The organism is Psychrobacter fjordensis, assembly GCF_904845995.1.
In the GTDB taxonomy this organism is placed as follows: Bacteria; Pseudomonadota; Gammaproteobacteria; order Pseudomonadales; family Moraxellaceae; genus Psychrobacter; species Psychrobacter fjordensis.
In genome coordinates this window covers 1,038,089-1,268,774 of sequence record NZ_CAJGYP010000002.1, presented here as the reverse complement: position 1 = coordinate 1,268,774, position 230,686 = coordinate 1,038,089, and the positions used below count along the sequence as shown (strand labels likewise).

Sequence of the window (230,686 nt, the reverse complement as noted above, 5' to 3'; positions counted from 1 at the left end):
AAGACTTTTAAGCCTGCTTTATTATCACGTTTTGGCTTGGGCGCAGCAGTAGGGACTGTCTTAACCGTAATGTCTGAATCTTCTTCAGGTACGTAATTATCATATTCGTTAGGATCAAAGAACATACCCTGTGAGTTCTCTTTTGCATAGATACCTAACACTGCAGTCAGTGGCACCCAAATTTCTTGCGATACACCGCCGAAGCGGGCACTGAAGTTAATATAGTCGTTCCCCATACTCATATTACCAGTTGCACGGCTCGCAATATTGAGCACGATGCGACCATCTTGCACATGCTCTCTTGGAATCTGTACTTCTTCAGCAGTGGCATCAACCATTAGATACGGGGTAAGTGCATTGTCTTCTATCCACTGATACAGTGCGCGCACCATATAAGGACGTGTTGGGGTAATAGAGGTGGTTTCGCTCATTTGATGATTTCCTATACGAATTATTTTTAAGAGTGAACAGATACTTCTTGGAGTAGCTTGTTCATTGAAAAAACCTAAATAAATATTAGGGTCTGTTGAACATTCAAATATTAGAGCTGCTGATTGCTAAAATTGCACCAAACTAGGCGCAAGCCGACGATAATGTCGAGACCTTAGCTAGGTTTGTAACAACGTTTGAGGTGATTTTAGCATCAGCCTTTCAGGGCAGTACTCTTTTTTGCCAATATATGGCGAAATTGTCTAACCTAGAATAACTAGGCGTCAAAAATTTCACTGCATATTGTCTAAAAAATGGTGACTGCCAGCACCACATTTGAATGTTCAACAGACCCTATTTAACTTCTATTCTAATAATTTTCTATTCTAAGCCAGCTGTTTAATCAACGCACACTTTTTTGAAAGCTATCGCGTTCAAAGACACGCTTTTGATAATCAAATAGTGGACGACTAATAGCGCGAGGTAGTTCTATATTCATCTCTTCAAGTCGCCACAATAACGGTGCTAATAGTATGTCACACCAGCCAAATTCATCTGCCATAAAATAAGGCTTATGGGCAAACAAAGGCGATAAGGTAATAAGCGAGTCACTCAGCTGTTTTTTAGCAACCGCTGCTTGTGCTTTATTAAAGCTATCTGGGTGTACGAGTAGGCGTTTACCAAGTGAGAGCCAATCACGCTGAATACGCCATGCTAATTGTCTGAACTGTGCACGCTCTTGCGGTGTATCAGGCAATAGCTTGTTTGTATGATAGCGTTCTTCGAGATACTCAAAGATAACATTGATCTCATAAAGCGCAATTTCTCGCTGCTGCAGGACAGGTAAAGTATGATAGGGGTTCAGCTCAGTCAAATCTTCAGGACGCTCGGAATGTAAACGTGATAAATAGTAGGCGAGCTTTTTTTCTTCAAGTAATAGGCGTACCACATGACTGTCGTAGCCGTCATCAGCGTACAAAATCAGCTGACTACTTGGAATGTCGTTCGCATCAATCATGAAAGCCTAATGTTATTAGTAAAGACTATCATCGTAAACAAAGTTGCCCTGATTATCAAGGCAACGTACGTAAACATTGCTTGTGAGCGCTTTATTTGTCTACTTCTTTGGCGATAGTTCTACTATTTAATGGTTTATCAGAATAGAAAAAGGCACTACCGAAGTAGTGCCTAATGTCATGCTCGTTTTTTATGTTTCTACTACTACTACTACTACTACCTTACTTTACATCTTTCCAGAATTCTTTGTTCAGCAAGTAAACTGGAATGAGCAGTACTAGTAAGAATAGAATCACAAAGAAACCAATCACTTGACGGTCATGACGAGCAGGTTCACCCATCCATGCCATGAAGTTCACTAAGTCACCAACTTCGCTCTCAAACTCTTCTGCACTCAATTTTTCTTGCATGTTGTGCAAGACGTGAGGCATAGCAGCATTTTTAAGCACTAGGTTGTTAGCGCCCCAAGGACGGTTTGGATCTTCATAAAACGACAGTAGGTAAGTATATACCCAATCATCGCCGCGTAGTCTTGTCTCAAGTGACAAATCCGGAGGTGCAGCACCAAACCAAGATGCTTGAATATCAGGATCAATCTCAGCAGTGATATGGTCACCGATTTGATCGGTGGTGACCATCAGATACTTTTCAACCAACTCAGGCGGTATCTCTAAATCTTTGGCAATGCGCGAATGACGAACATACTTGGCTGAGTGACACCCAGCACAGTAGTTCATAAAAATCTTAGCACCGTTTTGTAGCGAGCCCTTATTGGTAAAATCAATAGGAGCTGTACTACAAGCCAGATGTTCATCAACGCCATCGGCATTAGTGAACGTACCACAGCCACTACCTTCGGCCATTGCGGTACCAGCAGTCAAGGTTAATGCCGCGCCCAAGCCTAGACCAGCTAGGGATTTAATTAGCGTGTTCATTAGTGACCTCCGGTAACGCGTTCTGGTGGCTGTTTACACTTCTCAATAGCAGTGTAGAACGGCATCAATAAGAAGAATAAGAAATACAAGACCGTAAATATACGAGCCATTAAAGTTGCTGTTGGGGTCGTTGGTGTTGCACCCAAGTAGCCTAGTACGACAAAGCTAATAGCGAATACTGTTAAAGCAATCTTAGACAATATGCCTTTATAGCGTATAGAACGTACTGGTGATCTATCCAACCATGGTATCAAGAATAGTACGGCAATTGCAGCACCCATCGCGACCACACCACCTAGCTTATCAGGAACTGCACGTAAAATAGCGTAGAACGGCGTGTAGTACCATACTGGTGCAATATGTGCTGGTGTTTTCAGTGAGTTCGCTGTCTCAAAGTTTGGTGGCTCAAGGAAGAAACCGCCGCCTTCTGGGAAGAAGAATACCACTGCAAAGAAGCAGATGAAGAACACAACAATACCAACCATGTCATGCACAGTGTAGTACGGATGGAATTCGATACCGTCTAATGGCACACCATTTTTATCTTTTAGCTTTTTAATGTCAATGCCATCAGGGTTGTTCGAACCCACGTGATGCAGTGCCACCAAATGCATAAATACTAAGCCTACCAGTACTAATGGAATAGCAACAACGTGTAGAGCAAAGAAACGGTTTAGCGTAATGCCAGAGATAATATAATCACCACGTACCCATTCAGCAAGACCATCGCCGATCACAGGTAGGGCAGCAGGAAGGTTCAAAATAACCTGTGCACCCCAGAATGACATGTTACCCCAAGGTAATAGATAACCAAAGAAGCCTTCTGCCATTAGCGCTAGGTAGATACCCATACCGATGAGCCAAATAAGCTCACGCGGTTTTTGGTATGAACCATATAGTAATGCGCGGAACATATGCAAATATACCACGACGAAGAACGCTGATGCGCCAGTCGAGTGCATATAACGAATGAGCCAGCCGCCTTTTACATCACGCATGATGTATTCAACAGATGCAAACGCCCCTTCGGCACTTGGGTTATACATCATCGTCAGCCAAATACCAGTCACCAATTGGTTAACCAGTACAATCATTGACAATACGCCAAAGAAGTACCAAAAGTTAAAGTTCTTTGGTGCATAGTACTTTGACATATGGTATTCATAGGTTTCGGTCGCTGGAAAACGAGCGTCCACCCAATGCATTAACTTTTTACCCATACTCATATTAAGCCTCCCCAACCGTCAAGATGGTACCATCCATGTTGTACTCTGGAATAGGTAAATTAAGCGGTGCTGGAACGCCACTAAAGACGCGACCGGCTAAGTCATATTTAGACCCATGACACGGGCAGAAAAATCCACCAAACCAGTCATTACCACCCAAATCAGCTGCACCAACATCAGGACGATAGTTCGGTGCACAGCCTAGATGCGTACAAACGCCTTCGACGACCAACACAGTTGGTTCTAAAGAGCGAGTAGGATTTTTGCAATATTCAGGCTGTAACGATGCTGCAGACTCAGGATCAGACAATAATGGTTTGACTGACTCTAGTCCTGCAATCATTTCTTCGGTACGTTTAACCACATAGATAGGTTTACCACGGTATTTGACAACAATCATCTGTCCTGCTTCGATAGAACCAATGTCTTGGGTCACTGCAGCCCCTGCAGCCTCAGCTTTAGCGCTTGGATACCAAGAACGGACAAAAGGTGTTGCCACAGCAGCGACTCCAACTGCACCAATCGCGGCAGTTGAGGCAATAAGAACTCTACGGCGTTGTACATTAACGCCTTCGGCTTGGCTCATTAATACTTCCTCCAGGTGAATGAAATGGGATTATCCCACACTGGGTTTGTGACTTATAAAATATATAATATCAAGCCACTTTGGCTATGCCTAATTTTGCTAATTGTTGCTATTCTAAGCTATTTCGGTGATAAAATAAATTATTGCGTTAAAAATAAAGCAACCTTAATAGGATATATTATAAGGTTGAAAGCGATAACCTAAGTAAAGTAGATGGTTTATCACTATCTAGACTCTGTTTTCTAGCAAGGATTATAAATGCGGATGACCTTATAATTAATAAGGATATTTAGCAATAGCGAATGATACTTGAAATTAAGGTAACTTTCACTATCTAACTGCTTTGTAAGTCGCTATAAACGAATAATCACCACTTTGTACAATCAAGTGGTGATTATTTTTTAATATTTAACTGCTTATCACTATAAATGCCCATCAAATAGGCACTTATCAAAAAACCTAAAACGAATACTTAGCCTTCTAGCGTACTCCAGCGTTCAAGCTTGCTCATCATCTCGTCTTCAATCGTTAGCAGACGTTCGCTCGCGGCAGTGGCTGCAGTGATATCAGTCGTGAACCATGAGCCATCAGCCAGTTTCTCTTGTAGTTGAGCTTGTTCTGCTTCTAGTGCCGCGATTTCTTTTGGCAAATTGTCCAGTTCGCGCTGCTCATTAAAGTTAAGCTTTTTGGCAGCTTTGCTAGGCTTTGCGGCAGTTGGTTTACTGGCTGCTTTACCTGCTGTATTGATTACTGGTGTTCTAGCCGCCTTTGCTGCTTCTTCACGGTTTTTTTGTACCAAATACTCTTGATAGCCACCGACATACTCGCTGACAGTACCTCTACCATCTTCGTCTTCGCCAAATACCCATGTTGAGGTAACGACGTTGTCCATGAATGAACGATCATGACTGATGAGCAAAATCGTACCACCAAAGCTGGCGACTGACTCTTCTAGTAGCTCAAGGGTTGCCATATCCAAATCGTTGGTCGGCTCATCAAGTACCAGAATGTTGGCAGGTTTCAATAATTGCTTGGCAAGTAGGACGCGGTTACGCTCACCACCTGATAATGCTTTAACTGGTGTACGTGCACGCTCTGGAGCAAACAAGAAATCTTGCAAATAGCTCATGATGTGCGTCTTACGACCACCCACTTCTACAAAATCCGAGCCTTCTGAGACGTTTTGCGCCACACTGGCTTCAAGGTCTAACTGATCACGCAACTGGTCGAAGAAAGCAATTTTTAGGTTGGTCCCTAATTCAACGCTACCAGATTTTGTGACTTCGTCATCAGACATATCCAGTAGGGCTTTAATAAGGGTGGTTTTACCAGCACCGTTAGGCCCAACAATACCGATTTTATCGCCGCGCATGATGGTCGTCGTAAAGTTTTCAACCAATACATTACCGTCATATTCAAGATGTAAGTTTTTAACTTTACAGACGAGCTTGCCGCTTTTCTCGCCTTGACCCATCGTAATGTTTACATTACCAACTTGCTCACGACGATCGCTACGCTCTTCACGTAAAGCTTTTAGCTCACGGACACGGCCTTCGTTACGGGTACGACGGGCTTTGATACCTTGGCGAATCCAAACTTCTTCTTGTGCCAGCTTTTTATCAAAGTTAGCGTTATTCTTTTCTTCAGCCAGTAACTGTAGCTCTTTTAGCTCTTGATAGCGTGCGTAGCCACCTTCGCCTTGAGTGACGTCATAGCTGGTCAGCTGACCACGATCAAGCTCAATGATGCGAGTCGATAGTTTATTAACAAATGCTCTATCATGCGTGACGAACAATAGTGTCAGACCTTGCCAGTCTAATAAAAAGCGCTCTAACCATTCAATACTATCAACATCCAAATGGTTGGTTGGTTCATCGAGAAGCAGTACATCAGGTTTGGTCACTAAAGAGCGTGCCAGTAGTACACGGCGCTTACGGCCACCTGATAATGAAGACAAATCATCGTCTGGGTTAAGCCCCATCGTTTTGATTAGGCGAGTGGCTTCGCGCTCTAAATCCCAGCCATGTACCGCATCGATATCATGTTGCAAATCTGCCATACGCTCGCAGGCATCCATATCGCCATTTGCACATAAATCAGTTTGGGCGTTATAGTTGATAAGCAGATCGGCCGTGCGGCGGCTGCCACCCATAACGATATCTAAAATACGTCCACTGGTTTCAGGAACGTCTTGTTCTAGCATCGCAACACGTACGCTACTATTGATAATGACTTCGCCACTATCAGGTTGTAATGTGCCGCTAATCAATTTAAATAAAGTGGATTTGCCTTCGCCATTACGGCCAATTAGACAGACGCGCTCGCCTGCTTCGATAGCAAAATCAATGCCATCAAGTACAGGGGCGACGCCAAATGCAAGGTGAATATCTTTTAAATGTATCAGTGCCATAGAGTATCTTAAGCTTATATAATAGTGAGGTAGGGGTTGTTGCAGAATTGCTAGCAGTATAACATGCCACTACGTGACTGTAGTGAGTGTAAATAGTTTTATACACACTATTTATAGCTACTGTTTTAAAAGTCTTATTTTTTAATAGCGGTAATATATCGGTTACTCATTTGCTTATGTAACCAATTCTACTAGCTTTATATTTACGATAACTCAGAGAAAGACATGAATCAATCTAACACTCAAGACAGCGCTCGAAAGGATGCTCAAACCGATGACTCAACTGTGCATGCTGAATTACAAACGCAACAAATTATGGACCTGCAAATGAGCATGGCGCATCTTGAGATGACAGTAGAGAGACTCGATGCGGTGATTGCACGGCAAGATAAAGATATTCAGACACTACAACGACAGTTGCAGCTGCTTTATAAGCAAGTGGATAGTCAAGATACAGAAACTGGCATTGCACCATTTGATGTGATGGCAGACAGACCACCTCATTATTGATATATATAAATATTGAACCGCTAATAAAATTATATTCACGTATTTATATAAAGGCACTATATTATGACTATCTGGTCATAATGAAGAAATAATGTATTCTTATAGTTGTTTTAATGTTAGAAAATCATTACTATTCTCCATCTCGGATACTACTTACTCGTCAAAAATGGGTAAAGCAGTAAAACAATGCGGACGTTTGGAGACATATAATGCGCAACACCTTTCATTTAAAAACTCTTACAGTAGCTGTTGCTGCACTTTCTATTACTAGCATTGCTAGTGCTGCTGGTCTTGATCGCTCAGGTCAGGATATCACCGCATTTTTACAAGATGGCACTTATGCTGAAGCCGTCTATACTTATATCGATGCTGATGTGACAGGCAATGACGTCTCAGGTAATAAAATTGGTGATATTGCAGAATCTTATGATTTCTTTCGTTATGGCGTAAAAGCAGACGTCAATGATACTTTTAGTGTTGGTATCTTATATGACGAGCCTTTTGGTGCAGCGGCTGACTATAGCGGTAACAACAACTTTGTCGACCAAAATACCGCTTCACCTAGAAATGGTGAAGGTACAAATGTAGAAGTACGTACCGAAAGCATTACAGGTATTGTCGGTGCTAAATTTGGTGAAAACAAGAACTTCCAAGTATATGGTGGCCCAGTCGCTCAACGTGTACAAGCTGATGTAAAGCTGCGTGGTACAGCTTATAGTGCTGCTAATGGTTATACGACACATATTAGTACAGATCAAGAATATGGCTATATTGCTGGTGTTGCATACAGCAAACCTGAAATTGCATTGAAAGCTGCTTTAACCTATCGCTCAGAAATCGAGCATACAGCTGATGCTGCTGAAAGTTATCCTGCAGTAGCAAGCTTCCCTGGATATGGTCCAAGATCAGGTGATATTGATATTACTACCCCTGAGTCAGTAAACTTTGATTTTCAGACTGGTATTAATCCTACGACTTTAGTCACAGCAAAAGTACGTTGGGTGCCATGGAGTGATTTTTCAATTGTACCGTCATTATATAATGACGTTAGCAAGCTGAACACTGCCTATCAACCAGATGGCCTACCATTAGTAAGCTATGATGAAGATCAATGGGTAGTCGAGCTAGGTCTAGCGAAGCGCCTAGCGCCAGCTCTAGCAGTAAGTGGTACTGTAGGTTGGGATAGTGGTGCTGGTAACCCTGTGACCTCATTAGGGCCTACTGAAGGCTACTATAGTGCTGGTTTAGGTGCTAAGTATAATGTCACTGAAAACTGGGCAATCTCAGCTGGTGGTAAATATTTATGGCTTGGTGATGCTGATGGTCAAGTGCCAACTGGTAACACTGTTGCTAACTTTGAAGACAATGATGGTTTTGTACTTGGCGTAAAAGTTTCTTACCAAGCTCTATAAGGCATACGTCCATCATATTGTTGAATGTATAATTTAGCAGCAAAAAAAACGACTCATAATGAGTCGTTTTTTTGTGCGTGCATTAATACTTCTAAGGAAAGTAATTGCTATCTTCGTGTGCTTAACTGCTGCCGATTCCGTATCTAGCAGCCGTATATAAGCACTTCTAATATTATTTAAATGACAACCATATCTTAAAAACATATACCAGTATTATATTTATATGGTATTTGTACTGTCCAGTCATAATAGGGAAATAAAGCACTTTAATTGTTGTTTTAGTGTCAAAAAGGCATTAGTATTCAACTTAGGACACGACTTTGATAACCTCAATGTTAAGCGCAGCAATGCTACATATTGATTGTTAAAGTAGTAATACAACAAGGACCGTTGGAGATACACAATGCGCAATCACTTTCATTTAAAAACCCTCGCAGTAGCGATTGCTACTCTTTCTATAGCCAGCGTCACCAATGCAGCTGGTCTCGATCGTTCAGGTCAAGATGTCACCGCTTTTTTCCAAGATGGCACCTATGCTGAAGCCGTTTATACCTACATCGATGCTGATGTGAGTGGTTACGACAGTGCTAATACTAATCCTTCTCAAAATGATTATGTACGTGGTGATAAAACGGGCGATATCGCTGAAAGTTATGACTTTTTCCGCTATGGCGTAAAAGCTGATATCAATGATACTTTTAGTATTGGTGTCTTATATGATGAGCCTTTTGGTGCTGCTGCTGGATACACTCAAAGTAACTTTGTATCGCAAGGGGATATGGATGCTTCCGTCGCTTCCATTACTGGCGGCGCCGCTCCAAGCCTAGCAGCAGCACAGGCTGGAATCGATGCACTTGAACCATTTGACGGTTCGCTACCTGAAGCACAGCAAGCTACATTAGATGGGTTACGTGGCGCAGTGGCAGTCGCAACAGCCGAAGCAAGTACCGCAGGTGAAGAAACCAATGTAGAGGTTCGTAGCCAAAGCCTAACCGGTATTCTTGGTATGAAGTTTGGCGCTAATAAAAACTTCCAAATTTATGGCGGCCCAGTGGCACAGCGTATTCAAGCAGAAACCAAACTGCGTGGACTGGCTTACGGTCCTGCTAGTGGTTATACCTCAACCAGTAATCCTGATATGGATTATGGTTACATCGCAGGTATTGCCTATAGTAAGCCTGAAATTGCACTAAAAGCGGCGTTGACGTACCGTTCTGAGATTGAACACAATGTAGATATCGCTGAGAGTTACCCGTTAGTAGCTATCAGAGCCGTAGCAGCAGGAGCAACTGCAGAACAGGCTACGGCATTATCAAATAGAGCCAGTAACTATGAGATTACTACACCTAAATCAGTAAACTTTGATTTTCAAACTGGTATCAACCCTACGACACTAGCGACGGCAAAAGTACGCTGGGTACCGTGGAGTGATTTTGTCATTACACCACCACTTTATAATGATACTAGTAAAATAAGTTATGGCCCTGATGGTCTAAACTTGGTTGAATATACTGAAGATCAGTGGATGGTAGAGCTTGGTTTAGCTAAACGTGTAGCACCAGCACTAGCAATCAGTGGTACGGTTGGTTGGGATAGTGGCGCTGGTGATCCAACGACGTCGTTAGGCCCTGTTGAAGGTTACTATAGTGTTGGTCTTGGTGCTAAGTACAATTTCACTGAGAACTGGGCTGTATCAGCTGGTGGTAAATATCTGTGGTTCGGTGATGCAAAAGGACAGTTACCTAGTGATAAACTCGTTGGTGACTTCCAAGACAACGATGGCTTCATCGCTGGTCTAAAAGTTTCCTATCAAGCAAAATAGTATTAACTGATAAGTGTTATGTAGCAAAAAAAGCGACCATCTAAAGGTCGCTTTTTTATGGCATTTTTTATGTGAACTTTCTTATAAAGAGTTTGATAACGAATAATAGGACATGCTGTTCAGTGAAAAAATGCTGATTGCTGCAACCGTTATGAGTAAATATAGGGCAGGTGATAAATTACTGTGGGCTATGTGGATTGACGCTATAGAGAGGGTTTAAGTTAAGCTATAGAGTTTCATCTTGTATACTATGTGGGGTTATCTGAGAAGTATAGCGCTACGATTGGATACTATAGCGATCTATTGATGGAATCTTTACATGACAGTCTGAAAGAATAATTAGCGACTGTTTATATCTTTTCACAAAGAAAGTAGAGGTGTTGGTACTGTCGTTGTAGTAATTTGGCATTGCCAACATATGGTAGGTACTAAGCGATAAGCTCGAAGTGAGTTGATTTAGGTTCTAGTTACTTTTACATTAATTGTAGTCAACAAAAAACCTCGCCAATCATGGCGAGGTTTTTTTATTGCGATAAGCTAAAAGTGCTAAACAAAGTTACTTGTTTAGGTTCAGCTCCATCTCTTCGAACTTAGCAGATACTGAAGGTCTTGGACCACCAGTCATGATACTAACAGCAAAGATTGCAATCGTACTTAATACAAAGCCTGGAACGATAGCATATAACCAGCTATTCAATGCCATACCATTCATCTCGAATGGACCATATATCCATAGAATGACGGTCAAAGCACCAATGACCATACCAGCAACCGCACCGTTGCGGTTCATACCACGCCATATCAAGCTAAATATAACCAATGGTCCAAATGCTGCACCAAATCCAGCCCATGCATTAGATACAAGGCTTAGTACAGAGCTTTCAGGATTAGAGGCAAGTAAGATTGATACTAAAGCAACAGCGACTACAGAAATACGTCCAACCAGTACTTGGCGAGCTTCTGGTGCATCTTGATCAAAGAATAATTTGTACACATCTTTGGTTAGTGAGCTTGATACCACCAATAGCTGTGAAGAAATCGTACTCATAATAGCGGCCAAAATAGCGGCTAATAAGAAACCTGATACTAAGGGATGGAATAAAAACTGAGTGAATACTAAAAAGATAGTTTCAGGATCGTCTAGTGTCATCGCAGTTTTTTGTACATAAGCACGACCAGCAAAACCAGTCATCAATGAACCTACAAGACTAACTACCATCCAGCTCATACCGATATTACGCGCAGTAGGAACGTCTTTCACTGAGCGAATCGCCATAAAACGAACGATAATATGTGGCTGACCAAAATAGCCTAAGCTCCATGCCATCAGAGAAACGATACCAATAACCGTCATACCACTGGTAATGTCTAGCAAACTAGGGTCAATGTTTCTAACAGCTGTTGTGGTGGCAGAAATACCACCTAAGTCTGTGAAAGCAACAACCGGTACGATAACCATGGCAAAAAGCATGATAACGCCTTGCACAAAGTCGGTCATTGACACGGCTAAGAAACCACCAAACAAGGTGTATGCGACAACCACGCCTGCAGTGACCCATAGACCTGTGCTGTAAGAAAGATTGAGTGAGCTTTCGAATAGTTTACCACCACCTACTAAGCTGGCTGCGGTGTAAACAGTGAAGAACAAGATGATAACCACGGCTGAAATAACCCGCAGCATATGTGATTTATCTTCGAAGCGGTTGGCGAAATAATCAGGTAGGGTAATAGCGTTATCAGCTACTTCGGTATAAACACGAAGACGCGGTGCCACGATGAGATAGTTCAAGAATGCGCCTAATGTCAAACCAAGGGCAATCCAAATACTAACCACACCATCAGCGAACATATAACCAGGTAGGCCAAGTAATAACCAACCTGACATATCTGATGCACCTGCCGAAAGTGCTGTTACTGCTGGACCTAAGTTACGACCCCCTAACATATAGCCTTCAGTATCATTGGCTTGCTTAAAATAAGCGTAAATGCCAATCCCAATCATCACTAAGAAATAGGCGCCGAGTGATATCAGCACGCCACTAGAAACTCCGTTCATATAAATGATCCTTAACCAACCATGTTGGCTGTAATTATTTTTAACTGTAAATATTAAGTGTTACAAGACGATGTCCAAAACAATATCTAAAGACAAAAAAAGCCATTAAGTAGGACATAATGGCTTTTATTTAATATCTGTTGTTAGTTTTATATGATTGATGCTGTTTTAGGGCTAATACTAGTTAAGCAGTCATTTGAGAGCAATAGAAATATTACACTCTTTCTATCTGTCTTAATTGCTCGCATTTGCTCGTTATATATCAATATAAGCCGCCTGTATAACCAATCATTTAAAACCATCAAACCTACTACTAACCATCATATCTTACTAGAAGTCTTCAATATATGACTATCAGTGTTCATATGGTAAGTTTTTGTTATGTAGACAATGCCGAGTGTATTATAACGTATGACTGACGCAAATGCGAATAGCATGCTTTTTTGCCCCAATAAATTGTCCCAATTGTAACTATAGAAATTTATCTTTAGAGAGCAGTTTTTATTCGATAGGAGCAAGCAAGTCTAACAATGCTGTCACACTACTAGATTGTGTTAGTTTTGGATTGATTACAACACCCAAATGACGCTGTAGCTCAACGTTATCAGCCATATCGATACGTTCCAAATCTTGACTGATCATGGTCTGTGGCAACACTGACCAACCAAGTCCAACAGAAACGAGCATACGAATAGACTCAAGTGGATTAGTGCTCATCGTGGCATAAGGTTTGAGGTTATGCTTGGCGAATTCAGCTAAGGTAATCTGACTGGTAAAGGTATTGGCAGATGGCAAAATAGCAGGATAACGGGCCAATTGCTCTAAAGTGACATTAGACTTGGTCGCTAAAGGCGATAGAGTACCTGTCATAAAGTAGAGAGGATCTGACCATAGCGTGTGATAGGTCAAACGCTTATCATAAACAGGTGGCAGCGTGACGAAAGCCAACGATAAATCACCATCTAACACGGCCTTGTGTGCTTTTTCTGAATCGACAAAATGCACTTCTAATTGCACTGCAGGATAAGCTTGAATAAAATGTTTAAGCACAGGGGCTAGATGATGCAAGCCTATGTGGTGACTGGTACCGATGACCAGTTTTCCAGATACAATATGTTGAGAGTGCTGTAGGTTGATTTTGAAATTTTCATAATCTTCTAACCAACGTTTGGCATGTGGTAGCATCTCATTAGCTGCTTGTGTCGGTACAATCCCGCGTCCTACTGTGTCAAACAACGTAATATTAAATTCATCTTCTAGATTTTTGATGCGTTTACTGACAGCAGGCTGAGTAATAAACAGCTTTTCTGCCGCGCCTGAGATACTGCCTGTATGCATAACAGTGACGAAAGTCGTTAAGTTTGTGGTGTTCAAGCGGATGTCCTTAGCTACTTATCGAGCTATAAATAAAAGTTGGCTGGCCTAATCACAATGTATTAGAAATAAAAGTTTGCGTCTGGTCAAAAATCATCAATTATTATTATAGGATTAGCCTGCTATAATCACAAGACATCAGGACGTATTGTGACATATTTATTAGATTAACTTGATAAATGACGCTATAAAAATTGTTTTGAGCCTCAATCGCAGCAATAAATATAAAAAAATAGAGAATTGTTATTTTGTATTTATAGAGTAGAGATGTCCTGATAGATCTGTTTTGATGAAAGTATTGATTGAAAAGTGTCAGTTTTAAGCCAATAGGCATTGATAAGAAAATACCAGCAAGCCGTTATACATAAATTTTAAATAGAATCCTCGTTTATTATGGTGTAAGCCATCGAGTAATTAAGTAGCTAGCAACCAATAAAGGATAGCAACATGGCCAGTCAAACGTTATATGACAAACTTTGGAACGCTCACGAAGTCACTAAACGTGATGATGGTTCGAGCCTCATTTATATCGATCGTCATCTACTGCATGAAGTGACAAGTCCGCAAGCATTTGAAGGTTTGGAATTGGCCAATCGAGCGCCATGGCGTTTGTCTGCCAATATCGCAAGTCCCGATCACAACGTACCTACAGTGTCTAAAGAGCGCCTAGAAGGTGTGTCTGGTATCAAAGACAAAGTATCACGCTTGCAAGTGGTCACCTTGGATGATAACTGTGCTAAGTTTGATATCGCTGAATTTACGATCAACGATGCTCGTCAAGGAATATTACATGTTGTTGGTCCTGAGCAAGGACTCGTATTACCAGGCATGACAGTCGTTTGTGGTGATTCACATACAGCGACCCATGGTGCGCTTGGCTGCTTGGCACATGGTATCGGTACATCTGAAGTGGAACATGTATTGGCCACTCAATGCCTGATTCAGAAAAAATCAAAAAATATGCAAATTCGTGTGACTGGTCAGCTAGGTGCTGGCGTGACCTCGAAAGATGTTGTACTGGCCATCATCGCAAAAATTGGTACAGCGGGTGGCACAGGCTACGCGATCGAATTTGCTGGGCAAGTATTTGAAGAGATGAGTATGGAAGGTCGTATGACCGTCTGTAACATGGCCATCGAAGCGGGTGCGCGCGTGGGTATGGTTGCGGTCGATGACATCACTATTGATTATGTGAAAGGTCGTCCTTATGCACCAACGGAATCACAATGGCAACAAGCTGAAGAATATTGGCGTACATTGTATTCAGATGATGATGCAGTATTTGACAGCGTGGTCGAGATTGATGGTAGCCAAATAGCGCCGCAAGTGTCATGGGGTACGTCACCTGAAATGGTCGTCGATATTACTCAGTCAGTACCAACACCTGACCAAGCTGTGGATGAAGCGCAAGAAGAAGGTTGGTTACGTGCCTATACTTATATGGGTTTAGAAGCGGGTCAAAAAATTACCGATATCCAGCTAGATCGTATCTTTATTGGGTCATGCACCAACTCACGTATCGAAGATTTGCGTGATGCAGCAGCGGTGATCAAAGGTCGTAAGGTGGCTAACAATATTAAAGAAGCTATTGTGGTTGCTGGTTCTGGTCAAGTGAAGTTGCAAGCAGAAGCAGAAGGTTTGAATACCTTGTTTACTGACGCTGGTTTTGAATGGCGTGAGCCGGGCTGTTCTATGTGTTTAGCCATGAACGCCGATAAGCTTGAGCCACAAGAGCATTGCGCCTCTACGTCTAACCGTAATTTTGAGGGTCGTCAGGGTAATGGTGGTCGTACGCATTTGGTTAGTCCTGCGATGGCAGCGGCAGCCGCATTGGCCGGTCACTTTGTAGATGTACGCACATTCTAAGACGGATACGCATCAATAAAAACATCATTGATAGGGAATTTTATGCAAGCTTATAACACCCAAACCGGTATCGTTTGTCCACTTGATCGTGCAAACGTTGATACCGACCAAATTATCGCAAAACAGTTTTTAAAATCTATTAAACGTACAGGGTTTGGCGTCAATTTATTTGATGATTGGCGCTATCTCGACGAAGGCTATCCAGGTCAGGACAATAGCACACGAATTATCAACCCAGACTTTATTCTCAATCAGCCACGTTATCAGGGCGCTAATATCTTGCTGGCACGCAGAAACTTTGGCTGTGGCTCTAGCCGTGAGCATGCACCGTGGGCGCTTTCAGAATATGGCTTTCGTACGGTTATTGCACCAAGCTTTGCCGATATTTTTTATAACAACTGTTTTAAAAATGGCATGCTCCCAATTGTACTGGCGGAAGATATCGTTGATGCGTTGATGAAAGCTACCGTTGCTAATGAAGGCTACGAGCTGACTGCTGATCTTGAGCGTCAGGTCGTTATTACGCCAACAGGTGAAGAGTACGCCTTTGAAGTGGATGATTTCCGTAAACACTGCTTGCTAAATGGTCTTGATGATATTGGTCTCACTTTACAGCAAAGTGATGCTATCAAAGAGTATGAGCAACAAATGAAGCAAAAAACGCCTTGGATCTTTAATGAAGTGCGAGCCTAGACAATCAATTGATAGTTATTGCCCATAAAACTGCTGAACAACCGTAATGCAGCGTTGAGTTATGGCGGCGAACTGGCTAAAATGAAGTATGGTTTTACAAAATATTTTATTATTTCTCTTATGAATAGTAGCCGTCATTATGAATAAAAAACGTTATGTTTTATGGACAAGTACAATGGTTGCTGCCAGCTTATGGTTGTCAGGCTGTCAGCTCATGAATGGCTATCAGAAAATAGATGAGGCAGAAAACGCAACAGCGTGGGCAGGCAAGATCCAACCTGTTGCTGGTGAGGTGAATATTGCTTGTATAGGCACTTATCACTGTGAAATTGCGCGAATAGATAAAGTACCAGTGATAGGGACTGACACCCATGAGCCTATTAATGCTGCGATGGTCGTTGCGATGACAGCCGCGAGTAACAATGGAACAAGTGGCAGTGAGACAAGTTATAATAGTAATAAACGTGCGCCAGTCACCATGAAAATGGATATGACACCGATTGCTCATACAAATGAGATAAAAATTGTACCTTTATCGGCTTCAGGCATCGCCGGTCTAACCAATTACTATGCACGGGTAAAGCCAGCCAAACGAGAAGTACAAGTGAATTTTTATCCAGAAAACAACTTGGGCTATGTTGAGCGTTTTGCGATGATTCATGATTTTGTCGAGGCGGATACTTATCAGCTTCGAGCTTATCAAAAGAAATCTAGTGATAACTCAGGTAGTTTATTAGACACCGCCTCACCAGAGCCTTTGTGTGTCGATCTATATCAAGGAAACAGTGTACAGCGCCGTTTCTGCAAAGAACTGGGTGCTGAGCATCAAGGCGAGTTTGTAGAAACGCGTCTCACCAAGACTATGCCTACACCATCAAAAACAAAAGCTTAATAACCAGTGTGCTAGTCTCAGATTGATACAGAATTTAGTAGTCCTTTAGATGGGATAAATTTCTTTTTCTCGTGTAGCTCATTACACGAGTAATTATCTTTTAAAAGTTATCATGTGCTTATAGCAGTATTATAAATAAAACTTACTTACCCAAGGATCAGTATGGCAACGATTTTAACATTAGCAGGCGATGGTATTGGCCCTGAAATCATGACTCAAGCCATTGATGTGCTTAATGCTGTGAACGATAATTTTACATTAGGTTTGACACTTGAGTCTGGATTGATTGGTGGCGTGGCTATTGACGCAACTGGCGAGCCTTTACCTGATGAGACTTTGGCGCGTGCACGTGCTGCAGATGCTGTATTGCTAGGTGCTGTTGGCGGCCCTAAATGGGATGGCATTGAGCGTAGTAAACGTCCTGAACGTGGTCTGCTCAAAATCCGTGGTGAGCTTGGTTTGTTTGCTAATCTACGTGTGGCAAAGCTTTATCCGCAGCTTGCTAATGCATCTAGTATCAAGCCTGAAATTATCTCAGGTTTAGATTTGCTTATTGTTCGCGAACTAACAGGTGGTATTTATTTTGGTGAGCCGCGTGGTATTCGCACATTAGAGAATGGCGAGCAGCAAGGCTATAACACCATGGTATATAGTACGAGTGAGATTCAACGTATCGGTAAAGTGGCTTTTGAATTGGCAAAAACACGTGCGCAAGCAGCAGGTACAGCGCCGAAAGTTTGCTCAGTGGACAAAGCAAACGTATTAGAAGTCACAGAGCTGTGGAAGCAGACGATGATCCAGATGCAACAAGCGGACTATAGCGATGTAGCGTTATCGCACATGTATGCTGATAATGCTTGTATGCAACTTATCAAAGACCCTAAGCAGTTCGACGTGATGGTAACGGGCAATATGTTCGGTGATATCTTATCTGACGAAGCGGCGATGCTAACTGGCTCTATCGGTATGTTGCCATCAGCCAGTCTAGATGTGGCAGGTAAAGGGATGTATGAGCCGTGCCATGGTTCAGCACCTGATATCGCAGGACAAGATAAAGCAAACCCATTGGCGACGATTTTGTCTGTTGCGATGATGCTGCGTTATACCTTTAAGCAAGAAGAGGCCGCTAAAGCCATTGAGCAAGCGGTCAGTGATGTGCTTGATGATGGTCTACGTACGCTTGATATTTTAGATAGCAGTGAAGCTGGACTCAAACAAGTAGGTTGTATAGAAATGGGTCAAGCAGTATTGGCTAAGCTAGTATAATCAATACCTTTGTGATGTAGCTTGAAATTTTCTTCGTCTGATTCTTAGACTGTATCATTTTAACCTTCATAAATTTTTGTAGTTGCAAACCCATAATTTGCTAAGCAGATTATGGGTTTTTTCGTGCTTGTCCGAGAGTTTTACTAGCCGTAACATACTAGTTCACCAAGTCGTAAAAAAGCACTTGTTTTAACACAGCTACTATCGTGTAAGGCGCTCATTAACACAAAGTTGTTATATGCTCACAGAGGAATATGGCAATATTGGTTAATAATAAATGGATAGATGTATTTATCATTTTATAAGGGAATTAATAGAAAAAGTTCTATAACTATTAAAAGTTTGAACGTCTAAAAATAAGAATTTATGCATAATAAAAACTGAAAAAAAACAAAAAAATTATCAAAAATTAGGAGTATCACATGTATCAATTAAAAAAATTAAGCACAGCGATAGCAATGATTGGATTCTCTACAGTCGTCTTTATGGGGCAAAGTATTGCAGCAGAACGAACTAATAGCATGATTGTAGATAATAGCGCTACAGCTCCGACAGAGGTGAGTCCAGTGACGAATGGGATAAGCCAAAAATTAACAGGGGATAGTAAAGCTGCAACATCATTAAATAAGCTATTGCCTACCATAAAATACACAACTGAAAACCTATCAGACACGGCAAAAGAAGTGAACAATATCAATTGGACTACGGATGCTGATATAGATCGTAATATAGGAACGAAACTGCAAGCCTTATTGAACTGGCATCATAATGGGGTGGGGCCTGTCGATGGATATTGGGGAAAAAATACCCGCAAAGCCATGCAAGCATTTCAAAATGCGAATGGTCTGACTGTAACTGACACGTTGAACAATGAAACGTGGCAAGCACTGATTAAAAACGAAAAACTTATGACACAACCTGTATTAGTTAGTTATCAGCTAACTGATGCAGATGTAAACGTCAAAACTACGAGTATACCTGCTGATTCTGTGGCCAAACCTAAGCTCGAAGGAATGTATTATGAAAGTCTCACTGAAGCGCTCGCAGAAAAATTTCATATTAGTGAGAAATATCTAAAATCTCTTAATCCTAAGGCCAGCTTTACTGCTGGTGAAATTATTACGGTATATAACCCTGGCAACCCTAACACCAAGCCTGTCAGCCGAGTAGTCGCTGACAAGGACACTGAGACACTTTATGCTTATGACGAAAACAATAAGTTAGTTGCTAGTTATCCAACAACAGTGGGTAGTACAGCGACACCATCGCCGACAGGCACGCATACTGTAAAGGTGAAAGTACACGAGCCTAATTATACCTATACAGGCAATGACGGTCGTAAGTCTATCATTCCGCCAGGCCCTAACAATCCAGTTGGTTCGGTATGGATTGGACTGAGTAAACCAACTTATGGGATTCATGGTTCACCAGATCCTGCTCGTATCAGTCGTCAGGCATCAGCTGGTTGTGTGCGTCTGACCAACTGGGATGCACTTAGTCTTTTAGGTGTGATTAAAAACGGCGCAACTGTCCAATTTAGCTAATCATAAAAAATAGACAAAAAAATACCGCTGATATTGAGCGGTATTTTTTATGGTAAAAACGGAATTCAAATAACTAAAATATTGATAGGAAATAATGAGTAGCTTAGCATTTTCATTATTATTATCAGTCAAACCACTCAAACATTTATACCAGTGATAAAAGTGTCATTCGACAACTGGCTGTGTTTATATAAATGCTTTTATAACCATTTTAGTCAATAAAAAATTAGTTCTTACCACGATAAGTAATGCGACCTTTAGACAGGTCATAAGGCGTCATTTCGACCTTAACTTTATCACCAGTCAAGATACGGATATAATGCTTACGCATTTTACCAGAGATGTGCGCAATGATTTCATGTCCGTTTTCTAAACGAACTTTAAATAAAGTATTAGGAAGGGTATCAATGACTTCGCCTTCAAATTCGATAATATCGTCTTTTGCCATAATTTGTATCAATCAATTAAAAATAAGCCCATATTATACGTAAGTTAGCAGGTTAAAGCAATACGGAACCGGGTTTTGACTTGACAGTCTGTAAGTGATATGTATGCCAATTCATATCAATTTAATCAGGTAGGTTTAGCCAAATAGGGGTCAAAGGTGCCTGTGGTAATATCTGCTGGAAACGTTCAGGGTAATAAGCATTAATGAAGTATAAACCATCACCAGAGGCGGTCGGCGGTGCAATCGTACGGTCTTTTTTGTGCAAAATATTCATAAAATCGTCTGGTACTAATTCATGTCTACCAATGGCATATAAGGTACCCATTAAGTTACGAACCATATGATGTAAGAATCCATCTGCTTGAATATCAAACACAATAAACTGACCGTGTTTGAAAAGTCTAGCATGGCTGATGGTACGCACCGGCTGATTGGACTGACAAGCTGCGGCACGGTAGCTGCTAAAATCATGAGTGCCAACGATATCAGATGCTGCTAATTGCATTGCCGCTAAGTCGAGCGGCTCATAGATATGTGTGACTTGGTGATTGAGTATCGCAGGGCGCTGTGGTTGGTTGAGGGTAATGTACCGATAACGACGGGCAATAGCGCCAAAGCGCGCATGGAAGTCAGCAGGCATCGGTTGAATCCAGCGTAGAGCAATGTCATCAGGTAGCAAGCTGTTTACGCCGCGCAACCAATTATGGGTAGGGCGATAAGCGTGAGTCGTAAAATGAGCAATCATATTACTGGCATGCACGCTTGCATCAGTACGCCCAGCTGCGATGACTTCTACGGATTCGTTGGCAACCGTACTAATAGCCGTTTCAAGTGCTTCTTGTACACCTATCACTTCTCGTTGTCGCTGCCAACCATGATAATGTGTGCCCAAAAACTCAATAGCAATCGCTAAGGTATAAATTGGCGAACGTTCAGACTCGATGATTTCAGTTTCAGACATGGTGGTTTTTAAACTTATAAAGTTAAGGGAATTAAGAGTAGTTTATCGTTTTTTTATGCTGGTGCCAGTCTGACTGACATTGTTCAACCAACGCTGTTTGCGTCTTGCCGGAGTGTCGTAACGCAATAGCAGCCATAATAATCGTGCATAAATCGCTGGAATGGTGAGACGTCCACCCGCAATGACATGATGGTCATACTGCCAGCTACCCGCCGCGTAGCTATCGCTAACACCGCCAAATGGGCATTGGCTAGCACATATTACCATGTGCCCTTTTTTATGAATCAGCTCTAATGTTTCTGCTAGTGCTGCGGAATGAGGAACATTGCCAGCCCCAAATCCCAATAGAATAATGCCAGAGGGTGGGTGTGATAAGAGCGCTTGCAGCTGAGTATTGATGACGTCGGTATCATTGGGTAAGCAATATAGTGCGTGAATACGACTGGATTCAGCACGCGCTTGAACACTAGCAAGTAGCGCTTTCTGGTCATCAATCCAATGCTGTCGGCGGGTATCTGGTAGATTTTTGATATACCTATTTGCTGGATAGGCTGCTCGAGAATGCCCAGTAAATGCCATCAAATCATGACTATGAATCTTTTGTACCGTTTGTGCAGGCCAAGATTCACCACCAAAACTGATTTTGACACCCGACTCACCTGCCGCCGCCAGTTTCAACGAATGATTGAGGTTGTCCCAAGCGTCGCTGTGAGTGTCGATAGTGTAGGACTGTAGTACTTCACTGTCTAGCAATGGACGCATACTGCCAGTGACGATGACACAAATATCGCTACCTGCAAAGGCTTCTGCCAAAAATGCTCCTAAGTAGCTCAAGGTGTCCGTACCAGTAATTAACACAAATCGCCTATCACCTTGAGCATAAGCAGTCAGTAACAGCTGATAAAAATGGACAAAGTCACTTGGGGTGAGTTGGCTACTGTCTTTAATCAATGCATTATCTAACCAAGAGATATTTGGGTGCTTGGTTGCACTATCCTGATTAAGCATCAGTGTCTGTAATGTTGGCAAAAACACATCTGCAGCTAAGGGTGCTAATGGTCTTCCGTAGCTCCCAAAAGTACCACCAGCATAAATCAGTTGAATAGTTTTTGATATGGTCGTTGTCATAGCAGAAGATGGCATAGTATTGGTGTAATAATTAAGTATGAAAGAAAAGGATGTCTAGAATGTACTCAATAAGCTCTATTAATAATAGATAGTATAAAGGTTAAATGCAAAAAAAATCAGCAAGTATTCTATGGTAGTAGAATACTTGCTGATGAGAAAACTGGTTGTTTACTAGGCAGTGCGCTCAAGTAGTATTTGCGCTTGGCTTTGCTGTTCACTATCGCCATGGGCAATCACTTCATTAAGCAGGCGTTTGGCGCTGTCGTATTCACCCAGCTGCAGATATTGGCCAGCCAAGTCAAGAGTCACTTGGTTGCTATCTAATGATTTTACAAAGTCAAAATCTGCTGCAAAACGAGATGAGAAGTCCTCTGCAATTTCAGGAGTTTCGTCCACTTCGTCAGTTGCAATATCGGTCTCGATATCGACTGGGCTAGCTGCAGTCAAAGGCTCTACAGCAAACTCATCACTTACTAGGCTGTTGTCATCGAACAGTGGCGTGTCAGTCGGTATAGCAGCAAACCCATTAGCAAGTGTTTCTGGTAAGTTGCTATCGTTGAGCAGTGGCTCTTCAACATCAATTTTTTCAAGATCTTCTATTTCAAGATCTTCTATTTCAAGATCTTCTATTTCAAAATCGCTGTCCTCAAAACTTTGTTCTTCGAAACTACTGTCTTGAAGAACAAAGTTATCACTATTTTCTGCAAAGGTAGTTTCTTCGATTTCCAACGACGTTTCTGTGCTACTTGGCGTATCAATATTATCTGAAGGTAATACAAAGTCTTCTGCTGCATCACTTTCGAACGCATCAATAATCAATTCTTCAGTAATATTATCTTCAGTATTTTGATCAGCATCAGTCGCTAAATCATCAAAATCTAAGACGAAATCTTCACTGTCTAGCGTCATATCTTCGGTAGCATGATCAGATGAAGCTGCGTCTATAGAAGGCTCTGTTGGCGTACTTGTTTCTTCAGGTGAATCAAAGCTAAAGTCGAAATCAATAAGCTCGTCATCTTCGGTAGGAGTATCAACAGTAGATACATTGATACTTTCATCTTCTGTCACATCTAATGCGACAGGCGCTGTATTGGTTGCAGCAGGTTCGTTGAAACCGCTCTCTAGATCGTTCAGTGTAAGATCAAAGCTATCGTTTACTTTGTCATCAGGAGCGGTTGTCTCTGGAGAATCATTTGAAGATATCGCACTAACGATAGGCTCACCACTTAGAGTACCGTTATTACTATCGACTTGGCTAGTTGGTAAGTCAAAATCTATGCTTTCAAAACCGCTATTATCTTCTACTGGTGCCTCTTTTGCCGCGACTTGATTCTGCTCTTCAGAAAACAAAGCTTTCAACTCGTCAGCTAGAGCGACACTCTTTGGGTCGCTTTGTGTTTTGATGGCATCATAAACTTTATTGAAGTTTTCTGGCTGATTGATGGTCGCATATATGCTAAGCAGCTTGAGCGATAACTCACCATCATTTGGTTGGTCTCTTAGGCCACGATTGAGTGTTTCAATCGCTTTGTCATAGCGTTGTTGATCCATAAAACGCTGCGCAATCATAATATGATTGAATTTATCTTCAGCTTTAGTGCTTTGGGCAGGAGAACCATGGTCCGGTTTTGTCGTAGCAGCGTTTTGCTCCGACTTTGCAAATGGTTGTGGTGATGATTTTTGCGCTTTGTTTTTGCGCAGTACTAAACCAACTACTAGTAGAATAAGTACCAATCCAGCGATGATATATAGTATGTTGTCCATAGTTACTCCCACGCCTATGATCACGGCGTATTGCATTGATTAGTCAGGCAATTATTGATTGCGTAGTTTTTTGAGACGAGCTTGTAGCTCAGCCAGTTTTTGGTTCTGTAGTTGAATTTTTTTGGTATAGCTATCAAGGACACTACTGGTTTTTGACAAGCGCTGAGCTTGTAAGGCCGCGTTTTCTCTTGATGCCTTGAGTGTTGCCAATACATCTGTACTAAGACCATTACCTGTTGCCGAAGCAGATTTCGCTTGAGTACCATCTGCACTGCCATTGTGACCAGGAGCTAGCACAGAAAACTGTGCTTTTGGTAATGTTTGTGTCTTCGTAATCATTGGTTTTTTACGTTGTTTCGTTGCTTGAGGTTTCTCAGCAGTTTTTTTAGCTGGTGTCTTAGCTGTTTTTTTTACCACTGGTATGTTTGCTCTGCGGTTATATTGTCTTTGTGCACTAATAGCCGCTTCTAATTTCTGTTGTGATGGCACAACGTCATAGCTAGGTAAGCTAAGCTTGGCATCTGCTTTTAATTGATCGGCATCTTTGTTAATGAAAGCATCAGGGTTTTGTGATTGAATCTGTTTCATCACGGTTTGCACATCGAGATCATTTTCTTGTGCTATCTGCTGAGCAATGACCCATAAGCTATCGTTGCGCTGTACCTGATACTGGGCAGCCGCAGTACTGATTGCCGTATTGTTGTCAGAGGCACTGTTGGCAACATTGGTGTTAGGAGATGCAGGTGCAACAATGTTAGCAGGTATATTATTCGTCGGAGTAGCGGTAGCGATGTTATTGCTAGTGTCGAGATCGGGCGTTGATATGTTTGCTTTATTATCGTTTGGTGCGGGCATCATAGGCACAGCAGTCATTATGCCATTATCTGACTTGCTACTTGGCTGTATTTGGCGGGTGATTTGTATATTTAAAATATCGAATTTTTTGTCAGTGAGCGCTGTAATCGATGTATTTTTATTTTCATTAAGGTCGGTATTATTGGTGCCGATTGTCGTAACATTATTATCTGTACTCAAACGACCATTGTCTAAACGGCTCGCTGAATTCGGTTTATTGTCATTAGTATTGGTATTATTTGTCTCAATGCTATTGCTCAGGCGACCATTATCCAAACGACTCGGTGCATAAGCAAGATTGGTGCCTTGCGCCGCATTACCCACGGTAGGTAACTGCATGCTCGGCGCTGGCAATTTAGAGGCAACTAACTCGCTCGTCGATACATTAGGCGCTGATATAAACGGTGGTGGCGCACCTTTTCTGACGGTTAATGGCTCGGCAATACTTGCGGATACACTTGGTAAACTGGGTTTTTTTGCGCCAGTAACGGTATTCTTAGTTGCTTCAACAGGCACATTATCATTAAGCGGCATCAACAATGTCTTAGGAATAACATTGTGTTGACCTTTATCATTTAGAGTCAGAACCACATCGGCAAAAGGCTTAGATACTGGCTGCGAAGTCGTTATAAATACCTGACCACTGGTCGCTGAAGTAGGCTGAAAGCGTACACTCATTGAGTCAGTCTGGGTCAACCCCATCTGTTGATAAATAGTAGAGTTTGCCAAGCTTGCTGAAAAATCAGACGCTCTAATATCTGAAACAGCAATGCTCGCTACCAGAGGCTCATGCTGAGCAGAAGTAACGACAGTCTTTCCTATCGTTGCCGCTTGTGCACTCGACACTAAGGCGGCATAACCTACAGAATAAAGTAGTGCCACCGATACCGCGCGATGTATATTAGTCAAACGATGAGATAAATGACCAGACATGTGCCGCCCTTTAGAATATAAGTTATCTTTGCTGTTATAACAAAATACCGCTTAGTTTACCAGTTTATTTCACAACTGTTGTGAACAATACAAAAAATGTTTAAGTAATGTTTAAGTCGATCTCTTCTCAAGCAGCATTGCATCGCCATAACTAAAGAAGCGATATTGCTCTTTAATAGCATGTTGATAAGCATGCTCTATCGTGTCTTTACCCGAAAATGCCGACACCAACATTAATAGCGTGGATTTAGGTAAATGAAAGTTGGTTAATAGTTTGTCTATTACACCAAACTTAAATCCTGGATAAATAAATATATCAGTGTCACCTGACCAACTAGACAGAGCCTGTCCATCATTGGCTGTTTTTTGATACGCTGTTTCGAGCACGCGGGTAACCGTCGTACCAATAGCGATAACTTGCTTACCATTAGCATGCGTTTGATTGATTAGGTCGGCGGTGGGTTGTGGTAGATGTGCGTACTCACTATGCATGGTGTGATTGAGTAAGTTGTCTGTTTTTACAGGCGCAAATGTACCAGCGCCGACATGCAAAGTGACAAAGGCGGTATTAATACCTTTTTCATTCAGTTTACTGAGTACTAAGTCATCAAAATGTAAGCTTGCGGTAGGAGCTGCCACGCTTGCAAGCTTGGTTGGGTCATGAAAGACTGTTTGATAGCGAGCATTATCTGTATCGTCAGCATGGCGTTCAAAGTAGGGCGGGATAGGCAACTCACCATAAAGCTCTAAGTGCGGCAAGATAGGGGCATCAAAAGCCAAAATAAATAAATTGTCTTGACGACCAATCATAGTCGCACTCATATGACCATCGGCGAGTTGCAAGCGTTGTCCAAGTTTAAGTGCTTTACTGGCTTTTACATGGCAAAGCGCAATATGCTCTTGATTGATTGGCTTATCAGTCATGTCCTCTAAATGCAGCGTTGCTGTATCCAAGTTCGAAATACCGACCAACCGCTCAATGAGCACTTCAAGTTTACCGCCAGTGTCTTTTTGGCCGAATAACCGTGCTTTCATAACTTTAGTGTCATTGAATACGATGAGGTCTCCAGCACTTAACAAGTCAGGCAGCTCAGCAAATAAACGATCTTCTACAGTAGTAGTGGTTTTCTGTTGGTCGGCAGGCAAGTATAGTAGTTTGGAGGCAGAACGTTGCGACAACGGATAGCGTGCAATCAGGCTATCCGGCAACTCATAATCGTAATCATCAACGCTTAAGTAATCTAAGGTATCGTTATCTTTATTAGTATCAATTAAGGCGTTGGTTTCAGAGTCTACAGCATGTATGTCGGTCATAATGAGTCTTTAAATGAATATAAATTTTGATGTAATTGTAGCAGAAATGAGATTGTGAAAGGACAGTTTAATAGCGACTCATGCACATACAAGTACAGTAGTTTCTTTAAAATAGCCTAAGCAATGATATAAGTAGCTGCTATCAGTTATTATATAATAATCATCAAAAAAACTGCTTAATACCAGTCGTCTATGAAGTTATTCAAACAAATTTAACTGAGGCAGTAATTGTGCAGCGGGTGCAAGGGAGGAGAAGGTGACACCCACTAAACGAATGGGCAACTCACGAGGAATATCTAAAAACAGCTTGTCTAACCAATAGTGCGCAGATTTGGCACTATCAAAAGCAGTTGATAAGGTGTGAGAGCGTGTTATTTGAGTAAAGTCTGCATATTTAACTTTGAGCGTAATGGTGTAGGCAATTAGTTGTTTTTTCTGCATTTGATTAAAAGCATCTTCATTCTGCTCATAAATCTGTATGCGTAACGCATTATTATCCGTTAGATTGTCTCTAAAGGTAGTCTCTGAGCCAATGGATTTATGCATGCGCTCAGACTTGACAGCGCGCTCATCACGCCCATGTGCGATGTCATGATAAAACTGGCCACGTTTGCCAAACTCCTGTACCAATACCGCTGCTGGCGTCTGCCGTAGATCGGCACCAACGTTCACGCCCATCGCATGTAGGCGTTTAGCAGTTGCTTTACCGATACCGTGAAAGCGCTCAATAGGTAAGGTGCTAATAAAGGCATCGGCATCTGCTGGCGTGATAATCGCAATGCCATTGGGTTTATTGATATCTGAAGCAATTTTGGCCAGCATTTTGTTAAATGAGACGCCGGCAGACGCTTTCAGTCCTGTGTGCTCTAGTATTTGAGCTCTCAGCCAATTGGCCATCAACGTCGCTGAGCCCTTATGTACTTCCAGTCCTGTGACATCTAGATAGGCTTCATCTAGCGATAATGGCTCAACGTTTGGGGTTAAGAGGTACATAATACGGCGAATCTCATCGCTCACTGCTCGATAAACTTCAAAACGTGGTCTTACAAAAACTACTTCTGGACAACGTTTGCGTGCCTCATAGCAAGACATGGCAGAACGTACACCAAATTTGCGTACTTCATAACTGGCTGCTGCGACGACACCGCGACCATTCGGATCGCCACCAACGACCAATGGCTTGCCTCGTAACTCAGGAAAATCACGCTGCTCCACGCTGGCATAAAAAGCATCCATATCTATATGAATAATTTTCCGAGAATTAGGCGTTATAGAGGTTGTCATAATCATTATTGTACCTGATTTGACTGCTTCGATTTATGATGAAAAGCTAGGTTTTAAGATAAGACCTTACAATAAATTGTTGGGCAATGTGGTGGAGCCATATAGATAATATAATCTACTACAAATCTTATATATCATAGGGTTGGAGAATAATAATAATTTTATCTAGCGTTGTTTAGTGAACATGTGTTTTCTATTACTCAGTCTAAATATAGTTTATCTAAAATTTATTTGTTTAGTTGCACCATTTGTCGTAACAACTTCACCGTTTGTCATGAATTTTACGTTTATATGTTACAGTTTTGCTTCCGGTGTTTTACAATATATTATCCGCGCTAATATACGACTATTAAACAATAAGCAATGCTTTGCGCATCTTAATTCTCACTCAAAAAAAGACGTTGCTTATCGCTCATACCAAAATAGAAGATTCGGTAATATTGGAATCAATGCTTTAAGAACACTTTGTTTTTAGAGGGTTTAGAATGACTAAGGAGCTGATGATGTACAACGAATTAAAAGGGAGTGATTTAACACGGGCAATGCTAGCACGAGGTGATCAGGATATATGGTGTGCAGTTTGTGATGAAAATGATGAACGCGCCATGATGGATCATTGTGGTAATGATTTTACGGCATATATTGTGTCATATAGTGACGGGTATTTTTATTGCAGCGCTGGCATGCCATGGAGGTTTGCCGTACCGATTAAGATATGTGCTGTCATGCAATACGAAACAGCGATGTAAGTATCGCAATAAATATTATCGGCATAAAAAACTTCCATATAAGGAGGTTTTTTTTGTTTTAATATTGGTATCAGTAACGGGATGCTGTTTTATATACTCAATTAATTGATTTTTCTGACTTTCATTTAATATATTATTTTTATACTAACTTCGTAACTAATATATATTTATCTGCAAGATGCAGTACCGTATCTAACACATTAGCCTCAAAAAACACGTCGACACCATTACTGCCACTTTTATCTGCTGAGCTAGGCTAGCATTCAAAGAAGCATAGCAAGGTGATACAAGTTTAGCTACTTTGCGGCGGTGTCAGACAATAAGCTGTCATGCTTGCCATTGCGACTAACACTCAGAGGTAAAAGCACCATGTAAAGCTATCGCACACCGAGTTACTTTGTAGGTTTAAAATTGCATGGTGACGTGAACTCAAAGCAGGCAGTACAAGATGCTGGAACTATTGATAAATGATTTAGCGAACATGGCTTTGATCAAGTCGCACTAGAGGAAGTGGCTAAGCTTGGCTATGTGAACTCATGTTTTGGCATCGATAGCGAAGATATAGTGAATGAGTTTTATCCTATGAAAAATGATTCAAGCCGCGGTTAGTCGCAACAAATTCATACTGCCACTAGTTACTGGTTTTGTGATATCTGTATTATACAAATTACCTTCTAAACGATAATATAAATAGATAAATAAAGTAAGGCACTAATAGTTTACATGAACCGTTACCGTATCAGAATAGCTAGCAGGTTTAACATCAGAGTTCGGCACTGTAACATATACCGTATGTAATTGAGCCGTGCCATTGCCCTCGCCAGTGACACCATTGGTTAAAGTGGCATAAGTGCTACCGTTGTTGCCCCATGTTCTTCCTGACGAGTTTGAGAGTAGCTGATAAGGGAGTTGATAGTTTTTGCTACCCGTGTCGATCATAACGCCTCGACCAACAACATCACCATTCGATGGTGCTAAACCGATGTTATAAAGAGCGCCACTGGTACAAGTCATGTCAATAGCCCTGTTGTTACTTCCAATAAAACTGGTAGCGCTTGCTGGTCGACTACCTAGGATGATGTCAGATGTAGTGTTTATTTTACACTCGTTAATCACGGTAGCTTGGACTTTAAACGGAAAATCACGTTGTTCATAGGGACTTGTTTCGCAATCAGATGTAGTCTGGTCGATGTGAGATTGGTACGTTAATGTAGTGTGGTTACCACTAAAGTCACTACTGTAAACCCCTTGGGAGGCAACAGTATTTCCAAAATTTGGTAGTAATGATACGTTTATAACTACGTGGCCAGTAACCGTTGTATTTGGTGGGATGAGAAAGGAGTTAGGTTTGTATACAGAGTCATTATCATTTCCCCAAAGAGCACCGTTCGGCAATGTCATAGTGAATGCTAGTTTGGAACCGTTAGGCCCAGTCATATAACGTGGGTGAAGAATGGCACTGTTGTAGTCGCCACCATCAACACCAAGGCAGACCGAAGCATACCTTTCCGATAAGGCATTGTTGGTACAGCTATAAGTTAAGGTGCCAGTAATTTGTGCATTGTTAGCGTTAGAAGGAGTAATAGTGTTACTGATATTAACAGTACCGGTATTCATGCTTGCTGTGCAAGTGATATCAGCATGCGCACTATTTATCGATAACCACAACACGATTGGCAGCAACAATAATCCGTAATGCCATTGACGTAATTTCATTATGATTGTACCTTTTGGCAGATAAAGGGCCCGATGAGAGGAATCTCATCACCTTGCTTGGAATAATCGAAACTAACAGTGCAGATATCATTAGAAGGGGTAGTTATCTCTAGTACATTATGTTTATCAAGTGTGTCGAGATACACCTCTCCGTCAAAACCAACAACCGTCGTTGGTACATCTTTATTGCTAAGCTGGCGCACTTGACTGCCAAGCGGTAGTGGTTGGTCATTGTTATCTACTAATACGACAGATGCTGAGCGTACCGGCGTGATATCAAAATCGACAAGAATGCCGGCAAGCTCGGTCGGCGTGGCATTTATGTTTACTTTGTCAATACGTAGATCTGCGGACAGTTGCATAGGGTCAATGCCAATCTTATTTTCTTGATAGGCATTCAGTGGTGTTACCAATAATAGACCTTGACTATTGGTCGTGCCGATGGGACTGTTTTGTAAAGAGACAGGTATATCGGCGATACCATTTGTAGAAACTACGGCAAAGCCACTATTTATCTGTCGAGCAGCAAACAAGCCACCACCCATCGTAACTACGGCACCTGTAGCATTTGCATAGCTTGCGTAGTCACCATCGTTGTTACTGATGCCCGCTCGTACTTGACCGTAGCGCCCAAGGTAATTCAGCTCGGCAAGGCCATCAGTGTTGTTCTTTTTCTCTGTACTACCTTCTAGACTGTGACGCGCTTGTGCCCGCCATCCGATACCACCTGCATTCGGAGCGGGTCGCGACACATCCACTGCAAAAGCAGTGCTATTATCAGTGTGTTGTATACTGTTGCTCAGCGAAATATTGCGATCTAGTGACAGTGAAGCACTAAGCGAGGCGTTGTTATTAGCAGAGTTATTAATATCTTGATTGTAATTAGCGCTTAAGCTTAATCTGCGACCAAAGGACTTAGACCAGTAGGCGCTGGCAAATTGTGTGGCCTCTTGCTCGGCCTGAGCCACCTGATTATAACTCATCCCAAAACGACCCAAAGATTGCGTGCTATAACTGGTTGAGATTTGCTCACTTCGACGAGCAGGGGCAGAGCCATATTGTGTGCCTACATCACGATAATTCCCCATAGTACCCATGGCATTGATACCAAGATTGAAGTGATTATTATTCCATGAGTAGTTTGTACTGTATTGCATGCCAGTTTGACTTTGACTCTCGCTACCCGCTAGTGAGGCGAACAATATACCACCCGATCTACCAAGCAGCCACGTGCCACCAACACCGGCATTACTGAGATCCTTGGTGACTTCAGCATGAGCTTCTGAGGTAAAGCGGTCACTCAACCCATAGCGCCATGTCCCACTGGCGGCAATATTGCTACCGTAATCAAAAGAATGAATACCATAATTTTCACGTACTGCCCCAAGCTCTATAGACCAGTCAGAGAGACCAGGCTGTAGTAAGCGATGCGCATCATATAAAGAGAAATTAAGTGTCGTACTTTGCCCTAACGCATCGGTTACTACCAACTGAGCAGTGCTTGCCCCACTGAAGCTTGGCACTGTGTCAAGCTTGAATGGCCCAGCAGGTACATCGCCACTGTATTGTTTAAGACCATTGACATAAAGCTCTACTGCTGAGGGCAGTGTAGCTGTACCAAAAAATGAAGGTAAAGGCGTGGTTGACCTATAGGGTTGGAGGTCAAAATTGGTGCCAATTTGTAGACCACCCAAACGCGTGGATCGTGTCCATGACAGAGCGCCCGTAAGGATATCACCTGCGCGAACCGTAATTAGCTTATCTGGAAATGACTGACTCCAGCTAGTATCCAGACGCACGCTACGACTATCCCAATCACTGCTATTGCTATCAGTAGAACTATTCGCGTTGGTCAAAGCAGTGGAACTGAGTACACCAAGCGTATTAAACGCGCGCAGCTCGGTATAAGCACTTAGGTTTTTGGCGCTGTTTTGAGTTTGGGTGCCATAGATATTATAGTTTAGCAACATACCAGAGGATGACGTGGGCTGCGGACGCTTATTGGTACGCGTGCTACGGATGGTGGTGTCTAGGTTGAGCATACTTAAAGGCGCGATAAGGCTCACGGTTTGCTGCCGAGCGTCATAATCAATATTGAGATCAGGTAAGCTATTTAGCAGTATAGCTTCGGTCGTATCGGAAGGTAATATAAAGCCAAGCTGTTGTAGGATGGCAGTACTGGCCCAGAGTTGATCGTCACGGTAGTAGAAATGCGTCAAGCCTGCACTAGCACCATTTAGAGTGACGTCCAGATACAGATCTAATCCATCTTTATCGTCAGAGGTGTAGCTGTCTAGGTTGAGCTTGGTAAGTTCGCTGTTGTCAATGCTTATAGCAACATCATTTAGTTCTACGGCGTGACTGGCTGGTAATGCCACGCATTGTAGAAAAGCTGCTTTAGCGAATAGATGTGTCCATCGTGACGTCTGGTGTCGTCTGAGTGCCATTCATCATAACCTTGAATTTACCACCTGTTGTTATTACAGAGGGCGGTATTTTCAGCGTCCAGTTCATAGTAGCATCAGGTAAGACATAACCTAGCAGCCCTGGATTGATCACCGTGCTATTACCGGCTGTATCCACAAAGCTCAGTCCGGCCAACTGGGCATGACCATTACCACTATTGCTGACGCGGAGTTTTATCGCTTTGCCATCTGGTTGCAAGAGCGTACTCCACTGCAACTGAGGAGTGGTTTTAGTCACCCCTATCGGCTGTACAAAGACGGGTAGAGAGTAGCTAAGTGCAAACTGCAAGCCTGTCGTCGGGTTGGCAGATTTGATGGGTAACTCATTGACCAAAATACGATAAGCGGCTTCCACAGCATCTGTACCTTGCGGCGGTGCTTTCGCACGAATGATTCGAATGAGTTGTTTTTCACCCGGTTTCAGCTCAAGCATCGGTGGACTGGCTAATAGTCCTCGAGAGGGAGTAAGCTGATCGCCTTGTTCATCCTGTAACCATTGATATACGCGTACTTGCGCGTGTACCATATTGTTACCAGAATTACTCAGGGTCAGACCACTCGCATTCTCGCGAGCTGGTAGACTCAACGAGATGGGAGAGACCTGAAGGCCACTCGCCACTGCCAAACTAGATGACAATAGCAAGGCTAAAATAAAAACAGGTCGGGCAGCGTGGTGTAACCAAATACTTAGCATCACTATTAGTAAATGATAGAAGCGGTAATAGTATCTTCATACGTATCTTGCTTAACGTCAGTGCTACCCGTTATTGTTGCATATACAGAGTGTAAAATAGGTGTAGATACGCCTGCACCTGAACCAGCAATACCGTTACCATCAGCATCAATACCAAGAGCTCCAGTATTACCCCAAGCTGTAGTACCTTCTGCATCAGAGTTCAATTGATAAGCAATAGTGTCGCCCAAAGTTCCAGTCATAAGACCTTCACCGGTAGTACTAGTTGAGTTACCAGTCGTTGATAGATTTATGACATAAGGCGCGTCATTAGAGCATTTTACTGAGATATCTCCAGCAGACTTTTTATTAGAAATATCAGTACCTGTGGTACCAGCAGCAATATCCGTAAAACTAATAGAGGCACCAGAGGCGTCTATCGTACAAACAGATTCAATTGTCGTTGTGATTGTAAAATCAGATGACTCTGTGCCAGATGCATTCGCGCTAGACATAGCAGCGAATCCACCAACAGTGAGAAATGCAGTAGTAAGTAGTTTTTTGTTAAATGTCATGGTACTTCTCCAGAGAGTATAAATATTTTGAATATTTCAGTGAGTTATAGAAAATATTAAATTGATGATTGACCTAGATCTCGACAAATAGTGTAAATCGCAGGTTCAAGTAATACAAAATGCTTACCTGAGTACAGATATTACAAAATATATACCGTTTATCATCTAATTTATACCGTTTGTCGTTTTTGTCACTGCATTGTAATGTAGTTGTTACGATATTGCACGATAAAGGTTTGATTAGTATTATATGTTTATAGCTAATAACTCTATATATTAATATTTAAGAAAATGATAATTAACTTTATCTAAACTATTCGCTTGAAATTGTTTGTATTTTAGAACTTTGGCATCTCTTTTATTTCTTTTACAAATACTTAGATTAATGTTGATATGGCTAGAGAGCTTTATCTGTTAACGACAAGCGATGCAAGTCATAACCAGCAAGGTTATATAAGAAATGGCTCAACGACTCGTGACGTGACCAGTGTTGAGTAAGGGCTACGACAAGGCGTGATGGCTATGAGTTAGCGCAGCTAAAGAAAAGTGTCGAAAAGGAGCTGATTATTCAGCTTTTTTTTATGGCTTCAACTAATTGATTAGAAACTGTATATGACTAGTTCTAGTAAAGTATTGCCTAATAGGAAATAAAAAACCATTCCATTCCATTGCATTAACTTACTACTTCTTGCAACTAGATAAAAATAGGTATACGATTCATATACGTTTCGTATACTAAGAGCTTTATATGGGTATTGTTAAAATTGGTGATGAGCTGCACGAAGAAATTCGCAAAGCAAGCTCAGTCATGGTGCGCTCTATCAACGCACAAGCTGAATATTGGATCAAGATAGGAATGCTTGCTGAATCTAATCCCAATATGTCTTATAACCAAATTATCAATGAGCAAATGAGACAAGCTGATATTAATGTAAGGAACCTTATAGATGGATAAGGTCATACTTAAAAATGCAGCGGAATTGGAAATCATGCGCGAGTCTGGAAGGCTTCTAGCCTCTGTCTTTGATTATCTAGACGAAAAAATCACAGTCGGTATCTCTACGATGGATATTAATGATCTTGCCGAACGCTATATTGTCGATCAGCTAGGCGCACGCCCAGCTAGTAAAGGCCAGTATGGCTATCAGTATGCATTAAATACCTCAGTGAATAACGTGGTCTGCCATGGTATTCCTTCAGACCAGCAAATACTTAAATCAGGTGATATTGTGAATGTGGATATTACCCTAGAGCAAGGTGATTTTATTGCCGATTCTAGCAAAATGTATTTGATAGGTGAGGTATCACCTCTCGCAAAACGTTTGGTTAATAAGACCTATGAAGCTATGTGGGAAGGAATACGAGCAGTGAAACCTGGAGCGACGCTAGGTGATGTTGGTCATGCTCTTCAAAGTTATGCTGAGAAACAGGGATACTCTGTAGTGCGGGAGTATTGTGGTCATGGTATTGGACGTGAAATGCATGAAGAACCGCAAGTGCTTCATTACGGACATTTGGGAAAAGGTCTAGTTCTAGAAGGAGGTATGACATTTACCATTGAACCCATGATTAATCAAGGTAAGGCTAAAGTTAAGGTCAAAAAAGATGGCTGGACGGTAATTACCAACGATAAGAAGTTATCTGCTCAGTGGGAACATACAATTGCTGTCACGTCTGATGGCTATGAGGTTCTTACTCTGCGAAAAGATGAAGCTATTTCAGCCGTTTGATCTTTGTAAGAGTATTTGGTAAGGCGCTTCCTTAAATGGGCAGCGCCTTTTTTAATGTCTTACACTTTCACTATTTTAATCGCTCTATCTACTAGTGTGTATCACTCACACCTAAATATCCTTCAGCGTATTATGATCGCTCTTGAAACGCTATGTACAACCTTTGAAGTCTATGCGATCGAGCAGGCATTTCTATACCTAGCGAACTATTCTATTGACATGAAATAGCTCAATGCTTACGACAGCCCGGCCATCGTAACATCAGACTATGTTATTCGCATTTTTGGTTAAATTGTATAATATCTTTTTCGCCATCATAGTAGCTTAATCACTGTTTGACCCTGATCTAATACCGGTAGTTCCTGCTCATCTTTTAGTTCAACCCCAGATAGCTTGAGCTCATAAGATTTCTCCATTAATGCTAAGAGACGACTTGCTGCCACTCTGGTTGGCAGGCCAGCATTACGCACATTAGAGATGCAGTTCCTCATAGCATCATGACTCGAAGATTGAGCATCCCAAGTATAGTAAATACCTAAGCTATCAGGAGAGCTCAAACCTGGACGCTCTCCTATCAGCATGACCAGCATTTTGGCATGAAGACGCTCTGCTACCTCATCTCCTAAAGCGACACGGCTACCAGTAGCGATAACTAAGGGGGCGATAGTCCAACCTTTATCATTAAAAAGGGAGATTAGTTCTGCAACAAGTTTGGGAGCATTCTCGGCTATCGCTCTCGCTGATAAGCCATCGCCCATAACGATAGCAACATCGTAGGACTTGTCCTTACCGAATATTTCCAATTGCTTAGCGGATTCCATACTAAGCAGTCTGCCCCAATCTGGCCGTTTAAGATATTCAGATTTATCTTGCGCTTGGCTCGTGACTCTCAGTATTTTTAAGCTATCACTGACCTGATTCTCTTGATTATTTGTCTGATCTGAACTCTCTGCAACCAGTTCTAAATCTAGCTCGACTATAGATGAGCGGCAATGCTCAGAAAGCTTCACGACTAAAGCATCAACATCTAAGTCCTGTAATACAGCATCTTTTGCCTCAGCGTGATCAAGCTGAAACTTGAGCAAGGGCTTAGTGGGGACACTACAGCCTACACGTCCCAAAGCAATTCTAGAGTCTGTGTATTGTTTTAACTTCTCCCAAGGGTCTAAATGCACTAAATCACTAGCACTGTTTGTATTCGATTTGACATGCTCTTTGACAGTCAGTGATGTCTTATCTTGTGAGTAATCAATGGACATAGCATTTCTCTTTATAGTGTATCGACGTTTTCTATACTCTCGCTTAAGTAAGCTTACTACCCATTATTCCTGACAGTAAGGCAGACGGTTTGTCTGACCAATTGATACTATTGCCAGATTGAGTATAGATGTCATTATTACTCAGCCAAAGCGCAAATTCAGGGGCAGGGGAAAGACCAAGAAGTTGTCTAATGTATAGAGCGTCATGAAACGAAGTCGTCTGATAGTTGAGCATGACATCGTCTGAGCCCGGAATACCCATAATAAAGTTAATGCCAGCATTGGCAAGCAACGTCAGTAACGTATCCATATCGTCCTGATCTGCATCAGCGTGATTGGTATAGCAAATATCACAACCCATAGGTACGCCAAGAAGTTTGCCACAAAAATGATCTTCTAATCCTGCTCGAATGATTTGTTTACCATCGAAGAGGTACTCAGGCCCGATGAAACCAACCACAGTATTGACCAACAAAGGGTTAAACTCTCTAGCCACAGCATAAGCTCTGGCTTCAAGCGTCTGCTGATCAGCGCCAAAGTTAGCATTACTGGATAACGCACTACCTTGACCTGTCTCAAAATACATGACGTTTTGACCTACTGTGCCACGATTAAGACTCGTGGCAGCGTCATACCCTTCTCTTAACATCGCTAAGTTTATGCCATAGCTAGTATTCGCTTTTTCACTACCTGTGATGGACTGGAAAACCAAATCGACTGGTACGTTTTTATTGATTAACTGTATAGCGGAAGTGATATGGGTTAAAACGCAAGATTGAGTAGGGATTTGATATTCGGAGATTACATGGTCTAGTAGTTTCAATAGTTCAGACAGGTTCTGAATATTATCGGTAGCAGGGTTAATCCCAATGACCGCATCACCATTGCCATACATCAATCCATCAATGATGCTTGCAGAAATACCTAATAGATCGTCGGTTGGATGATTGGGCTGTAATCGTGTAGATAGAGATCCTTCTAGACCGATGGTATTACGAAATTTAGTGACCACGCGGCATTTTTTCGCTATCAAGATAAGATCTTGTACCCGCATTATTTTACTGACGGCTGCGACCATCTCAGGTGTAAAGGCATATTTTAATTCGGATATGGTCTCTGTGGTCGCTGACTCTCCCAACAGCCAGTCTCTTAAGTCTCCAACAGTAAAGCTGGCTATTTTAGAGAATGCTTGAGAATCATGCTGTTCCATAATCAAACGAGTGACTTCATCCGTCTCATGGGGTATTAAAAAGTCTTCTAAAAAGTCAGTTAATAAACAGTCTGCTAACGCCATTTGTGCTGCTACGCGCTCAGTGGCATCGCTGGCTGCTACTCCAGCTAGCTCATCACCCGAGCGTCTAGGTGATGCTTTTGCTAGCAAGGTTTTTAAGTCTTTAAATTGGTAGCTTCGCTGTCCTACGGTATGTTTATATGCCATGTTAACCACCTTGATTTCATCATCATATTAATTAGTTCTAATATGTGAGTTGCTAACGAAACTATTTATTATGTATTTCAAATTATCATGACCTTAAGTTTCAATTTAGCTCAAACTTAAAGTCATGTGAGAAGCATTTAATTAACTTATACAACATCATAATCAGTGACTTTATAATTAGTGCTTTTAACTCAATTCATCCGCTGCGGCTTCTATTTGCGCGAACTCCTCTTCAGGTGTACCACTGACTAAATGATGCCGACTAAATATAACGAAATAAAGAATGAAGACGACATAAATACCAGCGGCCATAAACCATACTTTAGGATCTACCATCAATCCTGCTATTACGGCAAGCAATGCCAAACCTAAAGCGATACCTGAAGTGAAAATACCACCGGGTGTTTTATAAGGACGAGCAAGATCAGGCCGAGATAAACGTAATTTAATATGAGATGCCATCATGAGAACATATGACACAGTTGCACCAAATACAGCCATCAGGATAAGCAAGTCACCTTCACCGGTAAGTGATAACAGGAAACCTATAACTCCAGGAACAATAAGCGCTAAATAGGGGGCTTTATTATTGTTTGTTAATGATAGTTTCTTAGGTAGGTATCCTGCGCGAGACAACGCAAATATCTGTCTAGAGTAGGCATAAATAATCGAGAAGAAACTCGCAATTAAACCAGCCAAACCAACAAAATTTACAAAACTTGCTAACCAAGAATTGCTTCCATATACAGACGCTAAAGCATCTACTAAGGGTGCGCCTGAGTCTTTTAACGCATCAGCGCCAGCCGCTCCTGGTCCTAAAAATAGTATAAGAATGGCAAATGTTGCGAGTATCAACATCGAGCCAATCAATCCACGTGGTAAAGATTTAGCTGGGTCTTTGGCCTCTTCAGCGGCTAAGGGCACACCTTCAACCGCTAAAAAGAACCAAATAGCGTATGGCACAGCGGCCCAAATCCCGATATAGCCGTATGGTAAGAATGAGCTTGCGCCTGCTTGATTGCCAACTGCAATGTCAAAAAGGTTTTTACTGTCGAAATGAGGAATCATTGCTACTATAAATACACCCAGTGCGATACAAGCAATAGCGGTGATACCAAACATAATCTTTAAAGCTTCACCAGCACCTTTCAAATGAATGGCTATGAAGACAATATAGCAAGCCAGATATACCATCCATCCACCAATACCAAATAAAGATTCACAGTAGGCACCAATGAATACGGCAATAGCAGCTGGCGCAATAGCGTATTCGATTAAAATGGCTGTACCCGTTAAATAACCGCCCAAAGGACCAAAGGCAGTTCGGGCAAAGCTATAACCACCACCTGCAGTAGGCAACATTGTCGCCATTTCTGACATAGATAAGCACATACAAAGATACATTATAGCGACCACAATGGTGGCAACAAACATCCCACCCCAACCACCTTGAGCAAGCCCAAAGTTCCAACCTGCAAAATCTCCAGAAATGACATAGGCAACACCAAGGCCTATTAATAGTACCCAGCCGACTGCACCTTGTTTGAGTTGTCTTTTAGCAAAATAGTCTTTTTCAGCCTGAGTGCTTCCTACTGCGCCATTCATCTGGCCATTAGCGTTTTTAGGCATGGTATTCTCCAAAGCTCAGCCAATGAATAATGAACTGGCAAGCTCTCATCAAAGTAACCTTAAAATTGATAAAACATCAATGCGTCAAGCCTGCTTTTGGATTTACAGACCTGACTCACCAATATGTTAATCACCACCCTTTAAAAACTTTACTTCAATGAGTTTAAAAGAACCCCATTTTTTTAGGATCGTAAGACACCAGCATATTTTTGGTTTGCTGATAATGATCAAGCATCATCAAATGGTTCTCACGGCCGATGCCAGATTGTTTATAACCACCGAATGCAGAATGCGACGGATAGATGTGATAGCAGTTCGTCCACACACGGCCCGCTTGAATACCACGGCCGAAGCGATACGCCTTATGTACACTACGCGTCCAAATACCAGCACCTAAACCATATAACGTATCGTTGGCAATTCTCATCGCATCTTCGTCATCTTTAAAAGTTGTTACCGCAAGTACAGGTCCAAAGATTTCCTCTTGGAACACACGCATGTCATTAGTGCCCTCAAAGATAGTTGGTTGCACGTAGTAACCATCACCAAGATCACCATCGTGTGTGGCTCGTTCACCACCGACCAGTACTTTAGCGCCTTCTTGTTTACCGATATCTAGATAAGATAGGATTTTCTCTAATTGATCTGAGCTTGCTTGTGCTCCAATCATTGTCTCCGTATCTAATGGGTTACCCATTTTGATGGCTTCAACACGAGCGATACAGCGTTTGATAAACTCATCATAGATACTCTCATGTACCAGTGCACGCGATGGGCAGGTACAGACTTCACCTTGGTTAAGCGCAAACATCACCAAACCTTCAACCGCCTTGTCTAAGAAGTCATCATCTTCATCCATAATGTCAGCGAAGAAGATATTTGGACTCTTACCACCCAGCTCCAAGGTCACAGGAATGATGTTCTCACTGGCATACTGCATGATGAGGCGACCCGTCGTGGTCTCACCCGTAAAGGCCACTTTATTAATACGAGGGTTAGAAGCTAACGGCTTACCAGCTTCAACACCAAAGCCATTGACGACGTTTAATACACCTTTAGGTAACAAGTCAGCCGCACCGATAATCTCTAACATATAGAGAATAGACGCAGGGGTTTGCTCAGCAGGTTTAAGAACCACACAGTTACCAGCGGCTAATGCAGGTGCAAGCTTCCAGACGGCCATTAGGATAGGGAAGTTCCAAGGGATAATCTGACCAACAACACCCAGTGGCTCATGGAAATGATAAGCAACGGTATCGTCATCGATTTGGCTGATGCCGCCTTCTTGAGCACGAATGGCACTGGCGAAATAACGGAAATGGTCAACGGCTAGCGGGATATCTGCTGCGAGTGTCTCACGCACAGGCTTGCCGTTTTCATAACATTCAGCAATGGCGATAGACTCAAGATTGGCTTCCATTTTGTCAGCGATTTTGAGAAGGATGTTGGCGCGTTCTGTCACACTGGTTTTGCCCCACGCATCTTTGGCAGCGTGAGCCGCATCTAGGGCTTTTTCGATATCAGCTTCTTTTGAGCGTGCAACTTGGCAGATGACTTTGCCATCTATGGGACTGGTGTTGTCAAAGTATTCACCATCAACGGGTGCAACCCACTCACCATTAATGAAGTTGTCATATTTTTCGCGGAATTGGACTTGGCTTTTTTCTGTATTTGGATAGGGATATAACATTAACTGCTCCTTGTTGTGAGAAAGGTATATTAAATACCTTCAACTGATCTTCCTGATCGAGTCGTAATTTCATGCTACTGATATTCTTATTCAAGTTAAAGCTAATTTTTACGTTAAACATTTCAATTATCTATTACTAAAAGTTATAGCTTTAAATAAAGGCGGATGGGTCTCCTTGATAGTATTTTTCATTTTATTTTCTATAGCTTAGTTTTTCATGGATCACTTTCAATGATTAACAAAAGCTCTGATCGTTGCGATCAAACATTCCCTAAAGAGATACAGCTGACACAGGTGGGGGTAATGTGGATAACAAGTGAGATTGCAGAGTGCATTAATATTAGTATTGTTGAGCGTTCATCTTAAACCTGTTAATCGGCCTTAACGCTAAGATTAGGGTGGTTTATTTTTTGTATTTATCAATAACAGAATCAGATAAACGATGTATTATAAAGAACAAATGTTTATATGTGGAACGCGGATGTATCGCTAAAGACAAGGTCGAATTGATAGAGTGGTATAGCAACGCTTAAAAAAATGGTGATATAGTCATTTCACTATAAAAGTATTACAGCGCTAACCTCGCTTGAAGTATTACATCTACACTCGGTTGCCTAGTACTACTTTTAAATTAAATCGACTATAAGCTCAGCTGTGACGCTCATCAAAAACTGAATGAGAAAGAATGATTATCATGCAAAAACTTAATAAGATATTAATTCATAAAATGATGATAGTAGGATTATCAAGTGGTTTAGCCATACCTGCTGTTGCAGATCTTGGCATTGTAAATACTTTAATGAACAAAGGACTCGCTACTACTCAAGCCACTCTTGGCTATATGTACAGTACTGGTGATGATATTAGTCAAGATGATGTTAAAGCATTTGAATGGACTAAAGCCGCTGCTAATAGAGGAAGGGCATTTTCCCAATATGCACTTGGAGAGATGTATAGCAATGGCACTGGTGTACGTCAAAACGATGCCAAGGCCATTGAGTGGTATGAAAAAGCTGCCAATCAGGGCAATGCTGAGATTCAATTCAATCTTGGAACTTTTTATCAGCACGGCGAAGGTATTCCTCAGGATTATGATAAAGCAGTTCAATGGTATCGAAAATCAGCTGATAAAGGTTTTGCACTAGCTCAGTATAATCTTGCTGGAATGTACGATAAAGGCCAAGGGGTGAGTCAAGATTATGCAGAGACACTCAAATGGTTAAGAAAGGTTGCTGCTCAAGGATATGCGGGAGCTCAAAACAATATTGGTGATATGTACGAAACTGGTAGAGGGGTTAAACTTGATGATGCAAAAGCGGCTGAATGGTATCTAAAAGCTGCAAATCAAGAAATAGCCGAAGCGCAGAACAGTCTTGGCTTGATGTACTTTGAGGGCAGAGGCGTGGCGCAAGACAAAGCTCAATCCCAAGAGTGGTATAGCAAATCTTGTGACAACGGATATCAGCCGAGTTGTGATGAGTTGTCACTAATTGAATAAGAGAGACTGTGATTTTAAAAACTTAAAATAGATATGTACTTATCAAGTGTTAGTCATGAGGTTATCATTTGGTATAACTCTATCAGCTGAAGCCGATGAGTTTTTTGAAAGTATGAGTGTTTTAGCAGAGCAGAATGGTTCTTCAAATTCAGTACACTCAATGTGCATGGATTAGGATAGATTCATAGGACAGTATGGAACGCCAGATACAACAAAGCCCCTGATATCAGGGGCTTTAGCTGCTCTATAAGTAGCTATAGAACTAAATATTGGTACCAGTGGTCGGACTCGAACCGACACGCTTATTAGGCAACGGATTTTGAATCCGTCATGTCTACCAATTCCATCACACTGGCATGTTAGGTAATAATATCTATTAGATAGGTATTATCGAATTGGGCTACAGGGTTAACTCTGTATAGGCTGCGTATTATAGCAGGCTATTTTTGATCGTCAAGAATTATTTTAGATAATTTGCGATTAAATCAAAAAAACCGATATATTCTATATATTATTTATCCTACAAAGGCACGTTCGACCGCATAATCTGCTTGAACACCCATACGTGGCGAGACGGTTAGACCAAAGTCATCCAAAATAGCAGAAACTTCTGCGTTGAATGGCATGCTACCGCAAATCATCACACGATCATCTTCTTTATTCATCGGTGGCAAGCCAATATCTTCAAAGAACTTACCCGACTTCATAAGGTCAGTGATACGGCCTTGGTTTCTAAACTCTTCACGAGTCACAGTCGGATAGTAAATGAATTTTTCGCGGAACCATTCACCAAAGATTTCATCATTGGCCAACTCGGTTTCGAACATGTCACGATAGGCTAAATCTTTGGCATGACGCACGCCATGTACCAAAATGATTTTATCAAAACGCTCGTACACTTCAGGGTCACGTGCTAACGCCAAAAATGGTGCCAGTCCTGTGCCTGTCGATAGCATATATAAATGCTTGCCCGGTAATAAATCATCTAGTACCAGTGTCCCAGTTGGTTTTTTACTAACTAAAAGCTCATCACCTACTTTGATGTGTTGCAGGCGTGAGGTCAGTGGACCATCTGGTACTTTGATAGAGAAAAACTCTAATTGGTCTTCGTAATTAGGGCTAGCAATCGAGTAAGCTCGTAATAATGGCTTGCCATCGACGACGATACCAATCATCGCAAATTCACCATTACGAAAACGTAGGCCGTCGTCGCGAGTGGTTTTTATACTAAATAGAGAGTCATTCCAATGACGAACCTCTGTAACCGTTTCGGTGCGAAGTTTTGACATAAAGTCCTCGTTAAGTAGTCGCTGTGGGCGTCAACAGTATTAATTGAATGTGTCATTAGGGGTTAGCACTGCATCAAACTTTTATTATGATGACGATTAAATGGTCAGGCAGTGTCCAAATGTCGACGCATATTTTATATCATTATTAATGAGATAAAGGCCACTATTATCGTGATGCAATCTATTCTCAATAATAATTCTCGCTCATAATACCAAAATTTAAAATAAAAATCCGCTTAGCCGCTACTATGTGGCATGATAAAATGGAATATCGTTAGTGAGTAATTGTGTATCACTAGATAAAACTGGTTTATATTGGCAGGTTTTGGTTATTAGTAGATTTCTTGGAGACTTTTATGTCTGGTGACGATGCACAGCTAGATAACCATCATCATGCGCCCATAGTGGGTTACCACCGTGCACCATTATCACAAAAATTTGGTGCGCCACGTCAGCCAAATTTGGTAGCACTCACCAGTGTTATCGAAATGCTCGCGCCTTACGATACGCCAGCAGCATTCGTGGGCTTGGAAGCGTTTAGCCATATTTGGATCAGTTGGCAGTTTCATCATAACTATATAAAAAAAGACAATTCGGCTAATAAAAATGCGGATACTACAAAAACCACTGGCTTTCGCCCGCAAGTACGACCGCCACGGTTGGGTGGCAATCAAAAAATAGGTGTGTTTGCCAGTCGTAGTATGTATCGTCCGTCGGCACTAGGGTTGTCTGTCGTCAAGCTTGAGCGTGTAGAGGTTATACAAGGACGAGCATTTCTTATTATTAGCGGTGCAGATATGATAGATGGCACACCGATTATAGATATTAAGCCGTATGTGGCGTATAGCGATGCGCTTGTAGAGGCAGAGAGTGGCTTTGCACCTACGGCTCCTACGCTGTTAGCAGTGACGATGACCGAGCCTGCTTACGAGCAGTTTGTGGCGCTAGCTAATACTGGACAGCTTATTAATAATGAGAAAGCGATAAATATAGAGCAGGATACGGTTACGACGCTTATGCATCAGATGCAAAGTCAATTATTACCCTCTGATATCGATATTATTAAGGCACTCATTGCGCAAGATCCTCGTCCAGCGTATCGTCGTACTCAAATAAATATGCCGTTTACCATGCGCTATAAATCTGTTGATGTGAGCTTTCAGTTGATAGCTGGAGATGAACTACAAATAACCGCCGTTGTAGAGGTGATATGAATTGATATCATTCTTAACCATATATTCTAAAACGATAAAAGAAGAAAAATATGTCTGAGCAGAAATATTCAATAGTGATTGATTTGCGTTGGTGTCTAGATGAGCTATTGGCAGATAAAGTGATTGACCAACGGGGCTATAACTTAGTGATTACTAGCCGCCGCGATAAGACGCAGCATCCACTGTTGACCATCAGCGAGTTTGGCTTGCCAAATGGCCATGCGCTTGATAGCGACTCTGAGAGCAAGTTAGCATTGCCGTGGTTGAATCAATGGCTGGCTGCCAAGGCGGGTATGCCACTCGTGCGCATCGACCCGTTGAAAGTTGATGTCCCTGCTGTGACGCAGCTGATGTCCTTCGAGTATGCACGTTCACAGCATATTTTGCCTATTGAAGTCACGCTGGATGAAGTCGTCATCGGTACAGATCAGCCGTTTCATACCGATTGGCACTCAAATATTGAAAAGCTGATTAAGTCTAAAACTTATCGTACGGTCTATATTAATCCTGAACAGATCAATCGTTATCGACAAGAGTTCTATCAAGTCACACAAGCCATTGCAGGCGCAAATAGTATTCACAAGCGTGCGGCAGCTGATGTCACCAATGTTGAAGCGTTACTGCAGTTAGGTGACAACACCAATCCTGATGCGAACGATCAACATATCGTCAGAGTCGTTGACTGGCTGTTGCAATATGCTTTTGAGCAGCGGGCCAGTGATATTCATCTTGAGCCGCGGCGCGAGACTGGCAAGGTACGTTTTCGTATTGATGGCGTGCTGCATACGGTTTATGAGATGCCTTTGGCAATTATCGTTGCGGTCACGGCACGAATCAAGATCTTAGGACGACTCAATGTCGCAGAAAAGCGCAAACCACAAGATGGTCGACTAAAAACCCGTACGCCAAAAGGGTTAGAGACTGAGCTGCGTCTTTCTACCATGCCTACTGCGTTTGGTGAAAAACTGGTCATGCGTGTATTTGACCCTGAAGTGCTGGTGCGTTCATTTGCGCAGCTTGGCTTATCCGGCAAGCAGCTTGAGACGTGGCATGAGCTGACGGCGCATCCCAACGGTATTATTTTGGTCACAGGTCCAACGGGATCGGGTAAAACCACGACGTTATATAGCACGCTCAAGCAGCTTGCCACAGAGCAGGTTAACGTTTGTACGATTGAAGATCCTATCGAGATGATTGAACCTGCTTTCAACCAAATGCAGGTGAATTCAGGCGTTGATTTGCATTTCGCGGAGGGTATTCGCTCCTTGATGCGTCAAGATCCAGACATCATCATGGTCGGTGAGATTCGGGATGCTGAAACAGCCAATATGGCTGTGCAAGCTTCTCTAACGGGGCATTTGGTGCTTTCGACGCTACATACCAATGATGCACCCAGCTCTATTACCCGTTTGCATGATTTGGGTATTCAGCCGTTTTTAACCTCGGCAACCATACTAGGAGTGATGGCACAGCGCCTGCTACGTACATTATGCACGCATTGCAAGCAAGCCGTTGATGTCACGCCAGACAGTGAGATTGCGATTCAGTGGCAAGAGTTGGTACAGCCTTGGCGCGCGCCAGCCCCAGCACAAATCTATACTGCAAATGGCTGTGAGCACTGCCGTCATACAGGTTACCAAGGGCGTGTGGGTCTCTATGAAATCATGCCGTTGTCAAATGAGCTAAAAAAACTGGTCGCTGCTGATTCGAGCTTAGATGTACTTAAGCAGCAAGCATACCGTGAAGGTGTGCAGCCACTAAGGTTGTCTGGTGCGAAACGTATTAGTGATGGGGTGACGACTATAGAAGAGGTGATGCGAGTAGTACCACTGAATTAAGAATCAAATCATGCACCGCTTTTAGCGCTCCCAACGTACATTTTGACGAATGATTTTTGCTGGTGTGCCGGCCACCATGCAGTTTGGTGTTTCGACTGGTTTATTGACGAAAGCACCTGCTGCAATGATACAGCCACTGGCAATAGAGACGTTTTTAGAAATAGTCACATTGGCAGCAACCCAAATATGGTCTCCCAAAATGACGTCAGAATGCGCGTTATTTACTCGTGCATTGGTGTCTATATCGTAAACCTTGTGGACATCAGTAGCACGAATCTCAATACCACGAGATATCATGCAAGATTCACCAATGGTCACGCTTTTGTCACGTGCCAAAATATAGCAGTCAATGGCCGTGGTATGGTTGCCGATATGAATGTGTAAATGGTTGCCGACAATCAATAGTTGCCCAGAGAATTTGACTTTCTCTCCAATGGTTATGCGATTATGACTGCCATTGATGTCTATTTTTAGTTTATTAAATTTACCATGCTCACCGATGTTAATTTGATTGTCATGACCTTGACGAATGGTAATAACTGACTTGCCAATAATACGGGCATCTGCGGCGATATCGATATGATTGCGATGCCCTTTGTCTTGTAATAAAAACCGTTGTCCGTATAGCTGTTTAGGTAATAGTGTCTTGATGATAGGAGGCAGGGTAATGGTTTTTTTATGGGTCATAATAAAGGGCTTATGCAAGTAATCAAATAGAAGTCGTCAGAAGGATAAAAGTGTCTGCTGGTTAAGCGTTTTATAGTGTACCGTCAAACAGCACTTGAAAATAGCCTATTCTAGAGCAATAAATACAGTTATCTATTCAAAGCTTTAACTTTAATGTTTTTTATTTACCAATTTTTATTAACGAGATTTTTATGTTTACTGATACCCACTGTCATCTTAACCGTTTAGATTTAACGAAATATGATGGCCAACTGTCTGGCGCAATAGCCGCTATGAAAGAAGCCAATGTCACTCGTGCGATGGCGATTATGTGTGATTTTGCTGAATATGATGATATAGCTAATATTGTTAGCACCTATAGTGATGACGTCTTAAATCTAGGTATGAGTGTGGGTATTCATCCTTGTGAAGATATGGCTATATTACAATCAGCGACCGTCGAGCGCCTGATAGAAACGGCTAGTGCTGATCATGTATGGGCGATAGGAGAGACTGGATTAGATTATTACTGGTCAACCGAAAATAAAAAAGAACAACAAGCCAGCCTTGCTCGTCATATCCATGCCAGCCAAAGTTTAAAAAAGCCACTCGTCATCCATATGCGTGATGCCAAAGAAGACACAATCGATATCTTAAAAGCTGAAGGGGCAGAACATGGCATCATTCACTGCTTTACTGAGGATTGGGATACCGCAAAAAAAGCACTCGATTTAGGGTTTTATATTTCATTTTCTGGCATTGTCAGTTTTAAAAGTGCGCAACAAATCAAAGATGCCGCAAAAAACATGCCTAGAGACAGACTGCTTATCGAAACCGATAGCCCTTATCTAGCACCTGTGCCTAAACGTGGCAAGCCCAATGAGCCAGCCTATGTACCCTACGTGGCCAGTTGTATCGCAGAGATGTATGGCTGTAGTAGCGAAGACGTTGGTGTATTGACTGCAAAAAACTTTGAAAATTTACTGGCACAGTACCATTAAAATGGTTATGCTATGACCAGTCAGTCATTTATCATGTAGCCTTATAATGACCTGCTCCAAGCAGGCGTAATTATATGATTGTTAATGACTATTTAGAAAATATAAGCATATTCCTTGTCGTCCTCGCGCAGTCTCTGTATGGATCCATACTCTTGATGTTGGTGTGTTAACGTAAACGACAGTCGTATGCTTAATCTTATCAAGTTTTAGGAGAGACTATGAGTCGTCAGCATCAGTTCAAGGTACGAGAAGAAAATATCTTAGCAATGGCAGAGCAATTGCTACTTGAGTCGGGCGATGGTGATATCACTTTAGACAGTTTGGCAGACCAGCTAGATTTGGCTAAAGGTACACTATATAAGCATTTCTCCAGCAAAGATGAGCTCTATTTGCGTATTATTATCCGTTACGAAGAGCATCTGTTTGATATCAATCGCATCGATGATTGTCCATCGGCCGGTGTCGCTCGGATGATTTTTCAGCAGTTATTTAATCCACAAAAAGCCATGCTACTGAATCAAATCGAAGAGCGTTTGGCCGCATCGGTAACGGGCCTAAATCGCTTATTTGGTGAGCTATATGATATCCGCCGTCAGCGTATGAAGCGTTTGATTGATATCATCAGTGCTTATTTGAAAGATGAGCACAGCAGTTTGAGTACGAGAGATTATCTATCGTCTATTTGGGCGATGGGTCAAGGTGGTGCAGGGCTATTAAACTCAAGCTTTTATCAGCGTTACTTGGGTCGCCGAGATACTTTACGTTATGCGTTTGTCCAGCAAATACTAGAGTTGCCTAGCCATTATCCTGCTGTGGACGATGAGGTAATGGATGAAGATATGCAGGAATTGGTAGAACAGATTGAGACTGAGTCAGAAGAGCATCGCAATACCAATTATTAAGCGGTTTATTGACTTTTAATATTGCCTCTTAATACTGTCTATGCAATTTTCATGTCGTAAGCAGTATCGTTATAAGAGCTGTGTGTTGTCATATTTATCATGACAACACACAGCTCTTAGTTTTTTATAGCTTTCAAAAATTAATGAAGCATGTTGAGCCCTACAGCACGCTAATCTTCTAATAGGGTTTCTTCCGTAGATTTCCAATTATAAGCACCATAAAATAGCATCTGTGCTTGACGAGTACAGTTATGTAGCATCATCTGTTTATTCTCTTCAATCTCGTTCAAGTCGATCTCATCATCATGATCTTCTGTGTACGTCAATTCCAACCAGTCGATAATCCAAGAAAAGAACATATTGACCCCAGCTTCGGCCAATAACCGACGGTCATAGCCATTGATATGAGTAAATGCGGGCTGCAGTGCTAGGTCATCTGCCAAGCCTTGAGCATGCTTCTTTGTGAGCTCATTGATGGCTTTACGGACAGACTCCGATCCGCCATAACGTTCACTGACCAAAAACTGCCAGTAATAAGGCTGATCGCTCACCATATACAAAAACAGCTGAATGCTCTTGGCAATTTGACGATCGAAACTACGCTTGCGGCCAATCTGTAAGCTATCGCTTAATATGGCCAACGTGCCTCCTAACTCTTCAACCACCAACGCACGTCCGAGCGATTCCATATCATCGAAATGTCGATAAAATGCGGTCGGCACCACACCGACTTCACGCGTGACTTGTCTTAGGCTGATAGAGCTAAAAGATTGCCCTGTCATACATAAATCGAGCACGGCGTTAAAAAAGGCGTGCCGAGTTTGAAGTTTCTTTTGTTCGCGACTGCTCATAATATTTCAAAATTGTCCGGTAGGTGTTTATCATACTCATTTCAGCGTAAAAATACGAATGAAATACGCAACTTGTATTAATTTACTAACCCTGCACTGGTCTTTTAAACCATTGTGCCCCAATGACCCTGCAATTCTTGCGCCAATCGGTAGGCTTCGTGGTCATTCATCCCAGTAATAAAGTCCAATATATTTAAAATATTGAGATAGACATTGTCTGACAATACGCGGCGATGTTCGTCAAGATGTGGCTGTAGCAACTTTGACAGACGCTGCTGCTCAAAGGACATCGGTGGCTGCATAGTGACAGATTGAGATCCTGTCCAAGCCAATGGCATAAAAGCATCTAATAAACGATGCAAGCATTGATTGGCCATCAGCTCCATTCGTACTTTGCTTGGGTGATTGAATATTTTCTCACGTGCCAACTGCTTGGCCTGCAAGATGCCACTTCGCACACTGATATCACAGTGGTCAAATAAACTGCCTTGGAGTTTTCCGGCCAGCAGGGCATCACTATTGGCAACAAAGGCATCAGTCACCGTGTTTACCAAACGCATCATGGCACGTGCTCGCAATGACGCAAGACTCTGCCTAACGGATATGTGTGTTGGTAAGTTAATAATATCAGGGCGCTCACCAATCAGCTCATAAAATATCGTGGCGACCTCCTGATAAGTGAGCATGTTTAGATTGATGCCATCTTCTAAATCTATGAGCGCGTAACAGATATCATCTGCTGCCTCTAGTAGATAGGCCAGTGGATGTCTGGCAAAGCCATCGTGTTGCTCAGAGCGCGGCAGATTTAAGCAAGCTGCTAGCTCTTCTAACTGATCTGCTTCGCTATAAAAACAGCCAAATTTTTGCACATTGGTCGCGATGCCGCCTAAATTTGTGCTTTGAGAAGTATCATTGCTGTGCGTCGCTAACCAAGGGTATTTCATAAACGCACCCAAGGTCGCACAAGTGAGGTGCATGCCGCCTTTATCCGGATGGTGCTCGTTATTGACGAGCAATCTAAACCCTTGCGCGTTACCTTCGTATGCCAGTAGATCTAGCTGTTCATGGGCGCTCAAGGTTTGCAAAATCTTCTGCGGCTCAGGCAACCTGAACCAGTCCCGAATGGCGTATTCTCCTGCATGCCCAAAAGGCGGGTTGCCAATATCATGAGCGAGGCAGGCGGCTTGTACAATGACGCCGACATCCGCTGGCGAGATACCTGCTGGTAGGCCATTGCCTAATTTATCATGGAGCTTTTCTGCTGCCATCATTGCTAAAGAGCGTCCAATACACGAGACTTCAAGCGAATGGGTTAAGCGAGTGTGAATCCCGAGCTGATTGGTCAACGGATGGACTTGAGTTTTTTGATTGAGCTGTCTAAAGGAGTGCGAAAACACCAGTCTGTCATAGTCTTTATGAAACTGAGAACGAGTGCTCGTATTGGCATTAAATTTTTTGGCAGCGCCAAGACGCTGCGAGTTGAGCAGATGAGACCATTGTGTGGTAGGAGACGGCAAAGAGGTTGGTGTACTTAGCATATTAAACATCCGAAACCAAGGGAGCCTATAGCATAGCAAAATAGCGCCCTTGGTACAGATATATAGTCAGAGAACTACATTAAGATTTCTGGCAGTTAAAAAGGACGTCTTCCTTTTCGATAGCCACATTGCCGTCCAATGTTTTATTGAGTAGTGTTGCCTTGTCACCATTTACTTGCCATATGATGCCATGGGTATCATCTAGGCCAATATCACTCATATAGATTTTTTTATCGGTGCTTTCATTGAGATCAGAGGCAGCAGTCAAGTCATACTCTAGACCATCGATGAGTAGATTTGCTGTCTGTGGCGTACTGTCGTTACCATAAGAAACCCCAATAGTAGCAGTAGGCTCACAAGAGAATGGCGTGCCTGCACTGGCATGATCGTGTCCTTCATGTTCTTCATGATCGTGCCCTTCATGCTCTTCGTGATCGTGCCCTTCATGTTCTTCATGATCGTGCCCTTCATGTTCTTCATGATCGTGCCCTTCATGTTCTTCATGATCGTGCCCTTCGTGATCCTCTACAGCGGTTACTACCTCAGCGTCAGTGCTAGGTTGACAGCCCAATAGTGAACCTGTCACCACACTGCCTATGAGCGCAGCACCTGCGAGTTTAGAAAAAGAGAAATAAGCCGCCATAATATAAATCCTCAAATAAGCAAAAATAAAGATATGTTATAATATAACAATTAATGTACAAAATAAAGCCGATGATGAAGAATCTCCATCATCGGCTCATTAGTTTTAAATGTTATCTACCGCTTAAAGTTATACGTTAAAGCGGAAATGCATCACGTCGCCATCTTGCACGATGTATGTTTTGCCTTCCAAACGCGATTTACCAGCAGCGCCTGCGCCTTTTTCGCCGTTGTATTCGATGAAATCATCATACGCAATGACTTCGGCACGAATGAAACCGCGCTCAAAATCAGTATGAATCACGCCAGCAGCTTGTGGAGCTGTTGCGCCAATAGCGACGGTCCAAGCACGCACTTCTTTAACACCAGCGGTAAAGTAGGTTTGCATATCAAGTAAGTCATAACCACCACGGATTACTTGATCAAGACCGGCTTCTTCCATATCCATCTCAGCTAGGAAGTCTTTTTTGTCATCTTCATCAAGCTGAGCGATTTCAGATTCGATTTGATTGCATAGCGCGATGACGATAGAGTCTTCACCAGTGGCGTAGTTACGAACGGCATCAAGGTAAGGATTGTTCTCAAAACCATCTTCACTGACGTTAGCGATATACATGGTAGGCTTTAGCGTGATTAAACCATAGCTTCTGATGAGTTTTTTCTCATCCGTATCAAGATTGGCGGCGCGTGCTGCCTGACCATCTGCTAATAATGGTTCAATTTTTTTGAAGATATCAAGCATAGCACCAGCGTCTTTGTCACCGCCTTTGGCCTTTTTGGTCAAGTTGAATATAGCGCGCTCAACAGCCTCTAAATCTGCCAATGCGAGCTCAGTATTGATAGTTTCGATGTCATCAATTGGGCTAACGCGACCATCAACGTGGACGACGTTGTCATCATCAAAACAGCGTACGACGTGAGCAATCGCATCAGTCTCACGAATATTGGCTAGGAACTGGTTGCCCATGCCTTCGCCTTTTGACGCGCCTGCAACCAAACCTGCGATATCAACAAACTCCATGGTCGTTGGTAGCACGCGTTCAGGATTAACGATATCAGCCAATTTCTTTAGGCGTGGGTCTGGTACTGGTACGATACCTGTGTTGGGATCTTTGGTACAAAATGGAAAGTTTTCAGCGGCGATACCCGCTTTGGTCAACGCATTAAACAAGGTGGATTTACCCACGTTTGGTAGGCCGACGATGCCGCAATTAAAACCCATAACATTCTCTCAATGTATTAATAAAATCAGTTGGTATAAAGATTGTTTAAATGATAAATCAAAATTGGGCACATTGTAGCAAATTTACCTGAATAGGGGTGAGGTTGTTGTATTGTATACTGAAATTTTGCTTCTTCTCATGACTGGCAATTTTGCCATTTTATCGATTATGGTAAGCTGTGTTATAAAATAATAGTTTGGCTTGTAGGCGTATAAAAGATAAGCATTTGTGACTCGCTACACTTTACGAGCAGTCCTCATTATGAACGCTAAATGTATTAATGTGCTAATTGACGACACGCCCTAGGTATAAATGATAAATGCGCCGTATCGATAAAGGCAGCTAAAATAAAATGAAAGGCAAAATTCTATAATGACTACCACGATCTTTGACACGCGCCACTATAATTATCCACAGAATTTCATGGAAATTAAGCCCAAGCTGGTACGTCTGGAAAAGGCGATTAAAAAGCTAGAGGCAAATTTAATCGATGCTAATGATGATGCCAATATTGAGCTACTAAATCATAGGATGAGTGGTGAATTAGGATTAAAAGTAGACTATGCCCGTGAGTTAAATCCTGACCAATTATTAGCAGCTACAACTATCGAAGGCAAAGTATTGGTGATTGCAGGAGCTGGCTCAGGTAAGACTAAAACGCTCACGTACCGCACCAGTTATTTGTTAGAGAATGGGGTCACGCCCAAAAGCATCTTGCTACTGACTTTTACGCGTAAAGCCGCCAATGAAATCAAGAATCGTGCAAAGACTTTATTGACTAATAGTTTGTCTGATGAGGATTTGGCTAGGGATAAACTGCCAACTGATAAGCGGCTCAACGATATCACTAGTGGTACATTTCATTCGTTTTGCAATATGCTGCTGCGCCAGTATTCAGGTCTACTCGGTATCAATCCGCGATTTACGATTTTAGATACAGGCGATAGTGAAGATGCCATCGACTTAATCCATAAAGAAAAAAAGTATCCTGCGCAAACCAAAAGTCAGGCCTTTCCACGTAAGAAAACATTGCAAAATATTATTTCTAGCTCTCGGAATAGACGTATTCATATCCGCGATTTAATCGAAAGCAGTTATCCTGATATCGCTGTGCATATTCCTATCATTGAGCAATTGGCAGTCGATTTTCATGAGTATAAGCGTGCCAATCATTTATATGATTTTGACGATATTATTAGTCAGGTCGTGCGCCATTTAAAGACCAACGACACCTTTCGGCAAATGCTACAAAACCAATATCGCTATATCATGGTTGATGAATATCAAGACACCAATATTCCGCAAAAGCAGTTAATCGACTTAATATGTGAGCCTGAGTCGGTATCACTGATGGTGGTCGGTGATGACAATCAAAGTATTTATGCTTTTCGCGGTGCCAATTATGAAAACATTTTATTATTCGGTGAGACCTATCCTGATGCCAAGCTGATTAAGCTCGAACAAAACTATCGTAGTACGCCCGCGATTTTGGATTATATCAATGCCTTGTCTGAGCAAATAACGCTAGGCTATCAAAAGCAACTGTACTCTGGCGCATCGATAAGTGGGCACAAGCCAGTATTTAGCCGCCTAACCAATGAGACAAAAGAAGCCAAATATATCTCCGATAAAATCATCGAGCTAAAGTCGGATCATGATTACAATGATTTTTCGGTACTGTGCCGCACGTCGTTTCAGTCTAACTATGTCCAGCTAGAGTTTATGGAGCGTCATATTCCATTCATCGTGGTGGGCGGTATCAAGTTCGTTGAAAGGCGACATGTCAAAGACGTTTTGGCCTTTATTAAAATTCTTTATAACCCCAATGATACGATTGCATGGCATCGAATTTTGACCTTATTCCAAGGCGTTGGGACAGTCACCGCGACGCGTTTGACCCAAGCGATTAATGCTGATAACAACTCCTTTGAGCCGCTACTCACAGCGAAGTTTGCTAAAAAAAGCGAACAGCTTGAGCCTTTATATCATACGCTGACTAAGGCAAATCAGGCTGAATCAGTTGAGACGGTCATTCAGCATATTTTAGGATTCTATATTCCTGTCTTAAAAACGATTGAAGAGAATTGGCGAGAGCGCAATGAGGACTTTCGTGTGCTCAAAAACTTGGCAACAGAACACAGTAGCCTTGATAACTTCTTAGAAAATTTGGCACTTGACCCACCCAATGATTCGGTAGCGACGACCAGTCAACCTGAGGAAGAAAGTAAAGATAAAGTCACTATCTCGACCATTCACAGTGCGAAAGGGCTAGAGTGGCCAGTGGTGTTTGTCAACTCATTGGTCGACGGTATCACGCCACATCATCGCTCTTTGGATGATTTTGAGGAGTTGGAGGAAGAGCGTAAATTGTTCTATGTTGCTTGTAGTCGAGCCAAGACCAGATTATACCTAACGGCGCCTGATTACTTTGCCAGTTATTCAGGGTATTTTGACAAGCCGTCACGCTTCATCGCGGAGCTATCTGCTGATAAAGTGACGGTCAAAACCGTTAAACCTTTTATAGAAGACAGTGATGATCCGATGTGGTGGTGATATTTTAAGTATATTACCGCCACACTAGGGCGTGTCCTCATTTTAAAAATGGTGATAAAAATGAGATAAATTGTAGTCTAACAAGGAAGATAGCGCAGATAATATCAAGATATTAGTCAGCTATTTGACGCTGTTTGGCAAGATTTAGCCATTTTTAACCCATTTAGATAACTTTCGATTGAATTGAGGACACTCCCTAGTATTGACTCAATCTTATATATTTAAGCGTCAGTCTCTGTTTCCGTCTCGCTAGCTATATTGGCCTCAATGTCCGTTTCAATATCGATCAGTACCGCATCCACGGTAGTGACGATTCTAGATTCAACATAAGAGCTGCTATAGGCCGTGTCGGTAGTGATTGGATAAATCTCTAGACGTTCCAATTCTGCTAATAAATCTTGGATAACTTCATTTTTACGAGTGACAAAAGTGGATGCAAAGCAGCGCCAAAATTTCCAGCCAGCACGCTCTAAAATACGCTGACGTTGCATATCGCTGTCCCATTTGTCAGGCCCATGATATCTATCGCCATCACATTCAATGGCTAGACTGTTATCGTTTTCACCTTCGACAACCATATCGATTCGGTAGGCACCTGCTTTGACCTGTGGAACCACTCGATAGCCTCTCTCCACCAAAAGATCGAAGACTTCTGTCTCAAAGGGAGACTCACATTTATCATGTAAGTCAGAAACTTCTTCTTCATCTTGCATGAATGGTGCTTGAAAGTGTTTGATAAGCTCTGATCGGTAGTGATCGGCTTGGCTTAGCTCATCCAACTCAATACTGCGCACCAAATACATTCTATCGCGCGCTCTTGAAGCAGCGACATTCATCCGTTGGGCGAAGGTATCTCTCGTTTGTGCATGGGCAGCTCCGGGTGCCACTACCAATGACAAAAACATGATATCGCGCTCTTTGCCTTGAAAGGTTCTGGCATCACCGCAAGCAATGTCAAAAGCAGTCATTACCGTTTCATCTAGTTCTTTGTTGAGTATCTCCATAATATTATGCGCTTGCTTATTGCCTAGCAATGAGACAACACCAATGGTTTTACCTTTGTAAGCTGAGTCAGAAACAAGGGTCTTGATTTCATCAACAATAAATCTGACTTCTGAAGGATTAATATCAGAGCCTTTAAGACGATAGCCATCGGTGACATAAATATCAATCAATGGCGGGTCCAAGCGCTCTGAAGACTTGGCTTTACGCAAAGGTATCAGCTCATGATTGTAAAACTCACGCTTTGAGAATTCAATGATAGGTGCCACACTACGAAAATGTTCTTTTAGCATCACACTGCTATCTGCAAAAACGACTTTGAATAAATCGTAGATTGAACGATCAGGTGACATCTGTGAGCGATAAACAGGGACTTGGTTGCTCAGATACTGTGCCATTAGGTTGCGAATTTTTTCGATATCAAGACCGACACCTTCTGGTGACACTTGTTTATCGTCACCAACGATTAATACTTTCTTAGCTCTCATAATGGCTGGGAGTGCAGTTAAGTCAGACTGAGAGGCTTCATCAATGATAACCAAGTCAAAACTGCCAAATTCTGCTGGCAAGGATTCAGAAATACGATAATGCGGCATAATCCAACATGGGATAGCAGCACTTGCTCCCGCAGAGGCTTCTCGCGCTTCACGGCGATAATAATGCGCGCCTTTGCCTGTTCCCTTACCGATACGCATAATGGCAGAGCGGTATTTTTCTAAAGAGGCTCTCACGTTTGGTGTCGCATTTTCTGCGACCTTTAGCCAAGCTCTTTTGGTGATGGTTTCTTGATAGAGTCTTGCCAGATTCACTTCTAAAGTGCCACGGGTTTTGGCCAGTTGAACCAACTCCTTGCGACCATCGATACTGTCGATAAAGCTTGTCAGTCTACCAATTCGCCAAATCTGCTGCCAGTTATCAGGCAGTAAGTCGTCAGGTTGCAAGTTATCCGATGCCAATGTGCCTTGAGAGTTATGACAAGATTCAAAACGCAATTTTTTTGCCCAAAGTGGTGCACCGTTATCTTCAATGAGTTGGGTAATGTCAGCGACTGTCTGTAAGTCTGTTGCAAGGTTATTCACGCGTTGCAGCTCATTTAACAGCTCTTGATAGTCTGTTTGTAATTGTTCATCAGATAAACTCGGGTCACCAATATTTTGAGTGACAAATGCCGTCATTTTTTCAATAATAGCGCCTTTACAATCAGTGAGATTATTAAGTAATGTCTCTTTTAATGTGAGACTTTCAGCCAGATTATGTCTCTTTAAATGTTGTTTAAGAACACTTTCAATCTCAGCCAACATATCCGTGTCATAAGGTGCTGTAGAGATAACATCCCAATCTATGAATATAATGCTTAATGCCTGCTTGATACTGTGCTGCAAGTGGTTACTAGCAATGATTTCATCGTATAGATGAACGGCTGAATGTAACGCAGACAGATTATTAGGCGATACCTCAAATATCGGTAAGGACAGCTCATTTGATAAGGCATTCCAGCGAAGGATAAACGCTTGAGCTTTTTTGCTAAACGTTATAAAGCTGGATATATACTGCCAATCTTCTGTACTTGATGGTGCTGATGAGACTATCGTAATAGACTCAAGGCTTTTCTTTTCAGCAGACTTACCAAAAATACCAGCGAGACCAAATGGTTTTTTGCCTTCAGATAAATTTTTCACCGCGTCAACGAGCTCTGGATTTTTATCAAAATCATCAGTCATCGTAATAGGTTTGGTTAAATAAATAGTTCTCTCATCAAAAAGTGCTTTGATCTCATCGTTTAGTATAGTGAGATGGTCGATGATGTCTTGCTTAGTCTCATTAGCTAGATGCTGTTGAATATCCGTCGTCCAGCGCTGCCCAGCAGTTGCAATTTTTTGCAGCAGGTCAGTTAAACGAGATGTATGAGAAGCGACTTCTTGAGCAATACCTATTGTGCTAGCACTGTCATTGATTAAGCTTGGTAGTTCTCCTTGCTGCTCAGCTGCTTGGGACTCATTGAGGTAACTTAAATCCTTATGAAGTTGCTTTATAGCGTTGGTAGGCGGCATGTCTGCAACAGCAGGAATCTTTTTATTAAGATAATCCAAGTCATTGCCGAGGTTTACTCTTGCGTCTTTTAGCGCTGTGATATCAGCATGAGTAAATCGAGGCTCAAATATCTCTTCTATGCCCAATTTATCGGGAAAGCTTTCGATAAGCTGCCGGTTTTGAGCCACTTCAGTCGCGGCATCCATGGGCTTGATAGTTTCATTATCGATAGTGATATCATCAAGGTTTAACCGTGCCCAAGCCGTAATTTTATGGTCAGTGCTGGCCAACTGTGCATGGATGGTATCAATTTGATTATCAAACACGAGGATGTCTTTTTTGTAGGCCTCGCGATTGATACTAGATACTTCGCTCGATATTTTTTTGATGGTATGTTCAAACTGTTTTAGGCCTTCGTTTTCACTGGTCAGCAGGCTAACGGCGAGCGGGCGAATAGATTCAGGCAGTTGTCCTTGTAGTACCTTTAGCGCGGGGTCTTTCATCGACGTGACCAGTACCCGCTTGCCAAGTGCTAAGTAATGACAAATGACATTGGCAATAGTATGGGTTTTGCCTGTACCGGGTGGGCCTTGAACGACCACGCCATCGTGAACATCCAACTGCTGTATGATTTGTACTTGTTCATCGTTGAATGCTTTGGGGAAATATAGCTCGGCTGGCATGCCTGTATACCTCTCACTGCCACTGACCATAGATAGACCACGATAAGCAGGCAATATGATGTCTTTATTTTCTGTAGCAGGTTCTGTCAGCATTGCCTTAAGAGTGCTCGGCAAATCGATATCAGTGGCTGTTTCGAGCTGAATAGATAAATTGTTCAAATCTTGCAAAAATATATTATTACTTCTGGGGCGCGCCATAATGACCCAAGTATCAGTGACGATTAGGTCGTTCTGCGCTTTAGGTATTTTTCGATCATCTGCATTAGTATGATCTGGCTGATAAACGCCAGACGAGTCAAGCAAAGTAACGGCTGATTTTAAGATAGGCTCATAGCTACTTGGCAAAAAAGGACTTAATGACACATCTTCTGAATCATAAAACGCTTTGCTGTTTTTTAATAACTTGGCTAAACCTTGATTTTCTTCTATAGAAAAAGGCTCAGTTTCAAGCGTAGGCGCAGATAGGGTAGGCTTGATGAGTAACGCCATCGTTTTCTGATCTAAGGTGATTTCAACAGATTGTGTCAATAAGGGATACTTTATTTGCTTGCCATTTTGCTCATTGTCAGCGCTTTTTCGTAGGGCAATACCAACACCCCATACTAGCTCTAGCTGTGCATCAGCGAGATTGCCCTGAAGCTGTTGATTCAGCATAAATAGGCTAGAATATAGAGCAATGCTTTGGCGAATGAGTTTCTCTTTTGCTTGCCAAGGTTGCCAAATATCTTTGAGGTACGTATTGAATTCATCTCGTACAGCGTCCCGTGCAGGAAAATCTTTTAAATAAAGCTCTGCCTGTAATGGTTCATCTAACTCTAACGATTCATTTTTATGATTACTGTCAACTTCAAACGGAGTCAATACCTCTGTAGAGTCTGCAAACATTAGACCATCATCGATGAATGGTTGCACAGATGTTTTTTCTTTTAATGACGGTTGGTCGCTAAGTTTGACTGGAGATACTAACCAATGTGCTAACAATGAGCTGCTAGGTTTAGGCACTGGATTTTCACGCAATCGCTCTAAACGCAACCAAACATCCTCAGAGCTATCATCTATGATATTTAGGCTGATACCAGGCAGATTTAATACTTGCTCTTCTGTACAAGTGAAGTCACTGTGCTTTGTAAAGTCTTGAGTAGGTGCTTTTTTCATCAAAGCACACTGTTTGATGAATTCAATCTGAGAAGCCAGTCTTTGTGCGTAAATACTCATTTATTAAATTTTCCCAATCATCAAAAAACCATCGATTAATATCACTGAAATCCTGCTAATTTTATCTTTCTAATATCGCTTATTTTGTGTTCAACTAAAAGTAACTTTAAGAAAAAACCAAACTATAGCACAGAAATTTATATCGATAGATTGCATCTAATATTTGTTAGATTTATCGCTATTACCCTTTATTATGGTCATAAGTCAATTGATTAGACCCTGTTTTCGTCAATTTTTTTACTAAATTATTACTCAAAAGCCAGTATTATTCCTTTCAAGAATGTCTTTTTTTAAACCACATAACTAAAAGGGTTTAGCTTAAAAATATTTTTCAGATAAGGGTTTAATATTTAGCTTAATGCGTTACTATTACCACCTAATTCTGTTAGACCCTCATATTTGATACTCTGTATTAATACCCTAAGAAAAGGATAGGTTATGCGCTATGAAGTGATCGTTATCGGTGCAGGTATGGTTGGCACGTCAGTTGCGTGGCATTTACAAAAAAACAATTCACAAGTACTGATGTTAGACAAGAAGCTGCCAGGGTCAGAGACCTCGTATGGTAATGCTGGGTTGATTCAGCGCGAAGCCATTCATACCCATCCTTTTCCTCGTCAACTGACTGAGATGATCAGAGTATTACCGAACCAAGGTACCGATATTCGCTATCGTATCCCAGCGATTTTGCGTTACCATCAAGCGCTGTTACAGTACTGGAAATACTCTGTACCTGCGACTGTTAAGCAAATCGAATCAGAGTGGCAGACACTGATTGAGCATTGCACCAGCGAACATCAAACAATGATTGAAGCATCTGGTGCTGACGAGCTAATCACGCGTGACGGCTGGTTACAGCTGCATCGTTCTGAAGAGACGTTTAAAGAAGCGCAAGCAGCAGCCATTGATGCATGCAATCAAGGGGTTGAACATAACGTACTAAACCTTGAAGCACTAAAAGCCATGGAGCCTAGTGCCAATTTCGAAGGTTTCGTTGGTGCGATTCATTGGAAAAACTCTTGGCAAGTATCGAACCCAAGCTCGCTAGTCAAAGCGTATGCGAAGAATTTCCAAGAGATGGGCGGCACGATCAAAGAGAGCGATGTAAAAGAAATCGTAAAAAATGGCGAAGGCTGGAAAATCATCACTGATAATGACACTTACTATAGTGATAAGTTGGTCATTGCAGCGGGTCCATGGTCGAACGACTTGATCAGACCACTTGGTTATAATCTGCCATTGTTCCCAATGCGTGGTTATCATCAGCATTTCAAAGTAACAGAAAAAAATACCATCAATCACAGCATGTTTGATATGGACAAAGGCTTTGTAATGGGCCCAATGCAGCAAGGCATCCGCATTACGACTGGTGCTGAGATGACCACCATGGATGCGCCAAAGAACTTTGGTCAATTAAAAACCGTTCTAAAGCTGGCTCGCAAAATCTTACCATTAGAAGACGCAGTAGAGTCTGAAGCATGGGCAGGATCACGTCCTTGTATGCCTGATATGAAGCCAGTTATTGGTCCTGCAGACAAGCATGAAAAATTATGGTTCGCATTTGGTCATAGCCATCAGGGTTTCACATTAGGGCCTATGACAGGGCGTCTGGTTGAAGAAATGATTCATGAAAAGCCATCATTAGTAAACCTTGCACCATTTAGTGCTCAGCGTTTTTCGAAGTAAGAGTGCATTTGATAGATTTAGCACAGACTTAAATTAATAAATTGAAGGTATATAATATGATAAAGAAGCTACACAGCACGCCACGCATGAGCAGAATTGTGGTCCATAACCAGACTGTATACTTGTGTGGTCAGGTAGGTAATGCAGAAGATGATATCAAAGCACAAACATTAACTTGTTTAGAAAAAATCCAGACCTTGCTAGAAGAAGTGGGTAGTGATAAATCAAAACTACTATCAGTAACGGTTTGGATCAAAGATATGGCAGATTTTGCTGCTATGAATGAAGTCTATGACAAATTTTTTGAAGGTATTCAACCACCAGCACGTGCTTGTGGCGAATCAGCATTGGCACGTCCTGAGCTATTGGTTGAGATGATCGCTATCGCTGCTGAATAAAGACTGCTTGTAGTACCGGTATTAAATAGAAATCAAAAAGGCCATGATAGCGATATCATGGCCTTTTTATTTTTTCTGTCTTCTCATGTATTGGTTGTCAGCATTTTTTATAAGCTATCGAAGTAGTCTCAAATAAACTTGATAAACTTATGTTCTATAAAATTATGAATTTTTTGTGTTACCTGTTACTATACGCCAGAAACAATTCTGAGATAATACGAATGCCTTAAGACACATTATATTTCTTGATGTCAAGAGAGCGGATAGCAATCATATTATCTATTATAAATAGCGTTTTTAAACAGATTGTAGTTTATTTTTTTATTAAAAATTTTGAGGAAAATCACGTGGAAATTTTAGGTTCTATTATACTTATAATCGCAGGTATTATGCTTCTTGTTTATAGCATTAAGTTAATTATCATTGCCTTCCAAGAATCGATACTCTGGGGGCTTTTGTATCTGTTTCTTCCATTTGCCAATTTATATTTTATTATCACTCGCTGGCCAGATTGTAGTTCTCCGTTTTTGAGATCATTGGTAGCTCTTGCATTTATAATTTTAGGAGCTGTGATGGCTTCACCATCGATATCATAATAAAGCATCCGTAGGAAATAAAGCAGTCAGCTATTTACAGTCGTTTACTACGTGACGTTAATAAATAAAAATAGCGTACTCATAACCTGAATACGCTATTTTTTAAGCTATCACATACCATAGTCTGTTCAAGCGAATTTAGTACGCACCTTCGCTATAGATAAGCTCGTAGCTGTGGCTATATATCTCAACGATGTTGCCAAACGGGTCTTCCATATAAATCATGCGATATGGCTTTTCACCAGGGTAGTAGTAGCGTGGTTTTTCCATACGTTTTTTACCGCCTGCTGCAACCATACGCTCAGCCAACTCTTCAACATTTGGATCTTGAACACAGAAGTGGAAGATACCAGTTTTCCAGTACTCAAAATTGTTTTCAGGGTCTTCTTGATTTTTGAATTCAAAAATCTCAACACCGATACGATCACCAGTCGATAGGTGGGCGATACGGAAGCTGCCCCAACCTGAGCCGAATACTTCAGTACACATCTCACCAATAGGGCTGTCATCTTCGACAATCTCAGTAGGTTCCATGATGGTATACCAGCCCATTACTTCAGTATAGAATTTCACGGCTGCATCTAGGTCAGGGACTGAAAGACCGATATGCGAAAAGCTTCTTGGATAAACGTTGTTCATAGCTTGTGCTCCTGTTTGATGTGCGTTTTCTTTAACGTGGAGCCAGTATATAAACAGAAGATAATTACGTAAAATTATCATTTATTATAAAGATAAGTATGTATTGTAATGATAAATATCACATGGTTACGCACCTTTTGTACACTTGTTGACGTCGGTCACTTTACGCACACAGCCGAGCGCTTACACATGACCCAGTCAGGTGTCAGTCAACACATCAGTAAGCTAGAGAATCAGTTAGATATTGATTTGCTTATTCGTCAAGGTAAGCAGTTCTCATTGACTGATGCTGGTCAACAGCTCTATCAGGAAGCAGAAGACATTTTACAACGTTTAGCACGCTTAGAGCAGCGTATTGGGGAAGACCCTGCTTATGAAGGGCTAGTGCGATTGATGTCGCCTGGTAGTGTGGGACTCAAGCTGTATCCAAAGCTTTTGACATTACAGCAACAGTATCCGCAGCTGATTATTGATTATCGCTTTGCACCCAATGCTGATATCGAACGAGCACTGGCAAATCACGAGATTGATATTGGTTTTATGACGGATATCTCAGGTGATGAGACAGTCAGTTGTAAGTCAGTGGTTCAAGAAGCATTAATGTTAATTACCCCAGCGACGACTACTGAGATAAATTGGCAAGCATTGACTCAGCTTGGATTTATAGATCATCCGGATGGTGCGCACCATGTAAATATGCTGCTAAGCGCCAATTATACTGAGTTTCAGCACGTTAATGATTTTGATAAAAAAGGATTTTCAAACCAAATTAGCTTGATTTTGGAGCCAGTGAGCAGGGGACTTGGGTTTACCGTTTTACCAGCGCATGCAGTTGCGGCATACCCAAATCCTCAAGCTATCAAAAGTCACTACCTACCAGTACCTGTCAGCGAAACTTTATACCTTGCTGTACGGAGTCAGTCTGTACTGCCTAACAGAATGCAAACCGTTATTCATGAAGTGCAAAAATGGTTATAAAGTTGACACATACGTATTAGCCTTACATTCTATTTATAATACAGTTTAGCTAAGTTAGAAGCAGTATTTATACATGTTTTCAATTTACTCTATATCTATGGACTAATGATGAATATACAGCTATTAAAAAAGATCTGCTTTAATATGATAATAATTTATATGATAGCTGGACTCACAATACCTGCTATTGCAGAAGATTCAATATTGATAAGAGATTTCACTACTATCGAGTCACTTGCACAGCAAGGGAATGCCATTGCCCAGTATAATTTAGGTCTCATGTATGCAGCAGGCTTAGATGTTGAGCAAGATAATATTAGGGCTTTTGAGTGGTTGAATAAATCTGCCAATCAAGGGTTAGCTGAAGCACAATATAATATCGGTGTTATGTACGATAAAGGTATAGCCGTACCACAAAACCATGAAAAAGCCTTTGCCTACTATAGCAAGTCTGCTAAACAAGGCTATAGCAGAGCCCAATACAATCTTGGTACTCTTTATTCTACAGGTGAAGGTGTCGTTCAAAATGATATTAATGCCCTTAAGTATTGGCAACAGGCAGCTGAACAAAATAACAAGTTAGCACAGTTTAATTTGGGCATTGCTTATGCCAATGCCAAAGGTGTCCCTAAAAATAATACAACAGCGTTTAAATGGTATCAAAAATCTGCTGAACAAGGAGTTGTTGGTGCTCAATTTAATTTAGGTGTACTGTATCAGCAGGGGCAAGGGGTTCCTAAAAATAATATCAAAGCGGTTGAATGGTTTGAAAAATCGGCTAAGCAGGGCATGGCAGAGGCTCAGTTTAACCTTGGTTATATGTATTATAAAGGTGAGGATGTAAAACTAGACTATAGCAAAGCCGCGTATTGGTTTGAAAGCTATAGCCAGTTAGGATATCAAGACGTACAAAACGAATTAGCAAAAATTTATATTCTAAGTGATGGTGTCTATGGTGATAGAGAAGGCGGGCTAGCAGGGTTAAAGCGTATCTGTGACACTGGTGTCCAGAAATATTGTGATATGTATACAGAGTGGAGCCAAAAAATAGACTAAATGGCTTGGCTCTATTCTGTTTTGAAATTATAAAAATATTTATCTCATACTAAGGCCCAAGTGCATAGCCGCAGCGATATTAACAGCCGTGGTTTCGATATTGTCATAAGCCTGACTGAGTACGTTTTCGATGGTATCTACCTTTTGGATACTCGGCATGACCACATCGAACTGACTGGTTTGAGCAGGTTTTAATCCGTCAACACTGCCACAGATAGCAATCACAGGTGTATGACTGGCTTTGGCAAGTTGGCTAATACCGCCAGCAACTTTACCCATGGCTGTTTGTGCATCAAGCTTGCCTTCGCCAGTAATAACCAAATCTGCATCGGCAATATGCTGTGATAACTTGGTCACTTCAGCGACCGTATCAAAACCTGACTTTAGCTGCGCGCCACAAAAACTCATCAATGCATAGCCAAGACCACCAGCTGCTCCAGCACCTGCGACTTCTTGACAGTCCTGATGGCTGCTCGCGCGAACAGCTGCAAAGTGGCTTAAGGCTTTATCCAAATCGTCAACTTGTTGCGGGCAGGCACCTTTCTGTGGTCCAAATATCGCACTTGCCCCTAATTGGCCACACAAAGGATTGGTCACATCACACGCCACTTCAAACACGGTATCTACCACTTTTGCATGGAAGCTTGTGTCATTAAGTCTGTGCAACTTGACAAGCTCACCACCACCTTGTGCTAATGGACTGTCATTAATATCATGAAATGTCATACCCAATGCCGTTAGCATACCAAGACCTGCATCATTGGTGGCACTACCACCTAGCCCAATAATGATACGCTCGGCGCCTTCATCTAAAGCATCGGCAATCAGCTCACCGACACCGTAACTGCTAGCGATGACAGGATTACGCTCTGCGACGGTCAGTAGATGTAACCCACAAGCTTGGGCGATTTCGATAACTGCTGTCGCATCAGGCAATAATAAATACTTTGCAGTGATGGGTCTCATGAGTGGGTCGTGTACCACCACTTCTTTCCAGCGTCCGCCTAATACATAAGACAATACCGCAGAGGTGCCTTCACCGCCATCTGCCATCGGCAATAACGTATAGTCAGCGTTTGGAAACACCTGACTAAAACCAGATTGAATGGCGCGGCAAACATCCAATGCTTCTAAGCTTTCTTTGAACGAGTCGGGGGCGATTAAAATCTTCATGAAGGTCTCTCTGGGTATTTTTTGAACGTCTTTTTGAGTGTTTTCGCTAATGCGTTAAATGAACACTGTTAAATAAATACTAAGGTTAACAGCCAGATAAACACAATGCTGGTCACACCTTGAATACCCGTCGCCATTGAATGGGCTTTGTATGCTTGTGACACACTCATACGGCTAAACTGACTGACAATCCAAAAGAAGCTGTCATTGGCATGTGAGATAGTCATAGCGCCTGCACCAATTGCCATCACACAAAATACGCGACCCAGCTCACTGTCTAGACCAATTTGATCCAATAACGGTGCAACCATCGCAGAGGTGGTGACTAGCGCTACGGTGGTCGAGCCTTGCGCAGTCTTTAGTGCAGCAGAGACGATGAATGGCATAAAGATACCAAGGCCCAACGCAGACAATGTCGTACCTAAATAGTCTCCGATTGGCGTCACTTTTAGCATGGCGCCAAATGCACCACCAGCACCAGTAATCAATAAGATAGGTGCGGCTACGACTAAACCTTGAGAGATACTGTCGCTGATCTGCTGCGTTTTTTGCTCGGTATTGATGAGTAAAAATGATAAAAACAGACCAATAAGTAATGCCGTTAGGGGATTACCAATAAATACCAAAATATCTGTCAACGTGCCACTACCAAACGGTGCGCTTGGGAAGTTGGCAACAGACGATAAGCAAATCAATACGATAGGCACGATAATAGGCAAAAACGCCATCGTTGCTGACGGCATATTGCTATAGTCATCACGCGTTTTCATGTTTTCAGGTAACGTTGCTGCTGGTGCATCTAGCGCGTCTATATTATCAGGCGTCACATTTAGAAAACGGTTAGACCACCACCAGCCAGCCAATACAGCAACGGCTGTCACGACCACACCGACCATGATGACCAAACCTAGATTAGACTCTAATCCTAAGTTGCCTGCCGCTGCAATCGGACCTGGTGTTGGTGGCACGAAGGTGTGCGTTGCGTACAAGCCCGTGGCTAAGGCAATACTCATCGCCACACTAGATACTTTTAAACGCTCGGCCAATGTCTCTTTTAAAGAGTTTAAGATGATGTAGCCTGAGTCACAGAATACAGGTACTGACACGACTGCACCGACGATAGACATGGTCAGAGTAGGGAAGCGTGGGCCTAAAACTTTGATAACGGTTTCTGCCATCACAATAGCCGCACCAGTTTTTTCAAGGATTAAGCCGATAATGGTACCGAATACAATCACTAGACCGATATAACCTAAGATACCACCAAAGCCATCAGAGATTGTCTTAGCGACAGTATTAAGTGGTACTTGGTAGAATAGTGCTACCAAAAATGCTGACAATATCAACACTAAAAAAGGATGCCACTTTAATTTTGCGGTAGCGAAAATAATAAAAAGAATGGTCAGCACAAGCCAAAATACAATCATCACTGTCTCAATATGGTTTATATCTTAATGAATTATTCACGCGAACAGGCATCAATAACGATACGAAATTTTAAAGGGGCACATTTTATAGTAAATAGACGCTACTAGGAAATACATTCGTGAAATATATGGGGTTATCGATAGGGTTTTTACGATTTACTAGTTATGACGAGGACGCCATAAATACATCTTAAGATGCTTTTAAGAATATTATTGGCTTCTAGAACGGTGATGATAGAATTTTAACCAAAAAAAACTGGCCATTTTAAATGACCAGTCGTTGTGCACAGCATGTTCAAAGCAGCATTTAGTTGGTACTTACGCGATTTTATCGAATCGTGCTTTATTACCTTCTGCTACTATCGAGTCGAAACTCACACAGATACCTTCGTTATCTAATGTTGCGTACCAATGGTCGTCATTACTACCTGTCATTAGTTGAAAATACTTATCGTTGACGATTCTACCAACGGTATATATCTCACCTTCTGAGTACACGTCATTACCTTTGATACATATTAATCTGTCATTAGTGTTTATCATATTATCGTACCTTATTATTATCTACAACTCGGAACCAGTAGATTAGATATGGCTATAATAGCAATTCACTGCACGGTAATAAAGACGCTTTATATACGGTATCTTGTTGTTAAGTATGAGTTTTTTTGGAAATTTATTACGGCTAGTTACTGAATTATGTCATTGCAGAAATCATTAATAAAAGGACAATTATCGCGGTGTTTGAAAGGAGAATATTGTTTGTTTAAACCTCAATTTCAATCAATATCAGGCTACTATCGTAAAGTGCAGACGTAAAAAAACCAGTGACATAACATCACTGGTTTTTTATGTAGACTGAAACTAGATATGCTAAAGATTACTCTTCAGAATAGTCTGCGCTTTCGTCTGCAACGTCGTCTTCGTCATCGTTGTTACCTTCTTCAGAAAGAATAGTAACTAAGATGCTAGCAGTAACGTCATGATGTAGCTGAATATCAACATTATATTCGCCAACTTGACGTAAAGTGCCTTCAGGAAGCTTGATTTCAGCACGGTCTACTTCTAGACCTGAGTTAGTCAATGCTTCAGCAATATCACGAGTACCGATAGAGCCGAATAGCTTGCCTTCGTCGCCTGATTTAGCACGCATGATGACATTAACGTCAGTTAGTGCATCAGCACGTTCTTGAGCAACAGCTACTTCTTTCGCTTCTTCAGCTTCAAGTTCAGCACGACGTGCTTCGAACTTTTCAATGTTAGCTTTAGTAGCAGGTAGTGCTTTACCCAAAGGGATAAGAAAGTTACGTCCGTAACCTGGTTTCACATCGACGGTTTCACCGAGTTTACCAAGGTTGACGATACGCTGTAACAAAATAATTTGCATGAGTCATTCCTAGTTAATTAACGGTTAACCCTGATGGTTATCAGTGTATGGAAGTAGCGATAAATAACGAGCTTGCTTGATAGCAGTAGCTAGTTGACGCTGATATTTAGTAGATGTACCGGTAATGCGGCTTGGTACGATTTTACCATTATCACTGATATACTGTTTTAGCAATTCAACATCTTTATAATCGATGTGAGTGATGCCTTCAGCAGTGAAACGGCAGAATTTGCGACGGCGATAGAAACGTGCCATGAGTATTCTCCTTTAATTAGTCTTCACTGTTGTCGTTGTCGTCGTTATCGTTTTCACGACTGTCTGGACGACGAGTAGTTGCTTTGCGTGCGCGTTTTTCATCGGCATTCTTGGCTAACTGCGACTCTTCAGTGACAGCGTCGTCACGGCGCATAACTAGACTACGAATGATCGCGTCGTTATAACGGAATAATTCTTCAAGTTCAGCTAAAGTTTCACCGTCAGTTTCAATGTTGAAAAGAACGTAATGAGCTTTGTGAATCTTGTTGATTGGATATGCCAATTGACGGCGGCCCCAATCTTCTAAACGATGGATAACACCGTTGTTGTCTTGAACTAACTTGATATAGCGCTCAACCATGCCGACCACTTGGTCGCTTTGGTCTGGGTGTACAAGTAACACCAGTTCGTAATGTCGCATTATGACTCCTTACGGATTAGTAGCTATTAACCCTATGTTAATAGCAAGGAGATTTATAAGGTAAGCCCGAATCCTATCAAATTTTATAAAAAATAATGAGGAATAAGCTTAGTTTATAAAGCGCCGTATTATAACAGTACTTAGCCATTAACACAAAGGTTAATCTCTAAGGTACTGTCAATAAAATATAAAAATGGTGAATATGTCTTTACCAATAAAAAAAGCAACGATCGTACGCTGCTTTTTTATCATATATAAGACATATCAAAAATAACAAGACGGCTATTTTATTTTTGGCTCTTTCACTATCTGACTGCTATCTGCTTTTACGACTAAGGTTTTAGCAAGTTTGTCATGCCAACCAATATTTTCAGGGCTTTTCGATGCCATGTAATAGTGAATGGCAATAATCACAAAACCTAAAAAGCTCGTGAATGAGAATAGCAAATTATAGATAATAAATAGCAGCAATGTACGCATGCCGATGAGCTTGATAAAAGAAGGCAGACGATGCGTGGTTTGATCCACGACACGAATACCTGTAATCAGCTTGCCCAGTGATTGACCACGCATAGTGATGAATACTAACTGTAACGCAAACAAGCCAAAAACCATGACTTGCGATATCATCAATGTGCTGCTAGGAAGGCTCTCCATCAGTGTCATTGAGTATTGATAAGCTGCGTCCATATCTTGGATGTTTTGGAATTTAGTGTAATCCACATCCATTTTAGTCAATGCCATGACTAGCGGAAAAATAGCCAGTATGTATAACAAGCCATTTAGTGCCGTTGCTAAGACTCGTGACATGATAGGCGCAAGGACAACATTACCAACGACTTTGTCTTTGCTCGAGGTAGCTTTACTGTTAGTAGATTTATTCAATGACACATTGTGATGCGGCGTATGATGACGATTGGTTGTCATGTCTGCTTTTGCATCTTTACTGGTGTCTTTTGGACGTTCAGGCTTGCCATATAATCTATCTAACGATACTGACTTGCCGTCCTGTGCATCATTGACATTATCTTCGGGAAAAACGGTAACGTTATTAATAATAGAGTCATTGGCCTGAGGGCTATTAACGTTGGTCGGTCGATAAACCGTTTGATTATTGGTTAAGTTACCGACGCGCTGCCATTGGTCTAGGCCGTCATGCCATATCAAATCGTCTAGCAATACTTCACCAGAGGTTAGCATGATATTGAGCTGATCCAAACTATATGGCCCAGCTTGTACGTTATTTCGAGCAAGGAAAATCTGCATAATTGCCTGCATAGTTAGTCATGTCTTCGTACATTATATTAGGGTCTATTTGAAAAAATCAAATAGACCCTAATGGTGGTACTCTTAGTGACTGTGTAAATGACCGCTACGAATGAACGTAATGGCTTACTTTGATTCTTCACCAGCCAAGAATAACCAAGTATCTAATACTGAGTCAGGGTTCAATGACACTGAGCTGATACCTTGTTCCATCAACCAGTAAGCAAGATCTGGATGATCTGACGGGCCTTGACCACAGATACCGACATATTTGTTTTGCTTACGGCAAGCATCGATAGCCATAGTCAACAGCTTCTTAACCGCAGGATCACGCTCATCAAATAGATGTGAGACGATGCCTGAGTCACGATCTAGACCAAGTGTCAACTGAGTCAAATCGTTAGAGCCGATTGAGAAACCATCGAAGTATTCTAGGAACTCTTCTGCCAATAGCGCGTTGGTCGGTAGCTCACACATCATGATGATGCGCAGACCGTTCTCACCACGTTTCAGACCGTTTTTCTCAAGTAACTCGATGACTTGTGCTGCTTCGCCAACGGTACGTACGAAAGGAATCATAATCTCGACGTTGGTCAAGCCCATCTCATCACGTACGCGCTTCAGTGCTTTACACTCAAGCTCAAAGCAGTCACGGAAGTTGTCAGACACATAACGACTGGCACCGCGGAAACCAAGCATTGGGTTTTCTTCTGATGGCTCGTATAGCTTACCACCAAGCAAGTTAGCATATTCGTTAGATTTAAAATCTGACATACGAACGATGACTGGCTGATCCATAAAGGCAACGGCTAGCGTTGAAACGCCTTCGACCAATTTATCAACATAGAAGTCAACAGGTGAGGCATAACCAGCGATACGCTCTTGGATAGCTTGTGATATTTCACGTGGCAAGCTGTTCATGTTTAGCAACGCTTTTGGATGCACACCAATCATACGGTTGATGATGAACTCTAGACGCGCAAGACCAATACCTTCGTTTGGCATTTGCGTGAATGAGAACGCACGATCTGGGTTACCAACGTTCATCATTACTTTGAATGCTAGCTCTGGCATTGTTTCAACAGAGTTGGTCTGTACTTCAAAGTCAATTTGGCTCTCATAAATGAAACCAGTATCACCTTCAGCACAAGAAGCAGTTACGTCTTGACCGTCAACCAATAGCTCAGTCGCATTACCACAACCAACGATGGCTGGAACACCTAGCTCACGCGCGATGATAGCTGCGTGACACGTACGGCCACCACGGTTAGTGATGATGGCAGAAGCACGTTTCATGACTGGTTCCCAATCCGGATCGGTCATGTCTGATACGAGTACGTCACCTTCTTGTACTTTGTCCATCTCGTTTAGGTTGCTAACGATACGGACTTTACCTGAACCGATACGTTGACCGATTGAGCGGCCTTCGCATAAGATTTTTGCATCAGTCGTGTTGATGATATAGCGTTCCATGACATTGCTGTCTTGGCGGCTCTTAACCGTCTCTGGACGTGCCTGAACGATAAAGATTTCGTTAGTATCACCGTCTTTTGCCCACTCGATATCCATTGCTTGACCGTAATGCTTTTCAATCGTTACGGCTTGTTTGGCAAGAGAGGTTAGCTCTTCAGTAGACAATGAGAACTGCATACGATCTTGTTTTTCAACATCGACAGTTTTGACTGATTTGGCAGTACTGCCTTCATCACCATAAATCATTTTCTTATGCTTGCTACCTAGGTTACGGCGAATAACCGAAGGTTTACCGTTGGCTAGCAATTGTTTTGAGATATAGAATTCATCAGGGTTTACAGCGCCCTGTACGACCATTTCACCTAGGCCGTAGCTTGAGGTGATAAATACCACTTGATCAAAGCCACTTTCGGTATCTAGCGTGAACATCACACCGGCTGCGCCAGTTTCTGAACGTACCATACGTTGTACGGCTGCAGATAGTGCAACACCTTCGTGCTCAAAACCTTTGTGTACACGATAAGAGATAGCACGGTCATTGTATAAAGAAGCAAATACTTCTTTAATAGCGATTAGAACGTTATCAATACCGCGAATGTTTAGGAATGTCTCTTGCTGACCAGCAAATGAAGCATCTGGCAAATCTTCGGCAGTCGCAGAAGAACGTACAGCAACAGCGATGTCTTCGCCGCCACTCATGGCTTCAAATGACTGACGCACTTCTTGCTCAAGATCTTTTGGCAGTTCTTGCTCAATAATCCAAGTACGAATCTTTTTACCAGTTTCTGCAAGTTTTTTTACATCATCAACATCTAATGTCTTTAGTTCGCTGTTGATTTTGTCAAGCAGGCCAGTTTCATTCAAAAAGCGGTTAAACGCATTTGATGTGGTGGCAAAGCCGCCTGGTACACTAACACCCAAATCAGACAAATGGCTGATCATTTCACCTAATGAAGCGTTCTTACCGCCGACCATTTCAATGTCGTCTTTTCCTAGCTGATCAAGATTGATTACAAGTGCTGTAGATTGCGCTGCCATGATAACTCCAGAAAATAAGGTTATTTAGTAAAGATTATAACGGTGGATTATACCGCTATATTTTGAGAATTTCGAGGGTTTAAATCAAAAAAATTGTTAAAAACACACAAATTATGGCATTTGCTACATAATTTATGGCAAGTATCACAGATTTTACTTTTTAGAGTTTTTATGAAATATAAGTAAAAGCTGATATAAATGCCATTTGATAATCATTTATGGGTTTATAAATAGAGGGTTTGGGAGTGAGGACAAAGCGGGTTAGCAGCCACTCATAATAAATACCTATATATAGTAGAAAGTACTAAAGCGATACAAGTAATGAGGTGCAGTGAGCAGACCTATGGACATCAATTAGGACATCAAAAGCAGTGTGGGTTTCTAAGTGTGCGCCTGTAACATTGATTTCTATTAGGTGGCTATTATGCGTATAATGTAGGGCATCAAGAATGTAGGCCTGCCATTATATATGTGTCGACTTTTAGTGCTTATATCGAGAGTTAGATGAGTCTAAAGTAGATTGAAAATAAAAACCAAATAAAGATCACCATGTGTGTTTCTAATTGAGGTGTCAACGTTATGTACTCAAGCAACCCATCTGAACCAGTCAAGTCCACTATCCAAAATCATCATGCACTGAATTTGGACAGCTCTCAAACGGTTAGAACAGCATTTTTTATCTCAGATGGCACAGCAATTACGGCTGAGACACTTGGCCGTGCTATCTTGAGTCAGTTTGCTTCGATACCCTTTGAGACACGCGTATTGCCTTATGTGGACAGTATTGAGCGTGCAGAGGATGCCGTTGAGCAAATCAATATGGCTTATCAACGAGACGGATTTTTGCCTTTAGTGTTTGATACGATTGTTAACCCTGATATTCGTGAAAAAATTAACGCAGCACAAAGCTGTAATTTGGATATGTATGAGGGTTTGATTGGCCGTGTCGCAGAAGAGACAGGTGTAGAGCCAGATGGACATTCAGGTCATGCCCACGATAATGTCGATTCTGAGACCTATAAAGAACGTATCGATGCCGTTCATTTTGCCTTAGACAATGATGATGGTGCGCGTACACGTCACTATAATGCAGCTGATATTATTTTGGTTGGGGTCTCTCGCTCGGGCAAAACGCCAACATCTTTATACTTAGCATTACAGTTCGGTATTCGAGCAGCTAACTATCCTTTGACTGAAGATGATTTGTACGACAATCAATTACCAAAAGCATTGCGTGAACATAAAGACAAACTGTTTGGCTTGCTCATCGATACCGATCGCTTGGTAAAAATCCGCCAAGAGCGCCGTGCAGGCAGTCGTTATTCGAGCTATCAGCAATGTCAGCAAGAACAGCGTGCGATACAAGGCATTTATATCACTCATGGTATCCCAAGTTTGGATGTGTCTGAGATGTCTGTTGAAGAAATTGCGACTCGTATTTTACAGAAGACAGGCCTCAAACGTCGTATCGGTTAAGGGTTCGTTTAATCAAATCAAATGTTAATCGATTTGACCATAGTCGGTTCAATATAATCTCATTATCATATAGAGAACATTATGAGTTCAGCTTACAAATCTAGCAAAACCCCTTTATTATTGGCGAGCTTATTGAGCGTAGCGACATTACTGACGGCTTGTCAGACATCGCGTGAGCCAGTACCTGAGCCACGTTATGTGCCGTCCATCGTATTGGGTGATGCACAAACGTTAACGATTATGCCAAATCGGGTGGCCTGTGCCTCTGCATTACCGATGCAGTGTCTGCTGGCCAAGTCCAAAGATGGTAGTGTGTTTCAGATTCCTTACGATTGGATTGAAGATTTTCAACCAACGCTAGGTACTGAATATGTGATCAGTGCTCGCCCGCAGATCGATGAGGGAAAGCAGAGTCTCACTGGGTATTGGACATTACAAAATATTGTGTCACAACGTATGGTGAGCAACCCTCAATAATGTGACTCTGACTCATTTAACTATTGACTCACTCACGGTCTAGATATCAAATAAACCAGTAAATATAAAGAGGATACGATGGGAAGTAAAAAACCAAGCGACGCGACTAATGATATCGGTGAAGATACCCATACCGAAGTATCTAATAAAGCGGATGGTCACATACCTAATCCTGAGCACACTGAAGGCAAAAATAAACAACAAAATATTGAACAGACTCACGAGCAAGTCACTGATGATTTTATATATCACCCTGATCTTGTGAATCCACTTGATGACACACGAATCGATGTAAAATCTGGTTTTGCCAAAGACTCTCGCCGCCTAAAAAGCGATGATCATGCTTATGAATATGACGCAGTTATTTTAGGAGCAGGCCCTGCTGGTGAAGCTGCTGCCATGAAGCTGACTAAGTCTGGCAAAAGAGTCGTGGTTGTTGATCCGCGTGACCAAGTGGGCGGTAACTCTACTCATGTGGGTACCATCCCAAGTAAAGCATTGCGCCAATCAGTATTTAACTTGATTAACTTCCGCCGTGATCCGATGTTTACCAAGGCGATGGAATATAAGCAAGTACCGCTCAATGAAGTGCTGGCCAAAGCCCGTCAAGTGATACGTCGTCAAGTCAGTACGCACACACGATTCTATGAGCGCAACCGTATTGAAGTGATTCAAGGGTGGGCAAGTTTCGTTGATGAGCACACGCTGCGCATTGAAACCGATGACAATGTTTTTGAAACCATTACTTTCAATAAAGCCATTATCACCGTCGGTAGCCGTCCTTACCGTCCTGATATTTTAGACTTTGACCATCCACGCGTTTTTGATTCTGATAAAATCCTGCAAATGGATTATGTCGTCAAAAAAATCATCATTTATGGTGCAGGCGTGATCGGTTGTGAGTATGCGTCTATCTTTACCGGTCTCGGCTATAAAGTTGACTTAATCAATAACCAAGATCAGCTGCTCAATTATTTGGATAGCGAAATTAGTGATGCCATCGCGCATGACTTTAGACAGTTTGGTGTATTAATCCGTAGTAATGAAGAGATTGATTACCTTGAGACACACGATGATTATGTAGTCTTGCACTTAAAGAGTGGTAAGCGCATCAAATCTGATGCCATCCTGTGGTCAAATGGTCGCTCGGGTAATACTGAAGGCTTAAACCTAGAAGCTGTTGGTCTAAAAGCCAATAGCCGTGGTCAGCTAAAAGTCGATGATACTTATTGCACTGGTATCGAAAATATCTATGCCGCTGGTGATGTGATCGGTTGGCCTTCTTTGGCATCTGCTGCCTATGACCAAGGGCGATGTGCCGCTGCCTTTATGGTAGGCGATGACGATGCTGAGCCAGTATCTAGCGTACCGACTGGTATCTATACGATTCCTGAAATCTCTTGTATTGGCAAAACTGAGCAAGAACTGACGGACGAAAAAGTCCCTTATGAAGTGGGTCAAGCATTCTTCAAACATCTGGCACGTGCACAAATCATCGGTGAACGCTCGGGCGTTCTAAAGATTTTATTCCATCGTGATACGCTAGAAATCTTGGGCATCCATTGCTATGGTAACCATGCGTCAGAGATTATTCATATCGGTCAGGCAGTTATGAAGTGTAAGAGCAATAACACGCTTGAGTACTTTGTGAATACGACATTCAACTATCCAACGATGGCAGAAGCCTATCGTGTTGCGGCATTGAACGGTTTGAATCGCGTCTTTTAAAACAAGCTTATTCAAATAAAGTAATATCAATAAAAAAGCGCCTGCTACTATATTATTAATTAATAGTGCAGGCGCTTTTTTGTGGTTTATTTATTAATCCAAGCATATATGCAGAACTTTTAATCAAGCTATGTTTTATGCGACTGTCTGACTTTGTTCATCAGTGTGATACCAACGAATAAGCATAAGCAGCATAAAGTAAAATAGCCATAGAGCGGCAAGTGCATAAAACCCAATAGCGACTTGCGGGACACTTGCGCCCATTTGGTTAAGCTGTACCGATGTGTTGACGCCAGGTGTCGTGGGTATCAACCAGCGTATGACTTGTAAAAATACGGGTAATTGGTCAGCGGGCCACGGATAGCCACTGATAAAAAACATCGGTAGAGAGCTAAAAATAAGAATCTGCATACCACGTTCACGTTGGCGAAACCATAACCCCAATACACAGCCGAGAGTTGCCACGGTTGGACAAAACAACAGTAGAAACAATAAGCTGCCGAGCATGTTCTGTCCGCGCGGATAGTGATGCAGCTCAAATGCCCAGCCATAATAAAAGCAGCCGATGATAAAGCTGCACATACTAAGTGCTGCAATACGACCCAGCCAGCCACGGATAGTGGTCCTATGACGACGCTGCTCGTACCATGTGCCGATCAACATCGTCGTTGACATTAAAAGCGTTTGTTGCAAAATCAGAATAGAAACGGCTGGCACCACGTATGCGCCATATCCTTCAGTTTGGTTGTATAAAGGCATAATCTGCAATGGTACAGCTTGGGTATTAGCCTTCGCGGTCGTTGGATAAATGCCTTGAGCCACGCTTTTTTTAACTTCGATACCTGCTGATACCGTACCAACGGCTTTCAGAAATCCCGTCTGTACATTTTTATTTAATAGAAAATAACCACCATTGCCCAATATACTGACGCTTGCCTTTTTGCCAGACATGACTTGCTGCTCAAGCCCGCTGGGGATAACCATATATCCAGCGATTTCATCTGACCATATGGCTTGTTGCGCATCTTGCTCATTAAGAAAGCGCTCCGTATCTAACTGCGGGCTAGCGCTCGCATAACGAACGATAGTCCGTGACAGATTGCTATTGTCGTAATCAATGATACCAACAGGCACATGATTGATCACTTCGGTTGAGTACGGCCAAGGATAAAAGAAACCGTAAATAATAGGAGCAATCATCAACAGTAAAAGAACGCCTTTATCCGTAAAGATGTCTTTTATGGTTTGCAAAAACCCACCAAGAAAATTCTGTGACTTTTTGTGTGTCTGTGCGTGTGATTTTGCATCAGTCGTGGATGCATTCTCTTTCGGTGAAACTGACATTAGCGAGCTCCCCAGCGTTCAGGATGTGCCAACGCCCGTTTGGTCAATAGTGTGGTCAGGAGCAGCGCAATCGTCGTGGCTAGGGTAAGTCCATAGACAATCGGCAATGACACCGCAGCAGGCGCATGCATCTGCAACTGTGCAATATGCAATTTTAAGTAATGAGTAAGCGGGAGCACATCTGACCAATGCTGAGCATTGTCACTGATGGCGATATACGGAAAAGTCACACCCGCAAATGCATAAGAAGGGGCTGAGATGAAACCAGTAGAAGACAAGCCCATGCGTAATGAAAACGAATTTAACGTTAAGATAGCACCGAGAAAGAACGATAGCAGCATCAATAGTAAGAGACCGATATAAGTAGCAATCATTGAGCTAATAGCAACGGACGCTTGCGGTGCAGCGAACCAAAGTGCCAACATCGACCAGATGCTATAAGCCAATAATGGCCAAAAATACTTACCCAATAATCCAAACAATAATATTGAAATACTCACTTGTCTAGGTTTATTCTTATTCTCAGCAACTTCTGTTTTTTCATCAGTATGGTTATGCTGACTTTCCGACACTGTGATGGTTTTACTCTCTTTAATGTTTGCTAAATTAGCATTGCCATTCGTATCATTACTAGTAATAACATCGTACCAGTGACCAATATTCTTATCACGTAGCTCACGGCCTATCGTCGTTGCACCAATCACCATTGCCAAAATATGCAGCAGGGCAGGTATGACGGTTGAGGCCAAAAACTGTTGATAGTTGGTCGCGGCATTGAACAGGCTGATACGCTGTATGCTAATCGGCGAGTAGGCAATTGCCGCTTGTGATGGTGCCATGCCTTGCTTGACCAAACGCTGTATCTCGACACCTGCTGACAATGTGCTAGCCACCGTTTGCACGCTGGTTTGAATAATGCCTGAATGCGTACCGTACTGCGCGTTTACTTGCAACACCAACGGGGCTGGCTCGCCAGATAAAATATGACGAGAGAAGTCTTCAGGAATAATGACGACTGCATAGATATCGCGTTGCAAGATAGCGGCCTCTGCATCAGATTCTGAGGCATAAAGCTGTTTTACCATCAGCGTCGGACTGGCTTCTAAGTAGCGTACAGCCGTATTGGCAACTGGGCTGTTGTCTCGGTCGATGACTCCAATGGGCAAATCCGTAATTTGAGTTTGTGAAAATATCCACCAAATCAGCAGCACCGTTGCTAATGGTATCCAAACTACCATGGCTAAGTCCCACGGGTTTTTGGCTAAAAACCGTCGCTCATAGGCAGCACTACGTAAAAAAGCCCCACTTAGCTTGGTCAGGCGCATGGGCTACTCTGGGCTTTTATTAGTAAGAGTGGGGTTGATGCGCACAACGACACTCATGCCTGAGCGAATTCGTGTATCAGGCGTCGTTGGGCGTGCTTTTACCTCAAAAGTACGTACATCAAAGCCATCATCATTATTGGTCGGACGCCAAGTGGCAAAGTCAGACAACGTTGAAGTGGCGTAAACCGTAAACTGTTTCGTGTAAGGTTTATTCGCTGAGGATAGTGCTGGAATCGTCCCCGTAAACTGCTGGCCAATTGCCAACTGATTCAAATACGTCTCAGTGACGTTGAGCACCACCCATTGGTCGTTGGTATCGACCAACGTGAGCAACGGCACACCTTGACCGATGACTTCACCAGCATTGACAATGACATTATCTACGATACCTGCTATAGGGCTTCGTAAATTCGCTTCTTCTTTTGCGACGAGTGCTTCATCGAGTTTTGCATCGACTTGTGCCACTTGTGCGGTAGCAGCTGATTTGTCTTCACTACGTGCGCCTTCCATCGCTAAGTCGTATTGCAAGCGTGCTGCTTCAGTTTGGTCTTGGGTGGCCAGATACTGAGCGTACGCTTCATCGCGTTTTTGTCGTGCCATTAGTCCTTCTTCATACAAACGGTTGACACGTTGATAGGTGTTTTCTGCCAAGTCTGATGCCGCTTTATTGGCTTGCCATGCCGCTTTTGCTTGAGCGATTTCTTGTGGGCGGGCGCCATTTTCTGCTTTATCTAACTGGCTTTGTGCCATTTGCTTGCCAGCACGTGCTTGATCAATTTTGGCATTAATCTCAGGCGAGTCCATTTCAATAAGCTGTTGACCAGCGGTGACAGCATCACCCTCTGTGACCAAGATTTTAGAAATACGTCCCGGTACTTTTGCAGCGATGGACGTTTGCTGCATCTGCATCTGCCCTTGTAAGGTAATCACTTCAGGTTCACTGTGCTGATTACTCTTATATAGACCGTAAGCCACCATGCCTAATATAATCAAAACAAATAGTGCTAGAATCCCCTTTTTTATCATGGCAGATTTATCAGCTTTTGCTGCATCGCGCTTATAGTGAGGCACTGTCTGCTCTTGTTGAGATTCAGGTATATCTTCTGCAGCATCAACTGAAGTTTGGCCATCTTGAGAGACTACTGGCTCGGTTGAATCAGCTGATTTTTGTGAGTGGTCTGATTCGTTTGGAAATTCAGTCATGACGGTGAGATTCCTAAAGCAACAAAGTTGAAAATAAAGGGTTTATAATTCGGGCGTGTCATCAATTAGCACATTAATACATTTAGTGGCCTTAAAATGGCTAAATTTTGCTAAACATCGTCAGAAATTTTGTCAATATGTTCATATTAACGGCAATTCCTTCCTTGTTTATCTACAATTTTTCTTATTTTTAGCCTCAGAATCAGAATCTAATTGATGACACGGCCTAGTAAACACGGGTAGCATAAGGTTTGGCACTTTCTATGGCTTCAGAATTAAAAATCGCACCAAAGGCCACGATAAATGCTGAATAATAAAGCCACAGCATAATGACCACAGCCGCTGAAAGTGCGCCAAACTCAGCACTATAGTTATTAAAATTCTGTACATAAATCGAAAATATGACAGACAATAAAATCCAAAGAACGGTTGCCAGCGCTGCTCCTGGCACCAGTTTCTTTAGCGCTACGGCATCACGGTTTGGTGCTAGGCGATACAAGCCTAAAAAGCTTAAAAATATGATACCTGCCAATATCGGCCATCGGCTCCAAAGCGCAATGGTCTTAGCTATCTGAGGGAAAGGAAAATAGGCCGCCCCCAAAGGTATGATAGCAATAGAGGAAACCGCGATAATCAACACAACTACTGCTGCAAGGGTCAAACCAACGGCTCTGATGGTGCCTTGTATAAAGCCGCGCTCTTGGGTGATATGAAAGGCAAGATTGATCAGAATAATTAAAAACTTAATACCTTTAGAGCCAGCATAAAGAGCGAGTAAGCTCGATAAAACAAGGCTGAGTGTTAGTGTGGACGTGGTGCTAGAGACCAAGTCGCTCAGACGTGAATTTAGGATTTCATATACTGTGTCAGGTATAAATGGCTGTAAAAGCGCAATCTGTTCTTGCATCTCAGCGGGTGAAAATGCGAGACCATAAAGCAGTACAAATACCGCCATTACTGGAAAAATGGACAGAAAACCAAAAAACCCCACGCTCGCGCAATGTGCCCAAACATTAGAGCTGTTCGCGATACGCCAGGTTTCTAGTAAAGTCTGTAGCCAGCTATTTGTTGATGTAGAAGTTGGTTCTTTCATAAGACAGGTATTCGCAATAGGCTGATTAATTAATTACTCATATCAAATTATTATTCGTTATACAAAGTCGGCAATTGAATGTCGGCAGCATTCAGATAAGCATTAAAAGCGAGAGGCGTGCCGCAGCTTTGCATGAGCGCCGCCAGTGATTGTACGTAGCTGTTTGCTGCTTGTGCTTGTTCAGTACGTGCTTTGAGTGACTGTGTCTGAGCCTGCACCACCTCGATAGGGGTATTCACGCCTTCTTGTAGCCCCAATCGGCGCAAACGTAATACTTCTGCAGCCAGATCAACATTGCTTTGTAATGCTTGATAACGTGATTGAGCATTGTTGACATCGTGCCAGTTTTTTTCTACTAATAATAATAGATTGTCACTGACTTCAATTTCAGACAAATCTGCTTGGCGAATTTTGGCATTGCTCGATGCCAGTGATGCCGTTTTATCTAGTCCGCCCCATAGTTTCCAGCTTGCCGAAACACCGGCTACCCAACTAGGGTCTTTTTCAAGTTGACTATAGCCATACAGCACGACAGTGGGCTTGTAACCCGTATCGGACAGTGCGTGTAACTGCTGTGCTTGCGCACGCTTGGCCGCTACTTTTTGTAGACCTGGGTGATTGGTCAGTGCTAAGTCTTGAAAGTAATTCACATCTGGTAAGGGACGACTAGAGACAAATAGTGGGGTGGTAGGTTTGATGCGATATTCGGTACGCAATAGGCGTTGCAAGGCCATCATCGCAAGACGTGCATCATTATTGGCATTGACGGATTCGCTTTTTGCGTCGGCCAGTGCAGACTGCGCTTCTAACCGATCAACACGAGAGATGAAGCCTTCTTCAAACAGTCGCTGAGCCATATGGTCAGTTTGTTGCAAAGTATCATAAGCGTCTTCGCGTAAGTAGGCTGCAATGATGGCTAACTGCGCTTTGAAATACCGTTCAATCAACGTGTTATATAGCTCATTTTTATCCAACAAACTGTCTGCGACGGCTTCTTGAGTACGAGCATCAGAAGCGCCTATTAAGGCAGTTGTGCGTCCAGCGGTATAGATAGGCCATAAGACCCCAAGTCCCGCACCCGATGTTGATCCCGAGCGTTTTATATTGTAAGAATCTGGGATACGCTCATCAACCAATCCATCAAAATCTGGCAAGTTCGGTATAGCCGGAACAATACTATCTATTTCGTTGACCACACCACTTTTGAGTGATGATAAATCAACATCAGTGTCGAGGTGGTAAGCAGTCGCTGATACGCGTGCAAACACCAGTGGGTTGTCTAAGGTGCTTAGCGCATCAGTCTGATAATCACTGGCGGCGATTGCTGCTTGATTGGCAGCGATTTTCGGCGATACTTGTAATAAAATATTTTGGGCTTGTTCGAGGCTCAGCAAGCTGGGTACTTCTAAAGAATAACTATCATCGATACTTTTATGAGTAATTGGGTCGATAACCGTAGATAGACCAATCGGTTGCTGAGCTTTATTCAGTTCTTGGTTTGTAGTAATTGAGCTGTCTTGGGCATGGGTTTTTTGAATATCGCCTGGATAGTCGGCATCAGTAATTTGCGTCACATCATTCTGGAGCTCAGTATTACTCTCGTTTGCACTTGCGACATTGGATGCCGCTGAAGCTATAAGCGCAACCATCATCACCGAATTAGATAGAGTCGATAAAGCAAATTTCATAAGTCACATAAGCCATTAATTAGAGTGCAAGGTTTTTTGGTGTTAGATAACGTCTTAACTATAGCGAAAGTATGAACCATTGTAGCTATTTACTGATGGAGAAAAGCCGAAATACTAGCCTATTACAGAGACCAGAACTTTGTTATCAATAACAAAGCGTACACTGTAGTGCCACAATGGTGACGGGTCAATGCTCAATATTCTCCTGTTTTCTATTGTATAGTCAATAGCAGTATGATAGAGAGCTAGTTTAGTTTTAAAATATTCGTTTATAAGTAATGTGATAGCGAATACCATGGGTGGCGTATTTTTAAGTTTGAGCGGATTAGTATTAAATAATTATTATTTTTAAATGACATTATTAGGTAATGTAAGCAGTAATACGTAATGAATGATTGAATCATTGCACCAATTAATGAATCGTATAAACAATACCAGTAGAAGGTGGGTGGGTGACATGGCAGGATACATTTTGGCTTTAGATCAGGGAACAACATCGAGTCGAGCGATATTGTACGATGACCATGCACGTCCGATAAAAATGGTACAGCAGCCGACAACGCTGCAAACACCCAAAGCTGGATATGTCGAGCAAGATGCCCAACAAATTTGGCAGACTCAGATTAGCTGTGCACATGATGTGATCAATCGGGCAGGCCTACTTGCTACCGATGTCGCCAGTATTGCGATTACCAATCAGCGTGAGTCTATCGTTATTTGGGATAAGCAAACGGGCAAGCCCTTAGCGCCTGCTATTATTTGGCAAGATCGCCGTACGGAGCGCTATTGTCAAACATTGGCTGCTGAAAGGGCGACTAATGATAGCGATGAAGACATGGCAAGTGAAGTACAACGTATCACAGGCTTGCGTCTAGATCCTTATTTTAGCGCGAGTAAAATTGCTTGGTTGCTCGAAAATAATCCCGAACTGAGCGCGCGTGCTAATAGAGGTGAAATCGCGGTCGGTACGATAGATAGTTGGCTTATCTATAAACTGACTGGCGGAGAGCATGTCATTGATGTGACCAATGCTTCTCGTACGTTACTATATGACATTCATAAACTGGCATGGTCAGAGGCACTGTGTGCGCGGTTTGCCATACCCATGAATATATTGCCAAAAGTCCTGCCCTCTGATGGTGATTTTGGCAAAACTAAAAAAGGCCTATTTGCCAAGCAGATACCCATTCATGCTGTATTGGGTGATCAGCAAGCAGCGCTTTTTGGGCAAGGCTGCCTCGATGCTGGCATGGCAAAAAACACTTATGGCACAGGTTGTTTTATGCTGATGAATATTGGCCAAAAACCAAAACTCAGTGAGCATAAATTATTGACGACCATCGCGTGGCAGAGAAAGCCTGTGCCAACTCGTCCAGAGAATTTATCGTTTGATCAAATCGTGCAATCGGGCAAGCGCATGCTACAGCCACCCAAAAAAGAAGTGACTTATGCATTAGAGGGCAGTGTTTTTATGGCGGGCGCAATCGTCCAGTGGCTGCGCGATAATTTAGGTATGATTCAAAAAAGCAGCGATGTTGAAGATTTGGCACGGCAGGTAGACAGTAGTGAGGAAGTTGTTTTGCTGCCTGCATTTACAGGACTGGGCGCACCTTATTGGCGCTCTGATATCAGCGCGAGTATCACGGGCATGAGCCGTGGCACTACTAAATCTCATATTGCGCGTGCAGCTCTAGAAGCAGTGGCTTATCAAACTTACGATGTCCTCATTGCCATGCAAAAAGACAGTCCTCATCCGCTGACTGAGCTGAGAGTAGACGGCGGTGCGGCCAACAATGACTTGCTGATGCAGTTTCAGGCTGACTTATTAAATGTGCCAGTACTACGCCCGAGAGACACAGAAATTACTGCCAAGGGCGCCGCATTACTAGCAGGTCTAAAAACTGGACTATATGACGAAGCAACGATGCGAGCATCATGGCAAGTTGAGCGGATTTTTGAACCTACAATGTCCAGCGATATTCGTGAGCAACACCTCAATAAGTGGAAACAAGCTGTTGAACGAGCATTAAGAACGATATAAACGGTTGAGTAGTATCATCAAAGCCCTATAGTTATTTAACGGAAGATTACTTAACGTTGTCGAGTGTTCTACAAAAACGTTATAAAGATACAGGCTGTAACGCAACGCAATCGCAACTTGGACACAGTTTACATAATCTGCCTATCTGTTGTTATCCATAAATTATTATACTTTAGTCGAATTAAGCAAACGTGCTGATTCTTCAGAAATTGGTAAAATTACAATTCTAAGATTCATAACTTAATAAATAAGCATTTAATAAATCGAATTTATAACAAATAATTAAGGATAATAATATGAGTAACCATGACAGTATTGATCGCACTGAAGTAAAACATATGTCAAAAGAGGCAAAGCAAGACCTAAATGCTGACATCATCACTGGTGAGCCAGGCTCACATCCACTAGGAACAGGTATTGGTGGTGTAGGCGGTGCAGCGGCAGGTGCAGCTATTGGTACAATGGCAGGTCCACTGGGTACCTTAATTGGTGGCGCTATTGGTGCTATCGTTGGCGGCGGCGCTGGACATGCAGCAGCAGAAGCTATTGATCCTACCCATGAAGAAGCTTACTGGCGCGCAGAGCATGCCAACGCGAATTATTACAAAGAAGGCTATGACTTCGACCGTGATTTGCACCCCGCCTATGCAGTAGGCTATGCTAATCGTGCTAACTATCCCGTAGATGCTCGTTTCGAAGATCATGAATCAGAGTTAGAGCGTTCATGGCATGAAGTGAAAGGCGAGTCGCGTATGGAATGGAACGATGCACGTAGAGCATCACGTGACGCATGGAACCGTGTATCATAATGAACAATATAGTTATTTATGTTAATTAGTGAACTAAAATCAACTAGGTGAAACTAACAGCATATTAAGTGTAAGTAAGCATACAGTGTGTAAGCTTGCACTCTTATGACCAGATTGAGTAAAGTTGTAGATATTGCTCTATTAACAGACAGAATAACTTGAATTTATGCATTTTCGAAGCTCTCAAAGATTTCTTTGGGGGCTTTTTTGCTGTATATTGTTTGTTATATATGCATGTTATTTCCAAAAAACACTATTAAAAACAAATGTTAAGAATAATAATAGTAGGTAATCCATGACTAATAATATAAAAGAGAATAATTCAAAGCAGTTTTATATCGCCACTGCCAATTTGCTTAACTTTGCCAACCCAGATCGTATTTATTATGAGAACGCATCCGCTTATAATAATGATGAGTATAAGCATAAATTACACGGTATTAGTGATTTATTATCAAAAGCACATGCTGATATCATCGCTGTGCAAGAAGTATGGGACAGTGATGCGCTTGAAGCATTGGCAGTCTCGTTAGGATTTAAGGCGGAGCATGTGGTTGTTCCTTTGGCCAGTAATGACGTATCGAGTCCTTATACCCAAGGCAAAGGCGCACAAAACACGCCTGCTGTTGGTATTATTAGCCGTTTTGAACAGCTGGAAAGCAGCTTGTTAGAAGAGATTTTACCTGAAGCGGTGATTGAGGTTCCTGATATAGGTCTTTATCAGCGATTTAATCGTCCGCCGTTGGTGGTACGTGTTAATGCCTATGGTCAACCAATAACGATTATCACTGCTCATCTTAAGAGTAAGCGTGCTTTTTTCTTACGTGATAAAAATGGCATCTTGTTAGAAGATATGGACGATCCTAATATTAGAGTCCGTGCCAAGCTACGCAGTTTATGTATGCGTGCTGCAGAAGCCGCTTCTATTCGTATGTCTATTATAGAGCGCTTGCAGCATACTCATGAGCCATTGATTCTATTGGGTGATATGAATGATGTCACTGGTAGTGTCACCACCCAACTAATGGCAGAAACGGGTGAAGTCAACTATGACAAAAGCATGCGCGATATCGCATTGTTTGATGCTGCTCGAATTCAATCAAGTTATGGCTGGATGAAAGATGTGGCATATACCCATATCTATCAAGGAATGCCAGAAGTGATTGATCAACTATTTGTTTCAGAAGAGTTTTTGCCTGACAGTAAGTTTTCGCTTGGTCAGGTTGAACGGGTGGACTATTTTAATGACCATTTAAAATGGGATTATGCAGATAGAGTCATCGATCATGGTATTATAAGAGCGAAAATAAAACTTAATAGTTAGTTTTATTATATTAAATTGCACTAAAGGGTCAACTCTATTAAATTGTTGATCTATACATTATTTTTTAACCCATTTATCTCCCTTGCTTGATGGTGTACAAGCGTTTATGATGCGTCTCCGTTAGATGTAGTAGCGCTCACATTGACGCTATATTACTCACTAATAGGATGTAATTTTTTCATTTCGGATAAGTATTATCCAATGAAAATTGTATTTATAAAACAGGGTGTAACCTTAAGAGACTTATAATGAGCGAAAATAAAGACGAAAAGATTGAAGATGTGTTGGTAGACTCGGAACTGGCAAAAAAGCTTGTACCAAATAAGTTTAAGTTTACGAGTCAGCAAGGCCGCGCGCGCCGTCAAAAATTGTTGGCTGGTGCTAAAAAGTTGAGCGAAACGCTACCAATTAATGATATTACCTTGGCTGCTGTCTGTGAAGAAGCGGGTATACCAAGAGCATCTGCTTATCATTTCTTCCCTAATATTGAAGCAATATTTTTAGCATTGCGCTTTTTGAATGCTATTGAAATATTAGAAATCGTAGAGACAGTTGATGTTGGTAATTATGATAGATGGCAGGGCTATCTAACCGCACTGATTGACCAGTGTGTGACGATATTTCATAATGATGAAACGAAAGCAAAGCTCATTTATGACACCAACACGCCTGATTTTGAAGGTGATAGTTTTGGTGAAGACATTAATCACCAAATTGTTGATTTGGTTTACAAACGTCTATCAGAACGCTATGAGATGCCAGGTTTCCACGATATCCAAGATACGTTGTTGATTGCTTATAGTATTGTCAATTCTATATTTACATTGTCTTATCGCCGTCATCAGAAAATCACTGATGACTATATCCAAGAAGCGAACACTGCATTTATTGCCTATTTACGTTGCTACTTGCCAGAGAAGCTACCACGTAAAAAAGTATCAGTGTAGAGCAATCGCCTTAAGAATGTATAGAAAAAGCCGACATAATATGTCGGCTTTTTTGTGTTTAAGATTTTAATAATTCCATTATCAATGAATATGGCTATGATTGCTTTATGGAACTGGGGTCAACACTTGCCCTTGGCAAACATTATTACCGGTATCCAAAGGGGCATATTGCTTATAATAGCGGACGATTAGCTGTTCTAAATTTACATTGGTTTGTGAGTCGTGCGCGTTCACATAAGCCTCGCGTGCTTGTTCAAGCCAGCGGTCTGCCATACGAAAATGCATACTTGACTCTCGCCAGCCGCGCTCACATTGATTGGTGGCTGCCCAAATGAGAGCCACTTCGCTAAATGCTATCTCACGTGGTGCTGAGGTGATACCATCACTATCTTTAAGAGCATTTAAAGTCGCCCATAAATCAGGTCGCATAAGAGCAGAGTTTGAAGGTATGTCTTGATGTATTGCGATATTTTGTATCGTATCAGTCTCTAGTGCTTGCAGTATCGACTCGGCCATTTCTGTCGCTATACTACCAGCAGATGATTTGCTATTCATACTGTCTTGATGAATAGCATAGTTTAGCCATCCTTGTGCCTTGTAAGCAAAATACTGTTGCTGCGCAGTTTTATCAGCTTGTTGGTAAGGTTTCAGCTGATCTACCATACAGTTCAGGACGCGTTGCTCATTACTCTGGTATCTATAAGAAGGCTCTTGATACTGAGCATTACTACGACAGTCAGTAGTGCTATGTTTATCTGTGATCTGTGCAATAGCACTGTCTGCCAAAACAGGTGAGACAGTTGTTAGCAGTACGGTTGCCGACAGTGCAGCATATATCGACTGTTTGCGAGAAATGGTTTTAATTACAGATGTAAACATGGTGCAAACCTTATATTAAGGTAATAAGTATTGATATTTAGCATCATTATGGCTAGAACTATGACCTATCGGTTGATGCTAAATAACAGAGTAAGTGCAACATTGTTATCAGTAACTGAGAACAACGTTGTCAAACTATAAGGTAGAGTCACTGGCTAGGCGGTTGTTTTTGCGTGGATCTTCACGTTTGAATAAATCTTCATCAAACTTAAAGCGCAATCTGAAGTAAGCGCCTTCTTGCGTACTGTCATCATAGGCTATATCTTCATCTTCAAAGCCCATGAAATTATAGCCAATGGATAACCAAAGATTGGTCATTGGGCTATAGCCTACTTCAGCACCAAGCATATAAGCCAAGTCATTTGCTTGCTCGTTCCAGTAAGTACCCGCTTGCATGCCGATATCCCAGCGCTCACTAATGTCATAAAGGCCGCGACCATAGACGGCATGAGCAGTGTTATCACTCGTCAACCTATCTGCTTTGTATTCTGTATATTTACCTGCATAGCGACCAGACCATGTCATAGCACGCGTAGGATGGTAGTTACCGTTCCATGACCACACCATGGTATCTTTCTGATAAATATCATCGCCAGTATTATTGTCATCTAAACGATATTCAAACTTTGCAAGCATGTCTAGCTGGTTGCTATCGTAATCACGGTATGCTGCACCTAGCTGAAAACGGTTGATCGTACGAGCACCATCGTCATAGTCGATACGTGAATAAATGTCTTTAGCCAGTAAGGTAATATCGTCGGTATAACGGTACGCAATACCTGCGCTACCGAGTAATGTATCGCTCGTCTCGCCCCAACGTTTCTCAAAACGTCCTGATGCTTTGTAGTCTTCTTTTGCAAGATACTCAACGCCGATACCTGCCGCCGTTGCCGTGTTATCTTCTTCACCTTCAAGAGATTCAACGCGCTCAAATAAGGTATTTAAAGTCAGACCTTCTTGAACATACCACTTGTTTTTTAGACCGATAGCAGCTTCAGCTTCGCGAGCACTAATGGCATCACTCATGCGGTATTCACTATAGACTTTGCCATCTTTCATATAAGTGGCATCAAAACCGAAAACCGTACGCTGACGTTCATCAGTGTCATCAAGGCCATAAGTACCAGATAAGCTGTTGATCAAATCATGACGGGCATATAGTCGGCCTAGGCTTCCCATTGGAGTTTCACCACCAATAGACGTTGCATTACGTGAGCTGTGTTCAATATCTTGCTCATATTCTGCAAATACTAATGAGTTATTTAGCTTCGGCAAATGCGCTGTGATACGGGCGCGAGCAGTGGTGCCTTCGATGTCTTCGTCCGCACTGCTGATACTGCTTAACGCTGACTGATTAATGATGTCGTCATTGAACAAGGTGTCGTTTGTGATGTCCAAAACATCTGTTGCAGCTTGAGTGTTACGTGAGGCAGCGGTTGCATCTTGTTTGTAGTAGCGCACACCAATTTCACCAACGACGTTTTCAGTCAAGCGATGCTCGATACTGGCTTGTACACCTTCACTGCTAGCATCAGTAGTATGATCTTCTGTACGTATGCCTTCTAACGTTAACGCAGTTTGCTTACTATTTAAATTACGGGTTATTTCTACACCGGATTCGGTACGCCCAGCAGTCAGTGGCGATGAACCAGTGACAAAACCTTCGTCAGCATCGTTGTAATAAGCTTTGGCACGTGTGTTTTTCTTGTTATCAAAATCAAGCTCGATACGGAATGCGTTGCCTTCGACATTACTGTCGTTCAACTCTGTGGTGTTGATCTGGTTACTTGGCTGGAAGTTTGGATTTTCAGCTTTGTTCATGGCATATTCAGCGACTAGCTTTAGCTTGTCATTGAATTTAATGACGCTATTCAGGCTAGCAAGCTCTTCTTTGTTAAGTGGATCATCACTATTGATATAACTACCGCCAATAGAAATTTTCTCATTTAACTGTTGCTTGGCTGCGATACCACCAACCAAGTAATCTTCACCACCTTCATCTACTTCTACCGTGACACGGATATAGACAGGGTTGCCATCAATATCTTGGCTGGCAATAGGACTCTTTAAATATAGGCTTCGGCTAATAGGGTCAATTTCGTAATCAGCAAAACGTGTCAGTGTCTCACGGCTGACGATCAGTCCAGAATTGTTTGCATCACGAGTGATGATTTCGATGGTTTCAGAGTTTTCTAGTACGGCATCAAAGTTTTCAGCCAACGGGTAAGGGCCTGAGATACCAAGACCACGAGTCTCATTGACACGCTGGCTTGTACTGGTCTCTGCTAAAAAAGCGGTAACACGAGTATTACTGTCTTCAAACTGAGCTTTTAGGCCTGTCAAAGTACGATTGTATTGACCGAGCTTGATGCCTTCATCATTATCAATCTGAGTCTTTAGATCGCCATACATAGCGAACGAGCGACCTTTATCCAGGCGTACGTACAGCTTGCTAGTAGATTGGGCATCAAAGCCTTTAGCTGATGAGTCACCATAAACAGGATAGTATTCGCCAGGATCGATATCACGGAATAAACGTTCGCCTTTTTTATCACTGTCATAGGCTAATGTGAGCAGATAGTCGCCGCGTACTTTGCCCTTGAGGAACATAGCAACACGACCAGTCGCTGAATAGTTATCATCGCCAGAAATTTCATTTAGCTCTTGCTCAAATGCGCCTTGAGCATCTGTAATACTACTGCCATCAAAATCTTTGAGCGAGATAGCGCCTTCTACAATACCCACAGCGATCAGTGGACGCAGCTGAGCGGTAAACTGTAGAGGGATAACCTGTTTACTACTCCCAGTGTCGATAACCAGCTTGCCTTTACCCGGTGCGCTAGGTGCGGTCACAGGAATCAATAGCTCGCCACCTGATACAATAACTTGAGTGCCGGCCTTGTCTTGACTACCGTCTTTCAGGTTGATACGTCCGATGTTCGTGTCAATAGTAATCGGTGTTGAAGCAATGTAAGGACGACCATCACGATCTTTTAGGCTGATGACGATTTGATATTCGCTGATACCGTCGGCAGCTACTAGCTGGGTTTGAGTACGATAGTCAATCGCTTGAAGGCTATCTGGCGTCAATACTTTGATCGTTTGTTCAGAGATGACTTTACCATTGATATCGGTAGCCACACCGCGCAAGGTATTCTTGCCGCGTTGTAAGTCCACTGCGTAGTAATCGAAAGCAGTGACGTTTTGCTTTTCTTGCTCAGCTGTTTTACCTATTTTTTGCTCTGATACTGCTTTGCCGTTGGCATATAGTGTGAATATTGATCCGAGCGGTGCTTGTACCTGTACTATTTGCTTATAAGAACTAAGCTGTTGACCTTCGTTTAAGTTGATAAAGGCAACATCATTATTAGCGACTTCTTTTAGGTATAGCTCTAACTCTTGTTCGACGGGTGGTGCTACTGTCGTCACAGCCATGTCAACGCGTTTGCTTGCTTCACCAACCATATCATTGACGATTGCAGAGTCGCAATTATTACCAAGATCTAAATCGCCATTGATATTACAGCCACTAGCATCGACATTATCTTCGTAGTCACGATTATAGTCAGGCTCTAGAGTCAGCTCCGTTTTGATAGCTTGCTCAAGGGTATCATTTTTAGTACCTACCGATTTGCTGCGAGCGACTAGCTCAGCATTCAAGCGTTCAGTGCTATCGCCCATGCCACTAACGATAGCAAAGTCAGCACGATGGAGTTCGCCATACTTCAAATCGACAAAACGGCTACCAGCATCACCAGCATCTCGATTACTTTGGGTGACCATCTCGGTTGCATGAGGGATGGTGGTGCGGTCTACTTTCAGGACGTGTGTCTTTGCACTGATCCCGTAGAAATTATATTTACCTTCAGGATCAGTAACCACAAAGTTACCGTTTTCCATGTAGATACGGACGCCTGCGACACCGAGCTCGCCGTCTTCTTTTTGTTGAATACCGTCACGGTTGATATCGTGGTAGACCTTACCAATGATAATGCCATCCGTATTCATGACGCCGCGTTCTACATCAATTTTCCATTGTGCTTCTCTTGAAGAAATACTTTGACCTTGGTCATTGCTAGCCACCGCAGTCGCGCGGTTGATACCGTCACCACCTAATGATGAGGCACCAATCAACACACGATAAGTTATCTTTTTACTTTCGCCAGTTGCCATATTACCTAAGCTTAGCACCTGATATTTACTATCAGCTTTAAACTCAGTGGTCTGTGCTTGGTTGATATCTACATTGGTCGTTGGACTGACACGCACACTGTTATCAACGTAATCAAAACCACGTGGTAGGGCATCTTTTAGCTGTACATCGTAAGCCGTAGCATTACCGTTATTCGTAACATTGATGGTATAGCTGACATAATCTCCAAGATCAGCGCTTTTGACGTCACTTTCTTTGGTCACGACTAAGCTTGCATTATCATCAATGATATTGATTTGCGTATTTAGATCATCGATACGGACAGTAAAGTCGCTAGCAGTTGGTAACTGATCAGTACCTGTACCGACAGAAGGGTCGATACAAGTATCTAAACTGGCCGTTAAGGTATCGTTGACCAAAGTCTGGATAAATTTATCATCAATCGCATTGGCATTATTTTGTGTCGGGGCAGATAGGCGGTATTTACCGGTGTTATTGCCTGTTTCGATGCCTTTGAGAGAGTAGGTGTCACCCGTTAGTGGAGACTTAACCGTGATCCATACTTGATCTGGCTTATCAGTCTGCACGTTACACTGAGCATAGCTTGCGTCAATATAAACGTTTTCGCCGATTTGTGAGGTGGCTTTGGTTCCATCAAATTGAGGCGTGGTAAATTTTATCTCAGGCTCGATGATAACAAGTCTGTCTATCGCTTCAACCGCTGCTATTGATGGGTCTTCTAGTATGATAGCGCCAATTTTTACATCAGCAGTATCGCCATCTTCACCATTGATATCTGATAGCGCTTGTACGATAAGCTGAATGCTTTCACTCTGACCAAGTTTGATTTGAGCACTCAAGTTGTCGAGCATGATTTGTCTATCTGCTGAATCAACTTTTCCATTGTTATTAAGGTCTTGATAGACCTTTAAATTAGAAACTGTTGGCGAGATAGCAAGTGTTAGCTCAACCGTTTGCTCGCTATAACTTGTATTACGCAGTACGTTAACCCAACTTACCTCTGTATTAGGCATGACAGTGCGTAGAGGCTGCTGAGTTAAGCTGATACCGTATGCAGGTAGGTCTGAGACTTTAGCCTGTACCTGATTTGAAATACCGTTTTGTTTGATAGACTCAACGTCATAAGCCACGTTAGCAATATTATTAATAGTTTGCACGAGAGTAATAGGCGCAGCAGACGCCATATTTGATTGCATAAGCAACATCGCTAATGACAGCGCAGAAATCTTCGCTGTACACAATGTGATACGATTAGACGGTGTCATGATAGATAGAGTCATATGTCGCTTATCCAATAAAACATAAAGGGGTAGGGTAAGAGCCTTCTAGCTTGGCTAATAAAAATCGATTAGGTCAAGCTAGAAGGGTGTTCTATAAGCAGCATTCGCTACTCATAGATTTATTGAATTAATTATTGATTGGTACCGGTCTGTGAAGGTTTCGCAGAAAATACAACGTTAGCGGTTGTATTAGCTGCTACAGTTGCAAACGTAACTTTTATCACCTGACCAAGAGATTGATCGGTTGCTGTCGGCGAAGCTGAAAAGCTGTTAGCTTGATAAGTAAGCGTAGATGCTAAAGTATCTGATACGATAAGGTTGTTAATTACTCTAGCGCTATCAGTAAAAGTGTTCTTAGATTCTAACTTATAGAAGATACACTGAGCAGCAGTCGCTGTTACATTTCCAGTTGACCAAGCAGCAGAGCTAACAGCAGGATTCGCACCACAACTATCTACTATTTGGTATTTTGTCAGATTAACACCTTGCATAGTCGTAGTAGACGTTGTGGACAATGGATTATCGCCAGTACTAGTAGGTGCAGCAGTACCGTTAACTGGACCTTTAGGCTGAATGGCTATTGTCAAAGTCTCAAAGTCGCCTATGTTATTTACATTAGCTTGTGTAGAGTTTGGATCGTTGCTACCTTCACCTGACGAGGCAACTTGCACGCCAATTTTGACGCTTTCGCCAGGAGCTAAACCTTTACGATTAGTAGTACTTCCTGTTATGAAAGGAGTAGCAGCGTTCAGCTCATAAATACCGTTCACACCGACGAGTTCAGTTTCACCTGAGTCAAATTTACCATTGTTGTTAGCATCCACGTATACACGTGTGATACTGATATTAGGATCATCGATAATGCCATTATTTCTAGTAGCCGTCGGCTTTATAGACAGTTTTACAGAACTATCATTATCGCCTGTTCCTGCTGCTTCTGTGACATCAGTACCGTTGTTGGTGATGGTATAAGTATAAGTATTGGTAACTTCGTTGTTAGTTGAAGGAGTAACTAAAGCCACTTCTTTGTTTACACCTGGAGTAATAGCAATAGCACGAGTCTGATTAGTCGTTGTCACGGTTGCATTAGTATTGTCATCTTTACCTATTGTAGGCGTAGCTGTATTTTCATAAGTGCTCTCTGTTAGGCCACCTGCAGTAGCACCATCATCAGACCTATCAATGATATCCGGGGTGTTAGCGTTTACATCGCTCTTAGTATTATCTTTAACAACTGCATAGTTGGTAAATAAGCTACTAGTTGTTGCGCTAGTTGCTTTCTTAGCACGGAAAGTAAGCGTAATAGTTTCGCCTACTTTAACGTTTTGACCTGTCACTGAGATGGTTTTACCATCACTAGATATAACAGGTGCAACTGCTGCGCTACCGTTAGAAGATATAGTGGTCGGTGCAGTGTAGTTAGCCTCAGTGGACTTTATGGCAACTAAGCCCGTAGGTAAGTCATCAGAAATAACAATGGCAGTACCATCAATATTGCCTTCGTTTTTAACGGTTATAGTGTAATCAACATAAGCATTAGCATTGTTCAAATCAAAATTTTTGTTTAAAAGATTGGTTTGAGCTGATTTTACGATTTTGTATATTGGAGTTGTTGTCTTAGCATTATCAGTGTTGACTGCTGTATAAGTAGCAGGAGCTGTGTTTGCAGATTTCGATTTTAAGTAAGTACTTTCAGCAGTAACCGTCAAGATACCGTTAGCGTCCGCAACACGCTTAGTATCAGACTGAGCAGTAACGGTAATGAGCGCTTTTTCACCTGGTGCCAATGCAATTGAATCGTTATTAGTAATAGTTACTTCACTACCAATGTTAGTGCCAGCTGCATTGGTTTTTTGATACTTAATAACACTATTGCCAAGGTTGTAGTCAAAATTATCGCCAGTTACATTAGCAAGAGTGATCTTGTAAGTGTCGTTAACGTTACCACCGTTAGTCAATGTATGAGTGAAATCTACTGTTGAGCTCGCTTGCGCATTAATAGTACGGTCTTTACCAAAATCATCATCCTTTACATCATCAACTACTGTTGATATTAAAGAGAACGAACCAGTTTCAGTAACATTCACCGTAACTACATTCGACTCTGCAGTCTGTGAAGTGGTATTACCGGCAACCGTATAAGAAGCAGTTGCTTTGTTCGTTACATTAAATGAACCAGAAGTACCGCCCGTCGGGGTAGCAGCATTGGCAGTAGTGATGCTCATTGCTGTGGCTAGACCAACAGCCAACACTGAGTACTTAAATGAATTAGGTTTCATACGGTAAATTTCCTAGGGGTTTAATTAGAGGTGTTAAGAGTTAATAGGTTTATCGGTCAACGGTAGTATTGATAGCAACAACAGCGGTCTTCTTCGCCGGTAATAATTTGATATTCCAGCGTAGAGTACGATATTCAGAATATGGAACTTTTACCATCTTGCCATCTACCTTTTTCATTAAAGGCATATCGGCATAATTCTTACCATCAGTACTGGCTTGTGCGCTTGTAGGTTGTGCCTCACCAGTAAATGTCATATTTATAGGAATAGGTAGAGTGACCATCAAGTCGTTGATATCTTTATTAATAGTATTGGTGTAAGTTGCCTTGTATTGAATGACAGTACCTACTGGTGCGGTACGTACCGGAGAATATACTGTCTTACCGTCTGCATTTTTGGTAACTTGATTGGCTGTTAGTTCCATTTTTAGAGCATCTGCTGCATGTGCATTACCCAGAAAGCTGGCACATAATATAGATGTCATGACTAATTTGGTTGTTATGGCAGAAAATTTCATAATTCGTCTCTCTTTCAGTAAAAAATATTTATTTCACTTCAACAAACCAATTCATTTCGTGAATTTTTCCAACGTGTTTTCAGAATTTTCTGTATGTTTGATGTAAGTAAAATACGTTTTTAGTATTCTTAAGGTAATTATATATAGTTTATTATTTAAGCTCAGAAAAAGCAGATGGAGGGAGTTATAAAACAGCTGAATGGTAAAACTGACTCGTCAAATAGGTAAAAAAAAACAACAGTCGATCAATTTATGATATCGACTGTTGTTCATAGGTGGTAAGGGCTGTAGACGATTGTACGGAAAGATTATTTGGACTGCGTTGATCCATATTGAGTGTTGAAATAAAAGCTGCGAATGCTCCTTTTTGTCAACACAGTAGCTATGGTAGTAATAGTTCCATTTTGACCTTTAACGAGACCATCGCTGTAAATGCCAGAGGCTCGTGTTGGATCTGCCAATACAGAGGTAACTGTAGTGTCTGCTGGATTACTAGCGTCATTTTTTTGTAGTACATCTTGCATAATAAAATTGCTAATATCCATATTTGCGCGATTTGTGGCTGTAATTCTATAAGCAATACATTGACCTGGCTGCACATCAGCACCATTCGTTGAGCTAGATAATGCGTTTTTACTATATGTGGCTACCTTGGTCAGATCTGTAATAGTACACGTATTTGCTGCTTGCTCTTTTTCAAGTACGATGGCTGAGTTTTTGGTAATCACTCGGCCAAAATTATTATTTGAGTAACTATAGGTATTGGTTATTAAGCTGATGCTACGTTTATCAATCGTTGTGCGTACAGGGTAGGCGCTACCACTGTAAGTTTCGATGAGACAAACAGAACTTTGAGTACCGATGACACTGCTAGCGATGTTAAATTGGTAAGTACCAATATCGCTTACGTTTGTCGAGGTTAAGGTTTGTGTGCCGTAGGTTTTGGTTGGATTCTCACATTTATCTACTAATGTAATTGTACTGCCAGAGATACCTGTTTCAGAAGGGGCGTTCAATATGCCGTTGAAATAATTAGAGTTGTTATACACGCCACTCGTGATGGTGCTATTGGTAGCATCAGCCTGGGCGTCGGTAATGCCACCATTGTCATTAAATACAGTGCCTGTGAACACATAATTAGGGCTGTTTGTGATAGTACATGTGATTTCATCACCATAATTTAGATTGGACAACGTAAATGAGCTGGCTGTGCCAGTAGGCATCACAGTCGTGCTACCGGTTGTCGCATTGGTACAAGTATAGCTAGTGCTGTAGTTACTAGCATTACCATTTATTATACTTTCAGATATGGTATAGATAGTACTTGGAGCTAATTCCAATGGGGTAACAGTGCTTCCGTTAGTTACGGTTGAACCTGTCCCTGTTGTCGTAAAAGAAGCTGTAGAGCCTTGAGTATCAGGAGTCAACTTTCCACCAGCTACTTTAATATTGAACTGGTCACGTTTAGTATCGCTGTCGTTAAAACGAGTACCTTCTAATTGTTTTTTTACAGTCAATTTAGGTGGTGCAAGACAAAAGTAGAAGTCTGAGTAGCCCACTAAATGGTCACCAGTGGATGCGGTTGTAGAAGCCCCCGTATAGGTATTACCATGAGTGGTAACAAACGGTGTGTTTGCTGACTGTGCTCCCCATTCAATATTAAAGTTACATGGGCTAGTGGGATTACAGTTCGTCCATTGGTTAGCAGTAATCGTTTTGCTTGAATTAGATAATGTGAAGTTGGTTGTAGTGCCTGATGTAGTATAATTGCTAAAAGCGCCACCAGCAGTGACAAGTGAGACTGACTCAGTATATTTTCCACTTAGGTTTGCATCTAAATCCTGAACAACAAATCCATATTTTGATACTGGTTTATTAATAGTAGCTGTCAGCCTATGATTGATGTCGATTTTCTCGCTACTATGGCGAATATTAAGAGCATTCGTTGTCACACCGCTAAAACTGCTGACCTCTGGATAGCCAGTTCTAACAAAGTTAATATCAGAAAATGATAGTACTAACTTAAGACCGCTATCAAAGCTATAGGTAGTACTAGCATTTCCTGCTGCTGACCAGCTGAGCGTTGCTTTGGGTGCAGGAGTAGTGCTCTTAGAGCCCAGATAGTACATCGCATGATCGCTTGGGCATGTAGGGTTGGCTTCAGCAAAGGCCAAATTACTGACTAAAAGCATAGGAACAGCGGCTATCAATGCCATCATTCGACATATATATTTACTGAATAAATATGTGCTAATTGAGTCTAAAAGTCGTTGAGTTTGCTGCATGCTGCTGTTCCTATAAACGAAAACTCGGTATAAATGTCTACCTACCAAACCGCTCTATATGTTACATAATACGTATATTAGGTAATAATTTCGTAAAAATCATAGGAAGTTGATGAATGGTAGTTTTGTTATGACCAATCACATCAAGACGTCTTGATCATTAACCTGTTACCTTTTAGATACTTGACTTTAAGCTATCACTATATTAGTCATTTTTAAAAAAACTAATCATTATTTATTTTAAAAATACTTGTCATATCTTCATTTCTCTACAGCTATAAACATCTATGTCATAAGCGCCTATAATAGAGAGTTATTATCGTTTGATAATTGGCTGTAGGCGTTGAGTGATGACTTTGTCCTGACTGCCTAACTATTCCATTCGTATGTAATGGATAGTACTGCTGCTTTTAGAATCGTTATATTGAACGGTTCGACATTGTGGAGCGGTGAAGTACAGTCATACAAGCTTCAATATGAAACGTAACTTCTCAAAATTAACAAGGAAGTCATTGAGCACATCATGTATGTAAGACAGTATTAAGTAATACTTTGATTTTATAAATTCCTGCTATTGAGTAGGATTGACTGACAAACAAGGACAACAAAGATGAATTATTATAAGGATGCTGATAGCACCGAAACACAGGAATGGCTGCAAGCTTTTGAGTCTGTACTCAAACATGCAGACAAAGATCGTGCTCAGTTTTTGCTAAAAGCTTTGTACAACATGGCAGTCCAAGAAGGATTGCCGTTCAATAGACTAGACACCGCTTACGTTAACAGTATTGCTGTCGAAGATGAGCCAATGTACCCAGGCGATCTAGGCATGGAGCGTAAAATACGTGCTTTGATTCGTTATAACGCACTTGCTATGGTTATGCGTGCCAATAAAAACGACGATGATTTGGGTGGTCACTTAGCGACATTCGCCTCTAGTGCAACACTTTATGAAACGGGTTTTAACCATTTCTTCCGCGCGGCTAGCGATCACTTCGGTGGTGACATGATTTATTATCAAGGTCACTCAGCACCAGGTATCTATGCACGTTCTTATTTAGAAGGTCGTTTGACCGAAGATCAGCTCGATAATTTCCGTCGTGAAGTAGGCGGCAAAGGTCTATCAAGCTATCCGCATCCATATCTAATGCCTGATTATTGGCAGTTCCCAACGGTATCGATGGGACTTGGCCCAATCATGTCTATCTATCATGCCCACGTACATCGCTATATGGAAAACCGTGGATTACTAGAAAAAGAAGGTCGTAAGATCTGGACATTCTTAGGTGATGGTGAAACGGATGAGCCAGAAAGCTTAGGTGCCATTTCTCTTGCAGGTCGTGAGAAGCTGGACAACCTCATATGGGTAGTCAACTGTAACTTGCAGCGTCTTGATGGTCCAGTCCGTGGTAACGGTAAAATTATTCAAGAGCTAGAGTCAGTATTCCGCGGCGCAGGCTGGCGAGTCATCAAAGTGATTTGGGGTGGCAACTGGGATTCATTACTCGGTAAAGACCATACAGGTGTGCTTAAGCAGCGCATGGAAGAAGTGGTTGATGGCGAGTATCAGTTGTACGAAGCGCGCACGCCTGAATTCACCCGCAAAGAATTCTTCGGTAAATATCCAGAGTTAGAAGAAATGGCAGATGCCTTGACTGACGAAGAGATCTCGCGCTTAAACCGTGGTGGCCATGATCCAGTTAAAGTTTATGCTGCATTTAGTGAAGCCATGAAAACCAAAGGTCAGCCAACGGTTATTTTGGTTAAAACCGTTAAAGGTTATGGCTTATCTGCTCAAACGCAAGCGGTCAATAAGTCGCATCAGATCAAGAAGCTTGATCAAGAAGCCTTAATGTATTTCCGTGATCGTTTTGATTTGCCATTTACCGACGCGCAGCTAGAGACCCTACCATTCTACCGTCCTGAAGAAGGTTCAGCGGAGATGAAGTATCTCAAAGGCCGTCGTGAGGCGTTGGGTGGTCATTTACCAAACCGTCGCAGTGGTCATATTCCACTGAATATCCCTGAATTATCGATGTTCGATCGGGTATTAAAAGGCAGTAATGGTAAAGAGCAATCGACGACCATGGTATTCGTCCGCTTACTATCAGCGATGTTAAAAAACAAAGACATCCAAGATCGCGTCGTACCAATCGTACCTGATGAAGCGCGTACTTTCGGTCTAGAAGGTATGTTCCGTCAACTGGGCATTTACTCAGCTGTTGGTCAGAAATATACGCCAGAAGATAGTGAAGCATTGATGGGCTATAAAGAAGCTATCGATGGTCATATGTTAGAAGAAGGTATCAACGAAGCGGGCGCAATGAGTACTTGGATTGCTTTGGCAACCAGTTATTCTGTAAACGCTTTACCGATGATTCCAATGTATATCTACTACTCAATGTTTGGTTTCCAACGTGTGGGGGATTTGGCTTGGGCGGCAGGTGATTGTCAAGCACAGGGCTTCTTATTGGGTGCAACCGCTGGCCGTACAACGCTTAACGGCGAAGGCTTGCAGCATCAAGATGGACATTCTCAAATCTTGTTCAATGTCGTGCCTAACTGTGTGACCTATGATCCATGCTTTGGTTATGAGTTAGCAGTAGTTATGCATGATGGTTTACGCCGCATGTATGGCGAAGGCGAGCGCGTTTATTATTACCTAACGCTAATGAATGAGAACTATGAGCAACCTGAAATGCCAGAAGGTGCTGAAGAAGGTATCAAACGTGGTATGTACTTGCTCGAGGACAATGGCTCAGCACAAGTACAGCTATTAGGCTCAGGTGTTATCTTACGTGAAGTGCAAAAAGCTTCAAAGATCCTAAAAGACGAGTTCAATATTACGTCTAACGTATGGAGCGTGACCAGCTTCAATGAGTTGACTCGTGATGGTATGGTTTGTGATGATTACAACCGTCTGCATCCAATGGATGAAGAGAAAGTGCCTTGGGTTACTGAGCAGTTGGCACCGCACGAAGGTATCGTAGTTGCAGCGACAGATTATATGCGTAATTACTCAGAGCAGATTCGTGCTTGGTTACCAGACAACCGTCCTTATACCACGTTGGGTACTGATGGTTATGGCCGCTCTGATACTCGTGAAAACTTACGCAGTTTCTTTAACGTTGATGCCGCACATATTGTTGTTGCAACGCTTAAACGTTTAGCGGATGAAGGTGAAGTTGAGATGCGTTTGGTCAAAGACGCTATTTCTAGCCTAGGCATTGATGTAGATCATCCACCTGCATGGCAACAGCAGTCTTACTATGATCAGTCTCCAGATGCACCAGCACCAGGTAACGTAAATCCAAATCCTGTCCCTGAGTTTATCGCTGAAGACGACGAAGAAATCAGTAGTGAAGGTCGTGCTGAAGATCAAGCAGATGCTAATGTACTCAATGATGGTGATGTCAAAGAATAATAACCATAAGACTAGGAGATAAATCATGGACATTAAAGCCCCCGATTTGGGTGTTGATAGCGCCGAAGTCAGCGAGATTATGGTAGAAATCGGTGATGTCATCGCAAAAGATGACAACATCGTATTATTAGAATCTGACAAAGCCTCAGTTGAAGTCCCAAGCTCTGCTGCTGGTAAAGTCACCAAGATCAATATTGCTATTGGTGATCAAGTTAGCGAAGGCATGGTGCTGATTGAGCTTGAGAGTGCAGAAGACAGTGCGGAAAGTGATGATAGCGCTGCTGATGACAATCAAGAAGCGAGTGATACAGAAGCCGCTGCTGCTAAGCCAGAAGAAGTCGCGCCAGCTGAGACTGAGTCAAAGTCATCAGAGTCTAGCGCCAAGCCAGCTGCGAATGCTAGTAAGTCAACGACTCATGCACTACCTGACTTAGGTGTTGATGAAGCGCAAGTTTCTGAAATTATGGTCAGTGTAGGCGATACAGTGACTGCGGATCAGTCGATTTTATTGATCGAATCTGACAAAGCATCTGTCGAAGTACCAGCACCAGAAGCTGGCAAGATTGAAAAAATCTTGGTCCAGACAGGTGATATGGTTGCCAATGGTCAAGACTTTATCGTTATCATGAGTAGTGGTACAGACGCTGCTGATGAGAGTGAGTCTGCATCAGATAGTTCTGAGTCGAAAGAGTCAGCACCAGCCAAATCAGAAGAGAAAGCTGCTGCTAAAACAACTGGTGAGCCAAAACAGGCAGAAAAATCTACAACGCCTAATGTGGCCGCCAGTAAGAAAGCTGAAAAGTTGACAGAAACGCAAGTAAATGAAAAGCTGGTCGATGTTTATGCAGGTCCAGCCGTACGTAAGCTTGCACGTCAATTGGGTGTAGATATTACACAAGTGAGCGGTTCGGCACTGAATGATCGTATTCTAAAAGAAGACTTGTTTGCGCATGTGAAAGAGAGTCTGACCACTCAAAAAGTAGCACCTGCTAGCAGCGGTGTGGCGAGCTCAGGCTTACCGAGCTTACCTGACATGAGTAATACTGAGATTTGGGGTGAAACATCGACACTAGACCTTAGCCGTCTACAGAAAGTGTCGATACCACAGCTCAACTACAATACATTGCTACCGCAAGTGACGCAGTTTGACTTATCAGATATCACTGAGACAGAAAAACTACGTGGTGAGCTAAAAGGTGGTATGAAGGCAGAAGGTATTGGCTTCACCATCTTAGCGTTCGTAGTCAAAGCAACTGCTTATGCATTGACTCAGCATCCACGCTTCAATAGTCATTTAAGCGATGATAATACTCAAGTTATCTTGCGTAAAAGTGTCAATATGGGTATCGCAGTGGCAACTGATGACGGCCTCATCGTACCAGTTATCAAAAACGTGCAAGATAAAGGTTTGAAGCAGATTGCTATCGAAATCGGTGAGCTTGCCGTTAAAGCACGTGATAAGAAGCTCAGCACCAAAGATTTGCAAGGGGCGAGCTTCACTATCTCAAGCCAAGGTAACTTAGGCGGTACAGCATTTACACCACTGGTGAACTGGCCACAAGTCGGTATCTTAGGGGTGTCTGAGGCAAGTATGCAGCCACGTTGGGATGCTAAAAAGCAAAGCTTTGAGCCACGCCTGATGCTACCGTTATCATTGTCTTATGATCATCGTGTGATTAATGGGGCAGATGCCGCAGTGTTTACCCGTTATATTGCAACGCTACTGGCTGATCCACGCCGCATTTTGCTATAAGTCTAAATACATAATAGTGTTGGTTTGAAAAAAGACTGTCTACGGACGGTCCTTTTTATGCGCTAAAGTTTGAGCGTAATTAAGATGCATGGAGCATTTATAATATACTTGGATAATGACTGCTTGTATTGTCACTAAACAACAGATACAAAAAAGCCGGTAGATACCGGCTTTTTTATTACTATAAGTACGACTTAGTAAAACGGACTTCTAATTAGAAGCTTTTTACGTAAGCAACACCATATACCCAAGGGCTGATATCTACTTCACCAAGATCATCGCCATTTAGGCTTACGTCTGATTTGATGTCGATATAGCGTGCATCAATACGGAAAGCATCCGTTGGAGTGAATGGGAAATCAACACCGACATGGCCAGCAACGCCAACACTATCGTCGATATCTAAGTTAGCTGAACCGCCAGTGTATAGTTTTTCTTTAAAGAAAGTTGTGTAGTTCACACCAACACCAATGAAAGGCTTGATGTTTAGAGGGATGTTATAACCATCAAAGTGATACTGGACAGACAAAGTAGGTGGTAAATGTTGAGTTTCACCCTTAATTTCGTTACCAGCAGCATCAGTCAATGTGATGTCATGGTTGAATGGAATCGCTGCTAGCAATTCAATACCAACGTTATTAGCAACGAAGTATTCGCCAGTAAGTGTTGGACGCGCATCGCCACCAACATCTACAGAGTAGTCTGTGCCGCCTGCATTAAGCGTACCGTTATCACTCTTAGGGTCAACATAATGTGCACCGGCAGCAACTGACCAAGTACCAGCAGGTACTGCAAAAGCAGTTGTCATAGTAAGTGCAGTAGCAGCGGCTAAAACTAGGGATTGTAGTTTCATCGTTTAGTTCCTCAATGTGATAGATGATTATGGGCCAGTTTCTAATAAGGGACAGCATTAGTTACTGATACACAATGTTATGATTGTTGATTAAACTGTAACATTATGACTCCATTATAGTACAAAACCGTTTTATCTGTAAGGTTTTAAATGTATATTAAAGATTTTTATCTCATAAATTACAATATAAAGTTATTTACGTTGATATGTTTGGCATTTTTTTTAAATAACCGACTATTGTGATGCTAATATGTAGTAGATACATGTGTGACTATTTGCTTTAAGGTTCTAAGATATTTAGTGTTTCATTTCTTGAATGAATGATTATGGTATAAAAATAGGCGTAATATATTATGCTTGGCTACTGTAGTAACTCTCCTCTGCGCTGTGACAATGCCTATTCTATAAAGATATTGAATCGGATGGACTCTTGCTGTCCTGAATGCTGTTTGTTTCTACTACCTGCGCAGGATGTCAGTCAGCAATTGAATGCCGATGAGCAGTTTTTACGATTTGCCATTATGGTAATCATCTTTACGTTATTTACGGTAGTCTATATTTACTATTTTTATAGTACTTTACCGTGACTTCTCATAAATTTCTATTTTCGCGACTGGCAGCACGCTTATAATACTATACTGTTAAGTATCTACTAATATAAGACCGGTGTTTCACCGCATAGGGACGGTATGCTATTCCAATCTATACGGCGCCTACGTATTTTTGTTTATAATATTCTACAAAATGATGAGCATGACACGCTCTTCAGTCGTTATATCGACTATTTTTTAATATTTTTGATCATGACGAATGTGGCTGCCGTGATTGCAGAGTCAGTCGATAGTTGGTATTACCCTTATCAAGATTATTTTACGTGGTTTGAAAACTTTTCCATTGTGGTGTTTTCTATCGAATACATGCTACGGTTGTGGTGCGTGGCTGAAGTAAAACCAAATGGTACTACTTGGCGACAGCGTTGGAATTGGCTAAAAAGCCCATCTGCGTTGATTGACCTGATCGCTATCATTCCTGCATTCTTGAACTTTTTTGTCTCTATCGATTTACGTTTTTTACGTATCCTGCGTTTATTTCGCATCCTCAAACTTACACGCTATTTTGCTTCGATGCGTATCCTGCTGGTGGTCATCAGTAAAGAAAAAGGATCGTTCCAAGCGGTTATCTTTATCTTGATTATTATGATTGTAACGGCCTCTAGTGGGATTTATTTGGTTGAGAATCATGCACAGCCAGAAGAGTTTGAGTCTATTCCTAAAGCGATGTGGTGGGCTGTGGTTACACTCACGACAGTGGGTTATGGTGATGTCACGCCGATTACCAATGCTGGTAAAATATTGGGTGCAGTCATTACGATATTGGGTGTAGGGTTAGCAGCATTACCTGCAGGTATCCTCGCGACAGGTTTGGCCAATGAGCTTGCTCAGCGTCGTGAAGGGCTTGAGCAGCACTTTCGAGAGCAACTGATCGATAGTGATTTTGATTTGGTACAGAATCAGATGATGATCGATAAGATTCGCCGCGAGCTAGGATTAGATAAAGAGCAGGCGCAAAATATCGTATTGCAAGTACTGCGTGAGCAAGAGCTTGAGCGCCGTGAAAAAGAGGTAGAAATAGGGCAGAAGAATTTTTGCTCACATTGTGGTGAGCGATTGTAGAAAAGTGCTTTTTTTACTATGAATTTCATTCAAAAAAGGGTGCGGCGTTTTTATAACGTCGCACCCTTTTTATACACTATTACTTGGTGAGTATCGTACGAATGCTATATCCCTTGTAAAGGGAGTGCACGTGCCAGCTCGTGAGCCACTTCTTGCGCGGCACTGGCCAAATCTTCGGCAGGCAGCGATAAGTTTTGCAATGTTAGATGCCAGTCATCCACTTCTCGACGTAAATGAGCGACCCAAAGCGTTGTACAGCCACGTGGTAACTTTTTGAGATTGACTTCAAAACAATGGTTACCCTCATCATCACTTAAGTGAATCTCGCCTGTTTTCACTCTAGAAAACGGATGACCATGGTAAGAGTTGGCAATCATAGCAATATGGGTGATATGTGTTGGAATCTTATCTAAGTATAGTCTGATTTGCTCTTGATCTAGGGGAGCCAAATACATCGCTTGTTCACCGCGATCTTTACCGTTTAAGCTATCACCCTGATGCTTAACCGATTCAGCTTTGTCACGCAATTGCTTGAACCAAACGATGTCACTGATCGTACAGTTTTTGTCATACAGCACACAGGCCAAATCAATATCAATCGCGCTTTGATTTTTTTTAAAGCGCTTGAACAACCCTTTTGGTTCAATTTTAGTAAATTCATAGTTTAGCGAAAAAAACAAGGTTCCTGCATCTAGGCCCAGTCCTCTTAAACTGTCTGACAGTAATGGTGATGGGGCAGTGATCGACATAGTGTTCCTTATTCGTTCTTAAATTTTAATAGAGGTATATATAGTTTAGAAGTTTGAATAGATTTAGCTTTTAGCGTCATAGCTATTAGTCGTTATCTATCCAGTCGCTATTCATCATCTAAAGACTTGCCTAATACCGCTTGATATAGCAGCTGAGGTTTTGCATCTAATAGACCACTGCCAAAACCGCGCAACCACCAAACCAGCTGTGAGGTTAGATTGACCGTTGCTTGTATGGTCAATCTGTCGTCATCTAACGTGACGGTTTGATCATCGCTGAGCTTGCTTTCAGTGAGGCTTTTGCCTGCTTGTGTGGTGAATTGTAGCTCGATAGCGGTATTTTTACCATGGTCAGGCAGTTCACTGAATAATGGATGACTAAAGCCCATGCCACCTGCATCTAGGTAAGTGTCGAGTTGAAAGTTGTCAGGCGTTTTTGCCGCGCTTTCAAGTATCTCAACACTGGCAAAGCGATGTAGCGCAAAGGTGCGGATGACCACTTCTGGGTCATCGGTACGAGTTGCCAGCAGGTAAATAATCACACCACGTTGAATGATAGCAATAGGGTTTAGGGTATATTCACTAGATTGCGACTTATCACTGCGCGTATAACAGGCTTTAATTTGTAATTGATAAAATAGCGCGTGATAAATATTGTCTTTGCTATCCAAATCGATATGCGGGGCAATCAATGGCTGCGTGGCAGGTTCGATGCGTACTCTATCGATCCATGAATGGGTGACTTTGCTGTTTTTAAGTTGGCGCCGTGCTAAGTCAAACCAAGGGAAAAGTTCATCCAAAATAACAGGGGGTAGCAATTGGGTGAGGTTGGCTTCAACCATATTAAAGGCCACCGCTTGTGATAAGTTCATATGCGGTAAGCTTTGTAGCGGCGCGTCATCGCACCAGCGCCAGCCTTGTGGATTGGCATTGTTTTTTTCAATAGGGAAACGTTTTGCCAGCGCATTTAAATCACGTTGTACCGTACGTAGACTGATATCAAAACCTGCCATCATCAGCTGCTCGTAGATATGGGTGGTGCCTACCCAACGATTGCGTTGTAGCTGCGACAGTACTTGCCATTGGCGAGCAGTCGTCGCTGCGCCATGTCGATTATCGTTGCTCACTTCCGAGGTACTACTGCTCTCAGCCGCTAGCGCTTTGGTTTGCTCGTTAGCGTCTGTCTGAGTTTGAATGTGATCGGCGTCAGTCGGATGTACAGTCATTAGGAAGTAGCCTTTATGAAGTATCGAGTCAGTTTTTATAGAGCAATTTTAAATGCTAGCGGTGGGTCAGTGACCCTATATCATCGCAGAAAATCCCCGTAGCGTCTAGCAACGGAGATTATTCAATGATTCTGCTGTATAGTCATTCCACTATAAAAGTATTACAGCGTTAACCTCGTTTGAAGTATCACATATACATCTACACTCGGTTGCCTTGTACTACTTTTAAATTGAATCGACTATATTTGAACTTATATAGCGTCAATACCTCATTAAGCGTCACTATTCTGAGTACTTGGTTCGTTATGGGTACCTGCTTCGCTATCAATGATTATAGTGCTGTCATTATCTTTACGTTTTTCTTTCTTTCTCTTATCTGCTTTTTTTTGACGTTTGGCTTTTTTCTGCTTTTTGTCTTTCTTTTTTGATTTTTTATCATCAATGTCATCGTCGCTATTTTGGTTCTCATCCCACAGCATCAAACGGCTTAAGACTTTTCCAAATAGTGTTTCTTTACGATAGCGACTTTTTTTGTTCATGGTATCGATAGGTAGGCCAGTCATCAGTGTCAATGCCTCGCTCAGGGTATGGACACCATAGATGTGAAACTCATCCGCATTGACGGCAGCAATAATATCGTCGCGTAGCATGAGTTGTTTGACGTTGGCCATCGGAATGACAACACCTTGCTGGCCCGTTAACTCTTGCTCTCGGCAGGCATCGAAGAACCCTGCAATTTTGGAGTTGATACCGCCTACTGCCTGCACTTCACCCAACTGGTTCATAGAGCCAGTAATCGCAAAGGACTGATCAATCGGTACATTTGCTAAGGCAGATAACAACGCACAACCTTCGCTAACGGTGGCGCTATCACCATCGATATGAGCATAGCTCTGCTCAAAAGCGAGTGACGCGCTAAAGTTCAAGGCATGATGTTGACTAAATAGTGCCCGCAAGTAGCTGGTCATAATTAGCATGCCTTTAGCGTGTAAGCTACCACCTAAGTCCACATCGCGCTCGATGTCTAAAATCTCACCAGTACCAATATTTGGCTGGATAACCGCAGTAAGACGTGCTGGCATGCCGAATTCACTATCGGCATAGCTGACTACTGTTAGCGCATTGACCTGTCCAACGGCATTGCCTTGTGTTTGGATGAGTTGCTGACCATTTTTGAGCTCATCCCAATACAGATCACGTAAATACCCTGAGCGCTCATCCATATCTTCGATGGCTTGGGTGACGTGATTGGCATTGACGATGTTCTTACCGCTCAAACGTGCATGGCGATTAGACTCATGCAACAGCTTAATCAATAAATCACTGTGCAAGCTGAGTCGATCTTGGTCTTCTGCTTGTAAGCTCAAATGCTCAAGTAGGGTGGCTTGCGCACTACGATCGAACGGATAGAGGTTGGCATAATCAATGATGTCAGCCATTTTCGCGACCAATGCCAGCTCGTGTTCACTGGTGCGAACCACATCATCATGAAAATCGGCACGAACTTTGAATACCGCATCAAACTCAGGCTCAAGCTCTAACAGCTCATAATACAAATCTGCTTCGCCAAGTAAAATTACCTTAATATCAAGATCTATGGGGGCAGGCGCTAGCGATAAGCTTCCTGTGAGTGTGAGCATCTGCTCAAGACTTGAGAGTTTAATTTTACGGGACTGTAATGCTCGCTTGAGACCCTGCCAAGCGTAGGGGTGCTCTAGTAAGTGACTGGCTTCTAATAACAGGTAGCCGCCATTGGCACGATGTAAGGCGCCCGCTCGAATCATACTGACGTCAGTGGTGACAGTCCCCAGTTGCGTGATTTGCTCGACATGCCCCAATAAGTTTAAATGCGTCGGTAAGTCTTCAAAGATAACGGGTGCGCCACTGTCAGGCGTATGACTAACAATGACATTGACTGCATAGCGGCTTGGCGTTGTGGTTAGAACGGCCGTCACAAACTCTTCATCATCGCCATTAACGATACGCTCTACATGAGTGACCATGTCAGCAAATATAGCTTTGAGATAGTCAATAACCAGCGGGTGATTGGCAAATTGCTCATAAACAGGTGTAAATAAAGGTTGTAGCGCACGGCGTGCAATATTTCGATGCAGTGCTTCTATTGTATCATTGGCTTCGTCTTCTAACTGCTCTAAGGCGATGGTCAGCTGACTTAAGCGTTTTTGCATGTGGTTTTTTTGGACAAAGTTATTTAGCTCAGCTTCGTATTCACTGTTGCCATATTCGTTGGTGCTGTCATCGTTACTGTTATCAATACTAGTATTGATACTAGAAGTATCAGCGGTGCTATTGTCCTCTATCGTGGAATGAGCTTCATCATTGTTAGAGGAATTTTCATGTTTGACATCAGCATCGCTATTTTCTGTAGGTAGCTTGCTTGGGTGCACAAACATGGCTTTGTTATCGAAAGAGCGGAACGTCAGCGCTAAGTCGTACTGTTTACCTTCTGCGTTAAGCACTTCATAAGCCTGACTCTCTTTTTGATGAGTGTCGTTTTTGATGGCTTCGATTTTGCTTTGGTATTGATCACTACGAAAGCGTTGACTCAGTCGCTTTTTGGCTTGCTGCCATAAATTATTGACTTGTTGCTGCAATAGTGAAGCTTGACCTGCAGGCAGATGTAATGCCAACGGGGTGCGTGGATCGGTGAAATTGTGTACATAAACCCAATCATCTGGCGTCGGTGCATCGGCTGCGATGCGTGTTAGCAAGCGGCTGATTACGGTACGTTTGCCTAAGCCGTTTTCACCTGCTGCAAATACATGGTAGCCACTGGCTTTGATGTCCAAAGCTGTGTTTAAGGCTTTGAGCGCGCGCTCCTGACCAAACCCAACATCTAAATCTGGTGCCGTACGTGTGTCTGTTGGCAGCTCGCTTAGCTCACTATAACGCTTTAATTGCTCAGCGCTAATAAGGCAGCGCTGCTTTACCTCAATACAGAGTGGGTGCGGTGCTTTTATTTTTTTGTCATTCGTCAATGTGTCTGTCAATTCAGCGATGGGTGTTGCCATATTATTGGTGTCTTTTTTATTAGCGTCTCTTGATATTTTAGAGATAGGGGCGTGTGGCTGTTCGGTCATAGGCGTAGGAGATATCTTCTTAAAAAGGTGGAGTGTTGATTTCTGTGATTGGTTTTATGCTATCAGGTATTCATATTCATGCTGAACTTTTTATACTTTATATACTTTATGTTGAATAGTTAACCAAGAAATTTTACAAGGTATTTTACAAGGTGCAGCAACGTTTTAGCTAAATCATTAAACGCAGTTTTGTATCATTATGAGATATACCAGTGTGTATGATGAATAAATGAGAGACAAATTAACAGTGAGTTTATTGCTATCAAAGGAGAATAACACCTCAATACAGGCCTAGATAGTATAAGATGTCTCACATTGGCGCAATCTGCAACTATTCAATAGACAGAGTGCATGATAAAATAGACGGTTCACATGTCAAAACTGGATAACTCGTTGTATGTCAGCTTCCGATAAAATCACGTCATCATCTGCTAGTACAGGTACTATCCATATTGATCCTACTGGCTTTGTAAAGCTTGGATCACAATTGCCAGTGCTGGCCAACACTCTGACGAAAGCAGTTCATGAGCTCGGTCTATCCTTAAGTGAGACGCAGCAGCGCACACTATTATTGTACTTAGACCAGCTTTTGTTATGGAATAAAGCGTATAATCTGACCGCTATTACTGATCCTGAAGAAGCTTTAATCAAGCATGTGATTGACTGTTTGGCTATTATAACGCATTTGCCATCAGGGTCATTGCTTGATATTGGTACGGGTGCAGGATTGCCTGCCGTGATTATTGCTATTTGTCAGCCTGAGCGCCAATGTACGGCACTTGATAGTAACCAGAAGAAAATCCGTTTTATTAAGCAAATCAGTAGTGAACTTGGTTTGAGTAATATGCAGCCGATTGCTTCTCGTATCGAAGCACATGAAGCAAGCTATGAAGTGGTTACCTCTAGAGCGTTCGCCAGCTTGATAGATTTCGTCGATGTGGCACAGCCAAGGCTAGCAGATAATGGTCACTTATGTGCTATGAAAGGTAAAGCGCCGAATGAAGAAGAGCTACAAGCATTAGATGGTGATTGGCACATAAAAACAATCAAGCTAAAAGTACCACGTTTGCATGATAGTCGTCATTTAATTGAATTGTCTCGCAAAAATGTCTAAGCTATGAGCACCTTACAGTCATGAAATCGCAACTATGAAACAGTGACTGCCCGATTGTGAAACATAGTTTACGTCTTTAATTAAATGACATAATATTTAAATGGTGTCGAGACAAAGCGAGTCGTTTGTACAACGAATGACTGAATATGCCTCGCTTTTTAAATGTATAGCTAAAAAAATAACAGTAATAAATTCTAATTAAACTGAGTGAGTGTATGGAAATCATAGCGATTGCGAATCAAAAAGGCGGCGTGGGCAAAACCACGACGGCGGTAAATTTGACCGCTAGCTTGGCTGCAAAGCGTAAGCATGTACTACTGATTGACCTAGACCCACAAGGCAATGCAACTAGCGGCACGGGCGTGGATAAAAATGAACTCGCGCTGACCATCGCTGATGTTTTACTTGATGGTGTATCGCTGTCGGATGCTATTGTTACCAGTCCGGCAGGGTTTGATGTTATCGGTGCTAATCGTGATTTGGCTGGGATGGACATCACCCTGATGAACAAGACCAATAGCCATGAGCTGTTCAAAACAGCGATGGTGGCTTTGGTTAACGATCAGATAGCGGCTAAAAAACCTGCTTACGATTATGTCGTGATAGACTGTGCGCCCAGTTTGAATTTATTAACGATCAATGCATTGGTTGCCACAGACAGCGTCATTATCCCGATGCAATGTGAGTACTATGCACTAGAAGGCCTAGCAGATTTGTCGCAGACGATTGAGCGACTCACGGAGCTGAATCCGAAGCTCTATATTCGCGGGGTGGTGAGAACGCTATTTGATGCGCGTAATACCTTGGCTCGCGATGTGTCTGCTGAATTGGAAGCACATTTTGGCGATATCATGTATAAGACTCATATTCCAAGAAATATTCGTTTGGCAGAAGCACCTGCGCATGGTTTGCCAGTTATCGCATACGAGAGATGGTCAAAAGGGGCACGTGCCTATCAAAAGCTAGCCGCTGAAGTGATGAATCAGAGCAGCTAGTTTTGGTTATAGATAAGAATTTGGTGATAAAAGTACGAATCAAATTAAATAACAAAGTACTAAAAATCGTATTTATGAGTAATGAGTAAGCCGTATTCACAATCATTTGGCTTTTATTTTAGCGTTATAGGATAGGTAATCATGGCGAAGAAAAGAGGATTGGCTGCCAATCGAGGCTTAGATGCCTTATTGGGGTCAATCAAAAAAGAAAAGCAAATCACTGCGTCTGCCTTACAAGATGATATGGCAGCGCGTGATAATACTTTGCCAGCTGTAACGCCAGATACTGATATGCCAAACGATAGCGCAGCCGCTAAAACAGGTCGTGCAAAAGACAACGAAAAGCCGACTGCAAAGCCAACGGCTGTGGAAGCTGCTGATTCTGGTAATCGTAAAGCACGTGCGCCGCGTACGATGAATAAGAGCAGCATTCACAAAACTGGTGCTAATAAAAATCGTGTTAGTGGAACAGATAACAGTGCCTCTGAAGATCAAATCAGTTTGGTACAAATCGATGTGACACGATTGCAAGCAGGCAAGTATCAACCACGCCGTGATATGAGTGAAACGGCGCTTGCTGAATTGGCCTCTTCGATTGAACAGCATGGTGTCATGCAACCTATCGTTATCCGTCCATTATTGGCAAATGAAGACAAGAGTGAAGCATTTGTTACTCATGAAATTATCGCTGGCGAGCGCCGTTGGCGTGCTGCAAAAATGGCAGGTAAAGCAGTAATACCGGCGATTGAGCGCGCATTGTCAGATGAGTTGGCTATTGCATTGGCACTGATTGAGAATATTCAACGCGAAGACTTGTCTGTGATTGAGCAGGCAGCAGCATTACAACGCTTTCATACTGAGTTTGGTATGAGTCATGCGATGATTGCGGAAGTTGTGGGTAAAGCACGTACGACGGTATCGAATCTACTGCGCTTGAATCAGCTACACGATACCGTAAAAGACCATTTAGCAACCAGTGCGCTAGATATGGGTCATGCCCGCACGCTTTTGGCATTATCCTCTGAGCAGCAGCCAATCATTGCACAAAAAATCATCGATGGTGGCATGACCGTGCGCGAAGCTGAAAAGCTCGTGAAGTCAATTTTGCAGCCAGCCCCTAAAGCCAATCGTACTGAACAAGCACAGTCTCATGACGCGGAACGTTTGACACAAAGACTGACGGATATGCTTGGGGCTGAAGTAAAACTTAAGCATAAAAAAGACGGGCAGGGTAGTGTTGAGATATTTTTCCAGAATCAGGACCAGTTGGCCGCCTTGATTAAGCATATAGAGGCACAGGCTTAAGGTATTCATCCAGTTTGTAATGACTGCACAAGTCTAAACTATCTTGGTTACCACTATTTTTATAAAAATATAAAAGAGAGCGAGTATGTGGGAGTTGGTAAAAGCAGGTGGTTGGTTGATGACGCCTATCGTGGTGTGCTCAATACTGGCATTGGTTATCATCATTGAGCGTAGCCATACTTTACAATTTAACAAAATTGTACCTAACAGATTGCGCGAACAATTGATAACGCGCCTACGCGAAAACGGCGGTATCGGCCGTACACAATTAATGAACGTGAAAGAAAAAACACCTTTGGGTGATATTTTGGCAACGGGTTTGCTTTATCGTCAGTATGGTTTAGAGTCGATGACGATGCATATGCAAAACCGTGCGAGCGTACAAGTTCATCAGTTAGAAAAAAATATCAATATGCTTGGTACTATAGGTGCGATTGCACCGTTGCTTGGTTTGTTGGGCACGGTATTAGGTATTATCTCTTCGTTTTTAGCGATTACTGATGGCGCGATGCAAGACCCAACGATGCTTGCCGCTGGCGTATCACAGGCATTGATTACAACTGCTGCTGGTATGATTGTTGCGATTCCTGCATTGGTTGGCTATCGTTATTTTCAGCGCCGGATCATTGATATCAATGCCCAGTTTGAAACTCAAGCAGGATTGATGATTCAAGAGTTGTATGACTATCAGTTGCTAGGAAATGTGCATACTTCTGGCTTTGATACGCTTAATCCTGATGCTTCATTACATGGCACGATAGGTAATGATTCGTTAAGTTTAAGCGACGGAGTCACAGTGACTTCTTAGTACTAAAAATAATACTATTAGTATTATTTTTAGTACTAAGGGTCAGATGAATTATCTAGTCATCCTATTTGCATTTTAAACACGCCTTAAGCATAGTAAAAATATTAAAGAGAGTGATATGCGCTTTAGAAAACCAACCGTTGAACCACTTGAAATCAATCTAACACCAATGATTGATTGCTTATTATTTTTAATTGTATTTTTGCTGCTTGCGACCTCATTTAATCATTTTAGTCGCTTGAATATTATTCTTCCTGAAGCTGAAGGTGTCGCACTGACAGAACAAAACAACAGCATTGAAGTGGCAGTACAAGAAGACGGCAGCTATTTGGTAAATGGTATCACCCTTGGCAGTAGCAATGAGGCTGAATTAATCAGCATGCTACAGCAAGAGGCGGGTAGTAATCGTGATATGCTGTTTGTGATTGCTGCTGATGCTAACGCTACTCATCAATCTGTGGTACGGGTGATGGATGTCGCAGGAAAACTAGGGTTTTTGAACCTCAATATCAGTACGGTTGTGCCACTTGGTCAACCATTACCGCAATAATATATGGCTATATTAGTGTCATAAATACTCCTATAAAACTGTGCTTTGAGTACAGTTTATTCATATCATGATACCCAAATTGAGGCTTTTATGAGCCAAACATATCAATCCGACTCTACAAAAAAATCTGCTAAAAAATTGTCAGCAGAGCCATCAGATGTACCTAAGCGTACGACATTATTGCGCCTGTTACGCTATCTTAAGCCATATTGGTGGGCGTTAGCATTAGTGGTTTTAGGTTTCGCTATCAATGCTGGGACAGAGATATGGGTGGCCAAACTTCTACAATACATCACTGATGCTATTAACCAAGGTGATCAAAGCAAACAGAATTTGTTTCCACTGCTTATTATCACGTTGTTTTTTGTGCGTGGTTTGGGTAGCTTTTTGGGTAATTACTATTCTGCTTTAGTTTCACGTAACTTAGTATATGAGTTGCGAGTAGAAGTCTTCAATAAATTACTGCGTTTGCCAAGCTCATTCTATCTGGCCAATCCAGCAGGTACTATCTCATCAAAGTTGATATTTGACGTTGAACAGGTCACAGCAGCCAGTACAGAGTCAATGAAGACCTTGCTGCGTGATGGGTTGACGGTATTGGCATTAATTGGATTTTTGCTCTACAGCAATTGGCGCTTAACTTTAATTTTATTCCTCGTACTGCCACCAATATTATGGCTCATTCGCATAGCATCTAAGCGTTACCTGAAATTGTCTAAGGGTATTCAAGAGACGATGGGTGATGTTAGTCATATTACCAACGAAGTTATTGGTGGCTATCAGGTGGTTAAAAACTATGGCGGACAAGCATACGAAGCCGAACGTTTTGACAAAACATCAAAAAAGAACTTGCTCCAAGGTATGAAGGTAGTCGTTACCAATAGTATCAATACGCCAGCAGTACAGCTACTGATGGCAATAGCTATGTCAGTTGTGGTGTGGCTCGCACTGCGTCCATCGGTGATTGATAATATTTCAGCTGGTGAGTTCATCTCCTATATCGCTGCGGCTGGTCTACTAAGTAAACCAGTGCGTTCACTGACGGATATTAATCAGAAACTGCAAAAAGGTATCGCGGCTGGTGAGTCAATTTTTGCTCTACTAGATGAGCCAGAAGAAAAAGACACTGGTGTGATCAGCTCAGCCCTAACGGGTGAGATGAAACTCGATAATGTCAGTTTAATCTATCCGGATTCGACAGTGGCACTGCGCGATTTTACGTTAGATATACGTGCAGGAGAAACAGTGGCATTGGTAGGCCGAAGTGGTGCAGGTAAATCATCTTTAGTAAATCTATTGACACGCACCTTATCAACTTCTGCAGGTCAAATAACTTTAGATGGTATACCAATCGAAGATATCAAACTAGAGAGCCTACGTGCTCAAATTGCGATGGTCAATCAGCAAGTGGTGCTGTTTAATACGACGGTATTTAACAACATTGCTTATGGTAGCTTAGCCAATAAAAGTCAGTCCGACGTAGAGCGCGCCGCAAAAGATGCCTTTGCTCATGACTTCATAATGAAGATGCCAAATGGCTACCAAAGCGAAATCGGTGCCGAAGGTTTGCAATTGTCAGGTGGGCAGCGTCAGCGCTTGTCTATCGCGCGTGCACTATTAAAAGACGCGCCAATTCTCATTTTAGATGAAGCAACCAGTGCGCTAGACAATGAGTCAGAGCATTATATTCAGCAAGCGCTAGATAATGTGATGAAAAATCGTACGACATTGGTGATTGCACATCGATTGACGACCATTGAGTCTGCTGATCGTATCGCTGTGTTGGATGCAGGGCAGATTGTCGAGTTAGGCACGCATACAGAGTTAATGCAGTTACAAGGCCATTATGCACAAATGTATGATCGTGATTTCGAATAGAGTCATATGATTCGGTTTTAATATACATTTTATGATAAAGCGGCACTGAATTTATAGAATAAGTGGTCCATAAACATGAGCATTGAAACGACAGTGACACGTGCATGGCAACGCCAGGCTCTTTGGTTGTGGCTATTACTACCCATTAGCTGGTTGTACGGACTCATTACCATGCTTCGTCGTCAAGCTTATAGAATTGGTTTGCTATCAAGTTATCGTGCGCCCATTCCTATCATGGTAATCGGAAACATCAGTGTTGGTGGTAGCGGTAAGACACCATTGATTATTGCTTTGGTCAATGAGCTACAAGCACGAGGCGTCAAGGTAGGTGTCATTAGTCGTGGTTATGGTGGTGATACTAGTCAGATGCCAGCACTAGTCAATTTGGATAGCTTACCTAATGTAGTTGGTGATGAGCCGTGTTTAATCGTTAACATGACAGGTGCCGCGATGGCGGTTTGCCCCAATCGTCAGCAAGCAGTGAACACTTTATTAGATGCCTATCCAGATGTACAATTAATTATTGCAGATGATGGTTTGCAGCACTATGCATTGCAACGTGATATTGAGTGGATTGTCGTCGATTCGGCAAGAGGTTTTGGCAACAAGCAACTACTTCCCACTGGGTTTTTACGTGAGCCAATGTCAAGGTTGAAAGGCGCAAATGTCATTTACCATGAAAAGTTAGAGACAGGAGCAGTTGATCAAGATAATGATACTCTGCTTCTAGCCAATCGTTTGACTATGCACTTGATGCCTGACAAGTTGCAGCGCCTGTGGCAACTTAAATTAACTGATGCTAGAGCTACTGACTCCAAAGTGAAAATTGACATGCCTGAAAAGGGTAGTCAGGTATACGCCGTCAGCGGCATTGGTTATCCACAGCGTTTCTTCGATACCTTGGATTCTATTGGCTTTGATGTCATAGGTCATCCTTATCCTGATCATTATGATTTTAGCTTGGCTGAGCTCTTGCAGTATCGCGATGATCCGATAGTCATAACCAGTAAAGATGCAGTGAAAATTAGAGCATTGCTAGTCGAATATATAAGCAAGCAAGCATTGAGTAATGAGTATGAAGAACTGGTCAGTAGGCTGTGGGTGTTACCAGTGACAGCTGTACTTTCTGATAGCTGTTATGACAATCTAGACGAGCAACTCAAAACACTAGGTATTCAGTCTGATCCTGATATCAGTATGAAAACTACGTGATAGATAACCGCTAATATTTTACATTGCCGCAAAATTTTATAGGAAAAAATATGCTATCAGTCGCCACACCTGCCAAAACTCATATTGTCATTCCTGCTCGCTTTAAAAGCACACGACTACCTGGCAAACCATTGCTACAAATACATGGTAAGCCAATGATTCTTTGGGTGGCTGAAAAGGCTCAGACAGCACACTTTGCAGATGATATGTGCATTGCAACTGATGATGCAGATATCGCTAAGGTATGTACGGATGCAGGATTCGATGTCGTAATGACTAGCCCTGATCATGCCTCAGGCACAGACCGTTTAGCAGAAGTGGCTGCCATAAAAGGTTGGGCTGACCATGATATCGTGGTCAATATGCAAGGCGATGAGCCGTTAGTACCTCCGCTATTATTAGAGCAGGTAAAAGCACTTCTAGTCGCAGATGATGAGAGTGTGATGGCCACTTTATGTGAGCCTATCGATGACTATGAGACTTTTATGCGCCCATCAGTGGTCAAGGTTGTCAGTCAACAATCCAATGATTTACAGCGTGCGCTTTATTTTAGTCGTGCGCCCATTCCTTGCGATCGTGATGTTGTGTTGGCTGAGGATAATCAAAGACAACCGCCGAAAAATGCGTACCGTCACTTGGGCTTGTATGCTTATCGCGTGCGTCTATTACAGCAGTTTGTGCATTGGCCACAGACACCGCTCGAAATGCTAGAAAGTTTAGAGCAATTACGTGTGTTAGAAAACGGTGGTCATATCGCAATTGCTGCCGCTGCTTGTCATTTACCAGCAGGTGTCGATACGCAGGAAGATTTAGATCGTTTAAATGGCATGAGCCTAGCTGACTTTTTAAATCCTATTGGTAGTCTATAGGTTAATAATCCAATTCAAATTTTATACCTTCTATTTAAAGCGTCATTAACGCGCTATATCCTGAATAATCGAGCAATGTTATAGGGCGACAGCTATGAGTGACGGGACAGGAAATACGGGTGCAGCAGATATCAACGACGGCATTTATTTTGCGCCCTTATTGCCATGGCAGCAGTCGTTATGGTCGCAGCTGACAGAGCGAGTATTGCAGCAGCAGTCTTTACCTCATGCGCTACTAGCAGCAGGTATGCAAGGAATGGGCAAGCGTGCTTTTGTATGGCGACTGGTCGCTTGGTTGCTATGTCGCAGCCGTGACAGTCATCCAACAGGTGCTTGTGGCACGTGTGAGAGCTGTCAATGGCTGAGATCAGGCACCCATCCGAGCTTGCAAGTATTGCCACTGGTCAGTATGCCTATCAGTGCAGAGCATGCTGATAATAAAGAAAAATCAAGCAGCACCGCTAAAGACAAAAAATCTAGTAAAACTGCTAGTAATAATAGTGCGCTCAAGACCAAAATTGATGATATCCGCGCCTTACAACCTTTTATTTATCAAGGTGGACAAGGAATGCGGATTTGCGTATTAGATCATGCGGAGAAAATGACGATTGCAGCAGCCAATGCCCTACTAAAAACCTTAGAAGAGCCACAAGCACAAGTTCATCTGTTTTTAATCAGTGATACGCCTGCCCAGTTGCTACCAACCATTAAAAGCCGCGTACAACAGCTGGCATTACAAACGATTGAGCCTGCGATAGCTGTTGACTATGTAACAGGTGAGCTAGGTCATACTATCAATCGTGAAGCAGTCAGTACCTCTGCCATTCATCAACTTATTCAGCTGGCAAATGGCGCGCCTTTAGCAGCGATAGCACTGGCACAAGCGCCTTGGTATAGTAAGCGTGCACTGTGGTTGACGACGTGGCAAGCGTTACGTAGTGGCAAGCGCAGTAGTATCGCAGCCAGTGATTATTGGCAAAATCAGCTGAACATCGCAGAGTTTATCCAATTGTCTGAGCTGATGTTGCTTGATATGCGCCGTGTTTGTCTAGGACTGGATGAGCTACAAAAAGATGTCAACTTATCAGCATTGCTAGAGAGTTATCACCCAACTGATAGTGGGTTAGAAGCATTTGCTAATAGCTTGCAGCAAACCAAAATTGCACTACAACAAAATGTGCAAGAAAAATTTGCCTATGATAAGCTAATGCAAGAACTGGCATACTTATAAAGCAATTTTTATGGCATTTGATTATCGTTTGGCAATAGTTTTAATGCTTTGCTCTACATACCGTTAGCCACTCATAAAAACACATTTAACCCAATTAATAAAGGAAGCTAACTATGGCGATGCCAGGACGCGGTGGGGTATTAACCTGCCATATTGAAAATATCGAAATGCTATACGCCAGTTACTTATCCTTTGTGAGTAATGGGGCATTGTTTGTACCTTCGACTCAAGATCAACAGCTAGGTGATGAAGTGTTTATCGCAGTGACCTTACCGAACTCTAGCGAGCGCTTACCTATGAACGGCAAAGTGGTTTGGATAAACTCTAAAACCCAAGGTGGCCGTCCAGCAGGTTTTGCCGTGCAGATTGGTACGGATATTTCTGGTCAACGAATCAAAAACGAAGTTGAGCGACTATTGGCTGGTAAGGTAGATGGTTTGCAGGCGACTTATACGATGTAGTCTTTACAACCATTAATATTTTTATCCATTACGATAATTAGTTGTGAACAAATGCCGCTATAGAAAAGCAGCCTTATACTTGGTATAAGGCTGCTTTTTAGCAAACATATAAAAAACTGGCGGAATGTGAGAGTGTTCTAATAGCGCGGTGGCACATACATATCGTTTGGGATAGGTTCACGGTAATATTCATCATCGCGTTTTCGATTGGGTAATTCGACCTCGTCACGAGGTACTTCTTTGTAAGGGATTTGTTCGAGTAAATGGGCAATGCAGTTTAGCCTAGCGCGTTTCTTATTGTTGCCTTCTACTACCCACCATGGCGCTTCAGGAATGTGAGTTCGTTCAAACATGGTTTCTTTGGCTTTGGTGTAATCTTCCCAGCGTCGGCGCGACTGTAAGTCCATCGGTGAGAGTTTCCACTGCTTAAGCGGATCATATATCCGGCTCATAAATCGTGCATGTTGCTCGTCATCAGTAATGGAAAACCAGTATTTTACTAAGCGAATACCTGAGCGTACGAGCATGCGCTCAAACTCAGGTACTGATTGAAAAAACTCTTCATACTGTGCATCTGTACAGAAGCCCATCACATGCTCAACACCGCCGCGGTTATACCAACTACGGTCAAACAGTACAATCTCGCCAGCTGCTGGTAAATGAGCGACATAACGCTGAAAGTACCACTGCGTCTGCTCACGTTCCGTGGGAGCAGGTAATGCGGCAACACGGCACACTCTGGGGTTTAAACGCTGAGTAATACGCTTAATGGCACCACCTTTACCAGCAGAATCACGCCCTTCAAAGATGACGACGATGCGCTCACCGCGATCAACGACCCAATCTTGTAGCTTTATGAGCTCTCGTTGTAGTCGAACCAATTCGTGAAAATATGTTCGTCTGTCTAGTTTTTCCTGCTCACTCATCTCGCGGCCATCAAAACGAAAATCACGTGCACAGTCATCTATTTCATTTTCTAGCTCTTCATCATAAGTATCGATTAAATCTTGATGCATTTTTCGACGCAACTCATCATCCAGAACTTCTTTTTCGATACGCTCTGAAAGAATAGCTTGTTCTCGATTGTATTGATCTACCTGCTTTTTAGTCGCTAAAGATTCGAAATCAGTCGTTGTACGTGGTTCTGACATCACAAATTTTTCAGAACCAAAAATGACTTCCCTTAGCTTTTCTAATAAATATTTTGTCTTACCCATAAATATTACCTTTGGTTGGCATATTGGATTTTGTAAGATACTACTCCTGGTTCGCTTTTATAATAACAAAGTATAGGCAATAAAAAATGCCCTTTAATTAACTTAAAGGGCATTTTTTACAGACAGATGCTGATTAAAATAATAGATCAGCGTATTTCTTGTTTTAAACTAAATGCAATCCAGATTATTTTTCTAGAATACAAGTCACACCTTGACCACCTGCTGCGCAGATAGAGATAAGTGCACGGCCTGAGCCTTTTTGATCTAGTAATTTAGCAGCAGTTGCTAAGATACGACCACCAGTGGCAGCAAATGGATGACCTGCTGCTAATGATGAGCCGTTAACGTTTAGCTTAGTGCGGTCGATAGCCCCTAGCGGTGCATCAAGTCCTAAACGCTCTGAACAGAAGCTCTCATCTTCCCAAGCGGCCAATGTTGATAATACTTGTGACGCAAAGGCTTCATGGATTTCATAAAAATCAAAATCTTGTAAGGTTAGACCAGCGCGTTCAAGCATGCGCGGTACGGCATATGCAGGTGCCATTAGCAGACCTTCAGTCGTGCCAGACTTGCCTATGAAGTCAACGGCAGCGGTTTCTTGATGGACGATATAAGCCAATGGCTTAAGTCCATGCTCTTTTGCCCATTCATCAGTACCCAACAGTACACAAGAGGCACCATCAGTTAATGGGGTAGAGTTGGCAGCGGTCATCGTTGGGTTGGCATTCTTTTTGCCAAATACAGGTCTGAGTTTAGCCAGTTTTTCTAAGGTTGTGTCTGGGCGCAAGTTGTTGTCACGAGTCAGACCTTTGTACGGCGTGATTAAGTCATCAAAGAAACCTTCATCATAAGCACGTGCTAGATTTTGATGACTGTTGAAAGCCAGCTCATCTTGCGCTTCACGGCTGACATTCCACTCAAGTGCTGTGATCGCTTGATGATCGCCCATTGACAGACCAGTGCGTGGCTCACCGTTTTGTGGTGAATCAATTAGGTCTTTTGGATTTAGACCCATCAATGCTTTTAGGCGTTGTTTGTTGTCTTTTGCGGCACCCAATTTGATAAGTACTTTACGTAGGCCATCGCCAACTGCGATAGGCGCATCAGAGGTAGTATCAACACCGCCAGTAATGGCTGAATCGATAAGGCCCAGTGCTATTTTGTTGGCGGAAGCAAAGGTCGCTTGCAAGCCAGTACCACAAGCTTGTGAAATATCATAAGTTGGGGTATGTGGGTTGAGTGCAGTATTTAACGCGGCCTCACGGGTTAGGTTAATATCGCGGCTTAGTTTCATCACAGCACCAGCCACTACTTCACCTACGATTTCGCCTTGTAGGTTATAGCGTTCAACCAAACCATCTAAAGCAGCTGTTAGCATGTCTGTGTTGCTGACATCAGCGTATGAGCCGTTTGAGCGAGCAAATGGGATACGATTGCCGCCTAAAATAGCTACTTGGTTTAGGTTTGAGGCAGGTTTGGTTTTACTGGTCTTTTTAGCAGCAGAAGTTTTGACAGCAGTCGTCGCTGCTTTATCCTCAGTTGCTTTTTTGTCCTCAACCGTTTCAGCTTCTTTAGTCGAAGCATTTACAGTTTTTTTGACAGCTGTTTCTTTTTTAGTGCTGTCAGTAGAGGTTGATTGTGAGTTTTCGTTTTTTGTATCACTGGTTTTTACGACAGTGCTTTCGATAACAGGGCTATCAGGGTGGTTGTTTTTATTACTCATAATATTATCCTTAAAAAATATGGGTAGAAGAAAAAGAGGGTAATAATAAAAAATTCAATTGAATTAAAAAATACAGTTAAGAGATTCAAAATAGATAAGAGGTAAATATTATCATTTATTATGCGTGATGGCTGTTTAGGATAAAGCGTTTTTACGACCTTACTGTATATCTTTAGCAAACTATGTGACACTTATATATAAGGTTGATACTGGCTTTGAAAACAGTTAATAATATAACTTTCTTAGACTGGCTGGTATTGACTATTAACATTGCATAAAAGCTATTTTGATAATATATTGTTATCGATAATTCTATTTACCATAACTTATAGGTCTGATTTTAGCATAATGTTATGGTTTTTAAATCTAGAAAAAGCGGCCGTCTTGTGTACTTGCTTGTTTACAGATTTTTGTGGACATTGTCAGTTTTTGGACTTGTTTATGATGGCAGTGTATAGTTAGGCCAGTTTTGTACGCACTTACTAAATATCAATAATTATAATGTTGCCGAGTCTATATGATAGGCACATTGCATTTTTTATTTTAATCATTTTTATAAGGATTATATTATGTCAGACCGTTACGGTGATTTTGTTCAGTCTTCTCTTGGCAAAAAAGTGGCCAAAAATTTGGGTTTGCCATTACCAGTGACTCTTGATCGTTTCGAGAGTGGTGAGAATTTAGTACGCGGTAGTGTGTTGGTTGGTCGTGCTAAGGGCGAGGATAAAAGCGTTAGCGCATCGATCTCACGTATTTTGTCAGACGTACATGCTGATGTTTATGTGAACAGCAGCGACGATATCAAAGATGAATTGGCTGATGCGAGCATCGAAGCAAAAGCCAATACCGGTGGCGATGACAAATTCAAAGTTCTATTGTTTGATGCCAGTAATATCGTTAATGCCGAGCAGCTCAAAGAAGTGTATGAATTCTTCCATGCTGTTGCTCGCCGTGTCGACAAATCTGGTCGAGTCATTATCGTTGGTCGTACACCAGAAAACATTACTGACATCGAAGCAGCAATGGCTCAGCGCTCACTTGAGGGCTTTGTAAAGTCTGTTGGTAAAGAATTTAAGCGCGGTGTTACGGCACAGCTTATTTATGTTGAAGAAGGTGCAGAGCAAAATCTAGATTCGACGTTACGCTTTTTCACCTCAGCTCGTTCAGCGTATGTCTCAGGACAAGTTGTCCGCGTTAGCAAAGGCGAGTCAGTCGAAGTAGATTGGACGCAGCCTCTAGGTGGCAAAACCATGCTAGTGACTGGCGCAAGTCGCGGTATCGGTGAAGCAATCGCTCGTGTGTTGGCTCGTGAAGGCGCTCACGTTATCTGTCTCGATGTACCGCAGCAGCAAGCTGATCTACAAAAAGTAGCCAGTGAAATCAGTGGTTCTGTCGTGACCGTTGACATCACTAGTGATGACGCAGGCAAAGAAATCGCAGAAGCAGCACAAAAGCGTGGCGGTCTAGATTCTATTATCCATAATGCTGGTGTCACACGTGATAAGACATTGGCAAACATGGACGAGAAAAAATGGGACATGGTTATCGATATCAACTTAGGCAGTATTGCTAGGCTAAATCGTTACTTACTAGACAATGACGTGCTAAAAGAAAATGCACGTATCGTCTGTGTATCTTCAATTTCAGGTATCGCTGGTAACTTGGGTCAAACCAACTATGCCACCTCGAAAGCGGGTGTTATCGGTCTGGTTGATGCGACTGCTAAGCAACTAGAAGACAATGCTAAAGGTATGACCATCAATGCAGTGGCACCAGGATTTATCGAAACTCAAATGACGGAAGCGATTCCATTTGCTATTCGTGAAGCGGGTCGCCGCATGAACTCAATGAGCCAAGGCGGCTTGCCAGTAGATGTTGCTGAGACCATCGCGTGGTTTGCATCACCTGCTTCTGGTGGCTTGAATGGCAACGTTGTTCGTGTTTGTGGTCAGAGCTTACTAGGTGCCTAACACCTATTTCTAAGTAGACAGAGGTAATGATTAAGCCTATAGTAAATATATAATATAGTGCATTATTTATTATTTACCTCACATATGCTTACGAAAAAATTGCTGATAAATCGTAATAAAGCTGCCCGAGGGTGGCTTTTTTATGATAAAAACACAGAAACCATCAGCCAAATCATGTTTCGTTATAATAAGTGCTTGTAACCTGTATTAAAAATCACGTAGATTACTTATACTTTGGATTGAGTATAGCGCTTAAGATACTGTTTACTGGTAAGCCTTAACGAACGACTTTATAGCATCTCTGTATGCACCAAGAAAATTTGCTCAAGCCCCACTTAGGATTTATTATGTCAGACAAGCATTATGATGCGCTGCCAAAAGCGCATACGACCTACGCCAATATCGTCAAAAGTTTATTGCCTATCGTCAATAATGGTAAAGTTAGTAGAGATCAATTGCCGCAATCGACCTATTATGTGGACGATCTGCACATCGATCAGGGTAACTTAAACGATTATCGTAAAATTTGTGGCTTTGCTGATAATGGCAATATCCCGATTACGTATTTTTCGGTGCTGTCTCAAACGCTGCAAATGAACATGATGGTCAAAGAGCCGTTCCCATTTGCTATGCTAGGGCTGGTACACGTCGATAACAGTGTGACCCAGTATCGTCCAATTGGTGAGCGTGAAACGGTCGCTATGTCTGTCACCTTTGACAACTTGCGTGACCATGCTCAAGGTCAGCAGTTTGATTTTGTGACAACGGTAAAATCAGAGGACAAGGTGATTTGGGAAGGTACGTCGACTTATCTGTCACGTAGCAAACAACCAAGCCGTAGTAAAGATAAAAAAAGCACACCGCGTCCAGTCGTGGTCAAACCGTCAGTCAATCCAAAAGGTGTACACAGTATCTTTGAAGTACCAGAAGATATCGGTCGTCGTTATGCCTTTGTATCAGGTGACTTTAACCTTATCCACTTACATCCATTATCTGCACGCGCTTTTGGCTTCCCTAAAGCCATCGCCCATGGTATGTGGTCAAAGGCTAAGTGTCTTGCCATGATGGATGAGTTGCCAGACGCTTGTACCGTTGATGTATCGTTCAAACTGCCTATCTTTTTGCCCGCAGAAGTCGAACTCATTGCTGATCCGGTAGCGCAGCTTGAGAGCGCAGATGGCACTTGTGAGTTTGGCTTATATAGCTCTAAGAATGACAAGCCGCATTTGGCAGGTACGGTTAAATTACAGAGTGATAGTTAACAAAAGCTAGCATAGAAGTCAGTAACATGGCTGCTGTTTAACTAACAACTATTTCAATAGCAAACTTAACGAACAACTTTATACTTATGACTGCACATACGGAAGCAACAAGCCCAGAACAACTTGATAATTCAGCTGCCAATGACGATGTCGCTAACAACGACGTTGCTAATAACGACGTTGCTAATAACGACGTTGTTAACAATGAGGCTGAGACTACAAACGTCACACCTGACCAAGAGGCTCCTGATAATGGTGTCGATTTAGCTGCCATTTTTGAGCCTTATTTTCGTCCTGATGATAACACCATTGTATGCGGTGCACTCGATGACGAAAAGGTGGTAGCTTTAGCGAAAGCGGGTGTCGAGCTAGTGATTAATTTGCAGCCTGATGATGAATTGAGTTTTGATGAATCATCAGCGGTCGAGCAGGCAGGTATGCACTATGAGCATCTGCCTATTAGCGGCGCGGCGGATTTAAAACAGCTGAAAATATTGGCGTTTGACAACATTTTACGCCAAAATCATGGCAAAAAAATAGCCGTACATTGCGGAACTGGTAACAGAGTAGGCGCGGCCATTGCCCTGCGTGCAGGTTGGTTGCGTGGGCGTAAGATGGATACTGCTATGGAACGTGGGCGCAGTCATGGTTTGACTAAGCTTGCCGAAGAAGTCCATAATCGTCTATTGGTACCACGTTAAAGTATAAGCACGTTTGACGAGTAAAAAGGCAACCGATAGGTGGCCTTTTTTTTTGAGTAAATAAAAACAAGTTTGACACCGCTAATCGTATTTTTTGGGATTGGTATAATACTAAGCGCTAAGGTTTTTCATACTTAGCTATTTTATAAAACAGAGCAGGGAAACTATGACCGATAATAATAAAACTGATCATAATAATCAGATTAATACACAACTTCAGCAGCACTTACAGCAACTGCTCACCGATTTACAGCTTGATGATGCGCCAGCAGGTGGTGCGGTGGTTGTCTATCAGGCTGGCAAGTGTATTGCTCAGGCAAGTACGGGGTTGGCACGTTTAGACATGTCATGGCAGCCTGACACTTTAGCGATTAACTTTTCGACAGGTAAAGGTATATTGGCGACGCTGGTACATGTATTGGTTTCGCAGCAGATGCTTGATTACGACATGCCTATTGCACACTATTGGCCAGCATTTGCGGCACAAGGTAAAGGTAAGCTGACGCTACGCAATGTGATGTCACACCAAGCCAATTTATTTTCCATTCAAAGTATCGAGGTAGACAGTGAAGCCTTGCTTGACTGGGAATACATGCTCAAGACGGTTGCTGAAATGCCGATCACTGCACCAGACCATACCGAGCTATATGACAGTGCTTATAGTGCTTTAGTCTATGGTTGGGTGTTGGGCGGTGTGATAGAAGCCGTTACTGAACTGTCTTTGGCTGAAGCGCTGCGCCGTTATCTTACTGAGCCTTTAGGTATTGCTGATAGCTGTTACTTTGGCGTACCAGCAAGCAAAGTTAACCAAGTGGCAAAGCTAGCCAAAGATTTTGAGTCATCAAATGAAGACAACTCACAACTGCGTAGCAAGCGTCAAAAACCAACCTTAAAATTAGATTCACAAAGTGTGTTACGTGCTTACGAAAACCTGCCTAGTTATGCATGTTGGCAGCAGCAAGCCTTAGCTAATGAGCGAACCAACTTACCTGTGTTGGACACGGCTTATATTAATCGTTTGTACTTTGACACAAGCAAGCTCAATCTAAAAAATTATAAGGCAGCGCTCATACCAGTTGGAAAACAAGCGATCGATTATCATAGTCGTGAAACGCTACAGGCCGTGATTCCAGCAGCCAATGGTGTCGCCTCAGCTCAGGCATTGGCAACCATTTATGCCATGCTTGCCAGTGGCGGTGAATGGCAAGGACAGACGCTTATTGATAGCACAACCTTTGAACAGCTATCTACACCACAAGTCTCAGGACTAGATGCTGTCATGCCAGCAGCAATGCATTGGCGCTTGGGTTATCATCGCCGGTTTGATATTTGTCAAAACGAAGCCAATGAAACAGCTGATGTAAGCAAGCAAGGATTTGGGCACATGGGCTACAACGGTTCAGTAGCTTGGTGTGACCCTGAGCGCCAGTTGTCATTTGCCTTTGTCCATAATTTTGATTCAACGATGCTCAATGATATCCGTCAGTTTGCGCTAACGGAATCTGTGTTGAGTATGATTGATGCAGCGCTTTAAAAACCTTATTGATAAGTTCAATGAGGCTTATTCGGTGTCATTTTAAGTAGCCTAGTTGCACTCAAGCCATGAATGAAGATTGAGGCTAGAATCACAATTGAGCAGACAATCCATAACTTGAGTGCGTCTTCATCACCGAAGAACCCTTGGTTTAGCGCATAAGATAAATAATACAACGTACCAATACCACGGATACCTAATGCTGAGATAGCGTATTTTTCAGTGCGAGGAAGATTCAGCCCGGATAAAGCGATAAACCCACCAATGGGACGTATTAATAACAAGAAGGTGAAGCTGACGATGTAAACACGCCACGTCAGCTCAACACCTGACTGTAATCCTTGACCTAGAAAAATGCCAAACATAACCAGTACGAGCGACATAAGCAAGCCCTCTGATTGCTCTGCAAAATCATGGAGCTTATGATGGTAGCTGTGTTCATGCTCTGAACGCCGGAAGGCAAATGCTGCAATAAATACGGCGATAAAACCGTAACTATGTACAAACTCTGCTAATCCATATGCTACAAGTGTCAGGGCGATGACCACGTAGCCTTGTGAGATAGTGGTATCTTGGGTATATTTTGAAAATACCAGCTTTGCCATGACTTTACCCACGACGATACCCACCACCAAACCTGCACCAATTTTCCACAGTACATCATGGGTGAACCATGACCAGAGCATTTCACTAGTAAAGCTATTGCCTTCACTAAATGCTTCCGCTATTTTTATTGCTAAATAAACGAAGGGAAACGCCAGTCCGTCGTTAAGCCCTGCCTCTGAGGTGAGGGTAAATCTCGGTGTATCTTCGCCGCCCGTATTAGGCGGTCCTACCTGAATGCTAGATGCCAATACCGGATCGGTTGGGGCTAGCACAGCCCCTAACAAAATAGCTGCTCCAAGGCTCAAACCAAACGCATAATACCCCAAAATGGCCATCGCAAAGATACCAATCGGCATGGTAATCAGTAATAGGCGTACTGTCGGCCTCCACAATCGCCAAGACAGCTTGGTATCAATCTTGATACCAGCACCTACCAATGACACGAGCACCACGATTTCGGTTAGTTTTTCAATAATTAAACCGTTATCCATCGGATCTAAAAATGATAAGCTCGTCCACCAATAGCCCATGATTAGACCAAAGCTGACCTGTAGCATAGGTAAGGAGACGGGCGTGCGTTTAAACATAATAGGAAACAATGCTCCTAGTAAGAAAGCGACACCGCAGATTAATAAGAATAAATTATAGTTTTCGATCATAAGGAGTAGGCACGTCGTGGTTTTTAAGGGGGCAGTTTTGATAACCCTTATCATGACGCCAAAAAAAATCAATTACCGCAAAAAATCGTTATTAAAACGTCTGCTACGTTGTTTTTTGGTGAAAAAAAGCCTGCATAAGATATGCAGGCTTTTCATGGGTCTTTAGATTGATGTGTTTTAAGATAATTTATTTACCTTAAAACACAGTATGCACATTTTAGCGTTCTACTTGGCTCACATCACGGACAGCACCGGTATCGGCACTGGTCGTCATAGCAGCATAGGCACGTAGCGCAGGGGTCACATGACGATCACGGCTCACAGGTTTCCATGCATCGCGTCCGCGTGCTTCCATCGCATCTCGGCGTGCGGCCAAGTCGGCATCACTGACTTGCATGTTGATGGTACGATTTGGGATGTCGATATGGATGGTATCGCCTTCTTCAACCAGACCGATGGCACCACCTTCGGCTGCTTCAGGGCTGGCATGACCAATTGATAAACCTGACGTCCCACCAGAGAAGCGACCATCGGTGAGTAGGGCACACTCTTTACCCAAGCCTTTAGACTTTAGGTAAGTCGTTGGGTAAAGCATTTCTTGCATACCTGGGCCGCCTTTAGGGCCTTCATAGCGGATGATGACCACATCACCAGCAACGATATCATCAGCCAATACAGCAGCGACAGCATCATCTTGTGACTCAAATAGACGCGCGCGACCAGTAAATACTAAGATGCTTTCGTCAACGCCTGCGGTTTTAACCACACAGCCACGCTCTGCGATATTGCCATACAATACGGCCAAGCCGCCATCTGTAGAATAGGCATGTTGCGCACTACGGATACAACCAGACTCGCGGTTGACGTCTAGATTTGACCATTCTTTTGATTGTGAAAACGCTTCAGTGGTACGTACGCCACCAGGCGCTGCAAGGAAGCGTGCACGCGCCTCAAGGTTATCAGCGTTCATGATATCCCACTTATCAATCGCTTCTTTCATCGTTGCACTATGAATAGTCGGTACGTCAGTGCTCAGTAATCCAGCACGATCAAGCTCAGCCAATAACGCAAAGACACCACCAGCACGATGCACATCTTCCATATGGTATTTTTGTGAGGCAGGAGCGACTTTTGCAAGGCAAGGAACACCACGGCTTAGACGGTCAATATCATGCATTTTAAAGTCGATTTCTGCTTCATTAGCAGCCGCTAACAGATGCAAAATAGTATTGGTCGAGCCGCCCATGGCGATATCCAAGGTCATCGCATTTTCAAAAGCTGCTTTGCTAGCGATTGAGCGTGGCAATACTGAATCGTCATCTTGTTCATAACGGCGTTTGGCCAATGATACAATAGTGCGACCTGCTTCTAAGAATAGCTCGCGACGCAGAGAGTGAGTGGCTAGTAGTGAGCCATTACCTGGTAATGCCAAGCCTAAAGCTTCGGTCAAGCAGTTCATTGAGTTAGCAGTAAACATACCAGAGCATGAACCACAAGTCGGGCAGGCTGAGGCTTCAATAGCAGCCACATCCTCATCACTAATGCTATCATCAGCGGCATCCATCATTGCATCAACGAGGTCAAGTTTGCGAACCGCACTGCTGTCACTACTATCAGTATTGTGACTCTTACCAACGGTACTGGCTAAGATTTTGCCCGCTTCCATTGGGCCACCTGAAATAAATACCACTGGGATATTAAGGCGCATGGCGGCCATCAACATACCCGGTGTGATTTTATCGCAGTTAGAGATACACACTAGCGCATCCGCACAGTGAGCATTGACCATGTACTCGACAGAGTCCGCAATCAGGTCGCGGCTGGGTAGCGAATACAACATACCGCTATGACCCATCGCAATACCATCATCGACAGCAATAGTATTGAACTCTTTTGCAACGCCGCCTGCTTGCTCAATCTCACGTGCGACCAGTTGTCCAAGATCTTTTAGATGCACGTGACCAGGTACAAACTGGGTAAATGAGTTGGCAATGGCAATAATTGGCTTGCCAAAGTCGCCGTCAGTCATGCCAGTTGCACGCCATAATGCGCGAGCGCCTGCCATATTACGACCACCAGTAGAGGTTTTTGAGCGATAATCCATGTGATATTCCTTACAAATAGGCGAGGTTTGTGAAAATGTGCAGCCTCAGCTGTGATATTGATAGTGTGCTTTTTATGATGCGTGAGGACTAGTGAATAATTCTAGGTTGTTACCATACCATTAGCTATGAATACCTAAAAACAATTCGTTGCTTATGATAAATGATGGATCAAAAAAGTGCTATTCAAGACGCTCTAATATCGCCGTCTCAAACCACGGCAGCTCAACTTTATCTGCATCCAGTTTGGCGATAATCGCTAACGCATGAGTCGACGGCAAAAGCTGATAGTCGCTACTCACATCGATGTTCATAATCTGATCGTTGGTTGGTGCTTGTTCATCGATACTGACCAGTGCCTGCTGAGTGTTTTTATAGAGCACATCCACTCGGCCAAAAAACTGCCAGTCTTTAAAAGCTGCGGTAATCGCGTCTGCGGCTTCCTTGGTATAGATTTGCTGCGTCTCTTTGCCTGAGTTGGTCCAATGTAGACGTACTGCTAGTTGCAGAGTCTCACTAAAGACAACCAATGAGCCAATGACTTTGACATGCCACGGGCTACTCAATAGCGCTTCACTAATACCAATGAATTGAGCGGCTTCATGAGCCGTCATGGGTATATTAAATTTAGCCAGTAGCGCAGGTGTGAGTGGATGCGTCTGTTTAATCGCATCATCTAAACTGTCGTAATGATACAGAAAAGGCAAAGGAAGGTCTTGAGTGACTGTTTTTTTGCTGATTTTACAATTATGAATCCGCCAAGCGATTGTTTTATCAGTTAATGCATCTGCCAAAATAATGGTGTTCGGCGCAAGGGTTTGCGCACTATTATTCGAATTGGTTTGTTGCGCATCGCTCGCAGACACTGTGTCATCGGATATAGAGGTTGATGGCGTGTCATTCAGTGTGGAATGAGCGTGATTGTCATCTGATTGAGTCGTCAAGGTAGGCGAGTCCATAAACATCATGTTATTAAAATAGAGGGTTAATATAACATTTTAAGGGCATGGCTCGCTAATAAATTGGTGATCTGAGGAAGTGATTTATGCTGATAAAAGAATATCATTGGGTAAATAGTCAATTATGAACTAGTCGTATTTTGTTTGTTAAAAGAATGTAGAATATAACCGAATTTTTAGATAAGTATATAGATAGAGTAATTAATGAAAATCTCTTCCGATAACGAATCTATCCAAGAATGGATGACATCAGACCGTCTCTATGAAGAGTATCTCTTCTACTACTTACTCATCTGCCTATTTTGGTTTTTCGTTGGTTTGTTTTCTATTGGTATACGCATACCAGTATTCAACGATATTCAAAACCTAATACTCAACTCAGTATGGTTCTTGCTCTTATGTGTGGCTTTAAGTGTTCCTAAGTTTTGGTATCGGCTGATAAAAGGCAAAAATGCGCACCTGTTTCAAGCCACTGCCAAAGTGTATGAAACGCTAGACAGCATAGAGGATATTGAGCAAAGAGAGCAGGTATATAAGCAGATTGCTAGCAATGGCAAGTTGTCACCTAACCGACTAGAAACGCTGTCACTGGTATTTTTATTTGCATTCATACTCTTCGATATATTGTATACCCGCTGCTGGATAAGAGATCTGAGCCTAGTATGGCAGCCTGACTGGGTCAATATGTGCATTGGCTGGGTACATAATAATCTATCGATGCCTCCAATTAGTGAAGACAGACAGATTTTTAATTTATGGTTCAATGGCGGTCATAGTGACACGGTATTACAGGAGCTTTTTGGTGATGAGTGGGCGTTTTTGGCTTCTCCATTTGGTGATGCGGCAATGTTTTACCACTTTATCCGAGTGATGATGTTTGTTCCTATCTTAGCGGCATTGTCGATTGTATTGTGGAAGCCGCTGAAATGGCTGGGTATGCAGCAAATCGATCCTAGAAATATTCATAGTGCTATGTTTTTTTTACGTAGTTGTGCATGGTCGCTTATTTTTGGATTTTTTATGGCGATTGGCACATTGGGTTTTGTAACTAAAACTACTTGGTTTACGTTAGGTTTGATAGATCAAGAAGCATGGTTTGGTAATTTATATATCAACGGTTTATATATATTTATCGCTTTTGGTATCCGATTTTTTTATGGCTGGCTCGTTTTTTGGAAAAGTGTTTTTTTAAAGCTCGTTAATAAAGCCAGTTATAATTGATTTAATAATCTTGATCTCACATTGTTGGCTTGTACTCAGTTTGGATTTCGTCCACTATATAAAAAGTGATCAGCACCATTATAAATATAATGAAGTATCTAATAATCATGTAATCAAAGGAAAAATAATGACTGAATTGAATCAACAAACTACTTATGATGACAACAACATTTTTGCCAAAATGCTAAACGGTGATATTCCATACCATAAAGTGTATGAAGATGATAAAACGCTCGCCTTTATGGATATCATGCCGCAAGCAGAAGGCCATGTATTGGTCATACCAAAACAGAAGGCCGTTGATTTGGCAGATCTTGAGCCTGAATATGCTGCTGCAGTGTTAATGACGTCTCAAAAAGTCATGCAAGCCCAGCGCCAAGTGTTTGCACGAGAAGGAATTATTCAAATGCAATTAAATGGTGCGCAGGCAGGGCAGACCGTGTTTCATTATCATATACATTTGATTCCTAGCAGTATTCATGAGCTGGGTCGCCATGCCGCTGTGATGGCTGACCAAGAGCAGTTGGCCAATTTGGCTAAGCAGTTGGCAGCGGTGATTGATTCTGAATAAATAAAATACAATCGGAGATTAGGGCGTGTCTTCAATGCACCCGATAGTCATCTAAATGGGCTAAAAATGGCTAAATCTTGCCAAACATCGTCAAATAGCTGGTTAATATCCCGATATTATCTGCGCTATTTTTCTTGTTTGACGGCAATTTATCTCATTTTTATCACCATTTTTGAAATGAAGACACGCCCTAGAAGCATTAATCTCGCTTGAGATGTTAGTTATAAATCTCGAATAGGTCTATATCAATAAAAAGGTAGCTAACAAGCTGCCTTTTTTTATTGCTTGGTAATAGTCATGTAACAATCTTTGAAGTAATGTTACGAATCCAGTGCTTACCTAGGGTTTCTGAAAGGAGTGTGATAAAAATCATACCTATCTACGTTCGTTTGATTCATTTTGAGGACATTATTTTTTATGAGTAAATTACCTCGTTCGACTATTTTACTGCCAGTGTTTGTACCAGCAGCCATTATTATGCTGTTATTGGTGGTTGGTACGGCTATCAACCCTGATGCAGCGGGAGCGCTGTTCAGTGATGTGCTGAATTTTACCACCGAAACGTTTGGTTGGTTTTATATGCTGGCAGTAGCATTGTTTTTATTATTTATTATCGCATTGGCCTTTTCGCCTTATGGCGGGATTAAGCTTGGGCCTGATCATGCAGAGGCTGAGTATAAGTTCCTAGAGTGGTTTGCCATGCTGTTTTCGGCAGGCTACGGGATTGCGCTGCTCTTCTTTGGTGTGGCAGAGCCTGTCATGCATTTTGCCAGTCCGCCTATGTCTGCGCCAGAGACCATTGCCGCTGCAAAAGAAGCGATGCAGATTGCTTACTTTCATTGGGGTTTTCACATTTGGGCGATTTATGCAGTAGTAGGGTTATCACTGGCATATTTCTCCTTTCGCCATGGTTTGCCGCTATCGATGCGCTCCACCTTGTATCCTTTGATTGGCGATAAGATACATGGCCCTATTGGTCATGCGGTCGATGTGTTTGCGATTGTCGGTACCATGTTTGGTATCGCGACCAGCTTGGGTCTATCGGTATCACAAATCAACGCGGGTCTGAATTATCTCATGCCAGATCTGGTGCCTGTCAGTACGGGGGTTCAGGTCATTGCCATTGCAGTGATTACCGCTGCTGCACTGGCATCAGTGCTGGCAGGTATGGACAAAGGCGTAAAGCGACTGTCTATCTTAAACATGCTACTGGCAACTGCCTTGATGCTTTTTGTATTTATTGTGGGACCAACAATATTCATCCTCAATGCCTTTATGGAAAATACAGGTAGCTACTTGGGTAATATCGTTGAGCGTACCTTTAGTCTGCAAGCTTATGAGCATAATGACTGGATTGGTAATTGGACGTTGTTTATCTTTGCATGGACGATTGCATGGGCGCCGTTTGTTGGCCTATTTATCGCCAAAATTAGCCGTGGTCGTACTATTCGTGAGTTCGTGTTAGGGGTGATGTTAGTACCGACTTTCTTTACCTTTTTCTGGTTTGCCGTATTTGGTGACACCGCACTGAATATGATTATGATTGATGGTTATAATTCACTAATTGGTGATGTGCAAAATAACCAAGCGATTGCCTTGTTTAAACTATTAGAGAATCTGCCGTTTACTCAGTTCGTCTCTTCATTGACGGTCCTATTGATTATTACCTTTTTTGTGACGTCATCGGATTCTGGGTCATTGGTCATTGATGCGCTAGCCGCTGGTGGCCGTAGTGATACGCCGTGGTGGCAGCGGACTTTTTGGGTGGTTACAGAAGGTGCGGTCGCGTCAGCACTGTTACTGGCTGGTGGACTAGAAGCCTTGCAAACAGCCGCTATCGTGAGTGCCTTGCCATTTGCCGTTATTATGTTGATTGCGATGTTTGGAATGTGGCGTGCGTTACGTATCGAAGGCCATCGTAATCAAAGTTTGGATAATAATAGCAAGCTACCACCGCATTTATTAAATTCATCAGCATGGCGAGATCGTATTGATTACATCACTGATCAGCCTACACGAGACAAAGTCTTAAGCTATATCAAAAACGTAGTCATGCCATCGATGACTGAGGTTTCAGAGAAGTTCGCTGAAACAGGTTGGAAGCCATCTGTAAATTATGATGCCATCAATAATCGCGCGATACTGGAACTACAGCGCGGTGACGATGTTGAGTTCTGGTATGAAGTGCGCTTGTCAGAGCATGATGCCCCTGATTATTACACTGAAAAAATGGCCAATGATTTGCCACAAGAGCATCATCACCGTGCAGAAGTATATCTGCGCCGTGGCGGTCAAACCTATGATTTGTATGGTTATAAGTCAGATTCTGTCATCAACGATATCATCGATCAGTTCGAAAAATATCTGCACTTCTTAAACGTGTCTCCAGATAGCCTACCATGGCGTATGCAAGAGCACGATGAAGACATCACATTAGAGCAGGGCAGTGTGTTCGATAAATAATCGGATTGATGATGAATTAGTGTTTATTGATGCAAGTTATTCACGTTAATAGCTTGCAATAAGTGCAGGATTCCTTAGAATAACGGCTTGTTTTCTCTGCAGATCAAGCCGTTTTTTATGTCTATAGATTCTTCTGTTTTACCCTCGTCTTTGCCAGTGTCTGAGCATCCATTATTACAGCCGTTAACTATCGGTGGTCTGACGATTGAAAATCGTCTGATGGTGGCTCCTATGGCGGGTGTGACAGACAATCCTTTTCGCCGATTGTGTAAGTCATTTGGCGCAGGTCACGCAGTCAGCGAGATGATTATCGCTGATACTGCTCTTTATGCGCGCAAAAAATCACTCTATCGTGCCAATTTCGATAATGAAATTGCGCCTATTTCTGCGCAGATAGCAGGAGCGGAACCGGATAAGTTGGCTGAAGCTGCTCGTTATCAAATTGATAATGGTGCGCAGATTATCGATATCAATATGGGCTGCCCTGCCAAAAAAGTCTGCCGTAAGCTGGCAGGTTCTGCCTTGCTGCAGGATGAAGATTTGGTTGCGCGCTTGCTAGATGCAGCTGTCAATGCAGTCGATGCCCCTGTGACATTAAAAACGCGACTGGGTTATGAAAATGGCCGTGAAAATATCTTGCGAGTGGCCAAGCGGGCAGAGCAAGCAGGCATTGCTGCGATTGCCATTCACGGGCGTACGCGAGAGGATATGTATACGGGCGAAGCACGCTACGAGCTGATACGTGAAGTCAAAGAAAGCATCAGTATTCCAGTCATCGCCAACGGTGATATCGATAGCGCACAAAAAGCCCAACGTGTGTATGAGCTGACAGGTTGTGATGCCGTGATGATAGGGCGTGCCGCCCAAGGTCAACCATGGATATTTCGTGATATCGGGCATTTTTTACGGACTGGTGAGACTCTGGAAGCACCTAGTGTGAGCGAGATAAAAGAGATTGTGTTGGCGCACTTGCAAGAATTATATGGCTTTTATGGTGAGTACTCTGGTTGCCGTATCGCTCGCAAGCATATCGCTTGGTATACGACAGGCATTCCAAACTCTAATGCCTTTAGGCAAGCGATGTATGGTGAAGAGAGTACTGCTGGTCAGTTTCGCGTTGTAGAGAGTTTTTTAAAAGCCCATGAGTGATAAGTAGCGCAAGCGTTTACTGCCACAGGAATATTGGGTTATTGAATCGGTGAAATCGCAAATGCAGTAATCACACTATTATAAGTTTTTGAATTCCCAAAGTCGTCAAATTATCTGGATGCGATGGCTGTTTTATTCACTTTAGTCCATGCTTTCTTGCTATTCTATAATTGAGATGTTCATAGGCATAGGACAAACAAAAAGGAATTTTTATGGCCAATCCCTCGAAACAAGCGATAACCAAAGCAGTAACAGGTAGGAATATTATTATTACAGGAGCTTCAAGTGGTATTGGCGAACGTACGGCTTTTTTGCTTAGCGAATGCGGTGCTCATGTTATCCTATTGGCACGTACTGAAGACAAACTGAAAGCCGTTAAAGAAAGTATCGAGGAGCTTGGTGGTAATGCTGATTATTACCCTTGCGATTTGACTGATATGGATGCTATTGAAAAAGTTAGTGAGCAAATTTTGATGGATTTTGGCCATGTTGATGTCTTGGTGAATAACGCTGGTCGCTCGATTCGTCGTTCAGTTCATGAATCGGTCGATCGTTTCCATGATTTTGAGCGTACGATGGATATCAATTACTTTGGTGCCGTTAAAATAGTTCTTGGATTTTTGCCGACGATGATTAAACGTCAGACGGGTCAAATTGTCAACATATCTTCGATTGGTGTACTGGCAAACAGTCCGCGCTTTGCCGCTTATGTCGCATCCAAGTCCGCATTAGATGCTTTTAGTCGCTGCTTAGCTGCTGAAGTAAAAGGGGACAATGTGACGATTACCAATATTTTTATGCCATTGGTTCGTACACCTATGATTGCGCCTACCAAGCTATACCGCTACATGCCTGCGTTAATGCCTGATGAAGCCGCGTTGATGGTTGCAAGAGCTATCGTCGATAAGCCAAATAGCATTGCCAGTAATATGGGCAAGTTTGCGTCAGCTACTTACTCATTGGCACCAGCGATCAACGTTGGCATTCAATCGATAGGTTATCGTATTTTCCCAAGCACCCGCGCTGGAATGACTACCGATAAGAAGTTAAACCTTGCTCAGCGTGCTTTTGCCAGAATCCTTCCTGGTGAGTATCATTAAAACAGCAGATTGATTGGTTCTGATATAAGATCAAAAAGGATACTGCGGTATCCTTTTTTAGTACCTTGAGAGGTATTAATACTTATAGGAATGGGCGGGTCAGCGGTGCTTTTTAGCTAGCTAGTTATCAGAACCACGAGATTATTAGACGTTTTAAGCTTTTACTACCTTAAACCTCGCTTAGAGTGTCAAATATACATACACAATCGGCCGCCTTGTATTTCTTTTAAACTGAATCAATTATAGTAGAATAGATTTGCCATGGTCTAATCATATCGACTTCTATGTTCAATAAGATTCATAATTAAGCTTTGCATATCGGAAAATCTTAACAGCCACATAGATACACACTAAGCACTCATTCTCTGAGTGTTAAAGAATTCACATAAGATAATTTGAAGAGGTAAGAATGTTAGTTAAATTGCTACGAGAAGGTCTAGGACGAATTATTGCTGGTATAAGTGTTATGACTCAAGGTAATGCTATGAAACGCACTGAAGAAGAACAAGCTCTCGTTAATAAGGCTGGTGCAGATCTATCTTTATATCAATTTCAATCTTGTCCTTTTTGCGTAAAAGTACGTCGTCAAATTCATAAGTTGAATGTACCTATTGAGCTTCGAGATGCAAAAAATAATGCACAATTTCGCAATGAGCTGGCTGAAAATGGTGGGCGAATAAAAGTGCCTTGTTTACGTATTCAAGAAAACGATGATGTCCAATGGATGTATGAATCTAATGATATCAACGCTTATTTGCAACAGCGTTTTGGTTAGGGCATGTCCACAATTCGAACAACAACTGTTAAATGGGCTAAAAACGGCTAAAGTATGAGCACTGAAAACATGGATATCGAAAGCGAAACCGCTAACCAAGCTAACCAAATAGAAATCATCTATGAAGATGAGCATCTAGTAGCGATTAATAAAGAAGCTGGTTTACTGGTCCATCGCAGCTGGCTGGATAAAGGCGAGACGCGCTTTGCCATGCAACTCACTCGTGATGCAGTTGGCTGTCATGTGTTTCCAGTGCATCGGTTAGATAAGCCTACATCAGGCGTGTTGTTGTTTGCTAAGAGTCCAGCCGTGGCGCGCAGCCTTACTGAAGCGTTTACGGCACACAAGGTGACGAAGCAATATTTAGCTGTGGTGCGTGGCTTTATGTCAGAGCAGGGCAGTGTTGATTATGCGTTAAGCTTTAAGCCCGATGCGATTGCCGATAAGTTTGCCAATTTGGACAAACCTGCTCAAGAGGCAGTGACGCATTGGCAGAGTTTGGCACAAATTGAGCTGCCGTTTGCAGTATCAAAAAAGCATGAGACTAGCCGCTATAGTCTCATACGCTTAACACCAGAGACTGGGCGCAAACATCAGTTGCGTCGGCACATGAGACATTTATTCCATCACATTGTAGGTGATACCAGCCACGGTGATATACGTCACACACGATTTTTTCGTACTCAATATGATTGCGCACGTATGCTACTGCACGCCCAGACTTTAGCGCTCAGCCATCCGGTCACTGGCGAGCCGTTGTTGCTAAAAGCAGGATTAGACGATCAATGGCTGCGTATCCTGGAAGAATTTGGTTGGGTAAATAGTACTGAAGATTGAGCAGCGTAAAGTTGAGAGGTTATTTTTGATAATCCCTTTATCTTGTCTGAAAAGGTTTAATATTCTCTATCTTGCATTTAATTATTGATACTTATTACAACCATCTTGATTCCCATTGTCGCAAGATTTACCAAACCATTCTTTAGCAGTTTCAGGATTCTGACGCACGCCTAAGCCTGCGTCATACATCAACCCAAGATTGTATTGAGCCTTAGCATCGCCCTGATTCGCTACTTTTTCATACCACACAGCCGCTTTCGCATAATCCTGGCGTAAGCCCTCGCCTTTGAGATACATCACTCCAAGATTATATTGAGCCTCAGGAATTCCTTGATCCGCAGATTTTTTATACCACTCGGCTGCTTTTGCAGAATCCTGACGCACGCCTAAGCCCTCGCCATACAGTATTCCAAGATTAAATTGAGCCTTAGCATCCCCTTGAACAGCCAAATGTTGAGTTTGGTTAAAATCAGCAGCCAGTGCCGACACGGATAAAATCGCTGCTGTGAAAAAGAGGGTTATCTTGCTGGTGAGCGAGGTATTCAGAAGGATCATGGTGAGTCTCAAGAGAGTTGCTTTAGAATATACATTTGTACGTTATTGCTATAATAGCAGATATATCTCCGAGCGTTCGGGCTGGCGTTTTTTTAGGGTATGTCCTCAACTCACATGACGTTCATCTAACTTGGCTAAAAATGCAGTAAACCGTAATAATGACATGATTAGGTAATGAAAATCTTAAAAGAGTATCATGTGGGAATTATTTGCATAACGGATGGTAAAAAAGGGAAGTGACATCCTGTTTTTTACGAATATTTTTTATTAGGAAAGGTCATGTTTCTTCGTTTTATTGCGCGTCATAGCACATTAATTATGCCAGTTTGCGCAATTTTTGGCTTTGTTTTTCCAAACGTATCCAACGCGGTATTGGTATATTTACCCCAAATGCTGTTTTTCTTGATGTTTTTTACTTTACTGGGTATCGACCAATATGCGCTGTTAAAGCGTATAGCGACAAGCTATGTGTGGGTTTTTGCCTTATTACAAAGCGGGGGTATGAGTCTGGTTTTAATACTAGTTGCTTATACGCTAGGCGTACGTGGCGATTGGCTGTTGGCTATTGCAGGTCTTGGTGCCACTGCCCCGTTATTTGGTAGTGGTGCATTGGTCAATGCGGTGGGGTTTGATGCACAACTAGCGACGGCAAAAACCATCGCTGCTACACTCATTATGCCATGTACATTATTAGGCGTATTGTGGCTATTAGGCGATAAAAATGCGAATGTAGACATTGGCACTTATGTCAATCGCTTGTTGGTTTATATTGTTATGCCAATGGTGCTAGCTTTAGGGGTACGTCGGTTGGTTTCACCTGTTATTTTGTCACGTTATTATCCCAAAATTGGACAGTTTAATATTTTACTGCTGATGTTGTTTCCACTGGGGTTGATGGCAGGATTTCGTGACACCTTTGACCATAATCCGTGGCAAGCATTGTTATTACTGGTGCTAAGTTCTGTATTGGCATTGGTGTTTTATTTTACAGCTTATGTAATATATCGGCGTTTTGGCTATGAAAATGCCATTATCGCTGCGTTGGTGTGTGGTGGACGCAATGTATTGCTTGCTTATACCATAACGGCACCTTTTATGGGTGCGGTGTTTTTACCGTTACTAGGTGCTTTTCAATTACCAGCATTTTGCTTACCCTTACTGGGAAAATATATGGTAAAACGCCATACAACTCGACCTATGAATTTAAAGTCAGGTTCATGAACTGCCCCGACTATTAATAGATGGGTTATCATTTATAAGATGTATGTTTTGGGTATACCTATGGCGAACCAATCAGGCTCCTTCACTGGTTCAGTACCCTAGTGAGGACTTGAATCTTCGGCTGTAGGCTAGTGATAGCAATGGTTAGAGTTATCTAAATAATGGCAGTGTACTTCAAGTGATACTCGTCGTGTGAATTGATAGTGTATAATTATTGAATATCAAAATGTTCTAATGCCAAATAGCCTCCTTAGGTAAATATTTATAAAACTGTATTCTAGAATACAGATACTGACCTGCTATTTCTGTATTGGCAATCTGACTTCTATGATCGTTAGCAATGACACTAAACCCAGTTTTTTTATGTGCCATGATGACCTCTATTCGTCTATAACCTGCAAACCTTGAAGTAGTTACTCCAACATTAGGAAATTGGATGAATTTTTGAGTAGTCTGGCTATTACCTAGACCCAAACCATCTTTGTAATCTGTTGAGGACTGCGGAGTTAATAAGATATGACAGTTATCAGGGCGATCTTTAATGAGTAACAGGCATCGTTCTTGAATAAAATCAAAAAGTAATTTATAAGCATCATTTTCACTGTGTTTGAGTAAAGTAGAAAGATGGACGAAAGTGTACCCTTTACCTTGGTAAGTTTCTGAATATACCCCTGACCATTTTAATCCTCTGGTGTTTTCGTGGAAGTCCATCAGCATTTTAACCATGCTATTTACCCATTCTAAGCAAGTCTCACTTTGATGTTCGGTGTAAATTTCCATATAGGCATCTGGCATTTAAAATCCTTATGAAGTTATAGTTAGCGTAGAGTATACTCGAAAAAACTATTGTATTATTTTTTATCAGACAGGAGAAGACACTTAGAATAAACACTCATATGAAAGCTAAAATAGCTTTTCAAATTGCTTATAAATTTAACCCATGTACATGAAAAATGCATAAAAACCTCCAGCAGTTTGAAGTATACCTAAGTGCTCATAAGTACCATCTATATAAGTGATGTACTGCTTCGCAGCAGAAAAATCTATCTCAATGGATTTTAAGTTTTTTATAAAGTAATCAGAGCGCTGCATAGAGACGTTAGAAACTCTTTTCGAAAAGTCAATATCAACTTCCTGTACAATATTTATCGACGATAAATACTCATTTACGTCTTCTTCAAAAGTATCTTCATGATAAAAATTATTTACAACCCAGTCCTTTAAACATGATAGGAAAAAATCATCGATACCAGCATCAATACTATCGATATAAATACAATTAATAAGGGATTCACCATAATTCTCTTCAAGCCGAATAACTGGCAATGCTGCATTGATTTTTTTAAAATTCTCATAATTAAGATTATGCTTATTCATCGAAGTTACTCCCTATTTAGGTTGTTTATCAAAACAATTATTTGGAATGAACACTGCTGTCAATTCCATAGGAATTAACTTTAGATATCTTAGGTATGTAGCTTGATAAAATCATCTTGTGCAGTGGATTCTATAATTATTGAGAACATAGCCGATAGATCGATGCCTGTATAGCGCACCGATCACAAATTAAGACTACTTTCAGGTATACCCCAAGGGAACCAGCTATTTCACCCTTCAAACCTATTAACAGACTACTCAAAACAGACTGGTATAATGGAACCACTCAAAACAGACTAACGCCATTAGCAGAGCTCTTTAGAATTTTAGCGTCATCTATGCAGATAATTAGATTCACTAGCTGCCGCTAGTCGGTATAAATGTTTATAAGAAGAACGACGCAGTATGGTGCTTTTACTTAGCCAAACACCTGCCATAATATCCAAAACAACCCTGCCATAACGACAGCGATAACCAGCAACCGTTTCACCCAATAGGGCAGTAATGGTTTTTTATATCCTAAGTCATCAAGCTGACTCTCTACACCATCTTGCAGGTTCTTAAACGACTTACCTGTCTTATTTGCTTTGAGACGATTTTTGACCAATTTATCAGATTTATCTTCCGTTTCTGGTTCTCTATCAAAACTAATAGCCTGATTGGGTATGCCTTGTTTGTTTGCGATAGTATTGAGCTTCTGCTGCTGTTTTACCTTTAGCTGTGTCTCATAAGCATCAATCCGTATCTTGGCTTCATCCATGCTGATGTTTTCGTCAGCTGCCAATGTTTTGATGGCCATCACCAGATTGTTTTTTTCAATCATGATGGTGATTTCTTTTGGCAGCTTTGTATTGACTGGTTTTGAGCTAGGATCGGCGTTAAACATGGTTGTCCTTATTGCGACGTAAAAATATAAATATGGTGTTGCGTTTATTATAGCTGCTTTACAGACGTAATATTCAAGCAAAAAAATACCGCAATCATAATCATGATTGCGGTATTTTAATATCTATCTTTATCAGCATTTCTGCCAATCTTTGATAAATTATAAATCTTTCCAGCGTTGGATAGACTTTTTGATCACTTCTTTGGCTTCTGCAACATCATCCCAAGACTCAACCACTGTGCTGCCTGGTTTTTTCAGATCTTTGTAATGGCTGAAGTGGTACTCTAACTGGTTGATAAGCTGCTTTGGTAAATCAGCGAGGCTGTTATAAGCATTGCCTGTGTCACGGTCGTCAGCAGGTACGACAACGATTTTGTCATCCACTTCGCCGTCATCAACGAACTTCATGACACCGATTACTTTGGCTTTTAAGAAAATGCCTGTCGGTAATGGTTGCTCAGTAAGCAATAATACATCTAACTCATCGCCATCTTCGTCAAGCGTTTGTGGGATAAAGCCATAGTTGCAAGGCTTAGCAAAAATCTGTGGATCAATACGATCAAGCTCAAATACGGCTAGTTCGCGATTCCATTCGATTTTGTGGCTGCTACCAGCTGGAATTTCTACTACTACGTTGATGATGCCGCCATCTACGTCGCCTGCGTCTAGAATTTTATTAAAATCAGCCATAAAATGCTCCAGTTCTATTTTGTTTTAAATATTCGAATAATATATAAGGGTTGGGCTGCGATATTGTCACATCATCGCTGCACCAATTGTACCGACAGCGATTATAGCAAGTTTGCTACAAATTTTCTCATATTGCTTAAGTCTAAGCGCGCAAGAGATTATGCAAAAAAAGATTATGCAAAAATGGATTCAAAGTATCTATTTGGGTGCGAGTGCTCGTAACTCAATCAGTCCAGCATGACGTTTGGCAATATTATCAATCAGCTTTTGAGTCACTGTCTCATAGCTGAGTGAATCGCTAACTTGCTCATTGATTTGCGCCGCTGGCTCTTTTTGCATGGTTACAAAGTCAGACAGTCGTAGCATTTGCATCCCTGCATAACCGCAAGGATTAATAGCGTTGAATGCTGACAAATCACAATTTAAATTAACGGCAATACCATGGTAACTAAAGCCATGCTTGATCTTGAAGCCTAGAGAGGCTATTTTGCCTAGCATGATTTTATCATCATCAGGTGTGTCGTTGGTTTGCGTATCGGTATGGCTATCTGGTTCAGGCATATCCGCATATAAGTAAACACCGGGTGCATCGCGACGTGCGTGGGCGCTGATATTGTCACTCTTCGAGACATCTGAGTCTTGTAAGCATTCATTAATCACATCTTCGATAGCTTGTTCCGCATGTGAGACCAAGTTGCGCACACTCCAGCCCAAGCTGTGTAAGTCGAATAGCCAATAAACAACCAGTTGTCCATGGCCGTGCCAAGTGACTTGACCACCGCGATCAGTCTTGATAATTGGGGTGTCAGTGCGCTGTAATATGTGCTCTTCTTTGCCTGCTTGTCCAAGTGTGTAAACGTCATTGTGATCGACAATCCATAATTCATCAGGTGTGCGTACACCTTGCTCTTTTTTTAAGGCAATACGCTCAAGCGTACGCTCAAGCATTGCATCATGGGTCGGATTATAGTCGGCTGCTGATAGATATTTAGTGATAAATGTTTCATTAAGCGGTTGCGTAGTATTTTCCATGAGAGTAACAGTCTTATTGTTGTCTGGTTTAAGAGTTTAAATTATTAATATTTTGAATGTGTCATTTCTTGATATGAAGTGTAGCAGTTTTTAAGATTGGCACCCAAAACTATATTTTGTCACTATTTCGTCACTCTGTAATGCCTATACATACTAATAATGAAAAATCATCAGGCAGGTAGCGGTTTTATAGTAGTCACGCTATACAAACGCAGGAGTCAGTTTAATCTGCTGTTCATTGATCAATTGATACGCTACATTAGAATGTAATGAATGGAAGCTCACGATTATTTATCGTTTAGAGGTTGCCATTGCAGCAATCCCTTGACTAGAAATATAGAGTCTGTGACCAAATATAAAAGCTATGACCCAAGATAGTACAGTGACGCCAAGAGATATAACAAGGAAGCTAAATGACAGATAACAACCAAAATACCAGTGAGCAGACTGCAACAGATGCCAGTCTAGTCACACAAGGAGCGCCTAAAATGCTTAGTACTGCCAACACTATTGATGAGATGCACGCACAGTTTGCACATCTGCAAGCACTCAGCCGGACGAAGCCAATCAACGATTGGGCAACACGTGAGACGCAACTCGACAACTTAGAGATCATGCTCAGCGATAATCAAGTCAGTTTTGCTAAGGCAATCAATGCAGATTTTGGTTATCGTAGTGAGTCAGAGACGCAGTTTGCCGAGCTGTTTCCGAGCTTTACGGGTATCAGCCATGCCAAAAAACACGGCAAAAAATGGATGAAAACTCAGCGCGCCTCTATTTCAGCCTTGTATATGCCTGCTCACAACGAAATCCAGCCGCAGCCATTAGGTGTCGTCGGTATTATGGTGCCTTGGAACTACCCGTTATTTTTGGCAGTAGGGCCGTTGATTGATGCGTTGACGGCAGGCAATCGGGTAATGATTAAGATGAGTGAAGCAGCGCCACAATTTGCCCAAGCATTTGCGGATGCAGTTGCGCGCTATTTTTCTCCAGACATGGTCTGTGTGGTATTAGGCGAGGTCGATATCGCTGCGGCATTTAGCTCGTTGCCGTTTGATCACCTGCTGTATACAGGGTCAACGGCAGTGGGCAAAAAAGTCATGGCAGCGGCGGCGCCTAATTTGACGCCAGTCACACTTGAGCTTGGTGGTAAGTCTCCCGTGGTTGTATTGGATGATGCCAATCTAGAGTCTGTGGTCAATCGCGTGATGATGGGTAAGACATTGAATGCTGGTCAAACCTGTATTGCCCCTGACTATGTGTTGATTCAACGTCAATATCATGAGCAGTTCATCAGTTTGGCAAAAGCATGGATGGAAAAACACTATCCTAATATTGAGAACAATCCAGATTATTCGCGCATCATCAATGGTGACCAGTTTAAACGAGTCAAAGGCTATCTGGATTCGTTGACAGGCGATGAGATACATCCGCTTACTGCTATTGAGGCCAATATCGAAACGCGTCTAATGCCGCCAGTGATTGTGAGTGAGCCTGCGCCTGATAGTGCCGTTATGCAAAATGAGATTTTTGCACCGATACTGCCATTGATGCATTATGAGACGCTTGATGATGCGATTGCGTTTGTGAATGCACGTCCACGACCATTAGCCCTATACATTTTTGGTGATAACTATGGTGGTATCGAAAAAGTGCGTAACAACACGGTTTCTGGTGGTCTATGTATTAATGAAGTCTTGATACATGTGGCTCAGCATGATTTACCGTTTGGCGGTGTCGGTGAATCAGGTACGGGTGTTTACCATGGCAAAGCAGGGTTTGAGCGTTTGAGTCATATGAAACCAGTGTTTGTTCAATCGAAGCTCAACGGTTTGAATCTGTTATTACCGCCTTATGGTGGATTGTTCAAAAAGGCTATGGCACTGTTTTTGAAATAGTATTTTGAAGTAGTTATATATTCAAGTTTGAAATAGCGATGCTTTCAATATTACTGTGTTTAAGCAGCTGTTTTGACCATATCGATTTCGTATCTTGGATATGCTAAACAGACAATATGATAAGAAATGGCATTTACTTAGGTAAGTGCTATTTTTTTGTCGAAAATATGAATCGATTGACAAGGTTTAATCGCTATTCTCAATATTATTAGCAGCGTGATAATGGTGCTGACTAAGCGAAAAATAAGCATTTGTCATCAGTCTGATAAGTCGCTACACTTTGTAGTAAGTCTAGACAGCAGTATTGTGTCATCGATTTAATGCCGCATCAATTATCAATAGGACACCCCATGCGCCAATGGATTGCGTTAAGTTTACTCTGTATGATCTCGCTGTTACTGCCGATATCGGCGTCAGCAGCTTGCGAGTCGCTGATCAAATTTGGCGCATTGACATGGGAGAGTGGTCAGTTCACTTCTGGTGTGCTCAAGTACATCGCTGAAGATGGTTATGGCTGTACAGTTGAAGAAGTGCCAGGAGCAGGCCCTGCACTTGATACGGCGTTGTCACAAAATGATATCCAAGTCATTGGGGAGCAGTGGGTTGGTCGCTCACCGATCATGGAGCAAGCCATTGAGCAGAATAAGGTAGCAATCATTGGTGATACGCTTAAGGGCGGCGCAACTCAAGGTTGGTATGTTCCTGACTATGTATTAGAAGAAAACCCAGGGCTACGCAGTTATCAGGATCTGCCTAAATACGCTGAGCTGTTTAAAGACCCTGAAGACCCTAGCAAGTCTCGTTTTATGAACTGTCCCTCTGGTTGGACGTGTGAGATTTTTAACACACGTTTGCTAAAAACCACAGGTCTAGACAGTGTCTTTAACAATGCCCATCCTGGTACAGGTGCAGCGCTTGATGCCGAAATATCTTCTGCCTTTGAGCAGCATAAGCCACTCTTATTTTACTACTGGCAGCCTACTGGCCTGATGGCAAAATATGACTTTGCGCCATTAGGTTTTCCAGCTCATGACGATGCCTGCTGGCAGGATTTGTTACGAGCGGATGGTACTGTGGATTGTGTCTCTGGATTTCCTGTATCGCCTTTAGGGATTGCAGTCTCTACGCCATTTATTGACTCTAATCCTGAGCTGGCAGATGTCTTCAAAAAAATACAATTTAGTTCTGATGAGCTCAATGGCGCTATCTTAGAAATGAGTGAAAGCAAACGTAGCGGAGACGAGCAAGCATTGCTGTTTTTGCGTGAGAACCCGAATGTGTGGCAAAAATGGTTATCTGACGAGGCTGCTACCAATCTTGCGGCGAAGTTAGGTATCAGCTTAACAGGCGATGCTATCGACAATACGGCTGTTAATAATAACTCTGCCAGTGATAACTTTGCCAGTGATAACCAGCTCGGCCTCGCATCAAGCTTCCCCTCATGGTCACTGGAGACACCGCTCAATAACACATTGGCAAGTATTGTTCAAAATTACGGCGACGTCTTTCGCAGCATCAGTACGATGGCATTAACCTATTTATTGCTACCCATTGAGCGCCTATTAACGGTCATTCCACCATGGTTGATTATTGCATTTGTCACGGTGCTGGGCTGGTTTGGTGTGCGTAAGGTTTGGTTTGCGCTGGCATGCGGTGCAGGGCTGTTCCTCATTGGTGCCTTTGGACTATGGGGTGCGTTGATTGATACTTTTGCACTGCTCATCGTATCAGTATTGGTTACGGTAGTAATTGGTATTCCTATTGGCATTGCGATGGCTGGCAGTCAGCTGCTCCGCAAGGTTGTGACACCGATACTAGATGTTATGCAGACCATGCCAAGCTTTGTCTATCTCATACCAGTACTCATGTTGTTTGGGATTGGTAAAGTGCCTGCATTGTTTGCCACTATTATTTATGCACTGCCGCCATTAATTCGTCTGACGACATTAGGGATTACGCAAGTCAATCATGAAATGGTAGAGGCGGGGCGCTCATTTGGTAGCACACATTTGCAGTTACTTATTTGGATTAAATTGCCCCAAGCATTGCCTAGTATCATGGCGGGCGTCAATCAAGCGGTAATGATGTCGTTATCCATGGTGGTGCTTGCTTCTATGATTGGCGCGCCTGGTCTTGGCGAAGATGTTTTGCAATCTATTCAAACCCTCAATATAGGTCAAGGCTTACAAGCTGGTACGGCGATTGTCATCGTTGCTATTATTATTGACCGTATTACTCAGGCATTTGGTCAAGGCAAGCGCGCCCGTCAAAAAACGATTGATGCGAGTAGACACTCGATTGGTTAATGGCTTGGTCGACTATAAAAGAAAGTAAGCTGACATTTGAATATGAGAGTTTGAAGATGAGAGTTTGAATGGGCTAACAATGAAGACAGGCCTCAATAAAAAATAACAATAGCGAGAACCGCAATGAATCACATCCGGCTAGAAAACATCAGTAAGATTTATAATGCCAGTAGTACGCAAGCAAAGTCTGTGATGGCATTATTGGCTGAAGGTATGGATAGTGTTGCGGTAAAAGAGCAAACAGGCTATTCGGTTGGGCTATATGATATTAATTTAGACGTTAAAGCGGGCGAGCTACACTGTATTATGGGGCTGTCAGGCTCTGGTAAATCAACCTTGATACGGCATATCAACCGTCTAATTGATCCAACCAGTGGCAAGATATGGGTTGATACGAGTATCGATGCGCAGACCACTATCACAGATGACGATGTACTTGCAGCTAATCAAAAACCATCTGCGGCTATCAATGTGTTAGAGCTGAATGATAAGGAGCTGCAACATTATCGCCAGCAAACTGTCAGTATGGTCTTTCAGCACTTTGGCCTCGTGCCGCATATGACGGTTATGCAAAACGTCGCTTACGGTTTGCGTGTGCGAAAAATGAGTACCGAAGAGCGCCACGAGGTCGCGCGGCATTGGCTAAATGAGGTAGGGCTACCTAATTTAGAGCATAGCTATCCGGATGAGTTGTCAGGAGGCATGCAGCAGCGTGTGGGTCTGGCGCGTGCTTTGGCAACTGATAATCCAATCTTACTGATGGATGAGGCGTTTTCTGCGCTTGATCCACTCATTCGTGCTCAGTTGCAAGACCAACTACTTGAGCTACAAGAGCGGCTACATAAGACTATCGTCTTTATCACTCATGACATAGATGAAGCGGTGAAAGTCGGTCAGCGTATCAGCATATTAAATGGTGGACGTTTAGTGCAAACGGGCACACCTTATGATTTACGCCACAACCCAGCGGATGACTATGTCGCACAGTTTATGCGTGCTAAAGCATAAAGCCTGTTCAGTATTTATTGATAGGTTTGTGCGGTATATTTATGAAAGGTGTGAGTAATCGTAGTAATTCTGCTGCAATTAATCGCGAACTCTGAAATGAACGGCAAACTTCGTTATACTTGACGGCTTGTTAATGACTCTTCATCTTTTATTATTCGCATATGATGTCGCTTTGAGTATTGGGTGGCGTTTATTTCTTATTTTTGTGTTTTTTAAGGCCATAGCATGACTGCTACCTATGCACCTATTATTACCTCGTTACTTGATAATGACTTATATAAATTTACGATGTTACAAGCCATGCTGCATCAGTTTCCGCAGACGCATGGTGTCTATCGTTTCCGCTGCCGTAATAATAAAGATGCCCTCTATCCATTGGCTGATATTAAAGAGCCGTTAGAGAGGCAATTAGACAGTTTGTGCGAGCTGCGATTTTTAGAAGACGAGTTGGAATACTTGCGCGGCTTACGCTTTATGCGTTCAGATTTCGTCGATTATTTGGAGCTGTTTAAGCTAAAGCGTCGCTTTATTACTGTCAGTACCGATGAAGAAGGTCGCTTGTTTATCGATATTGAAGGGCCGATGATTCAAGCGATGTTTTTTGAAGTATTCGTCTTAGCCATTGTCAATGAACTATATTTTGATGCGTTATCCAGTGACACTGTCATTGAAGAAGGTCAGCGTAGGCTCGATGAAAAAGTTTTTTTATTGCATCAATATGCAGCAGAACAGACGAAAGAAAACGGTGATACACCACCGTTTATTGTCGCTGATTTTGGTACTCGTAGGCGGTTTAGCAAAGCGTGGCAAGCGCATGTGGTGCAGACGTTACATCACGCTGAACCAAAAATCGTCAGTGGCACATCTAATGTGTATCTAGCAAAGAAATTAGGCATGACGCCAATAGGTACTATGGCGCACGAGTTTATGCAGGCATTTCAGGCACTAGATGTGCGTTTGCGTGATTCACAAAAAGCTGCGCTTGAAGCATGGGTACATGAATATCGTGGTGATTTGGGTATTGCATTGACGGATGTCGTTGGAATGGATGCATTCCTACGTGATTTTGATTTATATTTTGCCAAGCTGTTTGATGGCCTGCGTCATGATAGCGGCGACCCGTATATCTGGGGTGATAAAGCGATTGCTCATTATGAGAAATTGAAGATAGACCCAAAAACCAAGATTTTGACCTTTAGTGATGGATTGAATTTAGAGAAGGCTTGGGAGCTGCATCAATATTTTAAAGATCGCATTAGAACCAGCTTTGGTATTGGTACCAATCTCACCAATGATATGGGTATCACGCCGATTAATATCGTGCTGAAATTGGTTGAGTGTAACGGTCAGCCAGTGGCTAAACTCTCTGATAGCCCAGGCAAGACCATGATCAATAATGACACGTATCTTGCCTATCTTCGCCAAGTCTTCGAGGTGGATGAGCCAGAGTAAGTATAACTTAGCTGTCTACTTCATCAGATTTAACATCTTCAGCAAAGGCGGCATCTAGTGCTTGTTGTACCGCATTGATGCGGGTCTCGCAAACGCGATAAGCCGCAATGGATTCTTCAACAGTCGTCATCAAGTTATCAATGTCAGGCTCGTCCTGCTGCTGTAATTCAGCCGCATTGGTTTTTAGAATATCATAAGCCGCCTTAAAGGTTTTTGGGGCGGCTTTTTTGCGTCGGCGAGTAGGGGTAGTCATAAAATTTCCTAATTTTTAAAGGTAAGATAAGTAGATGGGTAATCGTTAGATATTATTATGTGGTTAAGTTGGAATGTCTGATGTTTCCGTCGCTTTTTGATCCGTACTGACATCAATAATCTGCGCTTTTGCCTTACCGTCTTTTAGGACGATATGCACAATTTGCTCAGGAGATAGCTGGGTGCTACTGGTCAGTATCTTTTTTTCTTTTGTGTCAGTCAGCATGGTGTAGCCTTGCTTAAGCACACGAGATGGTCGATGCAGTAGCACAATGTCGCGTAGATGCTCACTGTCACGTTGTGCTTGTATGACTTGTTGCTGAGCACTTTGCATGACAGATTTCTGATGATTCTGACTATAAGTAGCAGCCGTTATTAATTGCTGATCTGCAGAGGTTTGTGTTTGTACGCGTAGCTCGCTTGTCAGTCTGATGGCTTGCTTTACTTGGCGCTGTGCGCTTTGCTGAATATTGCGCCATGCATAATCGCTGTCTTTTCGTAGTGCAGTTAGCTGTCCAATCGTTTGCGACTGTATTTGGCTCAATTGTCGCGATGTTTGTTGCTCGGCAGTATTCAGTTGGCGCTGAGCGGCTTGCTTGATTTGCGCTTGATATTGCAGTGTCTGAGAGACCAGTTGCGCCAAATGACTACCAATCGCAGCGATAACTTTTGAGGGTGTGTCAAAGCTGGTATGCGCGACTTCATCTAATATAACTTTGTCACGTTCATGGCCTATACCCACCCAGACAGGAATAGGCTGCTCAGCAACCAAAGCGGCCAGCTCATAATCATTGAGATAGGCCAAATCACCAACAGCACCGCCACCGCGAATAATGACTAATAAATCTGGCAAACGCTGATACGTGTCGTAAAATTGCTGTTGAGCGCTGACGATAGCTTGGCGGATTTCGGCAGGCGCATGATTGCCTTGAAAAGTGGCGTTATGGTAATGGAAATGACAAGCACCTGTACTGGCTAAGCGATCAGCATCTGCTTGAAAATCTCCTAGTCCAGCGGCTTTTTCAGGTGCAATCACCAGCACATGCTCTATATCAAACGGGATAGGCAGTTGCTGATTGAGATGTAATAACCCTTCGCCTGTCAAACGGTCGACCATTTCCGCATATTGTCGTGCCAGATCACCTAGCGTATAGCTAGGATCGATGTCTTCAATGGTGAGCGAGAAGCCATATTGCGCATGGAACCCTGCCGATACTTTTAATAAAACGGTCAAATCGCGATCGAGTGGCATACCCGTTGCGCGCTCAAACTTTGCTAAGACACGTGCCGCTTTAAATCGCCAAAGGTTGCCACGGCAGCTAGCAATAACTTTGCCATCATCGTCTTTCTCTGCCAGTTCAAAATAATAATGTCCGCCTTTGCTAGACAGATTACGAATCTCTGCTTTTACCCATACACGGTGATTAAAGGTTTGTTTGATAACCATATCAACCGCCGATAAATAATCGCTCAGACGCAATACGGTATCTTCTAAATTGACTTCAAGGTTGTTTTCTTGCTCAGCTAACTCAGCCTCTAAAGTCGCCAAATCTTTAGCAGGCGTTATTACCTTCGCTTGTTTGATACTTGAAAGATTGGGTTTGCGCATAAATAGTAGACCGAAGATAATGAAAGCTTAAAAGCGAGTTGTTTATTGATTTTCTATAGACCGATAACTTATAGATTGGCTAGAAGCTATTGAGTATTGAATAGGGTAGTTTACCCCAAAAGCGTACACACAAAAAGAGAAGCCAACAAGTCTGCGATAAGAATAATATATTAATCGCAGACTTGTTGGCTAAATGCTAAACACCAATCTTTTTCTGAAGGATATTGATATTATTGGCAGCGGAAATTAATCATATACTCATAATCGTCATCACGTGATAAATCTGGTGTACCAGTGCCAAGGACTGAGCCGACAACTGCGCCAACTTGTCCAACCATACGACCTGTACGCTCATTTAAGACGCCATTATATTTTACCGTGTCATCGACGATAATCACTTGCTTGCTCTTACACGTTTTTTGCGCATTATCTAGCGCAACTTGCTGTGCCTTTACTTTAGTATCTGCGATACCTGTGGTTTCATAAATAGAATTAGCACGCTGTATCACAGGCGCAGAAGGTGTGGTGCTTTGACAAGCGCTCAAGGCGATGACAGCGGCCATCGTTGCAGTTAAGGTAGCAGTTTTATTAAAAGTATTCATAAGTGATTTTCACTCCCTGTCAGTCGAACATAAACATCAATTTTAAGTAGATATTGTGTGAGCATTACATCCGTTGATGTGATATTCAACAACTGTCATAAATCTAACCTATTCAGCGCTTTGCTGTCTAGATGGTTATTGTTTGCTATATTACGGCGATATTGCATGCTCACCTTATCTCTTGATACGACAAAAATTAAAATCTACTGAGACTACTGATGCTTATAGGGTGGCATTAATTTATTAATTGCCAAAATTTAAAGAAATCTATGTTTGTACACAGCAAATCACTTGAAATAAAAACCATATCTAGGATAATTGAGCCATTCACTCTTAATTAATAAGTAATTGTATGCAATTGATTCCTGCTCCTGCTGGCGTGCTAGAAGTTGACGCACTATGGCAACAAGATAACTCTAACGATCCAAATACCGATACCGTTGCACTACTTTGCCATCCAAATCCGCTATTCGACGGTACGATGAATAATAAAGTCGTTACGACCATGTATCGTTTTGCCCGTGACAATGGGATGCATGTGGTGCGTTTTAACTTTCGCGGCGTGGGGCAGTCCACTGGAGAGCATGATTATGCTGAAGGGGAAGTGGTGGATGCAATGACCGTGCTACAATGGATTGCTGAGCAGACCAATGCACGCAAGTTATGGTTGGGTGGTTTTTCTTTTGGTGGTTATGTGACAGCACGTGTGGCTGAGCAAGTGATCGAGGCGTCCCATATATGGGGACTGAGTGACTTTGAGGTATCAAACATTGCGCTGATCGCACCATCAGTTGAAAAAAATGACAGCAGCGATATTAGCTTACCTGCTGATAAAACCTTTGAGATTTATGGCAATGCGGATGAAGTCATCGACCCTAATAATATGCAAGAATTTGCTGATCGATTGGGTATTCCTGTGAGTATCGTAGACGGAGCAGGTCACTTTTTTCACGGACGCTTGTCAGAATTGAAAGGTTTGCTAGAAAAACACAGTATTTAAAGGTTTTACTTGAATGTGGTCAGGTAAAATTTATCTATTATTTTAATATTTATTTAGGGTGTGTCATCAATTAGATTGTGAGGCTTAAAATGAGAAAAATTGTAGCTAAACAAGGAAGAAATTGCCGTTAATATGCACATATTGACAAAATTTCTAACGATGTTTAGCAAAATTTAGCCATTTTAAGACCACTAAATGTATTCATGTACTAATTGATGACACGCCCTAGCCTAATGATGAGTCGTATTATGAGTTTATCTCCATTGCAACGTTACGAGCAAGCCGTCAGTACAGATGAGTTTACTCAAGATGAGCAACAATTCAAGGCCATGAGCTATCTTGATGAGATACATCATCAGCTCACCAATAGTGTGCCACAAAAGAAAAGTTTTTTTAGCTTTTTAAAAGCCAAGCCTGTAGCACCCACAGGCCTATATATGTGGGGCGGCGTAGGTCGCGGTAAAACATGGATGATGGACATGTTCTATGATTCATTGACCATTGATCGCAAGATGCGCCTGCATTTCCATCACTTTATGCAGCGTGTGCATCAAGAGCTACACAAGCTACAAGGCGAGAGTGACCCATTAGAGAAAGTGGCGGATATTATCTATGAAGAGGCGGTCATCATTTGTTTTGATGAATTCTTTGTATCCAATGTCTCTGATGCCATGATTTTGGGCGACTTGTTTACCATGCTGTTCAATCGTGGTATCACGTTGGTCGCTACCTCGAATATCGAGCCGTCGGGGCTATATAAAGATGGTTTGCATCGTGACCGTTTTATGCCGGCTATTGCTGAAGTTGAACGCCATACGGCGGTGATGAATATCGACTCCGGTATTGACTATCGTCTGCGCGTGTTACAACAGGCTGAGTTATATGAGTCGCCGATGACCAAAGCCAACCACCATTGGTTAGCCAACCGTTTTGCCAGTTTGTCTAATAATCAGAAAATTAGTAATGAGCCAATCACTATTAATGGACGAGAAATAAAAATCAATGCTCGCACCGAAGATATTCTATTTTGCGACTTCCGTCATTTGTGCATGGAACCACGCTCAGCATCTGATTTTATTGAAATCGCTAAGCAGTTCAGTACGGTGTTGGTTAATGCTGTGCCTGCTTTAGAGGATGATACTTACCGTGATCCAACGCGTCGTTTTATTTATCTGGTCGATGAGTTTTATGATCGCCGCGTAAAACTGTTGGTGCGAGCAGAGCAATCTATTTTGGAGTTGTATCAAGGACAGAAGCTAGCGTTTGAGATTGAGCGTACACGTTCGCGCTTGCTTGAAATGCAGTCAGAAGATTATTTGCGCATGGAGCATCGTGTCGAAGTTACACCAGCATAAAAGTAGCAGTTTTTTGGATAAAAAATAATAATAAATAAGGAACGATAATGACCACATCTGACAACAATGATAAAAAACTGTCTATCAAAGACGTAACCACTGATAGTATGCCGATTACCAGTGAAGAGATGATTGGCTGGATCAATTCAAGACGTAGTATGGGGAATCTGGATGCACCAGCACCCACTCATGCACATGTTGAAACAGCGATTGGATGTGCGGCAACAGCACCAGACCACAAGAAACTACAACCATGGCGTTTTATCGTCACTGAAGGCGATGCTCGTCATGAGCTAGGCAATGCTTTAGCAGAAGCTGCCCAAGCAAAAGCGGTGCAAGAAGGAGAAAGTTTGTCTAAAAAAGACATTGAAAAGGCTCATAATATGCCTTTACGTGCGCCCACGATTATTACTGTTGTCACTAAAATACAAGCGCACAAAAAAGTCCCACCTTTTGAGCAAATGCTAAGTGCTGGTGCTGCTGTTCAAAATCTTATTTTGGCATTAAAAGCGCAAGGGTTTAGTACAGTGTGGCGAACTGGATTGTTATGTAACGAACCAGCTGTCAAAGCATACTTTGATGTTGGTCCAGATGATTATGTCACGGCTTTTGTTTATACTGGGACCAGTCCTAAAGACGAGGCACACCGTAAAGCCATTGATATCGATTCGCTAGTACGATTTGAGTCATAGCGCCTCTGAGCCTCATCTATTTAGCCAAAAAAGCCAGATAGCCTCAGCACCCAAAATGCCTAAGTCATGATAAGTTCTATTAATAATAAGTAAGTCAACATGGATAAAAGAATATGACCAGCTCCAATAATAGCCATAAAAAAACCAGTCACGAAAATAGCGAAACAGATAAGAATACGCCAGAAAAGCAAAACAGTCTGCTGGCAGGTATCATTGAGCGTGCAACCAAATCAGGTATTGGCCGTAAAAAGCTAAATCCTAGTGCGGTAGAGTCTGCAGTGGCAAAAAACATGGCGGATATTCACAGTAATCCTACCAAGCTGCGTTTGGCATTTTTAGGTGGTGGTAGTTTTGGTACGGCAATGGCAAATTTGGCGGCCCGCAATGGCTGTGATACCACGTTATGGGTACGTAATAAACGCACCGTAAAAGCGATGGTAAAAACCCAAACCAATAAAAAATACTTGCCAGGTTATAAGCTTGATGATCGTCTCAAATACAGCCATGATTTGGCAGCAAGCGTCAAAGACAAAGATATTATTTTTATTGCTGTGCCGGGTTTAGCATTTCGAGAGACCTTAAAAAATATTGCGCCATTTATCAGTGGACAGTCTATTGTGTCATTGACCAAAGGGATGGAAAAAGACACCTTTGCAATGATGAGCGACATTATTAAAGAGGTTTTGCCAGAAGTGAATTTTGGTGTAATGTCAGGGCCAAACCTTGCAATAGAAATCATGAAAAACATGCCGTCTGCTACAGTCATCGCTAGTGAGTCTGAGCCACTGCGTCATGCAGTACAAGCAGCGCTACACAGTGCATTCTTTCGAGTGTTTGCCAGTGATGATGTCAAAGGTGTGGAGCTGGGCGGTGCGCTCAAAAACATCTATGCGATTGCAATGGGTATGGCGGCGGCTTACGATGTCGGCGAAAACACCAAAGCGATGATACTGACCCGTGCCTTAGCAGAAATGAGTCGTTTTGGCGTGGAAGCGGGTGCGAATCCACTGACGTTTTTAGGATTGTCTGGCGTTGGTGATTTATACGCCACTTGTAGCTCAGAGTTGAGTCGCAATTACCGTATCGGTAATATGCTTGGCCGTGGTATGAGCATCGATGCAGCAGTGAAAAAACTTGGTCAGACGGCTGAAGGGGTCAACACCATTCAGCAAGTGCATGAGAAAGCCACCAAAGAAGGCATTTATATGCCTATTACGCATGCGCTTTATGCAGTTATTTATGAAGATAAAGCAGCATTGGGTGTGGCGTTACATCTTATGGAAGCAGGGTTCCGCAGTGATGTCGAATTTGTTATGGCGCATGACCACAGCAATGCGGCACTTACCGCGCAAATGAAGACGTCAAGCGACAGCACTGATGATGAAAGTGGCGATACTGACAGTAAGTAAAACTCCAATGTTAAATGATGACGTTGTCTTAAAAGTGATTATTCTGAAAACAACGTCATCATGACAATGTATCAAGGAAGGTTATGAAAATTATACTCGTTCGTCATGGTCAAGCAGAAGATGAATCGCGCCCAGACAGCGCGCGTCAGTTAACGGATTTTGGTCAACAGCAAGCCATACAAACGGCAGAGTATGTGACGGCTCACTACAATCCTGATTATTTTGTTGTCAGCCCTTATGATAGAGCGCAGCAGACGCTAGCAGAATTCCAGTCAAGAGCACCGACAGTACCATCGGTCATACTGAACAATATTACTCCTTCTGATGATGCGCGTCAGGCCCTCATAGATTTGGCTAATATTGAAGCCGAGTGTCTGGTCGTCGTATGTCATATGTCTATCGTTGCTTATATCGCTGGTCTACTCACAGGTGATTATCCTGAGTCGTTTTCTTTGGCAGAAGCCAGAGTATTTGAGATGGAGTTTGTGATGATGGATATGGCAACCGAGGTCAATCGCTTTGTACCTGAGCAGCCTTACTAAGCTCTTTACTCACTTGCTTTCTAAGGCTATTAATAAATTATTGGTGCCATGTTTTTAATTAGACAATATCATACGAAAGTTCAAAAAAATTCTGTTTATGGCAGTCGTTCATGATGATTATAAAACCGATACGCAAAGCAATATCCATCACAAACTCTTAAAAGAAGTCAGAGCAAATAAGCCCATTCAGGGGTAAGTGCCTACTATTTCATACCTGTGTGTTATATAAGCATGCGTTATATTCCAACAGGGTATTATGAATACATCGCTCTCAAATCACTGTTTATCATGAGACTCATTGAAAAGCAGCTCGTTTGCTACCATCAAATAGTAATTAGTTACTGTTAATTATGGAAATTTACTATGAATCCTTCCTTTAATCACAATTCTGATGATCGTTTGCGAAAACAGACAAAAACTGCTGATAACAGTCATCATAAATCAGGTGGGGCTAGTTTTAATAATGAGGGGGTTAATGATGAGCGTTCTGATTATGGTGTATCTCAGCAACGACAAGATAATATGATGAGCGACAGTATGAATAACGATAATATGAATAACGACAAGCGCCGTTCTCTCACCACTTATAACCACATTACTTATTTTCTATACGTGATTAGCTATTTTACTGCTGGGTTATTGTGGATTGTGCCGATTGTGATGAACTATGCCAAGCGTCACGATGCAGATGGAACGTGGCTGGCCACACATTTTGATTGGCAGATTAAGACTTTTTGGTACAGCATTGTTTTATTTGTCATTGGTATCATGATTATAACGTTTGCCTTGGGCGGCTTTGGTGTCAGCATGTTGGCTGACAGTGATCATATCGCTATTGGCTCGTTACTGTTAGCCGCATTTGGTTTTTTAATTATGATATTTACCTTTGTCTGGCATCTATACCGTATCGTACGTGGTTGGATAGCTCTGACAGATGGTCATCCTGTGCCTTGATAGCCAGTTAATCGCTATTTATCTACACCGGCTGTGGTTTTAATATAGAAATTTACCGCAGGAAACTTTGCTCTTATTTCTGTTAAGCTGATATAATCGCAGCGCCTGATTTCATTCGCACTTTTCATTCACTATTTCTTTTTAGCAGGGTCTGTCATTACTATGTCTTATGCCTTACTTCGTCCTTTTTTCTTTAAGATGGATCCCGAGCACGCCCACGAGATGACCTTGTCCTTATTGGATAAAGCTCACAAAGCACGTGTGTTAGGTTTGGTGTACGGTCAGTCGATGCAGCCAACAGACTGTATGGGTTTACAGTTTTCTAATCCAGTAGGCTTAGCCGCAGGATTGGATAAAAACGGTGATTATATTGATGCCTTGGCTGAGTTAGGATTTGGTTTTATAGAAGTCGGAACGGTCACACCGAGGCCACAGATAGGTAATGACAAGCCAAGATTGTTTAGAATAAAGCAAGCAGATGCGATTATTAACCGTATGGGCTTTAACAACCAAGGTGTCGATTATCTGATCGAAAATGTCAAACGTTGCAAATACAAAGGCAATATTGGCATCAATATCGGTAAAAATGCTGATACACCAGTAGAGCAGGCAGCAGATGATTACGTCTATTGTCTAGAGCGTGCTTATCCGCATGCCTCTTATATTACCGTCAATATCTCTTCGCCAAATACCAAAAACTTACGTGATCTGCAAAGCGGTGAAGCATTGACTCAGCTTTTAGATACCATCAAAAACCGTCATAGCCAATTGGCGACCGAATATGGTTTTTATGTACCATTGGTACTCAAAGTTGCCCCTGATTTAGAGCCACTACAAGTCGACTATATCTCACAGCAGCTGATAGATTTTGAAATTGATGGTTTGATTGCGACCAATACGACTTTGAGCCGTGTCGGCGTAGAAGACTTACGTGATGGTGATCAAATGGGTGGTCTATCTGGTCGTCCAGTGAGCCATATTAGCACTCAGATTTTGCAACAGTTTTCCGATCAGTTAGATGGTAAAGTCGCGCTGATTGGCGTCGGTGGTATCGATAGTGGTGCTAAAGCCGTCAAGAAGATACAAGCCGGTGCAGACATGGTGCAGCTCTATACGGGGCTTATCTATCGTGGACCTGGGTTAGTACAGTCTTGTATTCAGGCAATCGGTGGCTATTATGATGCCATGGAAAGCTAGACTGTCCATAAACCTATTACAAATTGAATGCTCAAAAATTAACCTTGTCATAAACACTTAAGTAAATACTTGATAAAAATACCATAGGGTATGAGGCATAGAAAATGAGTGGTCTGGATATTGTGATTGCTATTGTTGTCTTGGCTGGCTTGTGGCGCGGCTTTCAAGTAGGGTTGATTAAGACAGCCATTGGTTTGGTCGGTTGGTTGATTGCGCTAGTCGCTGCTACGCGTCTGGCGGGTGTTGTGTCGCCTCAATTAGCAGGTATCGTAGAAAACCCTGTCTTACAAATGGCCATGGCATTTTTATTAGTGGTGATTGTGATATTAGCCATCATGCACACAGTTGCATTCGTATTCTCAGGGGTGCTCAAAACCTTACGTCTGGATATCGTTGATAAGATGGCAGGTGGCGTCCTTGGTGCAGCTAAAAACGTATTAATGGTCTTAGTCGTTCTGAGTGTCAGTGCGCCGCTATTGGTACAGATGCCGCAATGGCAAACCTCAGTGCTAGCGCCAGAGCTAATGCCTTATGCACCGATGGGTAAAGCGTTGGTGTCAGATGTGCTTGGTATGGCTTGGGATCAAGTCAATCAATCATAAGCCAACTCGTCATATTTCTAAGTATTAACGCTATGATTTTTATCATGTCTTTTTTACCACTCAAGCTTTTATAGCATCAATAACATCGTATTCGACATTCATTCTTGAAAAAATAATTTTTGATAGCAGTTAAGGTTCATAAATCAGCATCAGTGAATTATGGATGTTGATTTTTGAAAACCGAAAAGATAAATGCTTGTTTAATGTTTCGTAAATATCATCAGGTCGACGGCGAGTGACAGCACGCATTTTAGATAGTGTGCCGTCTAATTTTTTGCCGTTATTGTAGTACTAATGTATGGGTCAAAATAGGATATAGCTATTATGTGTGGAGTCATTGGAGTTGCAGCTCACGAACCAGTCAATCAGATACTTTATGACGGTTTGACGATGCTACAGCATCGCGGGCAAGATGCAGCAGGTATTGTCACTTTGCAAGATGGACGACTCTATCTACGTAAAGAAAATGGCATGGTACGTGACGTGTTTATGAATCGTCATATGATGAAGCTGGTTGGTAAATTCGGTATCGGTCACGTTCGTTACCCAACAGCAGGCACGTCAAGCAGTGCTGAAGCTCAACCATTTTACGTCAACTCACCTTATGGTATTACTCTTGCGCACAATGGTAATTTGACCAATGCTGAGAGCTTAGCCAAGTCTTTGTACATCGAAGATCGCCGCCATCTTAATACTGATTCGGATTCTGAAGTACTCTTGAACGTACTGGCCCATGAAATGCAGAATTTGGGTAAAACCAAAGCAACGCCTGCTGATATATTTGAAGCAGTCACGGCTGTATATGGTCGTGTAGAAGGCGCTTATGGTGTTGTCGCCCTTATTACTGGTCATGGCTTACTTGCTTTTCGTGACCCGAACGGTATCCGTCCGCTTATCTATGGTAAGCGTATGGCTCCAAATGGCGGCACCGAGTATATGGTCGCTTCAGAGTCGGTCGCATTGACAGGATCTGGATTTACGATCATTCGTGATGTCAAACCAGGCGAAGCTATCTTTATTGATCTAGATCATAAAATACATACTCATCAGTGCGTAGAGCAAAAAGAATACACACCATGTTTCTTTGAATATGTCTATTTCGCCCGTCCAGATTCAATCATGGACAATATCTCAGTTTATAAAGCCCGCTTACGTATGGGTGAAAAACTGGCAGATAAGATCATGACTGAATGGGGCGAAGATCACGATATCGATGTGGTTATTCCTATTCCAGATACCTCGCGTACTTCTGCGATGGAGTTGGCGCTTAAGATGAATGTTAAGTACCGTGAAGGGTTTATGAAAAACCGCTATATCGGTCGTACTTTCATCATGCCAGGTCAGCAGCAACGCAAAAAATCTGTCCGCCAGAAGCTTAGCGCTGTGCCGTTAGAATTCAAAGGTAAAAACGTACTGTTGGTCGATGACTCTATCGTTCGCGGTACGACGTGTCATGAAATCATTCAAATGGCTCGAGACGCTGGTGCCAATAAAGTATTTTTCGCCAGTGCTGCGCCACCGGTTAAGTATCCAAACGTGTATGGTATCGATATGCCAGTACGTAGCGAGCTAATTGCTTCAGGTCATACGGTTGAAGAAGTGCGTGAAATCATCGGTGCTGATCGCTTGATTTTCCAAGACTTGGATGACTTGATTGATGCAGTAAAAGATACCAAGCATAGCAAAGTTGAAGGCTTTGATTGTGCCGTATTCAATGGTTGCTATATCACTGGTCAGATCAATGAAGCCTATCTTGATCATTTACAAGAGCAGCGCAATGACACGGCTAAGACAGGTAAAAAAGGCGTACAAATCGTGGCTGATACCCCAGTCGATATGATGGGTGTTGAGGAGCTTTAAGAAGCAACCCTTCTTAACTAGCTAGCTCTATACAGTACGCTTAAAAAAAGGCTGGATTCTCAATAGAATCCAGCCTTTTTTATGTTTGAAACATTGTTTAACGCTTTGTTTGGCACTAAATTCTAGCTAATGCTTTTAGCCTAGAAAGTTCGTAAATACCCACAACAAGCCATTAATAGCGGCGATACCGACGATCATGCTGACTAATAATTGACGGCTGATATGGTAGACAAGTAAGACTAAAAGTAGGGCACCAATTTGTGCCATCAATAGATGCAATTCAGCACTATCTAGAGCCGTGGTCGCAGACAGGTCTTGATAAGAGAGACTGGTCAAAATGAGCAACACCATCACGGACAGCGGTAAACTCTCATTCAATCGATGCAACCAAGGTGTGTCTAATAGTTTTCTAGGTATTAAAGAAGGCAGGGCGCGCGTGATAAAGGTAACAGCGGCCATCGCAAAAGTCGCGAAAATAAGATAACTACTGGTCATCAGTTTCTCCTGCCATGTTACTTTTTTCTTCCATGCCTCGCTGTACCCAAAATCCACGTACTAAAATCAGCAACATACAAATAGTAATCGCGACTAATAGTAACCAGTTACTCGTAAATAACGAAGCTGCTGCTAGAGAGACTACGGCAATGCCAATTGGAAAATAGCGCTTGATACTTTGAAACTGCTCATAAGCCAAAATCGCAAACAAGCAAACCAAAGCGAAATCTAAGTGAGGTACCAAATCGCTGAGCGTGCTGCCAATCATAATACCAATCGTACTGGCCAGTACCCACCAACTTTGGTTAAAGAGACTGATTGGTAGTATCAAAGATTGTCGCGACTCATTGGGCAAGCTGGTCATGACTGAAAACGTCTCGTCAGTCAGCGCAAACAGACAATAGATTTTAGCAAGTTTGTTCTTTGGTAGATATTGCAATAAAGGCATACCATAGAACACATGGCGCAAATTAATAGCTGCAATATTCGTCGCGATATTACCAATCGGCAAACCAGCACTCAGCATGGGTAAACAAGCATACTGTGCAGCGCCCGCATACAATACGATACTGAGCATGATAATAGCCCATACGGGGATACCAGCAACTTGCGCGAGTACACCAAAGGCAATCCCTGCAGGTAAGTAGCCCATTGCCACGGGTAAGCTTTTTTTGAAGCCTTCAGCCCAGTCATAGCGCATTTTATATGGCTGATGCAATTCTTTTGAACGAGTATTCACAGAACATCCTAATTGTCTTTGTGTCCAACTTATATTGAACCGACTATATTACAAACACTTTATAAAAATACATTATTCAACACCATGTGGTTGAGAGTGGTATTAAGCTTCCGGCTGTAGCTTTTCATAGCTACCCGTTTGATGTGCTTGGTACAAGAAGCCACCTAAAATAATTAGCCTAAGCAGTAATAAACACCATACACTTAACCAAATACCAGTCATGTCCCATTGTTGATAGAGAAACCAACTGAGTGGGAAAAATATAGCGGCGAGTATCAGAGCAGCATTACGGATTACATGACCAGCTGTTAAGCCAAAAAATATACCATCTAACCAATAGGCACCAACCCCGACGAGGGGTAGTAATACGGCATAAAGATGGTAGTGATGCGCCAACGTGAAGACCGTGTCGATATTGGTCATAAATCCTAAATATGTTGGCATTGCAAGCCACCATATAGCACTCAAGGCGATGGCAAGTCCGTAGCTGACAATACCTGTGCGCTTGATAATAATGCGAAAACGTGGCCAATCTCGGCGTCCAGCGGCTTGACCACTTAACGTCTCAGCGGAAACTGCAACACCATCAAGGGCAAAGGCTGAGATACTCAGGACTTGTAGTAAAATAGCATTGGCCGCCAGTATGACATCACCACTTTGAGCAGAGAGACGAGTAATCCAAGCAAAACTCAAAGTTAAGATAAGCGTACGAATAAAAATGTCTTTATTTAGTGAGAACAGCCTAAGTATGCGTTCTTTAGTAAAATATTGCTTATCAGCAGTAAACAAAGCCCGCCAAGATATTTGTAGATGATGACGACTTAACCACAGTGCTAATAACACACCAAACCAGAAAGCAATGGTCGTACCTAATGCCACACCGACCAAGCCCATTTTCATCGTAAAGACAAAAAACAAGGTTAGGACAATATTGAGTATGGCAATAAAACCTTGTTGATACAGCATATAGCGAGTTTTACCTTGCCCAGCAAACCAACCAATAAATGCAAAGTTCATCAGCTCAGCAATCACGCCCCAAAACCTAACATCTAAATAAGTCTGTGCAGCACGTCCACTATCTGGATTGGCTGATAGCGCCTGTAATCCAAAATCTATCAACCAAGGCTTTGCCAATAGCAAGATAGCACCGATACCAAATGCCAAGAGCAAAGCACGTTGCAAGATAGATAGTAAGGGTGAAGGAGCTGTATCAACTGACGTTGCCGCACCATCTGTAGCATTGGTGGTATGGTTGGCCAGTTGTCCCATTGCTTGTGCTGACAGCCCAGACGATGCGTATTGTAAAAAGTTAAAACTGACGAGCAATAACGACAATAACTGTATCGCGAGTCCCATACCAGCAAGTTTAGCCGTATCATTCATATTACCGACGATCGCTGTATCGATTACGCTTTGTAGAGGCATGGCAAGATTGGCCAATAATACTGGCAAAGCGATGGCAATAATACGCGTATAACGGGTATCGATGGGCGGCATTGGACTAGATATGGGAGTAGTCATTTTTGGCTCGTTTATACTTAAAACCCAACAAGGATTGAGCGTAGCATATTTGCTATTTATGACAAACACAGCTACAAAGACAAAAGCACCTAGACTCATTGTTCATGAGTCAGGTGCTTTGATTTAAATGTTAATACTGTTATTTATGGCAGAATTTTATAGTCAAAATTATATAAATTAAATAATACCATTAAACACTTATTCAAACATTTTTGGATCGTTAAAAGTAACGATTTCTTCTTCAAACTCTGGTTTTACTTTTACAATAAAGTCATCACGAGATAGACCCATACGTAATGGAATCGAACTTGCGATATAAGTTGATGAGTAAGTACCAGCAATTAGACCGATGAAGAGGGCAACTGAGAACCAGTATAGACCATCACCACCTAAGAACAGCATTGCTAATACCACTAACAATACCGTTGAAATGGTCATAATCGTACGGCGCAGCGTCTCTGTCAAAGACAAGTCGATAGTCTGGCGCGGCGTGATACCACGGACGCGACGGAAGTTCTCACGGATGCGGTCATAGACAACAATCGTATCGTTCAATGAGTAACCAATCAAGGCCAAAATAGCTGCCAACACAGTTAAATCAAATGGGAAGCCAAATAAAGCAAATACACCAATAGTGACTACTGCATCATGAAACAGCGACATGACTGCACCAAGGGATAATTTGAATTGGAAACGCAGGGCAACATAACCAAGCATACAGGCTAGTGCTAGCGCTAACGACATCACTGAGTTTAAGTAGACTTCACTACCTACTTGACTACCGATAATATTGACGTTACTGATTTCAACATTATTATCAGCTAAGGTCAATGCTTTGGTCAGACTGGTATTGAGTCCATCAACATTATCAGACTGAGGTGGTAGGCGAATCAGTAGCTCTTGTGATGTTCCTAGGTACTGTACGACGGCATCATCAAAACCATTGTCTGACAAGGCATTGACAACATCAACTTGTTCAACAGACTGCTCATAACGCACATCTGCTGAGACACCACCCGTGAAATCAAGTCCCAAATTCAGACCGTTTACGGCGATAGCAATGATACTACCAATAACCATCAATAAAGATAAAATGGCCATGGGCTTTTCTATCTTCATAAAAGGAATAATACGCTGGTTGCCAATGGCTTTGATACCACCTTCAGCTTGTGCCGCCGCATCATCTGCCGCATCACCTGTTGCTAGATTAGGATCAGTTGCTTGAGTGGCCAGTGCTTGACTGTCTTTACTAGCACCCTTGCCACCGCGACGAGCTTTACTGTTACTCGGCTGCACTGTGACAGGATTGTTGGTTTTAGTATTGCTACCTTTGCCATCACGGCGTGGTTTGTTACGGCGGCGCGTGCTTGCATTGTTTCCATCGCCATTTGAACCGCCTGAACCATTTCGATCTGGACTATTCTGCTGCTCTAGAGGATTTTTATTCTCGATAGCCATAATGTTCTCCTAACCGATGCTCAGACGTTTGACGGATTTACGCTTACCATAAGCAACTTGTACCAGCGCACGTGTGACCAGAATAGCCGTAAACAGCGAGCTGATAATACCAATAGCTAGCGTGATCGCAAAGCCTTTAATCGGACCAGTACCAATCGCAAATAAGATAAATGCGACCAATAAAGTTGTAATGTTGGCATCGAAAATACTACTAAAAGCTCGGTCAAAACCTGCCACAATAGCGGATTTCGGCCTTACTCCATTTGCAATCTCTTCACGTATTCGCTCAAAGATTAGTACGTTTGCATCAACTGCCATACCGATGGTCAAAACAATACCAGCGATACCGGGTAGGGTAAGCGATGAGCCTAGGATTGACATGATAGAGATGATGATGATCACGTTGACTGCTAGTGCTACGTTAGCGATGACACCAAACAGACGATAGAAGATAATCATAAACGCAAAGACTAGTAGATAGCCGACCTGCGTAGAGAATAGACCTTTTTCAATGTTCTCTTGACCCAGTGGTGGACCAATGGTGCGCTCTTCTACAAAGTACATCGGTGCCGCAAGTGCTCCTGAACGCAGTAGTAGTGCAAGCTCAGCAGCTTCAGCACTGCTGTCTAGCCCAGTAATACGGAAAGAGGAGCCTAGAACCGCTTGAATATTGGCACGGTTGATGACCTTGGTTTCAGCATAAGGCGTACGTATTTCTTCCGTCTCGCCAGTTACTGGGTCTTCTTCGTAAGTGATTCTTTGCTTGTTTTCAATGAACAATACAGCCATCTGTTTACCAACAGCTGTACGAGTGGCGTTCTGCATGAGCTTGCCGCCAGCACTGTCCAAGGTAATACTTACTTCAGGTAGACCGCTTTCATCCAAGCCAGTTTGAGCATTGGTCACTTTATCGCCGCTGACAATAGCTTGACGTTCGAGCAATACAGGTGGGCCATCTAGTGTTTCAAACGGGAACGCTTCGGTGCCCGCTGGAGGAATACCACCTGTATAGTTGTCGGCATCTTCTGCCACCATACGGAATTCAAGGTTTGCAGTACGTCCAAGGACACGTTTTGCTTCTGCAGTATCCTGTACACCTGGCAATTCTACGACGATACGATTGGCACCTTGTGATTGCACTAGGGCTTCAGTAACACCCAGCTCGGCAATACGGTTGCGTAGCGTTGTCAAGTTTTGGTTGACAGCATAACTATTTATTTCGTCAAGTGTCGCATCGTTATACGATAAGAGTAATGCAGGACCTTGATCGTCAATAGAAGATTGCAAGCTAAACGTGGTGCCCATTGATCCTTGTAGGATGTTTTGTGCACGATTGCGAGTGTCTGTATCAGCGAAATGCAGTACCACGCTTTGATCTTCGGTCTTGATACCTTTGACTGCAATGCGTTCAGCACGTAGCTCGCGACGCATGTCGCTACTAGCACCGGTCAGACGCTGCTCAAGTGCCTTGTCCATATCGACTTCGAGTACAAAGCGCACACCACCACGTAAATCAAGACCAAGCTTCATCGGTTTTGCGCCGATGTCGCGTAGCCACTGCGGTGTTGTCTGTGCTAAGTTGAGAGCGACTACATAGTTTTCGCCCAAATTTTGACGTAGCACTTCTTGCGCCTTTAGCTGATCGACTGAATTGTCAAGACGAACCAGCGCACTATTGCCTTCAAATGTGCCGTCATGGTTATCTAAACCGGCATCTTTGAGTAAGCTTTGCGACTGCGTTAATATCTCTTCAGACAGCTGTGTACCTGCAGCAGCACTCGTAATCTGCACAGCGGGCTCGTCAGGATAGAGGTTAGGGGCAGCATATAGACCGGCAATGAGTATCACGACGGTAATAAGTAAGTATTTCCAAGCGGGATATTGCATAATCACTTCTTTAAGTTGATAAACAACTGGCGACGTAGGCCACAAGTTAGCAGATGGGAAGTTAGCGATAGCAAAGGTCTAATGCTGCGTATAAAAGCCATCATCATGTACCGTTGCGATCATCCGCGGTGATAGTAAAACAAAAAATAAAAATAACCTACTCAATAAGAGTAAATATAGACTATCTAGCAGTTTATAAGACCGCTTTGTCTCACTTCTTTATAGCGAAAAATGACCGTAAATAATGTACGGTCATTTTTAGTCGTGGCATCTACTGATGATACGACCATCAAACAATCATTCATAGCAATGATTGATGATTAAATGCTTTCGATAGTGCCAGCAGGCAATACTGAGATAACAGAAGCACGTTGTACTTTGATATCAGTATTATTATTTAAGCTGACCACTGCGTAGTCGCCTTCTAGGTTTTTGATGCGACCCATTAAGCCACCAGCAAAAATGATTTCACTACCAACGCTCAAAGCATTGACCATGGCACGATGCTCTTTGGTACGCTTAGACTGCGGGCGAATAACCAAGAAGTAAAAAATCGCAAAAAAAGCAACAGGCAGTAGAATCTGACCAAATAGTGACGCAGCACCTGCAGTTTCGGCAGCATGAGCAGCTTGAATAAATAAGAACATAGTTTCTCTCAGTAAGTCATGGATAATAATAAAATTAAACGCATAGTAACAAAAAATCCCAGACTTGGTAACTGTTAATCATAGCCTGAGTACGTTTTTCTTAAGGTAATCGTCAAGCCAGCGGTCATTACTTCTAGTGGCCGTATTTTTGATAACAGTATTTCTGACGACAGTATTTCTAATGCAATACGTAAGTTGTGTTTGTTGTAATACGATAAGTGATGACAAAGTGCTGCGATTATAGCAAATTTCAGATATATCAGTGGATATTAGGCAATAGTAGCGTAATACAAGGTATCAAAAAGCAAAGACTTAAAAAAAGCGACTTATTGTGAAATATCAGCATCAGTGCTACTATCAAATGGCAATAATTGGCTGTGTTTAGCCTACTATTTATTGGAATGTCATTAAGCCTAATATGCAGTATGAAGTTAGCTTTAAGTAGCTATCTAGAAAGTGTTGGCAGATACCCTTATGTATTTCTACTTTGGTGCTGCTATTTGCTCTCTATATCTGCTGCTGTTTGCTTAAGATTCCTTTTTCTCTTTTCTGTTTAGGTTACCCAACTTGTTCACCACTTTTATGTTTGTACCTCGTTTATGTCGTCCGCGCGCTTTTAAAGAAGCGTCAGCCAAACCTCCTCCGACGCTGCACTATTTTAAGCGTCTTAGAAGCATGAAGCCTATTTTTGGGCTACTAGCGTTACTCGCAATGCTACTACCTTATCCGGCATTTGCTGCTGATGCTTCAGCAGATCCCACAGCTCTCAATATTCTGTTATTGATATTCTTTGTGGTTGTGGCCATCGGTATCTCGTTTGTTTGTTCTCTAGCAGAATCCGCATTACTGAGCATGACACCGTCCTACATCGCTGACGTTCAAGAAACCAACCCAAAAAAAGCAAATATGCTCAGACGGTTAAAGGTTGATAATATCGACCAGTCGTTGGCAGCTATTTTGACATTGAATACAGTCGCTCATACATTGGGTTCCATCGGTGCTGGTGCTCAGGCAACGATTGTCTTTGGTAGCGCATGGTTTGGTCTGTTTTCTGCCATCATGACATTGGCCATCTTATTCTTGTCTGAGATTATTCCAAAGACGTTAGGTACGGTATATTGGCGTCAGTTGAGTGGCATTGTCGCTTATTTTGTCCGTGGTATTATCTTGCTGCTGTACCCACTCATTTGGGTATCAGAGCGTTTGACAAAACTACTGGTGCGTGGCAAAGAACCTCAAGCATTTAGTCGTCGTGAGTTTGCGGCACTTGCGAGTATTGGTGAAGAGTCAGGACAGATTGATCCTTTAGAGTCGCGGATTATTCGTAACTTACTGGCATTTGGCGCCATTAAAGTTGAAGATATTATGACGCCGCGTTCGGTAATGCTCGCGTTTGAGGAGAACAAAACGGTTGCTGAGCTATTGGTTGATCGCCCAAAGCTGACGTTTTCACGATTACCTATTTACGATGGTGATTTAGATAATGTTACGGGTTTTGTATTAAAAACAGATATGTTGTTAGCAAAAGTGAATCACGCTGTAGATAAGCCATTGACTCAGTTCAAACGTGAAATCACTTTTGTATTCTCCAAAATGAAACTGTTTGATTTATTAGAGCTCATGCTAAAGAATCGCATCCATATCGCGATTACTGTCGGTGAATACGGTGAAGTTAAAGGTCTGGTTACTTTAGAAGACGTGTTTGAGACTTTATTGGGTCTAGAGATTGTTGATGAGATAGATCGCGTTGAAGACATGCAGGCGCTAGCTCGACAAATGATGGACAGACGAGTAGAGCGTTTGGGTATGAAGCTCAGTGATGATGAGCGCTATGATAATAATAGTACAGATACTAGGCTTTAAAATAGCATCGTCAGACTTGGTATCGATTGATAGACAGTGATTTAAAGCTGAAGCAAAGATTGAGTTGTAGTTCAAAAGAGATGACTCAGTCTTCGCTGATGCGTACTTATTATAAGATCATGATATTACTCGTACTTTAAAGGTGATGACTGTGCCTGTTTTGACATTCGCAATAATTACACAGGGTGTCACATAGCTGTGAGAATTAAATGATAGGCTCACTCTATGATACAACAACGCTGTCACGACTATTAAAAATATGATTATGATAAAGACAGTTATTGAAAGGTATCACTAACTAGCTGAAGATTATTACTGTATAAAAAGTATCACTATTTAAGAAGTCTCATTAGCTAAGAAGTATCGCTATTGAACCAAAGCATGAGAGCCAACAGCATTCGCTTAGTTTATGATTACATAACTAGGTAATATGTTGAATCAAATGATAGAAACACGTTAGTCGTCAATATATGACAACAACGGAAACTGTATTGCTAAGGATTATCATGAAACGATTATGGGGAAAAGGGCTTTTGGCGTTGTTAATCAAAGGCGCAGGCGTGGCTGCTGTGATGGCTATTGCAAGTACCGTAAGTATCAGTGCGCAAGCGGCGACCATGACCGAAGCGTTGGTGCAAAACTATGCCTCAGCAATGAAGTCATCAGCAAATAGCCGAAATGTCAGTCAGGTTGCTCGTCTCGTCTCTGATGATGCGCTGATTTCGTTGTCTAGAAAGGGTAAGTCTACTAGCTTGGACAAAGATGCTTATTTGAAACTGCTACAAAACAGTTGGAATGACACCTCTAACTATCGCTATGACATCTCCGTAGACAACATTGTCATTACGGGCGAGCAGGCCAAAGCCAATGTCACCACTAACGAAAGTTGGGTAAAAGATGGTCAAACTGTCTCGTTCGTCACTACATCTAGAGTGACTTTGGCGCTATCAACTGGCAATGCAGTGCTGCTGCGTGCGGTATCACAAATAACGATTAACTAGCCAGCTTATTAGGGCGTGTCTTCAATTTAATCGATAGTAATCTAAATGGGTTAAAAATGGCTAAATCTTGCCAAACGGTGTCAAATAGCTAACTAATATCTCGATATTACTTACGCTATTTTCCTTGTTTGACTGCGATTTATCTCATTTTTATCACCATTTTTAAAATGAGAACACTCCCTAGAGCGTGTTCTAAAATTAAGGACATGCTCTTGCGATTTAGCATCAATTGCACGTTGTATGAACCATTCAGTCATTAACACCAATTTGGTATTGAACGGGTTTATTTAGAAATCTGCTTTATTCAAAAACACGGTTACTATCTACTAAAAAGACAATCCTTATCTATTGAAGCCTACTAATTCTGTACGATGTTGGTTGTTTGCATGATTGTCTGCATGGACGGAATAATCTGGCGTCTTAGTAGACCAATCTAGATGTCAACTCAACTTATGACTATTATCTTTTTATATTAACTGGTCTTTGCTTTATATTGCATATTATACTATCAAGCAATTCTATCTCATCACTTCTTGTCGTTAGGAAACTCTTAATATCATGTCTACTGTGCTATCAACCTCTCGCTCATTTATTGCGTTGCCATTAACGCTTGCCGTCTCGACTTTGCTTATCAGTGCGTGTAGCAATACGTCGACGGTAAAAAACAATGGTGCGACCAATAGCTCATCGGTTATTACTAAGCCTGCTACCAATCAGACTGCTGCCACGAGTACTGATTACTCAACTGCGTACTTGGATGCAGATAGCTTGGACGAATTGGCAGACTTATTAGAAGCCTCTGACATGACAATGGTAGAAGGCAATCAGCTTGCTATTCAGCAATATGGTGATTTGTGGAATCGCTTGCGTGCTGGTTATCGTATGAATGGTGGCCAACCGATTTATAATCAGCGTATTGAAGGACAAAAAAGCTGGTTTACCAGTAGACAAGATTATTTAAACCGCTTAACTGCGCGTGCCAGTCGTTATATTTATCATACGGTGAGAGAGGCTGAGCGCCGCAATATTCCAACTGAGCTTGCATTGCTACCAGTCATCGAAAGCTCCTACGATCCAAGCGGTACTAGTAGTGCAGCGGCTGCAGGCTTGTGGCAGTTTATTCCAAGTACGGGTCGTATTTACGGTCTGAACCAAAGCAGTACTTATGATGGCCGCCGTGATGTTATCGAATCGACTCGTGCTGCTTATGATTTCTTAACCGCGCTACATAATCAGTTTGGCAGTTGGGAATTGGCATTGGCCGCCTATAATGCTGGCCCTGGTCGTATTCAAAAAGCCATTGATGCCAATAGAGCTCAAGGCTTACCTACGGACTACTGGTCGCTTAGACTGCCTACTGAAACGATGAATTATGTGCCACGATTCTTGGCAGTGGCCGAAATCGTCGCTAAGCCTGAACAGTATGGCGTATACCTACCAGCTATTGCTAACCGTCAGCATTTCCGTAGTGTGCCAGTGAATTATGGCGTCAGCTTATCTGAAGTAGCGCAATTAACAGGTGTGACTTACGACGAGCTAGAAAAGTTGAATACAGCACTTACCTCTGGACGAGTTGATTCTTCAGGTCCGCAGCGCGTTATCATTCCTAATGATGTCAGCCTAACGACTGATGCTAAATTGAGCACATTAAGAGGCAACGGTACTGGCAACGTACTGGCAACAGCAAATACGCCAAGCACGACGACTACCACACCAAGCTATAACAATAAGCCGTATAGTGGTTCTTCATTGCCATCTACGGGCAGTGCGTTGGCTGATTATGCGGCTAGCGCGAGTGTGCCACAGCAGACAACCAGCTATATCTCGCCGTCAGTCACACCAACCAGCAGCTCTTCATATGGTAATACGCCAGCACGTACTGAGCCACCACTAAGCGTTGCAGAGACCAATAAAATCAATGCTGAGCTTAAGAGCAGCAACAGTCTACCAACCACCTCTGCGCAGATTACGCAAAACAATACGATTGTCCAAGAGCCACCGCTAAGCAATGCAGAGCGTGATTTCATTGCCAATCAAATCCGTAGTAGCACATCGGAAACCAATGTCGTCAATGCTGATGGCAATATCAACCTATCAGCAGTTCAAACGCAGCAATCGATTCTAGAAGCCAGTGGTACAGAGAAAAAGCTGAGTTTTGCACAGACGTCGGCAAGTAAACCAAAACCACAAGGTACGCGTACCACTTATACCGTCAAACGTGGTGATACCTTATCTAACATTGCCAGTCGTGCTGGCGTGAGCTGGCGTGATATCGCAGAATGGAACCAAATAGATGCTAGCGCTAGTTTGCTATCGGGTAGCACTTTGTATCTATACAATGCAAAAAGCATCGAGCCAATAAGCAGTGCGAGTAGTACAGCAGACAGTCAACCAGAAAGTTATACAGTACAAAGTGGTGATACGCTGATTGGTACGGCCAATCGCTTTGGTTTATCGGTCACTCAGCTAGCAACCTATAACAACCTGAGCAGCCGTTCGGATCTGCGTAGAGGTCAAAAATTATGGCTGATACCAGGTAGAGTGACTGCGCCTGCAACCACATCTGCGGCACCTTCTACCAAACCGACCAAATCAAGCACTGCGACTAAAAACTATAAAGTAAAAGCAGGCGATGGCCTGATTGCATTGTCGCGTCAATTCAATGTATCGACTGATACCTTAGCCAGTCTTAATGGTATCAGTACCACAAGCTCATTGTATGTTGGTCAGACACTTAAAGTACCAGCGAGCGTTGATTTTAGCTCGGCGTCTACTAGCACTAGCAGCCAAAGCAACTCAAGCTCAGTGGCGACTACTAACTATAAAGTTAAATCTGGTGAAACCTTAATTGGGATTGCCAATGACCTTGGCGTTAGTGCAGCGGATCTTGCTGCGGTAAACAGTAACTTCGATGCAAAAGCTCGTTTACAACGCGGTCAAACCATCAAAGTACCTGCTTCTAAAGAACTGGTTGATCGTCAGTTAAATGATAAAGCTGTCAGCTATAAAGTAAAATCAGGTGATACCTTGACGGGTGTGGCCAAACGTTACAATATTGGCTTAAGTGATTTGGCATCAGCGAATAACTTGAACACCAACTCTAATCTTATACTCGGTCGTACTATTACCATTCCTGCTAATGGTAGTGTCGCCAGTGCGTCTAGTAGTCAAAGCAGTAGCGCTACGAGTAGTAACACTAGCACCGCGAGCAGCAGTGGTAAGACGCTGAGCAACACGGAAAGTTACAAAGTAAAATCAGGTGATGGTCTGATCGCCTTAGCACGTCAATTTGGTGTTTCGGTAGAAGACTTGGCTGCGACCAACAGTCTGGCGACCAATGCCCAGTTGCAACGTGGACAGACACTCAAAGTACCAAAAGCCACAGTGAGCTATACTGTTGGGTCAGGAGATAGCTTGATTGGCTTAGCACGCAAATATGGCGTATCTACGCAGGAGTTGGCGGATATGAACGATATCGCAGCAGATACCATGCTACAGCGTGGTCAGCGTTTGACAGTTCCTAACCGCTAAGCAATAGCTTATTACTAAAAATAAGCATCTCGAAAGTAGGTTGCTTGAAAGTAGATTGTTAGCCACAAAAAAGCTGCTCTTATAATAAGAGCAGCTTTTTTATTGCAAGGTTTGTATGGTTGTCTAAGCGAGCAGAGATAACTAGACCGTTTGCGTCTTGATCGTCTCAAGGTAGCTTCTGATATTACTCACATAATGCATCGCTTGACCGTAGCGGCTATTAGACGCTCTGTTTTCAGCGAGATATGCGTAGACATTGGCCCAGCTTTTATCATTGACACCTTGCGCTTGTAAGGTGCGCTGAATACTTTTTACCGCATTAGGCCCCATATTGTAGCCCGCCAGCGCAAACCAAATTCGATCTGATTTTGGTACATCGGCGAAGTCATCTTTCATTTGCTCTAGATAACGCGCACCGCCACCGATACTTTGGTATGGATCAACACGATCTGATACACCCATTGCTTTGGCCGTGTTATTAGTCAGCATCATCAGGCCACGTACGCCTGTTGGCGACACTGCATCCGCATCTAGATGTGACTCTTGATAGCCCATGGCTACCAACAGCTCCCAATCGTGATTATAGTTGCGTGCTTGCTCTTCAAACGAAGACTGGTAGTCTGGTAACTTTTCAGTTAGCGTCTTTTGAAAATGGTCCTGACTATAGGCGTCTTTTAGCAAGTTCTGATTGTAAAAGGCCGCAAGCTTTTGCGTGTTTTGCAGCTTGATACTGTCGCATAAGAAGTAACTGGCTTTTTCTGATAGCGGGTCATTAGACGAGTTAAACGTCCAGCTGACCTTTGGGTGTAAGCCGTTTTTAGTCAAGCTGGCATCATAACCACAGCTCACGTTAATCGATGACAGATTAAAGCTGCTCTTTAGCTTAGTGCTGGCCGTTGTAAGCGCCATGTCTGCTTCGCCTGATCTTAGCGCTTTTAATGCCGCTTCTTCGTTGGCATAAGCTTTTAGATTGACATCGACGCCCAGCTCGTCAGCATAGGTACGTACCAAGTCAAAGCCGAAGCCATGTTGAAAGCCATCAGTTGCAAAATAAGTGCTGTCGCCTGGGACAGCAGCAATGGTTAAAGTGTTCTGTAACATGACATTGTCATAGGCTGGCACTGGCGAACCCATGATAGTCAAACTCTCAGCAGGTAAAGAGAGCAGGGCAATACTAGACAACTGCACCAATTTTTTCGTTTTGGCAAAATGGGCCGATGTCGTTGGGGTAACGGATGAAACGATGTTACTTTTAGTGTTTAGTAGGCGTTTAGATGGACGCAGTAAGTAAGAAATACGGCGTTTGGCCCCTTGCGCAGATACTTTTACACGATAAGTAATACGCTGCATGGATGTCTCCTGATTTTAGCCATCCTGCTTACCGTAAAACGTTCATGGGTGCATGCTAATAATAGAGGCATACATCGATGTCACATTTAGATAATCTCACACTTCTTAATAGTATAAGTGTGAGATTACTTGTTTAATAATAGTGCCTTTAGTAACAATATCGCTAATCACTGCTTTATTAGCATGAGCGGTATCGTCTTTTACTAGCTAATTATCTGTTGGCATATACGTTCGGAGCTGAAATATTGCCTCTAACGTATCAATCTAAATCACAAAAACGCACAACACCGAGAAGGGTATAAATCAAATGATTCCTTCAACGGTGAACAGATAAGGCTAATACTAAAACAACTATATATTAAACATAGGTAAGGTCATGAAATAAGTTATTGAAACAAAAACGCAAGAATAGAAGGAATACCAATATATCTGAGTATCCAACTTTTTCTACGTTAAATCAGCCGCTATCCACTCTTTAAGTAGTTTATGGTAGAGTAAATAACAACTCAAATATTTTGTTCAGCAACAAAGGTCAGTAAATAATTCTGTTTGATAGTGAATAGAATATCTATCGACATAAGCTATCAATCAGGTATCACTAAACCATTATTGCAACGCTAAAATTCAGGAGTAGTCAGCCATAAAAATGTATTTTGGCCGAGCCATATCAGCTCATTTATCATATAAAAAATGAGATTTTAGATATTTACCATCATTTAAGCGCCATAACCGGAAGCTGTAATAAATGGGAAGTCTCATGACAAGACGTTCTTTCTTCAAGTAAGAATATGCGGATATTCATCCTATTATTCAAGTATAGTTAAGAAATTAGCGATAAAACTTAACAATAGGGCTACAGACGGTTAGAAAAAGCACCCTTTTTGGTGCATGAATTGAGATGAAATTCATTGATTGTGAGAATTGAAAGAGTTGTTTCTACTTTCAACTCCCACAGAGAACTCTGAATTTAGAGATAATAACTGAGGTTATAAACTAAGGTTATAAACTGAGGTTTCAAGCAGGATTGTCGATATCGATAAAAGTCACAGGCAGGCCAAACTCTTGAGATACTATCTTACCCAGTGCTTGAATGCCGCCTCGTTCTGTCGCATGATGTCCGCAGGCAAAATAATCAATCCCAAGCTCACGCGCGATATGAGTGGTACGCTCAGAGATTTCACCAGAGATAAACGCGTCACAGCCCATCAATGCGGCTTGTTCAATCATATCTTGTGCGCCACCTGTGCAGATACCGATACGTTCTATCAACCTATTACTTGTTTTAGAAGATGAGTTTTCATGATACTCAGCTGCGATATGTAGTGGTGTGCGCCCTAATGCTTGAGTAATCTTTGCGATAAGATCATCGGTGCTCTGCGGTACACAAGTGGCAATATTACCAACTGGGTAAGATTCAACAGGATAGAGTGGCCCAGTGATGGTCAGATTTAGCATCTCAGCGAGCATGGCATTGTTGCCAACGATAGGATGCGCATCTAGCGGTAAGTGATAGCCAATCATAGAGATGCCATGCTGCATCAATTTGCGAATACGTCGGCCCTTCATGCCTGTGATGGTGGCAGGTTCGCCTTTCCAGAAGTAGCCATGATGTACCATAATCGCATCGGCATTATCAGCGATAGCTGCATCAATCAACGCTTCACAAGCGGTCACACCCGTGACGATACGTTGGATAGGTCGTCCACCATCTACTTGTAAGCCATTGGGTGCATAATCTTTAAACGCATTGGCTGACAAATAGTCGTCACAAAACTGCGTTAGCGCCTCTACTGTTATGGTAGTGTTGGTTGATTCTGTCGAAATGTCGATAGCCGTCATGGTATGCCCTTATCGTTGTCGCAATCGGTCAAGTGATTGCAAATAATCCATAGTTTTTTATAATAATCATTTTAACATGGCGTTGTAAAAGAGTAGACAAAGCTACTAACTGAAATGGTACACGATACGTTACCATTTGGTATAGTTGGCGGTTATAATTTGTAGGCGTGAGCTGTACTGGTTGATAGCGTCTCATTAGAGCGTGGCATCAATACTGGTCTTAGTATTAAATAAAAATAATCAAACCAGCGGCAGTGTTCACTCATTACTTATCATCATTTTTTGTATTAAATTTATAGAGGTTGTATATGTCGTCATCCCGGAACACCAATAACAAGACTTCTTTATTAAAATGGTTACCTTGGGTCTTATTGCTGCTAGTGCTGGCAGCGTTTATCTGGTTGTTTACGAGTATGAAATCGACGTCAGAGGCTAAGTGGGAACCACCGAGAACCTCAGCGGCTGATCAGCAAGCGTCAGAACCTGTTGCCGATACGCCAGCACCTATCTCCTCTTACCATAATGCGGTTGCCCGTGCATCCCAGTCGGTCGTCAACATCTATACCACACAGACCGTAGCAGAGCATCCTTATATGGATGACCCTGTGCTACGTCGGTTTTTTGAGTATCATGGTGGCCAATCAGCAGAGCAAGGTAATACCAACCTAGGCTCTGGTGTGATTGTGTCAGAAGATGGCTATATCGTGACCAATGCCCATGTCGTCGAAAAAGCCGATGAGATTACCGTTGCCTTTAATGATGGTCGTAAGAGCCGCGCTAGAGTGGTGGGTACCGATCCAGACAGTGATTTGGCCGTGATTAAAGTCGATATGACAGGGTTGACGCCGTTAGGATTCCGTGAAGATCCTATTCGTGTGGGTGATTTGGCATTGGCGATTGGTAATCCGTTTGGGGTGGGCCAGACTGTGACCCAAGGTATTATCTCAGCGACAGGTCGTACTGGATTGGGTGTGAATAAGTTTGAAGACTTCATTCAGACGGATGCTGCGATCAATCCTGGTAACTCAGGTGGCGCATTGGTGGATGCTCGCGGTGAGTTGGTTGGTATCAATACCGTGATTTTTTCACAATCTGGTGGCTCTCTCGGTATCGGTTTTGCCATTCCTACCTCTATCGTAGAGCAGGTTATGAATGCCTTGATTAAAGATGGTAAAGTCAGTCGAGGTTGGTTGGGTATCGAGATACAATCACAGCTACGTGATCCAACGCAGTTAGAGACGTCGACTGGTGTAGAAGTGCTAAACGTCATTGATAAAAGCCCAGCTGCGAAGAGTGGCCTACGAGTGGGTGATATTATCTTGACCATCGATGGTATTGAGATGACAGATGCCAACACGTTGATCCAATATGTCGCTCGCAAGTCTCCTGATACACAGCTTGATGCACAGATATTGCGTAATGGTAATAATAAGCAGGTCACCATCTCGCTAGAAGTACGTCCAGAGCAAGAGGCTGTTGCACTTCCTGCTTCTGTGCAAACTGAGAGCTTTGCTCAACCTGATCTACAAAGTGAACAGCAGAACGTTCCAATGATGTCAGAAGCAGAGCGCGACCGTATGCGTGAAGAGCTGCTGAAACTGTTTGAAAATGATGGCGCTCCTCAGTAATTGCCTTTCATATCTTTCATCACCTCTCATAGCAATGAGATATTAGTATAAAAAAAGCGCGCTATCTTATATAGATAGCGCGCTTTTTATTTGTTTTTCTCTACTTTACGATAGGCTCATGATTGATATGGATAACGCCTTGTACACGGCAACAGCAGGGTAGTATCTCATCCTCGTCAATCATGGCGAGTGGCTCAAATGGATAGTCGACCGTATGTGAGCTGGCGATACGTTTGACTCGGCAACTCCCACAATAGCCCTCGCGGCATTGATAATTAACCTCATGTCCGGTGCGCAGCAGTCCATCGAGCAGACTCTCATCGTCATGCAAGTAGAACTGCCGCTTACTGGTCATTACCCACGTCATAATTTATCCTATTTGGATTTGACTATCTTGCTGCTATATCCTACAGCCATCGAAACGTAAAACACTGTTAACGCCTAAAGTATTGTTGACGCCTAAAACACTATTAAAGCGTAAAACTATTACAGCTCAAATTTTATAACTCAAACGTTACAGTTCAAAGCTCTTATAATTCAAAATCATCAAAGTCGCTGTCTGATAAGTCTGAGTCAATCTGACCAACCAAGTACGAGCTGATTTCTGTCTCTTGCGGGGCCACTTGCACATTGTCAGACGACAACCATGTATTGATCCATGGAATCGGATTTGATTTAGAGTTAGGGAACACGGCTGGCAAGCCAACAGCTTCCATACGCAAGTTGGTGATGAATTCGATATATTGGCAAAGGATGTCTTTGTTTAGACCAATCATCGAGCCGTCTTTGAACAGGTAACCTGCCCATTCTTTTTCTTGCTCGGCCGCCTTGCGGAAGATCTCGATGCTTTCTTCATAACACTCTGCGGCAATCTCGACCATCTCTGGATCGTCACGACCGTTACGCATGAGGTTCAGCATGTGCTGAGTACCCGTCAGATGCAGCGCTTCGTCACGCGCAATCAGCTTGATAATCTTGGCATTACCTTCCATCAGCTTACGCTCGGCAAAGGCAAATGAGCAGGCAAATGACACATAAAAGCGAATGGCTTCCAAGACGTTGACCGCGACGATACACAGATACATCTGCTTTTTCAGTGATCTCAAATCGACAGTCACTTCCTCGCCATTGACGTTGTGCGTACCAGCACCGTACAAGCTATATAGCTGTGAGTTGCGGTACAGATCATCATAATACTGGGCAATATCAGAGGCACGCTCTAAGATGTGCTCGTTTTGCATGATGTCATCAAAGATGATGTTTGGATCATTGACGATATTACGAATGATATGAGTATAGCTGCGTGAGTGAATGGTCTCAGAGAATGACCATGTCTCAATCCAAGTCTCTAGCTCAGGGATAGACACCAGCGGCAATAGCACCACGTTTGGGCTACGACCTTGGATAGAGTCGAGTAGGGTCTGGTATTTGAGATTACTCAAAAATATATGCTGTTCATGCGAAGACAGGTTGCCAAAGTCCATACGGTCTTTTGACACATCAACTTCTTCTGGACGCCAAAAGAATGATAGCTGCTTTTCAATCAATTGCTCAAAGATAGGGTGCTTTTGTTGATCATAGCGCGCTACGTTAACTGGATTACCAAAGAACATCGGCTCTTTTAGCGCATTGTTTGGTGTCTGTGAAAAAATCGAGTAGGTCATGAGACTGCCTTTATAATTGATACGGTTATTGATTTATATAGTTGTGACTGGCTTTCATTTGATTGTATTACAAGTTTTCTAACGATATCTGTGACGACTCTTGTCCATCGTTCATATAGGCTTTGAATATCTCGCTCAGCTCGCTATCATCGAGCGCTTCTAATTCATCAAGTGCACTTTTGCGGAGGGTACTCACGTCAGCATCTTCCGATAGTCTTTTTATGTCTTTTTTAGCCGCTCTTGATGCTGGTTTTTTGGCTGCTTTTGCGACAGTTTTTTTGGTGACGGCTGCCGTTGGTGCGACGTTTACACCTAACTGCTGACGCACCTCTGCAATATCAACCTCGACTTGTACGATATGCGAGCCACCATCGTTTAGGTCTGAAAATACGTTTGGGATAAACAAACCACCGTCTTTGATGATTGCGGTATATTGCACATGACCTCCGTCGTTTTTATTGTTTGTATGTTTCAATGATATGCCCTAAATTAAATGGACCATTTGATGCCTATTAGGGGATTTTCTTCAGCTTTTTGTTGCCAATACATCATCTTCTCGTTATTTATTTCCATGCCTTCAGAGCTCAAATTTTTATAATGCTTTGCTAGCCTATGAATGGCCAAGCGACTGCCTTGGTTAGCCAGCGCTTCAATCTTAGGTAGCATGTTTTTGACACAATCAGCATCTGAGCTGTCAAAGTCCTCATCAATCATCATAGCTTCTGTGTCGATTGACCCTGCTTTTATGAGTAAATTAAATACCTGAGTCGGATCGTCATTTCCCCAAAGCGGATTGGCTTTGCTGATCCCGCCATTCAAGGACATAGCCACACCTAGTATCAGCTCGTCAACATACTCTGGGCGGTCTTGTTTATAATACTCAACTAGCTTTTCTAAGTAAGCGATGGCCTGATAGTCATCCTTTGGCACGTATTCGCCTAAGTAATAATAGCCAAATAAGCTTATTAATTCTTTTACAGCAGTGCTTTGCGATATAATGTCACCCATTGATAAAGCTTGTAGCATTTGGTTATTATCTTCAAAACTATAGTCACCACCCGTCGGTCTGAAGTCACCGATATCAGCATTCATAATATATTCATCAGCGAACCGACGTTTGAGTTGAATGTAGTCAGCAGCTTCTTTATCTATAGTCACGGCAGCATCACGTTTAATAACAGGATGGCTCAGTGCCTCTCTGTAATAGTAGCCACATTGGTCACGTGTATTTACTTCTACATCTTCCTTACTTGTAGTTTCAGCATAACTGCTAGTCGCTAACAATAGCGCTGATAGCAGTAATGAGATATTAAAAATTTTCATGGAATTTATCCTTGATAATGTGCTCAGCATTTCTAAAATGAGGATACGCACTAGGAGAACCTATAATATTTACTTGCTATGCTTTTTTCTCTATGTCTCGTTTTAATAAATACGTATAACCCTTGGTGGTTACCCAAATTCCCAAAAAAGCCACCAGTGAAACGATGCCTATACTGACAAAAGCGGCGGGTAAGACTTTTGGGTGAAAGAGAGATATGAATAGCGCTTGTTTGTCCTCATCCAGATAAAAGAAGTAAATGAGGACTAACGGTACCCAAGAAAAAGTAATAATGTTACATATGCTTTTTCGAGCAAATACAAGCTGTTCATGTGCTGTCATCAATCGGTTTTGTTGCATGTAAAATAAGTGAGAGATCAATATCGATATACCGATAGAAATAATCCCTACCAGCCCTCCTGATATACCAAATACATATAACACAGTGATGGTTGTCCAGAATAGGGCGCAAAGCATCAGTGAGTATTGTTCTAAAGAAGGCTTCATTCTAGGCATAATATATTCTTGTATAAATTTCAGTATTGGTTTGCTATTGGCGTTATGGCTGGCGCGTTACGATCTCCAACCCACCTTAACCTAGGCTTGATTAGCATTGCTATTTTCAATCTCTAGGAACAGCAAATGTGTTCGCTATTTTAAATTTACTCTGTTGTACTGTGATATCTTCTAATGATTTATATTCATAGAAAATATCAGTATTGTCATAATCATCTGCTGCGGGACAGTCTTCATGACACTTAATATTGGCAACGTAGGCTTTCAGGTTGTCGTCAAAAGTATAATTGTATTGTTTGATATCTCTACTATCAAATGATCTACCCGCTAAGTTGTAGTACAGTGTCTTTGGAAATGGCTTGATATCTGATATCTCTTTATAAAATTCTGCATTTTCACTCGTAGCTCTTGGTAAGGGTCGCTTTGTTGTAGTTCCTTGATCAAAAGTCAATTCATCGTCACCAATAATCGCTTTCATGACTTCTCTACGTGCCAATTTATTGAATTCTAAGACATAGAGATCATTAAGTTCTTCATCATTATCAAAAGTGTAAATATCTATGGCTTCATCATCGTTATTCTCATAATCAGAGTTATAAGCTAGTGATAGTGCTCTAGGTATGTGAGGAATTTTTGCATCATAAGGATATTGGTCATCTATGTGCAAAATAGGCATTAAAATAGGCGTATCTTGAGATATTTCGCCATACCGAATGAGTGTTGACTCACTAAATCCACTACCTTTAAATCTTATCTTAGTTTTATCTTTCAATTCGGTGTTATGACGACCAAAGACGTAAAATGGGTACTCAGTACGATGAGGTATCAGGTGTAAATACTTGCCTTTTACTATTCTCCAATCACCGACCAATACGACGCCGAATCCAACCATGACATATCTTTGATTATCGAGCAGCGCTAAACTCGATCCTCCTTCTGGAGAAGGATTTCCAAAAGACATCGAATACTCTCCAACGATACTTTCGGCTATTTCTTTATATTGATCCTGATTATTGTAGATAGGGTCAGACAGTTTTGGCTCTGGGCGTTGTAAAACATAATCTACTCTAGCAGCATAAACATCGCAAGATTGCATTTGATGTTCGTGCATCGAATGCGTATATTGCTCGAAAATATGTTCATCTTGTTTTAAAGCACTATCATTTGTAGATGCTTGAAGGCACTGGTCAAATTTTATATCAAAGTCTGAAAAATCATCAATATAGTCGACTTTTTTGAAACACTCACATACTTCAATAGAGTTATTTTTAACCAGTTTTTCAATGTTATCTTCAGTTTGAGCGTTCACTGGTGTTGATAACACAGAGGTTATGAGCAGACAAGTGAGTAGTGACATATTACTTATTTTCATAGTGGTACTCTCTCGTCATTCTCGTAAATATTAGATTGTTGTCTTATCGGTGCGCTGGGCGCACCCTACAACTTTCTATGCTTTAGAGTAGGTTGGTGTCGAGGTACGAGACCCAACACGATATGTTTATATAATGAGAATTGTTGGGTTTCCTTCGTCAACCCAACCTACGTGCTATGACTCTTTTACATAATCAGACTCTTGACCATTCCAACCACACTCTACACAAATACCATCTTGGAAGTTATGACTACAGCTTGGATAGCCATAAAGTTTGTGAGCGCAATTAGGGCATAAACTTGCCATCTTTGAGCTAAGTGTAAAGTATGATGATAGACACTCATCACAGATGCTATTTGCTCTATTCATGATTTGATTCAAAGCCCAATATTTTGACGTAACAGGCGTAGGGTGTGCCTCGCGCACCTTTAAATACAATTTATATATCATCGGTGCGCTGGGCGTGCCCTACAACACTACGAATATATTCAATCATTAGATGTTTGTAAGTAGCTTAAAAGAGACTCCAACTAGTGGCGCAGTACTTGTTAGCACAGTTGTAATATTAGCTAATTCTGCGAAAATCAAAGAGATTTTTTTGCCTAAAGTATTTTGATTAAGAAGCTCTCTATATTGTTCATCTGTAAGAAGTCTACCAAGAGAAGTGTTCAATGCATCGGAAACTGGAAGGATACCAGCTATATGGTATTCTTCAATTGAGGTTATAATATTCCTTAAACTTCTTATTAGAAATTTTTTAAGTTCAGGTTCAATTTCTTGAGACTCTAAAGTTTGTTCCAATATCGCACTTAGCTCTTTTTTTATAGAAAATAATTTTTCAAGATCATAATCTGAAGTATATCTATCCCCAACAAATTTTACGAAAATCTCTAAACCTGTAATTGTAGTATCTTTAATTACATTAACAATACTTCCCCAAGTTGAGTTTAAATTATTTACTTCGTGCAATATTTTTAGGTTTTTGATAATAGGTTGTGTAACATCCTCATAATTCTCAAGGTTAGATAGCTCGAGACAAACTTCCTCAATAAGCCTATGAAACTTAGCGATTCTTTCCATTCTCAAGGGTATATCCCCTTCAGTGTCTAAGAGTTCATCCCAAGCTTTAACAGATGAAGTATTAATGCTAATCTTTTTAGCATTCTTTAAAAAAACTATTAAGCGTTCAATTGGATTGTTGAGTTCCATTTATTAATCCCTAATAAATTCAAAGGTACAAAACCAAGCAGCGAGTTTGACCCAAAAGCTAAACCCGCCCTCCATCAAAAGCTTAAATCTTACAAGCCCCGCCAGCACAATCATCTTCCATATCCGCTTGGGCATCGTTCGCACCATCACGAGTGTTGTGGTAGTACAACGTCTTCACACCCATTTTATAAGCGTTTAGCAAATCTTTTAGCAGTATCTTCATTGGTACACGGCCACCAGCATAACGAACGGGATCGTAGTTGGTGTTGGCAGAGATACTTTGATCGACGAACTTCTGCATGACAGCGACCAGCTTTAGGTAACCGTCATTGTTTGGCATTTGCCATAGTAGCTCGTACTGATCTTTTAGCGTCGTAATCTCAGGCACGACCTGCTTTAGGATACCGTCTTTTGACGCTTTGATAGAAACCAGACCACGTGGTGGCTCGATACCATTGGTCGCGTTGGCGATCTGACTAGAGGTCTCAGATGGCATCAAGGCGGTTAGGGTAGAGTTGCGTAGACCGTGCTCCGTGATCTCGCCACGTAGCGTTTCCCAATCGAGATGTAGCGGCTCTTGGCAGATTTTATCCAAGTCGGCTTTGTACGTATCAATCGGCAAGATACCTTGTGAGTACGTCGTCTCATTGAACGCAGGGCAAGCGCCTTGCTCTTTTGCCAATTTGTTTGACGCTTTCAAGAGATAGAATTGCAATGCTTCAAACGTTTGATGGGTCAGACCAAGCGCGCTGTCATCTGAATAGCGTACGCCATTCTTGGCAAGGTAGTAAGCATAGTTAATCACGCCCACACCGAGCGTACGGCGACGCATACTGCCGTTTTGGGCGGCTTTGACTGGATAGTCTTGATAGTCGAGCAGGGCATCAAGCGCACGGACGATTAGCTCGGCTGGCTCTTCGATATCGCTGACGTTTTCGACTTTACCCAAGTTCACCGCTGATAGCGTACAAAGGGCGATTTCGCCTTCTTCGTCATTGATATTATCAAGTGGCTTAGTCGGTAGCGCGATTTCCATACATAGGTTTGACTGGCGAATCGGGGCAACCGTCGCGTCAAATGGGCTATGCGTGTTGCAATGATCGACGTTTTGGATATAGATACGACCAGTACTCGCACGCTCTTGCATCATTAGGCTGAACAAATCAGCTGCAGGAATTTGACGGCTGCGGATAGCAGGGTCATTTTCGTACTTGGTATATAACTCTTCGAATTTGTCTTGATCTTCAAAGAACGCATCATACAAGCCTGGTGTGTCACCTGGTGAGAATAGCGAGATGTCTTGACCCTTGATGAGGCGCGTATACATCGTTTTGTTTAACTGGACGCCGTAATCCATATGACGGACACGGTTGTCTTCGACGCCGCGGTTGTTTTTGAGTACCAGTAATGACTCAACTTCTAAATGCCATAGTGGGTAGAACAATGTCGCTGCACCACCACGGACGCCGCCTTGTGAGCAGCATTTCACCGCAGTTTGGAATAATTTATAGAATGGGATACAGCCAGTGTGCTGTGCTTCGCCGCCACGGATAGGGCTACCAAGGGCACGGATACGACCTGCATTGATGCCGATACCAGCACGCTGTGATACATAGCGTACGATGGCGCTGGTGGTCGCGTTGATAGAGTCTAGGCTATCACCACATTCGATCAATACGCACGAGCTAAACTGACGCGATGGCGTACGCACACCAGACATGATCGGTGTTGGTAGAGAGATTTTGAATTGTGAGGTCGCATCATAGAAGCGCTTCACATAGTTCATACGCTCTGACTTTTCGTAACGGCTAAACAAGCACATACCCACCAGCATGTACAAGAACTGCGGGCTTTCAAAGACGGTTTTGCTCACGCGGTCTTGGACAAGGTATTTGCCTGCCATTTGCTCAACAGCGGCATAGGCAAGATTCATATCGCGCCAGTGGTCGAGGTATTCTTCTAACTCATCAAATTCAGCACGGCTATAGTCAGCTAGGATATGCTCATCATATTTGCCAGCATCAGTTAACGTTTTGACATGATCATACAAATGCGGAGGCGTAAATTTGTTATAAGCAATCTTACGTAAATGGAAGATAGCCAAACGCGCCGCTAGATACTGATAATCAGGCGTCGTTTCAGAGATAAGGTCAGCAGCAGACTTGATGATCGTCTCGTGGATGTCACGAGTTTTGATGCCTTCATAAAACTGGATGTGCGATTTTAGCTCAACTTGTGATACCGACACATTATCCAAATTGTGAGCTGCCCACTCGATTACCTTATGAATTTTATCTAAATCAATAAGTTCTAATCGTCCGTCACGTTTGGTCACTTTGATTTTGTCGATATGTGTCATGCTGGCCTCTATTTTGGTTGCTTATATTATTCGTCAAACGGTAAAGCCCGCTCAACGTTTTTTATCATACTGCTTATTTAAACACGCTATCTAAACATGGTAACTGCTGGCATTAGCTGCTCTTTTTTTAGGCAAAAAATACCCAATACTCGTAGTGACGATTAAAATCACTGAGTACTACATATAGCGTGTTTGTTAATTGGTAGGCACAATATAGCGGGAAAATTTTCAAAATACTATATTGATTTTAGAATAAAACTATGTTGCTACAAGGTTGTCAGCCGCCTAAATTTTGGCAAAGGACGATGGGATAAGGGTTAGACGCAAATGCGCTCATTATAAATTTTTTGTAAAAATATCGTGACGGTTTGATTTTTATTTTATCGGTTATTGTCGACTGATAATAGTGATCGTACCAGCAATAATGCGGGCGCAGATTGTACACCAAACCACAAAAAATCGCCACCCATATGAGTGACGATTTAGACGGAAAAGGGGTTGTTTTTTTCTAAATACCCATTACCGGTTTATACGACCATGCGAACTGTTTTGGCATTGTCCAATGACGCATAAAGTGTATTCACTTGATCGGCGTCTGTGAGGTATAAATTGACGCGTGCTGAATGGAAACGACCCGTTTTAGACGGTTTAACTTCTATAGAGGCCAAATCAAAATCAGGGAACTGGCTACCGAGGATCAGCTTCACTTCATTAAGCAAGCCCTCATGCTCGCCTTCATGACCAATGATGCTGAGCGGATAGTTCATCGGAAAATCCCAAAGATCTGGATTTTGGATGTCCGTTCTTTTACCTTTTAAGACGCCTTCATTGGGTGTCATGTCCGTCATCGTGACGTCTTTGGCGTTTTGGTTGGCGTTTTGATTTATCGTATTTTGATTATTGCTGTCTTTTGAATCATCACTCATGATGTGTGCCTCGCTTTTATTAAAATGTGAGCTATTAAGTTAAGAGGTTTATTGGCTATTTATAGTGGTGCTGACCTTATTATTCAAGTGATGGGGCACCACAATTACTTTGATAGGGAACGCCACCACCTTATTATCACTCTCTGTCGCAAACAGCTACTGCAAATAACTGTTGATAGGTGCGATCTCAGGCGGTAGGTCTGTCTCTCCCATCGCTTCTAATAAGTTGATTTCAATCGTGCGTGACAATGCCATAAGTGGCAGTTGATTAGACGCAAAACCAAATGGCTCCTCTAGCTCTTCACTAAGGGCATCTAAACCGAAAAAGGTATACGCAATGACAGCACAAATGAGGGGAGTCGCCCAACCGAGTGAGGCCACCAAGCCAAAAGGCAACGTAATACAATACAGGTAAGTCGTACGATGCACTAGCAACATGTAAGCAAACGGCAGTGGTGTGTAATGAATACGCTCGCAGGCTGCCAATACAATCGTCATAGACGTCAAGCGCTCGTCCATGTTTTGTACCATAAGTTCCGATGATAACTGTTGACGACGCACATCACCAAGCTGCTTACCTAAGAGGCGCATTAGATAATTAGGTAGGTTCCTCGATTGACGCATACTGTCATGATAGGTCGCTGCTACAAAAGGGTCGACATCTTGCCAAGGAGACGTACCGCGCAGCCGATGGCGTACAGCGTGAGAAAAGGCGATTGTCAGATGAATCATTGAGCGTTGGGCATCGCGGCCAGCTTCGGTGTCATCATCTACAAATGAAAGCACTTGGCGGGCAAAGCTGCGAGAGTCATAGACCAGTTGACCCCATAGCCCTCGTGCTTCCCACCAACGTTGGTAGCTGGCATTGTTCCGAAACCCTAGAAACAATGACAATGCGATCCCTAGCAAGGTAAAAGGAGCCATACCATAATAAGGAAAAGAGTCAGGATACCAGTGTTGCACAATCGTTATGAGTGTGCTGAGAATGGCGATAAGTAAAATTTGCGGATAGACTTTCGGAATGACTGATCCACGCAGGGTAAGAAATATCTTAAGGGCGTTTGGTGTTTGCCGGACAATCATGTCAGTTTCCTAGCGATGAGGTATATAGATACACGATGAAGTGCAGGGTATGATTCTAATATAGAATAAGAATCTGTAAAGCCCCAATCGCCATGAATTTAACGAAGACTGCGAAACACCAGAAATAAAGAGTGGCCACTTAAACGCTAAGCGCCCATCATTTTTTCAAACGAAACAGATGTATTTATGTTCAAGTATTTTATTTATGCCAAAGCCCCTTGATAGACTCCCAGTATTCTGAAAAAATAAAATCATTACGCTTGCTCTCTTCCTGACTATCTAAATGAGCGGGTGGCAAGATATGCTCATAATAGGTGTCTTTTAGGAGCTTGCGCAATAAGCTTTCTCCAATAAATCCTTTACCATCATTTAATGTATTTGCTGCACGTAATAAATGACGAATATCATATTGTGATGGGTCGATATCAGGCACTTGTTTTTTTATATTAAGCAGACTGTATACTGCAACTCTCGCCGTACGAACAGAGCTCTCTACCGTAAATACCACATCGTTTTTTGTTTCGACAAACTGTCCCACTAAGCCTAAGTTGGTACAACCTTGAGGTACGATTTCAGGGCGATCACCGTGGGCACGTACCATAAATTGTGAAGTAATATAAGGCATATAAGCAGTTCTAACAATAGTGTTTTCAACCACGGAATCTAAGTCATCCACAATACCAAGATGGTAGCAAAGCTCCGCTAGAATCTCATTGCCGGTACATTTTGGCATGGGTTTTTTGACATAGTTACCTTCTTTATCCATCAGTAAGCTATAGACCCAAAGCACCAAGGTATTTTTAGGCTGATCAGGAAAATGTGGCTGACGGTTGCAGGTGAAGCTCATGATCCAGTTAGAATCGGTAAAGGTAATAATACCACCGGTGGCTGTCTTGCCTGAATAAGGGTCATTGACACTGAGCGGTTTGAGCTTATCTACTAATGCTGATGGTTTGCATGTTAGCGTTGCTGACATCCATGATGACTCATCGACATTACCGTTGAATTTGTCAGGATGACCAAATACGGCAGATTTAAGAGCAAGGTTATTCCATAGCGTCCAGCCTTTTGATTGACCTTGATGCTCTACGATAGTATCTAAATTTGGTGCTGTATCATTATTGCCATAACGGCTATCTTCTGTCATTGTGCCGCTGGTTGCCACGACATAGTCATTCTCAGTGACGGCAATGGTTGTGGATGTGCCGTCTACCTCAGCACGAATGGCTTTGACAGTTTTGTTGGGCTCACTTTCTGACTCTGCTGGCTCAAATTCGATATCTAGATCTGTCACTGATGTGTTGTATTGGAATTTGACCCCTTTCTCGATGAGGTAATTACGTAGCGGTATGATAAAGCCGTCATATTGGTTGTATTTTGGAAAAACGAGCATCGACATATTATGCAAGCCATCTAAATCATGCAAAAAGCGATGCATATATAACTTTAATTCGAGCAAGCTATGCCATTTTTCAAAGGCAAACATGGTGCTCCAAAATATCCAAAAATTACTCTCAAAAAAGCTGTTGCTAAAGTAGTCATTGACTCTCACATCATTCAATTCTTCTTTACGTTTGAGTAACAGGCGGATAACGGCCAGTTGGTCTGATTTTTTCAGTCCAACCCCGCCAAAATCTTGAACCTCACCCTGATTATGTAGCAAGCGCGCGATGGAGTAGTTAGGATCGTCATCATTAATTAACCTATATTCATCAAGTACGCTGTAGGGCTCGGGCATCTCTACTGCTGGGATATCTTGAAAGATATCCCAAAAATTTTCATAGGTAAACTCCATTTCACGGCCGCCACGTACGAGGTAGCCGTCCTTAGTATTACCTGAGCCATCCATCGATCCACCTGATAGGTCTAACTGCTCTAAAAAAGTGATATTTTCGGCAGGCACTTTGCCATCACGGATGAAGTAATAAGCACTGGATAAGCCGGCAATACCAGTACCGATAATATAGACCTTGCTATCTTTATAAACGTTGGTTGGTCTGCCAATGTTGCGTTGATAGTTACCTATTTTGTCAGCGAATGGTAGGGCGTTTTGTGGAGAGTGGTGTGGATAATCTTGATTAGCATCTGGTTGATGTGGGAAGCGGTCTAATTGTTTTTGATTGTCATTGGTATTTTTCATTGTAATCCCCTTAGCAGGTGAAAGAATCTAAAGACTCAAAACTTATTATGTACCCTGTGGACACACAAAGTAAACCTGGGACGTCGCAACTTTTGAACCATCAAGTATATGATTGAACATAAACAGATTAGGGCGTGTTGAGGATTCAACACGCCCTATAGTAATGATGTTTTTGTTGACGTATTCAATACGCAAAACCTCAGCTCTGCAGCGATAGTTATTTTCCTATCATCATAAAGAGCGATTAATTAGTCTGTGTTTTTCTCTGCTTGTCTATCGCTCACAGACTGGTCTTCGGCTACGCCTGCTTTCCAATAGGAAAAAGCATATAGTTCATCCTTTGACCACTGTTGCTCGACCTTTAAGTAATGACGAAGGGCTTTAACCGATGAAAACTCGCTAGCGATATAAGCGAAACGGCTCTGGTCCGCATTTGGTAACGTAAGAGATTTAACCGTGTCGACTAACTGACTGCCTTGCATAGGATGCGGGTTGTGTAGCCATGTCATGGTGATGTTGGCTAGAGTAGGCAGCTCTTGCTGGTCTTCTGCAGCATGCACTTCGATGATGCATTGACCGGTCGCACTGGCAGGCAAGCTTTCTAATATCGAGCCAAGTACGGGTATGGCAGTGGCATCGCCAATCAGTAGAAAATTATCTGCCTCGGGGCAAAGCGCTTTATTTTTTGGTTTCATTAAGATACCAATTTCGTCGCCAACTTCAGCATGAGTTGCCCAACATGAGGCAGGGGCTTCGTCACCGTGAGCGACAAAATCAATCCATATCTGTTGTTTTTCGATATCGGCACCGCGATGCGTGTAAGTACGGATAACGAAAGTAGATTTGTCCTCTAAGTCGAGAGGCTGCGTCTTGTCTCTAGGGATGAGTACTTTATTGTTGGCGCCGACTGTCATGGTGGCAATATTGGCGATCGTTTCTGTCTGACCTGTTAGGTATATACGAATATAGTGCGGAGTAATCATTTGTTTATGGGCAACGGTCATGATTTCTCGTACGGGTTTTTGATTTATTGTATTATTCATATCATTCTACCTTTGCTTATTTATCAGTAATCTTATTATTGTTGACGTTGTCTATCATGGTGCGACTGACGCGAAAGAACAGGGCAATATCGACAGGGCTCAAATCTTGAGTCAGTTGTCCTTTGGCCCATTCCTCTGCCGCATCGAGCTTTGCCATAATTGCCTCGCCTTTAGAAGTCAGCTGTAGTAGTTGGCTACGACCATCCAATGGGTTGTCTGTCTTAAGGATTAGCTCAGCCGCTAACAGGTCATTTAAGGCACGAGTGATTTGCGCTTTGTCTCGTTGCATGTGCTTAGAGATGGATAGAGCAGTGCTCTTTGGGTTGTAACAGACCCCTTTTAGTGTTCGGATGTTTGTCACGGACAAATCCACACCTTGCTGCCGAATACCTTCTAATAATAGGTTGGTGTAGGTATGCATTAATTGATGCAGCGTTTCACTCAATGAATTATCCGACATAAGAGAACCTTATTCTATATAGTTGATAGAAGCAACTATATAGAATAAGGTTGATAGTGTCAACTATAAAGTGATTTTTGACATTAGCATTCTGTCCATGATTAGATTTTTTAGATAAGGAAGTGGCATGATAGGCATGCATGATAGGCATGCATGATAAGGAGGACAGAAAAGAGGGATAGAGAGCTTTGTGACTAAGGGGCTCTATAATTAACAAACTTTATGATTAAGAAAATCAGTAATTAACGAACAGGCACAAAAAAGCCGAGATATACTCGGCTTTTTTATTAGTACTTAGCTTGCTTGGATATTAGTCATTTTCAAGGAAAGAACGTAGGTGCTCAGAGCGTGATGGATGACGCAATTTACGTAGTGCTTTTGCCTCAATCTGACGAATACGCTCACGCGTTACATCGAACTGCTTACCGACTTCTTCAAGAGTATGGTCAGTAGGCATATCGATACCGAAACGCATTTTTAGGACACGTGCTTCACGCTCAGTAAGGTTGCCCAATACATCACGAGTGGCTTCTTGTAGACCAGCAGCCGTCGCATCATCGACAGGGCTTGAGATCGTACCATCTTCGATGAAATCACCTAGGTGTGAGTCTTCATCATCACCGATAGGGGTTTCCATAGAGATAGGCTCTTTAGCAATCTTAAGCACTTTACGGACTTTGACTTCGTCCATCTCTAAGCGTTCGCCTAATTCCTCAGGCGTCGGCTCGCGTCCCATTTCTTGTAGCAACTGACGTGAGACACGGTTTATCTTGTTAATCGTCTCAATCATATGCACAGGAATACGGATGGTGCGCGCTTGGTCAGCGATAGAGCGGGTGATTGCCTGACGAATCCACCATGTCGCATAGGTCGAGAACTTATAACCACGGCGATATTCAAACTTATCAACGGCTTTCATCAGACCGATGTTACCTTCTTGGATCAGATCCAAGAACTGTAGACCACGGTTGGTGTATTTCTTCGCGATAGAGATAACCAGACGTAGGTTGGCTTCGACCATTTCTTTCTTAGCGCGGCGAGCTTTTGCTTCACCGACAGCCATACGGCGTGCCACGTCTTTCATGTCGTGGATTTTCATATCGAGCTTTTGCTCGTAATCACGAATCTTACGTTGTAATAAGATCACGTCATCAGTGACTTTTTCTAACGTAGCAGCAAAGGCAGGCTTGCCGCTTATACGCTCAATGAGCCAATCAACATTGGTTTCATTGCTAGGGAAGGTTTTACGGAACTCTTCACGCGGCATACGACCACGGCGAATCACCAAACGCATGATTTGGCGCTCTTGCTTACGCACATCATCATAAACATCATGCATGATGGCCATGACTTGATCTGACAAGCGATTGTTCAGCTTCAACATCATAAAGCGTTCAGCAAGTAGGGCATAAGCGGTATCTGCTTGTACACTACCACGGCCATAATCAATTAAGGCTTGTTTGGCTTTGATGAATAGATTTTCGATCTCTTCTAGACGTAGGCGTACTTCTTCTGGATCGATACCGCTGGTTTCTTCTTCGGCTTCTTCTTCATCACCGTCTTCGTCTTCATCGTCATCGTCAAGTGCGGCTTTTGCACTGGCTTTTGGCTTGACTGGTGGTGGGTTTTCTTTCTCTTCTTTGATACGCTCTCTTTCTTCTTTCGCCGCTTCTTTTGCTTCTTGAGCAGCGATTTTGTCTGCTTCGGTTTCAGGATCTAAGAAACCAGTGATGACATCAGAGAGTTTTTTGTCGCCATCTTGTACTTTTTGATACTCGTCAAGGACGAACTGTACCGTACCAGGCCAGTAAGACATGGCATGCTGTACGTCACGAATACCTTCTTCGATACGCTTAGCAATGGAAATCTCACCTTCACGGGTCAGTAGATCAACCGTACCCATTTCACGCATATACATACGTACTGGGTCAGTGGTGCGACCAGGCTCAGTCTCAACAGAAGCTAATACTGCCGCTGCCTCATCTGCTGCCATGTCATCATCACTTGAATCATCGTTCATCAAGATGTCATCGGCATCAGGGGCAGACTCAAAGATTTTGATGCCAACGTCGGTTAGCATTTGCACAATATCTTCGATCTGATCGCTTTCGGTAATAGAGTCGGGCAGTTGGTCATTCACCTCAGCATAGGTTAGATAACCTTGCTCTTTACCCATTTGGATTAAGGTGGCCAGTTGAGATGTGGACTTAGAAACTGACTTATCGTTCATAAATACTCGCTTACTTGCATCGGACATTTTTATATCGTGACGCGCTATCGCTGGCTGGGTGCGTTGATCTTATCAGTCGATTGATCAAAATATGGCGTAGAGGTTGTCAATAATATCAAAAATGAGTGGATATGAATAAAGGCTCAAATCACTACAATAACAATGCTGAAAAACAGCTAAACATTAAAAAAGACTTCAAAATAGCATTCGTTGAAAACTGCTACTCAAAAATAATACCTAAAATTTGTGCCTGATGATGCGTGCTTATGATAGTTCGCTAAGCAATGCTGCAAATATACAGCCGCATAGTTTAACACAGACCACAGTAATCAAGCACGAGACAGTGAGACTTACCGATCATTTTCTACTGATTATTTGCTATCAGTTGAATGTTTAACATTCTTTTAGATTCGGTTTTGACTACTCGGCATAATCATTAGTAGTGGGGGCAGCCACTGTATTTTTAAAGGGTTGATCTTTTATTCATCAAAAATGAAGGTCAATGTCAAGATTTAACCGTGGTCATTTGCGCTGACTGCTCGGCTTGCTGTGCACGTAGCCAGTCATTTAACAGCTGTGATTGCTTACGGACAATCGCCAGCTTAATGTGATCAGGATTTTTGATCAGCTCCTGCATCTTTTTTTGCAGATGTAGCTTGAGCAGTTGCATGACCAAGTTTTCGACCAATTCATCAAGGCTTAAAATATTTCTTGCCGTCAAGGTTTTATAAAACCCACCCCAACTACGGCTGAGTGTTTCTTGCGTCATCGGTCGCACGTTGGACAATATAAAGTGCGCGGCTGCGTTAGCGTCTGCTGGTAAATACCTTAAGCAACGCTTAATCGTACTGACAATATCTAGCAGGTCGGTATCTTGCAAATCTTCCCAAGCAAGCGGCCGCAAGGTATCGCTCGCAGCTTTTTGTTTGATATGTGCAGGCAGTTGTAAGTCACTGATACCTGCCTGTTGCCAAATAGACTCAATGGGGTCTTCAAGTAGTGCACGTGGTTGGAACAAAAAGCACAGCTGCAACTGCTGACTGATGGTCATGTCACCATCAAAATCTAGCAGGGCGTCCTTGGCTTCAATATTCTGACTGCGTTTGCCGCCCAGCTTTTGATAAATGTCATTGTTAAGCAAATACTTAAAACTACTGCCTTTGGGCAATGCCATGGTTAATGCGCGTACTTGGGACATGAGCTTGGCTTTACCTTCTACCAAGGTCAGATCGTAGCGCTCACTTAAATACGCAAAAATATACTGCGACAAAGGTATGGCATTGGCGATTTGTGCACGCATGGCATCACCGCCCTGACTTTTGATAAACGTATCAGGGTCATGATTGTTCGGCAAAGTTAAAAACCGCAGCTCTTTGTCATCGGCAAGTACTGGCAGCGCAACTTCTAGTGTGCGCCAAGCGGCTTTTTGTCCTGCACTATCCCCATCGAAACTCAAGGTTAGGGTAGGGTTTAACGTTAGTAATCGTGATATTTGGCTCTCATTAATCGCTGTGCCCATCGACGCGATGGCACCATAAATGCCCGCTTGATAGAGGGCGATGACATCCATATAGCCTTCGACCACGAGCCAGTCATTGGCGCGCTGCTGGCGAGATTCATAATAGCCATACAGTACATGTTGCTTATGAAAAACGGGCGAGTCGGACGAGTTGATATATTTAGGCTTTACTTCATCATCTAGTGCTCGACCACCGAAGCCGATCGTACGGCCTTGATTGTCTCGAATCGGAAAAATTACTCGATCACGTAGTAGATCATAATCGCGTCCAGACTCTGATTGGCGCACTAAGCCCAAGGCTTTCAGTCCTTCAATATCCTGCGGAAACTGATGCTCAAGATGCTGCCAACCAAAGGGTGCATAGCCCAAACCAAACGTCTCAAAGATGTCTTCAGTGATACCGCGCGATAAAAAGTAATGTTTGGCATGAGGGTGAGTCGTCAGACTATTCTGATAAAACTGCTGAATTTGCTCTAACAGATCGTATAGGTTGCCATCAGCATCGGCACTATTATCCATACCGTGTAGGTTGATTGTCTCATCGCTGTCGCTGAGCCAAGCTGGTGGGTAGCTCGTATCATCTGGATACTCTGAACCATAAGCATCTGCCGGATAAGGCGCAGAGTCGTAAGCATCTAGCGGTGGATAATCTTCGTAGCTATGAGCATCATCATAACTAGCCTGCACATGGCTTTGTTCTATACCGCTTTGTTTTACACCGCCTTGGTCTGTGCTGTTCTGACTTAAGTTGCTTTGGTCGACAGCTGGGCTAGGTACAGACGGTAGTGAGCTTGATTTAGGCGTGGTAGTTTTAGAAACAGCAGGTTTTGGTGCACTACGCTGATAGCTAACGTTTTGCCGCTCTTCTTTAGGTACTTCGATGCCCGTTTGCTTGGATAGCTCATTGACTGCTTCGATAAAGGTGAGGTTTTCATAATCACGTAAGAAGCTAATGGCATTGCCACCGACACTACAGCCAAAGCAGTGATAGATGTTTTTTTGTGGATTGACATAAAAAGAGGGTGATTTTTCACCATGAAAAGGGCAGCAACCCTTAAACTCACCACCCGCTCTTTTGAGCGTAGTATGACGCCCAATAATACTGACTAAGTCAGCTTGGCTATTTAGTTGCTCAAGGATATGGTTAGGAATGCTCATACAAAAAACAGTTTACCATAGGTCAATTACGTTGGAACACAAAGCGTGTTATAGAAACAGAAAAATAAGGCCAACATGAGCGTTGGCCTTATTTCTTATGAGATGATTTCTAAGTCATTCATTATTCACATTGACAGAATGTGGTTGAAAAGACTATGGATTGACAGACTATGGGATGATAGGCGCATCTTGGTTTGGTTGGGTGATGCCGCGTGGTGGCTGACTGTTTTGCGGATTGCCATTTGTACCACGTGCAGGAGCAGCATTACTTGCTGGTGCATTGGCAGAAGTAGCATTTGCGCTAGGCAATCTTAGCTGGCTAGCATTACGAATCATCTGTGTTTTGGTTGCACCATTGTAGTTGCCTGACGCTACTGACTCATCGTCTACGCTTGAACGACCAAGCTTACCAAAGGTGATTTTGTTCAGCCAAGTGCTGTCACGTTTGGTCTCTAGTTTTACACTGCCATCACTGGTCAACCAGCTTGGATAGTTAATCTGTAATAGGGTTTTGTACTCATTTGCCAAATCCGTTAGACCCAACTTTTCATTGCTGTAAGCTAGCGTGGCAAGGGCTTTTGGAATGGATTCACTGAGTGGGTAGTACTGGAATACCCATTTGGCACGGTTGGCAGCGGCGACATAAGCCTCGCGCTCGATGTACCAGTTGGCAGCACTCATTTCGCTTTCAGCAAACTGATTGTAAATGAAAGTCATGCGCTGTGCAGCATCTGGTGTATAAGGGCTGTTTGGGTATTTATTAACCAGCTCTTGGAAGTTGGCAAAAGCAATACGCAAATAAGCAGTATCACGTTCGGCTTGGTTCATTTTGAACAGTTTTAAGCCTTCTGACGATCCTTGCATGTTTGCCACGCCGCGCACATAGTAGGCGTAGCTTACTTGTGGATTAGAAGGGTATAGACGAATGAACTGTTCAGCGCTTGCCGCTGCCATTTCATACTTACCGCCTTCATATTGTGCGTACATCATATCGAGTAGTGCTTGTTCAGCATATTGCCCGGTAGGGTAGAAGGTACGTAGGTTGGTCAATTCTTCGATAGCTTGTGTGTGGTGGCTCTTATCAAGCTGTTCGATGGCATCGTTGTAATAACTTTGCTCTGATTTTTGAGCGGTTTCTACCGCATCGACGTCAGCACCGCCAGTCAGGTTCTTGAAAGTTTGACAACCGACTAGGCTTACACTTAGCGTAAGTAGAGTTATTGAGGACAGTTTGATAAACGTATTGCCAACAGCTTGCATACTTCTTCTCCGACACGAGGCGCATAATAACAGCAGCGCTATTATGCTACATAAAAGGTTAATAATAAAAAACGATGCTTTGAGGCATCCGCTAACTGTCTAGTATCAAGCATACTCATCGTCGAGCAGCCTCACCATCAACATGGTTTTTATTGAATGCAGTTTATTGTAATGGTGTATGGGCTTAATAGACCCTAATAAAAACGTTATTTTTTAATTCAGTGCAATAGCATACAGCAAAACATAGTCATACTTTATAGAATAACGTTTGCTTCGTCTATTTTTTCGATATGTGCAATCTATCGTATTGGATATTCGACCATGACAGTGGCAAAGATTTTTTGCAATATCTAAGTCAGGTCATGGTTGCCGAGCCTCAGTGCTTATGCCTCAGTACTTGTAGTGCTAGTATCTATGATATGGCTGGCAATACGGCTAGCAAAAAGCCACATAATATCTGATTTCAGTTCGGCATTTTAGCATGAGCGGCTATCACGAGCGATATCGAATGTCGCTGATTCCGATAAATATACAGTAAATTACAGCAATGTCATATTTTAGAGAGTTAACCGATGATGCTGAGTGTTTATAAGTTATCATCAAAAATGACAGATAACGAGCAGCTTCTATAGGGCTTAAGCACTCGGCATGGTACACTATCGCGATATTGCTGCCGATTTTTTTGACGATGATTGCTATTATGATAAGCAATAAATACGTGACTGGCAGTCTGATTTTTTGTAAAATTTTCAAAAAGTTGCCTAACAGAATGAGGTTCGGCGCTTTGCTATGTATCAATTTATTATGAATAATAATGCTATAACCACCCATTTACCACCGAATCAATCGTTAGATACTGATTCATCAGCACAAGAGTCACCGATGACAAATGACGTTTTAAAAAATAGTGAGTTACTTGACGACAATCAGCTAGCGCTTGATGAGCAATTGCATGATGATGCGATTTCAGAAGAAGTGATGCGACCAGATAGTGATGCAGATGACATCGATGATGGTGATATTGACGATAGCGATGATGATGAGCCTTCAGTTTCGGGTCCAGCCGTCCCAGTAGCGATAGAGTTGACCCATACTGTCACAGAAGATCAATCAGGTCTGCGTATCGATAAGGTTGCCTCGCTAGCATTCAAAGACTTCTCGCGTGTGCAGATACAAGGCTGGATCACTGACGGTAGCTTACTCTATAACGGCAGTGTGCAAAAACCAAAGGTTCGTGTCAAAGCTGATGATGTGTTACATCTATCAACAACATTAGAGCAGCATAGTGAAGACCAACCAGAAAATATAGACATCGATGTCGTCTATGAAGATGATGACGTCTTGGTTATTAATAAGCCTGTTGGCATGGTCGTGCATCCTGGTGCTGGCAATCAGACGGGTACTTTGGTCAATGCGTTACTGTATCACTATCCGCAGCAGCACCATTTGCCGCGTGCAGGTCTGGTGCATCGGATTGATAAAGATACCTCTGGACTGTTGCTTATCGGCAAAACCAAACCTGCGCAGATGGCACTGATGGAGCAACTAAAAGACAAGTCAGTCTATCGCCACTATCAATGTGTGGTGGCAGGTGATAAAGCAAGCCTAACGCGCCATCGTCATATTGACGCACCCATTGGTCGTCACCGAAATCAACGTACCAAAATGACTGTGATGACAGCAGGACGTGAGGCCGTCACTCATCTATTAAATGTGACGCCGCTTAATGGTAACTACTGTCTATTAGATGTAGGGCTGGAGACGGGTCGTACTCACCAGATTCGTGTGCATTTAAGCCATATTACCTATCCGATAGTGGGTGACCGCGTTTATGGTGGTCGTCGTCAATTGCGAGCCGGTCTCACAGAAGCACAGCGTCAAACGATTAACAACTTTCCGCGCCAAGCCTTGCATGCTTATACGCTAGGTTTTGTACATCCAACGACAGGTGAAGATATGGAAGTCAACACGCCGCTGCCTGAAGATATGCAACAACTCATAGCCGTGCTTAGTGATGGTTATGATGCTGAGTAAGCAATTATTCAGAGTAGTTGTGTAAAATATGGTGTATTCAAAATGGTTTAGAATTCAGAAGAGGCTAGACAGGCGAGTGAAAGTACTACAAACAGTAGACGACACTAGCCTGACATAAATCTGACTCTTTATTATCTACGCTATATAAGCTATAGAACTAACTATAAAACCAAGTATTAAAATATTGTCAGCCACATATACATGATTCATTAAGATGGTAGGTCTCAGTCATGATTAATAAGCTTCCTATGACATTGCTAGCGCAAATTGATGATGTTGTTGTTTTTCAAACGGCGGCTTTTTTGACCGATGTGCTCAATGAGCTTGACTCAACCAGTCAACCTGCAGAACAGACAGCAAATTTTCAAGTAGGTCAGGCAGATTACGGTGATCTGAATTTAGGCTTGCATGTCAATGATGATGCGACAAAGGTATTGCACAATCGTATGTGTCTACTGTCTGGCATCAATGAAAGCTTTTTAGCATCAGCATCAAAGCGCTTTCAATACGTGCCGATTAAATGTTTGCATTGGGTCAGTCAAGTCCATGGTAATAACGTTCACGATGTCGATGCCACCGCGCTCAGTATGACCCCCATGGCAGCTGATGCGATGGTCAGTCAGCAACAAGGTATCGGACTGGCCATAATGACGGCTGACTGTGTGCCGATTGTTTTGTACCAACCAGCGACAGGACAGATAGCTGCGATTCATGCGGGCTGGCAAGGCTTGGCTTGCGGTGTTATCAAAATGACAGTGAATAGGTTTGATCATACGATGCCGATTCAAGCTTGGATAGGTGTTTGTATTAGTCAGGCGAATTATGAGGTAAATACAGACGTCCGCGACAAGCTATTAGCAGGGTGCAAAGAAAACCAAATATTGTCAGAAACACAACTCGATGATTTTGTGGCGCTCTTTTCTATACCATCTCAAGATGACAAAATTAAGCTGGATTTACCAAAGCTTGCGGCTATGCAGTTAGAGACTGCTGGCGTTACGGTTATTAATGACTTACCTGTAGACTGTAGTTATGCCGACAGTCGTTATTACTCGTATCGCCGCCAGACACATCTGCAGCAGCCAGCCACGGGACGTATGGCATTAGTGATTGCTCGTAGTACGCAGGGCAGTAGTAGCTAGAAAAGTAGGGATGACTAAATGAGTGTTGTCTGATTAACACAATATGCTTTATATAACAAAAAACAGCAGGTTAATTTTAACCTGCTGTTTTTTATTTGAGCATTAATAAGTCTATATGTAGTTGATTCAATTTGAAAGAGAGTCAAGGCAATTGAGTGCAGATGTAACTGTGATACTTCAAGCGAGATTAACGCTGTCACTCTTTTATAGAGAATTGACTATATCAACAGACTGAGTCGCTAGACTTTGGCACTGACAAGCCGAATAAAGGACGTAAGTACAGAGCCAAGAACGTACCAGCCATCGCGAGTATGCCCCAGATATAGCCGTGTAAGCTAAAAGAAGCGATACCACCAAAATAAGCACCGATATTGCAACCAAATGCTAGACGTGCGCCATAACCCATCATCAAACCACCAATCACTGAAGCTGCAAAGTTGCCTTTAGTAATGGTCGTAAATTTGAATAAGCCGCCAGCCGCTGATGCAATGAAAGCGCCAATGATGATACCGATGTTTAGTACCGTCGTTGAATCAGCAAATATAGACGCATTTAGCGCTGCTGCGTTTGCGCCTTGCCAATAGCCCCAACTCGCGACATCAACCCCAAAAGCGCTCGCAATTTTAGATCCCCATAATGAAAATGCAGATGTGATACCCCAAGGCTGACCACGTGTTGCTAGCGTTAATGCATTCAGTACACCCAGTACAATCGCTGCTGCAAATAGCGGCCAAGAACCACGGAAAATACGTTTCCAGCCCTTTTCAGAAGGAACAGGTGCCATTTTAGGGGCTTTGGTTCTTTTTTCAACGACCAAAGTTATCCATGCGATTATAGCAAAAAGCGCCAAAGAGACCATCCAAGCACCGCTGTAACCAAGACCGGTAGAGGTAGCCAAAGAAAACGGCTCAAAGCTCGGCAGCTCTTCTGTCCAAAATGGCAGATGGTAAGCACCAATAGTGGCACCAACGATAAAGAAGATAAACGTGATGAACATCACTGAGCGACCACCACCGACTGCATAAAGAGTACCAGAGGCACAGCCACCACCAAGCTGCATACCAATACCGAAGACGAATGCGCCAACGAAGAGACTAACACCGATTGGTGCGACATAACCTGCGACTGGCCCACCAAAAATAGTCGTACCAAAGGCTAAAATAGGGGCAAACAGCGTCACAGCAATGGCGAGCATAAGCATGTGTGAGCGCATCGCTTGTCCATTACCGACTGACATTAACCGCCTAAATGCAGAGGTAAAACCGAAGCGAGCATGAAAGAGGGTATAGCCCAGCAGCAAGCCAATGCCGAGCAATAGTGACTGAGAAATATGTTGCGTATCTAGCAAATAGACCAGCATGAGAAAGCTCACAATGGCGCCGCCTGCTACCAGCATTTTTTGTGGATCATTCAAGCGAAGACTGTCTCTTACGATTGGATCTCGCGCCTCGTTTACGGGTTGAACTCTTAACGTTGTCACAGTAGTAGTCTCCTCTGCTTATCGGTTTGATTGTGATTTCTTTATAGCTTTCTTATGATTTTTTTAATTTATTAATGGTATTTATGCGTAACTTAGGAATAAGCGCTACATCATAATCCTATTACGGTAAAAATAGAAACAAGCCTGAAAGAAAAGCTGGAATTAACATATGCGTATATGGAATAAATAAATGTAATTATTAACGATTATTTTTTCTTATTTAATACGCACAAGGTGTGCTACATAACATTCGACAAAGTTTCGATTTACATAAGTGAGTTGATAATTCGCTGAATATTGCTACTCTATGACAGTCTGTTAATAAGCAGTCTGTTAATAAGCAGTGTGATTATCCTTACACCTGACGATAGCGTCATTAACGACAGCTATCCGGTACTAACGATATGATTACAGGCTATAATGGCTGTAATTGCTCAGAAAATTCCAAACGTTACTATTATTTAGCTACTTATTATTCATCAATTCATTCATTACTAGAGCCCGTATGACTACATCTATATCGTCTGCTTCAACTGTCACTCACCAAGCTAATAATCTATCTATCGCGGTTATTTATCATAGTAATTATGGTCATACCAAGCGTGTGGCTGAGGCCATAGTGACAGGTGCCCGTCAGCAGTTACCAGAATCGCAAGCCAAGGCGGTAGATGTCCATGAAGTGGATTGGGAGTTTTTAGATCAAGCAGATCTGCTGGTATTTGGTAGTGCCGTATACATGGGTAGTGTTACGGCTGAATTTAAGACTTTTATGGATGAAACCTCAAAGCGTTGGTATCACCGTAAATGGGAAGGGAAGTGGGCAGCAGCTTTTGCCAACTCTGGCGGATTAAGCGGTGACAAACTTGCAGTATTACAGCAGATTTCTCTATATGCCATGCAGCATGGGATGAATTGGATTGGACTACCATTGATGCCGACAGGTCATGAAACTCACGACCTAAACCGTCTATCTAGCTTTTTGGGTTTAATGACGCAGTCGCTCGATGGCCCACCTGAAGAAACGCCAGGATCTGGAGATATCGACACCGCTATTTGGTTTGGTGATCATCTGGCCAAAACCATTATCAAGCATCAACCAGCCAGTACACAGAGTTAAAGCGACTTTATCGAACGTAACCTGAATAAAAAAAGCAGACTTTATAGTCTGCTTTTTTTATGTCTCTCAGTTCTGTTACTGGTCATTCGATTGAGTCAAATTCGATGTGACAGGAATCGGACTATCAACAAACTGGAACGACTGACAACCTGTTAATAACAGAATAGACGTGAATATATAAGTAAGCGTTAATGACTTCATAATGATGTCTCAGACGGCGATTGGCAACGTGGAAATAGCGCCTATCATAAACAAAATATGGTGAGGTGCAATAACTATGTGTCATATCATCATAAAAATATTATTTATAGTCAGGTGATTTTGATTTAGGTCTATGTATCCATTATGTACAGACCAAACGAATAATGATAGTAAATATCGCTTATTTGCAATGGTTCATCGCAGTGATAGATCATTCATGAGAAACGTAATATTGTTAAACAGTCTATTTAGCTATTGTTTTTAAAGGGTTTTTTAAAATACGTATTATTACCTTATAAAAACACATGATAATTTGCCAGAAATAAATGGCCGTCAGGCAGTTCTTTAAGTTTTGTAAAAATTTTAGGCCAATAAGTTACCATTCAAGTAATAGTAGCGAAAAAGTCTTACATTGGTGAGGTGAGTAGACATTATCTAGAAACTATTTTTTTAGATGCTTGCTTTACTAGGTGCTTTTTTGTCAGATGTTTTCTATAAAGATGGTTTACTCATTATTTTGTTTTTAATGAATTGTTTGATGTTTGATGACTGAAGCCTAGAGCTGCAAAAATAAATAGCTATAAAGACACTGCTCGATATCGAATGTGTCGTCAAACCTCTCTGTGAAATACCCTAGGTACCAGCTATATGAGGATATTATGAAGCCAATTCCTACGATGTTATCGATGCTCGTAATGGGTATTACCTCCAGTGCTGTGATGGCTGAAGGGATAAGCATCCCTGATACAAGCACGGCCAATGCTCGCTTGCCCACCACCACATTAGCTGATTCCAGTTTACCTAATGCCAGTTTGCCTAATGTGCGTCCCGCTAATAGCGATATCGTCAACCGCGGTGCCTATATTGCTCGCGCTGCTGACTGCATGGCATGCCACGGTGAAGATTATGCTGGAGGTACAGCGATTGACACTCCGATGGGAAGTATCTATTCAACCAATATTACCCCGTCTAAGCGTCATGGTATCGGTGACTATACCGAGATGGATTTGAAGAATGCGCTGCAAAAAGGTCGAGCACCCAAGCATATGTTATATCCTGCCATGCCATATGCTGCATATAGCGGCATGAAGGAAGAAGACATCAGTGCGTTATTTGCCTATCTGCAAACTGTACCAGCCGTCGATGAGGCACCAACGCAAAAAACTGAATTGCCATTTCCTTTTAACATTCGTACGCTCATGCTGGGCTGGAACTTTTTAAATGTTCCTTCTACCGAGAACCGTGATGGACTCACCCAAACACAGCAACGCGGTGAATATATCGTCAATAACCTAGAGCACTGTGGCACTTGCCATACCCCGCGTAATAGCACCATGGGTTTTGATAAAGAAAAATATCTATCAGGCGCTCAGCTTGGTCATTGGCATGCGCCCAATATCACACCTGACGAGTCAAGTGGTATTGGCAATTGGAGTGAACAAGATATTGTCACATATCTACGCACTGGCGAGCTTGACCAACGAGCTTATGCGGGTGGGCCGATGGGCGAGGCAATTGCGCACAGTACTCGCTATCTTAAAAATGACGACTTGAGTGCCATTGCTTCTTATTTAAAAGCTGTCCCTGCGATTCAAACAGAGGATAAGGTCGCAGCCATTGATATTTCTCGTCTACCAACACCAACCAACGAGTCCATTACACACGATTTACTCGCCCAAAACGAGTATTTGACTCAAGCTAAAGCAGAGGTTAGCAACGGTAGTGATTCATCAGAATCGCTATATTTGGCGGCTTGTGGCAGCTGTCACGGTGTCGATGGTAATGGACAGCCTGATGCACGTTATGCGCCTATCGTCGGACTCAGCAGTATTCGTCGCGACAAGCCTGATGCGCTCGTTAATATGATTCTTCATGGGGTAGAAGGAGCGACCAATACTTCGCCTATCATGCCAGGGTTTTCAGATGAGCTTAATAGCGAGCAAATCGCTGGTATCACCAATTATGTACGTGTGAATTTTGGTGGCCTTATGAGTAGTGAGGTAAGCGCTGATGATGTCGATCGCATCGCAACGATGGGTGCTGATACGCCATTTTTAATCAAATATGCGGGCCTGCTGGCAATAGTTGGCATTATCGTGGCCGTCATTATTATTGTATTTATCATACGAGCAATCTTGCGTGCTAGGCGTCGCCGTTAATCCAGTAATTCTATAAATACGATTTAAATACTTATGACAAGAAAGGCGTTAAAGGCAACACGGTAAGGCACGACAGCTTAAACAACAAAATGAAAAACTAAGCCAAGCTGATTCATCGTCTCAATGCCTCCTGTTTTGCACGAACGCCTACTTTAAGGACTTTATTATGAAAGACATGCCTCAGTCTCCAACGCGGCGCCAACTGCTCTCGATGATTGGTAAGACAGCGGGTGCAACGGCGATGTATCAGGCAATGACGACATTAGGATTTGCTTCAGAGTCGAGTTTCAAAGAGACCATGGATCTAAAAGGTGCACCTCTGGGCGCTAGTATTGTCGTTCTCGGTGCTGGTCTTGGTGGACTGACAGCGGCTTATGAGTTACGTAAAGCAGGCTATGATGTCAAGGTTCTCGAATATCAGAACCGTGGCGGTGGTCGCAGCTGGACATTGAACAGCGGTGATAAATATATAGAGCTTGGCGGTGAAGAAGTCACCTGTGATTTTGAAGAAGGCAATTATTTTAATGGTGGGCCATGGCGTTTGCCCAGTCATCACTATGCCATCTTCCATTATTGCAAACAGTTCGGTGTTGAGCTGCAGCCATTTATTCAGACCAATGATCGTGCGTATCTGCACCGTAGCACTCATTTTGGCGGTGTGCCCCAACGTTTGGGCGATGTAAAAAACGATATCCAAGGTCACGTCGCGGAGTTGTTATCGAAGTCCGTTAACGTCGGTGCTCTCGATCGTTCTGTGAATAAAGAAGACAAAGAGAAACTGTTAGAAGGCTTAAAAGGTTGGGGCGTGCTCGATAAAGACTATCGCTACCGTGCCAGCAATGAGACCAGCAAGCATCGCGGTTTTAGTGTGTTTCCGGGTGGCGGCTTGATGCCTGATGCGACTCCATCCAAGCCTTTACCTATCAGTGAGATATTAGATTCGGGTATGTGGGCAGATATCTATAGCAATCATATGACTTATGGGCATCAGCCAACCATGTTTCAGCCAGTGGGCGGTATGGGTAAAATAGGTGACGCATTCACCCGCGAATGCCGAGATATGATTGAGTTTAATGCAAAAGTGACCAAAATCCATCAGGACGAAAGTGGTGTGACGGTCAATTATGTCGACAGCAACAGTCCAGATGGTGCCACTAAGACCATCCGTGCAGATTGGTGCGTCTGTAATATCCCACTAACGATATTGACGCAGATGGATATCAATGTCTCAAAACCTATGAAACAGGCGATGGCCGCTGTGCCTTATGAGAGCTCTTATAAAGTTGGCTTAGAGTTTAATCGTCGATTTTGGGAAGAAGATGAGTGGATATTTGGTGGTCTGACTTATACCGACATGCCCATTGCTCAGATTGCCTATCCGTCACAAAACATGTTCAAAGACGGAACAGGGGTGTTGCTAGGCGCGTATGGTTACGGCCCGACATCTTATAAGTTCAATACCCTAACGCCGAAAGAGCGTATCAATGTTGCACTTGCCTATGGTAAATATATCCATCCTCAGTATCCCAAAGAATTTCGCGCAGGTACGTCAGTTGTCTGGCACCGTATCCCATGGACGCTCGGCTGCTATGGCATCTGGAATGAGTCGACCCGTCGGCAGCATTACGATACCTTGTGCAGTATAGATAATCGTATCGTACTGGCAGGCGAGCATTGTTCACACATTCCAGCATGGCAGGAAGGCGCGATTCTATCTGGTATGGATGCCGCAAAGCGCCTACACAAAAAAGCAAAAATGCTGGGTTAATACGAATAACTATAAAATTCAGAGGCTATCATGGATAATGCAATCGTGAAGAAGACAGTCATAAAAAGCACGACACCCAAACTGCTGAATGTGATGTTGCTGAGTGTGATGAGCAGTGCGGCACTGCTAGGTTGTAGTCAGCGGTCGGATGACGCAAAAACGATAGCCAGTGTACAAGAACAAAAGGCTACGCAACCTGCTGCTTATCAAGCCAGCCGTAATACAGGTGCTTGGGGTGCTGTCCATATGAGTCGTGAGGAGCTTGCAACACCTTCTGCAAATATCGTCGATGACAGCGCACTGCCCAATATGGAAAATGACCCAAGTATTACTAAGTGGGAAGCAAAGTTTGAAGGCACCAATACATTTGTGACAACAGATGGTGAAAAGCTATATCACGACTCTTGTGCCGCCTGTCATATGCATAAAGGCGAGGGTGCTTACGGCGCAGGTTATTATCCACCACTGGCTAATAACAGTAAGATGCAATCAAAGTATTACATCATTGATATCTTAATGAATGGTTTTCGCGGTATGCCGTCATTTCATGGGATGATGAATGATGAGCAGATGGCTGCGGTTACTCAATACGTGGTCAGTGATTTGAATGGCTTTACTGAGACAGTAACGGCCGAAGACGTGGCAAAACTGCGTCATGACAACCCACCAGCAGGTGATCCGAGTGATGATTAATGCTGTTTACACTTTTAGCTAATGGCTATCAAAGAAAAATATCTAGGGCGTGTCCTCATTTTAAAAATGGTGATAAAAATGAGATAAATCGCAGTCAAACAAGGAAAATAGCGCAGATAATATCGAGATATTAGTCAGCTAGTTGACGCCATTTGGCAAGATTTTGCCATTTTTAACCCATTTAGATAACTATCGATTGAATTGAGGACACGCCCTAGTATACAAATTACTTCACTACTGCTCTTAGAAAACAAAAAAAGCGCTTAACAGATAGTTAGGCGCTTTTTTATATACAAGGATTTATGGATTGAGAGAGACAGCAAGTGAATTATTTACTTTGGACTGGCTGACCATACTGGTGAGCGAATAGTACCTTGTCCAGACTTGCCAAACGTCTCACCACCATTTAGTGATTTTATTGTAATAATACCTTTACCACCTTGTTTTGAAGCATAGACTACGCGCTTACCGTTAGGCGAAAAGCTCGGTGCTTCATCAATGCCCGTATTGCCCAAATTAGCCGTTATTGCGCCATTGCTATTCATGATAGCGGCTGATGAGCCATTTAAAAAGGCAATTTGTGAACCATCGCTATTGAACTGCGGGCTAGTCGCATAACCGCTATTTGAGAGCTTCGTCGTACGTCCTGAGCCAAACTCATAACGATAGATTTGTGGCTTATTGAAACCTGCGCGGTCACTGACGAATACAAAAGATTGACCATCAGGCGCATAGCTTGGCTGTACTTCACTGCTTGGCCAGCTAGTGAGTCTTTTAGGTTGACCACCACTGGCACTTATCTCGTAAATATCAGCACTGCCTTCAAAGCTGCTAGAGAATAATATTTTGCTGCCATCTGGTGAGAATGATGGACTCAAGTTACTACCAGAAAATGGCGTTAATGCGGTTGCGCCGCCGCCATCAACGTTTTGTACGTAGATGACTTGATAAGACTGATCACGTTGTACAGAATATGCAATGCGTTTACCGTCTGGTGACCAAGCGGGTGAAAAGATAGACCCTTTGACTTCAGCAAGTGTTCTCGCATTTTCACCATCAGCATCCATGATTTTTAGGCGTGAGACTTTATTTTTACCGCTTAATTCCTCTTCAATATAAGCAATACGTCCTGAAAAATCTCCTGGCGTCCCGGTAATCAACTCATATACTTTATCTGCGATGACGTGGCCAGCATAACGCATACTTTCTTTATCGTTATTAGCCGTTAGACTTTGTTTGCCTGCTAGTATTCGCCCTGACTTTACTTCAATGACTTCATAGTTGGTGGTCACTTTACCGCGATTGGTACTGCTGCTACCGACGACTAGGTAAGGAATACCGATACTTTGCCATACGGGTAGTGTACCTGCTAACTCGTTGCTACTATGCGGTTGCTGTGGCAAATTTTCGCTAGTCACTTTTAGCTCGGTTTTACCTAAGTCATTTAGGATAATAGAAGACATGACGGTGTCACCAGCGAAGGGAACAAAAGCGGCTTGGTTTTGTTGTCTTGGTGCTGTAACGGTCATATTAAGTACCATCGGTTCAGCAGCAGAAACGCATATAGGAAATGATAAAAAAGGAGTTGCTAGAAGTAGGCTTGAAGTAACACGAAGGACAGATGATGTAGATAGCTTCATAGGTGGATATCCTAAAGTAGAAATAATTAATATGTCGTATAGGTGTAATATTTATTTATATTAATATTACCATCACAGCAGCGGTTGTTTTTTAAAATTTTATTCAACATTGAAGTTAATTATTAACTCTCTAAGGCTTTAGATCATTTAATAGTAACGTTAATTGTTAGATTTGCAAAACTTGCAGGGTTGTCTAAATCAATTGATAATGGGCTAGCAGCAACAGCTGCTTTTTCTACTGCTCGGTTTACAATAGCATTGGAACCACTAGCCTTTGCCGACTTGACATTGCCTTTTTTATCTAATGTTAGAGATAGTGAAGTGGACATCCCTTGTGTTTCAATTGGAGTATCAAGTTTGCTTTGTATTTCACTTAATATAGTGCTTTCGAATTGACCCGTAGAACGAGTTGGGCTACCAGACTGACTGGGCGTACTTCCAGATATGGTCGGCTGTCCATCTTCTGATAAGCTGAATGCTTTGCCTGAGCTACCTGCATTAATTTTTATATTCTTATCAGTAGCAGTGGGGCGATTGATTTTGAGAGAGTCATTTGGCTTATTACGATACTCTTGGAGCCTTTGTTGCTCTTCTACTTGCTCATCTCTTTTGTCTTGCTCAATCGCATCGTGCTTTTCTGTCACTGATTCATCTAATTCCTCTGCCCATTCAGCCATCCGCTGCTCATACTCTCTATTTTGTTCAAGTAAGCGTTGATGATGCTCTTCGCTCATGAGTAAGGGGCGACCAGTAGTATCATCGGGGCGGCTAAAACTAGGTACTTGCTGAGAGCTTGATTGGGTGCTGTTTTGACTGGCATCGTTACTGTTAGACGCATCTGCTTGCGTGAATGCCGCTGCACTACTATTCGCACTGGCTGCTTGCGCGGCAGCACGATTGGCCAGTATCTGACCTTGCATATCAGCCAGCTGCTCAGGTGATACCATGACCGTTTCGATACTACCAGTCATGTCTACTTCAGTGTGTTGATAGTTATAAACGAGCAGGCCAATCACAAGGCCATGTGCGAGTAAACTGAGTAGCGTAGGCAAGGTCAGCCCATTGCCTTCAGGTTGGGTAGGCACATAGACGGCAGGAGCATTATGCATAATATTTATACTCATGAACGTGGTTCATTGGGTTGACTACGATTCAATTATAAGCTTGATCGAATGTGGTGCTTATTAATCTGTTTATTACAGTGAAGGCGTGGGTAGAGGAGCGCCTGTTAGTAGTCCTACCTTTTGAATACCGGCTTGTTGCAACGTCGCCATTAGCGTCATGATTGCACCATATTGATTGTTTTGGTCGGCATTTATCATCACCTGTACTGGTGACGCTCCGACATCACTGTTTTGAGTCTGCAAATTAGACAAGGTGTTAATCAGTTCAGGTTCGCTCACGGGCAAATCGACATTACTTTCGTAACTGATAAAAATCTCTCCATTACCAGTTAGAGATACGATCACCGGTAGCTGGCTTTGGCTCATGGTGTTGGTTTGCTCTTTTGGCAGATCGACATCAACACCCGTAATCAACATCGGCGCAGTCACCATAAATATGACCAGCAACACCAGCATCACATCGATGTAAGGAACGACATTCATCTCCGCATTTAGCGCTTTCTTTTCACGGCGATAGGGACTTTGCTTCATGGCTTCATCGTCCTTATGCTTGATTGGTAGTAGATTGCGTTTCTCTGCTGACAGGATTTGCTGCACTGGTCTCACGTTGGAGCATGCCAGTCATCTCATCACAGAACAGCGCCCGCGAGTCATATAAGCGGCTAGATTTTGCCGTAAAGTGATTGTAAGCCAGTACAGCAGGAATCGCTGCAAATAGACCCATGGCAGTGGCGATTAATGCCTCGGCGATACCAGGTGCAACAGAGGCTAGGGTGGCCTGTTCTGTCTGCGACAATCCTAAAAAGGCATTCATAATACCCCAGACTGTACCAAATAATCCGATATAAGGCGCCACTGATCCGATACTGGCCAACGTCGTGAGCCCTGACTCGAGCAGTTGCTGTTGACGACCTAGCCCAACTCGTAGCTTACGCTCAACGCCATCGATAATGTCATCTTTAGGCTGGCGCTTTTTATGCATTCTTAGGTACTCTGAAAACCCAACATAAAAAATCTGCTCAAGTCCTTGGCGTTCAGGTGAGCCTTGCACACCTTGATATAGTTTGGCTAGATCTTCACCTGACCAAAACCAAGTTTCAAACTGTTGATCGAAACTTTGAGCCGTACCAAGCCGCGCACTCATACGAAAAATAATGATCCAACTGAATAAAGACGCTAATAATAATAGTGCCATCACAATCTGCACCAATAGACTGGCTTGGGTAATAAGATCAATAATATTTAATGACTCAGGCATGTAATGAACTCACGGATAATGGACAAGAGCTGGCATGGTGCAATACGCAGGCCAAATAGGGTATTCGATAACATAAAAACATGATGGAGCAATAATTCTGCACACTTATATTAACCGCCTAGTGTACTGCTAAATGAAGGAAAGGTCATTTAATAAAGTGTTAAATACCAAATAATTAATAGATGCTTATCTATGTTTTTTTATCGAAAGGATAAATTCTGCTGATGTATCTATCGATAGATATCCTGAACATGTTCTGTATTTATCTAAAATCTTGTCTAAATATGATTTCTAAGTAGCAAGAGAAATCGTGTTTGTACGCCTCGGGTACTGGTAGTGATTGAATTTATAGTGTAATTTCTCTAGAATGTTACACTTCGTTACTGCTGCCTTTCTATAGATGACGTCATGATTTGTCTGCTGACGTTATGTTTACTTTAGGCATTAATAAATTTGTTCTTTCACTAGCAAGCTGGGCGCGACACTTATGAATGCAATCGAACGCTATTTTGGGATTAACGGTGAAAACACCACGGTAAGAACTGAAATTCTTGCTGGCTTGACCACTTTTTTAACGATGGCCTATATTATCTTTGTTAACCCCAACGTGCTAGCAGATGCTGGCATGGATAAAGGCGCTGTGTTTGTTGCTACTTGTTTGGCAGCAGCAATCGGGTGTTTGATCATGGGGCTTTATGCTCGTTTACCTGTTGCTCAGGCTCCTGGCATGGGTCTTAACGCCTTCTTTACTTACGGCGTGGTACTTGGTATGGGGTATACATGGCAAGTTGCGCTTGGCGCGGTGTTCTTGTCTGGTTGTATCTTTGTGCTGTTGAGTCTGTTCAAAATTCGCGAAATGATCATCAATTCTATTCCCGTGTCGCTCAAGCAGGGCGTGGTCGCTGGTATTGGTGCATTTCTAGCGTTCATTGCATTACAAAGCTCAGGCGTCATCGTCAATCATGACGCTACGTTGGTTGGCTTAGGTGATATGACAAGCTTTGGACCGGCGATGGCTGCTGTTGGGTTTATTGTTATTCTCGCTTTGTCTTATAAGAAAGTCCCTGGTGCGGTGACTATTGGTATCTTGCTTGTGGCTTTGGTCAGCTTATTAACTGGCAATACGCATTTCACCGGTATTGTCTCTGCACCGCCATCGATTGTACCTACATTCATGCAGCTTGATATTGCTGGCGCGTTTGATGTGAGCATGATCAGCGTTATCTTTGCTTTCTTATTCGTCGATTTATTCGATACAGCAGGTACGTTGATTGCAACCACGCAACAGGCAGGCTTGGTAGATAAAGATGGTAAAGTTAAGAACATGGGTAAAGCGATGTTTGCAGATTCTACTGCGACAGTAGCAGGGACTTTACTTGGTACGTCATCGACAACCAGTTATATCGAAAGCGTTTCAGGTATTGCTGCAGGTGGTCGTACTGGATTGGTCGCTGTGACTGTCGGCGTGCTATTTTTGCTTAGTATATTCTTTGCGCCATTGGCCAGTATGATTCCTGCTTATGCAACAGCAGGCGCGATATTTTATGTGGCGGTATTGATGTTAGGCACTCTAAAAGACGTAGAGTGGTCTGACTTGACTCAAGCAGCGCCAGTCGTTGTCGTATTATTATTTACCCCACTGACTTACTCTATCGCAGATGGTATCGCACTTGGTTTTATCACTTATACGGCGACCAAAGCATTGACGGGTAAGTTTTCTGACATTAGTATTCCAGTATGGATATTGACTTTCGTACTATTGGCAAAAATTGTCTTTGTTTAACGGTTTAAAGCCAGCCATCAGTCTTTGCTAAACGATACAGTTTTAGCTTAGCTTGCAATAAAAACCCCTCCTTATCTGGTATAGATAAGGAGGGGTTTTTTTGGTATAAGTGCTATACCGAGTGTTAGCCCATTGAGATGACTATCGCGTGAATTGAAGGCACGCGCTAGTATTTTTGATACTGATATCTAGCGCTGTAACGACAATCAATCGGCAATAGTAAACAAAAAAACATAACCAAAGCGTCATGGTCAGAAATATCTACATAAGCTATTGTTATATAAAGAGTTATTTATCAATAAAAATAAAAAAAATCGTTAGTTCGAAATTTTTTTTCATGATATTATAGCCACGTTAAGCGCATCACCTCAATCAACGCCGTAGAGGTTTTTCTTACAGTGAATTAGCGTCACCTAAGATGATAGATTGGTGTTTATTAAAGCGACCATATGTCGTTTCGATAAACTGGTATCTGACCATCATACTCCTTTCACTACTAACAAGAAGAAGGCACTAATGCCGCTTAGCTTTGCGTTGTTGCCTTTGTATTGTTAGCGTAGCCCGTTTAACAGTCGAACGACCTACTTAACCGTCTCCAGCCTCTGCTGGATTTTTAGTTTTGTGATGGCGCCGTTTGGTCTTTTGATTATTACTGTGAGTATCCGTTAATAACCACTATTCAATTTGATAGCGGTTGTGAGCCGTCACACAGAACGATCAGACTTCCTAAAGCACCATTTATTATGGTTTTTAAACGATAGTTATGGAGTTATTATGAACCCAGTAGACCAGTTTACCCCGCAAGAGCCTATCTTGTTTTCTGCTGTTGATTTGCTGAAGCCGGCATATCTTACCCAGTCATTAGAAACGCTACATACCCGTATTTCACCGCTATATAGTGTGGATGAAGTGCGTTGGTTGTCTGAGCTGTTACCACTTGCCAAACCTAGTGATGAAGAGCGCGATGCTGCTGCTGAGCAAACGCGTAAATTGGTCGAGCATGTGCGTAATGACGGCAAAGCCGTCAAAATGGTTGACTCATTATTGCTTGAGTATAGCCTTGATACCCAAGAAGGTATCTTGCTCATGAGCTTGGCAGAAGCGTTGATTCGTGTGCCAGATAACTATACGGCTGATGCCTTGATTCATGACAAAATGAGTGTGGCTGATTGGAAAAAGCACATCAAAAATGACAACGGCTTTATGGTCAATGCATCTACTTGGGGCATGATGATGACGGGCCGCGTCGTGAGCATTGATAGCAGCACAACGGCATCAGGTTTCTTAGACCGTATGACCAAAAAGATGGGCGAGCCTGTCATTCGTAGTGCGATGCAAAAAGCCATGCGTATCATGGGGCATCAGTTCGTATTGGGCGAAACCATTGAAGACGCCAATAAAAACAGCCAACCATATCGCAATAGAGGTTACACCTACTCATTTGATATGCTAGGTGAAGCGGCCATCACGCATAGAGATGCTGAAAAATATTTCAACGATTATCTGCATGCCATCAAAGCCACTGCGAGCATTAAAGTCAAAGACGGCATGCCAAAGCCATCGGTGTCTATCAAGCTATCAGCACTGCATCCTCGCTATGAAGCCACGCAAGAAACGCAAGTCATGGGACTGCTGCGTCAACGCTGCATGTTGCTTATTGAAGCGGCACGTGAGGTCAATGTTGATCTGAGTATTGATGCTGAAGAAGCAGATCGTCTTGAGATTTCTCTAAAACTGTTTGAGTCTCTATACCGTGATAACTTGACGGCTGGCTGGGATGGTTTGGGTATCGTTGTACAGGGTTACTCTAAACGCGCTATCGCAGTCCTCGCTTGGTTGGCTTGTCTCTCAAGTGAAGTAGGCGACCGCATCCCAGTACGCTTGGTAAAAGGCGCTTATTGGGATACAGAGATCAAACTGGCACAGCAAAAAGGTCTATCAGGTTATCCTGTATGGACTCGTAAAGAAGGCACGGATACCGCCTATCTCGCTTGTGCGCGTTTCTTATTATCAGATCATCTGCGCGGGCTAATCTGGCCACAGTTTGCCACTCATAATGCCCATACGCTAGCGTCAATCATTACGATGAGCGCGCACAGAGACTTTGAGTTCCAGCGTCTGCATGGCATGGGTGATGCACTTTACGACCATATTTTAGATGCTTATCAGATTCCAGTACGTATCTATGCACCAGTAGGCGCGCATAAAGACTTGCTACCGTACTTGGTACGTCGTTTGCTTGAGAACGGCGCAAACAGCTCGTTTGTCCATCAGTTACTAGACAAATCTTATCCTATCGATAAGCTAACTGTGCATCCATATGACAAGCTGCTGGCCAATGCCACGTTGAACAACCCAGATATCCCATTGCCATCAGGAATCTATGGCGAACGTCGTGCCAGTTTTGGTCCTAATATCTTTATTGACTCGCAGTGGGCTCCGTTTACAGCGGCTATCGATGGCTACTTAAACAAGTCTTGGACAGCGACACCTATCATCAATGGCAAAGCCGTTAATGATTACGAAGTCGATGGCACAACGCATCAGCTGGATGCTCAGACAGTACGTGCACCTTGGAACCATGAAGTGAGTGCTGGTGAAGTAAAATACGCCAACGCTCAATTGGCTCGCCAAGCCATCGATGCTGCTGTTGCTGGTCAAAACGAGTGGCAAAATGTATCAGCTGAAAAGCGTGCTGAGATCTTGCGTAAGATTGCAGAGCTATACGAAGAGAACTATGCTGAATTGATGGCACTGTGCCAAGTTGAAGCGGGCAAGACCCTGCAAGATGGTATTGATGAGATCAAAGAAGCGGTTGATTTCTGCCGTTTTTATGCAGACGAAGCCGAGCGTTTAGACGTGACTGCTTATGAGTTTACTGATTTGTCTGGTAAACAAGCCCGTCAAGTCTACAAAGCACGTGGGACTTTTGTCTGTATCAGTCCATGGAACTTCCCATTGGCAATCTACACCGGTCAAATCGTGGCGGCACTGGCTGCAGGTAATACGGTAGTGGCCAAACCCGCTGAACAAACCAGTTTGATTGCGCACTTTGCTGCACAATTAATGTATCAAGCGGGTATTCCAGCAGCGGCTCTGCAATTGGTCACTGGTGCAGGTGATGTGGGCGGCGCATTGACGGCAGCTGACAACATCGCAGGTGTGATCTTTACTGGTTCTACTCAAACCGCGCAGCGTATCAATCAAAGCCTAAACGACCATGCCCAAGCCAGCGGTGAGCTGCCAGTATTTATTGCAGAAACGGGTGGTCAGAACGCGATGATCGTTGATTCAACGGCATTGCCAGAGCAGGTTGTTAGAGACGCGGTATTATCAGCATTTGGCTCAGCGGGTCAACGTTGTTCAGCTTGCCGTATCTTGTGCGTGCAAGAAGAGATGGCAGATGATTTGATCGAGCTACTACAAGGTAACATGGCAGAATTGTCTGTTGGTAATCCACTTTATGCAGCCACCGATGTGGGCCCAGTGATTGATGCGGATGCCAAGCAAGGTCTAGAGGCGCATATCGCGCGTATGGAAGCCGAGCCAACCGCGACGATTTTGGCACAGACACCAATGAACTCAACCTCGGTCGTGAGCCAAGATCAGTCTACGTTTGTATTGCCAACGGCGATTGAAGTCAAAAGCATCGATGTCATCGGCGGTGAGCACTTTGGCCCGATTTTGCATGTACTGCGTTACCAAGCTCGTGATTTAAACAAGCTGATTGATGCGATTAATGCGACAGGTTTTGGTTTGACTTTGGGTATCCACAGTCGTATCGAAACCACCACTGAGAACATCGAGCGTCGCGCGTTTGTCGGCAATACCTATATTAACCGTAACCAGATTGGTGCCGTGGTCAACGTCCAGCCATTTGGTGGCTGTGGTCTGTCTGGTACTGGCCCTAAAGCGGGTGGTCCACACTACGTATCACGCCTCATGCAGCTAGTCTCAGAGCCAGCGACTGCTATCGAGGCTAGCACTAGCCAAGCCCAAACCACCACTCAAACAGAACTTGCATAAGGAGTAGCATCATGGCGACTGAATTCAAAAAAAAT

General features: G+C 42.5%; 176 protein-coding genes and 1 tRNA gene (2 of these 177 cut by a window edge). 80 read left to right on the top strand and 97 right to left on the bottom strand.

The annotated features are described in order from the left end of the window. The 6 genes from JMW61_RS13610 to JMW61_RS13585 form a co-directional block, all read right to left on the bottom strand. On the bottom strand, positions 1 to 431 hold the 5' portion of the coding sequence (locus JMW61_RS13610; RefSeq protein WP_201551891.1) for a ClpXP protease specificity-enhancing factor. The gene continues 7 nt to the left of window position 1, outside the view; only the first 431 of its 438 coding nucleotides appear in the window; the start codon lies at positions 429 to 431; the stop codon falls past the left edge of the window. A gap of 401 nt (positions 432 to 832) precedes the next feature. Then, positions 833 to 1,447 carry a glutathione S-transferase N-terminal domain-containing protein gene (locus JMW61_RS13605; protein WP_201551890.1) on the bottom strand — a complete coding sequence of 205 codons (615 nt, stop codon included), beginning with the start codon at positions 1,445 to 1,447 and terminating at the stop codon, positions 833 to 835. 220 nt (positions 1,448 to 1,667) lie between these two features. Further along, positions 1,668 to 2,381, bottom strand: coding sequence for a cytochrome c1 (locus JMW61_RS13600; RefSeq protein WP_110922521.1), 714 nt, complete (start codon positions 2,379 to 2,381; stop codon positions 1,668 to 1,670). Then, positions 2,381 to 3,586, bottom strand: a complete 1,206-nt coding sequence (locus JMW61_RS13595) for a cytochrome b (protein ID WP_181416241.1) — start codon at positions 3,584 to 3,586, stop codon at positions 2,381 to 2,383. Before JMW61_RS13595 ends, JMW61_RS13600 begins: the two co-directional genes overlap by 1 nt. 22 nt (positions 3,587 to 3,608) lie before the next feature. Further along, complete coding sequence (petA, locus tag JMW61_RS13590; protein WP_201551889.1) at positions 3,609 to 4,193, bottom strand: ubiquinol-cytochrome c reductase iron-sulfur subunit; 585 nt, start codon at positions 4,191 to 4,193, stop codon at positions 3,609 to 3,611. A gap of 472 nt (positions 4,194 to 4,665) precedes the next feature. After that, a complete protein-coding gene (locus tag JMW61_RS13585; protein WP_201551888.1) occupies positions 4,666 to 6,603 on the bottom strand; it encodes an ATP-binding cassette domain-containing protein in 1,938 nt (645 codons plus the stop codon). A gap of 225 nt (positions 6,604 to 6,828) precedes the next feature. On the opposite strand from JMW61_RS13585, the gene JMW61_RS13580 reads away from it, so the two are divergent. From JMW61_RS13580 to JMW61_RS13570, 3 genes are all read left to right on the top strand, one after another. Then, positions 6,829 to 7,113: a SlyX family protein gene (locus JMW61_RS13580; RefSeq protein ID WP_201551887.1), complete on the top strand. Its 285-nt coding sequence runs from the start codon at positions 6,829 to 6,831 to the stop codon at positions 7,111 to 7,113. A 209-nt stretch (positions 7,114 to 7,322) separates the two neighbouring features. Beyond that, positions 7,323 to 8,525, top strand: a complete 1,203-nt coding sequence (locus JMW61_RS13575; RefSeq protein WP_201551886.1) for an OmpP1/FadL family transporter — start codon at positions 7,323 to 7,325, stop codon at positions 8,523 to 8,525. 403 nt (positions 8,526 to 8,928) lie between these two features. Continuing rightward, on the top strand, positions 8,929 to 10,347 hold the full coding sequence (locus tag JMW61_RS13570) for an outer membrane protein transport protein (protein ID WP_201551885.1): 1,419 nt from the start codon (positions 8,929 to 8,931) through the stop codon (positions 10,345 to 10,347). Positions 10,348 to 10,903: 556 nt separating this feature from the next. Here JMW61_RS13570 and putP read toward each other — a convergent pair. Together putP and JMW61_RS13560 are read right to left on the bottom strand one after the other, a co-directional pair. After that, positions 10,904 to 12,403 carry a sodium/proline symporter PutP gene (gene putP / locus JMW61_RS13565; RefSeq protein WP_201551884.1) on the bottom strand — a complete coding sequence of 500 codons (1,500 nt, stop codon included), beginning with the start codon at positions 12,401 to 12,403 and terminating at the stop codon, positions 10,904 to 10,906. A gap of 501 nt (positions 12,404 to 12,904) precedes the next feature. Then, on the bottom strand, positions 12,905 to 13,777 hold the full coding sequence (locus tag JMW61_RS13560; protein ID WP_110922529.1) for a LysR family transcriptional regulator: 873 nt from the start codon (positions 13,775 to 13,777) through the stop codon (positions 12,905 to 12,907). 447 nt (positions 13,778 to 14,224) lie between these two features. Here JMW61_RS13560 and leuC point away from each other — a divergent pair, with 447 nt between their 5' ends. The 5 genes from leuC (at position 14,225) to JMW61_RS13535 (ending at position 20,038) form a co-directional block, all read left to right on the top strand. Beyond that, on the top strand, positions 14,225 to 15,643 hold the full coding sequence (gene leuC / locus JMW61_RS13555) for a 3-isopropylmalate dehydratase large subunit (protein WP_110922530.1): 1,419 nt from the start codon (positions 14,225 to 14,227) through the stop codon (positions 15,641 to 15,643). 42 nt (positions 15,644 to 15,685) lie between these two features. After that, complete coding sequence (gene leuD / locus JMW61_RS13550) at positions 15,686 to 16,336, top strand: 3-isopropylmalate dehydratase small subunit (protein ID WP_201551883.1); 651 nt, start codon at positions 15,686 to 15,688, stop codon at positions 16,334 to 16,336. A 139-nt stretch (positions 16,337 to 16,475) separates the two neighbouring features. Beyond that, a complete protein-coding gene (locus JMW61_RS13545) occupies positions 16,476 to 17,228 on the top strand; it encodes a hypothetical protein (protein WP_201551882.1) in 753 nt (250 codons plus the stop codon). A gap of 162 nt (positions 17,229 to 17,390) precedes the next feature. After that, on the top strand, positions 17,391 to 18,494 hold the full coding sequence (leuB, locus tag JMW61_RS13540; protein WP_201551881.1) for a 3-isopropylmalate dehydrogenase: 1,104 nt from the start codon (positions 17,391 to 17,393) through the stop codon (positions 18,492 to 18,494). Positions 18,495 to 18,916: 422 nt separating this feature from the next. Next, on the top strand, positions 18,917 to 20,038 hold the full coding sequence (locus JMW61_RS13535) for a L,D-transpeptidase family protein (protein ID WP_201551880.1): 1,122 nt from the start codon (positions 18,917 to 18,919) through the stop codon (positions 20,036 to 20,038). A gap of 226 nt (positions 20,039 to 20,264) precedes the next feature. On the opposite strand, the gene infA is transcribed toward JMW61_RS13535, so the two are convergent. From infA to dinB, 7 genes are all read right to left on the bottom strand, one after another. Further along, on the bottom strand, positions 20,265 to 20,486 hold the full coding sequence (infA, locus tag JMW61_RS13530; protein ID WP_021814850.1) for a translation initiation factor IF-1: 222 nt from the start codon (positions 20,484 to 20,486) through the stop codon (positions 20,265 to 20,267). A 121-nt stretch (positions 20,487 to 20,607) separates the two neighbouring features. Further along, entirely contained in the window at positions 20,608 to 21,447 is an 840-nt protein-coding gene (gene truA, locus JMW61_RS13525) for a tRNA pseudouridine(38-40) synthase TruA (protein ID WP_201551879.1), read from the bottom strand. 42 nt (positions 21,448 to 21,489) lie between these two features. Then, positions 21,490 to 22,575: an asparaginase gene (locus JMW61_RS13520; protein ID WP_201551878.1), complete on the bottom strand. Its 1,086-nt coding sequence runs from the start codon at positions 22,573 to 22,575 to the stop codon at positions 21,490 to 21,492. A 171-nt stretch (positions 22,576 to 22,746) separates the two neighbouring features. Beyond that, entirely contained in the window at positions 22,747 to 24,339 is a 1,593-nt protein-coding gene (locus JMW61_RS13515) for a FimV/HubP family polar landmark protein (protein WP_201551877.1), read from the bottom strand. A gap of 51 nt (positions 24,340 to 24,390) precedes the next feature. Then, on the bottom strand, positions 24,391 to 26,127 hold the full coding sequence (locus JMW61_RS13510; protein ID WP_201551876.1) for a FimV/HubP-related protein: 1,737 nt from the start codon (positions 26,125 to 26,127) through the stop codon (positions 24,391 to 24,393). Positions 26,128 to 26,238: 111 nt separating this feature from the next. Next, complete coding sequence (gene queA, locus JMW61_RS13505; protein ID WP_201551875.1) at positions 26,239 to 27,441, bottom strand: tRNA preQ1(34) S-adenosylmethionine ribosyltransferase-isomerase QueA; 1,203 nt, start codon at positions 27,439 to 27,441, stop codon at positions 26,239 to 26,241. A gap of 198 nt (positions 27,442 to 27,639) precedes the next feature. After that, positions 27,640 to 28,725 (bottom strand): DNA polymerase IV, encoded by a 1,086-nt coding sequence (dinB, locus tag JMW61_RS13500; protein WP_201551874.1) that lies wholly within the window; start codon positions 28,723 to 28,725, stop codon positions 27,640 to 27,642. Positions 28,726 to 29,228: 503 nt separating this feature from the next. Here dinB and JMW61_RS13495 point away from each other — a divergent pair. After that, positions 29,229 to 29,474, top strand: a complete 246-nt coding sequence (locus JMW61_RS13495; RefSeq protein ID WP_110922539.1) for a hypothetical protein — start codon at positions 29,229 to 29,231, stop codon at positions 29,472 to 29,474. Positions 29,475 to 30,185: 711 nt separating this feature from the next. On the opposite strand, the gene JMW61_RS13490 is transcribed toward JMW61_RS13495, so the two are convergent. Genes JMW61_RS13490 through JMW61_RS13475 form a run of 4 tightly spaced genes read right to left on the bottom strand, consistent with a single transcriptional unit; the run spans position 30,186 to position 34,903 of the window. After that, positions 30,186 to 31,190 carry a Csu type fimbrial protein gene (locus tag JMW61_RS13490; RefSeq protein WP_201551873.1) on the bottom strand — a complete coding sequence of 335 codons (1,005 nt, stop codon included), beginning with the start codon at positions 31,188 to 31,190 and terminating at the stop codon, positions 30,186 to 30,188. Then, positions 31,190 to 33,637 (bottom strand): fimbria/pilus outer membrane usher protein, encoded by a 2,448-nt coding sequence (locus JMW61_RS13485; RefSeq protein WP_201551872.1) that lies wholly within the window; start codon positions 33,635 to 33,637, stop codon positions 31,190 to 31,192. Before JMW61_RS13485 ends, JMW61_RS13490 begins: the two co-directional genes overlap by 1 nt. Next, positions 33,588 to 34,349: a fimbrial biogenesis chaperone gene (locus JMW61_RS13480; protein ID WP_201551871.1), complete on the bottom strand. Its 762-nt coding sequence runs from the start codon at positions 34,347 to 34,349 to the stop codon at positions 33,588 to 33,590. Before JMW61_RS13480 ends, JMW61_RS13485 begins: the two co-directional genes overlap by 50 nt. A 5-nt stretch (positions 34,350 to 34,354) precedes the next feature. Continuing rightward, positions 34,355 to 34,903 carry a spore coat protein U domain-containing protein gene (locus JMW61_RS13475; RefSeq protein ID WP_201551870.1) on the bottom strand — a complete coding sequence of 183 codons (549 nt, stop codon included), beginning with the start codon at positions 34,901 to 34,903 and terminating at the stop codon, positions 34,355 to 34,357. Positions 34,904 to 35,651: 748 nt separating this feature from the next. On the opposite strand from JMW61_RS13475, the gene JMW61_RS13470 reads away from it, so the two are divergent. Continuing rightward, positions 35,652 to 35,858: a ParD-like family protein gene (locus JMW61_RS13470; RefSeq protein ID WP_201551869.1), complete on the top strand. Its 207-nt coding sequence runs from the start codon at positions 35,652 to 35,654 to the stop codon at positions 35,856 to 35,858. Continuing rightward, positions 35,851 to 36,633, top strand: a complete 783-nt coding sequence (gene map / locus JMW61_RS13465; protein ID WP_201551868.1) for a type I methionyl aminopeptidase — start codon at positions 35,851 to 35,853, stop codon at positions 36,631 to 36,633. Before JMW61_RS13470 ends, map begins: the two co-directional genes overlap by 8 nt. Positions 36,634 to 36,947: 314 nt before the next feature. Here map and eutC read toward each other — a convergent pair whose 3' ends face one another. The 4 genes from eutC to exaC form a co-directional block, all read right to left on the bottom strand. After that, a complete protein-coding gene (gene eutC / locus JMW61_RS13460) occupies positions 36,948 to 37,892 on the bottom strand; it encodes an ethanolamine ammonia-lyase subunit EutC (RefSeq protein WP_201551867.1) in 945 nt (314 codons plus the stop codon). Positions 37,893 to 37,935: 43 nt separating this feature from the next. After that, entirely contained in the window at positions 37,936 to 39,330 is a 1,395-nt protein-coding gene (locus tag JMW61_RS13455; RefSeq protein ID WP_201551866.1) for an ethanolamine ammonia-lyase subunit EutB, read from the bottom strand. A gap of 186 nt (positions 39,331 to 39,516) precedes the next feature. Next, positions 39,517 to 40,935: an ethanolamine permease gene (gene eat, locus JMW61_RS13450; RefSeq protein ID WP_406947848.1), complete on the bottom strand. Its 1,419-nt coding sequence runs from the start codon at positions 40,933 to 40,935 to the stop codon at positions 39,517 to 39,519. A 187-nt stretch (positions 40,936 to 41,122) separates the two neighbouring features. Continuing rightward, positions 41,123 to 42,649: an acetaldehyde dehydrogenase ExaC gene (exaC, locus tag JMW61_RS13445; RefSeq protein ID WP_025650610.1), complete on the bottom strand. Its 1,527-nt coding sequence runs from the start codon at positions 42,647 to 42,649 to the stop codon at positions 41,123 to 41,125. A gap of 165 nt (positions 42,650 to 42,814) precedes the next feature. Between exaC and JMW61_RS13440 the strand changes: the two genes are divergently transcribed. Next, positions 42,815 to 43,015, top strand: coding sequence for an AlpA family phage regulatory protein (locus JMW61_RS13440; protein ID WP_201551864.1), 201 nt, complete (start codon positions 42,815 to 42,817; stop codon positions 43,013 to 43,015). 319 nt (positions 43,016 to 43,334) lie between these two features. Continuing rightward, the gene (locus JMW61_RS13435; RefSeq protein ID WP_227687474.1) at positions 43,335 to 44,147 is read left to right on the top strand and encodes a tetratricopeptide repeat protein; all 813 of its coding nucleotides are present in this window, start codon (positions 43,335 to 43,337) and stop codon (positions 44,145 to 44,147) included. Positions 44,148 to 44,417: 270 nt separating this feature from the next. Here the strand turns inward: JMW61_RS13435 and JMW61_RS13430 are convergent. Then, a tRNA-Leu gene (locus JMW61_RS13430) sits at positions 44,418 to 44,503 on the bottom strand. Positions 44,504 to 44,662: 159 nt separating this feature from the next. Then, positions 44,663 to 45,436: a ferredoxin--NADP reductase gene (locus tag JMW61_RS13425; RefSeq protein WP_201551863.1), complete on the bottom strand. Its 774-nt coding sequence runs from the start codon at positions 45,434 to 45,436 to the stop codon at positions 44,663 to 44,665. A gap of 356 nt (positions 45,437 to 45,792) precedes the next feature. Between JMW61_RS13425 and tsaA the strand changes: the two genes are divergently transcribed. Together tsaA and JMW61_RS13415 are read left to right on the top strand one after the other, a co-directional pair. Further along, on the top strand, positions 45,793 to 46,650 hold the full coding sequence (gene tsaA, locus JMW61_RS13420; RefSeq protein WP_201551862.1) for a tRNA (N6-threonylcarbamoyladenosine(37)-N6)-methyltransferase TrmO: 858 nt from the start codon (positions 45,793 to 45,795) through the stop codon (positions 46,648 to 46,650). A gap of 50 nt (positions 46,651 to 46,700) precedes the next feature. Then, complete coding sequence (locus tag JMW61_RS13415) at positions 46,701 to 48,488, top strand: GspE/PulE family protein (RefSeq protein WP_201551861.1); 1,788 nt, start codon at positions 46,701 to 46,703, stop codon at positions 48,486 to 48,488. Between the two features lie 21 nt (positions 48,489 to 48,509). Here JMW61_RS13415 and JMW61_RS13410 read toward each other — a convergent pair whose 3' ends face one another. After that, positions 48,510 to 49,175, bottom strand: a complete 666-nt coding sequence (locus tag JMW61_RS13410; RefSeq protein WP_201551860.1) for an acyltransferase — start codon at positions 49,173 to 49,175, stop codon at positions 48,510 to 48,512. Between the two features lie 191 nt (positions 49,176 to 49,366). Here JMW61_RS13410 and JMW61_RS13405 point away from each other — a divergent pair, with 191 nt between their 5' ends. Further along, the gene (locus tag JMW61_RS13405) at positions 49,367 to 50,155 is read left to right on the top strand and encodes a TatD family hydrolase (protein ID WP_201551859.1); all 789 of its coding nucleotides are present in this window, start codon (positions 49,367 to 49,369) and stop codon (positions 50,153 to 50,155) included. Positions 50,156 to 50,373: 218 nt separating this feature from the next. Beyond that, the gene (locus JMW61_RS13400; RefSeq protein WP_110923083.1) at positions 50,374 to 51,057 is read left to right on the top strand and encodes a TetR/AcrR family transcriptional regulator; all 684 of its coding nucleotides are present in this window, start codon (positions 50,374 to 50,376) and stop codon (positions 51,055 to 51,057) included. A gap of 170 nt (positions 51,058 to 51,227) precedes the next feature. Here JMW61_RS13400 and JMW61_RS13395 read toward each other — a convergent pair whose 3' ends face one another. The 4 genes from JMW61_RS13395 to ychF all read right to left on the bottom strand — a co-directional run bounded on the left by JMW61_RS13395 (position 51,228) and on the right by ychF (position 55,310). Continuing rightward, the gene (locus JMW61_RS13395; RefSeq protein ID WP_201551858.1) at positions 51,228 to 51,908 is read right to left on the bottom strand and encodes a TetR family transcriptional regulator; all 681 of its coding nucleotides are present in this window, start codon (positions 51,906 to 51,908) and stop codon (positions 51,228 to 51,230) included. 104 nt (positions 51,909 to 52,012) lie between these two features. After that, positions 52,013 to 53,446, bottom strand: a complete 1,434-nt coding sequence (locus JMW61_RS13390) for a deoxyguanosinetriphosphate triphosphohydrolase (protein ID WP_201551857.1) — start codon at positions 53,444 to 53,446, stop codon at positions 52,013 to 52,015. A gap of 79 nt (positions 53,447 to 53,525) precedes the next feature. Beyond that, a complete protein-coding gene (locus JMW61_RS13385) occupies positions 53,526 to 54,089 on the bottom strand; it encodes a hypothetical protein (RefSeq protein WP_201551856.1) in 564 nt (187 codons plus the stop codon). A 129-nt stretch (positions 54,090 to 54,218) separates the two neighbouring features. Then, positions 54,219 to 55,310 (bottom strand): redox-regulated ATPase YchF, encoded by a 1,092-nt coding sequence (ychF, locus tag JMW61_RS13380; protein WP_201551855.1) that lies wholly within the window; start codon positions 55,308 to 55,310, stop codon positions 54,219 to 54,221. Between the two features lie 373 nt (positions 55,311 to 55,683). On the opposite strand from ychF, the gene JMW61_RS13375 reads away from it, so the two are divergent. Next, positions 55,684 to 57,864, top strand: a complete 2,181-nt coding sequence (locus JMW61_RS13375; RefSeq protein WP_201551854.1) for an ATP-dependent helicase — start codon at positions 55,684 to 55,686, stop codon at positions 57,862 to 57,864. Positions 57,865 to 58,085: 221 nt separating this feature from the next. Here the strand turns inward: JMW61_RS13375 and JMW61_RS13370 are convergent, their stop codons facing one another. Further along, positions 58,086 to 62,795: an AAA domain-containing protein gene (locus tag JMW61_RS13370; protein ID WP_201551853.1), complete on the bottom strand. Its 4,710-nt coding sequence runs from the start codon at positions 62,793 to 62,795 to the stop codon at positions 58,086 to 58,088. A 438-nt stretch (positions 62,796 to 63,233) separates the two neighbouring features. On the opposite strand from JMW61_RS13370, the gene JMW61_RS13365 reads away from it, so the two are divergent. Further along, a complete protein-coding gene (locus JMW61_RS13365; RefSeq protein WP_201551852.1) occupies positions 63,234 to 64,481 on the top strand; it encodes an NAD(P)/FAD-dependent oxidoreductase in 1,248 nt (415 codons plus the stop codon). A gap of 59 nt (positions 64,482 to 64,540) precedes the next feature. Continuing rightward, positions 64,541 to 64,879 (top strand): RidA family protein, encoded by a 339-nt coding sequence (locus tag JMW61_RS13360; RefSeq protein ID WP_110923107.1) that lies wholly within the window; start codon positions 64,541 to 64,543, stop codon positions 64,877 to 64,879. A gap of 734 nt (positions 64,880 to 65,613) precedes the next feature. Here the strand turns inward: JMW61_RS13360 and JMW61_RS13355 are convergent. Next, positions 65,614 to 66,114, bottom strand: a complete 501-nt coding sequence (locus JMW61_RS13355) for a lactoylglutathione lyase family protein (RefSeq protein WP_110923075.1) — start codon at positions 66,112 to 66,114, stop codon at positions 65,614 to 65,616. Positions 66,115 to 66,222: 108 nt separating this feature from the next. Between JMW61_RS13355 and JMW61_RS13350 the strand changes: the two genes are divergently transcribed. Further along, the gene (locus JMW61_RS13350; RefSeq protein ID WP_201551851.1) at positions 66,223 to 67,092 is read left to right on the top strand and encodes a LysR family transcriptional regulator; all 870 of its coding nucleotides are present in this window, start codon (positions 66,223 to 66,225) and stop codon (positions 67,090 to 67,092) included. 159 nt (positions 67,093 to 67,251) lie between these two features. Further along, positions 67,252 to 68,148, top strand: coding sequence for a tetratricopeptide repeat protein (locus tag JMW61_RS13345; protein ID WP_201551850.1), 897 nt, complete (start codon positions 67,252 to 67,254; stop codon positions 68,146 to 68,148). 39 nt (positions 68,149 to 68,187) lie between these two features. Here JMW61_RS13345 and JMW61_RS13340 read toward each other — a convergent pair whose 3' ends face one another. The 8 genes from JMW61_RS13340 to ppsA all read right to left on the bottom strand — a co-directional run bounded on the left by JMW61_RS13340 (position 68,188) and on the right by ppsA (position 76,588). After that, positions 68,188 to 69,321, bottom strand: a complete 1,134-nt coding sequence (locus JMW61_RS13340) for a glycerate kinase (RefSeq protein WP_201551849.1) — start codon at positions 69,319 to 69,321, stop codon at positions 68,188 to 68,190. A 68-nt stretch (positions 69,322 to 69,389) separates the two neighbouring features. Next, positions 69,390 to 70,748 carry a GntP family permease gene (locus JMW61_RS13335; protein WP_201551848.1) on the bottom strand — a complete coding sequence of 453 codons (1,359 nt, stop codon included), beginning with the start codon at positions 70,746 to 70,748 and terminating at the stop codon, positions 69,390 to 69,392. Positions 70,749 to 71,066: 318 nt separating this feature from the next. Beyond that, positions 71,067 to 71,291: a hypothetical protein gene (locus JMW61_RS13330; protein ID WP_201551847.1), complete on the bottom strand. Its 225-nt coding sequence runs from the start codon at positions 71,289 to 71,291 to the stop codon at positions 71,067 to 71,069. 337 nt (positions 71,292 to 71,628) lie between these two features. Further along, complete coding sequence (rplI, locus tag JMW61_RS13325) at positions 71,629 to 72,135, bottom strand: 50S ribosomal protein L9 (RefSeq protein WP_201551846.1); 507 nt, start codon at positions 72,133 to 72,135, stop codon at positions 71,629 to 71,631. A 24-nt stretch (positions 72,136 to 72,159) separates the two neighbouring features. Further along, entirely contained in the window at positions 72,160 to 72,390 is a 231-nt protein-coding gene (gene rpsR, locus JMW61_RS13320) for a 30S ribosomal protein S18 (RefSeq protein WP_010198808.1), read from the bottom strand. Between the two features lie 16 nt (positions 72,391 to 72,406). Further along, entirely contained in the window at positions 72,407 to 72,811 is a 405-nt protein-coding gene (gene rpsF, locus JMW61_RS13315) for a 30S ribosomal protein S6 (RefSeq protein WP_045446907.1), read from the bottom strand. A 282-nt stretch (positions 72,812 to 73,093) separates the two neighbouring features. Next, the gene (locus JMW61_RS13310; RefSeq protein ID WP_201551845.1) at positions 73,094 to 74,089 is read right to left on the bottom strand and encodes an RDD family protein; all 996 of its coding nucleotides are present in this window, start codon (positions 74,087 to 74,089) and stop codon (positions 73,094 to 73,096) included. Between the two features lie 114 nt (positions 74,090 to 74,203). After that, the gene (gene ppsA, locus JMW61_RS13305; protein WP_110923068.1) at positions 74,204 to 76,588 is read right to left on the bottom strand and encodes a phosphoenolpyruvate synthase; all 2,385 of its coding nucleotides are present in this window, start codon (positions 76,586 to 76,588) and stop codon (positions 74,204 to 74,206) included. 579 nt (positions 76,589 to 77,167) lie between these two features. On the opposite strand from ppsA, the gene ppsR reads away from it, so the two are divergent. From ppsR to sthA, 3 genes are all read left to right on the top strand, one after another. Next, complete coding sequence (ppsR, locus tag JMW61_RS13300) at positions 77,168 to 78,064, top strand: posphoenolpyruvate synthetase regulatory kinase/phosphorylase PpsR (protein WP_110923067.1); 897 nt, start codon at positions 77,168 to 77,170, stop codon at positions 78,062 to 78,064. Positions 78,065 to 78,145: 81 nt separating this feature from the next. Further along, positions 78,146 to 78,541, top strand: coding sequence for a DUF4377 domain-containing protein (locus JMW61_RS13295; RefSeq protein WP_110923066.1), 396 nt, complete (start codon positions 78,146 to 78,148; stop codon positions 78,539 to 78,541). A 78-nt stretch (positions 78,542 to 78,619) separates the two neighbouring features. Then, positions 78,620 to 80,269: a Si-specific NAD(P)(+) transhydrogenase gene (gene sthA, locus JMW61_RS13290; RefSeq protein WP_227687472.1), complete on the top strand. Its 1,650-nt coding sequence runs from the start codon at positions 78,620 to 78,622 to the stop codon at positions 80,267 to 80,269. A gap of 135 nt (positions 80,270 to 80,404) precedes the next feature. Here sthA and JMW61_RS13285 read toward each other — a convergent pair whose 3' ends face one another. The 5 genes from JMW61_RS13285 to JMW61_RS13265 form a co-directional block, all read right to left on the bottom strand. Next, entirely contained in the window at positions 80,405 to 81,613 is a 1,209-nt protein-coding gene (locus JMW61_RS13285; RefSeq protein WP_201551844.1) for an ABC transporter permease, read from the bottom strand. Continuing rightward, positions 81,613 to 82,938, bottom strand: coding sequence for an ABC transporter permease (locus JMW61_RS13280; protein WP_201551843.1), 1,326 nt, complete (start codon positions 82,936 to 82,938; stop codon positions 81,613 to 81,615). Before JMW61_RS13280 ends, JMW61_RS13285 begins: the two co-directional genes overlap by 1 nt. Before the next feature lie 3 nt (positions 82,939 to 82,941). After that, the gene (locus tag JMW61_RS13275) at positions 82,942 to 84,141 is read right to left on the bottom strand and encodes an HlyD family secretion protein (protein ID WP_201551842.1); all 1,200 of its coding nucleotides are present in this window, start codon (positions 84,139 to 84,141) and stop codon (positions 82,942 to 82,944) included. Positions 84,142 to 84,367: 226 nt separating this feature from the next. Then, positions 84,368 to 85,234 (bottom strand): YihY/virulence factor BrkB family protein, encoded by an 867-nt coding sequence (locus tag JMW61_RS13270; RefSeq protein ID WP_197216286.1) that lies wholly within the window; start codon positions 85,232 to 85,234, stop codon positions 84,368 to 84,370. A gap of 50 nt (positions 85,235 to 85,284) precedes the next feature. Continuing rightward, positions 85,285 to 86,922 carry a TolC family protein gene (locus JMW61_RS13265; protein WP_201551841.1) on the bottom strand — a complete coding sequence of 546 codons (1,638 nt, stop codon included), beginning with the start codon at positions 86,920 to 86,922 and terminating at the stop codon, positions 85,285 to 85,287. A gap of 457 nt (positions 86,923 to 87,379) precedes the next feature. Here JMW61_RS13265 and glpK point away from each other — a divergent pair, with 457 nt between their 5' ends. From glpK to JMW61_RS13245, 4 genes are all read left to right on the top strand, one after another. Then, positions 87,380 to 88,963: a glycerol kinase GlpK gene (glpK, locus tag JMW61_RS13260; protein WP_201551840.1), complete on the top strand. Its 1,584-nt coding sequence runs from the start codon at positions 87,380 to 87,382 to the stop codon at positions 88,961 to 88,963. Between the two features lie 296 nt (positions 88,964 to 89,259). Then, entirely contained in the window at positions 89,260 to 89,772 is a 513-nt protein-coding gene (locus tag JMW61_RS13255) for a hypothetical protein (RefSeq protein ID WP_201551839.1), read from the top strand. Positions 89,773 to 90,067: 295 nt separating this feature from the next. Next, entirely contained in the window at positions 90,068 to 91,096 is a 1,029-nt protein-coding gene (locus JMW61_RS13250; protein ID WP_201551838.1) for an endonuclease/exonuclease/phosphatase family protein, read from the top strand. A 248-nt stretch (positions 91,097 to 91,344) separates the two neighbouring features. After that, positions 91,345 to 92,043 (top strand): TetR/AcrR family transcriptional regulator, encoded by a 699-nt coding sequence (locus JMW61_RS13245; protein WP_110923056.1) that lies wholly within the window; start codon positions 91,345 to 91,347, stop codon positions 92,041 to 92,043. Positions 92,044 to 92,148: 105 nt separating this feature from the next. Here the strand turns inward: JMW61_RS13245 and JMW61_RS13240 are convergent, their stop codons facing one another. The 5 genes from JMW61_RS13240 to JMW61_RS13220 all read right to left on the bottom strand — a co-directional run bounded on the left by JMW61_RS13240 (position 92,149) and on the right by JMW61_RS13220 (position 103,457). After that, positions 92,149 to 92,922 carry a hypothetical protein gene (locus JMW61_RS13240; protein WP_201551837.1) on the bottom strand — a complete coding sequence of 258 codons (774 nt, stop codon included), beginning with the start codon at positions 92,920 to 92,922 and terminating at the stop codon, positions 92,149 to 92,151. Between the two features lie 135 nt (positions 92,923 to 93,057). Then, positions 93,058 to 98,376 (bottom strand): SdrD B-like domain-containing protein, encoded by a 5,319-nt coding sequence (locus JMW61_RS13235; RefSeq protein WP_201551836.1) that lies wholly within the window; start codon positions 98,374 to 98,376, stop codon positions 93,058 to 93,060. Between the two features lie 131 nt (positions 98,377 to 98,507). Continuing rightward, positions 98,508 to 100,655 carry a beta strand repeat-containing protein gene (locus JMW61_RS13230; RefSeq protein WP_201551835.1) on the bottom strand — a complete coding sequence of 716 codons (2,148 nt, stop codon included), beginning with the start codon at positions 100,653 to 100,655 and terminating at the stop codon, positions 98,508 to 98,510. Between the two features lie 49 nt (positions 100,656 to 100,704). Continuing rightward, complete coding sequence (locus JMW61_RS13225) at positions 100,705 to 101,172, bottom strand: hypothetical protein (protein WP_201551834.1); 468 nt, start codon at positions 101,170 to 101,172, stop codon at positions 100,705 to 100,707. A gap of 308 nt (positions 101,173 to 101,480) precedes the next feature. Further along, positions 101,481 to 103,457 (bottom strand): hypothetical protein, encoded by a 1,977-nt coding sequence (locus JMW61_RS13220; protein WP_201551833.1) that lies wholly within the window; start codon positions 103,455 to 103,457, stop codon positions 101,481 to 101,483. Between the two features lie 610 nt (positions 103,458 to 104,067). Between JMW61_RS13220 and aceE the strand changes: the two genes are divergently transcribed. Together aceE and JMW61_RS13210 are read left to right on the top strand one after the other, a co-directional pair. Next, on the top strand, positions 104,068 to 106,881 hold the full coding sequence (gene aceE, locus JMW61_RS13215; protein WP_201551832.1) for a pyruvate dehydrogenase (acetyl-transferring), homodimeric type: 2,814 nt from the start codon (positions 104,068 to 104,070) through the stop codon (positions 106,879 to 106,881). Positions 106,882 to 106,906: 25 nt separating this feature from the next. Then, positions 106,907 to 108,634 (top strand): 2-oxo acid dehydrogenase subunit E2, encoded by a 1,728-nt coding sequence (locus JMW61_RS13210; RefSeq protein ID WP_201551831.1) that lies wholly within the window; start codon positions 106,907 to 106,909, stop codon positions 108,632 to 108,634. Between the two features lie 214 nt (positions 108,635 to 108,848). Here the strand turns inward: JMW61_RS13210 and JMW61_RS13205 are convergent, their stop codons facing one another. Then, positions 108,849 to 109,487, bottom strand: a complete 639-nt coding sequence (locus JMW61_RS13205) for an OmpW/AlkL family protein (protein ID WP_194197434.1) — start codon at positions 109,485 to 109,487, stop codon at positions 108,849 to 108,851. Positions 109,488 to 110,176: 689 nt separating this feature from the next. Here JMW61_RS13205 and JMW61_RS13200 point away from each other — a divergent pair. Next, complete coding sequence (locus tag JMW61_RS13200) at positions 110,177 to 111,160, top strand: ion transporter (protein ID WP_201551830.1); 984 nt, start codon at positions 110,177 to 110,179, stop codon at positions 111,158 to 111,160. 104 nt (positions 111,161 to 111,264) lie between these two features. Here JMW61_RS13200 and JMW61_RS13195 read toward each other — a convergent pair whose 3' ends face one another. The 3 genes from JMW61_RS13195 to JMW61_RS13185 form a co-directional block, all read right to left on the bottom strand. After that, a complete protein-coding gene (locus JMW61_RS13195) occupies positions 111,265 to 111,909 on the bottom strand; it encodes a TerD family protein (protein ID WP_201551829.1) in 645 nt (214 codons plus the stop codon). Between the two features lie 107 nt (positions 111,910 to 112,016). Then, positions 112,017 to 113,135 carry a helix-turn-helix transcriptional regulator gene (locus JMW61_RS13190; RefSeq protein WP_201551828.1) on the bottom strand — a complete coding sequence of 373 codons (1,119 nt, stop codon included), beginning with the start codon at positions 113,133 to 113,135 and terminating at the stop codon, positions 112,017 to 112,019. Between the two features lie 272 nt (positions 113,136 to 113,407). Beyond that, the gene (locus JMW61_RS13185) at positions 113,408 to 116,236 is read right to left on the bottom strand and encodes an ATP-binding protein (protein WP_201551827.1); all 2,829 of its coding nucleotides are present in this window, start codon (positions 116,234 to 116,236) and stop codon (positions 113,408 to 113,410) included. Between the two features lie 397 nt (positions 116,237 to 116,633). On the opposite strand from JMW61_RS13185, the gene rsmG reads away from it, so the two are divergent. The 10 genes from rsmG (at position 116,634) to JMW61_RS13135 (ending at position 126,659) form a co-directional block, all read left to right on the top strand. Beyond that, positions 116,634 to 117,350 carry a 16S rRNA (guanine(527)-N(7))-methyltransferase RsmG gene (rsmG, locus tag JMW61_RS13180; RefSeq protein WP_201551826.1) on the top strand — a complete coding sequence of 239 codons (717 nt, stop codon included), beginning with the start codon at positions 116,634 to 116,636 and terminating at the stop codon, positions 117,348 to 117,350. Between the two features lie 215 nt (positions 117,351 to 117,565). Next, positions 117,566 to 118,345 carry a ParA family protein gene (locus JMW61_RS13175; RefSeq protein WP_110923042.1) on the top strand — a complete coding sequence of 260 codons (780 nt, stop codon included), beginning with the start codon at positions 117,566 to 117,568 and terminating at the stop codon, positions 118,343 to 118,345. Positions 118,346 to 118,486: 141 nt separating this feature from the next. Continuing rightward, entirely contained in the window at positions 118,487 to 119,650 is a 1,164-nt protein-coding gene (locus JMW61_RS13170; RefSeq protein WP_201551825.1) for a ParB/RepB/Spo0J family partition protein, read from the top strand. An 85-nt stretch (positions 119,651 to 119,735) separates the two neighbouring features. Next, positions 119,736 to 120,458 (top strand): MotA/TolQ/ExbB proton channel family protein, encoded by a 723-nt coding sequence (locus tag JMW61_RS13165; RefSeq protein WP_201551824.1) that lies wholly within the window; start codon positions 119,736 to 119,738, stop codon positions 120,456 to 120,458. 118 nt (positions 120,459 to 120,576) lie between these two features. Beyond that, on the top strand, positions 120,577 to 121,008 hold the full coding sequence (locus JMW61_RS13160) for an ExbD/TolR family protein (protein WP_110923039.1): 432 nt from the start codon (positions 120,577 to 120,579) through the stop codon (positions 121,006 to 121,008). 90 nt (positions 121,009 to 121,098) lie between these two features. Then, complete coding sequence (gene msbA, locus JMW61_RS13155; protein WP_227686642.1) at positions 121,099 to 122,886, top strand: lipid A export permease/ATP-binding protein MsbA; 1,788 nt, start codon at positions 121,099 to 121,101, stop codon at positions 122,884 to 122,886. Positions 122,887 to 122,961: 75 nt separating this feature from the next. Further along, positions 122,962 to 124,098 (top strand): tetraacyldisaccharide 4'-kinase, encoded by a 1,137-nt coding sequence (gene lpxK, locus JMW61_RS13150; RefSeq protein ID WP_201551823.1) that lies wholly within the window; start codon positions 122,962 to 122,964, stop codon positions 124,096 to 124,098. Between the two features lie 50 nt (positions 124,099 to 124,148). Continuing rightward, positions 124,149 to 124,967, top strand: a complete 819-nt coding sequence (gene kdsB / locus JMW61_RS13145; RefSeq protein ID WP_201551822.1) for a 3-deoxy-manno-octulosonate cytidylyltransferase — start codon at positions 124,149 to 124,151, stop codon at positions 124,965 to 124,967. Positions 124,968 to 125,061: 94 nt separating this feature from the next. Then, on the top strand, positions 125,062 to 126,198 hold the full coding sequence (locus tag JMW61_RS13140; protein ID WP_201551821.1) for a DNA polymerase III subunit delta': 1,137 nt from the start codon (positions 125,062 to 125,064) through the stop codon (positions 126,196 to 126,198). Positions 126,199 to 126,311: 113 nt separating this feature from the next. Continuing rightward, positions 126,312 to 126,659, top strand: coding sequence for a PilZ domain-containing protein (locus tag JMW61_RS13135; RefSeq protein WP_110923035.1), 348 nt, complete (start codon positions 126,312 to 126,314; stop codon positions 126,657 to 126,659). 137 nt (positions 126,660 to 126,796) lie between these two features. Here the strand turns inward: JMW61_RS13135 and ppk2 are convergent, their stop codons facing one another. Continuing rightward, the gene (gene ppk2 / locus JMW61_RS13130; RefSeq protein WP_265090126.1) at positions 126,797 to 127,876 is read right to left on the bottom strand and encodes a polyphosphate kinase 2; all 1,080 of its coding nucleotides are present in this window, start codon (positions 127,874 to 127,876) and stop codon (positions 126,797 to 126,799) included. Between the two features lie 184 nt (positions 127,877 to 128,060). Beyond that, the gene (locus JMW61_RS13125) at positions 128,061 to 129,599 is read right to left on the bottom strand and encodes an acetyl-CoA C-acetyltransferase (RefSeq protein WP_201551820.1); all 1,539 of its coding nucleotides are present in this window, start codon (positions 129,597 to 129,599) and stop codon (positions 128,061 to 128,063) included. Positions 129,600 to 130,168: 569 nt separating this feature from the next. Between JMW61_RS13125 and JMW61_RS13120 the strand changes: the two genes are divergently transcribed. From JMW61_RS13120 to JMW61_RS13105, 4 genes are all read left to right on the top strand, one after another. Then, positions 130,169 to 131,569 carry a 3-oxoacyl-ACP reductase gene (locus JMW61_RS13120; RefSeq protein ID WP_201551819.1) on the top strand — a complete coding sequence of 467 codons (1,401 nt, stop codon included), beginning with the start codon at positions 130,169 to 130,171 and terminating at the stop codon, positions 131,567 to 131,569. 347 nt (positions 131,570 to 131,916) lie between these two features. After that, entirely contained in the window at positions 131,917 to 132,831 is a 915-nt protein-coding gene (locus JMW61_RS13115) for a MaoC family dehydratase (protein ID WP_201551818.1), read from the top strand. 86 nt (positions 132,832 to 132,917) lie between these two features. Further along, positions 132,918 to 133,532: a beta-lactamase hydrolase domain-containing protein gene (locus tag JMW61_RS13110; RefSeq protein WP_201551817.1), complete on the top strand. Its 615-nt coding sequence runs from the start codon at positions 132,918 to 132,920 to the stop codon at positions 133,530 to 133,532. Between the two features lie 166 nt (positions 133,533 to 133,698). Further along, a complete protein-coding gene (locus JMW61_RS13105) occupies positions 133,699 to 135,066 on the top strand; it encodes a serine hydrolase domain-containing protein (RefSeq protein ID WP_201551816.1) in 1,368 nt (455 codons plus the stop codon). 17 nt (positions 135,067 to 135,083) lie between these two features. Here JMW61_RS13105 and JMW61_RS13100 read toward each other — a convergent pair whose 3' ends face one another. The 3 genes from JMW61_RS13100 to JMW61_RS13090 form a co-directional block, all read right to left on the bottom strand. Then, a complete protein-coding gene (locus JMW61_RS13100) occupies positions 135,084 to 136,331 on the bottom strand; it encodes a cation:proton antiporter (protein ID WP_201551815.1) in 1,248 nt (415 codons plus the stop codon). 217 nt (positions 136,332 to 136,548) lie between these two features. Beyond that, on the bottom strand, positions 136,549 to 138,435 hold the full coding sequence (ilvD, locus tag JMW61_RS13095; protein ID WP_201551814.1) for a dihydroxy-acid dehydratase: 1,887 nt from the start codon (positions 138,433 to 138,435) through the stop codon (positions 136,549 to 136,551). Positions 138,436 to 138,615: 180 nt separating this feature from the next. Beyond that, the gene (locus tag JMW61_RS13090) at positions 138,616 to 139,392 is read right to left on the bottom strand and encodes a hypothetical protein (protein ID WP_227686641.1); all 777 of its coding nucleotides are present in this window, start codon (positions 139,390 to 139,392) and stop codon (positions 138,616 to 138,618) included. Positions 139,393 to 139,596: 204 nt separating this feature from the next. Here JMW61_RS13090 and JMW61_RS13085 point away from each other — a divergent pair, with 204 nt between their 5' ends. The 7 genes from JMW61_RS13085 to truC all read left to right on the top strand — a co-directional run bounded on the left by JMW61_RS13085 (position 139,597) and on the right by truC (position 147,508). After that, complete coding sequence (locus JMW61_RS13085; protein WP_201551813.1) at positions 139,597 to 140,613, top strand: hypothetical protein; 1,017 nt, start codon at positions 139,597 to 139,599, stop codon at positions 140,611 to 140,613. Positions 140,614 to 140,740: 127 nt separating this feature from the next. After that, complete coding sequence (locus JMW61_RS13080; protein ID WP_201551812.1) at positions 140,741 to 141,184, top strand: HIT family protein; 444 nt, start codon at positions 140,741 to 140,743, stop codon at positions 141,182 to 141,184. 417 nt (positions 141,185 to 141,601) lie between these two features. Beyond that, a complete protein-coding gene (locus JMW61_RS13075) occupies positions 141,602 to 143,647 on the top strand; it encodes a BCCT family transporter (protein ID WP_110923025.1) in 2,046 nt (681 codons plus the stop codon). 117 nt (positions 143,648 to 143,764) lie between these two features. Then, on the top strand, positions 143,765 to 144,796 hold the full coding sequence (dusB, locus tag JMW61_RS13070; RefSeq protein ID WP_201551811.1) for a tRNA dihydrouridine synthase DusB: 1,032 nt from the start codon (positions 143,765 to 143,767) through the stop codon (positions 144,794 to 144,796). Between the two features lie 212 nt (positions 144,797 to 145,008). After that, on the top strand, positions 145,009 to 145,896 hold the full coding sequence (locus JMW61_RS13065) for an SDR family NAD(P)-dependent oxidoreductase (RefSeq protein WP_201551810.1): 888 nt from the start codon (positions 145,009 to 145,011) through the stop codon (positions 145,894 to 145,896). A 409-nt stretch (positions 145,897 to 146,305) separates the two neighbouring features. After that, entirely contained in the window at positions 146,306 to 146,671 is a 366-nt protein-coding gene (locus JMW61_RS13060; protein WP_201551809.1) for a glutaredoxin domain-containing protein, read from the top strand. 54 nt (positions 146,672 to 146,725) lie between these two features. Continuing rightward, the gene (truC, locus tag JMW61_RS13055; protein WP_265090125.1) at positions 146,726 to 147,508 is read left to right on the top strand and encodes a tRNA pseudouridine(65) synthase TruC; all 783 of its coding nucleotides are present in this window, start codon (positions 146,726 to 146,728) and stop codon (positions 147,506 to 147,508) included. Positions 147,509 to 147,589: 81 nt separating this feature from the next. Here the strand turns inward: truC and JMW61_RS13050 are convergent, their stop codons facing one another. Further along, positions 147,590 to 148,075, bottom strand: coding sequence for a tetratricopeptide repeat protein (locus JMW61_RS13050; RefSeq protein ID WP_227687471.1), 486 nt, complete (start codon positions 148,073 to 148,075; stop codon positions 147,590 to 147,592). Positions 148,076 to 148,342: 267 nt separating this feature from the next. On the opposite strand from JMW61_RS13050, the gene JMW61_RS13045 reads away from it, so the two are divergent. After that, complete coding sequence (locus JMW61_RS13045) at positions 148,343 to 149,284, top strand: lantibiotic ABC transporter permease (protein ID WP_201551808.1); 942 nt, start codon at positions 148,343 to 148,345, stop codon at positions 149,282 to 149,284. A 231-nt stretch (positions 149,285 to 149,515) separates the two neighbouring features. Here the strand turns inward: JMW61_RS13045 and JMW61_RS13040 are convergent, their stop codons facing one another. The 5 genes from JMW61_RS13040 to lipB all read right to left on the bottom strand — a co-directional run bounded on the left by JMW61_RS13040 (position 149,516) and on the right by lipB (position 153,269). Beyond that, a complete protein-coding gene (locus JMW61_RS13040; protein ID WP_201551807.1) occupies positions 149,516 to 150,079 on the bottom strand; it encodes a peptide chain release factor family protein in 564 nt (187 codons plus the stop codon). 138 nt (positions 150,080 to 150,217) lie between these two features. Further along, positions 150,218 to 150,661, bottom strand: a complete 444-nt coding sequence (locus tag JMW61_RS13035) for a hypothetical protein (protein WP_201551806.1) — start codon at positions 150,659 to 150,661, stop codon at positions 150,218 to 150,220. Positions 150,662 to 151,079: 418 nt separating this feature from the next. Beyond that, positions 151,080 to 151,547: a hypothetical protein gene (locus tag JMW61_RS13030; protein WP_201551805.1), complete on the bottom strand. Its 468-nt coding sequence runs from the start codon at positions 151,545 to 151,547 to the stop codon at positions 151,080 to 151,082. 159 nt (positions 151,548 to 151,706) lie between these two features. Beyond that, positions 151,707 to 152,237, bottom strand: coding sequence for an inorganic diphosphatase (locus tag JMW61_RS13025; RefSeq protein WP_110923013.1), 531 nt, complete (start codon positions 152,235 to 152,237; stop codon positions 151,707 to 151,709). A gap of 198 nt (positions 152,238 to 152,435) precedes the next feature. Then, on the bottom strand, positions 152,436 to 153,269 hold the full coding sequence (lipB, locus tag JMW61_RS13020; RefSeq protein ID WP_201551804.1) for a lipoyl(octanoyl) transferase LipB: 834 nt from the start codon (positions 153,267 to 153,269) through the stop codon (positions 152,436 to 152,438). Between the two features lie 413 nt (positions 153,270 to 153,682). On the opposite strand from lipB, the gene JMW61_RS13015 reads away from it, so the two are divergent. From JMW61_RS13015 to pncB, 4 genes are all read left to right on the top strand, one after another. Beyond that, positions 153,683 to 155,167, top strand: coding sequence for a coniferyl aldehyde dehydrogenase (locus JMW61_RS13015; RefSeq protein WP_201551803.1), 1,485 nt, complete (start codon positions 153,683 to 153,685; stop codon positions 155,165 to 155,167). Positions 155,168 to 155,517: 350 nt separating this feature from the next. Beyond that, complete coding sequence (locus JMW61_RS13010) at positions 155,518 to 157,473, top strand: glycine betaine ABC transporter substrate-binding protein (protein WP_201551802.1); 1,956 nt, start codon at positions 155,518 to 155,520, stop codon at positions 157,471 to 157,473. Between the two features lie 123 nt (positions 157,474 to 157,596). Beyond that, positions 157,597 to 158,481, top strand: coding sequence for an ATP-binding cassette domain-containing protein (locus JMW61_RS13005; protein WP_201551801.1), 885 nt, complete (start codon positions 157,597 to 157,599; stop codon positions 158,479 to 158,481). 225 nt (positions 158,482 to 158,706) lie between these two features. Beyond that, complete coding sequence (pncB, locus tag JMW61_RS13000; protein ID WP_201551800.1) at positions 158,707 to 159,933, top strand: nicotinate phosphoribosyltransferase; 1,227 nt, start codon at positions 158,707 to 158,709, stop codon at positions 159,931 to 159,933. A gap of 7 nt (positions 159,934 to 159,940) precedes the next feature. On the opposite strand, the gene xseB is transcribed toward pncB, so the two are convergent. From xseB to JMW61_RS12985, 3 genes are all read right to left on the bottom strand, one after another. Beyond that, positions 159,941 to 160,186 carry an exodeoxyribonuclease VII small subunit gene (xseB, locus tag JMW61_RS12995; protein ID WP_110923007.1) on the bottom strand — a complete coding sequence of 82 codons (246 nt, stop codon included), beginning with the start codon at positions 160,184 to 160,186 and terminating at the stop codon, positions 159,941 to 159,943. Between the two features lie 63 nt (positions 160,187 to 160,249). After that, on the bottom strand, positions 160,250 to 161,794 hold the full coding sequence (gene xseA, locus JMW61_RS12990; protein ID WP_201551799.1) for an exodeoxyribonuclease VII large subunit: 1,545 nt from the start codon (positions 161,792 to 161,794) through the stop codon (positions 160,250 to 160,252). A gap of 230 nt (positions 161,795 to 162,024) precedes the next feature. Then, the gene (locus tag JMW61_RS12985) at positions 162,025 to 162,396 is read right to left on the bottom strand and encodes a type I phosphoribosyltransferase (protein WP_201551798.1); all 372 of its coding nucleotides are present in this window, start codon (positions 162,394 to 162,396) and stop codon (positions 162,025 to 162,027) included. A gap of 352 nt (positions 162,397 to 162,748) precedes the next feature. Between JMW61_RS12985 and JMW61_RS12980 the strand changes: the two genes are divergently transcribed. From JMW61_RS12980 to purF, 9 genes are all read left to right on the top strand, one after another. Further along, entirely contained in the window at positions 162,749 to 163,396 is a 648-nt protein-coding gene (locus JMW61_RS12980; protein ID WP_201551797.1) for an alpha/beta hydrolase, read from the top strand. A 248-nt stretch (positions 163,397 to 163,644) separates the two neighbouring features. Continuing rightward, positions 163,645 to 164,751 carry a cell division protein ZapE gene (zapE, locus tag JMW61_RS12975; protein ID WP_201551796.1) on the top strand — a complete coding sequence of 369 codons (1,107 nt, stop codon included), beginning with the start codon at positions 163,645 to 163,647 and terminating at the stop codon, positions 164,749 to 164,751. Between the two features lie 47 nt (positions 164,752 to 164,798). Continuing rightward, the gene (locus JMW61_RS12970; protein WP_201551795.1) at positions 164,799 to 165,443 is read left to right on the top strand and encodes a nitroreductase family protein; all 645 of its coding nucleotides are present in this window, start codon (positions 164,799 to 164,801) and stop codon (positions 165,441 to 165,443) included. Positions 165,444 to 165,556: 113 nt separating this feature from the next. Continuing rightward, a complete protein-coding gene (locus tag JMW61_RS12965) occupies positions 165,557 to 166,852 on the top strand; it encodes an NAD(P)H-dependent glycerol-3-phosphate dehydrogenase (RefSeq protein ID WP_201551794.1) in 1,296 nt (431 codons plus the stop codon). An 83-nt stretch (positions 166,853 to 166,935) separates the two neighbouring features. Next, positions 166,936 to 167,394 carry a SixA phosphatase family protein gene (locus JMW61_RS12960; protein ID WP_201551793.1) on the top strand — a complete coding sequence of 153 codons (459 nt, stop codon included), beginning with the start codon at positions 166,936 to 166,938 and terminating at the stop codon, positions 167,392 to 167,394. 363 nt (positions 167,395 to 167,757) lie between these two features. Next, positions 167,758 to 168,348, top strand: coding sequence for a DUF4870 family protein (locus tag JMW61_RS12955; protein ID WP_227687470.1), 591 nt, complete (start codon positions 167,758 to 167,760; stop codon positions 168,346 to 168,348). Between the two features lie 162 nt (positions 168,349 to 168,510). Beyond that, positions 168,511 to 169,545 (top strand): quinone-dependent dihydroorotate dehydrogenase, encoded by a 1,035-nt coding sequence (locus JMW61_RS12950; RefSeq protein ID WP_197133595.1) that lies wholly within the window; start codon positions 168,511 to 168,513, stop codon positions 169,543 to 169,545. Positions 169,546 to 169,649: 104 nt separating this feature from the next. Further along, entirely contained in the window at positions 169,650 to 170,147 is a 498-nt protein-coding gene (locus JMW61_RS12945) for a CvpA family protein (RefSeq protein ID WP_201551792.1), read from the top strand. A 324-nt stretch (positions 170,148 to 170,471) separates the two neighbouring features. Further along, positions 170,472 to 172,007 carry an amidophosphoribosyltransferase gene (gene purF / locus JMW61_RS12940; protein WP_201551791.1) on the top strand — a complete coding sequence of 512 codons (1,536 nt, stop codon included), beginning with the start codon at positions 170,472 to 170,474 and terminating at the stop codon, positions 172,005 to 172,007. A 135-nt stretch (positions 172,008 to 172,142) separates the two neighbouring features. Here purF and JMW61_RS12935 read toward each other — a convergent pair whose 3' ends face one another. The 6 genes from JMW61_RS12935 to yajC all read right to left on the bottom strand — a co-directional run bounded on the left by JMW61_RS12935 (position 172,143) and on the right by yajC (position 178,754). Next, positions 172,143 to 172,502 (bottom strand): AzlD domain-containing protein, encoded by a 360-nt coding sequence (locus JMW61_RS12935; RefSeq protein ID WP_201551790.1) that lies wholly within the window; start codon positions 172,500 to 172,502, stop codon positions 172,143 to 172,145. Then, entirely contained in the window at positions 172,492 to 173,241 is a 750-nt protein-coding gene (locus JMW61_RS12930; protein ID WP_227687469.1) for an AzlC family ABC transporter permease, read from the bottom strand. Before JMW61_RS12930 ends, JMW61_RS12935 begins: the two co-directional genes overlap by 11 nt. A gap of 102 nt (positions 173,242 to 173,343) precedes the next feature. Beyond that, complete coding sequence (locus JMW61_RS12925) at positions 173,344 to 174,762, bottom strand: MATE family efflux transporter (RefSeq protein ID WP_201551789.1); 1,419 nt, start codon at positions 174,760 to 174,762, stop codon at positions 173,344 to 173,346. Positions 174,763 to 174,960: 198 nt separating this feature from the next. Then, positions 174,961 to 176,220, bottom strand: coding sequence for a protein translocase subunit SecF (gene secF / locus JMW61_RS12920; protein ID WP_201551788.1), 1,260 nt, complete (start codon positions 176,218 to 176,220; stop codon positions 174,961 to 174,963). Between the two features lie 9 nt (positions 176,221 to 176,229). Further along, positions 176,230 to 178,107, bottom strand: a complete 1,878-nt coding sequence (secD, locus tag JMW61_RS12915) for a protein translocase subunit SecD (protein ID WP_201551787.1) — start codon at positions 178,105 to 178,107, stop codon at positions 176,230 to 176,232. Positions 178,108 to 178,427: 320 nt separating this feature from the next. Further along, positions 178,428 to 178,754 carry a preprotein translocase subunit YajC gene (yajC, locus tag JMW61_RS12910; RefSeq protein ID WP_110922992.1) on the bottom strand — a complete coding sequence of 109 codons (327 nt, stop codon included), beginning with the start codon at positions 178,752 to 178,754 and terminating at the stop codon, positions 178,428 to 178,430. A 711-nt stretch (positions 178,755 to 179,465) separates the two neighbouring features. On the opposite strand from yajC, the gene JMW61_RS12905 reads away from it, so the two are divergent. The 3 genes from JMW61_RS12905 (at position 179,466) to JMW61_RS12895 (ending at position 185,149) form a co-directional block, all read left to right on the top strand. Beyond that, a complete protein-coding gene (locus tag JMW61_RS12905; RefSeq protein WP_370463028.1) occupies positions 179,466 to 180,617 on the top strand; it encodes a hemolysin family protein in 1,152 nt (383 codons plus the stop codon). A gap of 506 nt (positions 180,618 to 181,123) precedes the next feature. Next, positions 181,124 to 181,618, top strand: a complete 495-nt coding sequence (locus tag JMW61_RS12900; protein ID WP_201551786.1) for a nuclear transport factor 2 family protein — start codon at positions 181,124 to 181,126, stop codon at positions 181,616 to 181,618. Between the two features lie 558 nt (positions 181,619 to 182,176). Next, positions 182,177 to 185,149, top strand: a complete 2,973-nt coding sequence (locus JMW61_RS12895; protein ID WP_201551785.1) for a LysM peptidoglycan-binding domain-containing protein — start codon at positions 182,177 to 182,179, stop codon at positions 185,147 to 185,149. A 141-nt stretch (positions 185,150 to 185,290) separates the two neighbouring features. Here the strand turns inward: JMW61_RS12895 and JMW61_RS12890 are convergent, their stop codons facing one another. Together JMW61_RS12890 and JMW61_RS12885 are read right to left on the bottom strand one after the other, a co-directional pair. After that, positions 185,291 to 186,499: a transglycosylase SLT domain-containing protein gene (locus tag JMW61_RS12890; RefSeq protein WP_197100261.1), complete on the bottom strand. Its 1,209-nt coding sequence runs from the start codon at positions 186,497 to 186,499 to the stop codon at positions 185,291 to 185,293. A 1,014-nt stretch (positions 186,500 to 187,513) separates the two neighbouring features. Next, entirely contained in the window at positions 187,514 to 188,338 is an 825-nt protein-coding gene (locus tag JMW61_RS12885) for a Nif3-like dinuclear metal center hexameric protein (protein WP_201551784.1), read from the bottom strand. Between the two features lie 308 nt (positions 188,339 to 188,646). On the opposite strand from JMW61_RS12885, the gene JMW61_RS12880 reads away from it, so the two are divergent. Next, positions 188,647 to 189,966, top strand: coding sequence for a S1C family serine protease (locus JMW61_RS12880; RefSeq protein ID WP_201551783.1), 1,320 nt, complete (start codon positions 188,647 to 188,649; stop codon positions 189,964 to 189,966). Between the two features lie 100 nt (positions 189,967 to 190,066). Here the strand turns inward: JMW61_RS12880 and yfaE are convergent, their stop codons facing one another. The 16 genes from yfaE to JMW61_RS12800 all read right to left on the bottom strand — a co-directional run bounded on the left by yfaE (position 190,067) and on the right by JMW61_RS12800 (position 210,226). Next, the gene (yfaE, locus tag JMW61_RS12875) at positions 190,067 to 190,333 is read right to left on the bottom strand and encodes a class I ribonucleotide reductase maintenance protein YfaE (protein WP_201551782.1); all 267 of its coding nucleotides are present in this window, start codon (positions 190,331 to 190,333) and stop codon (positions 190,067 to 190,069) included. A gap of 163 nt (positions 190,334 to 190,496) precedes the next feature. Then, on the bottom strand, positions 190,497 to 191,630 hold the full coding sequence (nrdB, locus tag JMW61_RS12870; protein ID WP_110922984.1) for a class Ia ribonucleoside-diphosphate reductase subunit beta: 1,134 nt from the start codon (positions 191,628 to 191,630) through the stop codon (positions 190,497 to 190,499). A 67-nt stretch (positions 191,631 to 191,697) separates the two neighbouring features. Beyond that, positions 191,698 to 192,069 carry a hypothetical protein gene (locus tag JMW61_RS12865; RefSeq protein WP_201551781.1) on the bottom strand — a complete coding sequence of 124 codons (372 nt, stop codon included), beginning with the start codon at positions 192,067 to 192,069 and terminating at the stop codon, positions 191,698 to 191,700. A 50-nt stretch (positions 192,070 to 192,119) separates the two neighbouring features. Beyond that, positions 192,120 to 192,953 (bottom strand): hypothetical protein, encoded by an 834-nt coding sequence (locus JMW61_RS12860; RefSeq protein WP_201551780.1) that lies wholly within the window; start codon positions 192,951 to 192,953, stop codon positions 192,120 to 192,122. A 76-nt stretch (positions 192,954 to 193,029) separates the two neighbouring features. Continuing rightward, complete coding sequence (locus JMW61_RS12855) at positions 193,030 to 193,467, bottom strand: hypothetical protein (RefSeq protein WP_201551779.1); 438 nt, start codon at positions 193,465 to 193,467, stop codon at positions 193,030 to 193,032. 106 nt (positions 193,468 to 193,573) lie between these two features. Then, positions 193,574 to 194,824, bottom strand: coding sequence for a hypothetical protein (locus tag JMW61_RS12850; RefSeq protein WP_201551778.1), 1,251 nt, complete (start codon positions 194,822 to 194,824; stop codon positions 193,574 to 193,576). Positions 194,825 to 195,334: 510 nt separating this feature from the next. Then, entirely contained in the window at positions 195,335 to 196,048 is a 714-nt protein-coding gene (locus tag JMW61_RS12845; RefSeq protein WP_201551777.1) for a hypothetical protein, read from the bottom strand. Between the two features lie 82 nt (positions 196,049 to 196,130). After that, a complete protein-coding gene (nrdA, locus tag JMW61_RS12840; protein WP_194197489.1) occupies positions 196,131 to 198,407 on the bottom strand; it encodes a class 1a ribonucleoside-diphosphate reductase subunit alpha in 2,277 nt (758 codons plus the stop codon). A 527-nt stretch (positions 198,408 to 198,934) separates the two neighbouring features. Further along, a complete protein-coding gene (locus JMW61_RS12835) occupies positions 198,935 to 199,255 on the bottom strand; it encodes a YbeD family protein (RefSeq protein WP_194197613.1) in 321 nt (106 codons plus the stop codon). A 234-nt stretch (positions 199,256 to 199,489) separates the two neighbouring features. Continuing rightward, a complete protein-coding gene (locus tag JMW61_RS12830) occupies positions 199,490 to 200,416 on the bottom strand; it encodes a bestrophin family protein (RefSeq protein WP_194197490.1) in 927 nt (308 codons plus the stop codon). A gap of 199 nt (positions 200,417 to 200,615) precedes the next feature. Beyond that, positions 200,616 to 202,556, bottom strand: a complete 1,941-nt coding sequence (locus JMW61_RS12825) for an oleate hydratase (protein ID WP_201551775.1) — start codon at positions 202,554 to 202,556, stop codon at positions 200,616 to 200,618. A gap of 248 nt (positions 202,557 to 202,804) precedes the next feature. Beyond that, complete coding sequence (locus JMW61_RS12820; RefSeq protein ID WP_201551774.1) at positions 202,805 to 203,599, bottom strand: siderophore-interacting protein; 795 nt, start codon at positions 203,597 to 203,599, stop codon at positions 202,805 to 202,807. A 16-nt stretch (positions 203,600 to 203,615) separates the two neighbouring features. Beyond that, entirely contained in the window at positions 203,616 to 204,059 is a 444-nt protein-coding gene (locus JMW61_RS12815; protein ID WP_201551773.1) for a MarR family winged helix-turn-helix transcriptional regulator, read from the bottom strand. Positions 204,060 to 204,369: 310 nt separating this feature from the next. After that, positions 204,370 to 206,289, bottom strand: a complete 1,920-nt coding sequence (gene rpoD, locus JMW61_RS12810; RefSeq protein ID WP_201551772.1) for an RNA polymerase sigma factor RpoD — start codon at positions 206,287 to 206,289, stop codon at positions 204,370 to 204,372. Positions 206,290 to 206,794: 505 nt separating this feature from the next. Then, on the bottom strand, positions 206,795 to 208,966 hold the full coding sequence (locus tag JMW61_RS12805) for a DNA primase (RefSeq protein ID WP_201551771.1): 2,172 nt from the start codon (positions 208,964 to 208,966) through the stop codon (positions 206,795 to 206,797). 168 nt (positions 208,967 to 209,134) lie between these two features. After that, positions 209,135 to 210,226, bottom strand: coding sequence for an outer membrane protein assembly factor BamD (locus tag JMW61_RS12800; RefSeq protein ID WP_201551770.1), 1,092 nt, complete (start codon positions 210,224 to 210,226; stop codon positions 209,135 to 209,137). 819 nt (positions 210,227 to 211,045) lie between these two features. On the opposite strand from JMW61_RS12800, the gene JMW61_RS12795 reads away from it, so the two are divergent. Together JMW61_RS12795 and JMW61_RS12790 are read left to right on the top strand one after the other, a co-directional pair. After that, positions 211,046 to 212,260: an RluA family pseudouridine synthase gene (locus tag JMW61_RS12795; protein WP_201551954.1), complete on the top strand. Its 1,215-nt coding sequence runs from the start codon at positions 211,046 to 211,048 to the stop codon at positions 212,258 to 212,260. A 230-nt stretch (positions 212,261 to 212,490) separates the two neighbouring features. Next, a complete protein-coding gene (locus tag JMW61_RS12790) occupies positions 212,491 to 213,402 on the top strand; it encodes a polyphenol oxidase family protein (protein WP_201551769.1) in 912 nt (303 codons plus the stop codon). A 223-nt stretch (positions 213,403 to 213,625) separates the two neighbouring features. Here JMW61_RS12790 and JMW61_RS12785 read toward each other — a convergent pair whose 3' ends face one another. Continuing rightward, complete coding sequence (locus JMW61_RS12785) at positions 213,626 to 214,882, bottom strand: YeeE/YedE family protein (protein ID WP_197100271.1); 1,257 nt, start codon at positions 214,880 to 214,882, stop codon at positions 213,626 to 213,628. Positions 214,883 to 215,387: 505 nt separating this feature from the next. On the opposite strand from JMW61_RS12785, the gene JMW61_RS12780 reads away from it, so the two are divergent. The 4 genes from JMW61_RS12780 (at position 215,388) to JMW61_RS12765 (ending at position 220,820) form a co-directional block, all read left to right on the top strand. Continuing rightward, complete coding sequence (locus JMW61_RS12780) at positions 215,388 to 215,999, top strand: flavodoxin family protein (RefSeq protein WP_201551768.1); 612 nt, start codon at positions 215,388 to 215,390, stop codon at positions 215,997 to 215,999. Positions 216,000 to 216,859: 860 nt separating this feature from the next. After that, complete coding sequence (locus JMW61_RS12775; RefSeq protein ID WP_201551767.1) at positions 216,860 to 218,359, top strand: cytochrome c; 1,500 nt, start codon at positions 216,860 to 216,862, stop codon at positions 218,357 to 218,359. Positions 218,360 to 218,525: 166 nt separating this feature from the next. Then, positions 218,526 to 220,127, top strand: a complete 1,602-nt coding sequence (locus JMW61_RS12770) for a flavin monoamine oxidase family protein (protein ID WP_201551766.1) — start codon at positions 218,526 to 218,528, stop codon at positions 220,125 to 220,127. 30 nt (positions 220,128 to 220,157) lie between these two features. Beyond that, positions 220,158 to 220,820, top strand: coding sequence for a cytochrome c (locus tag JMW61_RS12765; protein ID WP_201551765.1), 663 nt, complete (start codon positions 220,158 to 220,160; stop codon positions 220,818 to 220,820). A 332-nt stretch (positions 220,821 to 221,152) separates the two neighbouring features. Here JMW61_RS12765 and JMW61_RS12760 read toward each other — a convergent pair whose 3' ends face one another. From JMW61_RS12760 to tolQ, 4 genes are all read right to left on the bottom strand, one after another. Beyond that, positions 221,153 to 222,349 carry a translocation protein TolB gene (locus JMW61_RS12760; RefSeq protein WP_227687468.1) on the bottom strand — a complete coding sequence of 399 codons (1,197 nt, stop codon included), beginning with the start codon at positions 222,347 to 222,349 and terminating at the stop codon, positions 221,153 to 221,155. A 254-nt stretch (positions 222,350 to 222,603) separates the two neighbouring features. Beyond that, the gene (locus JMW61_RS12755; RefSeq protein WP_227687467.1) at positions 222,604 to 223,584 is read right to left on the bottom strand and encodes an energy transducer TonB; all 981 of its coding nucleotides are present in this window, start codon (positions 223,582 to 223,584) and stop codon (positions 222,604 to 222,606) included. A gap of 72 nt (positions 223,585 to 223,656) precedes the next feature. Then, a complete protein-coding gene (tolR, locus tag JMW61_RS12750) occupies positions 223,657 to 224,115 on the bottom strand; it encodes a protein TolR (protein WP_201551763.1) in 459 nt (152 codons plus the stop codon). Positions 224,116 to 224,128: 13 nt separating this feature from the next. After that, entirely contained in the window at positions 224,129 to 224,842 is a 714-nt protein-coding gene (tolQ, locus tag JMW61_RS12745; RefSeq protein ID WP_201551762.1) for a protein TolQ, read from the bottom strand. Between the two features lie 487 nt (positions 224,843 to 225,329). On the opposite strand from tolQ, the gene JMW61_RS12740 reads away from it, so the two are divergent. From JMW61_RS12740 to JMW61_RS12730, 3 genes are all read left to right on the top strand, one after another. Beyond that, a complete protein-coding gene (locus JMW61_RS12740) occupies positions 225,330 to 226,625 on the top strand; it encodes an NCS2 family permease (RefSeq protein WP_194197501.1) in 1,296 nt (431 codons plus the stop codon). Between the two features lie 774 nt (positions 226,626 to 227,399). After that, positions 227,400 to 230,651 (top strand): bifunctional proline dehydrogenase/L-glutamate gamma-semialdehyde dehydrogenase PutA, encoded by a 3,252-nt coding sequence (gene putA, locus JMW61_RS12735; RefSeq protein WP_201551761.1) that lies wholly within the window; start codon positions 227,400 to 227,402, stop codon positions 230,649 to 230,651. Positions 230,652 to 230,662: 11 nt separating this feature from the next. Then, positions 230,663 to 230,686, top strand: partial view of a 1-pyrroline-5-carboxylate dehydrogenase gene (locus JMW61_RS12730; RefSeq protein WP_201551760.1) — the 5' portion only. It continues 666 nt past the right edge of the window; 24 of the gene's 690 nt are visible here — the first part of the coding sequence; it begins with the start codon at positions 230,663 to 230,665; the stop codon falls past the right edge of the window.

Bases quoted from the DNA above. Each gene is read 5' to 3' on its own strand.
- leuC (WP_110922530.1), top strand. From the start codon at position 14,225: ATGGCCAGTCAAACGTTATATGACAAACTTTGGAACGCTCACGAAGTC.
- JMW61_RS13160 (WP_110923039.1), top strand. From the start codon at position 120,577: ATGCGCTTTAGAAAACCAACCGTTGAACCACTTGAAATCAATCTAACA.
- JMW61_RS13605 (WP_201551890.1), bottom strand. From the start codon at position 1,447: ATGATTGATGCGAACGACATTCCAAGTAGTCAGCTGATTTTGTACGCT.
- JMW61_RS13220 (WP_201551833.1), bottom strand. From the start codon at position 103,457: ATGCAGCAAACTCAACGACTTTTAGACTCAATTAGCACATATTTATTC.
- JMW61_RS13470 (WP_201551869.1), top strand. From the start codon at position 35,652: ATGGGTATTGTTAAAATTGGTGATGAGCTGCACGAAGAAATTCGCAAA.
- sthA (WP_227687472.1), top strand. From the start codon at position 78,620: ATGGGAAGTAAAAAACCAAGCGACGCGACTAATGATATCGGTGAAGAT.
- JMW61_RS12890 (WP_197100261.1), bottom strand. From the start codon at position 186,499: ATGCAGCGTATTACTTATCGTGTAAAAGTATCTGCGCAAGGGGCCAAA.
- JMW61_RS13250 (WP_201551838.1), top strand. From the start codon at position 90,068: ATGACTAATAATATAAAAGAGAATAATTCAAAGCAGTTTTATATCGCC.
- JMW61_RS13105 (WP_201551816.1), top strand. From the start codon at position 133,699: ATGACCGATAATAATAAAACTGATCATAATAATCAGATTAATACACAA.
- JMW61_RS13345 (WP_201551850.1), top strand. From the start codon at position 67,252: ATGATAGCTGGACTCACAATACCTGCTATTGCAGAAGATTCAATATTG.
- kdsB (WP_201551822.1), top strand. From the start codon at position 124,149: ATGCTATCAGTCGCCACACCTGCCAAAACTCATATTGTCATTCCTGCT.
- JMW61_RS12925 (WP_201551789.1), bottom strand. From the start codon at position 174,762: ATGACTACTCCCATATCTAGTCCAATGCCGCCCATCGATACCCGTTAT.
- JMW61_RS12850 (WP_201551778.1), bottom strand. From the start codon at position 194,824: ATGTCACTACTCACTTGTCTGCTCATAACCTCTGTGTTATCAACACCA.
- JMW61_RS13265 (WP_201551841.1), bottom strand. From the start codon at position 86,922: ATGAAATTTGCTTTATCGACTCTATCTAATTCGGTGATGATGGTTGCG.
- JMW61_RS13425 (WP_201551863.1), bottom strand. From the start codon at position 45,436: ATGTCAAAACTTCGCACCGAAACGGTTACAGAGGTTCGTCATTGGAAT.
- JMW61_RS13490 (WP_201551873.1), bottom strand. From the start codon at position 31,190: ATGAAATTACGTCAATGGCATTACGGATTATTGTTGCTGCCAATCGTG.
- JMW61_RS12825 (WP_201551775.1), bottom strand. From the start codon at position 202,556: ATGAAAAATACCAATGACAATCAAAAACAATTAGACCGCTTCCCACAT.
- JMW61_RS13350 (WP_201551851.1), top strand. From the start codon at position 66,223: ATGATAAATATCACATGGTTACGCACCTTTTGTACACTTGTTGACGTC.
- JMW61_RS12900 (WP_201551786.1), top strand. From the start codon at position 181,124: ATGAAACGATTATGGGGAAAAGGGCTTTTGGCGTTGTTAATCAAAGGC.
- JMW61_RS13595 (WP_181416241.1), bottom strand. From the start codon at position 3,586: ATGCATTGGGTGGACGCTCGTTTTCCAGCGACCGAAACCTATGAATAC.
- lpxK (WP_201551823.1), top strand. From the start codon at position 122,962: ATGAGCATTGAAACGACAGTGACACGTGCATGGCAACGCCAGGCTCTT.
- truC (WP_265090125.1), top strand. From the start codon at position 146,726: ATGAGCACTGAAAACATGGATATCGAAAGCGAAACCGCTAACCAAGCT.
- JMW61_RS13520 (WP_201551878.1), bottom strand. From the start codon at position 22,575: ATGACAACGACCATATCAAAAACTATTCAACTGATTTATGCTGGTGGT.
- JMW61_RS13575 (WP_201551886.1), top strand. From the start codon at position 7,323: ATGCGCAACACCTTTCATTTAAAAACTCTTACAGTAGCTGTTGCTGCA.
- JMW61_RS12760 (WP_227687468.1), bottom strand. From the start codon at position 222,349: ATGACCGTTACAGCACCAAGACAACAAAACCAAGCCGCTTTTGTTCCC.
- JMW61_RS12755 (WP_227687467.1), bottom strand. From the start codon at position 223,584: ATGAGTATAAATATTATGCATAATGCTCCTGCCGTCTATGTGCCTACC.
- JMW61_RS13475 (WP_201551870.1), bottom strand. From the start codon at position 34,903: ATGACATTTAACAAAAAACTACTTACTACTGCATTTCTCACTGTTGGT.
- JMW61_RS13330 (WP_201551847.1), bottom strand. From the start codon at position 71,291: ATGATAAACACTAATGACAGATTAATATGTATCAAAGGTAATGACGTG.
- lipB (WP_201551804.1), bottom strand. From the start codon at position 153,269: ATGGAAAATACTACGCAACCGCTTAATGAAACATTTATCACTAAATAT.
- JMW61_RS12970 (WP_201551795.1), top strand. From the start codon at position 164,799: ATGACCACATCTGACAACAATGATAAAAAACTGTCTATCAAAGACGTA.
- JMW61_RS13025 (WP_110923013.1), bottom strand. From the start codon at position 152,237: ATGGCTGATTTTAATAAAATTCTAGACGCAGGCGACGTAGATGGCGGC.
- ychF (WP_201551855.1), bottom strand. From the start codon at position 55,310: ATGGGTTTTAATTGCGGCATCGTCGGCCTACCAAACGTGGGTAAATCC.
- JMW61_RS13585 (WP_201551888.1), bottom strand. From the start codon at position 6,603: ATGGCACTGATACATTTAAAAGATATTCACCTTGCATTTGGCGTCGCC.
- ilvD (WP_201551814.1), bottom strand. From the start codon at position 138,435: ATGGATTATCGCTCAAAAACCTCTACTGGTGGTCGTAATATGGCAGGC.
- JMW61_RS13270 (WP_197216286.1), bottom strand. From the start codon at position 85,234: ATGAAAGAACCAACTTCTACATCAACAAATAGCTGGCTACAGACTTTA.
- JMW61_RS13085 (WP_201551813.1), top strand. From the start codon at position 139,597: ATGAAAATCTCTTCCGATAACGAATCTATCCAAGAATGGATGACATCA.
- ppk2 (WP_265090126.1), bottom strand. From the start codon at position 127,876: ATGGGTAAGACAAAATATTTATTAGAAAAGCTAAGGGAAGTCATTTTT.
- JMW61_RS13230 (WP_201551835.1), bottom strand. From the start codon at position 100,655: ATGAAACCTAATTCATTTAAGTACTCAGTGTTGGCTGTTGGTCTAGCC.
- infA (WP_021814850.1), bottom strand. From the start codon at position 20,486: ATGGCAAAAGACGATATTATCGAATTTGAAGGCGAAGTCATTGATACC.
- JMW61_RS13455 (WP_201551866.1), bottom strand. From the start codon at position 39,330: ATGGCATATAAACATACCGTAGGACAGCGAAGCTACCAATTTAAAGAC.
- xseA (WP_201551799.1), bottom strand. From the start codon at position 161,794: ATGCGCAAACCCAATCTTTCAAGTATCAAACAAGCGAAGGTAATAACG.
- JMW61_RS13335 (WP_201551848.1), bottom strand. From the start codon at position 70,748: ATGATTGTATTTTGGCTTGTGCTGACCATTCTTTTTATTATTTTCGCT.
- JMW61_RS13100 (WP_201551815.1), bottom strand. From the start codon at position 136,331: ATGATCGAAAACTATAATTTATTCTTATTAATCTGCGGTGTCGCTTTC.
- JMW61_RS13440 (WP_201551864.1), top strand. From the start codon at position 42,815: ATGGGTCTCCTTGATAGTATTTTTCATTTTATTTTCTATAGCTTAGTT.
- JMW61_RS13210 (WP_201551831.1), top strand. From the start codon at position 106,907: ATGGACATTAAAGCCCCCGATTTGGGTGTTGATAGCGCCGAAGTCAGC.
- secF (WP_201551788.1), bottom strand. From the start codon at position 176,220: ATGGCTATCGAGAATAAAAATCCTCTAGAGCAGCAGAATAGTCCAGAT.
- JMW61_RS12815 (WP_201551773.1), bottom strand. From the start codon at position 204,059: ATGTCGGATAATTCATTGAGTGAAACGCTGCATCAATTAATGCATACC.
- JMW61_RS13310 (WP_201551845.1), bottom strand. From the start codon at position 74,089: ATGCAGGCAATTATGCAGATTTTCCTTGCTCGAAATAACGTACAAGCT.
- JMW61_RS13355 (WP_110923075.1), bottom strand. From the start codon at position 66,114: ATGAACAACGTTTATCCAAGAAGCTTTTCGCATATCGGTCTTTCAGTC.
- JMW61_RS13015 (WP_201551803.1), top strand. From the start codon at position 153,683: ATGACAGATAACAACCAAAATACCAGTGAGCAGACTGCAACAGATGCC.
- JMW61_RS13515 (WP_201551877.1), bottom strand. From the start codon at position 24,339: ATGGACAACATACTATATATCATCGCTGGATTGGTACTTATTCTACTA.
- JMW61_RS12935 (WP_201551790.1), bottom strand. From the start codon at position 172,502: ATGACCAGTAGTTATCTTATTTTCGCGACTTTTGCGATGGCCGCTGTT.
- JMW61_RS12950 (WP_197133595.1), top strand. From the start codon at position 168,511: ATGTCTTATGCCTTACTTCGTCCTTTTTTCTTTAAGATGGATCCCGAG.
- JMW61_RS12800 (WP_201551770.1), bottom strand. From the start codon at position 210,226: ATGCAAGCTGTTGGCAATACGTTTATCAAACTGTCCTCAATAACTCTA.
- JMW61_RS13005 (WP_201551801.1), top strand. From the start codon at position 157,597: ATGAATCACATCCGGCTAGAAAACATCAGTAAGATTTATAATGCCAGT.
- JMW61_RS12955 (WP_227687470.1), top strand. From the start codon at position 167,758: ATGAATCCTTCCTTTAATCACAATTCTGATGATCGTTTGCGAAAACAG.
- JMW61_RS13435 (WP_227687474.1), top strand. From the start codon at position 43,335: ATGATTATCATGCAAAAACTTAATAAGATATTAATTCATAAAATGATG.
- JMW61_RS13535 (WP_201551880.1), top strand. From the start codon at position 18,917: ATGTATCAATTAAAAAAATTAAGCACAGCGATAGCAATGATTGGATTC.
- dusB (WP_201551811.1), top strand. From the start codon at position 143,765: ATGTCTATAGATTCTTCTGTTTTACCCTCGTCTTTGCCAGTGTCTGAG.
- JMW61_RS13115 (WP_201551818.1), top strand. From the start codon at position 131,917: ATGTCAGACAAGCATTATGATGCGCTGCCAAAAGCGCATACGACCTAC.
- JMW61_RS13485 (WP_201551872.1), bottom strand. From the start codon at position 33,637: ATGGCACTCAGACGACACCAGACGTCACGATGGACACATCTATTCGCT.
- JMW61_RS13040 (WP_201551807.1), bottom strand. From the start codon at position 150,079: ATGCCAGATGCCTATATGGAAATTTACACCGAACATCAAAGTGAGACT.
- JMW61_RS12980 (WP_201551797.1), top strand. From the start codon at position 162,749: ATGCAATTGATTCCTGCTCCTGCTGGCGTGCTAGAAGTTGACGCACTA.
- rpoD (WP_201551772.1), bottom strand. From the start codon at position 206,289: ATGAACGATAAGTCAGTTTCTAAGTCCACATCTCAACTGGCCACCTTA.
- nrdB (WP_110922984.1), bottom strand. From the start codon at position 191,630: ATGACCTACTCGATTTTTTCACAGACACCAAACAATGCGCTAAAAGAG.
- JMW61_RS12885 (WP_201551784.1), bottom strand. From the start codon at position 188,338: ATGACGGCTATCGACATTTCGACAGAATCAACCAACACTACCATAACA.
- xseB (WP_110923007.1), bottom strand. From the start codon at position 160,186: ATGACTACCCCTACTCGCCGACGCAAAAAAGCCGCCCCAAAAACCTTT.
- JMW61_RS13060 (WP_201551809.1), top strand. From the start codon at position 146,306: ATGTTAGTTAAATTGCTACGAGAAGGTCTAGGACGAATTATTGCTGGT.
- JMW61_RS13200 (WP_201551830.1), top strand. From the start codon at position 110,177: ATGCTATTCCAATCTATACGGCGCCTACGTATTTTTGTTTATAATATT.
- JMW61_RS13035 (WP_201551806.1), bottom strand. From the start codon at position 150,661: ATGAATAAGCATAATCTTAATTATGAGAATTTTAAAAAAATCAATGCA.
- JMW61_RS13370 (WP_201551853.1), bottom strand. From the start codon at position 62,795: ATGAGTATTTACGCACAAAGACTGGCTTCTCAGATTGAATTCATCAAA.
- JMW61_RS13510 (WP_201551876.1), bottom strand. From the start codon at position 26,127: ATGTCTGGTCATTTATCTCATCGTTTGACTAATATACATCGCGCGGTA.
- yajC (WP_110922992.1), bottom strand. From the start codon at position 178,754: ATGTTCTTATTTATTCAAGCTGCTCATGCTGCCGAAACTGCAGGTGCT.
- JMW61_RS13245 (WP_110923056.1), top strand. From the start codon at position 91,345: ATGAGCGAAAATAAAGACGAAAAGATTGAAGATGTGTTGGTAGACTCG.
- JMW61_RS13295 (WP_110923066.1), top strand. From the start codon at position 78,146: ATGAGTTCAGCTTACAAATCTAGCAAAACCCCTTTATTATTGGCGAGC.
- JMW61_RS12985 (WP_201551798.1), bottom strand. From the start codon at position 162,396: ATGAATACTTTTAATAAAACTGCTACCTTAACTGCAACGATGGCCGCT.
- JMW61_RS12895 (WP_201551785.1), top strand. From the start codon at position 182,177: ATGTCTACTGTGCTATCAACCTCTCGCTCATTTATTGCGTTGCCATTA.
- JMW61_RS13120 (WP_201551819.1), top strand. From the start codon at position 130,169: ATGTCAGACCGTTACGGTGATTTTGTTCAGTCTTCTCTTGGCAAAAAA.
- nrdA (WP_194197489.1), bottom strand. From the start codon at position 198,407: ATGACACATATCGACAAAATCAAAGTGACCAAACGTGACGGACGATTA.
- JMW61_RS13090 (WP_227686641.1), bottom strand. From the start codon at position 139,392: ATGGACTCGCCTACCTTGACGACTCAATCAGATGACAATCACGCTCAT.
- JMW61_RS12835 (WP_194197613.1), bottom strand. From the start codon at position 199,255: ATGACGGACATGACACCCAATGAAGGCGTCTTAAAAGGTAAAAGAACG.
- JMW61_RS12790 (WP_201551769.1), top strand. From the start codon at position 212,491: ATGATTAATAAGCTTCCTATGACATTGCTAGCGCAAATTGATGATGTT.
- JMW61_RS13010 (WP_201551802.1), top strand. From the start codon at position 155,518: ATGCGCCAATGGATTGCGTTAAGTTTACTCTGTATGATCTCGCTGTTA.
- JMW61_RS12945 (WP_201551792.1), top strand. From the start codon at position 169,650: ATGAGTGGTCTGGATATTGTGATTGCTATTGTTGTCTTGGCTGGCTTG.
- JMW61_RS13140 (WP_201551821.1), top strand. From the start codon at position 125,062: ATGAGTGACGGGACAGGAAATACGGGTGCAGCAGATATCAACGACGGC.
- JMW61_RS13390 (WP_201551857.1), bottom strand. From the start codon at position 53,446: ATGCTAAGTACACCAACCTCTTTGCCGTCTCCTACCACACAATGGTCT.
- purF (WP_201551791.1), top strand. From the start codon at position 170,472: ATGTGTGGAGTCATTGGAGTTGCAGCTCACGAACCAGTCAATCAGATA.
- leuB (WP_201551881.1), top strand. From the start codon at position 17,391: ATGGCAACGATTTTAACATTAGCAGGCGATGGTATTGGCCCTGAAATC.
- petA (WP_201551889.1), bottom strand. From the start codon at position 4,193: ATGAGCCAAGCCGAAGGCGTTAATGTACAACGCCGTAGAGTTCTTATT.
- queA (WP_201551875.1), bottom strand. From the start codon at position 27,441: ATGACCGACATACATGCTGTAGACTCTGAAACCAACGCCTTAATTGAT.
- JMW61_RS13365 (WP_201551852.1), top strand. From the start codon at position 63,234: ATGCGCTATGAAGTGATCGTTATCGGTGCAGGTATGGTTGGCACGTCA.
- JMW61_RS12740 (WP_194197501.1), top strand. From the start codon at position 225,330: ATGAATGCAATCGAACGCTATTTTGGGATTAACGGTGAAAACACCACG.
- JMW61_RS12905 (WP_370463028.1), top strand. From the start codon at position 179,466: ATGCTACTACCTTATCCGGCATTTGCTGCTGATGCTTCAGCAGATCCC.
- JMW61_RS13185 (WP_201551827.1), bottom strand. From the start codon at position 116,236: ATGACCGAACAGCCACACGCCCCTATCTCTAAAATATCAAGAGACGCT.
- JMW61_RS13340 (WP_201551849.1), bottom strand. From the start codon at position 69,321: ATGAAGATTTTAATCGCCCCCGACTCGTTCAAAGAAAGCTTAGAAGCA.
- JMW61_RS12770 (WP_201551766.1), top strand. From the start codon at position 218,526: ATGAAAGACATGCCTCAGTCTCCAACGCGGCGCCAACTGCTCTCGATG.
- rplI (WP_201551846.1), bottom strand. From the start codon at position 72,135: ATGCAAATTATTTTGTTACAGCGTATCGTCAACCTTGGTAAACTCGGT.
- JMW61_RS12860 (WP_201551780.1), bottom strand. From the start codon at position 192,953: ATGAAAATTTTTAATATCTCATTACTGCTATCAGCGCTATTGTTAGCG.
- JMW61_RS13170 (WP_201551825.1), top strand. From the start codon at position 118,487: ATGGCGAAGAAAAGAGGATTGGCTGCCAATCGAGGCTTAGATGCCTTA.
- eutC (WP_201551867.1), bottom strand. From the start codon at position 37,892: ATGTCCATTGATTACTCACAAGATAAGACATCACTGACTGTCAAAGAG.
- JMW61_RS13045 (WP_201551808.1), top strand. From the start codon at position 148,343: ATGTTTCTTCGTTTTATTGCGCGTCATAGCACATTAATTATGCCAGTT.
- JMW61_RS13110 (WP_201551817.1), top strand. From the start codon at position 132,918: ATGACTGCACATACGGAAGCAACAAGCCCAGAACAACTTGATAATTCA.
- leuD (WP_201551883.1), top strand. From the start codon at position 15,686: ATGCAAGCTTATAACACCCAAACCGGTATCGTTTGTCCACTTGATCGT.
- JMW61_RS12775 (WP_201551767.1), top strand. From the start codon at position 216,860: ATGAAGCCAATTCCTACGATGTTATCGATGCTCGTAATGGGTATTACC.
- aceE (WP_201551832.1), top strand. From the start codon at position 104,068: ATGAATTATTATAAGGATGCTGATAGCACCGAAACACAGGAATGGCTG.
- putA (WP_201551761.1), top strand. From the start codon at position 227,400: ATGAACCCAGTAGACCAGTTTACCCCGCAAGAGCCTATCTTGTTTTCT.
- JMW61_RS13125 (WP_201551820.1), bottom strand. From the start codon at position 129,599: ATGAGTAATAAAAACAACCACCCTGATAGCCCTGTTATCGAAAGCACT.
- JMW61_RS12805 (WP_201551771.1), bottom strand. From the start codon at position 208,966: ATGAGCATTCCTAACCATATCCTTGAGCAACTAAATAGCCAAGCTGAC.
- msbA (WP_227686642.1), top strand. From the start codon at position 121,099: ATGAGCCAAACATATCAATCCGACTCTACAAAAAAATCTGCTAAAAAA.
- JMW61_RS13065 (WP_201551810.1), top strand. From the start codon at position 145,009: ATGGCCAATCCCTCGAAACAAGCGATAACCAAAGCAGTAACAGGTAGG.
- rsmG (WP_201551826.1), top strand. From the start codon at position 116,634: ATGTCAGCTTCCGATAAAATCACGTCATCATCTGCTAGTACAGGTACT.
- JMW61_RS13375 (WP_201551854.1), top strand. From the start codon at position 55,684: ATGACTACCACGATCTTTGACACGCGCCACTATAATTATCCACAGAAT.
- JMW61_RS13235 (WP_201551836.1), bottom strand. From the start codon at position 98,376: ATGACTCTATCTATCATGACACCGTCTAATCGTATCACATTGTGTACA.
- JMW61_RS13255 (WP_201551839.1), top strand. From the start codon at position 89,260: ATGAGTAACCATGACAGTATTGATCGCACTGAAGTAAAACATATGTCA.
- JMW61_RS13415 (WP_201551861.1), top strand. From the start codon at position 46,701: ATGTCTGAGCAGAAATATTCAATAGTGATTGATTTGCGTTGGTGTCTA.
- JMW61_RS13580 (WP_201551887.1), top strand. From the start codon at position 6,829: ATGAATCAATCTAACACTCAAGACAGCGCTCGAAAGGATGCTCAAACC.
- JMW61_RS13135 (WP_110923035.1), top strand. From the start codon at position 126,312: ATGGCGATGCCAGGACGCGGTGGGGTATTAACCTGCCATATTGAAAAT.
- JMW61_RS13385 (WP_201551856.1), bottom strand. From the start codon at position 54,089: ATGGCGGCTTATTTCTCTTTTTCTAAACTCGCAGGTGCTGCGCTCATA.
- JMW61_RS13410 (WP_201551860.1), bottom strand. From the start codon at position 49,175: ATGACCCATAAAAAAACCATTACCCTGCCTCCTATCATCAAGACACTA.
- JMW61_RS13205 (WP_194197434.1), bottom strand. From the start codon at position 109,487: ATGAAACTACAATCCCTAGTTTTAGCCGCTGCTACTGCACTTACTATG.
- JMW61_RS12765 (WP_201551765.1), top strand. From the start codon at position 220,158: ATGGATAATGCAATCGTGAAGAAGACAGTCATAAAAAGCACGACACCC.
- tolR (WP_201551763.1), bottom strand. From the start codon at position 224,115: ATGAAGCAAAGTCCCTATCGCCGTGAAAAGAAAGCGCTAAATGCGGAG.
- JMW61_RS13225 (WP_201551834.1), bottom strand. From the start codon at position 101,172: ATGAAATTTTCTGCCATAACAACCAAATTAGTCATGACATCTATATTA.
- JMW61_RS12830 (WP_194197490.1), bottom strand. From the start codon at position 200,416: ATGATTGTCCGGCAAACACCAAACGCCCTTAAGATATTTCTTACCCTG.
- JMW61_RS13175 (WP_110923042.1), top strand. From the start codon at position 117,566: ATGGAAATCATAGCGATTGCGAATCAAAAAGGCGGCGTGGGCAAAACC.
- dinB (WP_201551874.1), bottom strand. From the start codon at position 28,725: ATGACAACCTCTATAACGCCTAATTCTCGGAAAATTATTCATATAGAT.
- JMW61_RS13195 (WP_201551829.1), bottom strand. From the start codon at position 111,909: ATGTCGATCACTGCCCCATCACCATTACTGTCAGACAGTTTAAGAGGA.
- JMW61_RS13280 (WP_201551843.1), bottom strand. From the start codon at position 82,938: ATGCGCCTGACCAAGCTAAGTGGGGCTTTTTTACGTAGTGCTGCCTAT.
- JMW61_RS12855 (WP_201551779.1), bottom strand. From the start codon at position 193,467: ATGCCTAGAATGAAGCCTTCTTTAGAACAATACTCACTGATGCTTTGC.
- JMW61_RS13395 (WP_201551858.1), bottom strand. From the start codon at position 51,908: ATGAGCAGTCGCGAACAAAAGAAACTTCAAACTCGGCACGCCTTTTTT.
- JMW61_RS13075 (WP_110923025.1), top strand. From the start codon at position 141,602: ATGAGTAAATTACCTCGTTCGACTATTTTACTGCCAGTGTTTGTACCA.
- yfaE (WP_201551782.1), bottom strand. From the start codon at position 190,333: ATGACGTGGGTAATGACCAGTAAGCGGCAGTTCTACTTGCATGACGAT.
- tsaA (WP_201551862.1), top strand. From the start codon at position 45,793: ATGTCTGGTGACGATGCACAGCTAGATAACCATCATCATGCGCCCATA.
- tolQ (WP_201551762.1), bottom strand. From the start codon at position 224,842: ATGCCTGAGTCATTAAATATTATTGATCTTATTACCCAAGCCAGTCTA.
- JMW61_RS13600 (WP_110922521.1), bottom strand. From the start codon at position 2,381: ATGAACACGCTAATTAAATCCCTAGCTGGTCTAGGCTTGGGCGCGGCA.
- JMW61_RS13570 (WP_201551885.1), top strand. From the start codon at position 8,929: ATGCGCAATCACTTTCATTTAAAAACCCTCGCAGTAGCGATTGCTACT.
- putP (WP_201551884.1), bottom strand. From the start codon at position 12,403: ATGAACGGAGTTTCTAGTGGCGTGCTGATATCACTCGGCGCCTATTTC.
- JMW61_RS12845 (WP_201551777.1), bottom strand. From the start codon at position 196,048: ATGGAACTCAACAATCCAATTGAACGCTTAATAGTTTTTTTAAAGAAT.
- JMW61_RS13165 (WP_201551824.1), top strand. From the start codon at position 119,736: ATGTGGGAGTTGGTAAAAGCAGGTGGTTGGTTGATGACGCCTATCGTG.
- JMW61_RS13545 (WP_201551882.1), top strand. From the start codon at position 16,476: ATGAATAAAAAACGTTATGTTTTATGGACAAGTACAATGGTTGCTGCC.
- truA (WP_201551879.1), bottom strand. From the start codon at position 21,447: ATGTCTGAAACTGAAATCATCGAGTCTGAACGTTCGCCAATTTATACC.
- glpK (WP_201551840.1), top strand. From the start codon at position 87,380: ATGGCAGGATACATTTTGGCTTTAGATCAGGGAACAACATCGAGTCGA.
- rpsR (WP_010198808.1), bottom strand. From the start codon at position 72,390: ATGGCACGTTTCTATCGCCGTCGCAAATTCTGCCGTTTCACTGCTGAA.
- zapE (WP_201551796.1), top strand. From the start codon at position 163,645: ATGAGTTTATCTCCATTGCAACGTTACGAGCAAGCCGTCAGTACAGAT.
- JMW61_RS12820 (WP_201551774.1), bottom strand. From the start codon at position 203,599: ATGAATAATACAATAAATCAAAAACCCGTACGAGAAATCATGACCGTT.
- JMW61_RS13030 (WP_201551805.1), bottom strand. From the start codon at position 151,547: ATGTTTAACGCCGATCCTAGCTCAAAACCAGTCAATACAAAGCTGCCA.
- JMW61_RS13240 (WP_201551837.1), bottom strand. From the start codon at position 92,922: ATGTTTACATCTGTAATTAAAACCATTTCTCGCAAACAGTCGATATAT.
- JMW61_RS12880 (WP_201551783.1), top strand. From the start codon at position 188,647: ATGTCGTCATCCCGGAACACCAATAACAAGACTTCTTTATTAAAATGG.
- JMW61_RS13080 (WP_201551812.1), top strand. From the start codon at position 140,741: ATGACTGAATTGAATCAACAAACTACTTATGATGACAACAACATTTTT.
- JMW61_RS13405 (WP_201551859.1), top strand. From the start codon at position 49,367: ATGTTTACTGATACCCACTGTCATCTTAACCGTTTAGATTTAACGAAA.
- eat (WP_406947848.1), bottom strand. From the start codon at position 40,935: ATGAATGGCGCAGTAGGAAGCACTCAGGCTGAAAAAGACTATTTTGCT.
- JMW61_RS13480 (WP_201551871.1), bottom strand. From the start codon at position 34,349: ATGCTAAGTATTTGGTTACACCACGCTGCCCGACCTGTTTTTATTTTA.
- JMW61_RS13400 (WP_110923083.1), top strand. From the start codon at position 50,374: ATGAGTCGTCAGCATCAGTTCAAGGTACGAGAAGAAAATATCTTAGCA.
- JMW61_RS13275 (WP_201551842.1), bottom strand. From the start codon at position 84,141: ATGACTGAATTTCCAAACGAATCAGACCACTCACAAAAATCAGCTGAT.
- JMW61_RS12960 (WP_201551793.1), top strand. From the start codon at position 166,936: ATGAAAATTATACTCGTTCGTCATGGTCAAGCAGAAGATGAATCGCGC.
- JMW61_RS13285 (WP_201551844.1), bottom strand. From the start codon at position 81,613: ATGTCAGTTTCACCGAAAGAGAATGCATCCACGACTGATGCAAAATCA.
- pncB (WP_201551800.1), top strand. From the start codon at position 158,707: ATGACTGCTACCTATGCACCTATTATTACCTCGTTACTTGATAATGAC.
- ppsA (WP_110923068.1), bottom strand. From the start codon at position 76,588: ATGGCAGCGCAATCTACAGCACTTGTAATCAATCTTGATCAGCTAGGA.
- exaC (WP_025650610.1), bottom strand. From the start codon at position 42,649: ATGTTATATCCCTATCCAAATACAGAAAAAAGCCAAGTCCAATTCCGC.
- JMW61_RS13190 (WP_201551828.1), bottom strand. From the start codon at position 113,135: ATGACTGTACATCCGACTGACGCCGATCACATTCAAACTCAGACAGAC.
- JMW61_RS12965 (WP_201551794.1), top strand. From the start codon at position 165,557: ATGACCAGCTCCAATAATAGCCATAAAAAAACCAGTCACGAAAATAGC.
- rpsF (WP_045446907.1), bottom strand. From the start codon at position 72,811: ATGCGACATTACGAACTGGTGTTACTTGTACACCCAGACCAAAGCGAC.
- JMW61_RS12780 (WP_201551768.1), top strand. From the start codon at position 215,388: ATGACTACATCTATATCGTCTGCTTCAACTGTCACTCACCAAGCTAAT.
- JMW61_RS13495 (WP_110922539.1), top strand. From the start codon at position 29,229: ATGTACAACGAATTAAAAGGGAGTGATTTAACACGGGCAATGCTAGCA.
- secD (WP_201551787.1), bottom strand. From the start codon at position 178,107: ATGCAATATCCCGCTTGGAAATACTTACTTATTACCGTCGTGATACTC.
- ppsR (WP_110923067.1), top strand. From the start codon at position 77,168: ATGTACTCAAGCAACCCATCTGAACCAGTCAAGTCCACTATCCAAAAT.
- map (WP_201551868.1), top strand. From the start codon at position 35,851: ATGGATAAGGTCATACTTAAAAATGCAGCGGAATTGGAAATCATGCGC.